Below are 230,686 nucleotides of genomic sequence, written 5' to 3'. Positions count from 1 at the left end.
AAGATGTTGGCCAGCGACTTCGGCAGCGGACGCACGCCCGGCTGGGTGGAGAAGGACAGTCCCATCGCGTGCCCCGGTGTGGGATACGGGTCCTGACCCACGATGAGGACCTTGACCTGGTCGAAGGGGTAGGTGAACGCCCTCAGCACATCAGCTCCCGCGGGGAGGTAGCCGCGGCCCGCCGCGTTCTCGGCGCGGAGGAAGTCTCCCATCCGGTGGATCGCCGGAGCCACCGGTTCGAGAACCCGCCGCCAGCCATCCTCCACGGGGAGGGGGGCGGTGTGGTCGGCGGACATCTGCACGGGGTTTTCTGTGTCACTCATCTCCACTCCGAGTCTAGGGTGCCGCCGCCGGCCGCGGGAAACTGTCCCAACCCGCGCTGTGGGCGGGGGGCACGGAATCGACGGTGACGGCCGCGCCGGCACGGCGACGGTGGACCGCCCCGATGACGCGGAAACCGCTGGGCGCGTCCTTTGACGTCGTGCCGATGAGGGTGTGGTCCTCCCCGCCGGTGAGGACCCAGCTCCAGGGGTCCATGCCCAGGTGCTCACCGGCGGCGGTGAGGAGTTCGTCGGGTGCGATGGCGATGCCCGCGAGGTCGATGCCGACCTCGCTGCGTCGGGCGATGGTGCCGAGGTCGGTGATCAGACCGTCCGAGTTGTCAGTCATGGAGGAGGCTCCGGTGGCCCGGGCGATGACCCCCCTGCCCGGATCGAGGGTGGGGGCGAGATGTGCGTCGACGAGTTCGGAGAACTCCGCGGGAACCCCCTCCCGCCCGTACCTCCGCAGGAGCGCAAGGCCTGCCGCGGAGTATCCGATGCGCCCCGATGCGACCACGGCCTGGCCCGGGCGGGCCGCATCCAGGGTGAGGGCGGGCAGGCTCCCGCCGAGATGGCCGATGGCGCTGACGCCCACCACGATGTGCTCTCCCCCGGTGAGGTCCCCTCCGGTGAGATCTGCACTGTAGGCGGAGACGCGTTCGCCGACTCCGCGGGCGAGATCGGTGATGAAGTCGAGGGGGGTGTGTCCCGGTGCGGAGAGCGCGAGGACGACGGCGACGGGCCGGGCACCCATCGCCTCGATGTCCGCGAAGTTCTGTACGACGGCCTTGTGTCCGATCTCCGCGGCGCGGGACCAGTCGAGGCGGAAGTGCCGTCCCTCGACGAGCATGTCCGTGGTGACCACGGTGCGGGTGTTGGGGTTCGGCAGCGGGAGTACCGCAGCATCGTCCCCGTTGCGGCGGGACGGAACCGCGTCCAGGATCGCCCGGATCGTGGCACGTTCCCCGATCTCGGCGACGGTCGGCCCGGCGTAGCGGCTGGGAAATACGGTGGACACGGGGGAGATCACTCATTTTCGGTGGTGAGGTACTGGCAGATGTGCACATTACCCGGCGACTAGGATGGGATGCCATGAACAGCGAGCAGTCCACCCCGTTCAACCGCGTTCCGTTGTACATCGCCCTCGGGCTCTCCGTGGCGCTGGTGATCGCGACCCTCATCGGGGCGAAGATCGTCTACCGGAAGGCCGCGCTGCAACCGGTGTCCATGTCCACGATCGATTCACCGGATGCGGACTCGACGGAGTGTTCGCGGTTCCTGGACGCGCTTCCCGGAGAGCTCTCCGGGCATCCCCGGGCGGAGCTCGCGGATCCGGCCCCGGCGGGTGCGGCGGCCTGGCGGTCGAACTCCGTCAGCCGGATCACCCTGCGGTGCGGTGTCTCGCTGCCGCTGCAGTTCACGACGCTGTCCGACACGACCGATGTCAACGGGACGGACTGGGTCCGGGTGGATGACGCGACCACAGGGTCCAGCCTGCGGACGTGGTTCGCCGTGAACCGGACCCCGGTCGTCGCCGTGACGGCTGATGACCGTGCCCTCGACGACGGCGAATCCCCGGTGGAGGAACTGTCCGCGGCACTCGGAACCCTCGACCGCACCGACCCAGCCCCCGCCCCTGCCCCGCTCTCCGAACTCGGGCCGGGATCCTCCGATGAGGGCTGCGACAAGCTGCTCCCCTCGCTGCCGGAGAAGCTCGGCGGGGCAGTCGGCTACACCCGTGTCGACGGTGACCGGATCAACGCCGCAGGTCTGCCCGCCGGTTCGGCGGCCTGGACCGCACCGGGCGCGGAACCCGTGGTCCTGCGGTGCGGGGTCGCCGATGCGCCGTCCTATGAACCGGGTGTTCAGGTGCAGCAGGTCAACGACATCACCTGGTACCACGACACCACACTCGCCAACGGCACCACGGCCGGGACCTGGTATGCGCTGGGACGTACCGCGAATGTCGCGGTCTCGATGCCTCAGGCCGCCGGCAGCACGGCCATCGTCGGGCTCGGTGACGCGATCTCCCGGAACATCCCGGCACTTCCGGGGTCCCGGTAGCCTCGGTCCGTCCCGCTTCACCCGCCCCAGTCGTCCCAGGAAGGACCCCATGACCATTCTCCACAGCGGGAGACCGGATCTGCCCGGTTTCGGCCGTGTCTCCGGGGTGTACTCGGACGCCGACTGGTGTCGGTTCGTCGACTCGGGCGAGCCCACCGTGGACCCCGCGTACCTCTCCGACGGCGACGGCGCCTTCCTCATCGCGCACCACTGCCCCACGAATCCTCCTCCGCACTATCCCGGTGGTCTGGTCCTCGGCGGTCTCGCCGGACGGAACTCACGCCTCCTCCTCGAGGACGGCGCCCCGGAGTCCCGGCTGCCCGCCCTGGTCGACGCGGCGGTGGATCTCTTTCCGTCCTCCCGGGGTGCCTGGGCGTGGCCGTTTCTCAGCGGCGACGACTCCAGACGTCTGATCCGGGCGTTCGGGTTCAGTGCCTCCCACCTCCGGCTCGCCGGCGCGGACTGCACGGTGGATGTCCCCGCGGGCGGAATCGAGGCACACATCGGATCCCTCCAGTCCCGCGAGCGTCGCGAGGATGTCCGCGCCGAACTCGGCGCCTTCGCCCGGGGGCCGGTGCGGATCTCGGCTGCCGCGGCCACGGCGGCCGACTGCCCCTCCCCCGACATGCTGGGTCCCCTGCTCGGAACCGTCGAGCGGGCTCACGGGCGACCTGTCAGCGATGATCGGGCGATCGACCTCCTGGAGCACCGGAACCGCTTCCTGGCCGACGCATCGACCGTGTTCACCGCCACGGACATCTCCGGTGGGATGGTCGGATTCAGTGTGCTCCGGCGGGTCGGCGACGAGGCCACCGTCGATGTCGTCGGCCTGCGGGATCTGTCCCGGGAGGCCGTGGCGGGGCCGCTCTACGCGCATCTCGCCCTGTGGGAACCGCTGGCGTGGTGCGCCGCACCCGATCGCGGCGTCGTGACGCTGCACCTCGGGATGCAGGCGTTCGAGGCGAAGACCCGACGGGGTGCCGCGATGCGGTCCCTGTGGACCGTCACCGCGCCCCCGCGCACGGACTAGCCGCGACCGTCAGCGCAGCGCGCGGGCGACGAGAATGTCCAGCAGCTCGCCGTAGGCGACGCCGGACGCGGCCAGCACCTGCGGGTACATGGAGATCGGGGTGAAACCGGGAAGCGTGTTCACCTCGTTGATCACCGGGCCGTCCGGGGTGGCGAAGAAATCGACCCGGGCGAGTCCGTCGGCGTTCACGGCGCGGAACGCGGCGACGGCCATCCGACGGATCTCCCCGGTCGTCGCCTCGTCGAGAGGGGCCGGGATCTGCGGGGTGACCGCGTCATCGAGGTACTTCGTGTCGAAGCCGTAGAATCCCTCGTCCCCTGAATCGGTGCCCTGGAGCTGCGCCGGGACCGAGGCGAACAGCCGCCCGTCCGGGTACTGCAGGACGCCGACCTCGACCTCGGGGCCGGTGATCTGGGATTCGACGATGACCTTGTCGTCCTCGGAGAACGCGGTGTCGAGGGCGGCCGCGAAGTCCGACCAGTCGGCCACCCGGGACACCCCGATCGAGGATCCGCCCTGCGCGGGTTTCACGAAGACGGGGAGACCCAGGCGTTCACGCTCGGCGGAGTCGAGGTCCCGGCGCTCCCGGAGGATGATCTCCGGGGCGACCGCGAGACCCGCCGCCGCGAGCAGCTTCTTCGTGTACTCCTTGTCCATGCAGCAGGCCGAGGCCAGCACACCGCACCCCACGTACGGGACCCCGGAGAGCTCGAACATCCCCTGGACGGTGCCGTCCTCGCCGAAGCGGCCGTGCAGTGCGGGGAAAATCACGTCCACCTCGGCGTGCACCTGCCCGGCACGGTCCCCGTCCAGGACGATCAGCCTTCCCCGGGAGTCCGGGTCGAGGGAGAGCTGGAGGCGCTCACGGAGCCGCACCTCCGGGAGGGTGCGTCCGGAAATGGTGAGCGCCCGCGGATCGGGTTCGCCGACGGTCCACACCCCCTCGCGGGTTATCCCGACCGGCACGATCTCGTAGCGTTCGGGGTCGAGGTGGGACATGATGGCGCCGCCGGTCACACACGACACGGAGTGCTCGGAGCTGCGGCCCCCGTAGACGACCGCGACGCGGATGCGGCGGTCGGCTACGGGGTTGCCCACTGCGGGGGCGGTACTGGGTTCAACGGGTGAAGTCACGACCGTCATCGTACCGAGCGTCGCTCCGCGGTGTACCGTTCCGCCCTATTCCGCCTTCTTCGAGCGCCCCATGAGCGCCCGGATCATCGTGTCCACGTCCATCCCTCCGTGACACACACCGACGACGGCCTGGGTGATCGGCATCTCGACGCCGTGTTCCCGGGCGAGCTGCCAGACGGACTGGGAGGAGATGACGCCCTCGGCGACCTGTCCGTGGGTCGCCCGGGCCGCGTCCTCGAGGGAATCCCCGCGGCCGAGGCACTTTCCGAAGGACCGGTTCCTGGACAGCGGCGAGGAGCAGGTCGCGATGAGGTCGCCGATGCCGGCGAGCCCCGCGAAGGTGCGGGCGTCGGCCCCGAGGGCCTCCCCGAGCCGGGAGATCTCCGCCAGACCCCGGGTCATCAGCGACGCCAGGGAGTTCTCCCCCAGCCCCTTGCCGGTCGCCATACCGCAGGCCAGTGCGATGACGTTCTTGCACGCTCCGCCGATCTCACAGCCGATGACGTCGTCGTTGGTGTACGGACGGAAGTACGGTGCCGCGAGTGCCGCCTGGACCGCCTTCGCCCGCTTTTCGTCGGTGCAGGCGATGACCGTCGCCGCGGGTTGTTCGAGGGCGATCTCGCGGGCGAGGTTCGGGCCGGACAGGACGGCGATCCGGTCCGGATCGACCCCGGCGACCTCTGCGATCACCTCCGTCATCCGGAGATGGGTGCCCCGCTCGATGCCCTTCGCAAGGCTCAGGAGGGTGGCATCCTCCGGGATGAGCTCCCGCCACTCGGACAGGTTCTCCCGGAGTGTCTGGCTCGGGACCGCGAGGACCACGATGTCGGCGTCCTGGAGTGCCCTGGCGGGCTCCGAGGTCGCCCAGATCTCCCTCGGGAGGACGAGTCCGGGGAGGTAGTCGGTGTTCTCGCGACTGATCTGGATGGTGCGGGCCACCTCTGCGCGCCGAGCCCAGAGCGTCACCGCGCTGCCGGCGTCGGCGAACACCTTGGCGAGGGTGGTACCCCAGGAACCGGCTCCCATGACTGCGACTCTGACCATTCTCGTTCTCCTCGTCCTCGGTGTCCGGTGCGGCGGAACCCGCCGCCGGCTGTTCCCAGACAACACTCACACGATTCTAACGCGTACGGTCGGGTCGCCACCGTGGGAACAACCGGGAGTCCTTCTGCGGACGACGCGTGCATTTCGCGCTGTGGCAGGGACCTGCCCAGCGTAAGTCATATGACCTGCTTCATATTGACAGTGTAATCGGTGGAGACGGATTTCATCGGACCGGATCAGACACATCAAGAGGGTGACGGGGGACCGAAAATTCGTACCATGAGCCCGTACGTGGGACAGGTACCGCACCACCAATCGTTGCAGCTGGTCCCGGTTTCACGGGAAATCAATCACCATAAATTGAGCCGTGTCAGAACTCAGATCCGAACAACGAAGAAACGAAGAGCCTCAGCCTCTCTGAACCATCAACATCCCGGTTCGGTCCGAGAACCCTCCGGCCCGAGGATGGAACCCGAAGAAAACCCGTGTGCCCCGGGACCATTTCAGCGGAACGTACTCCAGGATCAACCGTCGCAATCAACCGTCTCACCCGCCCGATTCTCCTGGCCCCACCGACTGCAGGCACTGACCGGCCGGAAGATCTGCAGGCACCATCGACAACCCCACAGAACAAGCAGAACACGTCCTCGACGGGACACCTCCTCGGCGCACAGCGCCCGGAGGAGCGGCTGAGCCCATCGAATTCCTCCACACCGCTCGGGAGGTGGCCGAGTTGACCATTTTCAGCTTCGGCGGACTGGCTGAGATGAATCCTGATCTTGCCCGCCCGGTACGGACGAACAATGCTCAACGGGTTGACCCGACCGAGAATCAAGTAACATTTCTGTACGAAAATCTGCCCGAGAACTGTCCGGGTCACCATGACATAGTTTCGCTCCCGATACCGCGCAGCAAGCCGAACCGTACACAACGAACAATTCTGGCCACCACATCGGGCTTCGCGCGATCGGGTGGGAATACAGCCACTCATCAGAGGAAGGAACTACGCACCGTACGGTTGGCGTGTCACCAACGACAGTACCAGAGTCAATGGCGCCGCCGTTTTTGAATGCGGCGTCACATGCACATGCAGCTGCAGCGACTGAGGTAGCCAACGTTTTCCACGTCGTGCCCGGAGTGGTCAGGTACCAGTTCCCCGTGACGGCGACTCCCTCCGAAGCCTGATGTGAACCCCTCAAAACCGGCGGTCAAATTATTCTGGCACATCTGGAAATCACCGTACTCAAGGTCCTGAAGTACTAGACTTGACCGGAGGATCCTGAATGAAGGATGGAGAGACCGGGTTGATGATCTCTCGCCGTACCCCAAAGACGCGCTCCCAACAACTCCCGGAGAAGTAGGCAACATGTCATCACCTCAAACAATATCTCGAGACGGGATAAGCAACTTCATTCCCATCACCCCTGGTCGTTTCGATCATTGATGGAAGATGAATACAGAATCGATAAAGCCACAAAGGCAAGGGTTACCTTTGATGAGTGATCAGGATGCGCCAATGGTCAAAGTGGAATCTGTGACCAGGCTCGAAGCGATAGTCGGATCTGCGAATATTCAATCCAGGTTCATTTCAATTGGCAGAACCATCATTGCTGTCACACAATTGAGCTTCATTCTCTTCACCTCGCACGAGGCACGGTTCACGGAGGTTGGTCCGCAACCATTCGGCCCTCACTGTCAAAATTGGAGTCAGGCCGGTTTGTACTGCGTGGTCGGCAGGGAGAATTTGGGCCTTGCTGACGTGATGATCGTGTTTGGGCTGCTCCTGGTCATAAGCGGTTTCTATCCGCGGTGGACCGGATTTTTACATCTCTACATCACCTACACGATATCGACTGCAGTTACGCTCCCGGACGGTGGAGAATCTGTGGCTCTCATTTTCGTCGGCCTTCTTGCGGTTGTGAGTTTGAGTGACAACAGGCGCAATTGCTACCTCGCAAACCTCGACATGGACCGCATTCCGGCCACCTTACAGGGAATCAGCCGGGCCGCTATAATTTTCGGGCGAGTTCTGTTATGTTTCCTTTACTCCGGTGCTGCGCTTGTCAAGCTCGGTGTCGCCGACTGGAAAAATGAAAATGCACTCTACCATGCCGCGAATAATACTACATTTGGCAACTGGTACCAGCTTCTCGGAACATCCGGAATTTCCGAGCATGGCTGGCTTTCAGCAGTGGATTCCTGGGTGCCTGTAGTACTGGCATTTTTAATCTCGATCAACGCTATCGGCACCGCTTATATGCGGCGATTCGCATTCACCTTAGTTGTTGTGCTGCATTGCGGAAATGTCCTTGGTACAGGCCTTGTCAGTTTCGACCTGATCATGATCGGCTGCTTCCTGAGTGTAATTACACCGCCCAATCGCTACACACATGTCTCGATTCTCTCCACACCGACAGATTCCGCCGCCCTGGATGATTTCGTGGCGGTCAGGGCGGACATCCGTCCGAACCCCTTCATTTCCCTTTTCGGATTCCACCAGGCGTTCACTCGCCCCGTGGTGTGCTGCGGTGGGGTAGCCACGCAGGGTCGTTGGGGAGGTGATCTGGCTCTGGTGAAGATCGGCGAACCAGTAGTCGTACGGATGCGTTACAAGCTGACGGACAAACTACTGTGCCACAGTACAGAGGTACTGGTTCACGACAAGAGCGATACAATTCGTGCACGTCTGGGCCCACTGAACGGGTCCCCGTTCAAAGTTGAGGTCATCTCCGGTGCTCGCCCGGATCCCGGGTAGTTTCAACCTGCCCATTGCCCGGCGGGAGACCGCTGCAGCAGGCGCTTCGCCGCATGGTTGAACTCGGAAGCCTCATTCTCGGTTCCAGGGAATCGGAGGATGGAGTCGTCATTCGAACAGCGGAGGGACGGAAGGAGTCCTCTTGATTGTTAAATCCCCCGTGTTTTCTCAAGCTGACTGCTTTCGTCGGTGTCCTCCCGGTGGATGGAGGACCGTAGTCTCGAGTAGTCCCGACTCTACGGTGGATGAAGGTACATCTGCAGTTCCACCTGCTACGTAGAGCGGGGATTCTCGTTTCCTGATTGCCCCAGGTGCGCACGAAAAGACCGGGGCCATCGCTGAACCGCTCCCCCGGGTCGGCGCGATTCCGGGGGAACGGGACAGGCGCTGTGCCGGAAAGCGGCCCATCGACCGGGAACCCACCGGGACCGGGTGCACGCGAAACGGGCCCTGAGGACGACAGACAGGCTGGTCCCGGCGGGTTCACCGGTACTTTCTCGCTACAGGAGGGAAACGCCTGTGGTGGTGGTTACCGGGTGGGTTCCGCCCTTCTGCGTGCCGTTTTTTGTTCCGGTACACCCCGTTACACCACCCCGGTTTCGCCCACACGACACTCCGGGATGGACAATGATGGGAACAGCACCCCCGTAGAACCAGCCAAGGAGAGTGGAAGCCAGATGGCAAAGAAGTCGAGCGAGTCCGACAAGGACCGCAGCAATGCGCTGAACGTCACGGGGCGTTACCAGTCGATTCCGGCCCGCCCCGCCGACGAGTTCCGGCGGTGCACTCTCGGGGCCGGCGCCGTGCTGTGGCGCGGGGAGCTGACCGAACCGGAGAGCGTCGAGGTCGCGGTCATCCACCGCCCCCGCTACGACGACTGGTCCCTGGCCAAGGGAAAGGTGGATCCCGGCGAGTCCCTGCCGCAGACGGCAACCAGGGAGATCCTCGAGGAGACCGGATACGAGGTACGTCTGGGCAAGCTCCTCGGACGGGTCACGTATCCGGTGGCCGACCGCACCAAGGTCGTCTACTACTTCACCGGGAAGGTCATGGGCGGCGAGTTCGCGGCCAACGATGAGGTGGATGAGATCCGGTGGCTGACGATCCCGCAGGCCCGTGAGCTGCTGAGCTACGACGTCGACCGGCAGGTGCTCGACAAGGCGGCCAAGCGACTGGCGGTTCCGGTGGACACGCGGCTGCTGCTGGTCCGGCACGCGCACGCCTTCGCGCGCCGGACCTGGTCCGGCAACGATGACGTCCGGCCCCTGGACAAGAAGGGCCGCCGCCAGGCGACGGCGCTGACGGAACTGCTCGCCCCCTACCGGCCCGACCGCATCTACTCTGCCAAGCCGGACCGCTGCGTCGCCACCGCCGAGCCTCTGGCGGCGCATCTGGGCCTCGACATCGAGTCCGACGTCCTCCTGGGTGATGAGGGTTGGACCACCGCGATGAAGAACTCGAAGAAGCGCTTCCGGGAGATCATCTCCGGCGGCGGAACCCCCGTGGTGATCTCACAGGGGCTGACGATCCCCGATGTCATCGCCTGGTTGTCCGCCGAGGGACGCCTTCCACTGGCCGAGCCGGACGCGAAGAAGGCGTCGGTGTGGGTGCTGACCTTCACCACGGACGGCGAACTCACCGGCGCGGACTACCTGGTCAGCCCACTGCCCGTGAAATAGCCCGCCCTGTCACCCGGGATGCTCCGCGCCGGCGGTGGGCCGCCGATGGGGCTCGAGATCACGCCCGGCGGGTCACCGGCTTGAAAGGCGGCAGCGCGGCCTCGAAACGGCTGATCGCCGGCTCGTCCCGCAGGGTCAGTCCGATGTCGTCCAGGCCCTCGAGCAACCGCCAGCGGGTGTAGTCGTCGACTGTGAAGGGCAGGACATGGGACCCGGCTGTCACGGTGCGTTCGACGAGATCCACGGTGAGCTCCATTCCGGGATCTGAGTCCATCAGTTTCCACAGCAGATCGATGTCGGTCTGTTCCATCTGCGCGGCGAGCAACCCGGACTTGCCGGCGTTGCCCCGGAAGATGTCGGCGAAGCGCGAGGAGAAAACGACCCGGAACCCGTAGTCGATGAGCGCCCACACGGCGTGCTCGCGGGAGGAACCGGTCCCGAAATCGGAACCGGCGACGAGGATGGAACCGTTTCGGAACGCGTCCTGGTTCAGGACGAACTCGGGGTCCCTGCGCCAGCCCTCGAACAGCGCGTCCTCGAACCCTGTGCGGGTGACCCGCTTCAGGTAGACCGCGGGCAGGATCTGGTCGGTGTCGACGTTCGAGCGTTTCAGCGGGACGCCGACGCCGGTGAATTCGGTGAATTTCTCCATGATTTCCTCTCCTGCGTCGGTCAGGCGCTCGCGAGAGCGGGTACCGGGTCAAGATCGGAGGGGGCGGCGAGATGTCCGAGTACCGCCGTCGCCGCGGCCACCTGTGGTGACACGAGGTGGGTGCGGCCACCGGGACCCTGGCGCCCCTCGAAGTTGCGGTTGGAGGTCGAAGCCGCCCGTTCACCCGGTTCCAGCTTGTCCGGATTCATCGCAAGACACATGGAACAGCCGGGTTGCCGCCAGTCGGCACCCGCCGCACGGATGATCGAATCCAGCCCCTCGGCCTCCGCCTGGGCACGGACCACGGCGGAGCCGGGTACGACGAGCATCCGGAGTCCGTCGGCGACGCGGCGGCCCTCGAGGACCGCGGCGACAGCGCGGATGTCCTCGATCCTGCCGTTCGTGCAGGACCCGACGAACACGGTGTCGACGGCGATCTCCCGCAGGGGTGTGCCGGGAACGAGGCCCATGTAGGACAACGCCTTCTCCGCTGCGATCCGTTCGGTCTCGTCGGCGAAGTCGTCCGGGTACGGCACACTGCCGTCGAGCGGCAGACCCTGGCCAGGGTTCGTGCCCCAGGTGACGTACGGGGTGAGCGAGGAGCCGTCGATCTCGACGACGGTGTCGAATTCGGCGCCGTCATCGGTGCGGAGACTGCGCCAGTACTCGACGGCGGCGTCCCAGTCCGCACCGGTCGGGGCATGCCGCCGGCCCTTCAGGTACTCGAAGGTGACGTCGTCGGGCGCGATCATGCCGGCTCGGGCACCGGCCTCGATGGACATGTTGCACACCGTCATGCGGGCCTCCATCGAGAGCTTCCCGATGGCTTCACCGCGGTACTCGATGATGTGGCCCTGCCCGCCCCCGGTACCGATCCGGGCGATGATCGCGAGGATCAGGTCCTTCGCGGTCACATCCTCGCGCAGCGTCCCGGAGACGTTGACGGCCATGGTCTTGAATGGCCGCAGCGAGAGCGTCTGGGTCGCCATCACGTGCTCGACCTCCGAGGTCCCGATACCGAAGGCGATGGCTCCGAATGCGCCGTGCGTCGCGGTGTGGCTGTCACCGCAGACGACCGTCATTCCCGGCTGAGTGAGACCGAGCTGTGGACCGGCGACGTGGACGATGCCCTGTTCGGCGGTTCCCATCGGGAAGATCGGGACGTCGAACTCCTCGCAGTTCCTCCGGAGGGTGTCCACCTGGGTCCGGGAGATGAGGTCCTCGATCTCGATGACCGCGCCGGTGGTGATCCCGGAGGTGGGGACATTGTGGTCCTCGGTGGCCAGGGTGAGATCCGGCCTACGGAGCCGACGTCCGGCGAGCCTGAGCCCGTCGAACGCCTGCGGGGACGTCACCTCGTGCAGCAGATGCAGGTCGATGTAGACCAGGTCGGGGTCGTTGCCGTCGCCTTTCGCGACGATGTGGTCCGCCCAGACCTTCTCCGCGAGGGTGCGGGGTCCGTCTGCTGCGACACCGGTGGCGGCAACATCGTTCGGACCGCTCATGTCGGAGCACCTCCATATTCGTATATCCGGATCAACTGCGGGATCGCGCGGTTGTGGGTGCCACGCAACACCCTCGCTTTCCCACAACATGAGATGTTAATATCAGAATATGGGACAGTATAACTCACCGGACGCCAGCGAAGGAAGCGGGATCAAGGTCCTCGACCGTGCCGTGCTCATCCTCTCCACGGTCGCCGAACAACCCCGCTCACTGGCGGAACTCTGTGAGTCAACCGGACTCCCCCGGGCCACCGCGCACCGACTCGCCACCGCACTCGAGGTACACAACATGCTGAACCGCACCGGTGACGGCAGATGGTGCATCGGGAGGACACTCACCACACTCGGGGCGAACGCCTCCGACAAGCTCATCGACGCCGCCCGCCCCGTGATGAGCTCGCTCATGGAGACCACGGGCGAATCCGTGCAGCTCTACCGGCTGACGGGAACGACCCGCACCTGCATCGCATCCCTCGAGCCACCGTCGGGCCTGCAGAACACCGTCCCCGTCGGATCCCGCATGTCCCTCACCGCCGGATCCGCGGCACGGGTGTTCATGGCCTACGCTTCCCCACAGCTCCGGGGGGTGATCCTGCCTGACGCCGCATTCACCACCGACGATCTCGAGCGGGTCCGCCGCCTCGGCTACGCGGAATCCGTCAGCGAGCGAGAGATGGGCCTGGCTTCCCTCAGTGCACCGGTGTTCGAGGACGCCGCCATGGTCGCCGCCCTGTCGATCTCGGGGCCGGCGGAGAGACTGCGCCCCCACCCGGGGCAGAAGTGGGGCGTCGAGCTCAGCAGTGCAGCGCGGGAGCTGTCCGCACAGCTGTAGCTGACATGGAGCCCCGGTCGCCCGACGGACCGGACCTCACGGGCCCCGACAGACGGGAACCGGGGCCCGTGAGCGCTGATCACCGGTGGGTGATCAGCACCGGACCCCGGCACCGACCTGAGAGAATCAGCTCCTGCGCCTCCGCATGAAGACCAGGAGTGCACCGATCACGAGAGCCAGCAGGCCTGCGGCGAGAAAACCGGCCACATCGGCACCCGTCTGGGCGAGAAGCCCGGACTTTTCTCCACCTTCAGGTGCCTGATCGGTCAACGGCGCAGCGGGCGCCGGTGCGGCCTCCGGCGAGACGGGGGAATCGGCGGCAGGACCCGACGAGCCAGGAGCGGAGCTACCCGACGAACCCAGCAGGGAGCTTCCGAGAGCCGCCCCCAACAGGGCTCCACCGGACAACAGTGCACCATCGGTGGACCCCTGACGGATGACGAACAGCGGGTCGCGGGCCTCCATCAGCACGTTGGTGAACTTCCCGTGGGAGGTCAACGCGGCCATGTCCGCGTGGTAGTTTCCGAGCCGTTCGATCATCGACACGCAGTTGACGACCTGTCCCGGGGCGACGGTCAGTTCCGCCGGGAACTCGAACTTGGCCTTGTTGACTCCGTCCTCGGTGAACCGCGAACCGTCGACGGTGAATTCCGCACCATCGAGGTAGCTGGCCTGACCCGACGCGGCCTTGTCCACGGTGCAGGTCAGCGGCTCGTCAATCACCGCTGTGTCCTTGTCCGCGGTCTGCACGACCGTGTCATCGACGGTGAAGTCGATGTTCGAATCCACCAGTTCCAGCATCGTCAGGGACTCGCCCGACAGATCCGGGACACTGACACGGTAGCGGACCTCGACAGCGTCCCCGGCGACGTGCACCGGATCGGAGCCCTTCTGGCCGTCGCCCTCCGGCAGCGATTCCACGAACTTCTTCACGCTGACGCCCGCGCGGGCGTCAGCGATCGCGATGGAGTTCCGCCTGTCCCCCGGCCCCAGCTCGTAGACGAACTGATCACCGTACGGGAAAGGCGCACCCGAGCTGTCGACTGCCCGGACGCCCCACACACCGTCCTTGTCCGGAGTGAACTCATAGGTCGCCGGATTCAACCCGTACCCCACGGGCGCGACGATCTCCCTGACGCTGAACTTCTTGATCGGTTCCCCGGTCGTCGGGTCCACCGCAGAATCTCCACGCAGAAGGATGTCCCTGGTGATGCCCGAACCGTCGGTTTCGAACTCGATCTCGTATCCCTCTTCACAGTCGAAGTCCTCGCCGGAGTTCTCCCGGCTGCAGTAGTCGACCTCCCAGATGGATCCCGGAAGAACAGCACCGGTGTCCCACGAGGTCTTGTAGATCGCGGGGATGCCACCGAGGAAGGCCTCGTCCTCCTCGTACCGGGAACCCGGCTCCGCTGCCCCGAACTGTGCCTTGTTTCCGGTGTTCGGGCAGCTCATCGGGATCGCCCACACCCGGTGATCCGGCGTCCTGTCGTACTCGTAGACTCCGTCACCCTCGATATGCGTCACGACCTTGCCGTCGGTTCCGGTCACCTCCCACTCGACCGATTCCGGCCTGAGAACACACCCCGGTGCCGGGAGGCGGTTCTCGAGCTTCATGTGACGGTAGGGAGCAGCCGTATGTTCAATTTCCCTTATGAGCGGACTCTCGTCCGGGTTGAGGGGGTACTCCATCCGGTAGTTGTCGAGAGACTCGCAGGAGACATCGGTAGCACCCGAAGGGCTTCCACAGGATTCGCCACCCCAGAAGGACCCGGCCAACGGCTGGCCGGTGACATCGTCCACGACCACGAAACGCGGGAGCGAGAAACCGTCATAGGACAGTTCACCACCGTCGCCCGGAACGGAGGGCACCGGACTGCAGGAGGAACGGTATTCGACGATGTTTCCCTCCGACACGTACACACCTTCAGGTCCGGACACGATCCGCCAGTCCGTCGCGGAGGTCGGCTCCAGAACGATGGGGGTTTCAGTCGCCGTACATCCCGGTGCGGGGAGGTCCTCCGTCAGGATCAGCTGCTTCGTCGCCTCCCCCTTCTCCTCGTCCCAGCCCTGTCCGAACCAAACCTCAGTTTCGAGGGTCTTTCCGGAATCGGAGATGTAGAAGCCGCCCTCATCAGTTATCTCGCCGCCCGGAAGCTCCCTGAAACTGACGTTGAATTTGGCACCGGCCCTGGCCTGACCGGTGGTGCTGTCGACGACCCGGAATTTCGGCGGGGTCTGTGTCGTACTCGCCGAGTCCGCCCGCCTCTCCGACTGATCCTCCGACGGCCGCTCAGCGGTTGTCTCGGTTGTCTCGACCCCGGGGGACGGGACCTCGTCTTCGGCGGCGGCCGGGGACACCATGGATCCGGCCAACACCATCATCACACTGACCGGAATCATCCAGCGTTTCTGCATAGTTCTCCTCAATAAGAGCGGGCCCCGAGACCACAACCGCCTTCGCCGGGGAACACGTCGGCCCTCCGGGAAAGTTCTGCGTCCAGGGGTTGAAATCACCGTGATTTACGGTGCAACCGACTTAGACGATAGCAGGAAAAGAGATGGGCGCATCATGAGAGGATGAGACTAAACCCAGGTCACACCCGCATTCCCACCCCCACCCGGGTGCGGTTCCCGCACCCGGTTTCACGCGGATAAGTCTGGCCGGGTTCCCGGCCGCAACCCCGCGGCAGGTCCACGACCGGGATGATCCACCCCAATTCCGGAGGCCGATCCGCCTTCCGTGGAGCGCCCCACCCAGCGCCGTCCCATACCCCCGGTGCGGTCCACCGCCCGACCGCGGGAGCACGGGACACACGAAAAGGCCGGGCGCAGATAGTTCCGCACCCGGCCTTTCACTCGTACCCCGTACGGGATTTGAACCCGTGTTACCGCCGTGAGAGGGCGGCGTCCTAGGCCCCTAGACGAACGGGGCATGCCTTGTGGACTCGCACTACTCTATGCGACCACCCAATGAGTGACAAATCGCCTGCACAGGGGACATTTTCCGTGGCACGTGAAGGCGCGCGCATCCCGGCGAATCGCCACCGTCACCGCCGTCCGGGAGACCGCCGGCAGCACTTCTTTTGCACAACGTCGACGTCATTGCTAAATTGTGTTCATCATTCCGTTAGGGTCGACTCACACAAGGAGCCCGATGACCGTCTCCGCCCACACATCCCCGCCATCGACCATTCTCGACGTCCGCGATCTGCACTGCGACCGCGGTGGAACCGAGATTCTCAAGGGGGTCGATCTGGCCATCCCCGCCGGTGGAATCCTCGCGGTACTCGGTGCCAACGGCGCCGGAAAGACCACCCTCATCAACGTCCTGAGCACACTCATCCCCTTCAGTTCCGGTTCGGTGAGCGTCGCCGGCCACGACCTGGGGTCCGATCCGACCGGGGTCCGTAACTCGATCTCCCTCACCGGTCAGTTCGCCGCGGTTGACCAGGAGCTGACCGGGACGGAGAACCTCGTGTTCTTCGGGCGACTCGCCGGTCTGTCCCGCAGTGCGGCCCACGACCGTGCAGCGGAACTGCTGACGGAGTTCGACCTCGGTGACGCGGCGGACAAACGCCTGTCGGACTACTCGGGCGGAATGCGGCGTCGACTCGACATCGCCGCATCACTCGTCGTTCCTCCCGCCCTCCTGTTCCTCGACGAGCCCTCGACCGGGCTCGACCCGGAGTCACGGGAGGCGCTGTGGACACAGATCCTCGATCTTCGGAATCAGGGGATGTCGATCCTGCTGACCACCCAGTACCTCGAGGAAGCGGACCAACTGGCGGACCGGGTCGCCGTACTCCGGGACGGCCGGATCATCGCCGTGGACACACCGCAGAACCTCAAGTCCGCGTACGGCCGCCACCGGTGCTCGGTCTCTTTCCCGGACCACGCCTCGGCCGTGACAGCCGGGCAAATACTCACGGAGCGCGGGTACACCTCCCGGAAAAACGATCTCGTGGTGGGCGACACCGGTGTCGTCGAGCTTCTCGTCCGTTCCGGTTTCACCGAGCTCAACCCTCTCCTGCAGGCGATCGACTCGGCGGGGCTCACGATCACCGACGTCGGGATGACACCGCCTTCCCTCGACGACGTCTACTTCGCCCTCGCCCGCTCCGGGGCGCAGACCCCGCAGGGGCCGGCCGGGGGCGGTGACCGGTGAATACACTCACGGCACTGTGGATCCGGGGCATCCTGCGCTTTCTGCGGAACCGCGCGGCGATGATCTCGGCGCTGTTCATCCCCGGCATCTTTCTCGTCTGCTTCTACAGTGTCTTCTCCGACGCAACGGCCATCTTCGGAATCGAGTACGCGACCTTCCTCTATCCGGCGGCGATGATGCAGGTGATCGTGTTCGCCTCCGGCGGCTCAGCCCTCGACGTGGCACTCGACCGGGAGAACGGAATCCACTCACGTCTGGCGACGATGGCGGTCAGCCCGATCCAGATCGTCACGGGACGACTACTGACCGATGTCACCCGCGTCACCATCTCCGGGGGCGTGTCCACCGTCATCGCGGTTCTCCTCGGGGCACGCATCGACGAAGGAGCATGGCGGATCGTGGCGGTGTCCGCGGTCTTCCTCCTGCTCACCCTCACGTTCTGTGCGGGCTTCTGCGGGTTGAGTCTGCTCGGCCGGAAGCCGACGTCCACGGCGCTGCTGATCCAGGCCCTGGTCATGCCCTTCATCCTCTTCTCCACGGCCTTCATTCCCGCCGAGGCGATGTCCTCCACCGTCCGACCGATCATCACCCACATGCCCTTGTCACCGATACTCGACACCGTCCGCGCCCTCATGACCGGTGCCGAGCTGGACCGGGGGACCACCATCGAAGCCGGGGTCTGGCTGATCATCCTCACGGCTGTCGCGGTCGTCGGTTTCTCCGCCGCATTCTCCAGGGAGCACAAGTGACCCAGTCCATCCTCTCCCCCGCCGCCACACACGCCCGACGACTCTTCCTCGGTTGGCGCCGTAACCCGTCCGCGGTCGTCAACACTCTCGGGCCCCCTGTCCTGATGACGCTGATCACCCGTGCGATGTTCGGTGATCTCATCCGCGCCGTCCACCCGGACGGTGAACTCGACCTCCTGCCGCTGACCGTCATGTTGATCTTCGCGGTGGAGTTCATGCTCGCGATCTCCACGTCCGCGGAGATGATCCGGGAAAAGCGCCTCGGCCTGACCGCACGGTTCGCCACCACCCCGTCCGGGATCCGCTCGTACATCGCCGGAAACCTGCTCTTCATCCTGTTCCGGATGATCCTCGGCGGCCTACTCGTCGTCGCGGTCGCCGTCCCCTGTGGACTTCGGATACACACGATCACAGCCGGGGTGTGGCTGGCGGCGTTCATCGCCCTCGCCGGACTCACGGCCGGAGCACTGTCCGTACTGATCGGATCCGCATTCCAGACCCCGGAATCAGCGATGGTGATCGCACCGTTGGTGATGATCCTCCAGTTCTTCAACGAGGGTCTGATGCCCGCGGACAGGTTCGTCGCCGCTGTCCGGCCCCTGGCGGTGAATTCCCCGGTGAGCCATGCGGTCCGCACGGCGACCGGGCTGAACGACGGTACCGGTGTCGGGGACTCGCTCACCTTCAGTTTCCTCTGGTTCGGCGGACTTCTTCTGGTGTTCTCCTGGGGGGCGCTGCGGGCATCCAGGCGAAGTCTCTGACAGCAGATCCCCCCTGAATATGGTGGGGGGGAGCTGCCTCCCCCCCCAACCGACCGCGCCGGTAGCCTCGGCACCATGTCTACCTACTTCTTCGACCAGTTCCTCTGGATCACGTTCATCTTCGCGGCCGTCCCGTCGGCCGTGTGGGCCGCGATTCTCGCGGTCCTCGCCTGGCGGTTCCCCGATGACCGTTCCGCGTCCGGACCGGGGCTGTGGCTGACCGGGCTCATCGGGTTCGTCTTCGGCGTTCTGGCGGCCATCGGCTGGTTGAGCTGGTCGGCGGACAGCCGCGGACAATTCGTGGCGCCGGGATTCCCGCCGCCGGATGACTTCCCTTCCTGGCAGATCGCGGCCTGCGCCCTCACGGTCGGTGTTCTCTGGTTTTTGGCGGCCCGATTGTCCTCGTGGCGGAAGCTCGGCGGGTTCAGCGCCGCAATCGGGGTGACCTCGGGGCTTGTCACCGCGTTCTGCATCGCGGCCGCGACGGACATTACGGGCCAATCGGGAGTCGGTGCCGTGTTCCTCGGCGCAGGCGCCGGTGTCTCACTGGCGTTCTGCGCCAGCATCCGGGCGACCTTTCTGGGCAGGTCGCGGGATACCTCAGCGCGCCGTTAGATTTGCCGGATCAGCGTAGTTCGACGATCTTCTCCGCGTCGCCGAGCCGGTCCCCGAGCCCCACGAGAACGAGGAACACGGCTCCGAGGAGGAACGACAGGCCGACCCACAATCGGTGGAACCTCGGTCCGCAGAGCCCGGCGAACCATGCGCCGAGAAACGCACCCAGCGTGTTGAACAGGATGTCGGTGACGTCGGAGTGCCCGAGCGCAAAAATGTATTGCAGTATCTCGATGCTCAGGCTCACCGCCGCACCCACGAGAGTCACCCTGCGGAGCGGTTTCGACCCCGATCCGACGATGATGTACAGCAGCACGCCGAGGGGAACGAAGAACGCGACGTTGCCTATTCCGTCGAACAACGGCGCGAACCAGCTCGATCCCCGGAAAGCCTCCGCGAGGGGCACGAGTTCCAGGGACCGGGTGCGTTGATTCTCCGGGCGCCACAGGTGACCGATGACAAAGAATGCCTTGAGCATGGTCAGTGCGATCATCACCCCGCCGTAGACGAACAACGCTCCGAAAGCCGCCTGCCGACGTGCTGCGACCATGTGGCGGTTCCCCTCTTTCGACCCCGGACGGTTGAGGTCCCAGAATACCACCGGGGCTGGTGGGCCAGGCGTCCACGATGGGGAACCGACAGCGAAAGGCCGGTGGGCTCCCCTGGAGGAGAACCCACCGGCCTCAGAAAACCTGCACTACCACATGCGGCGAATCATGATCACATGGCTAGCTTGGGCCACTCTTCAGCGGTGATCCGGGTGACGACCTCGAAGCTGTCGCCCTCGGGCTTCACGATGTAGGTGGTGCCCTGCGGCTCCGGGTAGATACCCGTTGCGGCGTCGAAGACATCGTCATGGCCGACGATGACGTTGTTCATGCCCTCAGCGGGCATGGTCTCGAGCATCGGGGTCATGTTGTCCTTCATGATCTTGAGCTGCTCCGCCGTGTACTCCTCGGCGGGCTGGAAGTTCAGCTTCGAGTTCTTCTCGTAGCGGCCGAATGCGAGTTCAGCGGTGTTGTACGCACGGCAGTACTCGCTGGAGACGACCTCTCCGACCGGGATCTCGAGCTTCTTGAACGCTTCGCCGATCTCCTTGGCCTGCTTCTTGCCGAGGTCATCGAGCTGACGCTGGGTCGAGCAGTCATCGAGCTTCATGTTCGGATCAGCCTGGTCGGCGTAATCCTTGGCGGTGTGGCCGTGGCGGATGAAGATGACATAGCCACCGTCCTTGAGGTCCTTGACGATCTCCTCCGGGGCGACCACGTTCTCGAACTTGGCCTGCTCTTCGGAGTCATTGTCGTCGCTCTCGGCCTTCGTACTGCTCATGGTCGAGGACTCGTCGGAAGCGGTCTCCGACGAGGCGGACGAAGCCGAGCTCATTTCCTCGGTGGTCTCGTCCGCGGAGTCGGAGCTGCAGCCCGACAGTGAGCCGGCAACGACCATGATGCTGGCGGTTGTGACGAGACTGAGTCGACGAATTCTGGAAATCTTCATGCTTTTCTGCTCCTTGATTTGGTGAATGCTCATTTAGCCTAACCTATCCTCTTTGCCTCAGCACAGGTCCAGACGGGAATGGTGGGAGGAAGAACGAAACCGGACTCTCCGAAACGGGAGATTTTCCATCGGTCCACACAATCGGAGGAAGGGCGGGAAAGCACCGCTACTCAGCTGTTATGCTACGTTTTCTCAGCCCATCGCAAACCCGGATCACGGCCTGTCGGTACTATACATGTGATATGCATCACCTTTTCTCGTCGATGTCTCATCCCTCACCATTCGATCCGTCATCCGGTTCCCGAAAACGCGGGAAATACACCCCGTCCGGCGGGCCGGCGTCAGCGACCTACGCGAAGCGCCGACACAGCGAACCACCCGAGGAATCCGACGACGATCACGAGCACCGCCGCCGCCAGCACCGGCATCCCCGACATCGCCGCCACCGGTCCGGACACGGGCCCACCGAACTCGGCCGCGCGACGTTCATGGTGAGGTCGCTGCGCCCCTGCGCCCGGACACGCATCCCGGCGGGGACGACATCGACGAGGAGCGCGGAGGATCCGACGAGCACAGCCGACCAGCCGAGCCCGAGCAGGGTGAGCGCGATGACCACCATGACGGTCTCGCCGTCGCCGATGATGAGCAGTACGCAGCAACCGGTGATCATGGCGTAGCCGGCCACCACGGTGGGGAGTCTGCCGAAGCGGTCCGCGGTGAAGCCGAGCAGTGGCGCCAGGGCGTACATGCCTGCGACATGGAGGCTGGTCGTCACTCCGATCAGGGTGAGAGCCACACCGTGTTCGTGCATGTGGACCGCGGTGACGACCACCGACAACGGCCCAGGCCCGGATACCCGTGAGGCAGGTGGTTCATGCTCCGGCTGCGGTCGCTGCGTGCCTGCGCCGGAATGGATGAGCACCGGGTCCGGCCGCAGGGCGACCTGAAGTACCGACACGGCGAACAGTCGGGCGGAGATGGTGATCACATGGGCCCCGGAATGCGATGCCAGGGCCAGCGACCACCCCGACATCCCGCTCGGCTCGAAGAGGTTGAGTTCGGTCACCGCACCAACGGTGGTCGCCCAGACCACCAGAGAAATCACGACCCCCGCGTCGCCGCAGAAACGGAGACGTCGGTGGCGGCGAACCGACTCTGCAGGTTCACCGCCGTCACCGAACCGAAGAGAACGAAACCCATGAGCAGTAGCGGCACGGAGATCCTCTGGGCCGCCGGCACCGCGCAACCGGCGCCCGCAGTGCCGATGAGCAGGCCGGTAATCAGGGAGAACCGTCGTCCCCTGGACACCACGAGCCGGCCGAGGGGTACCGCGAAAGCGGCGGCACCCAGGGTGGTGCAGGTCGCCGCGATGCCATCCCATGCCGTGCCCGCCATGCCGGCGGCGAGCAGGCCACCCATCGAGTAGGGGATCCCGCTCGCGAGCCCGGCCGTAACCTGGGCCGTCATCAGTGCGCCGAGAACCCGGCGGCGGTAGCCGGGCGAGAGGCGGTCACCGGGAGAATTCGAAGTCATGATATGAGACTCCCGCATCCCCAGAGCGGTCATCTCCTTCCGGTGACTGAACGTCACGCCCCGGATACGCAGCGAAGCAGCCTGCCATCACCGCTGCCTGAACAACCGGAACCTGCCGCGATGTCCACGCGCCCGCTATGGCGCACGGCCGAGATACCTGCAGGCCCACCACCCCACACCAGCGATCCACGGCATCCGGGAACACGAAAGAACCCCACACCTCGTGAGGTGTGGGGGTCATTTCATTCTTGTACCCCGTACGGGATTTGAACCCGTGCTACCGCCGTGAGAGGGCGGCGTCCTAGGCCGCTAGACGAACGGGGCATAAAGGACGCGGAATTTATCCGCTGCTGGCCTACCAGGACTCGAACCTAGAACGACGGTACCAGAAACCGCTGTGTTGCCAATTACACCATAGGCCATCGTCTCACGCGCAGGCCGTGCGATTCTCACCGCCCCGCCGCGCTGTGCAACGAGGAACACTATAACCTCATTGTCCGATCGCGGACAAATCAGCAGGTGGTCGGCTGTTCCTCCCGGCCGACCACCCGGCACCCCACCCGCGGACTACTGTGCGGCGGGCGCGACGGGAGTGATCGCACGGGCGGCACGCAGCCGCGCCAGGGTGGACGCCTTCCCGAGGAGCTCCATGGACTCGAACAGCGGCGGCGAGACCTGGCGCCCGGACACCGCGACCCGCAGCGGCGTGAACGCCTTGCGCGGTTTGAGTTCGAGCTCCTCGATCAGGGCCTTCTGCAGCGCCTCCTCGATGGCCGGGGTCCGCCAGTCCTCGACGGCGTCGAGTGCACTGATGGCGGCGTCGAGCGGAGCGACCGCGTCGTCCTTGAGGTTCTTCCGGGCGGCCTTCTCGTCCAGCTCGAGGTCGTCGTCGGAGATCACGAGGAACTCGAGCAGCTCCCAGGCGTCGCCGAGGGTCTTGATGCGGGTCTGCACCTGCTCGGCGGCGAAGGCGAACTTGTCCGCCGGGTAGTCTGCCGGGAATCCCTTGTACTCCTCCAGGTAGCTGCGCAGCCGGTCCCGGAAGTCCTCCGGGTCGAGCAGCCGGATGTGGTCGGCGTTGATGGCCTCCAGCTTCTTCTGGTCGAAGCGGGCCGGGTTGGCGAGGACGTCGGTGACGTCGAAGTTGGCGATGAGGTCGTCGATGCCGAAGATGTCCCGGTCCCTGGACAGCGACCAGCCGAGCAGGGCGAGGTAGTTGAGCATCCCCTCGGGGATGATCCCCGCGTCCCGGTGGTTGAAGAGGTTGGACTGCGGATCACGCTTGGACAGCTTCTTGTTGCCCTCCCCCATCACGAAGGGCAGGTGGCCGAACTCGGGCGTCCGTTCCGCGACACCGATGCGCTCGAGGGCGGCGTAGAGGGCGAGCTGACGCGGCGTGGAGGGCAGCAGGTCCTCGCCGCGCAGGACGTGGGTGATCCCCATGAGCGCGTCATCGACGGGGTTGACCAGCGTGTAGAGGGGCGCTCCGTTGGAGCGGGCGACGACGAAGTCCGGCTGAGTCGATCCCTTGAACTCGATCTCGCCGCGGACCAGGTCGTTCCAGGACCAGTCCTGATCGGGCATCCGCAGCCGCCAGACGGGCTTGCGGCCCTCGGCCTCGAACGCGGCGATCTGCTCCCCGGTGAGGTCCCGGTCGTAGTTGTCGTAGCCGAGCTTCGGGTCGCGGCCCGCCGCACGGTGACGCTCCTCGACCTCCTCGGCGGTGGAGTACGCCGGGTAGATCTCACCGGCCTCCTTCAGCTTCTCCAGCACGTCGAGGTAGATGTCCATCCGCTGACTCTGCCGGTAGGGCTCGTGGGGACCGCCGACGACGACCCCCTCGTCCCAACCGAGTCCGAGCCACTCGAGGGAGTCGATGATCGCCTGGTACGACTCCTCCGAGTCGCGGGCGGCATCGGTGTCCTCGATGCGGAAGATCAGTTTTCCGCCGGTGTGTCGGGCGTGCGCCCAGTTGAACAGGGCGGTGCGGACCATACCGACGTGCGGGGTCCCGGTGGGCGATGGGCAGAAGCGAACGCGTACATCAGACATGGTTCCCCATGGTAGTCCAGAGGCGTCCGGGCTCCCCGGTAGACTGTTTCCCCATGCCCAACTCCCGTCCGGTGACCGCCCCAGACTTCCTCCTCTCCCGGGCCCACGGCTCGGTGCGCACCCAGGGCAGCCGCGACACCTTCGACGATCCGTGGGATGCCGTCTCCGCGCTCCGCGCCGGCCGCCACGACATGATCGTCGGTGCCCTCCCCTTCGACCCCGAGGCACCGTGCGCACTGACAGTGCCCGAGTCGACCATCCGCTCGGACTCGCCTCTGGAGCCCCACGCCCACTACCGGTTCGGACCGGGCAGCGAACTGAGCGCCCGGCTGGTCGGGGTCGACCCGGACGAGAGGACGCACCTGTCCCGGGTGTCGGCCGCGGTGCGCACGATCAGCCGCACGCCCCTGCAGAAGGTCGTGCTCGCTCGCGCGGTCGACATCGCCTTCGATCCCCCGGTCGATCCACTCCTGGTGGCGGCCCGGCTCATCGACCACTCAGCGAACCGGGACGGTTTCATCGCCGATCTCTCGCCGGCCGGCGGTCGATTCACCGGCCGGATGCTCGTCGGATCCTCACCGGAGGTGCTCGTCCGCAGGCACGGCTCCACGGTGAGCGCCTATCCCCTGGCGGGATCCGCGGCGCGTCTCGCGGACCGGGACCGCGACAGCCTGGCCGGGCAGCAGCTGCGGTCGTCGAGGAAGGATCTCGAGGAGCACCGTTTCGTGGTGGACGCGATCACCGCGGCGCTGACGCCGCTGTGTTCCTCGCTCTCGGTGCCCGCGCACCCGGAGCTCACCCGGACGAACGAGATGTGGCACCTCGCCACCCCGATCACGGGCGAACTGAAGGATGCCCGCACGACCGCGCTGGAACTTGCGCTCACCGTGCACCCGACGCCGGCGATCTGTGGGACACCGGAAGAGGCCGCGCGTGCGGTCATCGATTCCGCGGAGACGGACCGCGGATTCTATGCCGGTGCCGTCGGGTGGTGTGACTCCACCGGCGACGGTGAGTACATGGTCGCCATCCGGTGCGCGGAGGTCTCCGCCGACGGCGCGACGGCCCGCGCGTGGGCCGGCGGCGGAATCGTCGGTTACTCCGATCCACGGGCGGAACTCGAGGAGACCACGGCCAAGCTGCGGACGGTGCTCCGGGCGCTCGGGATCAGCTGAGGGTCCGCCGTGCCCTGAGCACCTGGTCGGGATTGTCCGTGTGCGCGTGCCCGCCGGGAACGGTGCCGGATTCCTCCACCGTGAAACAGCAGTCCGACAGAAGCTCCGCGATCTCCGGCGGGCGGAGCAGCTCCGACTCCTCTACGCCCAACCGGGCGGCCTGCTTCGAGGCGTCGGTGTGGTGCACGACGATGAGCGTCCCCCCGGGTGCGACGAGCGCGAGGAGATCGTCGAGATCGCCGGTGCCGCGCCGCAGCGGCACGTAGAAGCAGGTCACCAGGTCGAACACCCGGCCGGCCACCGCCCGCATGCCGCCGGTGATCACCTCCACCTCCACTCCGGCGGCCGCCACGGCTCCGGCGGCGCGGCGGGTGGCGGTGGCGACGACGTCGACACCGGTGACCCGCCACCCGTGCTCGGCGAGCCAGACGCAGTCCGCGCCCTCGCCGCAGCCGACGTCGAGCGCCGTCCCCGGGCGCAGCCCGGCGGCGAGATGGGTCAGGGCGTAATTCGGGCGTCCGCTCCAGCGGTGGGCCCGACCGGTGTAGAGGTGTTCCTCACCCGAGTTGGCGTTGGGGTGGTCGGCCATTCGTGGATCCTTCTCAGCTTGCAGCGGGCAGCTTCTTGCGCAGCCGCACGACGGGGATGTACACGGCGATCGCCACCGCGGCGTCGACGACGTTGACGATGAACCGGCTCAGCGCGTCGTCGATGAACCCGGACCAGCTCACCGCGGTGAGCATAAGCATCACGAGGGTCACCAGGACAGGTGTCCGCAGTCCGCGGTGCGGGAAGTGCATCTCGACGCAGATCCCGGAGAACACCGCCGACACGACCGCCAGCACCAGAAACACAAGATGCAGCCCGGAGAACGACGGCGTGCGATCGGGGCTGAAGAAGGGACCGAATGCTCCGGCGTACCAGAAGATCGGGGCGAGGCTGATCACGAGCGCCTGCCAGCCCGACAGCCGGAGGCCCGGGAAGAATCGACGTTGAGTTTCGTTCATGACCGTCAAGAATAACGGGGACGGGAAGACCCCGCCCCCTTCATGAGGGGCGGGGTCGTGCGGACAGTGGGTCAGGCCCGTTCGACGGGGTTTCCGAGTCGGCCGATGCCGGGGATCTCGATCTCGATGAAGTCGCCCGGTTCCATCGGCGCGGTACCGGCCGGGGAACCGGTGCAGATCACGTCGCCGGGCAGCAGCGTGATGGACGCGGTGATGAACTCGATGATCTCACCGATGTTCATGATCATCTGGTTGGAGTTGGAGTCCTGCTTCGTCTCCGTCGAACCGTCACGGGTGAGGTGCGCCTTGATCGGCAGGTTGGTGGTGTCGATGGAATCGAGGTCCGTCTCCATCCAGGGGCCGAGCGGGCAGAAGGTGTCGATGCCCTTGGCACGGGCCCACTGTCCGTCAGCGAACTGGAGGTCGCGGGAGGACACGTCGTTGACGATGGTGAATCCGCGGATCACGGACTTCCAGTCGTCCGCCTTGATGTTCTTGCATGGCTTGCCGACGACGAGAGCCAGCTCGCCCTCGAACTCGACGTTGGTGGCGAACTCCGGGATACGGATGGGAGCACCCGGGCCGATGACGGCGGTGTTCGGCTTGATGAACAGGGTCGGCGGCAGCGATTCCGCGGACTTCTTGAACACCTCAGCGACGTGGTCGGCGTAGTTGCGGCCGATGGCCACGACCTTCGACGGGAGCGAGGGTGCCAGCAGACGGACCTCCTTCAGGGGCCACTGGCGGCCGGTAAAGGAGGGCTCGGTGAATGGGGTGCCCTCGATCTCGCGGCACACCGTTGCATCGCCGTCGCCCTCCACGACCGCGAAGCACAGACCATCAGGGGTGGCAATTCGTCCAAAACGCATGCGGACGATTCTAGCGTCACGGACAACGGGGGGAGACATCGGGGCCGCACTGGTGCTGTCCACGGTTCCCCGGGCCCGCGACAACGGATCACCGGGCCCGTGACATATGACAGTGTCCGTACGGTGCGACGTACCGTTTAGTGGTTGCATGAACGGTACGGATCCGTGCACCACCCAGACTGTCCCCCACCCACCGGAGGCCACCCCCGTGACGACAACAGATGACCGTGTCCGATCGAACGCGATCACCGCCGCGCCGGCACTGCTGACGCTCATACCGGGCGTCGTCTACGGTCCGGAGTATCTCCCGTACACGCTCAGCCCCTGGATCCTCTATCCCTGCGTCATCGCGCTCCTGGTGGCGTACGGCGGGTTGTTCCTCTGGCTGTTCCACCGCGGCGGACGCCGTCTCGCACTCCGCCGGCGGGTGTGGGGCGCGGGAGGACTGACGGCCATCGCCGGGCTGATGCTGCCGCTGAACCCGGATTCGTCGGCGGCGGGATTCTTCCTCGCCGCGCTCTGGCTCGTCTGTTCCTGTCCGTGGCGTGTCTGGTTGCCTGGCTGGGCCCTCTTCGTCATTCTCGAGATCGTCGCCCAGTTGTTGACGGCCGTCGGGACGGGGATTATCTTTCTCTACCCCGGTGCGCCGCTCATCCTCATCATCGGGGCCATCCGGGTGTTCACGGGAAGGCAGCGCCGGGGAAGCCTGGAGATCGCGGGAGCGGTGACCTCCGAACGCTCCAGATTGGCGCTCGACATCCACGACACGGTGGGGCAGACACTGACCGCCGCGGTGGTGAAACTGCAGGTCGCCGGGCAGCTCTTCGATTCCGCGTCCTCGAATGGAGCGAGCGCGGATGATCTCGGTGCCCGCGCCCGCAGGGAGATGGATGAATCGGAGGAACTCGTCCGCCGCGCACTGACGGAGCTGCGGGCGCTCATCAGTGATCTCCACGATTCCGGTCTCGCCCGGGAACTCGATCACGCGGAAGACATCCTCACCGCCGCCGGAATCACCCCGGTGATCCCCCGGCGCGGTGTGGAGCTGGTCCCGGAGTCGTTGAGCCCCGTGATGGGGTGGGTCGTGCGGGAGGCCGTGACCAACGTGGTCCGGCATTCCGGTGCGGATGAATGCCGGATCCGGGTTGAGTCGGACCGGGTCATCGTCACGGACGACGGGCGGGGGCCCGGTGCGACGGATGCCCCCGGCACCGGGACAGCGTCGATGACGAAACGTGTCCGGCAGTCCGGTGGGACACTGCGGATCACCGCAACCGAACCAACCGGAACCCGCGTCGAGGCACGGTGGTCATGACCGGGCGGATACGGATCATCATCGCCGACGATCAGGCACTCGTCCGGGGCGCGGTCGCCGCGCTGCTGTCCCTGCAGGCCGACATCGAGGTCGTCGCCGAATGCGCGGACGGCGCCGAAACCGTTGACGCCGCGCGACGTCTGGCACCCCACGTGTGCCTGCTCGACATCGAGATGCCCGGCATGGACGGACTCACCGCGACGCAGGCGATCCGTGCGCTCCCGAACCCGCCGAAGGTACTCATCGTCACCACCTTCGGGCGGATCGGGTACCTGAAGCGGGCTCTCGACGCCGGCGCCTCCGGATTCACCGTGAAGACGGCACCCGCGGGCGAACTCGCGGAGGCGGTCCGCCGGGTCCACCGGGGGCTCCGGGCGATCGACCCCGTGCTCGCCCGGGAGTCACTGTCCACCGGAACCAATCCCCTGACCGCACGCGAGTGCGACGTCCTCCGACTGAGCCTGACCGGAGACACCATCGCGGGAATCGCCGGACATCTGGGGCTCTCCCCCGGTACCGTGCGCAACCACATCAGTCACGCGATGGCGAAAACCCACGCCGTCACCCGGACAGAAGCCGCCGTCACCGCCCGCGAACACGGCTGGATCTAGTTCCGCACCCGATCAACGGGCCATGACATCTGTCACCTCCAGGTGGTGACATTCCGGGGATCCGGAACACCCGGCGCGCGGACGACACTGGGGCCATGAGAAGCACAGACCCCACCACACCAGTCATCTCGGTCTCCGGAGTGACGAGGACCTTCGGATCGGGCGACCGCACGGTCCGGGCCGTCGACGACGTCACCCTGGAGATCAACGCCGGCGAGATCGTCGCCCTGCTCGGCCCCAACGGCGCGGGCAAGACGACCCTCATCGACATGATCTGCGGGTTCTCCACACCCGGGGGCGGATCCATCCGGGTGTTCGGCCGGCAGCCGGCCGCGGTCACCGGCAGCGGGCGGATCGCCTGTGTCCCCCAGTCGGGCGGGCTCAATCCCCACCTGACGGTGCAGAGGACCCTGCTGCTCATCGCCGCCGCCCAGAAAGTGGAGACGGGGCGCGTCGACGAGGTCGCCGAACGGGCGGGGATCACCGGTCTGATGAAGCGCCGGGTGAAGAACTGCTCGGGCGGGGAACAGCAGCGCATCAAGTTCGCGGTCTCCCTGATCGGGGATCCCGACCTGATCATCCTCGACGAGCCGACCACGGGCATGGACGCCGGTGCCCGGCGCGAGTTCTGGGCAGCGATCTCCCGGGACGCGGATGCCGGGCGGACGATCATCTTCGCCACGCACTACCTCGCCGAGGCGGAGGAACACGCCGAACGGATCGTGGTGATGGCACACGGGGCGATCATCTCCGACGGGTCGGTGCGCGATCTCCTGGGTACCCGGGCACGGACGGTGACGATCGCGGCCGTCTCCCCGGAGGACACGGCCCGCGCGTGCACCGGTCTGGACGCCCGGGTGGACGGTGACCGCATCACCGTCGCACCCGGCCACTCCGATGAGCTCGCCCGCCGGCTCCTCCGGATCCCGGGCGCCCGGGACCTGATCATCCACCAGCTGTCCCTCGAGCAGGTCTTCCTCGAGCTCACCGCCGAGCCCACGGCCCACCCGACGGCTGCGGGCGTCGACACGCACAGCACTCACTGAAAGGCAGCCGACCATGACAACGACCTTCCTCAACCGCCTCCTCCGCCACACCCTCACCGACATCTCCGTCATGCTCGCCGCGGTGTTCCTCCCCGTGGCGGTGTACCTGGGTGTCACCTTCGACACCGGTCAGTGGAACGTCCCGGCCGGGCCGGTCGCCAACCTGCACTTCATCGTCGCCATGTCCATCGCGCTCTACGGCACCGCGACCGTCGCCGCGAACGAGGGCGCGACGATCACGGCGGAGCGGGACACGAACTGGCTGCGGACCATCGCGCTCACCCGCCTGGGGATGAACCGCTACGTGGCCGTGAAGCTGCTCATCACGTTGGTGGTGTCCGTCGTGCCGATCCTCGCGATCGCGACGGTCTCCCCGCTGCGTGGCGCCGAGGCCCCGGTCGGCATGTGGCTCGCGGTCGGCGTCTGCTGCCTCGTCGGCGCCGTGATCTTCGGACTCTTCGGCCTCATGATGGGGCTCTGGTTCTCCGGGTCCACGGTCACCCGCTACATGGGGCTGATCATGATGCTGATCGCGTTCACGGGCAACCTATTCCTGCCGCTCGAGGGCGTGCTGCTGGACATCGCGCGCTTCACCCCGATGTTCGGCCCGGGCATGCTCACCCGCTCGGTGATCTGGTACCTGAGTCCCGGCACCGGCGGCGGAGCGGAAGACCAGCTGTTCCCGCTGTGGCAGCTCATCCTTAACATGGGGGCATGGACGCTCATCTTCGTCGCGCTCGCGTGGCTCGGCCACCGGAGGGGACTGCGCAGGTGAGCCCCCGGACCGTGACCGGCGGGCGGGACCGGATCTCCGTCCCGGCGGCGCTGACCACCGCCCTCTGGCTGGTGTTCCTCGCCCCGGCCGTCGGGGAGGCCCTCACCGGGGATCACCCGGCGTGGGTGCGGGTGGCGTCCGTGACCACCATCCTCGTCTTCGGTGCTCTCTACGTCGCCCTGTACGGGTTCCTCCTGACGAAGCGGGCCTCCCCGATGACCCGGCGCCGGTCGCTCGTGGGCCTGACCGGTCTGCTCGGGCTCACGGTGCTCAACTGGCTCCTCATCGGTCCCACCGCGGTCGGCATGCTCTACTACCCGGTCGCGTGGGCCGGGATCGCCCTGCCGATCCTGGTGAGTGCACCCCTGATCGGCGGGTCCGTCGTGGTGTTCTTCCTGGCCGGGATGGAGAACCCGGTGCCGATGTCCATCGGGATCATCATCCTCGGCTGGGCGATGATCCTCACCCAGCACTACCGATACCTCGGCCTGCGGGAGGCCGAGACGCAGAACAAGCTCGCGATCCTCACGGAGCGGGAGCGCCTCGCCCACGACATGCACGACACCGTCGGGCAGACGCTCACCGCCGTCACCGTCAAACTCCAGCTCGCCGAGCGTCTCGTCGACGCGGCACCGGCGGATGCGCGCGACGAGATCGCGGAATCCCGTGAGCTGACACGGCGGGCGCTGAACGAGCTCCGCAGCGTCGTGGCGGGACTGCGGGAGTCGTCGCTGGACTTCGAGCTGTCCTGTGCCGCGGACATCCTCGGGGCCGCGGGCATCCGGGCCGACCTGCCCGCTGACCCGCCGGTCGACGGGGACGTGGAGAAGCCGATGGCCTGGGTCGTCCGGGAGGCCACCACGAACGTCGTCCGCCACTCCCGGGCACGAACCTGCCGGGTCACCGTCGGCCCGCGCAGGCTCGTGGTCGCCGATGACGGCACCGGGTTCCGGGCCGACCCGGAGCCGGGCGGCAACGGGCTGAGCTCGATGCGGAGCCGCGTCGAATCAACCGGCGGGACATTCACGGTGGACACCGGGGAGAACTCGGGGACGACGGTGGAGGCGACATGGCCGTGACAGACGGCATCCGCGTCCTCATCGCCGAAGACCAGGCGCTCGTCCGGGGAGCGCTCGTGGCCCTGCTCAACCTCGAGCGCGACATCGACGTCATCGCCGACTGCGGCGACGGCGCCACCGCCGTCGATCTCGCCGCCTGCCACCGGCCCGACGTGTGCCTGCTCGACATAGAGATGCCCGTGACGGACGGGATCACCGCGACCCGGGAGATCCGCGCGCTGGATGATCCACCGCGCGTGCTGATACTCACCACCTTCGGGCGCGCCGGGTACCTGCGCCGCGCGATGGATTCCGGAGCCAGCGGCTTCATGGTGAAGGACTCCCCGGCGGAGGAACTCGCCGAGGCGATCCGCCGCATCCACGCCGGGCTCACCGTGATCGACCCCGCACTCGCCCGGGACTCACTCGCGGCCGGCACCAGCCCGTTGACCGACCGTGAGGCAGAGCTTCTCCGGCTCGCGCTCACCGGGGCGACGGTGGCCGACATCGCGTCAAGTGTGCACCTGACCCAGGGGACGGTGCGCAACCACCTGAGCCGCGCGATAGCCAAGACCCACACCGCCAACCGGATGGAGGCCGCCGTCACCGCACGGGACCTCGGCTGGATCTGAGACGGGCTGTTCCCCGGCGCGGGCACGATACGTGACTGGCGGTCGGGACGGTCCCGCCGGGATCAGCGGTGCCCGTCAGTTCCCATGCGGCCACCGGTGGTTTCCCGCGGCAGGCGAAAGGATCAGGGCTGCATCGTCTTCATCGTGTCGCCCCGGGCGTTCGCCGCGAGGGCCAGATACAGCTCCGCGCACGCCAGGGCGTCGGTGAGTGCGTTGTGGCTGCGGTAGAACGGTAGCCCGTAGCGACCACGCACCCGGGGCAGGCGCAGGTCCTCGCCCCGGGGATAGGTTCCCATGCGTTCCATGTGGCGGCGTTCCACGGCGAAGGTGTCGACGATCGGGACCATCAGGTCGGCGCCGAAGTGCCGCCTGCACGCGTACCCGAGGAACCCCTGCTCCATGTGGGCGTAGTGGACGAGCATGACCCGCCCGGCGAGCGCGTCCAGCAGCCGGGCCACCGCCTCTGCCGGGTCCTCGCCCGCGGCGACGGCGTCGTCGGTCAGTCCGTGGACGGTGGCGGAGTCCCCCACCGAGGCGTCCCCCTCGGTTCCGCGGAGCACGACGTGTCCGGCTCCGGCGAGGTCGATGGACCCGCCGTCGACCGGGACCCAGCCGATGGACAGCAGCCGGTCCTTTCCCGGGGTGAGTCCGGTGGTCTCCACGTCGACGGCGAGCAACGGCAACGTGTCCAACTTGTCGGAGGGAACCGGGAAACTGCTCCGGTAGAACTCCGCCAGCGGGCCGGTCGCGGCGCGCATCGTGCGGGAGCGCTTGTCCAGACCGAACATCAGATGCTCCTGACCGGGTACTTCGTCGCCAGTGCGTTCTGCATGTTCTTGATGATCTGGAAGGCGTCGCGCAGGTGCTCGGAATCGAGCCTGCCCAGCGCCTTCGGGTTGATGTGGTAGTTCGGCTCCTCGCCGCGCCGGACCTGCTCCGCCTGCTGTTTGAGGGCGATGGTGTTGAGGAAGTCGAAGGCGTCGATGAGTTCCTCGGCCCCGCCCGTGGACACCGCCCCCTGCCCGGCGGCGAGCTTGAGGCGTGGCCGGGTGCCCACGGCATCGATTCCGCTGGCGAGGGAGAACAGCCGCGCCATCTGGACGATCGCGGCGGTGCCGCCCTTCTTCACGTCGAGGGTGTTGGCGTACTCCCCGGAGCGGTCCACAACCAGGCCGCGGAAGAGCCCCAGCGGCGGTTCGCGGCGGGCGGCCAGCGCGCCGAGGTGCGCGTGCATCCGCTGTGCGCCCCTGGCCTGCCGGACGGCGAAGGTGTGCACCTCCTCGGCGAGTCTCTCCTCGCCGTGGATGGCCCGGAAATCGAAGAAGGTCTGTGCGTGGAGCAGGGCGTCCGGCTCGGGTGCGGTGATCCAGTTGTGGAACGTGGAGATCCACGTCGAGACCGTCATCCGCCAGTCCGGATTCATCGCCATCATGTTGCCCGGGCAGAGCACCTGACCGGCGGCGGCCAGGCCCTCGCACACGTAGGTCGCGAGATCCGCGAAGTACTGCCCGTGCTCCGCTTCATCGAAGGAGTCGTCGAGCACCATCGCGTTGTCCTGGTCACTCGCCAGCCGCATGCCGCGGCGCCCCTGCGAGCCGACGACGACGAAGGCGTACGGGACCGGTGGCTCGCCGAACTTCTCCTCGCCGAGCTGCAGCAGGCGCCTGGCCAGACCGTCGGCGGCCACGGTGAGCAGTCCGGTGATCTCCTCCGAGCTGGCGCCCCGTTCGATGAACCGGACGGCCACGTCGTGGGCGTTGTCGTAGACCTCCTTCAGTTCCTCCGGGGTGTCGCGCCTGGAGAGGTCCGCGGTGAGGTAGATGGGGTCATGGCGCAGCAGCCGCATGATGTCGGAGGAGCTGACCAGCCCGACGAGGCGACCCGAATCGACGACCGGAAGATGGTGGACGCGTCGTTCGGCCATGCGGAGCATCGCCTCGAAGGCGGGCATGTCGGACGTCGCCGTCTTCGGTCCCGCCGTCATGATCTCGGTGATCGGCCCGTCCAGGTCCGTTCCCGAGGCGATCCCGCCCCGCATGTCCCGGTCGGTCACGATTCCCGCGAGGTCTCCACCGCGGGTGATGAGAAGGGACGAGACGCGGTTGCCCTCCATCGTCCTGGCGGCCTCACGGACCGAGACGCCGTCCTCCACCGACACGGGTTCGGTGACCATGAAGTCCCCGACGAGGGTGCTCAGCACGTCGGAGGCTGAGTCCTGCCGCAGGGACGAGGCCGCCGCTGCGATCCGGGCGGACTGACCCGAGTAGTAGCGCTGAACCTGGGGATGCTCCTCCGCGAGCTCGACGAACGCCTGACGCGGCAGGACGAGGAGGAGGGTGTCCTCGACGGCGATCATGTCGTACCGGGAGGCCGCTTTGTCACCCACGAGAGTCGAGTACCCGAAGGTCCTGCCCGCACCACGCCGGTCCAGGAGGATGCCGTCCGAATCGGTGATGTCCACGGCGCCGGACCGGATCACGTGGAGGGTGTCGTTGGTGTCCCCCGTCCCGACGATCGTCACCCCACGACGGACATAGCGCATGTCCATCTGCGCGGGCAGGGCGTCCAGGACCTCATCCGGCAGCTGCGCGAAGGGATCGGTGGTGGCCAGGAAGTCGCGGACCTCATCAAGTTCAACAGACATGCAGCAAGTGTATATGGTGATCGCGGACACATGCAGCCAATTCACGTGATGCACGTCTCCAATGCGGTCACCGTGGGTTCATCGGAAAGCTATCACCGTTCACTGTGAATTCCCGGTTGCACCCTGGTTTCACGTCCCCGATTTTTGTACGCTTACCGCAATCGAACCACATGCGTGGACCACAGGGTCACACGCCTGAATCCGGCCGCCCCCCGACCGTCAACCCGAGGTGATTCGCTTGTCCACCGTTCGCGTCCAACCGGGCACCCGTCCGTTCCCCATCAAGGACAACGCCCTACCCCTCGACACGGTCGCCGACGACGTCCTGTGCGATGCAGCCTGCGCCAACACCCCACGATTCGTCCCCCACGACGACGGGTGGGCACTCGTCCTGGCGACCACCCGGGGAGCACCCGGCCGCAGCCTTTTCGCGGACGTCTCCGGAATCACCGACCGGTCGCGCCTCGAGGCCGGTCTGATGCGCCCGCATCCCGAGGTCCCCAAGGTCCGCGCCTGCGTCCTGAAGGTCCCGAAGGGCTGGCGCGGAAGCGTCCGCTACCTGCCGATGGAGGGCGAGCATCCCGTGGCCCCGACCGGTGCCGCACAGCGCGCCTGGTGGAAGGACCTGATCCGGGGCGCGCTCCTCCCCGAGGGCGAGGAGATCAATCACTCGTCCGCACCGGCGACCGTGGTCTCCGCACCGGATGCCGCGATGGACCACGCCACGGGCGAGGAGCCCGGCTGGCCGGCCCGGACCGTGAACATCGAGGCTGCCGAACCACGGTGCATGCGCCTCGTGGAGACCGGTGGCACCGGGGTACCGCTGGTGGTGTTCGACGGCCCGCTGTTCCACAACGCCGGAGCGATGGCCGCACTGTCCACCCTCGACGTGATCCCCTCCCACATCGCGTTCATCATCCACGGCCACGACGTCGGGTCGAGGAACCGTGACCTCCTACGCAACGACGATTTCACGGCCGCGGTGCTCGACACCGTGGCCCGGGAGACCGGCACGCCGAGGGTCGTCGTCGCGGGTTCGTCCTACGGCGGGCTCGGCGCCCTCTACGCCGCCGCGACCCGCCCCGAGCAGGTGGCCGGGGTCATCGCCCTGTCCACGCCGTTCTCCCGCTTCGAGGACTGGGAGCTGCTGCGCAAACTACCGGACCGGATCCGGGTCGTCATCGACGGTGGAGAACTCGAGTGGCTCATGGTGCACGGCTTCGAGCACGCCGAGGACCGCCTGCGCGAACTCGGCGTGAACCACATCGCCAGGAGATTCGTCGGGGGCCACGACATCGCCTGCTGGCGGCGACGGATCGCGGAGGACTACAAGCTGATCGTTGAGTAGAACAGCGGACACCGCACCGGGCACAGGGATATCATTTCCTGACGGACACACCGCCCGACCCCGCACTCCCCACCGGCAAGTTCGCGTTCCCGGGACCGTTGCGCGATGCCCTGGTCGCGGCGATTCTCGGCGGGGAGAAAACCGCCACCTCCACCCAGCTGCGCGAGCACGAGGCCGAGGGCACCGATCCCCGGGCCCCGGCGGCCACGCGTGAGGTCGTGGTCGACAGCGACAACCGGCCGGTGTGCGTCATCGAGACAACGGACGCGGTGATCCGCCCGTTCGGCGACGCGGACGACGAGTTCGCCCCGGACCGAGGGCGAGGGGTACACGACCGCCCGGGAGTGGGCGTCGGCGCACCGCGGGTTCCGGCACAGCACCGAATACCGCGAAGCGATCGGCGATCCCCACTTCACCGTCAGCGACGACACACCGGTGGTGTGCGCCCGTTTCCGCGTGGTGCAGCGGTGGGGGACAGCCCGCGCGACACCCCTGACTGGGTTCCACCATCCCCGGGATGTCGTCCGGTCAGCCGACCACGGACCGGCCCACGCCCGAATCCCCCGTGGTTTCACGGGGTGGGGCGCTTCTCTCTCCACCCCGTGACGCCGGGAAATCGGCGTCACACCCCGACGGCGGACTTCCGTGGACGTGACCGACGGGATCACCGGAGTGCGGGATCACCGATTGTCCGGACCGCGGCCGGACCGGACCGGGTTCAGCGGATTCATCTCCGGTGACCCGGGCAGGGCGGAGGAATCGGAGACTCAGTGGTTCCCGCCGGTGGAGGGGTCGCGCCCGGGCCTGGGGCACTACCCCAGAGCCGCGACGATCCGGTCGCCCACCTCGCTGGTGACGACACCGCCGGCACCGCGGGAGGCGACGTCCTCCGCGACGGCCTTCTCGATGCGTGCGGCGTTGTCCCCGTCGCCCAGGTGGCGCAGGAGGAGTGCCGCGGAGAGAATCGCGGCCGACGGATCGGCGACGCCCTTTCCGGCGATGTCCGGTGCGGAGCCGTGGACCGGTTCGAACATGGAGGGGTTGACGCCCGAGGCGTCGATGTTGCCGGAGGCGGCCAGCCCGATCCCGCCGGTGACTGCGCCGGCAAGGTCGGTGAGGATGTCGCCGAAGAGGTTGTCGGTGACGATGACGTCGTAGCGGGAGGGGTCGGTGACCATGTAGATGGTGGCGGCGTCGATGTGGTTGTAGTCGACGGTGACGTCCGGGTACTCGGCGGCGACGGCGTCGACGGTGCGCTGCCACAGCCCACCGGCGTGGACGAGGACGTTGGTCTTGTGCACGAGGGTCAGGTGCCCGCGGCGTGCGCGGGCGCGCTCGAAGGCGTCGCGGACGACGCGCTCCGCGCCGAAGCGGGTGTTCTGGCTGACCTCGCTGGCGACCTCGTGCTCGGTTCCCTCGCGGAGGAGGCCGCCGTTACCTGCATAGAGGCCCTCGGTTCCCTCGCGGACGACGACGAAGTCGATCTCGCCCGGGTCGGCGAGCGGGCTGGCGGATCCCGGGTAGAGCTTCGCGGGACGCAGGTTCACGTGGTGGTCGAGGGCGAAGCGCATCCTGAGCAGCAGCCCGCGTTCGAGGACACCGGGCGGGACCTCGCCCGGGGCGCCGACGGCGCCGAGGAGGATCGCGTCGTGATCCCGCAGGCTGGCGAGGTCGTCGTCGGTGAGGGTCTCACCGGTGGCGAGGTAGCGGCGCGCACCGAGGTCGAAGTCGGTGGTCTCGATGTCGTCGCGTACAGCGCGGAGGACCTTGAGTGCCTCCGCCGTGACCTCCGGGCCGATTCCGTCGCCGCCGATAACCGCCAGTTTCATTTGATGAGACTCCATTCCCACATAGTGAACTTATGTGGGTGAGTCTAACACTTCCCCACCGGTCCCACAGCCCCAGGCCGGAGCCGGATCAGACCTGCCGGAGCACGGCCTTCAGCTGCGAACCGGCACCGATGACACCGGTCCTGATCACGGCGTCGACCTGTGTGTCGCTGACGCCTGCGGCCACGGGTACGCCGACGCGGGACACGAGCCACCAGTCACCCAACCGCTGCACCGCGCACACCGCCGCGGTCGTGGACAGGGCGTTGGCGTGGTTGCAGACGTGCAGGAGCTGTCCGGGATCCGGCTCACCGGTCGCGGGCACGCGGGCCGCGACGCGGACGACGGCCTGCTCGGGATCGGAGAGGATGATGTCGACGGGGGTCCCGTCCATCGACAGACACACGGTCTCCGTCTCTTCGTCGTAGGGAACCTCCTCCACCCCGCGCGCCGCGAACCAGCCGGTGACCCGCTCCCGGGTCAGCGGTGGGAGCTCCGGGGACGGCGTCCGGACGACGGAGCGGCCCGGTGTCTCCGTGACCTCGGGGGCGGAGTCCGGCAGCGCCTTCGCGATCGCCTCCGCGAGTTCCCCGCCGATGCGCAGCGCGGTGCCGATGAGTCCTGCCACCTGTCCCCTGGTCACCCCGTCGCCGACCGGGAACACCAGGCGGGCGGTGACGTCGAGGGGGGCGGCGTCCTCGGCCGAGGTGTTCTCCCCCGGTGCGAGCACCGTCCGCAGCGGTTCCCCGCCGGGCGCCGAGAGAAACACGTGCGGCGCACAGGGGGCCGAGTTCACGGCGTTCGCGGCGACGAGCGCGGTAACGTAGTCGGCCGCGGTGACGGTGCCGTTGTAGCGCAGCAGCGCGATGATCCGGGGGTCGTCGTTCTCCGTGTCCACGCGCACGGTGAGGGTGACGGGCCCGTGGTCGACGGTTACGTCGGCGCCGGGGGCGGCTGCACGCGGCTCGAGGCCGATGCCGCGGGCCGCGGACTGGACGAGGGCGGTGTCGGGCCGGGTGAGTTCGTTCATGGAGCGGGGAGGGTCACTTCCTCGTGTCGGTCGGGGCGGCCGGGGTTCGGTCCGGGGCTGTTTTCTTCCCTGTCCAACCTACGCCACGGGGTGAGGGGATCGGCGGGACGAGTGTCGACGCCGTTTCCCTTTGTGCCGCAACACCGCTAGGGTGGACCTCCTGTGTGCCCGACCGGATAGCGCAACGCGCCCGATCGGGCTTTTTCTTCATCAGCCGCACCCTCCCCGGATCAACCGCGGGAGCGCCGTGCACCCGAACCGCCCACCACGCCCCCGCGTGGTGGAGCGCCGCGCTGATTCTTCCCATGATCCACCTGAAAGGCCCCCATGCCCCTCGAGCGCTCCGCCGTGAACGACACCCACGGAGACATCAGTGTCCCGGCCTCCTTCCGCGCCGCCTTCTCCTCCCCGCGCAGGCTGCGCATCGAGGTCCTCGCCGGCCTCGTCGTGGCACTCGCTCTCATCCCTGAGGCGATCAGCTTCTCCATCCTGGCGGGCGTCGACCCCAGGGTCGGGCTGTTCTCCTCCTTCATCATGGCCGTGACCATCGCGTTCACGGGCGGACGACCGGCGATGATCACCGCGGCGACCGGTGCGGTGGCCCTGGTCATCGCACCGCTGGTCGCGTCCCACGGACTGAACTACCTGATCGCGGCGGTGATTCTCGCCGGTGTCTTCCAGATCCTGCTCGCCGCGACGGGCGTGGCGAAGCTGATGCGTTTCATCCCCCGCTCGGTGATGGTCGGCTTCGTCAACGCACTGGCGATCCTCATCTTCATGGCGCAGATACCGCACCTGTACAACGTGCCGTGGGTGGTGTATCCGCTGATGGCGGTGGCCATCGCGATCATGGTGTTCCTGCCGCGCGTGACGACGGCCGTTCCGGCACCGCTCATCGCGATCATCGTGCTCACCGCGGTGGCGATGCTCGGCGGGTTCAGCCTGCCCGATGTCGCCGACCAGGGCGAGCTGCCCTCGAGCCTGCCGCAGTTCCTCATCCCGGACGTCCCGCTCACGCTGGAGACGTTGACGGTCATCGCGCCGTTCTCGCTCGCGATGGCGCTCGTCGGCCTGATGGAGTCGCTGATGACGGCGAAGCTCGTCGACGATCTCACCGAGACCCGCTCCGACAAGACCCGTGAGGCATGGGGTCAGGGCGCGGCGAACATCGCCTCCGGCTTCGTCGGCGGCATGGGTGGCTGCGCGATGATCGGCCAGACGATGATCAACGTCAAGGAATCCCGCGCCCGCACCCGCCTGTCCACCTTCCTCGCCGGCATCTTCCTGCTGATCCTCGTGGTCACCCTCGGCGACATCGTCGGACAGATCCCCATGGCCGCACTGGTGGCCATCATGATCATGGTCTCCGTCGGCACGTTCGACTGGCACTCCATCGCACCCCGAACCCTCACCCTCATGCCTTGGTCCGAGACCGCGGTCATGCTCGTCACCGTCGCAGCGACCCTCGCCACCCACAACCTCGCCGTCGGCGTCGTCACCGGCGTGGTCATGGCGATGGTCATGTTCGCCCGGCGGGTCGCCCACCTGACCACGGTGGAGAAGATCGCCGACGTCGACACCGACGATGACGGCCGGGTCAATCTGCGCACCTACCGCGTCGTCGGTCAGCTGTTCTTCGCCTCGTCGAACGATCTGGTCTACCAGTTCGACTACGACAACGATCCCGCCCAGGTCGTCATCGACCTCACCGACGCGGAGGTGTGGGACGCCTCGACCGTCGCCACCCTCGACGCCATCACCCGCAAGTACGCGGCGAAGGGCACGGAGGTGCAGATCATCGGCCTCGACGGTGCGTCGAAGCGGCGTCTGGACCGGCTCACCGGCGAACTCGTCTGACCCGGTGGCCGTGGGTTCCACGGCCACCCCTGCGGCGGGCTCACCCTGTTACCCTGTCGGTGACCGGACGCCGTTCCCCCGTGCGTGCACGGGGCTGACTTCTTCGAGGAGCCGGATGCGCACCAGCGACGACCTCGCCACCTCCGGGACCACCACCGGCGGATTCTCCATCCGCCGCTGCCTGAACACGGCCGTGGAAACCTTCCTCACGAACACATGGGGATGGCTCGGATACGGGATCATCGCGATCCTGTTCGCACCGCCGACCCTCCGGAATGAGGACTCCGGAGGGTTCAGCGCGACCGCCGAATCGAGCGCCGGGGCAGTCATCAACGGTGCGATATCCACGGCGTTGTTCGCGCTCGGGTTCACCTTCATCATCCGGGCCGCACTCCGCGACACCGCAGGAAACGGGGACAACACCGACAGGGAACACGGAAACGCCTTCCCCGTACTGCTGCTGATCGGCGCCGCGTTCCTCACGGTCCAGGCGGCCGTGATCCACGTCACGGATCTCCTGGGACCGGAGTGGGCGCTCATCGACGGTCCTTGGTACTTCCGCCTACGGCTCACCGCCCTGATCATCACAGCCGTGAGCGTTCTGCTGCTGCCCTTTGTACTGTTCGCCCCGTTCTGCTGCAGCGCGGGCGCGACGGTCGGCGAGTCCCTCGCACGGGGCTTCGCCATGGGCCGGGCGCACTACCTCCGGCTCGTCGCACTGCTGCTCGTCTGCATCCCGGTCCTCATTGCCGGTGCGCTCGCGCTCGGGGTCGGGCTCCTGGTCTCGATCCCGGTGGCGATCCTCACCGTCGCCGCCGCCTACCGGACCGTGTGCGGAGAAACGAACGCCACGGGGGACGCCCGCGGGCCGGCGATCGAGCGTTAGGCGACACCCGCATGCCCTGTGTCGGCCACCTCCCACATCATGTGATGCAACACACAGTTGATGGCCCGTACGCTGGACAGGGTGGCTTCGCGGCGTCTACCACGACATTCCCGACGAACGGCCCGTAAACTTCCGATTACGCCCGACCAAACAAGACGGGGGTGTCCGTCGCCACATTCGATACCCCTCCGCATTCCGCGTTACATCAGTATCTTGGAGATCATGAACCCTCGGAAGATCGGCGTGACAGAAGTAGCACTGCGCGATGCACACCAGTCCCTGATGGCCACCCGCATGGCCATGGAGGACATGACGGGCATCTGCGAGGACATCGACAAGGCCGGGTACTGGAGCGTTGAGTGCTGGGGCGGGGCGACGTTCGACGCCTGCATCCGCTTCCTCAACGAGGACCCCTGGGAGCGGCTGCGCACCTTCCGCAAGCTGCTGCCCAACTCGAAACTCCAGATGCTGCTCCGCGGCCAGAACCTGCTCGGCTACCGCCACTACGAGGACATGGTGGTGGACAAGTTCGTGGAACTGTCCGCGGAGAACGGCATGGACATCTTCCGCGTGTTCGACGCCCTCAACGACCCCCGGAATCTCGAGCACGCCATGGCCGCGGTGAAGAACGTCGGCAAGCACGCCCAGGGCACGATCTGCTACACCGTCTCCCCGCTGCACACCGTGGAGGGCTACGTCGAACAGGCGGGACGCCTGCTGGACATGGGCGCGGACTCCATCGCCCTGAAGGACATGGCCGCGCTGCTCAAACCGCAGCCCGCCTACGACATCATCCGCGGCATCAAGGAAACCTACGGCGAGGACACGCAGATCAACGTCCACTGCCACTCCACCACCGGCGTCACCCTGGTGACCCTGATGAAGGCCATCGAGGCCGGCGCCGACGTCGTCGACACCGCGATCTCGTCGATGTCGCTCGGCCCGGGCCACAACCCCACCGAGTCCCTCGTCGAGATGCTCGAGGGCACCGACTACACCACCGGCCTCGACATGGAGCGGCTCATCACGATCCGCGACCACTTCAAGGAGGTCCGCCCCAAGTACGCCGAGTTCGAGTCGAAGACACTGGTGGACACCAACATCTTCCTCTCCCAGATCCCCGGCGGCATGCTGTCGAACATGGAGTCCCAGCTCAAGGCCCAGGGCGCGGGCGACCGCATCGACGAGGTCATGCGGGAGGTCCCCGTGGTCCGCAAGGACGCCGGTTACCCGCCGCTGGTGACCCCGAGCTCCCAGATCGTCGGCACGCAGGCCGTGTTCAACGTGCTCATGGGCCGGTACAAGGTCCTCACCGCCGAATTCGCCGACCTCATGCTCGGCTACTACGGCGAGTGCATCGGTGAGCGCAACCCGGAGCTCATCGAGCAGGCGAAGAAACAGACCAAGAAGGAACCCATCACCTGCCGCCCGGCGGACCTCCTCGACCCCGAGTGGGAGGAACTCGTCGAGCAGGCCGCGGCCCTCGAGGGAGCCGACGGCTCCGACGAGGACGTGATGACCAACGCTCTGTTCCCCGGCGTCGCCCCCGGATTCTTCACCACCCGCGACGAAGGCCCGAAGTCCGTCGGCAAGACGAAGGAACAGCTCGAGGCCGAGAAGCAGGCCGCCAAGGAGGGTGCCTCGGCCGTACGCGAACCGATCACCTACAGGGTCTCCGTCGGCGGCCGCAGCCAGACCGTCCGCGTCGAACCCGCGTAGAGCTCTCCCCCATCCCCCTGCACCACCCCAGCACGAAGGAGCACGATAGTCCGATGGCGCAAGACAACATGGACACCCGCCTGACCGAACTCGCCGAACGTCGGGCGAAGGTCTTCGCCGGCGGCGGAGAGAAGAAGATCGAGGCCCAGCACGAACGCGGCAAACTCTCCGCCCGCGAACGCGTCGACCTGCTCATCGACGAGGGCACCTTCCAGGAGACCGGGGCCTTCACCACCCACCGCTCCACCCACTTCGGACTGGACAAGGCGACCCTGCCCGCCGACGGCGTGGTCACCGGGTCCGGCGCCGTCTACGGCCGCCCGGTCCACGTCGCCTCCCAGGACTTCACCGTCATGGGCGGCTCCGCCGGTGAGGAACAGTCCAACAAGGTCGCCGCGATGATGCAGGCCTCCGCCACCACCGGCACCCCCTTCGTCCTGATCAACGACTCCGGCGGAGCGCGCGTCCAGGAGGGCATCGGCTCGCTCTCCGGGTACGGGAAGGTGTTCTACAACAACGTCCTGCTGTCCGGCCTCGTGCCGCAGATCTCCATCATCGCCGGCCCCTGCGCCGGCGGCGCGGCCTACTCCCCCGCACTGACGGACTTCGTCATCCAGACCCGCAAGGCCAACATGTTTATCACCGGCCCCGGAGTCATCAAGACCGTCACCGGTGAGGACGTCACCGCCGAGTTCCTCGGCGGCGCCGATTCGCACATGTCCAAGGCCGGCAACATCGACTTCATCGCCGAGGACGACGAGCAGGCCATCCTCATCACGCAGAAACTGCTGAGTTTCCTGCCGCAGAACAACACCGAGGAACCGCCGCTGGTCAACCCCGACGAAATCGTCGAATCCGACCCCTCCCTCCGCGACATCGTCCCCGTCGACGGCCGCCGCGGCTATGACGTCCGCGACGTCATCGGACGCATCGTCGACCACGGTGACTTCCTCGAGGTCCAGGCCGGTTTCGCCCGTTCACTGGTCGTGGGTTTCGGCCGCATGATCGGCCGGACCGTCGGGTTCATCGCCAACCAGCCCAGCGTCATGTCCGGCGTGCTCGACATCGACTCCTCCGACAAGGCCTGCAAGTTCATCCGCTTCTGCAACGCCTTCAACATCCCCCTGGTCACCCTCGTCGACGTCCCCGGCTTCATGCCCGGCGTCTCCCAGGAACACGGCGGCATCATCCGCCACGGCGCCAAGGTCCTCTACGCCTACTCCGCAGCCAGCGTCCCGAAGATTACCGTCGTCCTGCGCAAGGCCTACGGCGGCGCGTACGTCGCGATGTGCTCCAAGGACCTCGGAGCGGACAAGGTCTTCGCCTGGCCCACCGCCGAAATCGCCGTCATGGGAGCCGAAGGCGCCGTCAACGTCGTATTCCGCCGCGAGATCGCCGCGGCCGAAGACCCCGAGGCACGCCGAGCCGAACTCGTCCAGGAATACAGGGACACCTTCTCCTCGCCGTACATGGCCGCCAGCCGCGGACTGGTCGACGAGATCATCGATCCCGCCGACACCCGCCGGGAGATCGCCCACGCCCTCGAACTGCTGGCCAACAAGCGGGTCCACCGGCCCGCGAAGAAGCACGGCCTCGGACCGGTGTAAACCACGACCCCGCCCAACAGCACCCCGAACAACCCCGCACCCAGCCCACAGGAGAACACAGTGAGCGGCACCACCCCTAACCCCGCCGACCGGGACGACCTCGAAGGACGACTCAAGGTCACCGAGGACACGCTCAAGACCATGAGCAGGCGGATCGACCAGCTCGAGCGGGAACTCGACGAACTCCGGCGCCGCTCCGACGTCGAGATCCCCGACGACATCCTCATGGCGATCTCCGCCGCGGTGTCCGCCTACCTGGGTAACTCCGGCAAGGTCCGCGCCGTCCGTTTCCACCGGCACCGCACCTGGGCCCAGCAGGGGCGCCGCGCGGCCCAGATCCACCACCGCACCCAGATGTAACCTGACCGACCACACCCCTCCCGGGCGCACCGAACCCCGCGCCGTCGAAACCCAGCTGATCGCCCCAAAGGAGCACACCGCACATGAAACTCAAGGTCACCGTCAACGGCGTCGCCTACTCCGTCGATGTGGAGGTCGAGGAGGAGCAGCGGACCCTCGGTCCCGTGATCTCCATGGGCTCGAGCCCCGTCAACACCCCGGCGGCACCAACCACCGCATCCGTGCAGGGTGTGTCCTCGAACGCGGTCGTCGCTCCCCTGGCCGGCAGCGTGTCCAAGGTCCTGATCAACGAGGGCGACACCATCGAGCAGGGCCAGGTTCTCCTCGTCCTCGAGGCCATGAAGATGGAAACCGAGATCACCGCGCCCGCAGGCGGAACCGTCGCCTCCCTCCCCGTCGGTGTCGGCGAATCCGTGCAGGGTGGACAGGTGCTGGTGGAGATTGGGTAGGGCGGCTCGGGGTGAGACATTGAGCTGTTGAAATCTGGCTGAGAGGGTCGGGCTGCAATGCATGCAGCCCGACCCTCTCGCATTCACTTTCAGAAAATTGCCATGCCACGACCAATGTCTCAGGCCTCGCTCGATTGTTGGTCGTCGGTTTCGGCCGCATGATCGGCCGCACCGTCGGGTTCATCGCCAACCAGCCCAGCGTCATGTCCGGCGTGCTCGACATCGACTCCTCCGACAAGGCCTGCAAGTTCATCCGCTTCTGCAACGCCTTCAACATCCCCCTGGTCACCCTCGTCGACGTCCCCGGCTTCATGCCCGGCGTCTCCCAGGAACACGGCGGCATCATCCGCCACGGCGCCAAGGTCCTCTACGCCTACTCCGCAGCCAGCGTCCCGAAGATCACCGTCGTCCTGCGCAAGGCCTACGGCGGCGCGTACGTCGCGATGTGCTCCAAGGACCTCGGAGCGGACAAGGTCTTCGCCTGGCCCACCGCCGAAATCGCCGTCATGGGAGCCGAAGGCGCCGTCAACGTCGTCTTCCGCCGCGAGATCGCCGCGGCCGAAGACCCCGAGGCACGCCGCGCCGAACTCGTCCAGGAATACAGGGACACCTTCTCCTCGCCGTACATGGCCGCCAGCCGCGGACTGGTCGACGAGATCATCGACCCCGCCGACACCCGCCGGGAGATCGCCCACGCCCTCGAACTGCTGGCCAACAAGCGGGTCCACCGGCCCGCGAAGAAGCACGGCCTCGGACCGGTGTAAACGACGATCCCGCCCCACAGCGATCCGAACAAACAAAAACCCACATGTAACCCTACCGACCACACCCCTCCCGGGCGCACCGAACCCCGCGCCGTCGAAACCCAGCTGATCGCCCCAAAGGAGCACACCGCACATGAAACTCAAGGTCACCGTCAACGGCGTCGTCTACTCCGTCGATGTGGAGGTCGAGGAGGAGCAGCGGACCCTCGGTCCCGTGATCTCGATGGGCTCGAGCCCCGGCTGCACCGACCACCGCATCGGTGCAGGGTGTGTCCTCGAACGTGGTCGTCGCTCCCCTGGCCGGTAGCGTCGGCGAATCCGTCCAGGACAGACAGGTACTGATGGAGATTGTTTATTAATTGGTAGACTAATATAGACCCTTTTGGAAAGCGCTTACCAAAGATAACGCCAGTACATTTCGAAGCCCCCTCACTGTAGTTAAAACGACAAGCTAAAATCTGACAGATCGACTATAAAACCCATTTACGCAGGCACAACACAAGATACGAAACACCACTGGAAGAAAATGGCCCAAACTTTGTCAGATTAGAAAATTTTTATCCAGGACAATTTTTTATACTCGAAATCAGGAATAAGACGACCAAAATATTTCTAATTTTCATAGAAAACGAAACTGGTTTTACGTGCCATAAAAGCCCGAAAAGGATCCCTGCAAAATATACAGATGGCAGTACAAATACCCTACGAAGAAATGTTATATTCCAAAGAGTATAGAGATTTTACCCCACAATCAACCCCCAAGTCCATCAACTCCCAGCTTCCATGGACTATTCCTTCCATTTTCTGGAAGAAATTCCACTGCAAACCTAGAAGAAATCGGCTCCGGGTAGATATAAATATCACTAAGTTCAGCCTTGGTCCTAATCCACAGGTCAACTTCTTCTTTATATTTAGAAGGAACATTAATCAATAAGGGCTCTTCCAATAATTCTATCCTCCTCCCTCTTTTTTCAGAAATCGTATCGCCAACCAGTTTTTTAAGCCGATCTTTACCATCTTCTGGAGAAGCAGAACCAAGGCCTATTGTAGAAGTCGCATCATCCCGAACTGGACCGATAAGAAAACTGCCTCGCTGAATTCGCAATCGTGAAGTTACATATGGCGCTTTATAACGGAAAATCTCGCCCGTATTTATAATTTTTGTATAAACACTTTCGAAATCTGAATCATCAAATTGGTCTATACTACATTCTGGAGCCTCCAAAGCGAGGAGAACTCCATCCTCCGCTTTCGCGACCCCTTGCGATGCCATCAGTAGGGCAGTAAGAGGATCTACAGTCACATCAAGAAGTGGGGTAGCAACGAGGTTATGTTGCAGCAGAGCGAGAAGTGGAAGATCTGGAAGTCGGGCCCCATCCAACCGATCGAAACCAAATGCTCTCGCCTTCTTCAACAAATCTGTCGTGTATTTTATCACTAATTCATCGTTACTTCTTATATTTCCTTTTAATATTCTGGTATGCGCAGAAGGGGAAATAGGAAAGTGGCAAGACTGACCACGCCATAACGTCTGCGAATCACCATTGGATCTGCGGTAAAAACTAACTATCCCAATTGACCTTAAAAAGCGATTTACTTGAGTCGAGAGGCTGCCCTTTTTTTCAACAAAATCAAATGTGTTCCCATCGAGACGGTCTGACCTCAATAGCGGCGATGGAGAGGCACTTTTCTTATTTCCCATTTCGTTCATTCTGATTTCCTCAATCTAAAAATTGTCCTGCTTGGAAAAACCTATCTCGACAATATCCCCGATAGATACATAAGCGGCCGCTTTTTCGACAAACCACACCGAACGACACTAACTGTAACTATCGTATGATCACCTCCTTCGTACCACGAATCTACCACCCCAAGGAACCATGCGACAGCGCCTGAGATAAAGGGCACACCAATCTCCCCCCTGCGCTCAATTTCTACCCCCTCGAAACGGTCCTCGACATGCCGCGCAAACTGCACCGCCAGTTCGAGCTGATCCGAGGCGAGTACAGAGATACCGATCTCACGGCCGACAGCCAGGTGGGGCAATGACTTAGATTTTTTCTCGATGCACACGACGACCATCGCGGGTTCCAGAGACAGTGACGCGAAGGCACTGACCGTCAGCCCGATGTCCATCCCCTCGGAATGGGTGGTCACCACCGTCACCCCGGAGGGGAACGATCCAACAGCGGTGCGTAGTTCGAGGCCCGTTACCGTTTCAGTCATAGTCGCCTACTCTACCCCCTGTTTTCCGTACCTGAAGAGCACGGTAACTGGTTCAGTCAACGAAGAACCGACCGCCAAAGGGCGTTTTGGGCGAGTACGGTTCCCCTGGCATCTCCGGTGTCAAGGATGCAGACACCGGACACAAAAGAACCGCCGCCCCACCGGAACTCCCCCATCAAGGGGAAGAAACGGCGGGGTGGCGGTTCGTCGAACGACCGGGCGATCAGGCTCCGAAGTCCACCTGGAAGGCGGTTGCGTCGAGGTCAGCGCTGATGGCCTCGACGATCTTCTCCGGGACTTCGGCGTCGACGCGGAGGATCAGCGTCGCGCCCTCGCCGGAGGCGTCCTGCGACAGGGCCGCGGCGGCGATGTTGATGCCCTCGGCACCGAGGTGGGTGCCGACCTTGCCCAGTGCGCCGGGCTGGTCCGTGTAGTGGAGGAACAGGTTGCGGCCCTCGGCGCGCATGTCGAGTCCACGGCCGTTGAGGCGCACGATCTTCTCCACGCGGTCGAGACCTGCGAGAGTACCGACGACGGTGGCGGTGGAGCCGTCCGACGCAATGGCCTTGACCTCGACGGCGGAGCGGTGGCTGACGGCCTCGCTCTCGGTGTTGACGGTGACCTCGACGCCACGTTCCTCGGCGATGCGGGGGGCGTTGACGAAGGTGACCTGCTCGTCGATCATCGAGGAGAACAGGCCACGCATGGCGGACAGGCCGAGGGCGTCGACCTTCTCGGTGGACAGCTCGCCGCGTGCGGTGACCTCGAGGGCGACCGGGGCCGTGTCGAGGAGTTCGCCGGCGACGAGGCCGAGCTTGCGGGAGAGGTCGAGCCAGAGGGCGACCTCTTCACCGATGCGGCCGCCGGAGACGTTCACGGCGTCGGGGACGAACTCGCCGGCGAGCGCCTTGAGCACGCTGTCGGCGACGTCGGTGCCGGCGCGGTCCTGGGCCTCGACGGTCGAGGCACCCAGGTGCGGGGTGACCACGACTTCCCTGAGACCGAACAGGGGCGAGTCGGTGCAGGGCTCGGAGGAGTAGACGTCGAAGCCTGCGCCGCGGATCTGGCCGGAGGTGATGGCGTCGGCGAGCGCCTGCTCGTCGACGAGACCGCCGCGGGCGGCGTTGATGATGATCTGTCCCTTCTTGGCCTTGGCGAGCAGCTCGGCGTCGAACATGCCGGCGGTCTCCTTGGTCTTGGGGAGGTGGATCGTCACGAAGTCACTGCGGCCCATGAGGTCCTCGAGCTCGACGAGCTCAACGCCGAGCTGCGCGGCGCGCGCGGGGTTGGCGTAGGGGTCGTAGGCGATGACGGTGGTCTCGAAGGCGGCGAGGCGCTGGGCGAAGAGCTGGCCGATGTGGCCGAAGCCGACGATGCCGACGGTCTTGCCGAAGATCTCGACGCCCTTGAAGGAGGAGCGCTTCCACTCGCCGTCGCGCAGGGTGGCGTCGGCGGCGGGGATCTGGCGGGCGGTGGACAGCAGCAGCGAGATGGCGTGCTCGCAGGCGGAGTGGATGTTGGAGGTCGGGGCGTTGGCCACCATGACGCCGCGCTCGGTGGCGGCGGCGATGTCGACGTTGTCCAGACCGACGCCGGCGCGGCCGACGATGGTCAGGTTCTTCGCCGCTTCGAGGACCTCACGGTCGACGGTGGTCGCGGAACGGACGAGCAGGGCGTCGGCGTCGCCGACTGCGGCGAGCAGCTCGGGTCGGTTGGGTCCGTCGACCCAGCGCACCTCCACGCCGTCGCCGAGGGCGTCGACGGTGGACTGTGCGAGCTTGTCTGCGATGAGTACTACCGGGCGGCCATTCTGGCTCACGTTCTTACTCCTGGAGTGCTGGTTGCGTCCGCGTCCGGGCAGGCACGACCGCGTCGGCCCGGGGCGGGTCCACGCCGGCAAAATGTGGCGTGCGACTGCGCTTCAGTCTAGACCGTGCTGTCCGTGTGTCCACCGCGGGTACCCACGGCGGAACGTTTGGTGACACACAACACAGTTTCCCTCACCGAACCTGCGGCTCCGGTGCCTGCGAACCGGGCGTTCACTGGTAGCTGACGAACCAGGGGCGGGGGGTGATCTCCATCGTCTGCTCCGGGGTGAACATCGGGGTGTCCTCGTCGATGAAGTTCTTCCAGGCGATGAAGTAGCGGGGGTCCAGATCCTGCCGGAGTGCGTCGAAGGTGGCGAACTTGTCGCCGGCGGTTCCGTGTCCGTCGGCGTGCAGGACGAACGCGAGTTCCGGGTGCTCGAGGTCGATGGTCTCGCGGTCGCGGATCATCTGGAGCTGGAACTGGTGCAGCACGAACGCCTTCTGCGGGAGGTTGTTGTCCGCGGTGAGTTCGGCCAGCCAGTCGGCGACCTCGTTGACCTCCTCCGCCTGGACGTGGCCGACCTGCTGCAGCGGCACCTCGTCGGGGCCGAGTTTCCACTCGGCGTCGAGGGCCAGTCCGACGTTCGGGAGTTTCAGCAGGTCGGTGTAGATCTTCGCCTGGTCGATGAGCCGGGCGCGGCCGGGCTGGAGGTCGAGGACGGCGTAGCCGCCGGCGTCGGTGATGGCGTCGATGTAGGGCCGCAGTTCCTCCGGATCGGCCTCGTTGGAGTAGTCGCCGTCCGGCCCGGGTGAGCCGGAGGCGACGGTGGCGATGATCTCGAAGGCGGGGATGACGGGTTCCTCGGACAGCGGCGCGTATTGCGCGACGAGTTCGTTGAGGTGGGCGACGGATTCCCCGGGGGTCCGCTCCCCCATGATCCCCAGTGCTCCGCCGGAGGGGTGTCCGTAGTAGGCGACCATTCGCCGACCCGGGAACACGAGTTGTCCTCCACCGGGTTGTTCCGCGGTGACGGTGCGGGCCAGCTCCGTGGTGCGGGTGAAGTGTTCTGAGTCGCCGAACAGCTGGCCGAGTGCTATGACAGGCTCTCCGTCCAGACCTCGGATCAGCTCGAGGGAATGCTCGCTCACGCGGGGATCGGCGTATTCGAGGACCTCGACGTCCGCTCCGGCGGCGCGGGCGGTGGCCACGGCGGCGATCCCGGTGCCGGGGGCGGCGAGGACCAGCGGTGCCCGTCCCTTGTCCCGGTCGCGGGTGGGCAGCCGGTCGAGGTTCCCGCCGGACGGTGTCGGTGAATCCGGTTCGGTACCGACCGCTGTCTCCGTGCCGGTCGGGTTCTCCGCGCCGGTGTCCGCGACGACAGGGTCTTCCGCGGGGACCGCGCCGAGCAGGTCCCCGGCGTTGAGTGCGGTGATCTGGCCGAGGAGTCCGACGGGCGTGTTGTCCGGGGTGACGGGGTTCGGGGTTCTTCCGGTGAGCGCCTCGAATGCGGCGGGGGTTCCGTCGTCGGTGTGGACGGTGACGGTCTCCGGCAGCTCAACCGCGGCACCGCCGACGGCGAGGACCTCCCCTGCACCGAGTCGTTCGATCTCGGCGGCCAGTGCCGGACCGTTGGTCCCGGTGGCGGTGAGCAAGGGCAGCCCGGCGGCGAGGGCGATGCTCGCGCCACGCTGCTGCGCCGCGGGTTCCGGTGTCGCGATGACGGCGGCGGGCGCGTCGGGGAAGAACAGTTCACTGACCTCGATGCCGGAGCGGTCCACGTCGGACAGGACGCGCGGTTCGGTGCCGTAGCGCTCGGCGACGGGCTCCCGGCCCTGCGCCGGGGACGACTGTGCGTTGCTCTGATCGGATACCCGATCGCCGGATCCCTCGACGGAGCAGGCGATGAGCCCGGTGCCGGTGAGCACCACCCCGCAGAGGAGCGAGATCATGCGCCGCCGGTTCGGGGTCGGGGTGCTGCGGTCGTGGGGCATGGGGCTCAGTCGCCTCTCTCGTAGGATCAGTGCGGTCGCCTCAAAATACTAGGAGACGACCCTCTGCTTCTACCGTGCGGCCCCGCGCATCAGGAATCGGCGACCTGCGGATCCTCATCCCGGGAGGTGTCATCTTCCCCGGATTCCCCGGGGTGCGCTGCATCTTCCCCGTCACCGGCGGCACCGGCGTTGCCGGTGGTGGCGAACGCGTCGGGGCCCTCCTCCCCGCCGCCGAGGTTCGTCTCGTCGACGTCGTGGATCGCGCCCTTGCCCATCGCCTCCTCGATCATCTTGAGCAACCGGGTGCGGCGGTCGGCGAAGAAGTCGTCGGAGCAGGCGTTGCGGAGGACCCGCGGGTCGAGGAGATGGCTCGCGAGGACGGCGTCGAACTCGTCGTCGTCCATGAGCGACTTCGACTGCACGCGCGCGAGGTACCGCGCCGGCTCGGCGCCGTCCATGACCATCTCCGTCCGGCGGCTCAGGGGCGAGCGGTTGAGGACGCTGTCGGCGAGCATCTGGTTCACCCCGGTCCGGCGGCAGTACCGCGGCGGGAAGATCGGGTGGAATCCTTCCTCATCCTCCATGAGATTCCTGGCGTCGAACCGGTCGCCGGTGCGCCAGTCCCTGGCGCCGCGGCCCATGAGCAGGGCGTGGGTACCCTTCCAGACGCCGGACTCCGGGCCGACGCTGAGCAGCCGGGATTCGACGAAACGGGCGTCGCTGATGGATGCCGGCTCGGGCACCCCGGATTCCCCGTCGAGCGCGGCCCGCACCCAGGGGGTCACCTGGTTGACGTCCCTGCCGGTGCGGACGACGACGGAGGCGGACCCGTAGAGTTCGCCGAAGACGCCGGACCAGAACCACCGGTTGAGCCGGTCCACGGCCGCGCTGCAGCGGAACACCTCGGGGGTCTCACCGAGCAGGGAGAGGATCACCGCGAGCGGGGTGATCTGTGCCGCGTAGGGGATCCGGGTGGTGTCGGATATGCACCGTGCCTCCAGGAACTCGGCTGCCGCGATGAAGGCATCGACGGTGCGTTGCGCGGCGGGGGCGTAGTCCGCGAGGGTGAGCCGGAGGATGTCCTCGCGGTGTCCGCTAGCGTGTCCCTTCTCCGCGGTGGTCAGAAGGGTGACCGCGGTGAAGAACGCGGTGCGGTCGATACCGTCGAGGACGGGGTGCTCCCGCAGCGCCTCCTCGATATCCCGCCACGAGTCGGAGAGCCGGAAGGCGGGGTCCTCGCTGGCGAAGACGGCGGTGAGCAGGTCGACCACGTCCATCTGGAGTCCCGCCGAGTTGGCCTGGGAGAAGATCGAGCCGACGCCGCCCTGGGCGGTCTCCCGGTCGAGCCGGATGATCGGGACGGAGTACCGCACGAGCGGCTTGGCCACGGTGTTGTTGAAGCGCTTGACCCGCTCACGGGTGACGGCGTCCGCCCCCTCGACGAAGTCGAAGAGCATGTCGGTGCCCTCGTCCTCGAGCAGCGCGGAGACCGGAACCAGGCCGTGGGCGCGGGCGGTCTCCCGGTCCGGGATGCCGCCCGGGATCTTCGGGCCGTAGTGGGACTTGATCTCACCGTCCGCGTCGATGGAGAGCACCGCCTCGTCGGGCATGATGTCCTCGGACACGGCCTTGTCCACGTCGACGTAGAACCGGCGTCGGATGCGCTTGTTGCGGAAGTCGACGGTGTCGACGAGTCCGTCGCCGCGCAGACAGTGATAGAGGGTGGTGAGGCGCTGCTGTCCGTCGAGGATCAGCATGCCCGGGTTCCGCCCAGTGTCCGGCGCCCCGGCGAGCGGACGGGGGCGGAACCTCATCGGTTCGTTCCGGGTGTCCAACGCCATGAGGCAACCGATCGGGTAGCCGCGCAGCACCGTCACGATCAGGGACCGGATGCGGTCGACGTTCCAGCTGTAGTCCCGCTGGAAGTCGGGTAGTTGGACGTCGCCGCGGTCGATGCGGGCGAACAGATCGGTGAGGTCGTAGCTCGGTGTGGTGAAACCCATGTCGACGACTCTATCGGGCTTTGTCTACATGTGCGCTACCGGCGTGTGAAACCCCGGTGACGGAACCGTGTCCGTCCCGGGGCCGGGGTGTGGGGTGCGGAGCCGGGCGTCAGTCGTGGACGTCCGCCTCGTGATCGGCGTGGTGCGCGGTTTCGATCTGGATCGTGGCGTGGGTGACGCCGACCTTCTCCAGGCTGCGGTTCGCGATGTCGAGGACGTCGCAGCCGGACTCGACCCGGTCCGGATCGATGACGAGATGGCAGGTTGCGATGAGTTCGCTGCCGTCCATCGTCCACACGTGGAGATCGTGGACGGTCTCGACACCGGGGATCTCCGCCAGTGTCCCGCGGATCTCGTCGAGGTCGACGTTCCCGGGGACCCGTTCCATCAGTACCCGGGTGGCGTCGAGGAGCAGGCGCATCGACCGGGGGAGGATGATCCCGGCGATGACGACGGAAGCGATGGTGTCGGCGAGGATGAAGCCGGTCGCCCGGACGATGAGGCCCGCGATGATGACGGCGACCGAGCCGAGCATGTCCGAGAGAACGTGGAGGTAGGCACCGCGCATGTTCATGCTGTCGTGCTGGCGGCGGACGAGCAGGAGCGCGGAGCCACCGTTGGCGACGAAACCGATGACCGCGACGATGAGCATCATCGTCGTGTCGATGTGCCCGTGTCCGCCGAGTCGCTTGATCGCCTCGACCACGATCCAGATCGAGATCGCCCCGACGGAGAGCGCGTTGACGGCCGCAGCGATGACCTCGATGCGGCGGAACCCGAAGGTGGCGGAGGACGTGGCCGCCCGCCTGCCGATGAGGATCGCCACCAGGGCGATGACCAGGCCCGCCGAGTCGGAGAGCATGTGGGCGGCGTCGGCGAGCAGCGCCAGGGAGCCGGACAACAGGCCGAAGATGACCTCCGCGAGGAAGATCGTGGTGGTCAGGACGATGACGCCGATCAGCGCTTTGAGGGATTTCGGCGCGTGGGCGTGCGCGTGTCCGCTGTGACCGTGATCATGTCCGTGGCCGTGGTCGTGTCCGGAGTGATCGTGCCCGGCGTGGTCCTCCCCCTGACCGTGGTCGTGCCCGTGGTCGTGCATCCCGGGATCATGTCCGGCGCAATCGTGGCCGTGTTCATGACCGTGTTCGTGATGGTCCCCGGTTCTCGTGCTCTCGCTCATGTCTTGAACACTAGTCCTGCAGACCCCTTATTGAAACCTTATTGAAAACGTGTTGGCGTTAAGCAGCGGAAACAGCTGCCAAATCCGGGACATTTTCGAATGTGGCGGCACGTAAAAGGCCTTTCCACATGGGCAAAGAACTAAGTGTCGACTTACCTGAAACGAATTCCGGTTACTTTTGTATCACCTCGGGAACACCCCCGAACTCCACCCCCGATACACAGCCACTCCCGGATCCGCGGCGGGGATGGCTCCACGGACCGGACCACGGCCCGGTGACACCGCCACTGGCGTACCCCGGCGCCCCATCTCACCGGGCAACGTGATCCGCGGCGCCAGGAACCCCACCGCACCGTCGTGTGTACATGACGGTGCGGTGGGGTTCAGTGACCGTTCGACCGGATGGATCAGTGGGGGTTGATCACGCGACCCCAGGTGGACTTGTTGCCCCAGATGTTCTGACGCAGACCCTCGAGTTGCAGGACCTGCGAGTGGTCGACGAACAGGTTGCACTCGTTGCCGTAGTTCTTGACGTACCACTCGAACACGGGACCGTCGGCGGCCTCGAACATGACGTTCTCGAGACCGAGACCGTTGATGATGGAGGCGGCGGCGCCGGTGTTCCACTCCCGGACGTTCTCGGTGATGCCCTCGGACTCGATCATGATGATCGACGCCCCGGCGTCGAGCGCGCGCTTGCCACGGTCGATGAGGTCCCCGATGTCCTTGGCCCCCTCAGCGGCGAGTTCGGCCTCGGAGGAGTCGCCACCGGAGCCGATCTGGATACCCAGCTCGGGCTTGGCCTTCAGGCCGGCCTTGACGACCTTCTCCACGAGCCGCTCGAGGCCCGAGGTCGGGAGCATGATGAAGCCGGTCGAGATCTCGATGACGTCGAAGCCGACCTCCTTGGCTTCCTTGAGGTAGTGGTCGACGGCGTCGTCGCCGTAGCGCAGGACCGTCTCGATCCAGCCGCCGGAGGAGACGTAGGCGTCATTCTCGTGGGCGATGTCGGAGAACTTGCGCACCTGCTCGGTGGGGCACAGCGCGAACGAGCCGCCGGCCCACTTGATGCCGTCCACCCACTGGCCGGCCATGTCGAACACGTCCTGGAGGTGACGGGTGCCGAAGGTGTCGTAGTACGGGGCGCGGACCTCGGTCATGCCGTAGGAGCGGGGCTTGGCGGGTCGCTTGGCGCGGGGGACGAAGTTGAAGGAGACGTCGAAGTCGATTGCGTTGGACATGGTGGTGCCTTTCTGTCGGTGGTGCGGTGTCAGGAGCGGGTCGTGGAGACCCGGGCCAGCAGGTCGGTCAGCTCGGAGATCTCGGCGACCTCATCGAGCCGGTGGACGGTGTCGCAGATCTCGGTGCGCAGGGCCTCGTCGGTGAAGGGCTCGGCCAGTGCGGTGAACTTCGCCACCGCGCCGTCCCAGTCGAGCGGCTGGGAGTGGAAGCCGTCGTAGGCGGATTCCACGGCGTGGTACTCGGTACCGTCGTTCATGACGATGACGAGGTCGGCGGGCATCTCGTTCGGGAAACGGTCGGAGAACTCGTCCGACGGGGTGATGGTGACTTTGCCCATGAGCGTCTGCACGTCGTCGGCGACGATTCGCTTCGCCTCGTACTGGGCGGGGTTGAGCTCCCCGTCGAGAATCGTCACGGCGAGCATCCACGGTAGGGAGTGGTCGGCCTCCTCCTTGGTGCGAATGGAGCGCTTGTCGCCCTCCTCACCGCCGCCGATGATGGAGTAGGCGACGTCGAAGGTGGTCAGACGCACCTCCCTGATCTCGGCGGGATCGAAGTCGTGCTTCCCCTTGAGCTCCAGGGCAGCCTCGAGGGCGGACTGGGAGTGGATCTCGGCGTTGTACTTCTTGATGATGGTGCGGGTGACGGACTCGAGGTCCTCCTTCGACCAGTCGAGCTCGTAGTCGCCTGCGAGCGCCTTGAAACCCTTGTTGCCCTCGAACACGGCCTCGGGCCCGGTGATGCCCTTGCCTGCGAGGAGGGCGTAGAACATGCCCTCCTTGGAGGTGTGCGGGTAGGCCAGCCCCTTCCAGTGGGAGAGGTTGCCGGTGCGGGTGACGCGGAGCGCGACGTTGGCGGTGGCGGTCATGGCGGCCGCGTTGGCGATGCCGTCGGCGTCCAGGCCGAGGGCGAGCGCGGCGGACGCGCCGGCCGCGAAGGCGCCCTGGGTGGTGTGGTCGAAGCCGAGCGCGCGCACCGGCGCGACGTCGGAGAGCCGGGTGTGGATCTGGTAGGCCACGGCGAAGGCGGTCAGGAAGTCCCGGCCGGATGCGCCGGCGACCTCGGCCGCGGCGAGGACGGCACCCATGTTGTCCGAGGGGTGGTTGGTCTCCCCCTTGGCGAGGTACGCGTCCATGAAGTCGAGGTATCGGGACGCCGCGGAGTTGTGGAATGCCGCGAGGTCGGCGGCCGTCTTTCCGCCACCGATGAGGGTGGCCTGTCCGTTGCCGCCGAGATCGTCGTTGAGCGAACGGATGGCGACGAGAACGTCGGAGTCCAGCGCGCCGACGGCGACGCCGAGGGTGTCGAGGACGCGGATCTTCAGCTGCTCCAGCGCCTCGGGTGACATCTGCTCGAGTCTGGCGTTGGCGGCGAAGTCCGCCATCTGCTGCACTTCGGTGCGGTTCGTGGTCACGGGGTACATACCTTTCTGGTGGGGCAGCCTCGGGCGGGCCGGTCATCCGTCCCGCACCCCACACTGTTTCGGAAGGCTACCCTTACAGTACGAGCGTTCTGTTAACTGTCAACGCCCCACACGGGCACCACCGATCCCGCCACGTAATCCCCGCCCCGTACCGCGTCACCTCGCGCCCGGGGGGCATCTCATCTGGTCAAACACCCCCCGATCACCCCGATCCCCACCCGGCCCGACACCGGATACCGGACGACGCCGCAGCGGTACCCGCGCCGTCAGTACTGCATCCGCACCCCGTACCATGGACAATTCAACGGACGTGAATGTCGTGTGCCGCCGACACCAGCCCCCCTGCCCGCCGAAGACGCCGCAACGCGGCAGGTGCCAGTACCGCACCCCGGACACCCCCGAACAGCCCATTACTCCAGCATTCCGCGGAAGTGGAAATCGAAACCCTGAATCACCCCCTTTTTCTGCCCCCACACGATCGCTCCATCCTTCACGTCGCGCTCCGGCCGGGTTCGGGGAACGCGGCGGGAGCGGAAGAGAAGACCCGCCCGCCAACCGTCGTGGACGGCTGGCGGGCGGGTCGGACACTCCTGCGCCGGGAACGGCCCGGTGGTGGATCAGGCGGTGGCGTCGAGCGGGTTCTTGACCCAGCTCATCAGATCACGCAACTTGACACCGGTCTTCTCGATGGGGTGCTCGGCGATCTTCGCACGCATGCCCTCGAGCTCCTTGTTGCCGCCCTCGACATTGGCGAGGAGGCGCTTGACGAAGCTGCCGTCCTGGATGTCCGAGAGGACCTCCTTCATGCGCTCCTTGGTGCCCGCATCGATGATGCGGGGACCTGCCACGTATCCACCGAACTCGGCGGTGTCGGAGATCGAGTAGTTCATGTTGGCGAGGCCGCCCTCCCAGATGAGGTCGACGATGAGCTTCATCTCGTGGAGCACCTCGAAGTAGGCCATCTCGGGGGCGTAACCGGCCTCGGTCAGAACCTCGAAGCCCTGCATCATCAGGGACTCGAGACCACCGCAGAGCACGACCTGCTCACCGAAGAGGTCCGTCTCGGTCTCCTCGCGGAAGGTGGTCGGGATGACACCGGCGCGGGCACCTCCGATGGCAGCGGCGTAGGACAGCGCGAGGTCGTGACCTTCGCCCCGGGGGTCCTGGTCGACGGCGATGAGGCAGGGAACGCCCTTGCCGTCGACGAACTGACGGCGCACCAGGTGGCCGGGGCCCTTCGGGGCGACCATGGCGACGGTGATGCCGTCGGCCGGCTCGATGAGATCGAAGTGGATGTTCAGTCCGTGACCGAAGAAGAGGGCGTTGCCGTCGACGAGGTTGGGCTCGATGTCCTCGGTGAAGATCTGGGCCTGGGAGGTGTCGGGGGCGAGCAGCATGATCACATCGGCCCACTCGGAGGCTTCAGCGTTCGACTTGACCTCGAAGCCGGCCTCACGGGCCTTCACCGCGGACTTGGAGCCGTCGCGGAGGCCGATGCAGACCTCGACACCCGAGTCCCGCAGACACTGCGCGTGGGCGTGTCCCTGGGAACCGTAACCGATGATCGCGACCTTGCGGTTCTGGATGATCGACAGGTCGGCGTCATCGTCGTAGAGAACTTCAATTGCCATGGTGCTGTGTGTTCCTTTTCCTCGAATTGAGATGTATCGGTCGAAAAACGCATCGGATGCGATGTGTTCCAGCTTAGATGTTCATTCCCCGTGTGCAGCGGCGGGTGTGCCGGATGGGGCGGTTGTGCGCGGAACCCCGTGGACTGTGGAGGTACCGCATGGGGGCATACGGAGGGGATCGACGTCCGGGCTCCCCGTCGGGGTCAGCGTCCGCTGGCGGGGGCCATGGTCCTGGGGCCACGGCAGAGGGCGATCTCACCGGACTGGATCATCTCACGGATGCCGAACGGGGCGAGGACGTCGAGAAGCGCCTCGAGCTTCCCCGGGGTTCCGGTCGCCTCGATGACCACGGCGTCGGGAGAGACGTCGATGACCCGCGCCCGGAAGATGTTCGCGGCGTCGACGATCTGCGGCCGGTTGCCGGCATCCGCGGATACCTTGACCATCATCAGCGCCCGGGCGACGGTGCTCTCCTCCGGGAGACGGACGACCTTGAGCACGGGGATGAGCTTGTTGAGCTGTTTGGTGATCTGCTCAATCGTGTGCTCATCGCCCAGTTCCCCGTCGATGACGATGGTGATTCGGTTGATGCCGTCGACGTCGGTGATCGCGGAGACGATGGATGCGATCGGGTAGCCACGACGGGTGAACAGTCCCGCGATCCGCGAGACGATTCCGTCGACGTCCTCGACGAGGACTGACAGGATGTAGCGGTTCTTCGGGAACATCAGTTCTTCTCCTCGGTGTGCTTGGCGGCGTCGTTCGCGTTGCCTTCGATGGCCTTCTCGACGTCAGCCAGGGCAGTCGCCGCCGAGTCCTCGTCGAACAGCGGGCGCAGATCCTTGGCGTACTGGATGTCGGAGTTGGAGTGCCCTGCGGCGACCATGGGCCAGACCTGTGCATCCTCCCCGACGATGAAGTCGATGACGACGGGACGGTCGTTGATCTCTCGGGCTCTCCGGATGGCCGGGATCACGTCCTCCTCACGGGTGACACGGATCGCCTCACAGCCGAGGGCCTCGGCGAGTTTGACGAAGTCGGGCACGTACTCGCCCTGGTTCCGCAGTCGGGTGTTGGAGTAGCGCCCCCCGTAGAACAGGGTCTGCCACTGACGGACCATACCCAGGTTCCCGTTGTTGATCAGCGCGACCTTGATGGGGAACCCTTCGACGGCGCAGGTGACGAGCTCCTGGTTGGTCATCTGGAAGCAGCCGTCGCCGTCGATCGCCCAGACCTCCTTTTCCGGCATACCGGCCTTCGCACCCATCGCCGCGGGTACGGCGTAACCCATCGTCCCGAGACCACCCGAGTTGAGCCAGGTACGGGGGTTCTCGTAGTCGATGAACTGGGCCGACCACATCTGGTGCTGACCGACGCCGGCACAGTAGATGGCATCCGGCCCGACCTCCCCGGACAGTGCGTTGATGACGTACTGGGGAGAGATTGTGCCGTCACCACTACTCGTCCAGCCACGCGGGAACCGGTCACGGAGCCCGTTCAGGTAGGAGACCCAACGGTCGATTGCCGGAGGATCCAGTTCAAGCTTGCGGTACATGGTCAGCAGAGCGTCCAGGACCTCGCGGGCGTCCCCGACGATCGGGACGTCGGCGTGGCGGATCTTCGAGATCTCGGCCGGGTCGATGTCGGCGTGTATCACCTTGGCGTCCGGGGCGAAGCTGTCGAGGTCACCGGTCACCCGGTCATCGAAGCGCGCACCGATGGTGATGAGCAGATCGGAGCGTTGCATGGTGGCAACCGCCGAGACGCTGCCGTGCATCCCCGGCATACCCATGTGCTGCGGGTGACTGTCAGGGAATGAACCCAGCCCCATGAGTGTGGTGACGACCGGTATTCCGGTGTATTCGGCGAAGGCGAGCAATTCAGCGTGCGCATCGGCCTTGATGACACCACCACCGATGTAGAGGCAGGGGCGCTCGGAGGCTGCGATCATCCGGACCGCCTCCTCGATGCGGCGGTGGTGCGGGGTGGTGACGGGCTTGTATCCGGCGAGCGACATCTCGGGCGGCCAGACGAAGTCGCACATGGCGTTCTGGACGTCCTTCGGGACGTCGATGAGAACGGGCCCCGGCCGACCGGTGGAGGCGAGATGGAAGGCCGCGGCCACGGCGGCGGGGATCCGGTTCGGGTCCGTGACCATGTAGTTGTGCTTGGTCACCGGCATCGTGATGCCGCGGATATCGGCCTCCTGGAAGGCGTCGGTGCCCAGCAGGGTGTGGCCGACCTGACCGGTGATGGCGACGACGGGGACCGAATCGAGGTGTGCGTCGGCGAGAGGCGTGACGAGGTTCGTCGCACCGGGGCCGGAGGTGGCGATGCACACACCGACTTCACCGGACGCCTGGGCGTATCCCTCTGCGGCATGCCCGGCGCCCTGCTCGTGCCGGACGAGGACATGCCGGACCTTCTCCGAGGAGTAGAGCGGATCGTACAGCGGCAGGATCGCACCGCCCGGAATTCCGAATACGACATTCACCCCGAGTTCCTCGAGTGAGCGGACGATCGCCTGCGCTCCGGTCATACGCTCGGGGGCGGACGGTTCTGCGTCCTTCGCCAGCATGGCGGGACTGGGATGATGACGAGCTGCCACGTTCACGACGTCGGGCTCCTTTTGGAATGGTCTCGGTGAAATACGATCAGGCGGGTACTGGCGCCGCCCCCGGCACCGGGAGTGCCGGCGGTTGTTTTCGGGGACAACAGGGGCGAGAATGAACAAAACCCCCGTTCACTCACCGTCTGTGCGGTGGTGCCGAGGGCGTTTGACTTCACGACTTGTACGGCCGCTACGGCAAACGCCGGCTGCTTACGGGTACAAGTCGAATGTTGGTCATGTCACGAGATGTTACACAGGCCCCGGTAGGTTACGGCAACTTACGCCACCCCATCCCATACCCCCGTCCACGTGATGGGACGGGACCCGTTCCAGCGGAACACCGTGCCACCAGTGATTCGGGGCACAAACCCCGATCCTTCCGGTCGACGCCACTCCATGGCCCAGGGGTGAGAAATCACCCACCACTCCGACGCTGAAGCCACCCCGTCAACCGCGTTACCCTGTTCCCCATGCCGTCCTTCCCCCTCTCCTACATTCTGTCCAGTTGGTGGCAGTGGATCATCGACCCCGGTATCGAACTCGCCATCCTCGTCGTCCTCGCGTTCCTCGTGCCCAGGGTCGGGCGTCTCACGATCCGGCTCATCACCCGTCGACTCGATCCGGCGGAACAGGAGTCGAAGCAGCGTCTGGCCATAGTCGGCACCGCCGTCTACCTCGTCCAGCTGATCACCTACTTCTTCCTCTCGATCGCCGCGCTCAAACAGCTCGGCGTCCCGCTGGCCGGCGCCGCCATTCCCGCGACCGTGATCTCCGCGGCGGTCGGTCTCGGTGCCCAGTCGATCATCGCCGATTTCCTGGCCGGGTTCTTCATCATCTCCGAGAAACAGTTCGGTGTCGGCGACTGGGTCAGGTTCCAGGGCCCCGGGATCGACGTCGAGGGTGACGTCATCCAGATCACGATGCGGGCCACGCGTGTACGCACCCTCGCCGGCGAAACGGTGAACATCCCGAACTCCACCGCCCGGGTCTGCATCAACCACTCCAACTACTGGGCCAGGGCCGTCGTCGTCATGCCCATCCCCCTGCTCGGCTCCGACTCGATCGACGACGCCGTCAAACGGTCCACGGACGCGACGCTCCGCGCACTCGAGCAGCCGGGTATCGCCAGGGACGTCACCGGTGAACTCGACGTCCACCCCGCTGTGGGGGTCGAGGAGCCGAACACGGTCGGCATGCCCTGGATGGTGAACATGCGCTTCATCGTGCAGGTCAATCCCGCACGCCAGTGGGCCGTCGAACGCGCGATCAGGACGAAGATCATCGAGGAGTTCTGGAAGGAGTACGGTTCCGCGACAACCATCTCCGGAGCCGTCCGCAACACCCTCGACGCCGACGCGCCCCTGCTCGAACGGGCACTGACCCGCTCCCCGCTCATCGACGTCGACTACGCTCCCGAGCCTGCGGCGCAGACCGACACCGGAGACATCACGGACAGCGGTGAGGGCCACACCGCGGTGAAGGGCTCCGGTTCCACCCGGGCAGCCGCAGGCGGGGGAACCCCCGGGGCAAGCGAGCACCGGGCCGAGCGCGCTGAATCCGAGAGTGCCCGGTCCCGTTCCGATGTCTCCACCAGTGATCCGTCCGATACCGGTTCCCCGGCTGATCCGGACGGTGAGGAACACCCCGTGCTGTCCCCGTCGGCCATCGACTCGACCGGCTGGCGGAAGCTCGTCTCATTCGGGGGACGGGTGCGGCCCTCCACGACGGGACTCTGTGTCGCCCTCGTGGCCCTGCTCTTCTTCAAGGGCTTCACCCTGGATCCGACGGATGTCGCCGCCGAGGCCGAGGACATTCTCCCCGCCCCGACAACGAAGGTCACCTCATCCGACGAGACAACACCACCATCGTCTCTGACCGGCGTGGTTCCCTCCCCCGATAGCCGGCCGACCCAGGGATCCCCCACAACAGCATTCCGCCCGACCGGGGAATCGGGTGCGACCCCCACGACCTCGACGGCTTCCCCGACCTCCGGCGCGGCCGGTCCCACGGGCCGAACGGGCGACGGCGGCACCCGGACGACGGTCAACCGCTGACCCCGAGGTGACTGCGGTACCGGCCATTCAATAGAATCGGCAGGTATGTCCTCCACGAGCCCCGACGCTGATCCCGACACCGGCGACAACACCGACGGAGCCACCGGCACGCCCCCGGTCACCGCCACCGTGTTCCGGCCCGACCGGACACACCTCCTGGGTGCCGGCCTGATGCTGCTGACCAGCCTGCTCACGGTGGGAGCCGCACCGAAGTTCCTGTTCTGGATTCTGCTGCTCCCCTTCTTCTACGCCTACTGGGCCCTGAGATCACGCACCACCGTCGATGCACGCGGCATCACCGCCACCCATGCGTTCTCGGCGGAGCAGAGCGTCAGCTGGGAGGACTTCGCCGGAATCCGTTTCGGGACAGGCAGCTCCCACGCCCGTTCTCACGACGGGCGGGAATTCACCCTCCCCGGAGTATCCTTCAACACGGTGCCTGACCTGTCGGCCGCCTCGGGAGGCAGGATCCCCGACGTCATCGCCGCAGGCCGTAACGCCGCGGACGACAAAGTCGTGGTGATGCGACGGGACGGCCACCAGATCGTCAAGACCCGGGAGGAGGCGACCCGGGAGATCCTCGCAGCACAGGAGGAGCTCGAGCAGGCGAAGAAGGAGCGTGCCGCAGCGAGACGACACAGCGGCATGGAACCCGGCGGCTGGTACCGGACAGACGCCGGGGGCAATCCCATCATCGGGGAGCAGGGCGAAACCCACCCCGGTGACGCCGACGGAGACAATCGCTCCGGCGACTCCTGAATCAAGAATCAAATCGAACAGCCACCATTTTCCTTTCCACGGACACCCTGACCCGCCCTGACAAGCAGAAGACAGCCCCCATGATCCCCTTACGCTCAAGAGTCACCACAGTCGGTCGCAACGCCTCCGGTGCCCGCGCCCTCTGGCGCGCCACCGGAATGAAGGACAACGACTTCGGTAAACCCATCGTCGCCATAGCGAACTCCTACACGCAGTTCGTCCCGGGCCACGTACACCTGAAGAACGTCGGCGACATCGTCGCCGAGGCCATCACGGCCGCGGGCGGTGTCCCGAAGGAGTTCAACACCATCGCCGTGGATGACGGTATCGCCATGGGCCACGGCGGCATGCTCTACTCCCTGCCCAGTCGCGAGATCATCGCGGATGCGGTGGAGTACATGGTCAACGCGCACACCGCTGATGCACTGGTGTGCATCTCCAACTGCGACAAGATCACCCCGGGCATGCTCAACACGGCCCTCCGACTGAACATCCCCACCGTCTTCGTCTCCGGTGGACCGATGGAGGCGGGCAAGGCGGTCGTCGTCGACGGCATCGCACACGCTCCGACGGACCTCGTGACGGCCATCTCCGCGTCCGCGAACGAGGGCGTCGATGCGCCGGGGCTCTCCCGGATCGAGGCATCCGCCTGCCCGACCTGTGGTTCCTGCTCCGGTATGTTCACCGCGAACTCCATGAATTGCCTGACCGAGGCACTCGGTCTCTCCCTGCCCGGTAACGGTTCGACACTCGCGACGCACAAGGCCCGCCGGCAGCTGTTCACCCGAGCCGGTGAAACAATCGTCGAACTGTGCCGTCGCTACTACGGAGAGGAGGACACCTCCGTCCTGCCCAGGTCCATCGCGACCAGGCACGCCTTCAACAACGCGATGTCGCTGGACATGGCCATGGGTGGCTCGACGAACACCGTGCTGCACATTCTGGCCGCGGCACAGGAGGGCGAGGTCGACTTCGACCTCGCAGACATCGACGATCTCTCCCGCAGAGTCGGTTGCCTGTCGAAGGTGTCCCCGAACTCCAACTACCACATGGAGGACGTCCACCGCGCCGGCGGCATCCCCGCCATACTCGGGGAACTCCACCGTGGTGGACTGCTCCACGACGACGTCCATTCGGTGCACTCACCGGATCTGCAGTCCTGGCTGGATGCCTGGGACATCCGGGGCGGGAAGGCCACGGACGAGGCGATCGAGCTGTTCCACGCCGCCCCGGGCGGTGTGCGGACGACCGAACCATTCTCCACGGAAAACCGCTGGGATTCCCTCGACACCGACGCGGTCAACGGCTGCATCCACGACGTCGAACACGCCCACACGGTCGACGGTGGCCTCGCGGTCCTGCGGGGCAACCTCGCACCCGACGGCGCAATCATCAAGGCCGCCGGCATTGATGAGGAGCTGTGGCACTTCTCCGGACCCGCCCGGGTCGTGGAATCCCAGGAGGAGGCGGTCTCCGTCATTCTCAAGAGGGAGATCCAGCCCGGTGAGGTTCTCATCGTCCGTTACGAGGGCCCCTCGGGCGGACCGGGTATGCAGGAGATGCTGCACCCGACGGCCTTCCTGAAGGGTTCGGGTCTGGGCAAGAAATGTGCGCTGATCACCGACGGTCGATTCTCCGGAGGTTCCTCGGGCATCTCGGTCGGTCACGTCTCCCCCGAGGCTGCCCACGGCGGACTCATCGGTCTGATCCGGGACGGCGACACCGTCACCATCGACATCCATCAGCGTCTGCTCTCCCTGGATGTCGATGACGCCGAGATCGAGCGTCGTCGCGAGGAGATGAACGCCTCCGAGAGGCCGTGGCAGCCCGTCAACCGCCAGCGCACGGTGAGCAAGGCCCTGCGTGCCTACGCGAAGATGGCCACCTCCGCGGACAAGGGCGCGGTCCGTCAGGTCGACTGACACCAGACGGTCGGATGCGGGGAAGGTGGGCCCCGTCAGCTTCCGGGGACAACGCGGCCCGATTCTGGGTGGCTCCGGTCGGGACGGTGGTCTGGCTCGGTGATATCCCCGCAGCCACCGGCGCGCTTTCCCGACTGTTTCCCGTGGGTCCTGGGCCAGGCGTACAGGAACCCGGTGGTGTGTTGAAACTCCGTGCCCCGACAGGATGGAGCCGCTCCGCCGCAGCTGCGCGGTCTCTCGACCTCGCGGATCGGGATGTCGCTCCGGGTACGGGCTGAACCGCTCCATGAAGGCGCAGCCCGCGCAGGAACGCGGCGGTCCCCCACCTTGTGCCGGTGAGCGACCGCCGCGGAAAACCGACTCTGTGCCGGAAGCGTTCGTCGAGATCTGTCTTCAGGCGGTGAACGGGTAGGCACCGCCGGTGACCAGCCACCAGAGGCCGATAGCACAGCCGATGCCGATCAGCGCGAAGACGATGGAGCTCCACAGCGGACGACGGGCCCAACTGCGACTGAAGTCCAGGGAGACGCGGCCTGGGCCGGTGAGCTGGAGTCCGACTGCGATGACGGTCATCAGGACCGCGAAGCGGACCCCGTCACCCCACTGGAAGGGGTTGACCGGGGTGGCTCCGATGTTGATCTGGTGGAGAGCGAGGAACGCGGTGACCACGGTGGCGAGTGCCGCCGCGAGCGGGGTGACGAGGCCGAGAACCAGGAGGATGCCTGCGGCGAGCTCCACCCCGGGTACCGCGATGGCTAGGGAGCCCGCGAACTCGTAGCCCGAGAACTGCTCCTCGAGCGCCGCGATTCCGCCGCCGGCACCGAGCCGGAAGAACACGGACACCGAATGGAGGATCAGAGCTGCACCGAAGAAGAGTCGGATGAGGAAGAGCCCGAAGTCCATCGTGCCGCGCTTCGCTTCCGGTTCATCCTCTTCAATCTGATCCCCGGTGTAGCCCGCGTCGACGGGAACTGACTGGGTCGGGATCTGCTGCACCGGTGCCGGGGTGCCGGTCATCACCGGCATCGTGGTCGTGGGCTGTTCCGTGGCGAAGTCAGAGTCAGCGTAACCCTGTTCCGGCTGCGCGGAACCCGGTTCCCGGACGTGTTCGGGGGACGGGGACGGGAACACCGCGGTCGCGGAGTCCTCCGCTCCGGCACCGATGGACTGTGGGGCGGCACGACCGGCTCGGTCGTAAACGGAGTCACGGGTATTCTCGGGTGAGGACCCCGGAGGGGCGTAGGTGGGGATGTCGTTGTCGTCGAAGTCGCCGGGTACCGCCCGGTCGGGACGGGGGTCATTGTTGTCGCTCATACCTTGCACAGTATGTGAGCCTCAGGACTTTTGCCGGTAACCTCCTCGGGCGCGTCGGTATTTCGGGGCACTCCCACCCGAGATCGTCCTCTGCCCCGGCGACCCGGACCGTGCCCGCCCGTGCGGCCCGGGTCAGTGACAGGTCGACAACACGGCAGCGAGTGCGTCGTGTTCCGCGGGGGTCACCCACAGGTGGTAGCGGTGTTTGACGGCGATCTGGCGCTCGACGTACTCACACCGGAAATCCGGGTTCGGCGGTAGCCAGGTCGCGGCATCCGAGGCCCCCTTCTGCTGGTTGACCGGGCCGGAGACCGCAATGAGGTTGTCGGGATCATTCGCGAAGGCGCGTCTAACCTCAGGATCGAGATCCTGCGCCCCCTTCATCCACGCATCCGCCAGTGCGACGATGTGATCGACCTCGACCGTGACACCGGTGGCGGATCCGCGGACGAAATCGATCTGGGTTCCGGTGTAGTAGTCGTTCAGCAGTCCGGATTCGACGACACAGTTCCGGGTCCCCGGCCGGAACCGGACGTGTATGAGGTCACGGGCGAGTATGTCGTCGCGGGTGTCACAGCCGTTGTGTCCGAGTTCGACCGCGACGTCGTCGCTCCACCGCTGTCCGAATGCGTCCCGTGCGTACCCCGTCAGCGGCCCACGGTCCCGCACGACGAGTTCAGCCAGCATGTCACTGTAGATCTGGGGACCCGGCCAACCGTCGGTCGTGGGAGCTCCCCCCACGTCTCCGGGCCCGTCATCACCGCCACCCGCGCGGTCCTCCATGACATCGCACAGGACGGACACCAGGACCACCGCTCCCGTGATCAGGAGGACCATGACGACGGCGACCCGGGTGAAACCGCGCCTGGGGGATCCGGTGTTGCACACAAGCGGCTACCGTAGCACCGTACGTCCTGATCCGGAAGGTCACGAAACGGGTTCGAGGCCCTCTTCCGCGGCCGCGATGACCGAATCTGTGAGCTTCTGCAGCAGCGGGGACTCCAGCCGCCAGTGCTGCCAGTAGAGCGGGACGATGGACACCCGCTCATCGAGCAGCACCAGCTCCCGGGAGTCGAGGTACCTGGCGGCCTGGATCTCCGGTACGAGGCCCCACCCGAGTCCGGATCTGGCCGCCTCGACGAAGCCCTCGGAGGAAGGTATCTGTGATATGCGCCGGTGCCGTGGTGTCTGGTCAACACGGCCTGTCAAGTCTGAATCCTGGATTTTGTCATTCGGCCCGTAGCGTAACGCGGGCATGGCCGCCCAGTCCAGACGGCCGTTGACGGTGTAGGAGTCACGGAGCGAGGGGCTGGCGACGGCACGGTAGCGCATCACCCCGAGGGAACTGACGGTGCATCCGGAGACGGGAGCGTGCTCGCGGGTGACCGCCCCCAGACAGTCACCGCGCCGGAGCAGCTTGAGCGAGTGGGCCTCATCCTCGACGCGCAACTGGAGGGTGGCGGAATCCCACGACGCCACATCAGCGAACACGGGGGTGAACCAGGTGGCGAGGGAATCGGCGTTGATGGCGACGCTGAGGGGCACCCGCGCGATCCTCCCCCGCAACTGTGCGTCGGTCTCCGCCTGCAGGAGGGCCATGCGACGAGCGGCCTGGGCCAGCACCTCCCCCGCGGCGGTCGCGGACGTCGGACTGGTGCGTCGGATCAGCACCCGTCCGGCCTGGGACTCAAGCGCCTTGATCCGCTGACTCACCGCCGAGGGTGTCAGGGAGAGCGAGTCTGCGGCCCCCTCGAAGGATCCTTCATCGAGGACGGCGAGGAGTGTGGCCAGGTGAATCGGATTCATGAAGTAATTCTAACGTACATTCAAAAACTTTAACTTTTCTTAACGATCAGGTGGTGACACGATCGGCGGCATGAACATCGCGCTCCACGGATTCCTCATGGGACTGTCCCTCATCGTCGCCATCGGACCTCAGAACACTCTCCTCCTCCGACAGGGGATTCGCCGGACCGCCGTCGGGGCGGTCGTCGCCGTATGCCTGATCTCCGAATGGATGCTCATCATCGGCTCCACCGCAGGTGTCGGTGTCATCATCGACAAAGCGCCGATCATCCTGGACGTGATGAAGTACCTCGGTTTCGTCTATCTCCTCTGGTTCGCCTTCACGTCGTTCAGGGACGCGTTCCGTCCCGGTGACGGCACGTTCACCCGGGACAGTCAGGATCCGGAGGTCCCCACCGGCCCCCACCCCGGGGACACCTACGGAACCGGCCCCGGAACCGGAGCCGGAGAAGGTTCGGTTGCCGTGGCTGAGCGCACCGTCCGCACCACACGGACCGCACCGGCACGGACCTGGGTCAAGCCGGTTCTCGCGGCACTCGCCATGACGTGGCTCAACCCCGCCACCTACGTCGACATCGTGGTGATGCTCGGCGGCATAGCGAACCAGTACGGCGAGATCGGACGCTGGTACTTCGCCGCCGGAGCCCTGACGGCGTCGACCATGTGGATGCCGAGCATCGGATACGGCGCGAAGAAGCTCTCCGGTCCGCTCTCCCGCTCTGACGTGGCACGGATCGTCAACATTGCCATCGGAATCGTGATGATCGCCATCGCTGTCCGACTGCTCCTCCACTGAGAGACACCACACGCCACGGAAGCGATGCGAGGGCCCCGATCCGACTCACACCGGATCGGGGCCCTCGGTGTGTCAGATGTCGGACAGCGTGAGGTCAGTTCACTTCTCCCGGGTCTTGGACTTCGTCGCCTGCGCCCAGATGTTGATCCCGGCGTCGGACGCGATCTCGTCGATCGCCGCCAGTTCCGCACCGGTGAATGTGAGGTTCTGGGCGGCATCGATGTTCTGGTCGAGCTGTTCGACGGAGGAGGCACCGACGAGCGCCGAGGTGACCGTCTGTTCGCCGTAGCGTCCCTGCTCCCGCAGAACCCAGGACACCGCCATCTGTGCCAGGGTCTGCTCCCGCTCCTGCGCGATGTCGTTCAGGCTCCGCATCATCCGGATGTTCTCCTCGCTCAGCATGTCGCTCGACAACGACTTGTGGGCGGCGGCACGGGAGTCCTCAGGTACTCCGTCAAGGTAGCGGTCGGTGAGCAGGCCCTGCGCGAGCGGGGAGAACGCGATGGTCCCGACCCCGTTGTCGGCCGCGGCCTCGAGCAGGGTGTCACCGTCTTCCCCGGCCTCCTCGACCCAACGGTTCACGATGGAATAGCTGGGTTGGTTGATCAACAGCGGACACCCCTCCTCCGCCATCATCCCGGCGGCCTCGGTGAGAAGCTCCGGACCGTAGCTGGACACACCCACATAGAGCGCCTTACCGCTGGACACGATGTCCCGCAGGGCATACACCGTCTCCTCCAACGGAGTCTCCGGGTCCGGCCGGTGATGGTAGAAGATGTCCACGTAGTCGAGCCCCATGCGATCCAGTGACTGGTCGAGTGAGGCCATCAGATACTTCCGCGACCCACCGAACCCGTAGGGACCGGGCCACATGTCCCAGCCCGCCTTCGACGAGATGATCATCTCGTCCCGCAGGCCACGGAAGTCCCGGTCGAGGATCCGGCCGAAGTTGACCTCGGCGGAACCATTCGGCGGTCCGTAATTGTTCGCCAGGTCAAAATGGGTGACCCCACGGTCGAAGGCACGGTGGATGATGGCCCGCTGTGTCTCGAGCGGCTTGTCATCACCGAAGTTGTGCCACATCCCGAGGGAGACGACCGGGAGTTTCAGCCCCGAGTGCCCGACGGTCCGGTAGGGAACGCCGTCGTGGTAACGGTTCGGTGCGGGCTGATAGGTGGGTTGGACATCCGGATTGAAAGGCATGGCTCCAGTGTGCCCGCGGTGCGGCCACTTGTCGATGTCCGGCCCGGTGTATCTCCGCCACAAGGAGGCAGTGGTGTCGGCCCGACCACACGGTGTTCCTCCGGATGGCGGATCCGTGGGCCCGTCATCGTCCCCTCGCCCGACGCCACGGGGGTTGCACCACCTGCGGAGGACCGGTCAGACGACGGACGGGTCACAGACCAGAACGATGATCTGTGACGCATAGTGCATTGAACACTGTTCGCGGACTCATCCCACAAGTTATGCTGGCGAAAACAGGGGCCCGGCCCCGGTTTCGTTCATCCGGCGCCCGTACATCCCCGGGAACCGGTCCGTGGCGTGTCGTGACACGACGAAAACAGCGCTGTGCCGCGGTACCCAAAACAAGAAGGAGTATCCATGAATCTGACCCGCCGAACGTTCCTCAAGGCGTCAGCCACAGTGGGCGTGATCGCCGCGATGGGAAGTGTGTTCCGGGAAGCCGCGGCAGCCGAGATCCCGGAGCCTCTCTTCGATGAACTGCGCCAACGCTGGATCGACATCATCACATCCAGGAACCTCTTCGACGCTGATGACGCGGCGTTCGCGCCTCTCATCGAGGCACTGGACCGCTCCGTCGACAGGACACTGGCTGACCTCGCGACCGGCCCGGAGGCTGCGACCACGGTGTTCACGAGCAAGAATCTGGCGGCCGAGAAGTCCCCGGACATCACCTCCACCGCCCGGAGCATCCTCGCCCTGGCCAACGGCTGGTCCATTCCCGGCTCGAGGCACTTCGGAAGCGACGAGGTCCTAGCCGCCGCCATGGCGGCCCTCGACAGGTTCCTGACCCTGCGCTACAACCCCGACCAGTTCGAGTACGGCAACTGGTGGGACTGGGAGTCCGGTGCAGCCCGTGCCGTCGGCGACATCATGTGCCTTCTGGGCGACAAGCTGCCCGCGGACACTCTCGCCAGGGCCGCCGCGGGAATCAACCACTTCATCCCGGACCCGACTGAGCAGGAGGTCAACAAGGGAGACGCCCGCAAGACATCCACCGGCGCCAACCGTCTTGACCTCTGCCGCGCCGTGGCGTGTTCCGCGATCGCGGTCCGAGACGAGGAACGGCTCCGCGGCGCGCTGGACGGCCTGTCCGCGACCTGGCAATACGTTGAGACGGGCGACGGCTTCTACCGCGACGGCTCCTTCGTCCAGCACACCCACATCCCCTACACCGGTGCGTACGGAAACGTCCTGATCTCCGGCCTGTCGCTCATGTTCGATCTGGTCGCGGGCACCTCCTTCGACATCAGCGAGGACGGGAAGAACCGCGTCTACTACCTGGTGGACCAGGCCTACATCCCGATCATCGTCGACGGCCAGGCCATCGACGGTGTCCGTGGCCGATCAGTCTCCAGGAAGGTCGAGCCCGGGTCCTCCCACGGGATCTCCATCGTGACCTCCATCATCCGCCTGGCGGAGCGCGCCCCGGCCGAGTACGCGGACCGCTGGCGCGGCCTCTGCTCGGGATGGCTCCACCGCAACACCTACAACGACTTCACCGACACGAACAGCATGTCGCAGCTCGCCCTGGTGAACCGTGCGAAGAGTTTCCCCCCGGCCCCGGCGCTGTCCGAGCCCAAGATGTTCCCGTCCATGGACCGTCTGGTCCACCGCAGCGCGAACTGGACCGTTGCGGTGTCGATGTGCTCGAAGCGCATCTCCTGGTACGAGTACGGGAACCGGGAGAACGAACTCGGCTCACGGACCGGAAGCGGCATGCGCTACCTCATGCTCCCGGACGACATGGGTCAGTTCGAGGACGGTTTCTGGTGCACCGTCGACTACTCCGCACCGACGGGGACGACGGTGGACCATCGGGAACTCGAGCGCGGTGTCGGCGCCCCCTGGGGCGTGGACACCCCGCAGAACGAATGGACCGGCGGCCTGACCAGCGGACCTCTCAGTCTCGCCGGCATGCACCTGATCGGACCCGATCTCAACGGTCTCGAGGCCAGGCGTCTCTGGTTCGGAACGTCCGATTCCGTCGTGGAGCTCGTGGGCGGAGTCACTGCGCCGGACAGCCCGGCGCTGACAGTCGTCGAGCACCGCAACATGGGTGAGAACGGCAAGCCGGTGCTCACCGTCGACGGAAGCCGGGTCGCCGGAGAAGCGACGGTCAAGGATCCGAAGTGGGCGCATCTCGACGGTGTCGCCGGCTACGTGTTCCTCACTGCGGGAACCGTGCGGGCGAGCATCGATGACCGTACCGACACCTGGCTGAACGTCAATCCGTTCCGTAGCAGTTACCCGGGGGCCACTGACCCGGTCACCCGCACCTGGGCCACCATCCAGTTCGATCACGTCGGCGATTCACAGAAAGCGGGCGGCTGGATACTGCTGCCCAGGGCCAGCGTCGAGGAGACCCGCCGGATCGCCGACACACTGAACGGCTCCTCCGCGACAGCCAAGATCGAGCAGAACGATGAGCACGCCCAGGTCGTCCAGGTGGGCGATGCAACCGGCTTCGCGGTCTGGAAGCCGGGCACCTACGCCACCTGGGAGTTCACGCAGCCCGCCGTCGTCCTGGCCGAGTACGCCGGCGACGAGCTGACCGTCACCGCAGCCGACCCGACCCAGGAAACGGCACAGCTCACGATCAAGGTGCCCGGAGAATGGCCGGTGTCCACGGGTGAGGGCGCCACCGTGACCGCCACACCAGCGGTGACCACACTCGTCGTGGATACCGCGGGCCTCGAAGGCGCATCCCGCAAGGTTGTCCTCCGCAGGAAGGGAACGCCGCCTTCCGGGGCCCCCTCATCAGCGGAAAACCTGAGCTCTTGGCTGGGTGACACCGGCAGCAGCTCGTTCTTCTCGTCGTAGGGACAGAGGCCGGACGGCGGTGAACACCACCAGAGGCCCCGCTTCCACGTGTCACACGTGGAAGCGGGGCCTCATCTCACGGCATTTCCGGGGAACAGATCAGTTGACGTGCGACGAACCGTGTCCGGAGGAACTGTCGTCGATGGAGAAATCGACCGAGTCATCCTCATCGAGCTGACGCTCGACCTTCTCCCGGACGGTCGCGGCCATCTCCTCCTCGTCGATGTTGGAGGCCTTCAGGCGACGGGTCAGCTCACGCTGGTGGCCCGCGGTGAACTTCCTCGACGGATCGAGCTTCCGGGTGACCAGTTCACGGATACGTTGCCGACGCTTGACCTCGTTCACGATCATGCCGCGGTCCCGTACCCAGGCGTAGACGAGGACACACATCAGTGCGACGCCGACGTAGCCGAGCAGCGGATAGAGGTAGGTGACCAGGGTACGGAAGCCCAGGAAGCTCAGGACGAATCCGGCCAGGACGGTGATGACGAAGGTGGAGTTGAAGTTCTGCGGCTTGTTCACCGTCAGTCGCCGGGTCAGGGCGTAGAACATGCCGAGCGCCGAGTTGAAGATCATGCCGTAGATCGCGACCGACATCAGGGTGCCCATGATCGGGTGCATGAGACCGACGAGCGTCAGCATCGGCATCGCGTCGTCCTTGAGCATGTCCACCTTGAGGAACAGCGAGGAGGCCACGAGGCACAGCATCAGGCCGAAGATGCCGCCACCGAGGAGACCACCGAGTCCGGCGATCCGTGCGTTGAGGTAGTAGCCGCCGATGACGATCGACATGGAGACGACGACGATCAGGGAGAATCCGAGGTAGTTCAGGGCGCCGACCCAGACGTTGGGCAGGGTGGTGCGGATCGTCGAAGCCGATTCCTCCAGGTGGGACCAGTCATCGGGTGCGGTCACGAAGGCATAGACGGCGGCGATGAGGATGAAGAGGATGATGCCCGGGGTGATGGCACCGATGATGTTGCTCACCTTGTCCACGTCGAGCCGCCCGAGCACCAGCACGAGGACGAGCAGGATGACGGCGCCGACCCAGACGGGAAGGCCGAACTGTTGGTCGAGGTTCGCGCCGGCACCGGCGAACATGACCATACCGAGGGAGAAGATGGTCAGCATCACCGAGCCGTCGAGGAATCTGGCTGCGACCGGGTGTGCCACCTGGTCGAAGACGGCGGTGTGCTCGGTGGCCTGGTAGTAGCTGCCGAGCTGGAGGATGACCAGTCCGACGACGCACATCATCAGCGCGACGAAAACGGCTCCCCAGAGACCGGCATGACCGAACACGACGAAGAACTGGAGCACCTCCTGCCCGGATGCGAATCCGGCGCCGACGCTCAGGCCGACGAAGGCCATCGCGATTGCCATTACTCGTTTCAACATGTTGGGTGTCTCCCTCTCCGGAGAATCGTCGAACACTGTTTTTGCGGATCCACTCCCGTTGCCGGGGGATCACCAAGGGAGATTCTAACGAGGTCGGGGCCGATAACCCGCATTGATCGGACCTGTGGCGCGGATTCAGTCCCGTGGAGATCCATTCGGAGAACCAGCCCGACCAATGCGTCGGTGCTGCACAGAACCGATCGAAAATGCCCGTACAGGCAGTCGGACAGGTGGCGATCTCCCCACTGAAACGATCAACCCTCTTCAGGGGAGGTCGCGGCCCGACGTATCCCCGACCGGGGCCTGACAGGTGCCGCATCACCAGCGTGATCGGGGCGGCACCGGATTCACCGGTTCCCCCGGAACCCCGCCAACACGAAACCGGTGGTGCGACACGCCGCACCACCGGCAGTCCACGCGCTCAGCGTGAAATCAGCGGCACTTCTCCGCGATGAGCTTGTTCACCAGCGCGGGGTCGGCCTTGCCGCGGGTCGCCTTCATGACCGCGCCGACGATGGCACCGCCCGCCTTGGTGTTCCCACCCCGGATCTTCTCCACGATGTCCGGGTTGGCGGCGAGCGCCTCGTCGACGGCTTTCTCGATGGCCCCGTCGTCGCGGACAACCTCGAGGCCACGCGCGGCGACGACCTCATCGACGTCGCCCTCACCGGCGAGAACGCCGTCGACCGCCCGGCGGGCGAGCTTGTTGGTCAGCTTCCCCTCCTTGACCAGGGCGGCCACGCGGGCGACCTGTGCCGGGTTGATGTCGAGCTGCTCCAGCTCGACACCCGACTCGTTGGCCTTCTGGGTCAGGTAGGACACCCACCAGGAACGCGCCTCCGCGGGGGTCGCGCCCTCCTCGACGGTGGCGATGATGAGATCGAGGGCGCCGGCGTTGACGAGGTCGCGCATCTCCGCGTCGGAGAGGTTCCACTCCTCGCGGATCCGGGCCTTGCGCACCCAGGGCAGCTCGGGCAGGGTCGCCCGGATCTCCTCGACCCACTCGCGCGGGGCGATCACCGGAGGGAGGTCCGGGTCGTTGAAGTAGCGGTACTCCTCGGCGGTCTCCTTGATGCGTCCGGCGGTCGTGGACCCGTCGGTCTCGTTGTAGTGCCGGGTCTCCTGCCGGATGGAGCCGCCGTCGGTGATGACGCGTGCCTGGCGCTGCATCTCGTAGCGCACGGCCTGTTCGACGGACTTCAGCGAGTTGATGTTCTTGGTCTCGGTGCGGGTACCGAACTCGGTCTGACCGATGGGCCGGAGGGAGAGATTCGAGTCGACGCGCATGGAACCCTGGTCCATGCGGGCGTCCGACACGCCGAGCGCCTTCACCAGGTCGCGGAGCGCGCTGACGTAGGCGCGGGCGACCTCAGGGGCGCGTTCGCCGGCCCCCTCGATCGGCTTGGTCACGATCTCGATGAGAGGAACGCCGGCACGGTTGCAGTCCACCAGCGAGGACGTGGCGCCCTGGATCCGCCCCTCCGCACCACCGAGGTGGGTGAGCTTGCCGGTGTCCTCCTCCATGTGGGCGCGCTCGATGTCGACGCGCCAGGTGGTTCCGTCGTCGAGGACCACGTCGAGGTACCCGTCGTACGCGATGGGCTCGTCGTACTGGGAGATCTGGTAGTTCTTCGGCTGGTCCGGGTAGAAGTAGTTCTTCCGGGCGAAGCGGGAGGACTCCGCGATCGAGCAGTTGAGGGCGAGGCCGATCTTGATCGCCCACTCGACGCCTCTGGCATTGACGACGGGCAGCGCACCCGGCAGCCCGAGGCTTACGGGATCGACGTTCGAGTTCGGGGCGGAGCCGAAGTTCGCGGAGGACGCCGAGAACATCTTGGTCTCGGTCGCCAGCTCGACGTGCACCTCCAGCCCCATCACCGGGTCGAAGCGCGTGAGTACCTCATCGAAATCCATCAGATCATTTACCGGAGCAGTCATGTCCGACAGTCTAACGGCTGACGGACGGGTCCCGCGCTTCCACTCCCGTCTTGCACCGGCCCGACCACCCGTGCACGACCGAACCGCCACCGGCTCAGATTCCCCCGGTCCACTCTCCGGATGAGAGCAGGATGAGGATGATCAGCACGAACACCACGGAGACACCGATGATCAGGCCGTCCCGGTGCGGGCTGTGCCGGTCTGCGAACCACGCACCGGCTGCGGCTCCGACGGTGTTGAACAGGAGGTCGTCGACATCCGAATACCCGACCGCGAAGACGAACTGGAGCGTCTCGATGAGAAGACTGAGCCCGAAACCGGTCAGCGCGGTCCGTTTCATCCGGTCTGCCCGGTCCCGGAGCAGGAGGCACACCAACGCACCGAAAGGCAGGAACAGGGCGAAATTGCCCACGATGTTGAGGGGCGGACCGTACCAGACCTGGGCGGTGGACAACTCGCTGAACGGGATCAGGCGGATATCGCGGGTCCGGTGGGCGGCGGCGGTCCAGAGGCCCGCGATGACGAAGGTGAACTTGAACAGGGTCAGTGCCGTGATGACGGTGATGTTGAGAACCAGGGCGGCGACGATGTGGCGACGTCGGACCCCCGGCCCCTCTGTGGGGGTCTCGCCGGGCATGGGCCACAGTGTATCCACCGCGCCCGGCAGTCCCCGTGAATCGGCGGGGCCCCGGCGGGAACGGTGTTCCTGTCGGGGCTCCGGAGTTGGTTGAGTCGGGTCAGCCGAACAGTGCCTGGGCGGTGCGGTAACGCCCGTCGGGTACGCGCTTGAGCGTTCCGACGGCCTCCTCGAGGCCGATGAGGTTGATGTGCTCACCCTTGAGGGCGACGACCTTCCCGAAATCCCCGGTGTGGCAGGCGCGCGCGGCGTGCACACCGTAGCGGGTGGCCAGGACCCTGTCGTAGGCGGTCGGTGTACCACCGCGCTGGATGTGCCCGAGCACCGTGGTGCGGACGTCGTGTCCGGCACGGGCCTGGATCTCGTCGGCGATCTGCTGTCCCATGCCGGTGAAGATCTCGTGGCCGAACTGGTCCACTCCCCCGGACTTGAGCTCCATCGTGCCTTCCTTGGGCATGGCACCCTCGGCGACGACGACGATGCCGTACTTCTCGCCCATCTGGAAGCGACGCTCCATCGCCTTACAGATCTCGGCGATGTCGAAGGGCTGCTCGGGGATCACGATGTAGTGGGCGCCACCGGCCATGCCGGCGTGCAGTGCGATCCAGCCGACGTGGCGGCCCATGACCTCGACGATCATGACCCGGTTGTGGGACTCGGCGGTGGTGTGCAGCCGGTCGATCGCGTCCGTGGCCACGGAGACGGCGGTGTCGAAACCGAAGGTGTAGTCGGTGCCGTTGACGTCGTTGTCGATGGTCTTCGGGACGCCGACGACCGGGATTCCGTTGTCGGAGAGCCACTTGGCGCCCTTGAGCGTACCCTCACCGCCGATCGGGATGAGAGCGTCGATTCCGGCGTCGGCGAGATTCGCCTTGATCTGGTCGAGCCCGTTCTTGAACCGGTCCGGGTGCAGTCGACCCGTACCGAGGATCGTGCCGCCCCGGAGGAGGATCCGGTCGATCGACTCGTCGTCGTAGAGCTGGACACGGCGGTCCTCCATGAGACCCACCCAACCGTCCTGGTAACCGACGACAGTTGATCCGTAGTCCGAACTGGCGGTGCGGACGATACCGCGGATGACAGCGTTGAGGCCGGGGCAGTCGCCGCCGGAGGTCAGTGTCGCAATTCGCATGTGCCCCATCCTAGTCTGCCGAGCAGACGGATGCCCGTTCGGAAGAAGACCTGAAGAAGGAAACGGACACAAAACCAAGGAAAAGTACGCAGGCGGTGATGATGACGGCGTTGCCCATGGCGTTGCCGATCGACGTTCGCGCAGCTCCGATCTGCATCGCGGCACCGACGGCGGCGGCGCCGATGACCGAACCGACCTGACGTGTGGTGTTGTACACACCCGAGGCCGCCCCGAGCCGCTGCGGCGGCAGGTCCCGCATCGCGGTCGCGGAGTTCGGCGACCAGATGAATCCGTGCCCGACACCCATGAGCAGGACCGGGACGAGGATCCACCAGACGGACACTCCGTCCCGCATCACGGCCGCGAGCATCCCGACCGCCGCGGTCATCGCGCCGAAACCGACCATCGACAGGATCCGGGGATGGACGCGATCGGCCAGCCGGCCCACGAAGGGCGAGAGGAAACCGGAGATCACGGCCGTGGGCACCAGCATGAGCCCGGATTTCTCCGCGCTCATCCCGAGCCCGTCCTGGAGGTAGATCATCATGGGCAGGGCGATGGACGCGACGGCGAAGCCCATCGTCGCGATGGAGAACGCCCCGATGGAGAAGTTCCGGTTCCGGAAGATACCGAGCGGGATCAGGGGATCCGCGCCCTTCTCCCCCGCCGTGTGCTGCCGGTGCAGGAACAGGGCGAGCGACACCAGACCACCGGCGAACACGAACCAGATCCACGTCGGCCAGTGCAGCTTCGGCCCCTGCTGCATCGCGTAGACCACGCCGAACACGGCGAGCAGCGAGAGCAGGACGCTGAGCCCATCCACCCGGCGTGTGACCGTGGGCATGGACGGCACCCATCTCACAACCATCACCACGCTCAGCACACCGAAGGGGATGTTGATGAAGAAGATCCACTGCCAGCCGAGGGTGCCGGTGATCAGGCCACCGAGCAGCGGTCCGGCGAGCGAGGCGAACCCGGCGACGGCACCCCAGATGCCCATCGCGGCGCCCCGGCGCTCCCGGGCGAAGATCCGGTTGATCACGCTCATCGTCTGCGGGGTGAGGATCGACGCGCCGAGCCCCTGGACGGCGCGGGCCGCGATCAGCCACTCGATGCCCGGCGCGAGCCCGCAGGCCAGTGAGGAGAGCGTGAAGATGACCATGCCGACGAGATAGACGTCGCGTTGTCCGAACCGGTCGCCGAGACGCCCGGTGACCAGCAGCGGGACCGCGAAGGTGATGAGGTAGATCGAGGTCACCCAGACGACGGCGTTGAGGGAGGCCCCGAGTTCGGTCTGGAACTGGGGCGTCGCCACCGCCACGACCGTCTGGTCGAGGAGGATCATGAAGAACCCGATGCACAGTGCGGCGAGGGCACGCCACGCCTGTTTCTCGGGCAGGACGGGGGATGCGGGTCGGGTGTCGGTCACCGGCCCATCCTACGACTACAGCTGTTCCGCGTCCTCCACTGTCGCTGCACCCCGGTCGTTCCCGGGCCCGGGTCCCGGGTTGGTCTCAGGCTGTGCCGGTGGCACGGTCCGGACTCCGCAGATCCCGGACCAGACGCCGAAGGGGAGGAAACTGAGCCCGATACCGAGGGCCGTGCGGTAGACGCCGAAGGCGGCGATCAGTGGTGCGGCCGCGGTGAGTCCGATCGACTGACTGAGGCTTCCGGCCGCGGTGAACAGGGACAGGGTCCGCCCGCGCACCCGGTCGGGGACGGTCTCGGTGATCAGGACGAGGTGCAGTGGCCCGAAGAGACCCGCTCCGATTCCCGCGAGCACCATACCGGTGAACACGAACGGATCGTTTCCGAGTCCCCCCAGGAAGAGGAACGCCAGGGTGAACAGGCCGACGGTGGTCCCCCAGAGCGTCCGCCGGCGCCGGGTGCCGAGCACGGTGGCCAGTCCGCCGCCGATGACGAATCCGACGGCGTAGGTGGCGAGCACCGCCCCCATCACGGCCGGTGAGTCGACGGACTGGTAGTGGGCGGGCAGCAGGATCACCAGGTACGGGACGACGAGCATCGTGGACACCAGTCCCATGATGAGCAGGAGGCGCACGATGGGGTGGGTGAGGATGTCGCGCCACTGGCGCACGACGCTCATGTCGGGGACATCCGGGTCCGTGTCCCCCGCGTAGCCACCGGTGTGCGCCACCCGCACGGTCGTGGTCAACGCTGCGGCGACTAGGGAACAACCCGCGGTGATCCACAGCACCGTGATAACCGGCTGCACCGCCATCAGCACTCCTCCGAGTGCGGGCCCGATCAGCGCGGCGACGCCCACGAGTGTCTGCATGATCCCGGCGAGTCTGTCCCGGGACACCCCGGACGTGGCCGAGACGTCGCCGAGCAGGGACTGCCTGGCGGCCATTCCGGGCACGTCACCGACGGCACCGAACACGGCGAGCCCGATGAACCAGGCGAGCGTCAGTTCCAGGGAGGCGTCGACGGCGATGAGAGCGACGATGGACAGTCCGCTGATCACGTCCGAGATCACGCTCATGGGTTTGCGCCCGAGGGTGTCGATCAGCTGACCCCCGATGAAGGACACGATCAGCCCGGCGACCGCGGTGACCGCTACGACGGTGCCCGCGGCTGCGGGGTTCCCGGTGCGTTCGAGGATCAGCCACGGCCACGCGATCAGCGCGATGGAGTTGCCGAACTGCGAGAGCCCCGCGGAGGAGAGGTACAGCCACGCGGAGGCGCGGTGCCGCGCCGGGGTGCCGGTCGTCATCGTGCGACCTCCGTACCCGTGAGCTGCCTGACCAGTTCGTTGAACCGGATGATGGCCGGAGGAATGTCCCCGATCACGGAGTCGAGCACCACCGATGCGGGGAATTCTCCCCTCCGGAGTTCCTCCTCGTCGAGCCGCCGGATGTAGTCGGCCGCCCGGCGGGCGATCTCCACCACGAGAGGATCGTCCGGCTCCACCGTCCACAGATGGCTGACGTCGCGCAGCAGCACCCGGTACTCCGCGGACTCGAGAGCCTCGGTCGCCCAGCGGACGCCGTCGTCGAACGTGTCCGGGAACACCGTCCGGTAGACCACCCACACCCGGCCGATTGCGCGGATGAATCCCTCGGCGACCCCGATCTCCCGCCACCGGCGGAACAGCGCCCCGTTCCCGTCGGACAATCCGACGAGTTCCGGGGATTTCAGTCCGGCGAGATGTCTGCGCTGGCCGGAGATCACCGATGCCTCCTCCGCGAGACGCCCGGCCACCCGTGACCGGACCCGGGTGAAGGTCCCGGTGTCCATCTCGGTGGCGCCGACGGGGAGCACCTCGAGAATGTCCGTCAACGTGAATCCCGCCTCGGCGAGGGACCTGACCCGGGCGAGCCGTACGGCGTCAGCCGGAGCGTAGATCCGTCGGCCCGCGCTGTCCCGCCCGGCGGGCGGCATGAGCCCGATGTCGTGGTGGTGCCGGATCGTCCGCGCCGAGACCCCCGCGAAGGCGGCGAGTTCGCCGATTGTGGGCATCGTCATGGGCCCGAGCCTAGGCGCTGCCGTTGCGGCAGCCGCAAGTGTCCGTCGCCCCCTCCAAGGTGGCGGTCCCCGCCGGACCGCTGTACGGACGGTGGACGGGCCCGGCTGAGCGGGAGTGATCCTGATGTCGCCCGATCAGGCCGTGAACGCCGGGACCGCACACCCCGCCGGCGGGAACACCGACGCGATCGACCTCGCGGTGGCCGGGTCCGGTGTGCGGATCAACCGCCCACCGCCGAGCGGTATCGTTCCCGGCCGCCCCGTGGACGACGCGACATACGAACCTTCCGTCCGCGGGACGGTGTCCCTAGCTGAAGTACTCCTGGCCCGGGACGGACGCCGGCAGCTTCAGCTCGGGGACGATGTCGGAGGCGGGGACGAGCTCGAGGTGTTCCAGGCCCTTGCGGACGTGCTCGGCGGCGTCGATGTTCAGCGGGCCGGCGGTCCACATCGCGTAGGGCAGGTTGATGAACCTGTTCTCCCTGACGGCGGGCAGGTCGCGGGTCACCGGGTTGGTGCGCAGCAGCTCGATCTTCTCGTCGAGTTCCTGTCCCGGGTACTCGACGAACACGAATGCGTCGGGTGCGGAATCGGCGAGCTTCTCCCAGCTGACCTGGACCCAGGTGTCCTCGACGTCGTGTGCCCCGTTCTCGGCGCCGGCGGCGTCGAGGATCGACTCCGGGGCGCCGAAACGCCCGGAGGTGAACACGGCGTCCGTGCCCGAGTCGAAGAGGAACACGACCGGGCGGTTCTCGGGCTGCGGGGCCTCCTCCAGGGCCTTCAGGCGTTCGTTCTGGTCCCGGATCACGGCCTGGGCGGTGTCCGGGTCCCCGACGATTTTTCCGATGTTGGCGAGGTCGGTCTCCACGGAGGTCCACGGGTCCACGATCCCGCGGGCGTCGGTCCCCTCCTGGCGGCACGCCTCGGTGAGGATGTAGGTGCCGATGCCCCGGTCGGCGAGGGAGTCGGGGGTGATGTTCTTCTCGTCGGACAGGCCGTAGCTCCAGCCGGCGACGTAGATGTCCGGCTGTTCGGCGACGATCTGTTCGAGCGAGGGGTACTTCTCGGCGACGTCCTTCAGCCCGTCGACGACGTCGGCTCCGTACTTGGCGGCGAGGATGTCGCGGTCGCGCTGCACGGAGCTGACCTCGGCGATCCTGTCCCGGCCGCCGGCGGACAGGACGGTGGCGATGATGTTGCCGTCGTTGACGAAGAGCTTTTCGGTGGCGTCATAAGTGACCTCGGTGCCGCAGTTCTCCACGGTCACCGGTCCCTCTGCCGCTTCGGTGCCGGCAGCCGCCGTGGTTTTCCCGTCGCTGGCCGTCGTGGCGGTTGAGTCGGTCGTGCCGGCGTCTCCTCCGGAGCAGCCGACCAGCAGGGTCGAGGTGGCCAGTACGGCGATGAGCGCCCTGGTCGTGTTCTTCATGGTGTTCTCCTTGGTTGGGTGGTGGTGGGTGGTGTTCGGACGGTCAGAGGGTGTCGACGATCAGGTGCGGGTTGCGCGCGTGATCCAGGTCGGCGATGAGGGCCCCGACGTCGAAGGCCGTTCGCATCCGGTCCGGGGTGAGCACCTGCCCGGACGGACCGGCGGCGAGGACGCCATCCCCGTGGAGCAGGACGACGCTGTCGAAGTACACCATCGCGAGATCGAGGTCGTGGACGGTGGCGATCACCGTCCGGCCCGTCGAGCGCAGCACCCCGAGCAGGTGCAGTTGATGGTGGACGTCGAGGTGGTTGGTCGGCTCGTCGAGCAGGATCACCGGGGTCTCCTGGGCCAGCCCCCGGGCGAGAAGGACGCGTCGGCGCTGCCCGCCCGAAAGCTGGTCGCACGGGCGGTCGATCTCGGCCTCCATGCCGACGAGCGCAAGGCTGTCGTGGACGATCTCGTTCTCGCGGCGGCCGCCGAACTCCCAGGGTCTCCGGTGGGGCAGCCTGCCGAGGGCCACCGTCTCGCCGACCGTGAGATCCCCCGGCGGGGTCTCCTCCTGCCCGACGAACGTGACCAGCTTCGCCCGCTTCCGGGGCGGCAGGCCGTGCACGTTCCGGCCGTCTATCTGAACCTCGCCGGAGTGGGGGCGGGTGATTCCGGCCAGGCACCGCAGCAGGGTCGATTTTCCGACGCCGTTGACGCCGACGATGGCGGTCATGGTGCCCGGCTCGGCGGACCAGGTGACGTCCCGAAGGATCGTCGTCCGCCCGATGCCGCAGTCCAGCGCTTCGATCTTCATGTCAGCCATCAGCTGTGCCCCTCGTAGCGGTACCTGTTGCGCCCCATGAGCAGCAGGAACAGGGGGGCGCCGAGAATTCCGGTCACGACGCCGAGCGGTATCTCCTGCGGTGCCGCCGCGACCCGGGACAGCACATCGACCCAGAGGAGGAACACCGCCCCGGTCGCGGCCGCGATGGGCAGCAGCCGGATGTGCAGGGAACCGACCATGAGTCGGGCCAGGTGCGGGATGACCAGGCCGACGAAGCCGATTCCCCCGGAGACCGCGACCATCGCCCCGACCAGGAGCGCCTGGATGAAGAACAGTGCCTGGCGGAGCAGGCCGACCCGCACCCCGAGTGCGGCGGCGGTGTCGGGGCCCGCGGCGAGCGCGTCGAGCCGGGAGGACAGCGACATGAGGATCACGACCCCCACGACGACGACACCGAGGGGCAGGACCACGCGGTCCCACTGGGCGCCGGCGACGGAACCGAGCATCCAGAACATCACCGACTGCGCCGCCCGGGATTCCGGGGAGCGGAACACGAGGAAGCTCGCGATCGCGGAGAACGCCGACGACAGCACCACGCCGGAGAGGATCAGCCGCAGGGGCGTGATGCCGCCCTGGATCACGGTGACGGCGTACACCGTGGCCGTCGCCCCGAGCGCACCGACGAGTGCGCCGCCGGAGAGCGCCCAGACGCCGAAGGAGCTGAACATCCCGAGGGTGATCACCGCGGTGGCCCCGACACTCGCACCCGCGGACACACCCAGCAGGTAGGGGTCGGCAAGGGGATTGCGCACGAGGGTCTGCATGGCGACCCCCGAGACCGCGAGCCCGGCGCCGACGATCAGGGCGAGCAGCCCCCGGGGCGCGCGGAGCTGCCAGACGATGGCGTCGACGGCGGGATCGGGGCCGACTCCGCCGCCGAGATGCGCGCGGACCACAGTCCACACCTCGTCACGGCTGTACTCGACGGACCCGAAGGTCAGGGAGATGACGAAGCTGGCTGCCCCGACCGCGACGAGGATCAGGAACAGCAGGGGGGTTCTCACACGTCGGAACACTCGGCGCCCTCTCCGGGGCGCGTGGGGCAGTTGTGACGGAAGTCAGTCACTCTTACGCTCCTCGCCCGGAACGATCCGGGCCATCTGGGTGCACCGGATCGCGCGGCACGGACCTCTGAACTAGCTGAGCCGGCAGGTATTCGGACTCGAGGATCACCGCCCCACGGAACCGGCCTTCCCGGCGGTATCGACCGCCAGTGACCCCGACGCCCCTTGGGGGCGGTCGGTCACACTCCGTGGAACTTCTCTCTCACCGCTGCGCGCAAGTCCCGGATTCACACCGGGTTGCCTCTTCGTTCGCGGGCACTGCTGCCCGACCGGCTCACTGGAAGAATCCCTGAAATCGTAGCAGGGGGTGGGCCACGACCGCAGCAGATTCACTCACACCTCCCCCGCCCGAGTGCGCACGTTCTAAGGTGGTGGGCATGGACATGACACTGAAGAAGGCCGAAGACGTCAACACAGCAGCCGTGGTCACCACCGGGCTCATCGGTGGGTGGATCACCGCCCGCGAGACCGGGATCCGGCCCCTCGGCGGGGTACTGCTCGGCGCGGCGGGCGTCTGGGCGGCCCGCGGCTGGGCGGCGAAGAAGGGGCCCGTCACGGCCACGGCCCTGACCGCCCTCTACGTCGGGGCGTTCGGCGCCTCGCATCCCCTGGCGAAGAAGATGGGCTCCTGGCCCGCCGTACTCACCGTCACCGGCGCAACAGCCGCCACCGCGTACCTGGCGAGCGACCGCGACTAGGCCCACAAGCCGCTCGGGCATACGAAGAGGGGTCGGTATCCGGATCCGGATACCGACCCCTCTTCGTGCAGACGGTCAACGAGGGAGTGTCAGGCCCGGCCGGCCTCGAACGCTGCACCGACCCGGTAGAGGCGGTCATCGGAGAACGCCGGGGCCATGATCTGCAGACCGACGGGAAGCCCCGTGTCCGCCGCGAGACCCGAGGGCAGCGACATACCGCACACACCGGCGAGGTTCAGCGGCAGCGTGCACAGGTCGAAGTTGTACATCGCCATCGGGTCGGAGACCTTCTCCCCCAGCTTGAACGCCGTGGTCGGCGTCGTCGGGGAGATCAGCACGTCGCACCGCTCGTAGGCGCGGGTGAAGTCCCGGGCGATGAGCGAGCGCACCCGCTGCGCCTGCAGGTAGTAGGCGTCGTAGTAGCCGACGGACAGGGCGTAGGTGCCGAGCAGGATCCGGCGCTTGACCTCGGGGCCGAACCCGGCGGCACGGGACAGCGACATGACCTCCTCGGCGGAACGCTGGCCGTCATCGCCCTCGCGGAGGCCGTAGCGCATGCCGTCGAAGCGGGCGAGGTTGGAGGACACCTCGCACGGGAGGATGAGGTAGTAGGCGCCGAGCGCCTCGTCGAAGTGCGGGCAGTCGACCTCCACGATCTCCGCGCCCTGGCTCTTCAGCTGTTCGACGGCGGCGTGGAAGGAGTCGAGGACACCGGTCTGGAATCCCTCGCGGTCGAACTGCTTGACCAGACCGATCTTCACGCCACTCAGATCACCGGAGGCCCCGGCGCGGGCGGCCCCGACGACATCGGCGACGGGACGGTTGACGCTCGTCGCGTCGAAGGGGTCGTGGCCGGCGATGACCTCGTGCAGCAGCGCGGTGTCGAGGACGGTGCGGGCCGTCGGGCCACCCTGGTCCAGGGAGGAGGCGCAGGCGACGAGCCCGTAGCGGGACACGGTGCCGTAGGTGGGCTTCACGCCGACGGTGTCGGTGAGTGCGGCCGGCTGGCGGATGGAACCGCCGGTGTCGGTGCCGATGGCGAGCGGTGCTTCACCGGAGGCGAGGGCGGCGGCGCTGCCGCCACCGGAACCGCCGGCGGTGCGCTCCGGATCCCAGGGGTTGCGGGTCGGGCCGTAGGCCGAGTTCTCGGTGGAGGAGCCCATGGCGAACTCGTCCATGTTGGTCTTGCCCAGGATCGGGATGCCCGCGGCACGGATCCGCCCCGTGACCGTGGCGTCATAGGGGCTCATGTAGCCCTCGAGCATCTTCGAGCCGCAGGTCGTCGGGGCGTCGGTGGTGGTGAACACGTCCTTCAACGCGAGCGGGACGCCCGCCAGCGCGGAGGCCGGCTCCTCGCCCGCGTCGAGGGCGCGGTCGACCTCGGCGGCGGCGGCCAGTGCCTCCTCCTCGCCGACGTGCAGGAAGGCGTGGATCTCACTGTCGACGGCGTTGATCCGGTCGAGGTGCGCGCGGGTGACCTCGACGGAGGTGGCCTCACGGGAGTGGATCTTCCCGGCGAGTTCGGCGGCGGAAAGCCTGGTCAGTTCGTCGCCCGAGGCGGTGTAGCGCAGATCGGTGGTCATCTAGTCTTCCTCCCCGAGGATGTGCGGAACCTGGAAACGCTGTTCTTCGACGGCGGGCGCCTGATCGAGCGCCTGCTCTGCGGAGAGGGTCGGCAGCACGACGTCCTCACGCATCGGGGTCTGGATGGCGTGCGGGTGGCTCATCGGCTCGACGTCCGAGGCGTCGACGCTCCGGACCGCGCTGACGTTGGCGATGATGTCGTCGATCTGCTCCACGAAGGCGTCGAGCTCTTCGTCGGTGAGGGCCAACCGGGACAGTTTGCCGAGGTGTGCCACCTCTTCACGGGAAATCTGGGACACGTCTGTGCTTCCTCTTTTCACGTCTTAGTCACGTCGGAGCGCACCCTACCCCGTGATTCCGGCGGCATCGAGGGGCCACACGGGGCGGGGACCGGTACGTCCGTTGCTTGGTGTGCACACCACTTTAACGCACGGCCCCGGCACACCCGCCGCCCAGCCGCCGGGAAGCCGCCGGGGCGGACCTGCACCGTCCCCGACACCGCCACGGAGGTCCCGTCCCCGTCCGCCGGGCGCAGGACCGACCCGCCGGGCCGCGGTGGGCCGTCGCGCGACGCACGGCGACGGCGGCTCTCGTGGTGTCAGCCCCCGACCGCCGCCGGGAAAGACCGCCGGTCACCGCCGCTCCGCCACGGTGACCGGGGGATGCCGAATCAAATGAACTCGCGGCACCGGGTCACCGGAACCCGCGGGAACTTCGGCGGCCCCACGGGCGTTGTCTGTGTGAACCGGTGCCCGCCACATCCGGACCGGGAACAGTTTCCGGGCCTTCCGGCGGCACTCTCCCGCGGGGCCGACCGGCCCCGTACCACGGAAGAACGACGACAACCCGCGAAAGGTCACCTGCTGACGATGTCCTACCTCCTCCGCGTGCTCCTGCCCGACGTCCCGGGAAGCCTCGGCCAAGTGGCGGAGGCGCTCGGCCTGGTGGAGGGCAACATCCAGTCCGTCGACGTCGTGTCGACGTTCCCGGACGGCACCGCGATGGACGACATCGTCGTCTCCCTTCCCCCGACGCTGCTCCCGGATTCCCTGATCAGCGCCGCCGAGCAGGTCGACGGCGTCCAGGTCGACTCGATCCGTCCGTTCTCCGGGACGGTAGACCGGCGCGGCCAGATCGAGATGCTCGCACTGGTGGCCAGGCACCGTCGGAACATCAACCGGGCGATGACCGAGCTGGTCACCGTGCTCCCGCGGACGATGACCTCCGGGTGGGGTGTCGTCGTCGACACGGAACCGAGGCTCAACCGGATCGCAGCGTCGCAGGCCGCTCCGGAGGATGACGGCTCCAACCCGCAGGCGACGATCGGGACGGCCCGTGTCCTCGACCCGGACCGGGACACCTGGATCCCGGATTCCTGGGCCCTGCTGGACTCGGCGCTCGCCGCCACGCCGATCCGCGGGACGAGTCTGGCACTCGTCGTCGGCCGTCCCGGCGGGCCCGACTTCCTCGCCAGCGAGGTCGAGCACCTGGGCCACCTCGGCGACATCATCGGTTCTATCCTGAAGTAGCGGCCACGGTCGCGGGCACTCAGTCCCCGGCCGCCACCGCCTGCGCCCCTCCCGCCAGGAGCAGGTCGAAGCCTGCCTCGTCGAGGATCGTCAGGCCGAGCTCCCGCGCCTTCGTCTCCTTGGATCCGGCGTTCTCCCCGACGACCACGAAGTCGGTCTTCCTCGACACCGACCCGGAGGCCTTCCCTCCCCGGGAGATGATGGCCTCCTTCGCGCTGTCGCGCGTGTAATTCCCGAGCGCCCCTGTGACGACCACAGTCAGGCCCTGAAGGGTCTGCTCAGGGAGCTCATCGACCGGGTCCTCCATGGTGACCCCGGCCTCCGCCCATGCGTCGACGATCGCGCGGTGCCAGTCCACCCCGAACCAGTCGAGGAAGCTCCGGGCGATGATCTCCCCCACGCCCTCGGTCTCGGCGAGCTCGGTGACATCCGCTGAACGCATCGCCTCCAGGGACCGGAACCTGGACGCGAGCGCCCGCGCGGCGGTGGGGCCGACGTGCCTGATGGACAGGGCGACGAGCACGCGCCACAGCTCGACCCGTTCCGCGGCCTCCCTCAGGTTCTTCAGCAGCTTGTGGCCCTGGGCGTTCACCTTCCCGGCCTTCGTGGTGTAGACCGATGACCGCTCCAGTGCGTCCTCGGTGAGCGCGAAGAGCCCGGACTCGTCGGTGAGGATCCCGCTCCGGATGAGATCGATGGCCCCCTTCTCCCCGAGCGCCTCGATGTCGAAGGCCCCACGGCCGGCGAGGTAGGTCAGGCGTGCGGAGAGCTGGCCGGGACAGCTGCGGGCGTTGGGACAACGCCAGTCGGCGTCCTCGGCGCGGGTCGGGGCGAGCCGGGTCCCGCACTCGGGGCAGAGCGTGGGGAACACGAAGGTACGTTCCGTCCCGTCGCGTTTCTCGACGACCGGCCCGAGAACCTCCGGGATGACCTCCCCGGCCTTCCGGATGACCACGGTGTCCCCGATCAGCACCCCCTTGCGGCGCACCTCCGTCTGGTTGTGCAGGGTCGCCATGGAGACGGTGGATCCGGCGACGAGGACCGGTTCCATCACGGCGAAGGGCGTGACCCTGCCGGTGCGGCCGACGCCGACCTGGATGTCCACCAGGCGGGTCGTGACCTCCTCGGGCGGATACTTGTAGGCGATGGCCCACCGGGGGGCCCGCGATGTCGAGCCGAGGGCGCGCTGGGCTGCGAGATCGTCGACCTTGATCACCACCCCGTCCATCTCGTGGGTCGCGTCGTGCCGGTGCTCGGCCCAGTACCGGACCCGCTCGTGGACCTCGTCGACGGAGTCGACGGCCCTCGTGTACGGCGAGACCGGCAGCCCCCAGTCCGCGAGCGCGAGGTAGGCGTCATACTGCGACCGCGGGGCGAATCCCTCGACCGCACCGATTCCGTGGCAGATCATCCGCAGGCGACGTTTGCGCACGTCCGCGGTGTTCTTCTGACGCAGGGAGCCGGCTGCCGCGTTCCGGGGGTTGGCGAAGGGTCTGCCGCCGTCGGCGATCCGGCGGGCGTTGACCTCGGCGAAATCCTCGATCGCGATGAATACCTCACCCCGGACCTCGAGCAGGTCGGGCACCGGGTGGTCGGGGGTCGCGGTCAGCTCGTGGGGGATGTCGTCGATCACCCGGGCGTTGGCGGTGATGTCCTCGCCGATCCGCCCGTCGCCGCGGGTGGCGGCACGCTCGAGGCGCCCGTCCCGGTAGACCAGGTCGATCGACAGGCCGTCGATCTTGAGCTCGGTGAGGTACCTGGCGGCGGGGGTGCGGGCCAGCCACTCGTCCAGTTCCCCGGTGTCGAAGACGTTGTCGAGGCTAAGCATCCGCTCCGGGTGCTCGACATTGGCGAAGCTGGAGGTCCCGTCGACCGGTGCTCCGACCTCCATCGTGGGGCTGTCCGGGACCGCGAGTTCCGGGTGCTCGGCCTCGAGCTGCTGGAGCTCGCGGAAGAGGGCGTCGAAGTCCGCGTCCGGGATCGACGGCTGGTCGTTGTAGTAGAGATCCCTGTGGTGGCGGACCTTTTCCGCGAGTTCGGTCCACCGCCTGCGGAGCCCGGTGTCGTCACCGTCCCCGATCGCGTCGGTTCGGTCTCCGGGGGTGTTGTCGCTTCGATTCACGGCTGCCAGTCTAACGACCCCTCCGACGGGCCCCGTCGCCCCGTCGGACACGGCCCGGTGACGTGTTGTCTAGGGTTGTGGCATGACGAACTTCGACCCCTCAGCGATGCTCTCCTTCGACCTGGAGACCACGTCAGCGAACCCCATCGAGGCCCGTATCGTCACCTCGGCGATGGTGCGCATCGAGGGCGGGAACGTCGACCCCGTCGAACTGCTGGCGGATCCCGGGGTGGAGATTCCCGCGCAGGCCTCCGAGATCCACGGAATCACCACCGAGTACGCCCGCGAGCACGGGCGCCCGCACGACGAGGTCCTCGCGGAGACCGTCGAACGCATCCGCAGGGGCTGGTCGGAGGGACTGACGCTGATCGTGTTCAACGCCGCCTACGATCTGACGGTGCTGCGGAAACTCACCGGGGACTTCACCGTCACCGGACCGGTGTTCGACCCCTACGTGATCGACCGGGCGAAGGATCCCTACCGGAAGGGCCGCCGGACACTGGGGTCCCTGTGCGAGCACTACAAGGTCCGCCTGGACAACGCCCACGAGGCCACCTCCGATGCGGTCGCCGCCGCCCGCGTGGCATGGGTCCAGGCCCGCAAGTGGCCGGAACTGGTGTCCATGGACACCGACGAGCTCATGGAGAACCAGGCCGTCTGGCACCACAACTCGCAGACCAGCCTGAAGCGCTACTTCGAGGGACGCGGTCGGGATGCCTCGGACATCAGCACCTCGTGGCCGATGCGGGGCTGATCAGTGCCGGATCCCGATACAGGGGTTCCACGGACGCCGGGGACGAGGACTCCTCCACCTGCCGGGCGGTGATGCGACTCCGCCCGACACGCGCATGCGCGCAGCAGCCGTCTCCGGGTCTTCAGAGGCCGCGCGGGGAGCGGACCGGCCCCGGCCGGCACGGCGGCCGGGGCGGTCACCACGTGCAGCGGAAAGTGCCCGACCGTGGGTCCGGGCGCCGGAGGATGCGGTGCCCGGGTGGGAGGTCCGTTCCCTCACCTCGACGGGGATGATCGCCCGGAAACGGGGAGAAGCCGGGGAGAACACCCCCATAAATCACCCCCGATCCGGTAAAACCGGGGAGCCCGGGTGAGATCTTCCGAGACATCATTAAGGCCGCAAAACCATCGTGCCTGCCGATTCTCCCTCCAACCAGGGGAAACAAGGCCCCCGCCGGGTCAGGGTGAGCCCGTGCCCTAGGAATTGACGGGTTGGAACCGTGCTGACGCAATGCGACGATCAGTGCTTGACGGCATCAATGTCCGAGTACGCACGCACGTCGACCACCTTGGTGAAAACAACAGAGGGATCAACCATGACCCAGATCTTGGATTCAACCCGGGACACCGCGCGACCGACACCCCACCTGACCCGGAGGGAGGTCGAGGTCGCCCGAACCTGGTTCCGGTCCCGTTCGAAGGCCGTCGCGGCCAGGCACCTCACCATCCGCGAGGACACCGTGCGCAGCCACATAACCAACGTGAGGAACAAGTACCAAGCGCTGGGGCGGGACGCCGGGACCAAGTCCGCCATGAAGGCGAGGATGCTCGAGGACGGCTTTTTGGAGGAGAGCGACTAGAGGTCGCCGGCATCCCGGGTGAGCATTCCCGCCACGGTCCGGGATGCGGTCAGCGCACGGACCGCGACATCCGCGGGCACGGCGGACAGGCCCGCCCGGGGATGAACGTCAACCATCGAGGTGAGCTGATTCCGGTGCAGCCCGAGTTCGTCCCAGAGACGGGCGATCCGCACCGCAACCTCCCGTGAGTGCCCGTTCAGATCCCCGGAGGCCGGGAAGCCGGTGAGACCGACGGGAATGGCGCCCAATCCCACCCTGACGCCCTCCGAGACAGCGGTACCGAGACCGTCGAGATGCGTTGCGTCCTTGACGTGCCGTGGATCAAGGAGAACGGTGTCCGCACCGCTGACACCGGCGACCTCCCAGAGCGGCGGTGCCGCGGTGAGGTTGAGCAGTACCTCGGACACCCCGGCGTCCCGCAGTTCTCCGCTGAACGCACGCAGCCGTTCAGCTGCGTCCGGGCCGGGCACCGCGCGGATCGTGTCGTAATCGGATGTTCCCCGCAGAGTTCCCCGACACACGTCCGCGAGCAGGGGTTCGTCCACCTGGACCACCACTGCGGAGCCGAATCGACGGTGGACGTCCGCCACGTGCTCGAGCGTGCCGTGGATCAGGGCGCCGGTGAGGTCCCTGAGGGCTCCCCGGTCGGTGATGGCCCGGTGGCCGTCGGGGAGTTCGATCGCGGCGGCGAGCGTCCAGGGCCCGGTCACCTGGATCTTCAGTGCCGAAACCCCGGATCCCCAGACGTCGCCGCAGGTGTCGAGATCGGCCTCGACGAGGTCCCTGGAACGCCGGGTGAGCAGCTGCGGCCTGGCGCACAGACGCCAGGCCCTGGGCCCCGGCTCGACGTACAGTCCCGCCAGGAGGGCCGCGGTGCGTCCGACCGGATCGGATCCCACCCCGCGAGCGGGTAGCTCGGGGAAGGCCGGGAGATCCCCGGTCTCCCCCAGCACTATCTCGGCGGCCGCCGCCGGGTCCGTACCGGGCATCGGGCCGAGACCGAAACCCCGGCTCCGGGAGATGTCCGCGGTCATCCGGCGGACTCCGTCCCGCTGATCGTGCCGGAGCCGATGACGATGTCCCCGCCCGGGTCCGGGAGGTAGAGCACGGCGGCCTGTCCTCGGGCGACACCGGAGAGCGGGTCGCGGAGCGCGAGTTCCATCGCGTCGCCGTCCGTGTCGACCCGCGCCCGGCACGGGACCACCCCGCCGTGGGCGCGCACCTGCACCTCGCAGTCGAACTCACCGGTCATGCCGGGATGGAGGACCTTGAGCCGGTCCGCGTGGATCACCGACACCGCGAGTTTCTCCCGCGGCCCGACGGTGACCGTCCCGGTGGCGGCGTCGATGTCGGTGACGTACCTGGGTCGGCCGTCGGCGGCCGGTTCCCCGAGTCGCAGGCCCTTGCGCTGGCCGATGGTGAACGCGTGGACGCCGTCGTGGTCACGGAGCTCGCGTCCCGTCTCGTCGACGACCATGCCGGGGCGCAGGCCGATGTGGCGTCCGAGGAACGCCTGGGTGTCACCGTCGGGGATGAAGCAGATGTCGTAGGAATCGGGTTTCTTAGCCACGGCGAAACCCATCGCCGCGGCTTCGGCACGGATCTCGGGCTTGACGGTGTCGCCCACCGGGAACATGCAGCGGCTGATCTCGCCGGCACCGAGTACACCGAGAACGTAGGACTGATCCTTGTTCGGATCGACCGCACGCCGCAGGTAGCCGTCCCCACCGTCACACGGCTGGGTGAGCCGGGCGTAGTGGCCGGTCGCGACGGCGTCGAATCCGAGCGCCACGCCCCGCTCCAGGAGCGCGGTGAACTTGATCTTCTCGTTGCACCGGAGGCAGGGGTTCGGAGTCTCCCCGTGGGCGTAGGAGTCGATGAAGTCGTCGATGACCTCGGCGCGGAACCGCTCGGAGAAGTCCCAGACGTAGAAGGGGATGCCGAGTGCGTCACAGACACGACGGGCATCGGCGGAATCCTCCAGCGAGCAGCAACCGCGGGCGGACTCCCGGACGGTCTGCGGGTCCCGGGAGAGCGCGAGGTGGACTCCGGTGACGTCGTGCCCGGCTGCCTTCGCCCGGGCTGCGGCGACGGCGGAATCGACGCCGCCGCTCATCGCCGCAAGTACTCGCATCGTCACTGTCCTCCCGTTTCTCCCTGTTCCCGTTCACGGCCCGGTACCACGCTGACCGCGCGGTGAGCCGTGCCCCAGGGTAGCGGCCGATGGAGGGATCCTCCCAACCGCGTGAGACTCACCGCCCGCAGGACAGTTCCGGCTCTCCCAGGACCGTCGCGGCGAGCAGGGACATGCCCGCGGGGAGGGCGACCGTCCCGAGGTCCGCGGTGCACGTGGTGTCGTCGGGATCGAACGCCGTCACGGAGAACGGGCCGGTCGACGGATCACCGCCCCAGGCGACACCGAGCGCGCGACCGTCACCGTCACCGGTGACCGTCGCCCCGGCGATCCCGGTGAGCTCGGAACCGACACTGCGGAACCGGGGCTCCGGGGTGAAGGTGTAGCTTTCGACCAACCCATCGCCGCTGATGCGGTGGATCGAGCCGTCGGCCGCGGTGCCCTCGGAGGTGTCTATGCCCCGGACCTCGGACGCGGGGCGGAAGGTGTCGACGGTGGTGCGGGTGGCTTCACCGCCGTCGACGGTCACGGCCGTACCGTCACCGGACACCCAACTCACCGTGTCGTCGCAGCCGGCACGGCCCCACACCGGGGCAGGTCCGGCGGGGAGCACCTCCGAACGGATGTCCTCCGGACCTGATGCCGTGATGCGGGAGACGGCCACATCCTTGCCGAGCTCCCCGCCATCGAAGCTCGGCGCCGGGGAGGCGGCCTCCAGCCAGGCGATGTGTCCGTCGGCGCACCTCGTCAATCCGACCGGAACCGAGTCCGAGGTTGTGGTGAAGGTCTTACCGTCCGTGGTGACTGTGACGATGAGGTGCCGGTCCGGGTACTGGCCGTCACCTACCGCATAGGCGAAGGTGGCGCCGTGACCGTCCTCCGAGCTGACGGAGTCCGTGACGAATCCGGTGGCGTCGCCCCCGGCATGGGTGATCTCCGCCAGGGCGGCATCGAAGACGGTCACGCCGGAGGATTCGGCGACGGCGACGGCGCCGTCGGCGAGTCGGACGATCGCGGGGCGGATCGATCCGGGGCCGGACGTCAGGGTGGTGACGGTCCCATCAGAGGGCGAGACCGAACCCACCTCGGTCGCGTCATCGTTGCCGGTCACGACGATCAACCGGTCATCGCGGCCGGTGGTCGACTCGCCCGTCGTCATCTCCATCGGGCTCCCCGAGGGTTCTGCCACGGTGGTGTCAGCGGGGACAGAGGAACACGCAGCGACGAGAGACATCGGTAGCGCCAGTGCCACGAGGGACAGGAACAGGGGATGCTGGCCGGTTTGAGCTGACATGTTCGATCTCCGTTCGTCGGGTGCGCGGAACGGGCCCATGCTACCGGCCCGGGATCTGGCCGTCACCGATGTCGGATACCGGCCCGGTCGATCACGGGGCCGCACCGATCGACCGGTCGTAAACCTCAGGCCATCCCCGCGAGCCTCGCCCGGGCCACCACGTCGGCGATGACCTCGAGCACCCGATCGACGTCGGCTTCGGTGTTCGTGGGACCGAGTGTGAAACGCACGGCCCCGCGGGCGTCATGCTCACTGACCCCCATCGCCAGCAGCACATCACTGGCCCTGTTCACACCGGCGGAACAGGCGGACCCCGTGGAACAGGCGATCCCCGCGCTGTCCAGCAGCATGATCAGGCTGTCGCCCTCCGCACCGGGGAAGGACAGGTGCAGGTGCCCCGGGAGCCGGTCGACGTCCGCGCCGTGGACCAGGACGTCGTTGACGCGGTCCAGGATCCCGGCCTGCAGCCGGTCTCGCAGTTCGGCGATCCGGGCGGCGGCCCCACTCAATTCGGAGACCGCCTCGGTGAGGGCCGCGGCAGTCGCGACGGCACCCGCCACGTCGGCGGTGCCGGGTCGGATGCCGCGTTCCTGTCCCCCACCGAACAGAACAGGTGCCGGAGCGGGTGAGCGTCTGGCGATGAGCAGTCCCACCCCGCGTGGCCCGCCGAACTTGTGCGCCCCGGCGGCGAGCGTGGTCGCGCCGAGTGCGGCGAAGTCCACGGGCAGGTGTCCGACGACCTGGGTCGCGTCCACGTGCACCGGTGTCCCGGCGGCGGCGCGGGCGCAGATCTCTGCCACGGGCTGGATCGCGCCGGTCTCGTTGTTGGCCCACATGCACGTGGCCAGTGACGCCCGTGTGTCCAGCCGGGAGTCCGGGACGACCACGCCACCGGGCCCCACGGGAAGCAGGTCGAGACCGGCGCCTTCCCCGGCCAGTGCCTTGACCGTCTCCGCGACGGCCGGGTGTTCGATCGGGGTGGAGATGATCCTTCCCCGACCCGCGGCACGCCAGAGCCCCTGGACGGCGATGTTGCAGCTCTCGGTGCCTGAACCGGTGAAGATGACCTCTATCGGCTCACAGCCGAGGGCGTGGGCGATCCGTTCCCGGGCTTCCTCGAGGGCCGCCCGGGCGAGACGCCCGGACGCGTACTGACCGCCGGGGTTGAGCAGTCGCGCGGTATCAGCCCACGCAGCCACGGCGCACGGGCGGATCGGGGCGGTAGCGGCGTGGTCGAGGTAGTGCAGCGATTCCGGCACGGAACTATCCCTGCCTGCGGCGCTTGATCTCCTCGGTGAGTGCCGGGGCGATGCTGAACAGGTCCCCCACGACGCCGAGATCGGCGATCTCGAACAGGGGCGCGTCCTCGTCGTTGTTGACGACGACGATGGTCTTGGAGGTCTGCATACCGGCCTTGTGCTGGATGGCGCCGGAGATGCCGAGACCGATGTAGAGGTCCGGAGAGACGGACACACCGGTCTGTCCGATCTGGTACTGGCCGCCGTACCAGTCATGGTCGATGGCGTCACGGGTGGCACCGACGGCTCCGCCGAACGCGTCGGCGAGTGGTTCGACGATGTCGGTGAACCCCTCGGCGGACCCGACACCGCGGCCACCGGCCACGACGATCTTCGCCTGTGCGAGGGCGGGTCGCTCGCCGCGTTCGGCGGGGGTGAATCCGGTGACACGGACGTCCTTCTCCCCTGCGCCGGGCAGTTCGAGGGTGACGAGTTCCCCGGCACCGGGACGGGGATCCGCGTCGACGGCTCCGGCGCGCACGGCGTAGATGGGACACTCGCCGCCGACGGCGGCGGTGACGGAGATCGTGTCACCGAAGATGGACTGCTGTGCGGTGCGGTCGGCGTTGACCCCGACGACGTCACACAGGACGCCGGACCCCAGGCGTACGGCGAGACGGGCGGCGATCTCGTCACCGGCGGGTGACGAGGGGACGAGGACCGGGGCGGGGTTCGAGGACGCGAGGATGGACAGGGCGTCGACCGCGGGGAGGACGAGCCGCTCGCCGACGTCCGCACCCTCGGCGGCGACGATCTGGTCGGCACCCGCCGCGGCCAGGGCCTCGGCCAGCGGAGCCGCGGTTCCCGGGGCTCCGACGACGACGGCACTGACGGCCCCGAATGCGCGGGCGGCGGTGATCAGTTCTGCGGTGACTTCGTCGAGCGCGCCGTCGGTGTGCTCGACCAGTACGTATGCGTGGGACATTGCGGGTTCTACTCCTGGGGTTGCGTGGATCTGCGGGGCGGGACGTGCGACTAGATGAGGTTCCGGGACTCGAGGAAGTCGGCGATGGCGACGGCGGCCCGGCCGTTGTCGCGGATGATCTCACCCTGGCTGCGCTCGGGGCGTTCGGCGGCGGCCGTGACCGCGGTCGCGGCGTGGGCTCCCCCGACCTGTTCCGCGGTGGCGGCGGTGTCCGCCAGGGACAGGCGCGTGATCTGGGCCTTCTTCGCGGCCATGATGCCCTTGAAGTTGGGGAACCGGGGACGGTCGGCCTGGTCGGTGACCGAGATGATCGCCGGAAGGGTGGCGGCGAGCTCGAACTCACCCCGCGGGGTTTCCCGGACACCCGTGACGGTCCCCTCCGCGGCGTTGACGGTGGCGCTGCGCAGGTGGGTCAGCGCGGGGATGGTGCGGTACTCGGAGAGGATTCCAGCCATTCCCCCCATCAGTCCGTCCGAGGACCGGTTGCCGGTGACGATGAGCTTGAGGTCGTCCAGCCCCAGGGCGGACGTCGCCGCATCGATACCGCAGGTCAACGACCATGCCGTACCGGGCAGATCCGAACCGGCGATGCCCTCGTCGGACAGCAGGACGGCATCGTCGACGCCCATGGCGAGCGCCTTGCGCAGCGCCTCCTCCGCGCGGCCGGTTCCCGCGGTGAGCGCGACGACCCGCCATCCCGCGTCGGCGTCCGCCTCGCGGATCTTCAGCGCCTGCTCGACGGCGTACTCGTTGATCTCGTCGATGACCTCATCGACGTTGTCGCGGTCGAGGGTGAAGTCCTCGGACAGCTTCTTCTGCGACCAGGTGTCGGGGACGTGCTTGACCAGTACCACGATCGTGGGCATGCGGTGTGGGCCTTCCTTGTTTTCAGGTGTGACGGGTTTCGTGGTCGTCCGTGGGTCAACCCTCCGGTGGCGGAGGGGACACCACGGCTCCCAGGCTGGCCGCCAGTCTAGCCGCCGTGGACGCTCCCGTCGCCACCGGGCGAACAACCTGTCAGCTGCGGTCAACGCCCCCGGTCCGGGGACCACAGACCAGGGCGACGCCGGCTGAACCGATCCTGGTCACCACGACAGCCATGGGGCGTTCACCGGCGGGTTTGAGGTTCCGGCGGAGTTTGTCCGGATCGATGTCCACGCCACGCACGAGTATCTCCAGCGCGCCGCATCCGTGGTTCCGGAGAACCGCCTTCAGCTTCTTCAGCGGCGCCTGTTCGATGAATGGAAATCCGGTCCTGCCCTCCGGGATGCGGTCACCGGTGAGGTGGGCGATCCGGTCGTCGAGCATCCACAGCCCCTCGCGCAGTGCGTAGTGCCGGACCAGCCCCGCCCGGACGACGGCACCGTCGGGGTCGATGATGTACCGGCCGGGTGGGCCGGCGAGGCTCTCCCCGTCACTGTCCCCGGAGAGGTCGGTGATCCGGTCGAGGTTCGGACCGGTCCCCGACTTCGTGGAGATCATCACCGCCTCGCGCCGCTCGCCGCCGCCGAGTTGCGGTGAATACAGGCACGCCTCCTTGACCCCGCCGTCGACGCTGACGACACTCACGGGGCCGTCCCATCCGCTGAAGTCCAGCCCCGGTGCGCACTTCACCGCCACCGGGGTCCCGGCGTGGGCGGCGATCAGTTCGGGCAGCGGTGGGAGCAGCTGGTCGGGGCGGGTGATGCGGCGACCTCCCGCCCGGCGCGCGGGGTCCGCGACGACGGCGTCGACGGCTCCCGGGCGCAGGGCCGGGACCAGGGCGTCGGCGACCAGGACGCCGGCGCCGGTGTTGACCCGGGCCATCCGGGCCCGGGCGGGGTCGAGGTCGGATCCGGTGACGGACAGTCCCGCGTCGGCCAGCGGCGGCAGCTCGGTTCCGATGGAGCAGGTCACGTCGTGCACCCGTGCCCCCGGTCCGAGGTGTTCCGCGATGCGTCGCGCCCGGACGACGGCGACGACGGGCGGGGTCGCCTGCTGAGCGGATTCGCCGCACATCAGCCAGTCGGAGGGGAGCTTGCCGGTGGTCGAACGGCGGGCGGCGACGAGTTCGGTGACGGCGCGCGCGTGCCCTCCGAAGTGCCTGCGCAGCACCTCGGTGTCGGCGATGAGGCTGCGGCGGGTGAGCGCGAGTTCCGCGGTGACGTCCGCTATCTCCCGGCGGTGGGACCGGAGGAAGTCGACCTCCTCGAGCGTGTACGACATCTACTTCCGGTGGCTCCCACGCCCGGCGCGGGGCGCTCGTCGGGCGAAGTAGCGGCCGCCGATCCGGTCGAGCTGGATCGGCTGGTGGAACGCGCGGGTGAGGTTCTCTCCGGTGAGGACGTCGTCGATGAGTCCCTGCGCGACAACGGCCCCCTCGTCGAGGAGCATCGCGTGGGTGAAGCCGGCGGGGATCTCCTCGACGTGGTGGGTGATCATCACGATCGCCGGGGCGTCGGGATCGAGCGCGAGTTCCCCCAGGTGTCCGACGAGGTCCTCCCTCCCGCCCAGATCCAGGCCGGCCCCGGGCTCGTCGAGGAGGAGGAGCTCCGGGTTGGTCATGAGTGCACGGGCGATGAGCACGCGCTTGCGCTCCCCCTCCGAGAGGGTCCCCCACGTGCGTCCCTGCAGGTGGTACGCGCCCACCTGCTCGAGGATGGTGCGCGCCTGCTCGAGGTCGCGCTCGTCGTACTCCTCGCGCCACCTGCCGAGGATGGCGTAGCCCGCGGAGACCACGAGGTCCCCGACCTCCTCGGTCGGTGGGATGCGGTTGCCGAGGGCGGCGGACGACACCCCGATCATGGCACGCAGGTCACGCATGTCGGTGCGCCCGATCCGCTCCCCCATGATGAAGGCAACCCCGTCGGAGGGGTACTCCTCTGCCGAAGCCATCCGGAGGAGGGTAGTCTTCCCCGCCCCGTTCGGTCCGATGATCACCCACCGCTCGTCGAGTTCCACCTGCCAGGTGACATCCCCGACGAGTGTGGCACCGTCACGGACGAAGGACACGTCGCGGAAATCGATGAGCAGATCCAGGTCGGTTTCGGTCTCATTCACAGTCACCCCTCCATCATGGACCATCCGGAACCGGTTGGGCGTCTGCCACGTCCGGGGTGGAAACCGCACCCCCTTTGACTTGAAGGTGAGCCAAACCTATCATTGACTCCGTTCGGGCAGTCCCTTTTCAGGGATCTGGTCCCGATTTCCATGGTTCCTCCGAGCCGGGTCGCCTGAGACACCTCGCCTCCCCCTGTCCCGACCGAGACCACCATCCACCATTTTCCACAGGGAGAAGAGATGAATAAGCGCCTGATGAGGAAGGCTGCGGCCATCGCTGTCGCCGCCACCACAATCACAACCACGCTGACAGCCTGCAGTTCGGACGGCACCGAGGGATCCGCCGAGGAATCCACCACCACAGCTGCCGCGGCAACCTCCGGGCAGTCCGGTGAACAGGCCGGGGACCCCCGTCTGGAGGCCTCCGTGTGCGGTACCCCGGAGGATGACGGTGAGAACCACGAGATTCCGATCGGTTCCACGACCGCGGGCCCCTTCGACATCGACGCGGCGTACTTCCAGCCCGCCTACATGAACAACAACGGCGAAAGCATGCCCTCGTACAAGGACTCGATCGCCCACATCGAAGCGGACGTCAAGACCAACGAGAAGGGCGAGGACTACGGTTGGTCCGTCGGGGAGACCCCCGCGGATCTCCGGATCAGTTACAAGATCACGGACGCGGACGGCAAGGAGATCGTGTCAGGCAAGTTCATGGAGATGAACGCGGTCGACGGCTCTCACTACGGAACGAACATCCCCCGGACCGCCGAAGCAAAGGGCCTGGTCGGAACACTCGACGACCCCGCACACCTCACCCTGACGCTCAAGGTCGAGGCCCCGGAGCACTACCCGCTGCACATCGACCGCAGGACCGGTGTCAAGGAACACGAATGGTTCAAACCGATCACCGTCAAGATGGAGATGCTCTACACCGGCGAGCAGCTCAAGTGCATCGTGGATGATCCGGTAGCGGACAACTCCTGACAATCCCCCTCCGGCATGCGGAACCCCGGGCACCATGACGGGTGCCCGGGGTTCCGCATGCCGGGGTCGGAATCAGGCGGGTACATCCGGGAGCACTCAACTAGACTTGGTTGAGCACCGGTGGAATCGACCGCGGCACCCCGTCGATCCACCGTCCACCGGCGTGAGCCGGGGTAAACCGGACAACCACGAATGAGGAAACAGTGACTAATCGCCTTGGCCTAGATGATGTCCGCCCCGTGATCTCCGGGGGTCGACACCCCACGAAGGCTGTGGTCGGTGAGGTGGTACCGATCTCAGGTCTGGCGTGGCGCGAGGGACACGACGCGATCTCCGCCACCCTCAACGTCCGGGGCCCCGAAGCCTCGCCCGGGTTCCGGCGTACCGTCCGCATCCCGATGCACACCAGCCCGCACGACGAGGACCAGGTCAACGCCGTCGTCATCCCGGATGCTCCGGGGACGTGGACCTTCCGCATCGACGTCTGGTCGGACCCGGTCGCCACCTGGCGGCACGCGGTAACCTCCAAGATCGACGCCGGCCAGACCCGCGCGGACCTGGCCAACGACCTGGAGATCGGCGCGCGCCTGTTCCTCCGTGCCGCCGAGGGGGCTCCGAAGAAGCGCCGTCCCGAATTCACGTCCGTGGTCGACAGTCTCCGCCGGGAGGACATCTCCCCCGCCGAGGCCGTGGCCCCCGCCTTCGAGGCGGACTTCGTCGATCTGCTGGACAGCCATCCCCTCCGCGGACTGCTGACCCGCGGCATCACCCGCAAGATCAAGGTCGAACGCCCGAAGGCGCTGTTCAGCTCCTGGTACGAGTTCTTCCCGCGGTCGACCGGCGGCGTCGACGAGGACGGCCGGCCGGTGCACGGCACCTTCGCCACCGCGACCGCCGAACTCGACCGCGTCGCCGGAATGGGCTTCGACACCGTCTACTTCCCGCCGATCCACCCCATCGGTGAGATCAACCGCAAGGGCCGCAACAACACACTCACCCCCACTCCTGAGGACGTCGGTTCACCGTGGGCCATCGGTTCCACCGCCGGCGGCCACGACGCCGTGCACCCCGCGCTGGGCACCATCGACGACTTCGACGCTCTCGTGTCCCGCGCGGAGGAACTCGGTCTGGAGGTCGCCCTCGACCTCGCGCTGCAGTGTGCCCCGGATCACCCGTGGGCCGCCGAGCACCCGGAGTGGTTCACGGTGCTGCCCGACGGCACGATCGCCTACGCGGAGAACCCCCCGAAGAAGTACCAGGACATCTACCCCCTGAACTTCGACAACGACCCCGACGGGCTCTACCGGGAGGTCCTCCGGGTGGTGCTGTTCTGGGTCGGCCACGGCGTCACCACGTTCCGCGTGGACAACCCGCACACCAAGCCGGCCAACTTCTGGGAATGGCTCATCAACGCCGTCCACGAGAAGCACCCGGAGGTCATCTTCCTCGCCGAGGCCTTCACCCGCCGGCCCCGCCTGTACGGTCTGGCGAAGGCGGGATTCAGCCAGTCCTACACCTACTTCACGTGGCAGACCACGAAACGGGAGCTGACCGAGTTCGGTGAGGAGATCTCCCGGATGGCGGATGTGTGCCGCCCCAATCTCTTCGTCAACACCCCGGACATCCTGCACGCCTCACTGCAGTACGGGGGACGCGGTATGTTCGCCCTGCGGGCCGTACTCGCGGCGACGATGTCGCCGCTGTGGGGCGTCTACTCCGGCTACGAGCTCTACGAGCACCGGGCTCTCAAGCCCGGCAGCGAGGAGTACCTGGACAGCGAGAAGTTCGAGCTCCGCCCGAGGGACTACGCCGCCGCGGAGGAATCCGGCGACTCACTCTCGGTGTTCATCGGCACCCTCAACCGGGTCCGCCGCGAACACCCCGCCCTGCAGCAGCTGAGGATCCTGGACTTCCACGCGACCGACTCCGACCAGATCATCGCCTACTCGAAGGTCGATCCGGTGTCCGGTGACGCGGTCCTCGTCGTGGTCAACCTCGACCCCTACAACGCGGTGGAGACGACGGTCCATCTCGACCTCGAACGCCTGGGGCTCGACCCGGGCGCGATGTTCGACGTCCACGATGAGATCAGCGGCGCCGACTACCTCTGGGGCGAGCACAACTACGTCCGCCTCGAACCGTGGAACAACGTCGCGCACCTCCTCATCCTCCCCACGGTGGACCCCGAACGCCGCGAGCAGCTCGCCTGGCGCCGGATCGACCGCTACCGGGCCTAGCTTCCCGCCCGGGTGCCGCGTACCGTGCAACAGCAGCGGCCCGCCCCGGGCGCCGATCCGCCAGCCCCCGCGCCACAGTCAACCCCTCTAAGGACACCGCCATGAACTCCCCGAACGTCCCCGACCGACTCCTGATCGCCGACGGCGACTGGCAGCTGCTCTCGACCTGCCGCCACCACGACCCCCACGGCGTCTACGGCTGGCACCACACTGAGTCGGGTTCAGTGATCCGGACCCGCCAGATCGGAGCCGAACGGGTCCAGCTGCACGTGGAGGGACGCGAGCCCGTCGACATGCAGCCCATCGGCGACGACGTCTACGTCGCCGCCCTCCCGGACACCACCTCGGTCGCCTACGAACTGATCATCACCTGGTCCGGCGGGGGCACCGTGACCCGTGCCGACGGATACTGCTTCCTCCCGACGCTGGGCGAGACCGACATCCACCTGATCAACGAGGGACGCCACGAGCGCCTCTGGGAGGTGCTCGGCGCGCGGGTCCGCCGCTACGACACGGTCCTCGGCCCCGTCATCGGCACCTCCTTCGCGGTGTGGGCGCCCAATGCGGCGGGCGTCGCCGTCATCGGCGACTTCAACGGCTGGAACCCGTCCCAGACGCCGATGCGCGCGCTCGGATCCTCCGGTGTGTGGGAGGTGTTCGTCCCCGGCGTGTACGCCGGCGAGGTGTACAAGTACGCGATCCACACTCACGACGGCACCCGCCTCGACAAGGCGGACCCGATGGCACGCCTGACCGAAGCGCCGCCCGCGACGGGCTCGATCGTGGCGGAATCGGATTACCGGTGGCGCGACGCCGGGTGGCTCGAGCAGCGCGACTCGACCGACTGGGACGCGTCCCCCATGAGCATCTACGAGGTGCACCTCGGTTCCTGGAAGTACGGCCTGACCTACACCGAACTGGCGGATGAACTCGTCGACTACGTCGCCGACATGGGCTACACGCACGTCGAGTTCATGCCGGTCGCCGAGCACCCCTTCGGTGGTTCCTGGGGCTACCAGGTCACCGGCTACTACGCCCCCTCCTCGCGGTGGGGTACGGCGGATGAGTTCCGCGCACTGGTAGACGCCTTCCACGCCCGCGGCATCGGGGTCATCGTCGACTGGGTTCCCGCGCACTTCCCCAAGGACGAGTGGGCGCTCGCCCGGTTCGACGGCTCCGCACTCTACGAGCACCCCGACTGGCGGCGTGGCGAGCAGCTCGACTGGGGCACCTGCGTCTTCGACTTCGGCCGCCCCGAGGTCCGCAACTTCCTGGTGGCCAACGCACTCTACTGGCTGGAGGAGTTCCACATCGACGGCCTACGGGTCGACGCCGTCGCCTCGATGCTGTACCTCGACTACTCCCGCAAGGACGGCGAGTGGCTGCCGAACATCCACGGAGGGCGCGAGCACCTGGAGGCGGTGCAGTTCCTCCAGGAGATGAACGCGACGGTGCACCGCCATCATCCGGGCGCGCTGACCATCGCCGAGGAGTCCACCTCCTGGCCGGGCGTGACCGCGCCGACCACCGAGGGCGGGCTCGGTTTCTCCATGAAATGGAACATGGGGTGGATGAACGACACCCTGCGCTACTTCGGTGAGGACCCGATCAACCGCAGCTGGCACCACAACGAGATCACCTTCTCACTGGTGTACGCGTTCTCCGAGAAGTTCATCCTGCCGATCAGCCACGACGAGGTCGTCCACGGCAAGGGTTCCCTGTGGGAGCGGATGCCCGGCGATTCCTGGAACAAGGCCGCCGGTGCCCGGACCCTGCTCGCCTACATGTGGGCGCACCCGGGCAAGCAGCTGCTGTTCCAGGGTCTCGAATGGGCGCAGACCTCCGAGTGGTCGGAGAGCCGCTCTCTCGACTGGGGCAATCTCTTCGGCTGGGAGGGCGAGTACCACACCGGCGTCCGGGACCTGGTGCGGGACATGAACCACCGCTACGTCGACGAGCCGGCCCTCTACACCCGGGACTTCACCGGTGACGGGTTCGACTGGGTCAAGGCCGACGACGCCGAGAACAACATCCTCGCGTTCCTCCGTCACGGCGCCGGCGGCGAGGAGCTGCTCTGCGTCAGCAACCTCGGCGGCAACAGTCAGCTGTCCTACACCTTCGGGCTGCCGGTCGATGGTGACTGGGAGCTCGTGCTCAACACCGACTCGGCGGAGTACGCAGGTGCAGGCAATGACCTCCGCCCGGTCGTCCACACCGACGACTACGGCTGGGACGGCAAGCCGCACTCGGTGACCCTGCACGTGCCGGCGATGTCGACCCAGTGGTACCGCCACCGCGGCTAGGCGACCGGTTCCACCACGGGAAACGGTGCCCCGTGCAGTCCCCTGATGACAGGGGTCGCACGGGGCACCGTCTCGTTGATCGGTCGGTCAGAACAGGGCGCTGGCCATGCGGCCCCGGGCGGCGATGACCCGGGGATCATCGGTGGCGAACAGCGCGAAGAGTTCCAGCAGCCGCTCCTTGACCGAGGCCTTCCGGTCGCCCGTGTTCGAGGCGAGCAACGTGATGAGCCGGTCGAAGGCGGGTTCCGGATCGCCCGCGGCGATGGCGGCGTCCGCGGCCGCGAAGGCCTTGTCGATGTCGGAGGGGTCCGCGTCGGCTTCGGCGACGGCGTCCACCGCGGGATCCGCCCCGGACAGGCGCTTGAGCAGACGGGCGTTGTCCCGCGCGAGTTTCGCGTCCGTGTTCGCGGGTTCCTTCGCCAGGATGTCATCGTAGACGGCGATGGCCGCGTCGAAATCACCCTGCGCCAGGGCGTCCTCCGCTGGGGCGAAGCGCGGGTCCCCCGGCTCCTCTTCGTCGGCGGAGTCCTCGGTGCCGTTCTGCTGCGGGAGCCCCTGGAGCTTCCCGGCGCAGGCCCCGACCACGGCGGCGGTCCACTCCTGGAGTGAGGACTGCGGCTGGCCGCCCTGGAAGTCCGCGAGCGGTCGTCCACCGGCGAGGGCGACGACGGTCGGCAGCGCCGTGACGCCGAAGATCTGCGCCAGTTCGGGGGCGGTCTGTGCGTCGATGTACCCGAACATCCAGTCATGTCCCGCGGCCGCCGCGAGATCCGTCAGGTCCGCGCGCAGCTGCCGGGAGGATTCCACCTCATCCGAGCCGATGAGCAGGACGACCGGAACCTGCATGGACCGTTCGATGACCTCGGACTCGATGTTCGACCGGGTGACGGTGAAGGAGGTGGGTATCCCTCCCCCGTCGTTCCCTCCCCGGGACTGGGCCTGGGAGCGGGCCTCCGCCCGGGCCTTGATCTCGCCCAGGTCCACGGCTCCGGCGGTGAAACGTTCGGGAGTGGTCATAGTCCGTTCTCCTTTTCCTCGGCTGCGGCCAGGCGCCGGTTCACGGCGTCGACCTTGGCGGTCAACTGACCAGTGTAGCCCGGTCGGATGTCGGCCTTGAGAACCAGCCCGACCCGCGGGGAGACGGCGACGACGGCGTCGGTGGCGCGTTTGACGACGTCCATGACCTCGTCCCATTCACCCTCGATGAGGGTGAACATGGCGTTGGTCTCGTTGGGTAGGCCGGAGGCGCGGACGACCCGGACGGCTTCGGCGACGGCGTCCGCCATCTCCGCCTTGCTGCCGGGCGTTTCGGTGGGGGCGACTGAGAATGCGACGATCATGGACCCAGGCTACCGAAGACCGCCGGGCGTTCCTCCGAACGAGGCCCGGTCGGGCTCCGACGGGAGTAAAATGGTCGGCATGAACAATCCCATCGATATCCCCCATGAGTACGTCACCTGCCTCGACCACGTCGGCATCGCGGTCCCCGACCTCGAGGCGGCCCTCGAGTTCTACCGGAGCGCCTTCGGCTGGGTGAACCTCCACCAGGAGACGAACGAGGAGCAGGGTGTCGTCGAGGCGATGGTCGGGCCCGCTGACCATGCGCCGACCGCCGGCGTCATCCAGCTCCTCGCACCGCTGAATGAGTCCTCCACCATCGCGAAGTTCCTGGAGAAGAAGGGACCGGGCCTGCAGCAGATGTGCCTGCGCACCAGCAACATGGACGCGCTGTGTGAACACCTCCGCGACAACGGTGTCCGGCTCCTCTACCCCGAGCCGAAGCGCGGCACCGGGGGCGCGAGGATCAACTTCGTCCACCCGAAGGACGCCGGCGGTGTCCTCCTCGAGCTCACCGAGCCCGCGTCCGACTAACGCCTTTCCCAGCAGTGCCGGTGCCAGTGCCGCCGGTCATCGGCGCCGCGCCCCAGATCCTTCGGCCACGCCACGACGTGTGCGAGGCCCGGCGGAATGTTCTGGTTGCACCCGGGACAGACGTAGAACTTCCGCGCCCCGGCCGACCCGATCCTCCGCACGAGATGCGGCGCCCCACCGGTGTACGCCGGTCCGGACATTTCCTGGGTTCCGTAGAACACCGCCCCGTCCCTCGGCAGCGGGCGCGGGGCCTGCGGGTTGGAGCGCCCGGTGCGGCGCCCTCCCCTCGAATGGTTGCGCCGGGGCATCAGAAGAGACGCAGCTCGGACGACTCGGTGCCCCGCAGAGCCTGGTAGTCGAGCACGACACACCTGATGCCGCGGTCCTCCGCGAGGGTCCGGGCCTGGGGTTTGATCTGCTGTGCGGCGAACACCCCGCGAACCGGCGCCAGAAGTTCGTCCCTGTTGAGCAGCTCGAGGTACCGGGTCAGCTGCTCGACCCCGTCGATCTCGCCGCGGCGTTTGATCTCCACCGCCACCGCCTCGCCGGCGGCGTTCCGGCAGAGGATGTCGACAGGACCGATCGCCGTCGGGAACTCCCGACGGACGAGCGTGTACCCGTCTCCGAGGGTGGTGATCTGTTCGGCGAGAAGCTCCTGCAGATGGGCCTCCACGCCGTCCTTGATCAGGCCGGGGTCCTGCCCCAGCTCATGGGTGACGTCGGAGTGGATCTTCTCGATGGTGATCCGGAGCTGCTCTCCCTTGGAGTTCTCCACGATCCAGAGCGTGTGCCAGGCGTCGTCCTCCTCGACGTCGACCTCCACGGGCTCCTCCCGGAGCGTGCAGGGTGGGGTCATCCAGTTCAACGGCTTGTAGGCGCGGTCATCGGCGTGGACCGAGACCGAACCGTCGGCCTTCACGAGGAGCAGTCTGTCGGCCGACGGGAGGTGCGCCTCCAGGCGTCCGATGTAGTCGACGGAGCAACGGGCTATGACGAGTCGCATTCCTCGTAGTTTAGCGTGCCGTACCGCGCCGGTTGACGGCGCCCGCCACGGTCACCGGTCGAGCGGCCGGAACCGTCGTTCCTGTCGGGCACTCGGTGCGGATTCGATCCAGGACGTCAGGGCGGTTTCACCGTGTCCGTCGAGGGCGATTTCGTAGCGGTCGTCGAGGACGGTCAACTCGATGATCCGGACGCCTGCGGGCATGAACGCCCTCTCGGCGACGGTGGGCTCCCGACGCTGCGTAACCACGGCACCGGTGCGGGGGAATCGGAGATCGGCGGAGGGGGAGACGGAACGTAGTTTGTAGAACTCGAGCCCGTCCCCCGAGTAGCGGAGTGCACCGTGCCGCCATCCGTGGACGCCGACGGCCGGAAGTCTCCGCAGAAGGATGCCGCAGCCCGTAGCCCGGACTCTCAGGAAGCGCCATCCCGCGAGGATGACGAGAACACACAGTGACGTGAACAGCCCGTACCAGAAGAATTCCACCGATCACTCCCTCTTGCCCAAGGTGCGGCGGCACAGCTCCGGAACGTCAGCGACGCTGACACCTGATGCACCGCTTTTCTGCGATCCTACCCGTGGCACGTCGGATCAACGAACTTCTGACGACGGGGGTCCCCCGGGCCGGAAAACAGCCGGTTGACGGAGGTAAACGAGCACGCCGGATGAATGCGGCAGGCAAGTTGATTGACACGGCAACGACCGCACGCGGGAAAACGACGTGCCCCGGGGAACCTCTGATGGTTCCCCGGGGCACGTCGTTCGTTAAGGATCGAGCCAGAGGCTCTAGCCCTCCTGACTCCGCCGGACGGCGCGCAGACCGGCTTCGGCGCGTGCCCGGGAGTCATGGTCGTCCTCGTTGAGGGCGATCTCCGCGGCGGCGGTGTCGACCTCGGACGCCCATTCGGCGTAGTCCGCGAGGATGGTGACCTTGTCCTTGGACACGGAGATGAACCCACCCTGGACGGCCGCGACGAGACGATCGCCCTCGACCGGGCGGATGGTCACGACGCCGTTCTCGATCAGTTGACCGAGCATCGGCTCGTGACCGGCGAGTACGCCGATCTCACCCTCGGTGGTCTGGGCCGTGACGATCGTGGCGTTGCCGGACCACAGTTTCCGCTCCACGGCGACCAGTTCAGCGGCGATTTCAGCCATGAGACCCGCCCTTCTACTTTTCGTTCATCTTCTGGTACGCGGCCTCGACGTCGTCCAGTCCACCCAGGCCGTTGAATGCCTGCTCCGGGTAGTGGTCGAAGTCGCCCCGGCAGATGCGCTCGAAGGCCACGATGGTGTCCTCCAGCGGCACGTAGGAGCCGGGGATACCGGTGAACTTCTCCGCGACGAAGAAGTTCTGGCCGAGGAAGCGCTCCAGGCGACGGGCGCGCTGGACGGTGATCTTGTCCTCCTCGGACAGCTCGTCCATACCGAGGATGGCGATGATGTCCTGGAGTTCCTTGTTCTTCTGCAGGATGTTGATCACACGCTGCGCGACGTTGTAGTGACGCTCACCGACGATGCCGGGCTCGAGGATCCGTGACGTGGAGGTCAGCGGGTTCACGGCCGGGTAGATACCCTTCGACGCGATCGAGCGGTCGAGCTCGGTGGTTGCGTCGAGGTGGGCGAAGGTGGTCGCCGGAGCCGGGTCGGTGTAGTCGTCGGCGGGCACGTAGACGGCCTGCAGGGAGGTGATCGACCGGCCCTTCGTCGACGTGATGCGCTCCTGGAGCACACCCATCTCGTCAGCCAGGGTGGGCTGGTAACCCACGGCGGAGGGCATACGACCCAGCAGGGTCGAGACCTCGGAGCCGGCCTGGGTGAAACGGAAGATGTTGTCGATGAACAGCAGCACGTCCTGGTGCTGGACGTCGCGGAAGTACTCCGCCATCGTCAGACCGGACAGCGCGACGCGCATACGGACTCCCGGCGGCTCGTCCATCTGGCCGAAGACGAGTGCGGTGTCCTGGAGAACCCCCATCTCCTCCATCTCGAGGAAGAGGTCGGTGCCCTCACGGGTACGCTCACCGACGCCCGCGAACACGGAGGTACCGGAGAACTCACGCGCGATACGGGTGATCATCTCCTGGATGAGGACGGTCTTGCCGACGCCGGCGCCGCCGAACAGGCCGATCTTTCCGCCCTTGACGTAAGGGGTCAGCAGGTCGATGACCTTGATGCCGGTCTCGAGGATCTCGGTCTTGCCCTCGAGCTGGTCGAAGGGCGGCGGGTCGCGGTGGATGCCCCACTGCTCACCGTCGCGGCCCAGACCCGGCTCGTCGAGGCAGTCACCGAGGGCGTTGAAGACGTGGCCCTTGACGACGTCGCCGACGGGGACAGAGATCGGGCGGCCGAGGTCGGTGACCTCCTGGCCGCGGACGAGTCCGTCGGTCGGTGCCATCGAGATGGTGCGCAGGAGGTTGTCACCCAGGTACTGGGCTACCTCGAGCGTGATGGTCTTGGCGACTGCCTCAAGCTTGATCTCGACAGTCAGTGCGTTGTACAGGGCCGGAAGCTCGCCGCGCGGGAATTCCACGTCGACGACCGGACCGATGACGCGCACGACACGGCCGGCGGTGGACACCTGCTGTGTGTTCTGCTCCTGGAGAGCTGTAGTCATAATCTAGTCACTTTCTCCGCTTTCGGCGAGCGCTCCCGCGCCACCGACGATCTCTGTGATTTCCTGGGTGATCTGTGCCTGACGGGCCTGGTTGGCCACGCGCGAGAGGTCCTTGACCAGCTCGTTGGCGTTGTCGGTCGCAGACTTCATTGCGGTACGTCGGGACGCTGACTCGCTGGCCGCGGCTTCGAGAAGCATGGCGTAGAGACCACGCGAGACGTACTGCGGCAGCAGTGCGTCGAGCAGCTCCTCCGCGCTGGGCTCGAAGTCGTAGTCCGCCTCGATCTCGTTGGAGGACGATGCGAGCATGTCCTCCCCGGCGTCGATGTGGTCGAGCTCGATGATCGGCTCGATGGGCAGGAGCTGGTGCGCCCGGGCGTTCTGGGTCAGCATCGACTCGAACTCGGTGTAGACGACGTGCAGCTGGTCGAATCCCTGGATGGGTTCACCCTCCGCGGTCGACAGTCCCTCGCGCCACTTGGCGGTGCCCGCGGAACCGGCGACGAAGCCGTCGATCAGGTGCCGGCGCATGCCGTGCGTCTCCTTGTATCCTGGATCCTGGGAGAAACCGGTCCACGCCCCGGCGATCTCCTCGCCACGGAAGCGGTAGTAGCTCAGTCCCTTGTTGCCCGAGACGTAGAGGACAACTTCGTAGCCCTTGTCCTCGAGCATGCCCCGGAGTTCGGCGGCCTTCTTGAAGACGTTGTAGTTGTAGCCGCCGCACATACCGCGGTCACTGGTCACCACGAGAATCGCGGCCCGACGTCCGTTCTCGCGCTCACGGAGCATCGCGTGGTCGAGTTCGGTGGCGGACGCGAGGCGTTCGATCACACGGTGGATCTCCTCGGCGTACGGCATCGAAGCCTCGACCCGCTGCTGGGCCTTCGTGATTCGCGAGGTGGCGATGAGCTCCTGGGCCTTGGTGATCTTCTTGGTCGAGTTCACCGACTTGATGCGGGAACGTAGTTCGCGAAGATTGGCCATGGTCTATCGCCTCCCTTCTTTTCCTTGGACGGTCATGGTGCGTGTCACGACCCTATTTCTTGGCTGACTTGCGGGAGACGGTGATCTTGTTCTTCTTCAGATCGCCCTCTGCCAACGCCTCGACCTCAGGTTCGTTGATGACCGGGGTACCGTCCGTGGTCTGGAAGGTGCGCTTGAAGTCCTCGGTCGCGGAGACCAGGGTCTCCTTGGATTCGTCGGAGAACGCTGCTCCACCGGCGATCTGGTCGTAGACCTCGCCGGCGTTGCCGTGCAGGTACTCGTGGAGTTCGGTCTCGAAGCGGCGGACATCCTCGACGGGAACGTTGTCGAGGTGGCCCTCGCCTGCGAGCCAGATGGAGACCATCTGGTCCTCGACGGCCATCGGGTTGTTCTCGGACTGCTTGAGCAGCTCGACGAGACGCTGACCGCGTTCCAGCTGACGCTTGGACGCCGGATCCAGATCGGACGCGAAAGCCGCGAAGGCCTCCAGGTCACGGTAGGAGGCGAGGTCCAGACGCAGCGAACCGGACACCTTCTTCATGCCCTTGGTCTGTGCGGCGCCACCGACACGGGAAACGGAGACACCGACGTTGATGGCCGGGCGGACACCCTGGTTGAACAGGTCCGACTCGAGGAACACCTGACCGTCGGTGATGGAGATGACGTTGGTCGGGATGAAGGCCGAGACGTCGTTGGCCTTGGTCTCGATGATCGGCAGTGCCGTCATCGAGCCGGCGCCCATGTCGTCGGACAGCTTGGCGGCGCGCTCCAGCAGACGGGAGTGCAGGTAGAAGACGTCACCCGGGTAGGCCTCGCGGCCCGGCGGGCGGCGCAGCAGCAGGGAGATGGCACGGTACGCCTCGGCCTGCTTCGTCAGGTCGTCGTAGATGACCAGGACGTGCTTGTTGTTGTACATCCAGTGCTGCCCCAGGGCGGCACCGGCGAAGGGCGCGAGCCACTTGAAGCCCGCGGAGTCGGAAGCCGGAGCGGCGACGATCGTCGTGTACTCCAGAGCGCCGTGCTCCTCGAGGGTCTTCCGGATTCCGGCGATCGTGGAACCCTTCTGACCGATGGCGACGTAGATGCAGCGGACCTGCTTCTTCTCATCGCCGGACTCCCAGTTCGCCTTCTGGTTGAGGATGGTGTCCAGGCAGACCGCGGTCTTGCCGGTCTTACGGTCGCCGATGATCAGCTGACGCTGACCACGACCGATCGGGGTCATCGCGTCGATGGCCTTGATACCGGTCTGGAGGGGCTCCTCGACGGGCTGACGCTGCAGCACCGAGGGCGCCTGAAGCTCGAGGACACGGTCCTCTTCAGCTTCGATGGCACCCATACCGTCGATGGGTTCACCCAGGGGGTTGATCACGCGGCCGAGGAATTTGTCACCGACCGGGATGGACAGGACTTCTCCCGTCCGCTTAACTTCGTCGCCCTCTTTGAGACTCTCGTAGTTGCCCAGTACCACCACGCCGACGCGGTCGGTGTCGAGGTTCTGTGCGACGCCGATGACGCCGCCCGGGAACTCGAGCAGCTCATTCGTCATCACTGACGGGAGGCCCAAAACCTGGGCGATACCGTCAGCCGCCGAAATGACCACGCCGACCTCCTCACGGGAGGCCTCCGGGGAGTAGCTCGAGGTGTAATTCTCAATCGCGCTACGGATCTCGTCGGAGGAGATCGTCAGCTCCGCCATGTTCTTCCTGCTCTCGGTTGTTTCTTCCAGCATTATTTGTCTAGTTCTCCTGGTCGTAGTCGGCGCCGGTCACGGCAGTTTCGACCGCAGGCGTTGAAGCTTGCCTGAAGTGGAACCGTCGATGACTTCCGAACCGACGCGGACGACCACACCACCGAGGAGGCTGGGTTCAACCTCTGAGTGGATGGACATCTCACGACCGTAGATCGCGCCCAGCTTGTCCTTGAGGCCCTGCTCCTGCTGCGCAGTGAGCTGGGTCGCGGCGACCACGTGGGCGACCGTCCGGTTCTGCATGTCGGCGGCCAGCGCACTCAGTGCGGCGATGTCCTGGACGGGACCGTGGTCACGTCGGGTGATCGCCTGGAGTGCGAGCGCCTCGGTCACCGGGGTGACCTTGCCGTACAGAACATTCGCCAGCAGTCCGCGCTTCGCGTCGGCTGTCGCCGTGCGGTCGTCGAGGAGCTGGGTGAGTCGGGGCTGGTCGGTCAGGATGCGGGAGAGCCGGAAAAGCTCGTCCTCGACCTGTTCCAGTTGTCCCTGGCTCCGGGCCGACTCCAGCAGTGCGCGGCGGCCGAGTTCGACCAGGCCCTCACGCATCTCACGCGGGGTGGACCAGGTCAGTTCAACCGCATCCACGAGGACCCTGAGGGTGGTGTCGGAGATCTTGCCGCCGAACACCTCCCGTACCAGTCCCACGCGCTGCTCGGCGGGGTTGGATACCTCCGCTGCAGCGACACGCAGGGCGCGGTCGCCGTCGAGGATCTCCACGACGTCGAAAAGCTCGGTTCCGGTCTGTGCGGCGGTGGCCACGGCGTTGCCCTGGCCGGACAGGATGGTGTCCAGATTGCGCGTCGCCTTCGCCAATGCCTCGCGGCTCGCTGCGTGCATGTCGCTCACTTTCCTGCCGGGGCCACGGTGTCGAGATCGGAGAGGAACGTGTCGATCGTCCCGGAGCGCTTGACGTTGTCGCCCAGATGCTCACCGAGCAGACGCTCGGCCAGGTTGATCGAGTTCTGTCCCATCTCGCGGCGCAGTTCGGTGACGACCTGCTCGCGCTGGGCCATCAGCTGCTTCTCACCGGACTCGATGATTCGGTTGCTTTCTTCGGTGGCCTGGGTCTTCATGTCCTCGATGATCTGCTTGCCCTTGGTGCGCGCGTCCTCGCGGATCTGCGCGGCTTCAGCACGGGCCTCAGCGAGCTGGGCGTTGTACTTCTCGAGGGCGGCCTTGGCTTCCGCCTGCGCGGCCTCGGCGCGCTGGATACCGCCCTTGATGCGGTCCTCCCGCTCGACGAGCACTTCGCGGGCCTTCGGAAGAACGAACTTCCAGAAGCCGATCAGGATGACAATGAAGCACAGCGCCGACCAGACCATGTCGTAGGTGAACGGGAGCAGCGGCGAAATCTGGCCGCTCATCGGCAGATTGCCGTGCTCCGCGCCACCTTCGGCAAGGTGGTAAAGGTGGTTAGTCATAGGTCCTCACAGCTTTCGTTGTCGGCGTGGTTCTTCGCTGTTCAGTGGATCAGAACATGAAGCCGGCGACGAGGCCGATGAGGGCGAGGGCCTCCACGAAGGCGATACCCAGGAACATGGTGGTACGCAGCTGGCCGGCCATCTCAGGCTGGCGAGCCATGCCCTCGAGGGTCTTGCCGACCAGGATGCCGATGCCGATGCCGGGGCCGATTGCGGCGAGGCCGTAGCCGATGGCGCCGAAACCGGAGAAGGAGGTGGCGGCTTCCTGCGCGAGGATGATCTCGTTCATTGGTGTGTCGTTCCCTTTCTTGAGCCCGGGAGGGTGATTGTCCCCCGGGCGAGGTGATGATTGTGGGGTATTCAGTTGACCGTGTTTTCGCCCCGGCCTGGGCCGGTGCCGGTTCGTGGGCCGGATTCCCGGGACCACGGACCTTCCGCCACCCGGAGGGCGGCGGGTTTCGTCAGTGTTCGTCCGCGTGCAGCGACAGTTCGATGTATACGGCCGAGAGGAGCGCGAAGATGTACGCCTGCAGGAAGATCACCAGCAGCTCGAACAACGTGAACGCGATTCCGGCGAAGAAGGTCACACCACTCAGGACGGTCCAGCCATTCAGCTGCCAGAAGAAGAAGTTCGTGGCGGAGAACAGCAGAACCAGAATGAGGTGACCCGCAAGCATGTTGGCCATGAGACGCAGTGTCAGCGTGGCCGGCCGCATGACGAACGTCGAGAAGAACTCGATCGGGATCGTCAGCACGTGCAGGAGCAGCGGAAGGTTCGGGACCACCGTGGAGCACTTCACGTACTTGAAGAAGCCGTAACGCTTCACACCGGCGTAGATGAACGCGATGTAACCGACGATCGCCAGCGTCAGCGGCATACCGATTCGAGCATTCGGGGAGATGTTCAGGCCCGGGACCACCGACGGGAGGTTCATCGCGAAGACGGTGAAGAAGATGGCCGTCAGCAACGGCAGAAAGCGACGACCCTCCCGCTTGCCGAGGATCTCCTCAGCGATGTGGAGCCGGACGAAATCGAGGCCCATCTCCCCCACGCTCTGCAGCCGGGACGGAATCAGCTTGGGATTCCGCATGGCAACCGCGAAGAAGACGACGAGCAGGACCGCCATGAGCAGGCGGACGAACATCAGACGGTCGAGTGCGAATGCGCCGTTGAGGAAGTCGTGGAACCAGAGGTTCACGACGTCCCCGTGCTCATTCACGTACCCCGGGAAAAATTCTTGGTCCAGGTCGGGCTTGTGGAACTCGCCCTTCATGGACAGTGTCATAACGCTCAGCGTTCTCTCCCGTGTTCGGGCCGCACCCGACGTTTCTGCCTCTGGGTGCGGTGCGATGGACGTCTGAAAGGTACCTGGATCGACCGCGGACTCCGTCGCACATCATCGCGGTGATCACCGGGGCCCGCGTCAGTCGACGCACCGCCCGGAGAGCGGCACGTCCGTGCGGACGAAAGCATGTCAGCACAGCGGCTCCGTGGACCCGGGATCAGACTATCAGGTGCCGGGTACGTTTACCGAAGAATGCCCCGGGGTGGCTGGTGCCCCCCGGAAACACGGGTGTGGCACACCCGTTCAGCGGGGAAAACACTCACCTGTAAGCTCTGTCACACGCGAGGTGCGGGGCGTTACCGGGGGTAGATTCACGAACCTTCCGCTGTGGGTCCGGAACGGCCCGATGGTGCCCCCGAGGCCCCCGGAACACGCTCGACCAGCAGGGAATCCGGGCGTCCGGCGGGTCGATCGGTGACCCGGCGTGTCACGACACGTACGTCGTGCGGGTCCGGACGATCCCCCAGGTCTCCGACCCGATCACCGCCACGATCGCGACGACGACGGTCGTGAACAGCGCCCTTCCGGAGTAGAAGTCGAGGTTCCTGAGGACGAAGAGCACGACGAGGAGGACCACCAGCTTCAACAGCCAGCTGCCGAGCACGACGGCCGCGGTCGTCGACGGCGACTGCCCACTCGTGACCAGGACGCTCAGCACCGTCATGAGGAGGAAACCACCCCCGACGCCCGCCCCGACGAGAACACCCCACAATCCGGGCATCCCGTCGACACTTGTCCACAGTGCTCCGAGCAGGAGCGTGGTCACCACGAGGGCGACCGCCCCCAGGCGTGCGGCCCGGATCAACGGGACACGGTGGTCGTCGTACTGCGATTCGGGGGTCTGCTTCGTTTCACTCACGAGTGGGATACTACGTGACCGGAAGAGACCCCGGTGACGCACTCTCCCGGTCGCGGGAACGCTTGTCGAGCACGGGCGCGATCGTCGCGATGAACGCGAGGACGAGCGCGAGGAAGAAACCGAAGAGCGCGTCATAGACCGGGAGCACGGTGAACGCGACGGCGCCGAACGCGACGGCGAAAGTCCAGAGGTAGATGGCCAGGGCGACCTGACGTGGTGTGTGTCCGTGACGCATGAGCTGGTGGTGCAGATGATTCTTGTCCGGCACCGCCATCGACTGTCCGGTCAGCAGGCGCCGTACCACGGTGATGACGAGCTCCGCGAGGGGCACACAGACGCAGCCCGCGGCGACGATCACCGGTGCCATGACCGCGAACACGTCGGCGACGCCGTACAGCGAGAGATTGATCTTGCCGGAGGCCGAGGTCGAGGCGGCGGCCAGCAGCAGTCCGATCAGCATGCTCCCGGTGTCCCCCATGAAGATCCGCGCGGGTGCGAAGTTGTGCGGGAGGAATCCCAGGCACACGCCGACGAGCCCGGCCCCGATGATCGCGGGCGGGTACGCCGACACGGCTCCACCCTGGTCGTGGAGGATGGTCAGGGCGAAGGTGAGGATGGCTCCCCCGGTGATCATCCCCACACCCGCCGCGAGGCCGTCGCTGCCGTCGACGAAGTTGAGTGCGTTGATCAACGACACCGTGACGAAAGCGGTGAGCACCGTGGAGAGGACCTGGTCGAGGACCACGGTGGTTCCGCCACCGAACGGGAGGTAGATCAACGTCCACGTCAGCCCCATCAGACTCATCACCACGGCCCCGAGTGTCTGCCCGATGAGCTTGGTCAGCGCGTCGAGCTCCAGGAAGTCGTCGAGGATGCCGACCATGACGATGACGAAACCGGCACAGACCACCGCCCCCATCTCGGGTGTGATCGGTTGGAAGCCCCGGTTCAGTGCCGGAAGCTGCTGCGCCACGAACACCGCCACCAGGAAACCCGTGAACATGGCGACCCCGCCCATCTGAGGGGTCGGGTGTTTGTGGACGTCCCGCTCCCGCACCGGATCGACCTTGCCCGCCCGGACGAGGACGTGCCGGATGATCCCGGTCGTCAGGTAGGTCACGGCACAGGCGACCAGGAGAACCAGCCCGAGTTCACGCAGGGGAACCCCGGCACCTCCGGCCCCCATGTCAGGTCAACGTCTCTGGTGCGATGCCCAGTGCCTCCGCTATCCGGTCGACGGAGACCGCCCCCTCACGGAGCAACCGGGGCCGGGAACCGGAGAGGTCGACGATGCTCGAGGGCATCGCGGTGGGACAGGTTCCGCCGTCGAGATAGACCGAGGCCGTGGTCCCGAGTTGTCGTCGGGCCTCCTCCACGGTCGTCGCCGGCGGTTGACCGGAGATGTTCGCGCTCGACACCGCCATCGGTCCGGTTTCCCGGAGGAGTTCTATCGCCACCGGGTGCAGGGGCATGCGCAGCATCACCGTCCCCCTGGTGTCCCCGAGGTTCCACGGCAGGCTCGGTGCCTGCGCGACGACGATGGACAGGCCTCCCGGCCAGAAGGCCTCGATCAGCGTACGGGCGGCGGGCTGGTTGTCGCGGACGAGCCCGTGGACGGTGTCCCAGCTCCCGACCAGCACGGGGACCGGCATGTCCGGCCCCCGGTGCTTCGCCCGGAGGAGATCCGCGACAGCCCGGTTGTCGAAGGCGTCACACCCGATGCCGTAGAGGGTGTCCGTCGGCAGGACGACGAGCCCGCCGCCCTTGACCGAGCTCACGGCCGCGGAGAGGCCATTCATGCGGTCCTCGGGGTTCAGGCAGTTGTAGATCCGGCTCACTGGTCTGTTCTCTCTTTCCGGGTGGAACCTCGTTCAGCTTCGTCCGAGTCTACTCGCCGTGGTGAAACGTTCCCGACCGGCCAGGTCCCGGTGGGTCCGGATGTACGTGAAGCCCCCGTGATCGGCGAACGCCGTCCTCACGGCGTCTCCCGTGGCGTCATCGTGTTCGACGCCGCACAGTCCCCCGTCCTTCAGCAGCGCGTGGACGTTCTCCAGCATCGGGAGAATGACCGACATTCCGTCCGCTCCCCCGAACACGGCGTGGTGCGGATCGTGCCGGACCTCCGGTGGTATTCCGTCAGATTCGTGCTCCGGGACGTAGGGCGGGTTTGACAGCACGAGATCGACGCTCCGGTGGAGCTCGCACAGAATCCCCCGCTGCGTGGCGTCAGCCTCCACGAGCCGGACCGCCGGGGCGTGGGCGGTGATGTTCCGCCGGGCCCAGTCCGCCGCGGACGAATCGAGTTCGACCGCGGTCACGGTCGCATCACCCCTGGCCACGGCGACGGCCAGGGCAAGGGTCCCGGAGCCGGTGCAGAGATCCACGACGACGGGAGCGGTACGGTCGGCGATCGCCGCGATTCCCCACTCGGCGAGCAGCTCGGTTTCGGGACGGGGGATGAACACACCGGGCCCGACCTCGAGATCGAGGGCCCCTACGGGGGCCGTGCCGGTGATGTACTGGAGCGGCTCCCGCCGGGCCCGGCGGGCGACGAGTTCCCCGAAACCCTCCGGGATCACCTCATCACCGCGGAGGAAGAGGTCCATCCGACCGCAGCCGAGCAGATGTGCCGCGATGAGTTGGGCGTCGACGAGTGGCGTTTCCACGCCCGCGGTAGCGAGAACCGCCGCAGCATCGTGCACTGCAGCGGTCACCGTGTTTCGCACGTGTACGGCCCCTACTCGGCTTCCAGACGGGCGTTGCGTTCAGCGGTCTGCAGCGCAGCGAACAGATCCTCGAGACCGCCGTTCAGGACGGTGTCCAGGTTGTTGGACTTGTACCCGATCCGGTGGTCGCTGACCCGGTTCTCCGGCCAGTTGTAGGTGCGGATCCGTTCCGAGCGGTCCATCGTCCGGATCTGCGCCGCACGTCCCTCCGCGGCCTCCGCGTCGGCCGCCTCCTCGATCTGCTGCTGCAGCCGGGCGGCGAGGACCTGCATGGCGCGGGCCTTGTTCTGGATCTGGGAGCGTTCCTTCTGGCACGTCACCACGATGCCGGTGGGCAGGTGGGTGATGCGGACGGCGGAGTCGGTGGTGTTGACGCCCTGCCCGCCCTTACCCGAGGAGCGGTAGACGTCCACCCGGAGGTCCTTGTCGTCGATCTCGACGGCCTCGATCTCGTCGGGCTCGGGGTAGACGAGGACACCCGCCGCGGAGGTCTGGATCCGGCCCTGGGACTCGGTGACGGGGACACGTTGGACCCGGTGGACACCGCCCTCGAACTTGAACACGCTCCACGCGCCGTCCGCGGACGGCTGCTTCGACTTGATGGACAAGGTCATGTCCTTGACTCCGCCGAGATCCGATTCGCTGAGGCCGAGCACCTCGGTGACGAAGCCGTGCTTCTCGGCGTAGCGCTGGTACATCCGGGCGAGCTCACCGGCGAACAACGCCGCCTCCTCGCCACCGGCACCGGACTTGATCTCCATGACGATGTCATCGGCGTCGTGGGGGTCACGCGGGGCGAGAAGATCCGCGAGCTTCTCCTCCAGTTCAACCTGACGCTCGGCGAGCCGGTCCGCCTCCGCGGCGAACTCGGCGTCCTCGTGCGCCATCTCCCGCGCGGCCTCCAGATCACCCTTCACGGCGGACAGTTCATCGTGCACGCGGATGATGGGCTGCAGCTGCGAGTAGCGCTTGCCGACCCTGCGGGCGGCCGCCGGATCATTGTGGAGTTCGGGATCCGCGAGTTGCGCCTCGAGACCCTGGTACTCGGACAGGATGTCGTCGACGGCGGAAACCTGATTCGACATCTTAGGAGTACTCCTCCTCGCCGTCGGACGCCATCGGGGCCGACGAGGCGATCTGCATCATGAACTCCGCGTTGGACTTCGTCTTCTTCAGCTGCTTGATCAGCAGATCGATGGCCTGCTGATTGTCCAGGGCGGACAGGATCCGACGCAGCTTGTGCATCAGTCGAGCCTCCTCGGGAGCGAGCAGCAGCTCGTCCTTCCGGGTACCGGAGGGATTGACGTCGACGGCCGGGAACACCCGACGCTCGGAGATCTTGCGGTCCAGCTTGAGCTCGGCGTTGCCGGTGCCCTTGAATTCCTCGAAGATCACCGTGTCTCCGGCGGAGCCGGTCTCGACCATCGCCGTCGCGATGATCGTCAGTGAACCACCCTGCTCGATGTTCCGGGCGGCACCGAGGAAACGCTTCGGCGGGTAGAGGGCGTTCGAGTCGACGCCACCGGAGAGGATGCGGCCCGACGCCGGGGAGCTGTTGTTGTAGGCACGCCCCAGTCGGGTGATCGAGTCGAGCAGGACGACGACGTCCTTACCCTCCTCGACGAGCCGCTTCGCACGCTCGATGGCGAGCTCCGCGACGGCGGTGTGCTCGCTCGGCGGGCGGTCGAAGGTGGAGGCGATGACCTCACCCTTCACCGAACGCTGCATGTCGGTGACTTCTTCCGGACGCTCGTCGACGAGGACGATCATGCAGTGGCACTCCGGGTTGTTCGTCGCGATCGCGTTCGCGATGTTCTGCATGATCGTCGTCTTACCGGCCTTCGGCGGGGAGACGATCAGCGCACGCTGCCCCTTGCCGATCGGCATGATCAGGTCGATCAGTCGCGTGGTCAGGATCTTCGGGTCCGTCTCGAGACGCAGACGCTTGTTGGGGTAGAGAGGTGTGAGCTTGTAGAAGTCGGGGCGCTTGCGCGCCTCCTCGGGACTCATCTGGTTGACGGTGTCGACCCGGACGAGCGAGTTGTACTTCTGCCGGTTCCGGCCGCCACCACTGTGCTGGTTGGCGGGCTGGCCGTCGGCACGCATCTTCACCTGGCCGGTGATCGCGTCACCCGGGCGGAGGCCGAAGCGGCGGACCATCTGCTGGGGAACGAAGACATCCGCCGGTCCCGCGTGGTAGCCGGTGGTCCGGACGAAGGCGAGGTTGTTGTCGACGATGTCGAGAATGCCGCCGACGGGTGAGAACACGTCATCGTCCCTGGAATCGTCGTTGCCGTGGTTGTTGCCGTGGTTGTCGTTGTTGCCGCGGTTACGGTCCCGACGGTTGCGGCGGTTGCGGCGGTTTCCGCGGCCTCCCCCGTCATTGTCGTCGCGGTTGCGGTCCCGACGGTTGTTGCGGCCGTTGCCGTTGTCGGAGTCACGGTCGTCGTTGTTGTTCCGTCGGTTGTTGTTGCGACCGTTGCCGTTGTCGTCGTCGTCATTCTGCTGGCCACCGTCGTTGTTGTCGCGGCCGCCCTTGCGCTGCTGCTGACGGGCGCGGTTGCGACGCGCCCTGCGGGCCGCCGCCCGCGACTCGTAGTGGCCGTCATCGTCACCGTCGTCGCCGCTCTGGGAGGAGTCCTCACCGTCGTTGCCGCGCCCGCGACCGCGGTCATCGTCCCGGTCGTCGTTGCGGGAACGGTTGCGCCCGCGGTCTTCCTGGTTCTGCTCGCCCGACTCCCGGACGTTGTCCGGGTGATCGACGGATGCCGGCGCGGATTCCTCGGGAGTGATCGTCGGGGTGGTCACCCGACGTCGACGGCGGGTACCACCGGACTCATCCGGGTTCTGTGCGCCCTGATCATCGCTCGCAGATGCGGCCGCCGGGGCCTGCTTCTGTCCGCCCGCGCCGCGAATGGCCTCGATGAGGTCTCCCTTGCGCTTGCCGGAAATACCTCGGATACCGAGCTTCTGCGCCATCTGACGCAGCTCGGTGAGCTTGAACGAGGCAAGATCCTTGTTGGCGTTGTCCGTTTCGGTCACGAAAGTCCTTTCAATCGCTGTACCGGCACAGTCGGCGTCGCGCGCCACTGGGGCAGAAGTTGCTGCCGGCAGCTTTTCACGGAAAATGTCAGTCCTCGCAGATCCGACGGACTCGGGAACTCCGGATGAAGGATGTCCGCGGATACGCCGGGAACGGATGAAGCTCTGCTTCGGACTTGTCTGGGTGCTTCGTTCGGGATTGCCCCGCGGATGTACCGCCGGGCCCCGTCATGGAAGCCGTCTTACCGAGCCCGGATCTGAAAAACCCCGGACCCTCGAGTGTGCGGCCGTGGGAGGGAGTGCGAGAAACCGTCTTATCCGACGATTCTCCTCCGCATCTCGCCCCTGGCGGTCACACTGCATCAACCTGTCGGTTCAATCCACCACTTTAGCGCATCCGGGACACTTGCGCCCACACCGGCCTGCACCGGCCCCGGCCGCCGCGGCGCAGGCACCGGGTGTGCCGCCACTCCCGCCCGACCACGCCGTGGGATCCCCGCGGCACGGGGAGCACGGATAAGGTGGTGGACATGCTTAGCACGATGCACGACATCCCCATGTCGCTGACCAGGATACTTAGGTACGGTTCAACCGTTCACGGGTCCTCGACGGTCACGAGCTGGGACGACGGCGAGCCCACCGCGCTGACGTTCAGTGAGATCGGGGCCAGGGCAGCGGCCCTCGCCAACGCACTCAGGGACGAACTGGGCATCGACTCCGACCAGCGGATCGGCACATTCATGTACAACTGCGCCGAGCACCTGGAGACGCTCTTCGCGGTCAGCTGCATGGGGGCGGTGTTCAACCCCCTGAACAAGCAGCTCATGGACGATCAGATCGCGCACATCATCAACCACGCCGACGACCGGGTGATCATCGCGGATCCCAGGCTTCTCCCCGAACTGGGGCGGGTGCTGGAGCACTGCCCGAGGGTGACGGATGTCGTCGTCACGGGGTTGCGGGACATAGATACACTGTCCCCGCACCTGCCCGGGCACATCCGGATCCACTCCTACGAGTCCCTCATCGACGGCCGTTCCACGGACTACGACTGGCCCGTCCTCGACGAACACACGGCGGCTGCGATCTGCTACTCGACCGGAACCACGGGCGCCCCGAAGGGCGTCGTCTACTCGCACCGGTCGATCTACCTGCACTCCATGAGCCTCCGGACCACGGACAGCTTCGCCGTCAGCCACGGCGTCCCCTTCCTCTGCTGCGTGCCGATCTACCATGTGCTGTCCTGGGGCGTTCCGATCTCCGCATTCATGTCCGGGGCGCCGATGATCCTCCCGGGATCGGACCTGTCCGCACCGTCTCTCGCGAAGATCATCGCGACCACCCATCCACGGGCCGCCTCCGGTGTGCCCACCCTTTGGATCTCCCTGATGGTGCACTACCTCTCCAACCCCCCGGAACGGATGAGCCTCCAGGAGATCTTCGCCGGGGGATCCCCGGTTCCGCCGGTTCTGATCAAGATGTGGGAGGAGCGCTACGGTGTGGACGTCATCCACATCTGGGGCATGACCGAAACGTCGCCGATCGGCACGGTCGCCCGCCCCCCGATGGGCGCCTCCGGCCAGACACGCTGGACCTACCGAATCAGTCAGGGCCGGTTCCCCGCGTCCATCGAGTACCGCGTCGTCAACGACGGGCGTGAGGTCACCGGGACCGACCGGAACCAGGGTGAGATCCAGGTACGGGGCAACTGGGTCACCGCCTCCTACTACCACTCGCCGGAGGAGGACCGGGGCGGTCTCGCGCGGAACTTCCGGGGCGAGGAGGTCGGGGATGCCGCCGACAAATTCACCGACGACGGATGGCTGCGCACCGGCGACGTCGGTTCGATCACCCGCGACGGCTTCCTCACCGTCGAGGACCGGGCCCGCGACGTGATCCGGTCCGGTGGTGAGTGGATCTACTCCGTCCAGCTGGAGAACATGGTCATGGAATCCGAGGAGGTCGTCGAGTCCGCGGTCATCGGCTATCCGGACGACAAGTGGGGTGAACGACCGCTCGCGGTCACCGTCCTGCATGAGGGCGTTGCCCCGGACCGTGCCACCGCCGAACGCCTCCGGGACAACCTGCGCGAGAAACTGCCGGCCTGGATGCTTCCCGAGTACTGGACCTTCGTCGAACAGATCGACCGGACCAGCGTGGACAAGTTCGACAAGAAGGACCTGCGCAAGCACCTCGCCGACGGCGAATTCGAGGTCATCCGGCTCAAGGGCCCCGGGGAACGCTGAGACGGTCACCGGCGGTGATGGTCCCCCCACCCGGGACGGGCCGGCCGGGCCCCGGTCACCGGTGACAACCGGACCCGGTCCGGGATAACATCGTGGAACAACGTCTGCAGCCCCGCCGGAAGGAACCGCCATGAAGCCCAGGGAAGAACTGCCTCTGACCGAGAAGACGGGTGCCTGCGGCTGCGGTGAACATGACGTGCCGGTTCCGGAACTGGATGCCGCCGCGATACCGCACGCCATCCGTCACGGAGCGATCCACGGCGCACTGGGCGTGCTCCCGGTCGGAGGGGCTCTCGTCCTCGTCGCCCCGCACAATCCGGTGCCGCTGCTCAACGAGATCGCGGCCCGTGCGGAGTCCTTCGAGATGAGGTTCCTCCAGCAGGGACCGGACGAATGGCGCATCAAGTTCACCCGGATGGCCTGACCCCACCCGGACCGGCGAGATTTCCCCGACCACGCCCCCCGGCGAGCCGCACTGTGGCATCATGAGGTGATCTGTACAACAGTGTGCGGTCAGTGTCATCCCGGGTCACGAAATCCGGTTCCCCGGCCGGCGGCGGCGCCGGACCACGGCGCCGGACGTCCGCGACGGGGCGGTACTCCACTCGGATCGTCCGGCACGTACCTGCCGGTGGAGGAAAATCAACCATGGCTACAGTGACCTTCGACAAGGCCAGTCGCATCTACCCGGGGGCCGACCATCCGGCCGTCGACGCACTCGATCTGCACATCGAGGACGGTGAGTTCCTCGTTCTCGTCGGCCCCTCGGGCTGCGGAAAATCCACCTCACTCCGGATGCTCGCGGGGCTGGAGGACGTCAACTCGGGCCGCATCCTCATCGGGGACCGCGACGTCACGTCGGTGCTGCCGAAGGACCGGGACATCGCGATGGTGTTCCAGAACTACGCGCTCTACCCACACATGACCGTCCGGGAGAACATGGGCTTCGCCCTCAAGATCGCCAAGGCCCCGAAAGACGAGATCGCCCGCCGGGTGGACGAAGCCGCGGGAATCCTCGGGCTCGAGCCGTTCCTGGACCGGAAGCCCAAGGCGCTCTCCGGCGGCCAGCGTCAGCGCGTCGCCATGGGCCGCGCCATCGTCCGTGAACCCCAGGTGTTCCTGATGGACGAGCCGCTGTCCAACCTCGACGCGAAACTCCGGGTGCAGACCCGCACCCAGATCGCCTCGCTGCAGCGCAATCTCGGCGTCACCACGGTGTACGTCACGCACGACCAGACGGAGGCGCTGACCATGGGCGACCGGATCGCCGTGCTCAAAGACGGGGTGCTTCAGCAGTGCGGCACACCGCAGGACATGTACGACCGGCCCGTGAACAGGTTCGTCGCCGGATTCATCGGATCACCCGCGATGAACCTCGGGACATTCCACGTCGACGGCGACGAGGCCCGACTCGGTTCCGCCGCGGTCAGGCTCCCGAGTGACACGGTCGCCGCACTCACCGAGGCGGACGGCGGGCGCATCACGATCGGTTTCCGCCCGGAGAGCCTCGAGGTCGTCAGCGAAGAGGTGGACACCACCATTCCGGTGGTCGTCGACCTCGTCGAGGAACTGGGCTCCGACGCCTACATCTACGGGCACCTCGCGGGTGCCTCGGATCCGGCGATCGGCTCGGGCCCGGATCAATCCGCTGATTCACCCATCATCGTGCGGGTCCCCCCGCGTACCGCACCGAAGCGCGGGGAGACGATCCACGTCCGGATCCGGGAGAATCAGCAGCACTGCTTCAGCGTGGCCACCGGCGAGCGGATCGCCTGACCCCGTACCACGTCCCGGGTAGCGGAAAATGGGGTGTCCGGGAGCTCGATCGCTCCGCGGACACCCCGTTTTCCGGCGTCTAGTCGACCGTGACCTCGACCGGTCCGGCAACCTCGAGTTCGTGGACGGCCAGGCCGTCGGCACGCGCCTGATCGAGGATCTGCTGATCAACCGGTTCGGTGGACAGCACCATGACGGTGGGGCCTGCACCGGAGAGGTACGCGGGCCAACCGCGGTTGCGCAGCCGGTTCACCCACTCGGCGGTCACGGGGAGGACGTCCGCCCGGTACGGCTGGTGCAGCCGATCCCGGGTACCCTCCCAGAGCAGCTCGGGATGGTGCTGGATCGCGACGGTCATCACCGCGCAGCGGGAGACGTTGAATCGCGCGTCCATGTGCGTCACGTCACTGGGGAGCACCCGGCGGACGGCCTGCGTGGAGGCGCGGAAGTCCGGGACCAGGGCAGTCGCCCGGATCCGTTCATCCGCGGGGATCTGGACCGCGCGGTACTGCGGTTTCGTCGTACCGTCGACGGGGACCTCGGTCCAACCGACGATGGCGCTGCCGAGCACACTCGCCGCGGCGTTGTCGGGGTGCCCCTCGAAATCACTGGCGAGCTGCACGACGGCGGCATCATCGAGTACGAAGCCGGCCAACCCGTTCGCCGCGGCGACACCGGCGACGGCCGCGGAGGCGGAGGATCCGAGTCCGCGGGACTGCGGGATCGAGTTCCGGCACGTGACCTTCAGTCCGGGCGCGGTGACGCCGGCGGCATTCAATCCCGCCCGCACGGCACGGACCACGAGGTGCCGCTCGTCGAGAGGGACCTCTCCCTCGCCCTGTCCCTCGACGGTGACCTCGAGACCGGACTCCGTGACCTCGACGTCGACGTGGTCGTAGAGACTCACCGCGAGACCCAGGGTGTCGAACCCCGGGCCCAGGTTCGCAGAGGAGGCCGGAACCGTGACGTGCGCCGTCCGACCGACGGGAAGTGCGGTACCCACGGCGATCACGCCCTCAGACCGAGCGCCTCGACCACGGCGGCCGGATCAACGTCGATCGGGGTCGGCTCCGGCATCTGCAGCAGCGCTGTCGTCGGGTCCTTGAGGCCGTTGCCCGTGACGGTGCAGACGACGGTCTGGCCCGGCTCGAGCCAGCCCTCCTCGTGCGCCGCGAGGACACCTGCGACGGAGGACGCGGACGCCGGTTCGACGAACACTCCCTCCCTACCGGCGATGAGGCGGTAGGCCTCCAGGATCTTCTCGTCGGTGGCGGCGCGGAAGACACCTTCGGACTCGTCGCGGGCGGCGACGGCCGAGTGCCAGGATGCGGGGTTGCCGATGCGGATGGCGGTCGCGATGGTCTCCGGGTTGGTGACGGGCTCACCGTTGACCAGCGGTGCCGCGCCCGCGGCCTGGACGCCGAGCATCCGGGGGCGGCGGCTGGTCACACCGTCGTTGAAGTACTCGGTGTAGCCCTTCCAGTAGGCGGTGATGTTGCCGGCGTTGCCGACGGGCAGGGCGTGGATGTGCGGCGCGTCGCCGAGGACATCGGCGATCTCGAAGGCCGCGGTCTTCTGGCCCTCGATACGCATGGGGTTGACGGAGTTGACGAGGGCTATCTCCGGGTACTCGGTCGTGGTCTTCTGGACGAGTTCGAGGCAGTCGTCGAAATTGCCGCGCACCTGGATGATCTCCGCGCCGTGCATGACCGCCTGGGCGAGCTTGCCCTGGGCGATCTTGCCCTCGGGGATGAGCACGGAGCACTTGATGCCTGCACGGGTCGCATAGGCGGCAGCCGACGCGGAGGTGTTGCCGGTGGAGGCGCACATCAGCACCTTCTTGCCGTTGGCGACGGCGTCGGTCACCGCCACGGTCATGCCACGGTCCTTGAAGGAGCCGGTCGGGTTGAGCCCCTCGACCTTGAGGTAGACGTCGCAGCCGGTGATCTCGGAGATGTGGTGGGCCTTCAGCAGCGGGGTTCCCCCCTCCTGGAGGGTGACGGCCTTCCAGCCCGGAGCCACCGGCATGCGGTCGCGGTACGCCTCGATCAGGCCGGGCCAGCCACGGTGGACGGGGTTGCGGGAACTCATTGGATCATTCACCTTCCAGTCTAAGGACACTGTTGACGGTTTTCACTGCGTCGAGCTTCTTGAGCGTCTCGACTGTTTCGGACAGATCGGCCTCGCGCGCGGAATGGGTGACGACGACGAGCCGCGCGGCGTCACCGCTCTCCTCCTGGCGAACCGTGCGGAGCGATATTCCGGCATCGGCGAACACGCGGGAGACGTCGGCCAGGACACCGACGCGGTCCTCGACCTCCATGTCGACGTGGTAGCGGGTATTCACCTCTCCGAACTGCGCGACAGGGAGGTTGGCGTAGGTGGATTCTCCCGGTGCCCGGCCACCGTGGACCTTGTTCCGGGCGGCGCCGACGAGGTCACCGAGCACGGCCGACGCGGTCGGGGACCCGCCCGCACCATTCCCGTAGAACATGAGTCGGCCTGCGGCCTCCGCCTCGACGAACACGGCGTTGAAGCTCTTGCTGACACTGGCCAGGGGATGATTCCGCGGGACGAGCGTCGGATGAACCCTCGCCGACACCTTCGTGACCCCGTCTTCACCGGTGATGCGCTCACAGATGGCGAGCAGCTTGATCGTGTATCCGGCGGCGCGTGCGGCCTCGATGTCGCGGGCGGTTATGGAGGAGATCCCCTCGCAGTGGACATCCTCGTAGGTGACCCGGGTGTGGAACGCCAGGGATGCGAGGATGGCGGCCTTGGAGGCGGCGTCATGGCCCTCGACGTCTGCGGTGGGATCCGCTTCCGCGTACCCGAGGCGCGTGGCCTCGGCGAGCATGTCGTCGTAGGAGGCACCGGTAGCGTCCATGGCGTCGAGGATGAAATTGGTGGTCCCGTTGACGATGCCCGCGACGGATTCGACGCGGTCGCCGGCGAGCGAGCGCCGCAGCGGTCCGACGACGGGGATCGCGGCCGCGACCGCGGCCTCGAAGTAGAGGTCCACTCCTGCGGCGTCGGCGGCTTCCGCCAGTTCGGCTGAGTGCGCGGCCACGAGAGCCTTGTTCGCGGTGACGACGGATTTTCCCGCCTCGAGCGCAGCGAGCACGAGTTTGCGCGGGTAGTCGATTCCGCCGATGACCTCGACGACGATGTCGACGTCATCACGCTGGATCAGGCCCATGGCGTCTGTCGTGAGCAGATCCTCGTCGACGGAACCGCGGTGCTTGGCGATGTCGCCCACGGCGATGCCCTTGATCTCGAGCGGGCCTCCGACCCGGTGGGTGAACTCATCGGAGTTCTCCAGGAGGAGTCGGAATACCTCGCTGCCGACGGTTCCGTGGCCGAGGAGAGCCACGCCCACCGGGCTGCCCTCCCCCTTGCCTGGGTTGTAGGTTGGCTGATCTTTGACGGTCATGGTGCTCCATGTGGATTCTCGTGAATGTGCTCTGCTGGTGCTCTCCCGGAGACCTGTCCCTGTCCGGTCCACCGGGAGAAGACGCTACGGGAGGAATCTCCGGTGCGTCTGGACGTACCAGGCCATCATAGACAGACTGTTCCGGATGCTTCAGCGGTGGACCACCGATCACTCCGTTGCCCCGTTCAAGTTACCTTTAAGGATGTGATCCGTTCCGGGGATCCTCCTCACGGTGGAACGACCCCGACGCCGCGCGGGGGAACACGGGGTCCACCACGTCGCCCAGACCCATGCACCGTCGACCAACCAGGTTCGGGTGTTCGCGAAGGAGTCGGCACGCGGAACGGGTGCGGTCGAAGATCCGGCGTCACGACCATCGGCGCCCCCGGACACCGACGACCACGAAACAGCCCCCCCCCCGGAGATGGCCGGAGAAGCCCGCGGACGGCCCCGCTCCGCACCGGTCGGTCGACCCGCTGGAACCGGTTCCTTCCACGCCGGGGACACGGGAGGCGCTTCCCGGCCCGTCGAACGGTACCCCCTGCCCGTGATCCCCGGACAGGGGAGTCCGGGAGTGATCCCGCACGGCCTTCATCGGGGCGTCATCGCCACCGGAACGTCACTCGCGCTCCCGGCGGCTGTCCGGGGTCCGGGGTGCCACTCCCCTGCGGGGTTGTTCCGGCGCCCGTCCTGGGACGCCTCCGTGAACGGAAGGTTAGACGTCTCCGGTGGGACCGGGGTAGGGTCGGTTCCTCTGCCGGGCACTCCCCGCCCCGGGTCCTGAACTTCAGCTGTGGCCCGGCCGTTCCACACCACCTCATCCCCCGTGCACCCCGCCTGCGACCGGCCCCACCTCGCCGCCGGGGTGTCATCGGGAACCGTCCCACGACGCTCACCGCTTCCGGAGAGGTTCTCCGGTCGCCCGTACGTGGGCCTCCGACGCCCGTGCCCGGGGGAGGTACCCCCGGGCACGCGGAGAGGGGCCGGACACCTGCATCCAGGTGTCCGACCCCTCTCCGGTCAGGTCGATGACGATGTCCTCCGACTTCGCCACGGAGTGCTCCGCGCCCCCTAGGAGGCGGTGGGTGCCTCCGCAGAATCATCTGAATTCTCTTCGACGATCTTGTTCTTCACGTTCTCGAGGCAGGCGTCACGCTCTGCCCCATCGAGCTCCTGGCATTCCTGGATCTGCTTGAGGTTCTCCTCACCGACGATGTCCTCGGCAGCCTTGAATACCACGAAACCGACGACGAAGCTCAGCACGATGGACAGGACGGAGAGGACGACGGCTGCGATGGACAGACCCCTGCCGGCCTTGGGGCCCACGACCTTCTTGGCCTTGACGATGCCGATGATGCCCAGCACGATGCCCACGATCGCCAGGACCCAGTTGAGCATCGGAACCCAGCAGAGGATGACGGCGAAGATGGAGACACCCAGCGCCCAGGGGGCGATGGCGTTCTTCTCGGGGCCGGAGGATGCGGCGGGGTAACCGCCGTAGCCGCCACCCTGCGGGTAGCCGCCGCCCTGCGGGACATTGTTTCCGGGATCGTTCGGTGTCGTCATTGAGATAGCTGCTTTCTGTGTGTTCCGTGGACTGTATCGTGTACCCGCACAGACAGACTCTGCCGCGCAGTTGACCACCGGGGCGGCGGGCGGGGAGGTCTCGGTGCCCGGCCAGTCTACGTAACACCACCCGCTCCGACAACACCGTCACGGGTTCAGAACTCTCCCTCCTCCAGTGCGAGGAGATCGTCGAGGGTCTCCCGGCGCAGCATGAGCCGCGCCCGTCCCGCGCGGACCGTGACGACCGCCGGACGGGTGAACATGTTGTACCGGGAACTCATCGCGTAGCAGTACGCACCTGTTCCGGCGATCGCGAGCAGATCGCCGGCGGCGATGTCGTCCGGGTAGATGACGTCGCTGATCAGGATGTCCCCGGACTCGCAGTGGGAACCTACGACCCTGGTGGAGATCCCCTCACCGTCGACGAAGCGGTTGACCACGCGACCCTCGTACTCCGCCTGGTAGAGCGCGGGGCGGATGTTGTCGCTCATTCCGCCGTCGACGGACAGGTAGCGGCGGGTGGAGTCCTGGGCGGTGTGGACGTCCTTGACGGTGCCGACGGTGTAGACGGTCACCGTCGACGGTCCGGCGATCGCGCGGCCGGGTTCAACGAGCAGTTCAGGCGGGGTCAGTCCCAGGGAATCCGCGTGCGCGTTGACCTCCCGGAGCAGAGTCGCGGCGACCTCCGGCACGTCGAGAGGGTCCTGTCCCTCCGTGTAGGCGATGCCGTATCCGCCACCGAGGTCGAGGATCGAGACCGCCTCGGACGCGTCCACCGGATCGAGATCGCGCTTCAGCTCCCCCATCAGTCTCAGGAGGCGCTCGGCGGCGAGGGAGAATCCCTGGGCGTCGAAGACCTGTGAACCGACGTGGCAGTGGAGGCCGACCAACTTCAGGTTCTCGGCTCCGGCGGCGGCGAGGCACGCGGTGTGCGCGGAACCGGATGCCAACGAGAACCCGAACTTCTGGTCCTCGTGGCTGGTGGCGATGAACTCGTGGGTGTGTGCCTCGATGCCGGGTTTGACCCGGACGAGAACCTCCTGGTCCACCCCCTCCTCCACCGCGATGGCGGAGAGCCTGCCGATCTCCTCGGCGCAGTCGAGGACGACGTGTCCGACACCGGCGGTGACGCTCGCGCGCAGGAGCGCGTCGGTCTTGTTGTTCCCGTGCACGGTGATGCGGGACGGCGGGAACCCGGCGGCCAGTGCGACCTGCAGCTCCCCCAGGGAGGCGACGTCCAGGGAGAGTCCCTCTTCGTCGATCCAGCGGGCGATCGTCCGGGTGAGGAACGCCTTGGATGCGTAGTGGACGTTGTGTCCCCCGCCGAAGGCGTCGGCCATGTCGCGGCAGCGGGAACGGAAGTCATCCTCGTCGACGACGAAGACGGGCGTTCCGTAGGTCTCCGCTATCTCTGGGAGGGGGACCCCCGCGACGGTCACGACACCGTCATCCTGGCGCCGGGCGTTCCGCGGCCAGACGTGTCCGGGAAGCCCGTTGAAGGTTTCCGCGACCTGATGCACGGCCGACGTGGATCCGGATGACCCCGCGGCGCGCTTCTCGACGGAGTCGAACCCGCCGTCGGCGATTCCCGCGATGGCCCGACGTTCGAGTGACGTTTCGTTGCGGTGATTCATCTACATCCGCTCCGGTGCTGTGACGCCGACGAGGCGCAGGGCGTTGGCGAGGGTCTGTCGGGTCGCCGCGGCGAGCGCGAGTCGCGCGCGGTGGACCGGCTCCGTCTGCTCCCCGCCCCGGGGCAGGATCTGGCAGGTGTCGTAGAAGCGGTGGAAGGTCCCCGCGAGCTGCTCCGCGTACCGGGCGACCCGGTGCGGTTCCCGAAGTTCGGCCGCCGCGGCGACCACTGCGGGGAACTCCCCGAGGGTCCGGATGAGGTCCCCTTCCCTGGGCTCGGTGAGCAGCGAGAGGTCGGCACCCGCGTGGTCGACCCCGATCTCCGCCGCCTTCCTGGCGATGGAGCAGAGCCGGGCGTGGCCGTACTGGACGTAGTAGACGGGGTTGTCGCTGGACTGGGAGGACCAGAGATCCATGTCGATGTCGAGGGTGGAGTCGACGGAGGAACGGATCATCGCGTAGCGGGCTGCGTCGACACCGATCGCCTCGACGAGGTCGTCGAGGGTGATGACGGTGCCCGCGCGCTTGGACATCTTCTTCACCTCGCCGTCCTTGACGAGGCTGACCATCTGGCCGATCATCACCTCGACGCTGTCCGGGTCGTACCCGAGGGCTGCGGCGGACGCCTTGAGCCGGGCGATGTATCCGTGGTGGTCCGCACCCAGCATGTAGATGCAGAGATCGTGTCCGCGCTCGATCTTGTCGACCACGTAGGCGATGTCACCGGCGATGTAGGCGGCATCACCGTCGGATTTGATGACGACACGATCCTTGTCGTCGCCGAAGGCGGAGGACCTCAGCCACCAGGCGCCGTCCGCCTCGTAGAGGTTGCCGTTCTCCTTGAGCATCTCGATGGACCGTGCGACGGCACCGGACTCGAACAGGGAGTTCTCGTGGAAGAACACGTCGAAGTCGGTGCCGAACTCGTGGAGGGAGCTCTTGATGTGGGCGAACATCATGTCCACGCCACGGGACCGGAAGGTCTCCTGCATGGTCGCGGGATCCTGTTCGAAAACACCCGGGACCTCAGATTTCACGGCGTCGGCGATCTCACCGATGTAGGCGCCGCCGTATCCGTCCTCGGGGGTCGGTTCCCCCTTCGCCGCAGCGACGAGCGACCGGGCGAACCGGTCGATCTGGGTCCCGTGGTCGTTGAAGTAGTACTCGCGGGTGACGGTCGCACCGCTGGCGGTGAGGATTCGGCCGAGTGAATCGCCGACCGCCGCCCACCGCGTGCCACCGAGGTGGATCGGGCCGGTCGGGTTCGCGGAGACGAATTCGAGGTTGATGCGACGCCCAGCGACGCTGTCGCCGTTTCCGTACGCCTGTCCGGCCCGGAGGATCTCCTCGACGATCTTGCCCTGCGCGTCCGCGGCCAGCCGGATGTTGATGAAGCCGGGGCCGGCCACGGTGGCTTCCGCGATGGCGTCACACTCACCGAGAGCGGCGACGAGCCAGGTGGCGAACTCCCGTGGGTTGGTCCCCACCTTCTTCGCCGTCTGCATGGCGACGTTCGTGGCGTAGTCACCGTGCTCGGGGTTGCGCGGCCGTTCGACGGTGACCTGCTCCGGCAGGAGCGAGGAGTCGAGGCCGCGGCCGTCCAGCACGCCGGTGGCGGTGGTCTTGATGAGGGAGGCGAGATCTGTTGGAGTCACGGTCAGTCATGCTATCAGCCCACCTGGCGCGATCCGCGGGGCCTCGGGGAATCCGGTTCCGCCCGTGGCGTCTCATCCAACGAACCGTAGAACCACCGGTTCCCGGAGCTCCGACCGGCGGCTCCGCCCGACGGGCGCGACGTCCGGAGGGCCACCTCCGTCAGAGCGGTGGGTACGGGCCAAGTCGCGGGAAACGACACCGACGCCCCGACGAAGCGGGACCCGTAAAGGGGTACCCACATCCCCATTCGGAGGCTCCTGGCCAACCATATTCACCATTGAGGCGACGTGTCCCACCCCCGCAACGACCCCGGCACCGGGTGCGGGAGCGCCCTCCTCCAGCAGTGGTCGGGAACATCGGACTCCACGGAAGAAGGCGGCCGACACCCGCGTGTTGTCCGCACACGACATCCGACACCGAGTCGGCGAGAACCCGTCGATCGAGCCAGACCGGAACGGGAACGGTCACCCCGTCCAACTCACTGCCCCACCCCCGGGGGTGACTAGAATCCACCGCTTCCTCTCAGGAAGATCTCCACCCGATCGAGAGCGAAACCGGTCACCTCAGTGCACGGATACCGCCCCGTAAGGTCCGCACGGACCCCCGCCACGGACATTGACCACGACGGTGATTTCCGGATCACACCACCTTTCTCCGCCATTCCCCGAAATCGGTTGAAATACCCCCATAGGATTCAGGGAGACGCACCGTGGCTTCCGTCTGAACCACAGACTTGATCGATTCGGCAAGTCCGATCCGCCACGGACACACCACGAATCACAAGGAGGTCCCATGAGGGATTTCACCATTCTCACCAACGCGGTGGGTGGAAGCCTCGGTCTATCGGCCGCCGTCGCCACCATCCCGCTCCTGACATTCTTCGCGATGCTGATCTTCGTCAAGGCGCGGGCGCACACGGCTGCGCTCGTCGCACTGCTGGCATCGCTGATCGTCGCGGTCGTCGGTTTCAAGATGCCGGTCGTCCTGGCGGTGGCATCGGCATTCCGGGGTGGCGTGTTCGGCCTGTTCCCGATCGTCTGGGTCATCGTCATGGCGCTCTGGTTCTACGAGGTGACGGTCGTCTCAGGCCGCTTCGAGGACCTGCGCAGGACCTTCGACCGCCTGGGGGCCGGAGACATCCGCATCCAGGCGATCCTGATCGCATTCTGCTTCGGCGGCCTCCTCGAGGCACTGGCGGGCTTCGGCGCCCCCGTGGCGATCACCGCCACGATGATCCTCGCACTCGGCGTCAAACCTCTGAAGGCCGCGGTCGTCGTACTCCTCGCGAACACCGCCCCGGTCGCCTTCGGCGCCGTCGCCATCCCGATCACCACGGCCGGGGCCGTCGCGGGACGGACCACGGAGCAGACGGAGAACATCGCCGCCATCGTCGGTCACCAAGCTCCCTTCCTGGCGTTCTTCGTCCCGATCATCCTGCTCTTCATCCTGGACGGGGGCAGGGGAATCCGTGACGCGTGGATCCCCGCCGTCGTCATCGGCTTCTCCTTCGGCATCGCGCAGTGGGCCACCTCGAACTTCTTCGCCTACCAGCTCACCGACGTCGTCGCCTGCATCTTCTCCCTCGGTGTCGCCGTCGCGTTCCTGCGCTTCTGGTCCCCGCGCGGCGTCCCCGCAATGCGTAAGCGCCTCGGGGTCGGCGAGATCAAGGCCGCCGAGGAACTGCCCGCCCACCGCATCTGGATGGCACTCATGCCCTACGCCGTCGTGACGGTGATCTTCGGCCTCGCCAACCTCGGAAAGACGATCCCCGATGCCCTGAGCGCAGCGTCCGTCACGTTCGACTGGCCACTGCTGTCCGACCGGCTGCTCACCGCTGAGGGCACACCGGTGAAGTCCGCGTACACCTTCGCCTGGCTCTCGAATCCGGGCACCCTGCTGCTGATCTCCGGGCTCGTCGTCACACTGCTCTACTCGATCTTCAACGAGGGCGGCAAGTACCGGATCACCTTCGCCGGCGCATTCTCCGCGATGGCGCACTGCATGGTGAAGATGCGGTGGGCGGCACTCACCATCGCCGCCGTCCTGGCACTCGCCTACGTGATGAACTTCTCGGGCCAGACCGTCGCGATCGGCCAGTTCGTCGCCTCCCTCGGCGCGGTCTACGGCTTCCTCGCACCGACCCTCGGCTGGGTCGGCACCGCCGTCACCGGTTCCGACACGTCGGCGAACGCCCTGTTCGGGAAGATGCAGGTCACCGCCGCCGAGGGGGCCGGATACAACCCCGACCTCATGCTCGCGGCGAACACCACCGGCGGTGTCGTCGGCAAGATGATCTCTCCGCAGTCGCTGGCCATCGCGGCGACCGCGGTGTCCATCGACGGCAACGAGGCCGACAGCCCCAAGGAGTCCGACATCTTCAAGGCGGTCGTGCCCTGGTCCATCATCATGCTCTTCGCCGTCTGCTGCCTGGTGTTCCTCCAGACGAACGTCCTGAGCTTCCTCGTCGCGACGGTCGGCTAGTCCCACCCCCGGAGGTGCCCGCCAGCGCAGCACCACCACCGCCCCGGTTCACCCTGCTCCCACGAGCCACGGTGAACCGGGGCTCCGGCGTTTTCACCGGACCGTAACGCAGGGAATTCGCTCCGGAAAAATTCAGGAATTGTCCGGCGAGAAGAACAACGACTTTGCGAACTGGGCAAATTGATATTCCCGCCGGAAAGCCCCGGAATTCCATTCGGGGACATGTCGCCACCACATTCCGCGAACTGCGGTGGCGGTCCTGAGAATGAGACGTTCACCAGCATCGTTATCGGAGATCAAGCGAAGTGATCCGCCGAGGGCAGCCCCCACGGATGTTCCTGGTTTTGTGTGACTCACAATCGCCGGAAGGAGTATCGTCGGAACCATCAGTCCTGCCACCACATTCACCCGCGAATAATTAGGCAAGGCTTCAGTTAATTAAACAGCCCAACGACAGCGAGGAGCACCCATGCGTGTCGCTCTCTTCTCAACCTGCATCGGGGACGCGATGTTCCCGGATGCGGTCAAGGCCACCGCTGTGGTCATCTCACGCCTCGGGCACGAGGTTGTCTTCCCCCCGGAGCAGACCTGCTGCGGCCAGATGCACGTCAACACCGGCTACCAACGTGAGGCGGTTCCACAGATCGAGAACTACGTCGACGCATTCTCCGACCCGTCCATCGACTGCGTCGTCGCGCCCTCCGGTTCCTGCACGGGTGCCGTCCGGGAGCAGCACGTCCACGTGGCCCAGCGGTACGGCAGGAAAGGGTTGGCGGACGCGGCGCGGAAGACCGCGGAAAAGACCTACGACCTCTCCGAGTTCCTGATCGACGTCGCCGGCGTCGATCAGCTCGGCGCGTTCTTCCCGCACCGCGTCACCTACCACTCGACCTGCCACTCGCTCCGGTTCCTCAAAGTCGGCGACCGGCCTCTCCGACTGCTCCGCAACGTCGAGGGCATCGACCTCGTCGAACTCCCGCACGCGGACGAGTGCTGCGGCTTCGGCGGGACGTTCTCCGTGAAGAACGCCCACACCTCCGCGGCGATGGTCGCCGACAAGGTCCGCAACATCCGCGACACCCGGGCCGAGTACGTCACCGCCGGTGACGCCTCCTGTCTGATGAACATCGGCGGTTCGCTCTCCCGGCAGCAGTCGGGCGTGCGTGCCCTCCACATGGCGGAGATCCTGGCCTCCACGAAGCAGCACCCGTGGCAGCCCGACTCCGCGATCTACTCGAAGGAGGCCATGCTGTGACCACGCTCCTCGGAACCCCGAAGATGCCGCCCCGAGCCCCGAAGGGTGTCGGGCACCTCCGCGGCACCCAGAGCTTCACCAAGGCGGCGGAGACCGAGCTGGACAACGCCACCCAGCGCCGCAACCTGCACAAGGCGACCCACACCATCCGCGACAAGCGGATGCAGGTCATCACCGAGATCGATGACTGGGAGCGACTCCGCGAAGCGGGCTCGCACATCAAACGCGACGTCATGGCGCGCATGCCGGAGCTCCTCGAGCAGTTCGAAGAGGCGGTGACCGCCCGCGGCGGCCACGTGCACTGGGCCCGGGACGCGAACGAGGCCGGCGCCATCGTCACCGAGCTGGTCAAGCGGACCGGCGAAACCAACGTGGTCAAGATCAAGTCGATGGCGACCATGGAGATCGGGCTGAACGACCAGCTCCGTGAAGCCGGGATCTCCGCGCGGGAGACGGACCTCGCCGAGTTGATCGTGCAGCTCGGCCATGACACTCCGAGCCACATCCTCGTTCCGGCGATCCACCGGAACCGCGCCGAGATCCGGGACATCTTCGTCCGGGAGATGCCCACCACCGACGAGACCCTGTCCACGGAACCCGCCGAACTGGCCGAGGCTTCGCGGCTATTCCTCAGGGAACAGTTCATGCGCGCCAAGGTCGCGATCTCCGGGGCGAACTTCGGCGTCGCGGAGACCGGCACCGTCGCCATCGTCGAGTCCGAGGGCAACGGCCGGATGTGCCTCACCCTCCCCGAGACGCTCATCAGCGTCATGGGCATCGAGAAGCTCCTGCCGACCTTCCGCGACTTCGAGGTGTTCCTGCAGCTGCTCCCCCGATCCTCCACCGGCGAGCGGATGAACCCCTACACCTCCCTGTGGTCCGGTGTCACCGAGGGTGACGGACCGCAGGAGTACCACATCGTGCTCATCGACAACGGCCGCACCGCGGCGCTGGCCAACGAGATCGGCCGCGAGGCACTGAAGTGCATCCGCTGCTCGGCCTGCCTCAACGTCTGTCCCGTCTACGAGCGCGCCGGCGGCCACGCCTACGGCTCGACGTACCCGGGCCCGATCGGCGCGATCCTGACCCCGCAGCTCACCGGGATCGACTCCGCGGACGACCCCAACGCCTCCCTGCCCTACGCCTCCTCGCTGTGCGGCGCCTGCTACGAGGCCTGCCCGGTGAAGATCGACATCCCGTCCGCGCTGCTTGAGCTGCGGCACCAGAAGATCGAGGGGCACAAGCCGAAGATCGAGGGCGTCATCATGGGCGCCATGGGACTGGCGTTCGGGAACCGGCGCATCTGGAACGCCGCCACGCACCTGGTGTTCCTCGGCCGGATCCTCGGAGGCTTCGACGGACGGATCACCCACCTGCCGAGCTTCCTCGCCGGCTGGACCGACGTCCGTGACACCTGCGTACCACCGAAGAAGTCGTTCCGGCAGTGGTTCGACACCGACGAAGCCCGGGAGCTGCTCGCCGAAGCGCGGCGCACCGGTATCCCCGGCTCTGAGAACGCCGCCTCCGGCAACGAGAACGGGAAGGAGAACTGATGGCCACCGACACCCGCGGCGCGCTGGACAGCTCGACGAATGCCGCCGCGAAGAAGGAGATCCTGAATAGGATCAGGAACGCCCACAAGCTCGCGAACACCGCTCCCGGCCCGGTGGAGGTCCCGCGCGAATACAACTTCGAGCCCGACATGGACTGGCCCGAGCTCAAGGAGGTCCTGATCGACCGTCTCCTCGACTACAAGGCGATCGTCGAGGAGACCACGGCGGACAAGATCGGCGACACGGTCACCTCGATACTCAAGGACCGGGAAGCCCGCACGGTCCGGTACGCCGAAGGACTCGACGCGGAACTGTTCTCCGGCTTCGACGGCGACGCCGGACCGGATGACTGGGACACGGATCCGCGCCTGCTCAACGACGTCGACGTCGTCGTCACCGACAGCAGGGTCACCTCGGCACAGACCGGGACGATCTGCCTCGAAACCGGCCCCGACTGCGGTCGGCGCGCCCTGACGCTCGTTCCGGACTGCCACATCTGCATCGTGCGCCGCGACAGTGTCGTCTACGGGATTCCCGCGATGATCGAGCGCCTCGACCGCCGCCAGCCGATCACGATGATCTCCGGCCCGTCGGCGACCTCGGACATCGAACTCAGCCGTGTCGAGGGAGTTCACGGTCCCCGCACGCTGATCGTCGTGATCGTCGACTGAGCGTTCGACCGGAACCACGACAGTCTGATACCGGGTGCCCAGTCTGGGCACCCGGTATCAGTCGTTCTCCGCAAGTCACACCCCGGCACGTCGACGGCCCACGTCCCGCCCCGTCAGCCTGCACAACGCGATCGAACCCGCAGGAACACCGGCGAACCTGATCCGGTGGCGAGCACCGGGGCTCCCCTCCGCCCACGGGGTCGCTGGCGACCACTTCCGTACAGGGTGTGCCGTGCCCGTGTACCTCCGCCGCGGCGCCGGCACCGGTGGATGGAGGAGCATTTGGTGACCGACCCCCTCCTGGTGCTAAAGTTATTCTCGTTGCGCAGTCACCGGGACCGGTTCACCGTCCTGACGTGAACAGCGTTGACACGCCTCCGTAGCTCAGGGGATAGAGCATTGGTTTCCGGTACCAAAGGTCGCACGTTCGATTCGTGTCGGGGGCACCACCGAAGTGAAGGACCTCCACCGCCGTTGGCGGTGGAGGTCCTTCACTGTTTTGTCCGGCGACAATTCGGCCGACCTCCCGGTCGGCCCGGAGCCGGGCCCGGAGATCGGCGCCCCGAATCGGGAGCATTCCCCGTGGGACACCCGGAGCCGGCCCACCGGTGGCGAACGATCACCGTCCGTGGGCCCGGCATGCGGACGGCGCCGGGATTCAGGCGTCCGGTCCGGGCATGATGAACCACATGACGAAGTAGAACAGCATCTGGGGGCCGGGAAGCAGGAACGACGCCACGAACAGGATACGCAGCAGGGTGCTGTTGATCCCGTAGGTCTCCCCTATTCCGCCGAGGACTCCGGCAACCAGTTTGTCGGTCGCACTGCGCCGCAGTTTCCGCTGAAGGAGCGGAGCGTCGGTCTCGTTGTGTCGGTCATAGCCGGGGCTCTCGTATTCCATGGGTCACGCCTTTCTCTCCTGCCGGGGACGGGCTGGTCGGTCATCTCCCCTACACATCCAATTCTCCGGGCTCCCGGCGTGAACGGCATCAGGGATCTCCCCGATCTTCCCCCGATCTTCGCCGGGGACATCTCCGCGGTGGGCCCGTGGGGATGGTCAGGCTCCCGGTGGGCGTCCGAAAGGCCCCGACTACGCGGGTGCGTCGTCGGCGGCGGGAAAAGCGTGCTTCTCGGGGTCGAACCCCTTCGCACCCGGAACATCATCGACCGCGAGCACGGTTTCGAGCAGCCGGGTCAGGTGGGGGATGTCGGCGGGGTCCAGGCCGTCGAAGATGAGCCGCCGGACCGATTCGACGTGCTCGGGTACCGCGGCGACGAGCCGTTCGGTCCCCTCCGAGGTGATCTCCACGAGCACTCCCCGAGCGTCGCCCGGGCACCGCGTCTTGGTCACGAGGCCGCGCCGCTGCATCCGGGTGATCTGGTGGGACGCCCGTGACCGGTCCCAGTCGAGGTCGACGCAGAGATCCCGGAGCCGCATCTGGTGCCCGGGGTTCTCGGAGAGACTGACGAGGACCGCGAACTCGGACGTCGACAGACCGTGATCGGTGACCAGTGTCTCCTCGATGCACCTGCTCACCTTGCGCACGGTGGCGAGGAGCAGCCGCCAGAACGCCTGCTCCTCCTGCGAGAGCCAGCGTGGGGCCGATTGGGGATCCCTATTCATACGATCACTGTATCGGGCGTCACGCCAGGTTCGAAATCCCGGAAAGGAACGGCCGGGCCACTGCGGCACGGCCACCCAGCGGGGTTACCCGCTGGTACACACCCGGCGCCGGATCCGGGAGGAGCGACCCTACCACCCCCATTCAACCCCATCGAGAATATCAAGGTACACAACCCGACCCCCGTACGGTGCCGCCGGAGCCCGGAGGACGGTCATCCCCGCAGCTGCGACATGGTCAGGTGTCTGCGCCCCGGGACGTGGTCGTACCGGGCCGGCACGCAGGTGAGGACGAACACCTGCCCCTCCTTTCCGGCGTCCGCGAGAACCGCCGCCATGCGACGGAGGCGCCCACTGTCCGTGCTCCCCAGCGCATCGTCGATGAAGACGGGAACCCCGTCATCCTGTCCGACGAGTTCGGCGATGGACAGTCGGACGAGAATCCCGATCTGTTCCCGTGCACCTCCCGACAGAGAGTCGACGTCGACGGTCGACTGTCCGAGGGTACGGTCCGCGACCGCGAGATCCTCCGTCAACCCGAAGCTCACGTCGGGGCCGAACACGGTCGCCGCCATCGTCGTGAGTCGTCGGGCGAACGGCTCCGCGTACCGGCGGCGCGCCTCGGCCCGGTGCCGGAGAAGCACCTCCCGCAGTCTCCCGGCGGCCTCCGCACGACGGAGGGTCGAGGACAGGGTCTCGCGGGCCCGGCGCTCAGCGGACGTCGCCTTCTCCAGGCGCTCTTCCGCGCCCGTGGCCTGCTCGATCCGCCCCCGGTTCTCCGCGACCGCGCGTTCCGCCTGCCGGATCGTCTCATCGATCGACTGCACCTGCGCTTCCGCACCCCGGAGCAGTTTCTCGACGAGTCCGGGATTCACCGCCTGCAGATCCGACTCCGCGACCGCGAGCTCACCGGCGGCCGCATCCCGCGCCTCCGTCTGTTTCGCGATGAGCTCCTCCAGCTCCTCTTCAGTCGGTTCCGTTGTGCCCGGGGTCGCTCCACCGAGGGCCTCCTCCGCCCGGGTGAGCCCGGCGCGGGAGGACTCGATCCTCGCGTCGTGGACGGCCAGGGCCCCCTTCGCCCGTCGTTCCGATTGAGCGGACAACCGGGTCCTGAGCAGTGTGACGCGGTTCTCCACCTCCAGCCTGGAGGCCTTCGCCGCCTCGAGCCGGTCCTCCGCTTCCCCGGGATCGGGCTGCTCTGCCCCGGTCCGGTCCCCGGGATCGCCGAGTGCGGCCAACTCGTGTCTCATCTCGTGCTCATCCCTCCCCGCGAGAGTGGCCTGCCGCTCCCTGCGGAGGGTCTCCAGCTCCCGTTGCCGGGCCTGGTGCGTCGCGAGTCGCTTCCTGGCCGTGTCGACATCCGGACACTCCAGGGCCCGGAGGATCTCAGCGAGTGCTTGTTCCGCCGCGCTGACGTCCGCGTTGGCGCCCTCGATTCCGGCGCCCGGAGTGATGACCGCTGTCACCCCCGATGCCGTGAACGTCATCGTCTCGGTCACATCGTAGGAGCGCCCGTCACCGTCGAGGGTGACGGTGTCGCCGTCAACGGTGACAGGGGTCGGCTGCTCCGCGGTGAGGCAGAGTTCGGCGGACGCCGAGTCCCTCCTACCGCGGGCGAGCCTGAGCTCGAGCTCCGCGTTCTCCGCGGCGGTGACCTCCTCTTCGGTGACCACGATCTCCGCCAACTGCGCCCGAAGCTCCGACATGCGCCCGTCGAAGACCTCCAGTTCCCGGAGGACGCCCTCCAGTTCCGTCCGGCGTAGAGCGGCGCGCGCCTCCCGGTGCCGGCGCTCACCGGCGCCCACCACCGCCGTGGCTTCCTCGAGTTCCTCCTCTGCGCTCCGGAGTTCCGCCCGCAGCCCGTCGATCCGGTCCTGCTCCCGTGCTGCGGCCTCCGCGAGTTCGGTGCGCGCACCGGTGAGGGCGGCGAGCTCCTCCTTCATGGTGGACACCTGCGACCTGAGTTCCTTCCGGCGACGCAGGTTGGCCAGCGACGCCTCGAGGGTCGCCGAGGCCGCGGTGAGGGAGTTCTCCGCCGCCTTCACCCGGGTTCCCGCCCGTTCTGCCCGCTCCACGGCTTCACGGAGTTCCGCGCGTTCCTTCACGGCGTCGGGACGACGCCCCCTGGCCGCCGCCGCCTCCTCCGAATGGCGCCGGACCTCCTCCACGTAGCGGGCCAGCCTGTCGACGTCCCCGGTGGCCTCCTCGAGCTCCTCGGCGGCGGCGTCCGCGGCGTTACGTGCGGCCTTGAGTTCCCCCGTCTCCGTCCCACGGGCGGTGGTGTAGTAGCGCTCGTACTCCTGCTCCACCCGGCGCAGGAGCTGTTCCCCCTCCCCCGTCGCTGTATCGGATCCGGCACCCGGTTCACCGGAGCCACCGAGCGCCCTGGCGAGCGACGGAACACCGGCTGTGGAGACTGCGGCATCCAGTTCGCCCTGCCTGACGAAGAGCACGTCCATGAGGGCGGTGTCGAGGTGCTCGTCGAGGATCGCGCTCAATCGGTCCTCGGCCTCCCGTCCGGTCAGATTCTCCGGCCGGGGTTTCCGCACGGTGAGCACGGCGGACTTCTGACGGAGGTAGGTTTTGGTGACCGTGAACGAATAGGGTCCGACCGTCGCGGTGAGTTCGATGCGGGGGGCGACGTCCTCCCCGACGGGCTGCAGGGACCGGATCTCCCTGCGGTTGCTGGAGTGCGGGACGGTGAGCACCGTTCGCACGGACTCGAGAATGGTCGACTTCCCCTGCTCGTTGTCACCGCTGATGACGATGAGTCCGGTCTCGGGGAGATCGCCGAGCTCCAGGTGACCGATCCCGCGGACATTGTCGAGGATGATCGAGTGGATACGCATGTCAGTTCCCCTTCTCGGCGAATCGGTGGAACAGTCGGAGTGCGTCTCTGGCGACCGGGTCGGCTGGCCTGGTGTCGGTTCCGAGAGCGGCGTCGAGCAGTTCATTCCATGCACCGGCGGCGTAGCCGGACAGCTGGAGCTCCCGGAGTTCCGCGTCCCCCGGCACCACCGTGAGGTCCATCAGGCGGGGGCGCTCCCGGAGAGAGGCGAACCGGGGTTGCAGGCGCGAGAGCCCGGTTTCGAGCCGCTGCCACGTGGTCAGGTCGACGGAACCCCGCAACGCGTACTTGACCACGGTCCGGGCCTTCTCCGGGTAGGAGTCGAGCCGGGCGAGGAACGCCGTCACATCCTCGTCGGAGTTGATCTCCGCTCCGATCGCCTCGAAGGTCCAGGTACCGGTATCCACCTGCTCGACCGTGACGCCCGCCGGTGATTCCGGTTCGTCGTCATCGACGGTCACGGTGACCACGAGCGCGGTCCCCGAGTTGTCCTCCCCGCCCCCACCGGAATCGAGATCGTGGTAGTCGGTGACCTCCGGGGCGCCGGAAAACCAGATTCTCCCCGTCCCTCCGACCGGTTGGGCCGAGTGGGTGTCCCCGAGGGCGACGTAATCGACCACCCGCCGGGACACCGCGTCCTCCAGGGTCCCGAGGTCCAGCAGCCCCGGAGCCGGCTCCCCTCCCCGGTGCAGCACCTGCCCGTGCGCGGCCAGGATGCGTATCCCGGGTGTGGGGTCCAGGTCGTCGAGTGCCCGTGCGGCGAGATCCTCGCTCGCGTATCGGGCGGTGAGCGGCGCGCCGACCAGTTCGACCCCGGGCGCGACCTCGACCGGTGTGTCGTCGGCCAGGAGATTCACACCGGGGATCGTGCACGCCCCGTAGAACGGGTTCGTCGCGGTCAACGGATCGTGGTTGCCGGGCAGGAGCCACACCGGTGTCCGCAGCGACGCCAGAGCCTCGAGTGCACGCCCGGTGGTGTGTTCCGCGAGGCTGTTGTGCTCGAAGACGTCTCCGGCGACGAGCATGAACGAGCATCCGTGGCTGACCGCCAGGGCGTCCAGGGTCCTGATGGCGTCGATGCGTGCCTGATCGAAACGCGCCTGCGCTTCGGGGGGAAGGAACCAGCGTTCCATCCCGAGCTGCCAGTCGGAGGTGTGGAGGAAGGTGATCGTCGTCATGTGCTGCTCCGGGTTCCGCGGGTGAGGTGATGGTAGAGCTCGGTGATGTCGGCGACCCCGGCCCGTGCCTCGATTCTGGTGTACGAGGCCGCGAACAGCGCATCGGCGAGCTTCTCGGGGTCGGTGTCGTCGATGAGCGGGGCCACCGCCGGATCCGGGAGCGGGGGCAGCTGCCCGCCACCCCAGAACTCCTCCGAACTCACCGCCGCTGTTTCCCCGCGCTCGGCCACCGCCCCGCTCATGCTCCGCTGCACGGACACCGGGTCGACGCCGCGCAGTGCGTAGAGGAGGTGCGGGCCGGCATCGAACTTCTCCGACGCGACGCGGGCGACCGCGACGGAATGCTTGCACACCGGGGTCGGGTCCGGGCAGGTGCAGTGAAAGCGTAATTCCCCGGCATCCGCACAGAGCAGCACGTCGAGAACTCCGTCGGGGATGCTGCCGCGGCGCACGGCGTCTATGCCGCGGGGATCCACGGCCAGCACCCTGATCGCCTCCTGCAGGTCCTCGGCGCTCCTGTACGCGAGTCCCACGGTGACGGTGAACGGATCGTTCTGGCTTCCGGCGACCGTGCCGGTGATACGGTCCCGGTCGACCACGACCGAGAGCACGTTCCCGTTGTCGGCGTAGGCGCGGCCGCGCTTCCGTCGCCCCTCCTCGGCCAGCTCGGCGACCCCCTCACCGAGTCTCCGCGCGACGGGACTCACGGAGGCGGTCTTCTTCCGCGCGTCTCCGGGGCGGGGAGTCTCCGTGACCCGGGTGGTGCGTCCGAAGTTGGCGTAGATGACGTTGTCGGCCCCCGTCACGTGCCCCCTGCGGGGCTTGTCCCTTGGACTCATCGCTCCGTCTCCTCCTTCAGCGTGACCGGACCGGTCGGCGGATCGGCGGCCCGGGAACCTCTAGCCCCGACCCGGTCCCGGTAGCTGAACAGCTCCGCCAGTTCCTCGTCCGACAGTTCCGTGATCCATCCCTCTCCCCCGCTGATGACGGTGCCTGCGAGACGGCGTTTCCCCTCGAGGACCTCCTGGATCGACTCCTCGATCGTGCCCTCGGTGACCATCATGTAGACGCGGACGTCCTTCAGCTGCCCGATCCGGTAGGCACGGTCGGTCGCCTGGTTCTCCACGGCGGGATTCCACCAGCGGTCCATGTGCACCACGACGTTGGCGGCGGTGAGGTTGAGCCCCGTACCACCGGCCTTGAGCGAGACGATCATCACCGGTGGACCGTCGGGAGCCTGGAAATCGGCGACCATCCGGTCCCGTCTGGTCCGCGACAGCCCTCCGTGGAGGAACGGGATCTCCCGGTCGAGACGGGACGAGAGGTAGGGGGCGAGGATGGTTCCGAAGGCCCGGTACTGGGTGAATACGATGGTTCGCTCCGCCGCCGCGGTCGTCTCGTCGAGCAGATCCATGAGTGCCGCGACCTTGCCGGATCTGTGTCTCCCCCGGAGTGAGACCGGCGAGCCGTCCCCCAGATAGTGGGCGGGGTGGTTGCAGATCTGCTTGGTCCTGGTGATCGCCGCGAGGACGAGACCCCGGCGTGCGGTGGCTTCGGTACCGGCCAGCTTCTCCTTCACGTCGTTGACGTAGCTCTGGTAGAGCGCGGCCTGCTCGGGTGTCATCGGCACGCGGAGGATGGTCTCGTTCTTCTCCGGGAGGTCATCGATGACCGCGGGATCAGTTTTGACCCGGCGGAGGATGAACGGGGCGGTGAACGTACGGAGCCGCTCGGACATCTCCTCGTCGCCGTACTTCTCGATGGCGTTCGCGTAGTGGTTACGGAAGAAGTTCGCGCTGCCGAGCACGCCGGGGTTGCAGTAGTCCATGATCGAGCGCAGTTCGGACAGCCGGTTCTCCACCGGTGTTCCGGTCAGTGCGACGCGGTGCCGGGAGGGGATGGAACGGACGGCCCTGGCGACCGCCGTCGCGGAGTTCTTGATGTGCTGGGCCTCATCGAGGACGACCCGCCACCAGTGGATTGTGCTGAGGTCCGCCCGGTCGCGGACCACGGTGCCGTAGCTGGTGATGACGATGTCGGCTCCCTCCACCGCAGCGCCGAGCGCATCCCCCTTCAGCCGGGATCCACCGTGATGGATGATGACCTTCAGGGACGGGACGAAGCGCCGGGCTTCCGCGGCCCAGTTCGCGAGCACCGCATTCGGGGCGACGATGAGGGTCGGGCCGAATTCCCCGTTCCCCCCGGCAGCCTCCTTCTCCACGGCGGTGAGCGCGAGCAGCTGGAGTGTCTTCCCCAGCCCCATGTCGTCGGCGAGGACCGCCCCGAGCCCGGCCCGTGACATCCAGTGGAGCCAGTCCACCCCACGACGCTGGTACGGGCGGAGTTCCGCGTGCACCGTCCCGGGTACCTGGACCCGGACGGGTGCGGGCTGTTCCGGGACGACGGGCCCCTCATCTCCGGCTGTGGTGTCGGAGGTGTCCCCCATGAAGCGTGCGTGCCATCCGGTCGCGGTGAACTCCACGGGTGTGTCGTCCTCGGCGGAGTTCTCCAGAGCCAGCTTGCGGAGTTCCGCCGCGGAGACGAAACCCGAGGTACCGGTTTCCTCGGCGTACGCCCGCTCGGCGTCGGCCAACGCCTTCTCGAGCTCCTCGATGTTCCCGGTCCCCGTCATCTTCGCCGCGCCCAGTGCCCGACGGCAGCGCTCGACCTCCTCCCGCAGGTGACTCTCACCGGCCCGGACCAGTTGACTGACGTACTTCGCCACCCTCGCGACGCTCTTCCGGTCGGCCACCACCCAGTTGCCGTGGAGCTTGACCAGTCCGTCGCGGGAGTTGACCAGGTCGGCCATCTCCTGTGGTTCGAGGACCGTGTCGCCGAGACTGAGACGCCAGTCGTACTCGACGATCTGGTCGAGCCCGAACCGTCGGTGGGTGCTTCCCGCCACCCCGGGATCCTGGGGAGAGGAGGTGGAGACCTTCAATCCGACCTCCTGGCGGGACCACGAGGCGGGCAGCATGACGAGGAACCCCTCCTTCCGCAACGCCTCAACGTCCTTCTCGATGAAGGTGAGGATCTGCCCTCCCGTCAGTGCGACATCCCAGTCCCCGTCGTCTCCTCCGACGACGCCCCGGAGCGCGACCCCGTACCGGGAATCATCGAGGAGTCCGCTGATCCGGACCGCCCGCTGATGCCGGTCACTCAGCTTCTGCCAGATCTCGACGGGCCATATGCCCCTCCGGAACGGTTCCGGTGTTCCGCCGTCCCTGCGGATGGAGACCCGTATCCGCCAGAGATCCCCGGCGGGCTCATCTCCGGTGGGTGGCCGGACCGTGGTGTCGGCGAGCCCGCGGAGAGCGGTGACGGTGCGCCTGGCGGCCGGGGCCCGAGACAGCTCCGTGACGCGGTGTGAACCGGGGGCGGGCGGAGGCGATCCCCCGTCGCCCGGGTCCACGGACCCGGGTTCCTCCACGACGAAGACCAGCTCCAGCCGTTCACTGTCCAGGGAGCCACGCCACTCCGTCAGACCGGCGACCAGGCGCGCGTTGCCCCTGTCGAACGCCTCGCCGGCGAGGAGGGCACGGACGAACGGATGCGGTTCCCGGTCAGGGGTCGCCGGGTCGACATCGGCGAGATACGCGAGAGCTATCCAGTGCGGGAGGACACCGGCCATCTCCTCCGCGATCGCGGCGGAGGAATTGACGGTCAGGACCCTCGGCGCCGCCGCCGCCATCGCGGTCAGCCACATCGCCTCATCCGCCCCCATCACGAGCTGCCACTCGGGCCACCACCGGCCGTCCTGCCAGCGGCACCGCAGGGACACCCGCCCCGCGCGGACGAACCGCTCCAGGCCCAGGTACAGGCGGATCAGCCAGAGCAGATCCGGGGCGACGGCCGCGCGCTGCCGCTGCGGCACCGCCGGACCCGGATGGTCGAGCGGAGCCAGTTGCGCCAACAGTTCCACGGCCTGAGCCGGCGTGAATGCGGCCGTGGGGACGGTGAGGCTCACCCGCCGTTGTTTCGGGGTCTGGAGGATCACCGGGATCCGGTGCCGGAACGACCGGCCCGCGAGTGCGACCTCGAGTACCGCGGGCAGTGTACCGACGGGGACCGATTCCGGGCCGACGACCCGGTGTCCCTCCACCTGTTCGATCCACAGGTGGAATCCCGTGTCACGACACCACAGCCCGTGAACGAGGTGGGTGGGCGTCGGAGTCATGCTGTCTTTTCTACCACCGCCACCGGACGGCTCACCCATCCCGGTTGAACAGATGTTCGCATCCGGCTACAGCAGGTGCTCCCGCCGGTCAGGGAAGCACCGATTCCCGACCACCCCCAAACCGGGCTGTTCCCAGGGATCGGCGGGCGACACATCCAGCGGTCCGGAGGACCCACCCCTGAAAAACAGCCTCACCACCGGTTTTCACCGCGCCTCCGGAACGATCCCCCCGGGTTCACGCCCCCCGCTTTTGCGGGACATACCTGTACAGGTTGCCAGCTCTAAGCTGGTGTGAAACCGTCTTTAAGGCTTGTCTCACGACCGGGGTGACCGACGAGCGGCACTGGTGCGCCCCCGAGAGACCTCACTGCACGAGACGGTAGCCAACGCACACACCGCCATCAAGCAAACTAGGAGGACAAATGGCCGAACAAACCTGGTTCGTCATAGCCATTGTCATATACATGCTCGTCATGCTCGCCATCGGCTTCTGGGGCTTCGGGCAGACCGACGAATACGACGATTACGTCCTGGCCGGCCGTGGCCTCAACCCGTTCGTCGCCGCGCTGTCCGCCGGTGCCTCGGACATGTCGGGGTGGCTGCTCATGGGCCTCCCGGGAGCCCTGTTCGTCACCGGATTCTCGGAGCTGTGGATCGCGATCGGGCTCCTGATAGGTTGCTGGGCCAACTGGTTCTGGGTCGCGCCACGCCTACGCAGTTACACGGAGGTCGCGAACAACTCGATCACGATCCCGTCCTTCGTCGAGAACCGCCTGCGGGACACCTCCCACACGCTGCGCATCATCTGCTCCGTCATCATTCTTGTGTTCTTCACCTTCTACGTCTCCGCGGGCATGGTCGCCGGCGGCAAGTACTTCCAGGCGACCTTCGACGGCGACTACAACACCGGTCTCCTCGTCGTGGCCATCGTCACCGTCATCTACACCGTCATCGGCGGCTTCCTCGCCGTCTGCTACACCGACGCCGTGCAGGGCATGATCATGTTCGCCGCTCTCCTCATCGTCCCGGTGATGGCACTGTTCGTGATGAACGACCCCGGTTCGATCTTCACCTGGGCCACCACAAAGGAATACGGTCCCTGGACCGACGGAGAAGTCAACACCCACTACTTCTCGATGATCTCCGGTGTCTCCTTCGCCGCCATCGTCGGCAACCTCGCCTGGGGATTCGGCTACTTCGGTCAGCCCCACATCATCGTCCGATTCATGGCACTCAGCTCCCCCAAGGAAGCCAAGGCCGGCCGTCGCATCGGCATCGGCTGGATGCTGCTCTGCGTCATCGGCGCGGCGGCTGTCGCGCTGATCGGTACCTCGTTCTTCGGTCAGGACCCGAACATCGCGATCACCGACCGTGAGTCCTACGAGACGATCTTCCTCGACATGGCGCGCATCCTGTTCCACCCGCTGATCGCCGGACTGGTCCTGACCGCGGTGCTGGCCGCCATCATGTCGACCATCTCCTCTCAGCTCCTGGTCACGTCCTCCGCTCTCATCGAGGACCTGCTGCGCCTGTTCCACAAGCGCCCGATGACCAACCAGAAGCTGGTGTACTACTCCCGGACCGCGGTGGTCGGTGTCGCCACGATCGCCGCCATCCTGGCGTGGAACCCGGACACCTCGATCCTCGGACTGGTCGGCTTCGCCTGGGCCGGCTTCGGCTCCGCATTCGGTCCCGTCGTGCTCGCGTCACTCTACTGGCGCCGCCTCAACACGCCCGGTGCCATCGCCGGCATGGCCACCGGTGCGCTGGTCTCGTTCTTCTGGGGACAGTCCCCTCTCGGCGATTTCCTCTACGAGATGGTTCCCGGCTTCTTCCTCGCGACCATCGTCATGATCGCCGTCTCCCTGATGACCGCTCCCCCGGCCAGGGACGTCACCGAGGAGTTCGATGAGGCCGCACGCCTCTCGAAGCTCGCGGACGAGAACCCCGAGCTCGCCGTGGAAGAGGTCCAGGCCAAGGCCGCCAAGGGCGAGATCTAGCCGATCGCCGTCCTCCTCTGAAGCACGCCCGGAAGCCCGTCCCGCCCCTGGGTGGGGCGGGTTCACCGCTGTCCGGAGGAACCCGGATCCGCCCGGGACGGTCGGAGTCTGCATGACGCACACCCAAGCCGCCCCGCATCCCCCGAAGTGGACCGTCGGACTCCTCACACTGTCGACCCTGTTGCTCGGGATCTACACCCTCGCGCCGACGACGGGCCGTATTCCGCCGGGACAGGTTCCCCCACCGCCGTTGGCTGAAACGCTGTCATCCATCACTCTCGTCGAGCAGCGGCCCGACATCCCCGGATACCACCGCAACCGGTTCGGGGAGGGATGGGGCGGAGCACACATCGGCTCCCTGATCTGCTCGACGCACGAGGTGATGCTGGCGACCCAGCTCCCGGAGGCGACCATCGACGAAGACTGCACCGTCCACGCGGCAGCCGCCCGTGATCCCTACTCCGGGCAGACGATGACCACCGATAACCCGGGGCCCGGCCAGCGCATGGAGGTCGACCACATCTACCCGCTCTCCGCGGCGTGGGACATGGGTGCCTCCGGATGGGACCGGAACACACGGATCCGGTTCGCGAATGATCCGGAGAATCTCGTCGTCGTCACCGCACGGCAGAACCGGGAGAAGTCGGATTCCCTCCCGGCCGACTGGGTCCCCGCCGATCGTTGGGCCCGCTGCTGGTACGTGCGCCGCCTGGCCGTGGTCGCACGCGGCTACCAGCTGTCCCTCACGGCCGACGACGCGTCGGCGATGCGGCGGCAGTGTCTGCTCTCGGGGCTGGCTGACGCGTTCCGCTGATTCAGCCCCACTCTTTGTCCCGGGCGCCGGTCGCCGGGTTATGGTGGTCGTTGACCTTCTTTCCCCGATCTTCGAGAGGCCGATCCCCGACGTGGACAATCTCATCAGCATTCTGCATGTGCTGGCAGCAATCGTTTTCCTGGGTCCGGTGACCATCGCCGTCTCCATGTTCCAGGGCCGCGCCCGCGCCGCACATGACGGTGACAGGCACGCGGTCGGTTCCGCGGCGACGCTCCACCGCATCACGAAAACCTACGGTTTCCTGTCACTGCTCGTTCCCCTGCTCGGACTCGGGTTGTTCTTCACCGATACGACGTTCCTGAAGGACGGTCGCTTCCATGCATCGATCCTCCTGTCCGTGATCGCCTGGGGAATCCTGTTCTTCCTGATCATCCCCCGGCAGAAGGCGCTGATGGCCGATCTCGGGGTTGCCACCGACGATGATGATCCCGCCGCAGCACTGAACGTCGGGACAACCGCGGAGACCACCGCAACAGCCGTCGACTGGACCGCAACCACGAAGAAGCTCTCCATGTTCGGCGGTCTCTTCTCCCTCCTGTGGTTCATCGTCGCCATCCTGATGATGATCTGAGTGCCACAGCACCACACACACCTAAAGGACCCGTCCGACCGGCTTCGACACCGGATCGGGGCGGGTCCTTTAAGTGTGTCTCACGGCTGACTCTGCCCGGGGTACGACCGGTGCGATCAGCCGGGGCGGAGTCGGCCTGCTGGATGACCCGGCCGAACGTCCGCGAACGGGAGGATCAAGGAAGCGGCGGGCCAGGAAGCCCCGACGGCGCCCGTGGGACGGGGCACTGATCTCGATGGTTTCCCCGGCCGTGCCCCGGGATACTCCGGGAAATCAACTCGTGGGGCGCTCTGCGACGCTGCATCCTTCGGACGGCGGAGGGGACCTCACGTGAGGGCGGACCAGGGACGCTATCTCCGTTAGGCACGTCTCCTCCGCCGGTCTCGACCGCTGACGCCGAGCTGCATGTCACGGGATCCTCCCCCGATGCAGTCAACGGCGCGGGGAGAACCGCGGAGCCGGACCAGTCGGTGGCGGCCGCGTCACCCGATCAGGTGGCGGTGGAGGGATCGGGAGGAGGGCCGTTCCAGCGGCGACCGCTGAACCGGAGTTGCCGCCGACACCACGCACATCCCACCTTTCCCCGCATGATCCACCCTGATCTGACCGGCGGAACATGGTGGGTCCGGCTGCCGGAACCCGGGTTTCCGGGAACCGTCAGCCGGACTTCTCTCCGAGAGACCTGGTGCGACAGATGCCGCACCATCAGCAGCGGATGCATGATGAAGTGGAAGACCACCGCGATCGGTGCCGTCAGAGCACCGGTACCGAAGAAGCTGAACGGGAGCAGGTCCGGCTCTTTCGACGAACTGGGGGTTTCACCCTCGGTCGGCTCCGGGGTCTGCGTCGCAGTAGATGACGTCGTCTCGGTCGGCTCCGGGGTTCCCGTCGGTTCTTCCTGCACAGGAGCCACGTAGTCCATGTGGACCGGATCTATCTCGGGGTCCAGTTGACTGGTGGATGAGGACGGTGACAACCGGACGAGACCGACGAAGAAGTTCTTTCCGGATTAGTCCCGCGGGCGGTCGACGATGTAGAGCGATCCGTCGGAGAACTCCCTGATTCCTTAGTTGTACGGGAAACGGGTGTCTTTCACGTGCTGGCTGTAACCGATCTGATCACTGATGCCGTCAAGTCCGTCTGGGGAGGGATCGACGATCGCGATCTCCCCGGAGCGTCCCCGAGGCGACAACAGCGTTGCCATTCCCGAGGAATCCGACTCCGGCATACTCATCGAATTTGTCTCCGACGACTCCCGCCCCAACACGGGCGAAGGTGTGATCGGCCCCGTTGTACCGGTAGAACGCGATCAGGGGTCGTGTCTGATCGCTCCGCGGCTCCGGGCCTCGGTCCAGGAGAGGTTGTTCCGGATGGCGATGAGGTCGCCGCACACAGCGACACACCTGATGCCGTTGGATCCGAGATGAACGCGGTGGATCTCGTTCTGGAGGTCGACCATGTCCAGGATCGGGGTCACGGTGTTGTCGGAGGGATCCAGGTGCACAGGCACTCCACCACTGAGACTTCCGTCGTCGTACAGGAAGTTGCCGTCCCTCACATGGATGAACGTTCCGTCCGGGAGGGCCCTGAGACCGGTACGGTACCCCGAGTTGTACTCGTCACCGTGCAGCTACACGGTGTAGTCGTTGTTCAGTTCCTTACCCGGGACGTCGGAGGCCCGGGGAAGAGTCCAGTTCTTCAGTTCTCCCGCACGGTCGACCGAAATGAATCCACTGTACCGGCGGCCGGTCTTGTACAACACCCCGAGGGTGCCGGCATCGCCGGAGAAAGCGACGCCGGTGATCTTGTTCGCGGCTTCCTGTGTCTCTCCCTGCGCCGTGATGGTGGAGGTGGAGGGAACCGTGGCGACGACGGTGTCATCGGACAGTCCTCCGGGAGCCACGGAGACCCTGTGCACCGAGAGACCGCCGGAACCAGCGCAGTAGAGACTGTCCGTCTGCCCGTCCCATGCGGCATCGGTGCTGAGACGACTGTCGATCTCGCCGCTGAAGAGACGCGTCTCGAGATCCGCGGAGCACCCCTCGACGTGACCGGTACCGTCGTGATTCGCCACGACGACCGCGGCTCCGGACCCGTGTCGAACACGCTCACCACGTTTTCCCAGGGGGTATCCGTGATGACACCGCGGTGGCACGATATGCGGGCCCTTCAACTCCCCCGGTGAATGAGCCGGGGTAGCTGAAGTTCAGGGGGCCAGGTTACCTCCCGGGGTGTAGAAGTTCGAGAACGCGGTGCTCCGCTGCTCCGTCAGGGTTGCGGTGACATGGTCAGGTCACCGTCCCGTCCTCACTGTTGAAACGTCCGGCACCCACGTTGAGGTCACCGAGCAGCACTTCATCCGGTCCGGACCAGCCACCGTTGTACTGCTTGGTGTGCCGGTTGATGTGCAGCTCCCCCGCCCCCGAAACCGGGTCGAATACGATGTGGGGGTCCGCGAACGTCAGGTCGAGGTCGCACTGACCCCGCACGTAGCCGGTTCCGTCCTGCCGGCGGTACTTCATGAAATCGACTGTTCCGCCGTACTGCACCTGGATCCGCCCGTCGGCCGGCGTCGACGTCGATATGCAGGTCCACTGTACCGATCCGTTGTGGAAACGGGCTCCATCGAGAACATGCTGCAGCCGGTGTCCGTCGACATGGGAGCGGATGCCCCACGCGAGTGCGAGATGGTCGTCCGGGTGGGACTGCTCCTTCCCTGGGGCGGGGTCGAGACCGATGGATGAATTGACGTCCGCCACGGCGACACCCGCACCCATGGCCGACGTCAGTGGGCAGGCGATGGCGAGGGCCGCGAGGCGGCGACCGCAGTTCTCGGTAAAGCTCTGGAGGCTGAGTTCATCGTCTGTGCGTGTCCTGGTTCTGTGACGGTGCGGGGACGTTGCGGGGCAAAGGCGTGGGGAACGGAGTCCATACTTCCCTCATTGTTGTCCCAGCTTTTACACACAATAAAACCAGTATATTTTAGTTCAGGCTCCCCTTGTTCCATCCCAACCGGCGATACCGCACATACACGAAACCCCCTGAGCGATCCCGGTTGAACCGGACTCTGCTCAGGGGGTTGAGGTTCAGGCCCCCGAAATAGACGGGTGAGCCTGTGGACCGAATCTAGTGGCGGAAACCGCCACGGCCACCACGATCCTCACGGTCGCCACCGCGGAAACCACCACGGCCACCACGATCCTCACGGTCGCCACCGCGGAAACCACCACGGCCACCACGATCCTCACGGTCGCCACCGCGGAAACCACCACCGGAATGGCGTCCGATCGGGGCATCAGGGGTGTGCTCGAGGTGGATGAGCTGGCCGGAGATGCGGGTGTCTGAGAGCTTGTCCCAGACCTCGCGGGGCAGGTCCTTGGGCAGCTCGACGAGGGTGTGGTCGACGTTGATGGTGATCCGACCGACGTCCTGGGACGTGAGTCCCCCTTCATTGGCTAGAGCACCGACGATGGCGCCCGGGCGCACGTGCTGCCGCTTGCCCACCGCGACGCGGTAGACGGAGAGATTCTTGTCGCTCCGGTCGAAGCGGGCGTTTCCGCCACGCTCCCCACGGTCCGGGCGGTCACCGCGGTCGAAACGACCACCACGGTCACCCCGGTCTCCCCGATCACGATCGCGGTCGAAGCGCTCACGCTCACGCTTGGGCTGTTCCTTGAGCAGGAAGTCGTTGCCCGCCTGAGCCTGCGTGGCCAGCGCCGCGGCGACGTCCTCGAGCGGCACGTCGTGCTCCTCGGAGTAGGCCTTGACCAGGTGACGGAAGAGATTGACCTGCTTGTCCTCGAGCGCGGTGGTGATCGAGTCCGCGAACTTCGCCTTGCGGGACTCGTTGACCTCCTCGACGCTGGGCAGGTCCATCTCGTTGAGCGGGGCGTTGGTCGCCCGCTCGATGGACTTCAGCATGCGGCGCTCACGGGGGGTGACGAACAGGATCGCCTCACCGGAACGGCCCGCGCGGCCGGTACGGCCGATGCGGTGGACGTAGCTCTCGGTGTCGTGGGGGATGTCGAAGTTGAGCACGTGGCTGATGCGGTCGACATCGAGGCCACGGGCGGCGACGTCGGTGGCGACGAGGATGTCGAGACGGCCGTCCTTGAGCTGGTCGACGGTGCGCTCGCGCTGGGCCTGGGCGATGTCACCGTTGATGGCGGCGGCGGAGAAACCCCGGGCGCGCAACTTCTCGGCGACTTCCTCGGTCTCGTGCTTGGTGCGCACGAACACGATCATGGCCTCGATCTCGGTGACCTCGAGGATACGGGTCAGCGCATCGATCTTGTTGCGGTGCGCGACGGACAGGTAGCGCTGCGTGATGTTCGTGTTGGTGCGGGTCTTCGACTTGACGGTGATCTCCGCCGGGTCATTGAGGTACTGCTTCGAGATGCGGCGGATACCGTTGGGCATCGTCGCGGAGAACAGGGCCACCTGCTTCTCGGCGGGGGTGTCGGCGAGAATCCGCTCGACGTCCTCCTGGAAGCCCATGTTCAGCATCTCGTCGGCCTCATCGAGCACGAGGTAGCGCAGACCGGAGATGTCCAGCGACCCCTTCTGCAGGTGGTCGATGACGCGGCCGGGGGTACCGACGACGATCTGTGCACCACGGCGAAGACCGCTGAGCTGAACGCCGTAGGCCTGACCACCGTAGATCGGCAGGATGCTAATGCGGTTACCGATGTGATCGGCGAACCCCTGGAACGCGTCGGCGACCTGGAGCGCGAGCTCACGGGTCGGTGCGAGCACGAGTGCCTGCGGCGCCTTCACCGACGGGTCGATGCGGGAGAGGATCGGCAGTGCGAATGCGGCGGTCTTGCCGGTACCGGTCTGGGCGAGCCCGACGACGTCCCTTCCCTCCATGAGGAGCGGGATCGTCTGGGTCTGGATCGGCGAGGGGGATTCGTAGCCGATCTTGCGGACGGCCTCGAGGGTGCGGTCAGGGAGTCCGAGTCCGTCGAACCCGTTCTCCTCCTTCTCCTCGACCTTCGGCTCGGGGGCCTTCTCCGGGGTGGTGTCCTGCTTCCCGGCAGCGGGCTCGGTGGCTTCCGGGGTTTCTTCGGCGGAGGCCTGTTCGGGGGCGGATTCCTCGGCGGGGACCCCGGTAGCGGAGGTGATGTCCTCATCGCTGGCGACCGTCACTGTGGCGGTCCCACTGTCGGGGGTCTCGGTGTTCTGCTCGGGGGTGCCGTTCTCGGCACCTGCGTTGACCACGTCATCCAGGGTGATGATCTCATCCGCATCACCGGTGGTATTCACATTGTTTTCGTTCTGGGCGTTCACTGCGCCATCCTCATTCTTCTGCGCGACTTCATGTTTCGCGCTGCTCATGTCATTCCGCACGCTGTTCGCGCGGCACACATTTTTCTTGTTTTGGTATCGGCACATGCCTTGGGGCCGCACCGACCGGCGGTACCCGGGACTGACGTCCCGGGCTGCCGTGTCCTGCTCGCCACACCTGAGCCTTGCCGGTCCGCATCTAACAGACAGCCCCTGTCGGGGCGTCTGACTCGTCGATGGGAGATGGTGTCTACGCGGGAGAATCCGCCACAGTCAGCTCCTGGCGACTGACGACGGATCCCGCGGACACGACACAACCAGCATCCCGATGATCCGGCGATGCCCTACTGGCCTGCGCCCGGATCAGGTGTACCAGCACCGGGAATGCCGGCTGGTGAAAAGCAGTACCCCACCACGGTACGCACTTGGCGCGTCTTTGGCGAATCCTCCGGCAACTCCGTACCTTCGACCGGATTCCACCGGCCGGATGGATGCGCGGACAGCCGGGACGGGACAAGCCCCCTCCGACACGTTCGGCAGGGAGAGAGTCACCGCCCGAGCATCAGGGAAACCGTTCGGCGTAGACATTCACGGACGAAACCCCGGGGTTACCCGACCTCTGCACAATCGCCTCGCTGAACATCCGTAGAGTAGCTGGGGAAGACAAGTTCAGGTTGGTGATCGGGTGCCGGGGTAAACCGACACCCGCTCAGATCCACACACAGGAGATTCGATGAAAAGCGATCTTGATCAGGGCACACTCGCCGAAATCGAGGAGATGATCAGGGACTGGAAGGCACTTGGGCGGTCTCTGGAGTGGATCGAGAACAAGCTGCGGCAACCTCCTTTCAGTCTGATCGATGAATCCCACAGATCGCAGGCTCTGATCAACTACCGGATCAAGAACTCGTTCTCGGCAGAGCCGTACATCCGGGACACCTCTTTCAGGGACAGACGAATCACTTCCGAGGGCATCTGGTATTCGCCCGAGGCGTGCGGCGACACCTACTGGGCCCCCGTCAGGGAACTGATCCGACAGGACATCGGTGACGAGGCACTGGAGGAGGTGGACAGATCCTCGACCGCGATCATCAACTCCATCGACTGCCCGAGGGGCGAGAAGGTGGATTCCAGAGGCCTCGTGGTCGGTTACGTACAGAGCGGAAAGACGACGAACTTCCTCTCCGTCATCGCCAAAGCCGCCGACGCGGGATACCGGTTCATCATCGTCCTGTCCGGTATGACGGATGCGCTCAGGGAACAGACCCAGCAGCGCTTCGAGGAGAAGCTCCTTGCCCCCAACGGCGACAAGTGGCGGCGGATGACCCACCCCAACTGCGACTTCGGTGCATCAAAGGATGACGAGTACCAGAACGCCGCCTTCGATCTCAGTCAACCAGACGGACGGTACATCGCGGTCGTCAAGAAGAACGGGCACGTGCTCAAACGCCTCAACCGCTTCCTACGGAGCGGCGGTGTGCATACGGCACAGTGCCCGATCCTCGTCATCGATGACGAATCGGATCAGGCGAGCATCAATGTGTCGAAGCAGCAGAAGGCCGAGATCTCCACGATCAACGGACAGATCCGGTCCCTGCTCGAGAACAAGAAGGTCGCGTACATCGCCTACACCGCAACCCCGTTCGCGAACATCCTCGTCAATCCGAACGATGTAGAAGACATCTACCCCCGGGACTTCATCACGGTCCTGAATAAGCCGAAGGGTTACTTCGGCGCAGAGGATCTCTTCGGCCGAGAGGCGCTGAGCCACGAGAACTACGAGGAGAACGACGGCAAGGACATGATCCGGATCATTCCGGACGAGGAAGCCAAGTCACTCAAACCCCCGACCCGTCAGAAGGACAGGGATGCGGGGCCGTGGTCGCCCGAAGTCCCGGAATCACTCACCGACGCGATCCGGTGGTTCATCATGGCCAGCGCAGCCCGGCGGTTCAGAGGACAGGCGCACAAGCACTCGTCCATGCTGATACACACCGCGATGCGGACCGAGGAACACGAGATCACCGCAGCTCTGGTGGAAGACGAGATCCGTGGTCTCCGTGCGGAGCTCGCCGGACACTCTCCGGTAGACGACTGGAGAAGCCAGTGGGAACAGGAATGCGCGAGAGTCCCGTCATCGGATTATCCGGATCTTTCCACCGTGAGTTTCGCGGATATCGCACCGCTGATTCCGGAGGTGCTGGGCGACACGAAGGTCGTGATCGACAACAGCAGGTCGGACAGGAGACTCGAGTACGGCGACGACAGACCGGAAACGGTCATCGCCATCGGCGGAAACACCCTGGCCCGTGGGCTCACTCTCGAAGGTCTTCTCTCCAGTTACTTTCTCCGCAACGCCAGCGCCTATGACACGCTCCTCCAGATGGGGCGCTGGTTCGGGTTCCGCAACGGCTATCAGGATCTCCCCCGGGTGTGGCTCACTTCCGAGCTCGCCGGTTGGTTCCGCGATCTGGCGCTGGTCGAAGCTGATCTGCGTATGGAGATGCAGCGCTACGTAGAGGAAGGCATCACGCCTCTGGAGTTTCAGGCCCGGATCCGTGTCCACCCGTCACTCGAGGTGACGAGTCGTGCGAAAGCCCAGAACATGCGGAAGGCGAAAGTCAGCTACAGCGGAAGTAAACCCCAGTCGATCCTCTTCAAGCATCGTGACCACGAATGGCTGAGCAACAACATTGAAGCGGCCAGGAATCTGGTCTCCTCGATCAGTGACGGCGGACCGGTACTTCTGGGAGACGGCCCGCTGTCCAACGGATCATACGTGTACCGAAGTGTCGACACCGACGACATCATCGCGTTCCTCCGGTCATACCGCTTCCACGAGAAGTCGACCCTGGGCAAGGACGCCAACGGAAAACTCATCGACTACATCCTGGAGGAGGCAGCCGAAGGTTCCATCACGAGCTGGAATGTCTCGTTCTTCGGACGCGGGAAGACAGGCGAGACCGGGACCATCGATCTGGGGCTACCTGGTGAACTCCAGATGATCTCACGTGCCCGGATGCGGGACGGGAATCCCGAATACGCGAACATCAAGTCACTCACCTCCCCCTTCGACCGGATCAACGACGCCACCGCCGACAGCGAGGTTCGGGAGACTCTGATCAAGAGCTCCAGGGAAAAAGGTACGAGTCGGGAACGCAGGCTGCTCGAGATCCACGACGACCACGCCGGGATGGGAACAGGTCACCTGGCGATCTACGCGATCGACAGGAACTCGGTTCCACAGAGGTCGTCCGAGAAAGGGAACATGGTCCGCGAGCCACTCCGGGCCGTGGACGATCTGATCGGTGTGTGCGTCTTCTTCCCCGAGTCCTCACGAACCAATTCAGCGGTCGACTACGTCTGCACGGTCGCACCCGAGGATGAGGTGCTCGCCGCCTACCAGACGCAGGAGGAAGAACTCCGGGCGGAGACCGAGAGACAGTCAGAGGACGAACTGTGAATCCGGATTTCCGCGACTTCTCCCGTACCGCCTTCATCTCCCTGAGGACTCCCGCACCCGGGTTCGGGAAGGAGAACCTGTCCGGAGCACTCCTGAGGATCGCGGAGGGAGAAGTCAGACTGTCACACGGACACGGCGGCCAACTGTCCGTCCTGGTTCCGGTGACGGAGACCGCCTACCGCAGTTTCCGGCCCGACACCCGCGGACAGGCGATCAAGGTTACTGCAGTGAGGGTCGAAGGAACCCCGCACATTCGTGTGCGACTCGAGCTACCGCGGTTCGAAGATACGTACATGCAGTTCACGGATGCGCTCCTGCGTGATCTGAAGGACGCCGACGGGCCATCGGAGACGATCATCCTCAGAGCAATTCAGGACTGGAGGAACATGCTCCTCCTCTCGATTCCGACGGGGCAGATCCCGGTCCAGGAGGAGATCGGGATCCTCTGTGAGCTCGAGGTCCTACGAAGCCTGATCCACCGGGACGGCCCAGCCGTTCTCCGCCGATGGACGGGACCGGAGAAATCCAGGCACGATTTCGAACTCGACGGTATCTCCGTCGAATGCAAGGCGACGACGGCGTCCAACGGTCTGCCGGTAGTCATACACGGTGCCGAGCAGTTGACGGAGTCCCCGGGCAAACGCCTCGATCTGGCCGTGCGACGATATGTTCCGGACCCTGACGGCACAATGTCCGTTCCGTCACTGCGTGACTCGATCTGTGCCATTCCGGGTGTCGACACGCGCAGGTTCCTTTCCTCACTATCCAGCCTCGGAGTCGCCATGGCGGACCGCGATGAATCCGGCGAAAAGCTGTTCAGGAGGTACTCCCCAGGCGAGGCGGTGGAGTTCGTCGTCTCCGATGGATTCCCACGTTTGACGGGGATCGGAACGACGGGAAGGATACAGCAGGTTTCATACACGGTCGATCTCTCCGACCCCGGTTCGATCACGGGTTACCGCGCCGGTAACCTCTACCTGAACCCGACAGGAGCACGATGAGAACCTTCCACCACAACCAGATCTTCGATCCGTCCGGTGGTTTTCACGCAAGCTCCGCGAAGCGGACCATGACCGGACAGTCGATGAACATCTGGGAGATGTTCACCCGCGAGTCCCTGCAGAACAGCTGGGATGCGAGAGACCGAGTTTCCGCCGAGGACGGTGTCACCTTCGCAGTGGACTACGACGTCATCGAGGGCGCGGAACTCGAGATTCTCCGTTCGGTGATTCTCGGTGACGACTTCATCGGTGTCCCGGCATTGGAATCACAGATCGAACAAGGGACAGTCCCCCTCCTGACTGTCAGCGACACCGGTACCGTAGGGCTACGGGGTCCGAGCAACGCCACCTCCGCGACCACGGGACACACTGAGTTCACCTCTTTCGTCCGCAACATCGGCCGCAGCGAACAGAAGGAGCTGGCCGGTGGAACCTACGGCTTCGGGAAAGCGGTGTTCTTCATCGCCAGCAGGGTCGACACAGTGATGGTCTACACGCGTACGGTCGACGAAAATGATCAAGCGGTGCACCGCTTCATCACCATGGCCCTGACCGACGGGTACCAGGACGGATCGGTGAATCACACAGGCCGTCACTGGTGGGGTGTTGAAGCCGAGGCGACCACCGAGACAGGCTCCGTGACGTACGCCGAACCGTTCACTGGCGAGCTGGCTGACCGGTGCGCGACAGCCATGGGTATGGACAGGTACTTCTCGGAGGAACGTCCGACGGGGACAGCCATCTCCGTCATCGCACCCGATCTGGCCGACACGGAAACCAGCCTCAGGAACATCGCACGTTCACTGACTCGGTGGGCGTGGCCGCACATGGTCACCACCGAACCTGACCTCGATCCCATCGAATTCCACGTGAATCTGCGGGGTTCGAGAATCGGTATTCCCGAACCCCAGGATGATCCGGCACTCAGGTCATTCGTCCAGACCTACGAGCGGGCGCTGTCCATGCAGCCCTCAGAGTCGGAGGAGTGGAGGGAATCGCTGGTCTACAGAACGACGAGGGTATTCACCGGCAGACCGAGGAAGAAAGAACTCGGTCGGCTTTCGGTCAAGACTCTCGTCGCCCCTGTCGACGAGAGAGACACCGTGGTCGGTAAGACCATCGAGTCCGAGATCGCGCTGATCCGAAATCCACGGATGATAGTCGAGTACTGGAAGGGACCTGCGGATATCACCGGCGAGCCATATTGCGGAGTGTTTCTCGCGGACGACTCGGCAGACAGGGTGTTCGCCCGCAGTGAACCTGCTGCACACCACGAATGGAACCACGAGTCAATCCAGAATGAGAAGGGTATTCTCGAGGAGTTCTGGGGTTCCGACAGTAGAAACAACCCCGTGAAGATATTCTTCGAGCACATGCGCTTGCTGTTGAAGCGATCGGTGAGGAAGAACATCGGACGAGGAGACGACCGTCATTTCGCCGCGGCAACCGATATCGCGAGAGGACTCGGCGACTACCTGGCCAATTCCGTGGGCGGTGTGGACACCCGCGTCAGAACACCCAGGCGGGCCTCCGGTGGAGGAGGAAGGCGGAAATCCCGCGCCGGGCTTCCCGGCACCGATGTGAGACTGGTCGACCTCAGACGGACCGAGGGAGGTCAGATCACCGCGATCTTCGACATCGGAATCGACGCCGATGATGACGTCTATCCGGTCCAGCTGAAAGCGACACCCGTGATACGCACTGACGGGTCCGACGTCAGGTTCGAGGATGTCGAAGACGCCGGAGTCGATTTCCCGGTCTTCGAGAGGTGGGAAGTGATCTCCGGCAATCCACAGTCCAGCGCATCATTCACAGACTCTTCACTCATGCTCACCGAACCCGCCAGCCGAATTCGGGCATCAGTGATTCAGCCAGCTGACTGCGCGATCACCCTGTACGTCGACATCGTCCAAACCGACGGGGAAACGGAGGCCGCACAGCGATGAGAGTCGTCAGCTACGGCTACCTTCGTCCGGATGAGGACTGCGTCCTGATCTCCGGTTGGGACTTCAGTGTCGATGGCAAGCATGTTGCGGATCCTGATTCCCCTCCGGGTTGGGACTATGAAATTCCCGTCTCCTGTCGTGTCAGTCTGAACATCGATATGGCGGAATTGCTCACCGGCTCCCGGCTAGCCGAATCCCTTGCCGATGCCGAGAAAAGGGGGGTCAGGGTCTCCGCTGTTCTCCGGTGGGAATCCAGCCGGACCGGACAGAGAGGAGCCAGCGCCCGCCAGATCGTCAGGAACGGGGAGAACTCTCTCTTCCTCGAGGTTCCCGGAAATCTCCTCGGTGGGCACTTCGCGGTTACCCCTGTCGTCGTGCTCGAGGAGAATCCCCATCCCCTACCGCAGTCGATCTCTCCGGTGCGCCCGGGATCAATCCTCTGGGAGGGAACCAAACGGTTGCTCCCTCTCGAAGGAGTTGGAGCCCAGTTCCCGACTGCCGCGGTCGATTTCAGGAAAGCCGGATTCGAATCAGCCGGCGCCCTGTGGTTCATCGATCTGCATGAGGATCTCGATGTTCCGAGCCAGGCGGGAGCCCGGATATTCCTGAACACAGCGAACAAACGGATCCTCCGTATGCTGGAGGACCCTGAATGCACCGAATCCAAACAGCTCCGGGTGATCATGGAGTGCGAGGTTCTCACACATCTCCTCATCCATGCCGCACAACGGTTGGACTCCGGAACCGCTCACGAGGATCCCGACCCCGAGAGTTTCCGGGAGACACTGCATCAACTCCTCAATTCCTTCTTTCCTTCAGAGAGACCTGAACAACTCCGTGAGGACATCGGACGTATCGCCGCGGTCGCGCAGGACCGCGTACTCCACCAGGGCCGGAAAAAATGACGACTAAGAACTATCCACGGTTGGGTTACGCCGCATCAGTCCGTCTCATCGAACGTATGAACCGTGTCGAGTTGGCGACCTTGGCGAGAACCGCATCCACCAGCCACCCCCAGCAGTACGACTATCCGACGGCAATCAACACCTGCAGTGAGTCCGAGCTGGCGGAACTGAGGATCAGGGCCCTCGAGATCGCCAAACGCCACGGTTACCCGGAGAGATCAACGAGGTCCAACAAGAAATCTCTCTTTGACAGGGACATGTCCGCGCTCCTCTACGGAAAACTCGACCTGATCGAGACAGAAGCCGCACAAGAGGAGGTGTGGAATTTCCTGACCCTCGTGGTCCTACCTGACATCGCGAAATGGCGGTACGGGAATTCAGGGAACTCCCTCAGCTACAACCGGTGGCTCGGAGGAAAACGGAACGTGTTCCGAAAACTCTGGTGGCGCGAGGCCACGCTCGGCAATGCCCTGAACTCGAAGATATACGAGGACGAGGCGGTGAGTGTGATGGAACGGGCACGTCTGAGTGGTCAACCGGCGGTCGCCCGTGCCATGGTCCGGGGTTTCCTCGACTCGGTTGAACGGTACCCGGACACCGCACGCACTGTCCTCATGCGTGCGGGTGCACTGCGCGTCCGACAGCTCGTTCCGATTCTGTGTCTCGAGGCACTGACCGAGGATGAACTCGATGTGCTCATCCTCGATGTCTTCCGGAAATCGAGTGAAGCCTGTGCCGGAAAGGTCCCTGGCCCGGTACCGGAAGAAGAATAGAGACCGGACACATCACACCTCGAGAGGTTCACACGTTGCAGCACACAGTCTCCGTCGCTCCTTCGGCACGGCGTTTGACAGGTTCGCTACGGGACATCGGCTACAGCTTCGAGTCTGCCGTGGCCGACCTGGTGGACAACAGCATCACAGCGGGAGCGACTCGCGTCGACATCCAGATCACTTTTTCCGGATGGGAGTCGTTCGTCCGCATCGTCGACGACGGTTCAGGGATGGATGACATCGGCATCGACGAGGCGATGCGCTTCGGGTCCGACCGTGTGTACGGATCCGGGGACCTGGGGAGATACGGTCTCGGGCTGAAAACAGCCTCCATCTCCCAGTGCAGGCGCCTCGAGGTCGTGTCCATGACCCGTACATCGGACACCCACGCCGCGAGAACCCTGGACCTCGACTTCATCCAGGACACCGACAGTTGGGTCGTCCTGGATACGAGGGATGAAGAGGAGACACTGGAGGCGAGAAGGCTCCTCCGCAAGGGCTACGGAACGGTGGTGACGTGGCGCAGATTGGACCGTATTCTCCCACACAGGAACAAGGAGAACGGCTGGGCGCGGAAACGTGTCGAGAACCTGGTACCGAAGCTGAGTCGACATCTCTCGATGGTGTTCCACCGATTCCTGTCGGGCGAACGTCCGGAGATCCTCGCCATCACCGTCAACGGTGAGTCCCTCACACCGTGGGATCCTTTTGCCCGGGAAGAGGCGGGGACCCGCTGCATCGGAACGGATTCCTTCGAGGTCGAGCACCGCCACGACAGCGGCATCGTCACCCTCAACCGTTATCTTCTTCCCCCGAGATCCGATTTCAGTACTCCCGAAGCGTTCGAGAACGCGTCCGGGCCACAGAAGTGGGCGAAGCAACAGGGGATGTACATCTACCGCGCCAACCGGCTGGTCCAGTGGGGAGGGTGGGCCGGTATCCGGACCAGCGACGAACACACGAAGCTCGCCAGAGCCTCGCTCGATTTCGACACCGATCTCGACGCCGCGTTCAACATCAACGTCGCCAAGATGAAGGTCACGATTCCGCACCAGGTCCGCAAGATGCTCGCACGACCGATCAACGAACTCTGCATCGAGGCGGACCACACCTACAGAAGGAAGACCCGGGAGGCGCTCACTGCGCAATCCGGTGGCGCACCGAACCGTCGCACCGGATTCGGAGGGCAGAGTGAATCCGCTGAGGTTCTGGGTACGGCACTTCGTTCCGCGGCGGTCCGTACCGGCAACGTTGACGCACTCAAGTCCATGATCCGGCTGCTCCGCGAGGAGTCACCCGAACTCGCGGAGCAGCTCGGCCTCTAACCGCGGAGAAAACCCTCCCCACTCAACGACAGAGACCTCTGCACCTCTTTACCGGTGTGACCTCCCACACACGGTGTTCCCTTAAGGTCTGGGCACAGTCCACACTCCGGTGAATTCGGTGTGCACCTGGAGCGGGCGATCTCGAAGAGTGCGAGATGCGCCTCACGCGAGTGGACGTTCATTCCGAGCATCTGGGCGACGCTGAGACGACCGGAGCTGTTCCGGTTCCGTGATTCCGTGTCACGGTCCAGGAAACAACTGGTTATCCGGAGGATACCCCGTCCGGCGATCACGGGTTCTCCGCAGAACTCACCTGATTCATCCGCGACCGGGATCGCGAGCTCGAGAAAGTCGATGAGTGCGGGAGTCAGGGACGGCAACGCAGAACGTGAGATGTGGGGGGCCCAGAGTGCTTCCGGTTCACGGTCCATCTCGACGAACAAACGCTCGACACGTTCCAGCCGTTTCCCGTAGTTGGGGCCGACCAGGAACCGGATCGCCTCCCGGGTTTTCTCGGGAACCGTGAACCCCGGCTCCACGTCCGGAAGAGAGCTGATGCCCTGCCAGACCGACCGGACCGTAGCCGGCGCCGCGCGTTCGGTGAGGATCTCGGCGACGACGGCACGGAAACGGGAGCCCGACCTGGCCCACGGATACATGAGATCACGGTCATCGAGCCCCCGGTACCACTCGGCGAGATGCCTCGCGGTTGCGCGCGCCCCGATGGGTTTCTTCTCTCCCCTGCGGAGGGAATCCATCACAGCTCGACCGACGGCTTCCCCGAGCCGGACAGGAACGGCATTGCCGATCTGCCGGAACGCTGCACTCGGTGGTCCGCTGAACCTGAAGTCATCCGGGAAGGTCTGGATTCGGGCTGCTTCGCGCACTGTGAGTGTCCGCGACTGTCGTGGGTGGATGAAGCTGTAGCCGTCCTTGGCGATGTGGGCGGTGATGGTCCGCGACAGATCGTCCTCATCCAGTCTCTTGTACTTGTCGTCGAAGATGTCGCTGCGGTACCTGCGGAGATGGTCGGGGAGATCCGAGTACTTGGTGTCCGACGTCATCATCTCGAAGGCGATCCGGTCGTCGTCCCGCACAGGGCGCGTGATGTGATCGTAGAGTTTGTGCCGGTCCTCTTCACTGACGCGGCGTCTCAGATAGCGCTGGGTTTCGGTCACGGGTCCCGGGTACCGGATCCATCCCTCCGCCCCCGCTTCCGGACGCCATCCGCCTTCGACCTCCGGCATGTCACCGATGGTATTCCACACTGTGACCTTGGTCTTCCGTTCCTCCGGCCACTCGTACTTCACCCCGTCTCTCAGTGCGACGAGGATGAGTCGCTGCCGGAACTGAGGTACGCCGTATCTCCATGCGTCGACGACCCGCTCCTCCACGGCGTATCCGAGCATCTCGAGTTCCTCGATCATGCTCCTGAGAATGAACATCTCCTTGTCCAGGGCCATGTCCGGGACATTCTCCATGATGACAGCCCTCGGACGTGCCAGTTGAACGACCTCCAGATAGGCTCTCCAGAGGTCACGTCTGGTGTCACGCGGATCCCGGAGTCCTTTCTCGACCAGGCTTCGGATTCCGGACCTTCCCGCCTTCGAGAAGGGTTGACACGGAGGTCCACCGGCGAGGACCTCGATGCCGCATTCCGTCATGAGATCGGCGACCCGTTCCACCGACTGCGGGGTCGACAGGTCCCATTCCACCGACATTCCGGGAAAGTAGGCCGAGTGTGTCTCGACCGCATAGGAGTAGTGGTCGACCCCGAAGACGACCTCGATGCCCGCCTCCATGAGACCGAGACTCAGTCCCCCCGCACCGGAGAACAGGTCGGCGCCGAGCACAGCTCCCTCCGAACGACGGCGACGACAGTAGTCCCGGAGTTCCTCTTCCGTCGTGCAGTGGTCGGAGTGCTCGGGCAGCTTCAGAAGCGGGCCACGAATCTGCTTGACGGCGTACGGATCTGTTGAGGACACCCCTAGAAATCTAGTCTCCCCCATGGCACAGCCCGCAATCGCCCCACCCACGATCGGAACGACGGTGTCCGCCGTGAATTCCGGGCCGGGGATCTATCTCAGTTGTCTCCACAGCCATTCGATCTCGTCTGCGATTTCCTCGGTGTCGTCGTGTTCCCAGTAGTGGAGGGACGTCCACCCGAGCCGTTCCAGCTCGAGATCCTTCCTCCTGTCACGTTCCCGGTTCGCGGCGATCTTCTCCTCCCACCACCGGCGGTTGTTCTTCGGCGAGGTCGCGTGGATCGGGCATCCGTGCCAGAAGCAACCGTCCACGAACACCGCTATCCGGGCGGCGGTGAACACTATGTCAGGGCTGCCCGGAAGTCCACCGACGTTGACACGGAACCGCAGACCCCGTCGGAAGAGTTCCCTCCGGAGACTCAGCTCCGGTCCGCTCCCCCGACGTGGCATCTTCTTCATCTGCCGTGTCACGGTCTCGTTGAGTGGAAGAGGACGTCCATGGTTCGGGCGCCGTTTCCCCGGACTCTCCATGTCGATCTCCCGATGCTCCGACATTCTTCCGGTCACGATGGCATGACGCACCAGGACCGGTCGCCCCGATCCTCTCCGGGGCCCGTTGAAACAGCCTGCCACAGCCCTCACAGCGATACGGGGGTTGGGCCCGACGGCCACTCCACCACCGACTCCGGATGTGCCCGTGAAGGGGTGGAGTCGGTCAGTACCGGCTGATCACCATCGCCTGGCCCTGACCACCCGCACCGCAGAGGCTCACCGCGGCGGTTCCGTTGCCCCGCCTGATGAGTTCGTACACCGCGGTCACCAGGACGCGCGCCGGAGGCACCGAGCGGGTGTCCCAGAGCGATCGCGCCTCCGTTGGGATTGCACCTACCCATGTCTAGGTCCAGGTCGCGCAGGGATTGCACGACCACGGCGGCGAAGGCCTCGTTGATCTCGATGAAGTCGACGTCCTCGAGCCGTACCCTGCTGCCCGCCAGGGCCTTCTTCAGGGCGTCGGCGGGCTTGGAATGGAGATGGTGGTCCGGCCCCCGGTGCTTCCCGAGCCCTCGATCGTGGCGAGCACGTGCAGTCCGTGCTGTTCCGCGTAACCGCGGCTGACCACAACGAGTGCCGCTGCACCGTCCGAGATCTGGGAGGAGTTGCCCGCGGTGATCGTCCCTTCACGGGCGAACGCCGGGCGGAGTTTCCCGAGGCTCTCCAGGGTTGTGTCCGGCCGGATACCCTCATCGGTGTCCACGACCAGGGGTTCACCCTTCCGTTGCGGAACGGTCACCGGGGCGATCTCGTCGCGGAACCGTCCCTCCTTCTGCGCCTCGTGGGCACGGCGGTTGCTGAGCTCCGCGATGGCGTCCTGCTGTTCACGGGTGATGCCGCGGTCCCCGTTGCCTTTCTCCGTCAGAGCGCCCATGGTCTCCCCGGTGTACGAGTCCCGGAGTCCGTCGAACAGCATCGCGTCCTGCGCGGTGGTCGGCCCCAGTGCGGTTCCGGAACGTGCCGCGGTGAGCAGATGTGGTGCACGCGTCATGGATTCCTGTCCACCGGCGGCCACGACCTCCGCCTCACCGCACCGGATGATTCGCGCGGCCTGCGGGACCGCCTCAATGCCGGACAGGCAGGCCTTGTTCAGGGTGTCCGCGAACGCGCTGAGGGGAATCCCGGCGTTGATCGCGGCCTGACGTGCCGGAACCTGGCCGGAGCAGGCCTAGATCGTCTGTCCCATGATGACCTGGTCGATGTGTCCCGGATTCACCCCTGTCCGTTCAACGGCGGCTCTGATGGCGGTTCCCCCGAGCTCAACCGCGGAGACGTCCTTCAGCGTCCCGAGCAGTTTCCCCTGCGGTGTGCGGGCGGCGCCCACGATGACGGCCTCGCGTTTCATGGTGTCTCTCCTTCGATTGGGGTCGCTCCACCGTCGTCGATGACGGTGAATGCTGCTTCGGTGGCTTCCTCGATCTCCGCGAGGCTGACGCCCGGCGCGAGTTCCCGGAGGACCATTCCTTCACGTTCGGTGATGTCGAACACCGCGGGGTCCGTGATGACTCTGTCGACGACCTGTGTCCCGGTGAGCGGCAGGGAGCATTCCCGCTTCAACTTGGGGCGTCCCTTCTTGTCGACGTGGTCGGTGAGGACGATGATCCTGGGGGCGCCGGCCACGAGGTCCATGGCTCCACCCATCCCCTTGACCATGACCCCGGGGATGATCCAGTTCGCGAGATCCCCTTTCTCGGAGACCTCCATGGCACCGAGCACCGCGAGTTTGAGGTTCCCGCCCCGGATCATGGCGAAGCTCTCCGCCGAGTCGAACACCACCGCTCCCTTGTTCAGGGTGACGGTCTGCTTTCCGGCGTTGATGAGATCCGGGTCCTCGTCCCCCTCGTACGGGAAGGGCCCCATACCGAGGATCCCGTTCTCCGACTGGAGGATGATATTCACGCCGCCAGGTAGCTGGTTGGCGATCATCGTGGGGATCCCGATCCCCAGGTTGACGTAGTCGCCGGTTGACGTAGTCGCCGTCGTTGATCTCGGCTGCGGCGATGGCCGCCATTTCTTCTCGTGTCCAGGCCATGTCGGCTCAGTTTCCTTTCCCCGCGTCAGGCCGGTCGGGCCGTGGTCGGGTGGTCACCCGTTCGATGGGTTTGGTCCGGGGCGCGGCGGAGACTAGATGCTGGACGTAGACCCCCGGTGTGTGGATGAAGTCAGGGTCGAGTTCACCGAGATCCACGATCTGCTCCGCCTCGGAGACCGTTGTACGTCCGGCCATGGCGCACACCGGGTTGAAGTTCCGCGCGGTGCGGTTGTAGACGAGGTTGCCGTTGAGGTCCGCCCTGGCGGCGTGGACGAGGGCGAGATCCGTCTTGATCGCGTGTTCGAGTATGTAGTGGCGGCCCTCGATCTCGCGCACCTCCTTTCCCTCGGCGATGATCGTCCCGTAGCCGGTGGGGGTGAAGAACGCGGGTATTCCCGCCCCGGCGGCACGTAGCCTCTCGGCGAGAGACCCCTGGGGGACGAACTCCAGCTCCAACTCGCCGGAGAGGTACTGGTCGGAGAACGCCTTGTTCTCGCCGACGTAGGAGGCCAGAACCCGTTTCACCTGCCGGGACTCCAGGAGCAGGCCGAGGCCGAGGCCGTCGATGCTCATGTCGTTGGAGACGATCGTGAGGTCCCTGGCCCCCGAGGCGTGGACCGCCTCAATGAGGTCGTAGGGGCTACCGGACAGTCCGAAGCCACCTACGGCGATGGACATACCGTCCCTGATCAGTCCCGACACCAGTTCCATGGTGTCGGTGTGTAGCTTGCTCACGTGCTGCTCCTCAGATTTGTGGGTTCCCGGCCGGGACCGGAGGCACACCCGGATCGTGGATGTCTGGAATCTGCGCTCAGAGGGCTTCGAGACGTTCGAGGACGGTCTCCGGCTCCGCTTCGGCCGGAATCTGTGTGACGAGGAAATCAGCCTCCGGCACGGTCCCCGACCCCAGCCAGTACCCCGGTTCGATGGTGGCTCCGCGGACGTCCTTTCCCGCGACCTCGACACCGTTCTCCGTCTGCAGCATCACGGACCATCCGATGTGTTCCGCGACGTTGATCACGGGCTGGTAGGCGGTGATGTCCTCGGGAGGGAGTTCCGTGCAGGCCCCGGAGCGGCGCCCGTCGAGGAGGAGCCCGGTGACGGGCGCGTCCACGAAGCGGCGCAGCCAGTCGGCGACGTACATCGCGGCGGATTCGGCGTGGTCGCCGGTGATCGAGCTGAAGTCGGCGTTTCCGGTGCTCTCGGCCGCCCATGCGAGCCAGATGAGTGGAGACGGCATGCGGAGCAGGAAGGGTACCCGGCTGGTGTGGCTCGTCGCCGTGAGGATTCGACCGGCCGCGGTGGCGGGAGTGTCATCGGCGAGCATCGTCCGCAGGGCGTATCCGGTCCGCGAGCGCGCGCCCATCGCCGCGACGAGATCGGGGTTCGACGCCAGTGCCGCGCCGTAGAGTGCCCCGAAGTCGACGACCGTGGCGTCCGATTTCAGCATCCCCTGTGCCTGACCGTAGTAGCTGGCGGTGGCTGGGGCGTCGAGGTAGGGAAGCTCGCCGTGCACGATGACCCGTTCGCCGAAGGGGACGTGATCGAGGAACACCGCGGTGCCACGATCCGAGGGTGGGTTGGTGATGAGATCGGTGAGGGATGTCGGGGTCATGGGATGCTCCTTGCCACTGGGGCTGTGTCGGGTGTGGAGATGGTGATTCCCTGGGGCGGCGGTCGGGTCGCCCCAGGGTTGCGTGGAAACGGGTCAGCTCTTCTTGGAGACCATCTCGCCGTGCTTCTCCTCGAGTTCGGTGATCCGGGCCTGGAGAGCATCGATCTTCAGCTCGCGGCGGTCCGGGATCATGACGATCGGCAGTTCACCGGGCCTGCCGGTGACGCGCTCCCGGCCGTTGACGGTGAACACCGTCCCGGTGAGCTCCTCGGTGTCGTCGCCCCAGTTGCCGTAGTAGAGCAGATCCTCCGGCGGCTCATCGGTGACGAATTCCTCGATGAACTCGGCGTAGGGCTTGCCCTGGGAGAGTCGTTCCCTGCGGCGTGCCTCCCTCAGGCGCTTCGTCTCCGCCGCGTCGAGGCGGAAGTGCTCCTCGTCGTAGGCGACACAGAAGATGTCGTGGGCGACCTTCGGGGAGATGCGCCCGAGTTCCGCGTCATGGACGACGGACTCGGGGTCGCGCTCGATCGGGTCACCGTAGCCGCCGCCGGCGCCCTGGGCGATCATGTACAGCTCGCCGTCCTTGGCCACGTCGAACTGCAGGCTCATGTGGGAGGTCATGTACCTGGCCCCCTCGAAGGGGCGCTCGCTCATGACCTTCTCGATGGAGAGATCGAAGGTGCGCGAGTCCCTGCGGAAACTGTCGTAGGTGTTGACTCCCTTGACCATCGAGAGCGGGTAGGCGCCGCAGCCGTAGCCACCGAACATTCCGTAGATGGAGCTGAACTTCGACCCGGAGGTCACCGTCATGAAGCCCCAGTGCGGGGTTCCCTCGGAGGCCACGATCATCTCGTAGCCCATTCCTCCGGTGAACTTGCCGAAGCCCATGTTGTCCTTGATCAGACGCTTCGACACGAGCTGCATGAAGGGGACCTCCTCCTCCATGATCTCCTGCTCGGCGGTGTCCGCCATGGCGCAGAAGAGCGGGGAGACGGAATCCTCACCGTCACGGAAGGGCTTGGCTCCACCCGGCATACCGTTGAGGTCCGCGCAGAGGTTGCCGACCTGGTCGCCGTGCTGGGTTTCCCCACCCCAGAGGAACGTGTTGATCTGGTTGTACCAGTTCGCCACAACGTTCGAGTACTTGCGTGGCGTGAGAACTGCATCTTGCCGTAGAGCGCCTGCATGCAGGAGAAGCCCCGGAAGGATGCCTGGAGGGACTGTCCCATCGGCGCGTCGTAGGATGCGTCCGACCAGGTTCCCTCGTCGGAGATGATCTCGATGCAGCTCATCGCCGAGGTGCACCGGGGCAGGTCCGGCCACCAGAACGCGAGGATCGCCTGCATCATCATCGACTTCACGGAACACAGTGGCGAGTTCATCGCCCGGTTGAGGATCTCCGGTCCGGATCCCCTCAGGTCCACCGTCATCTGATCACCCTTGACGGTGATCTTGCACGCCATCTTGATCAGGATGTTCCCCTTGAGGGTGGAGTCCATGAACTGGTTGAAGGAGTAGGTCCCGTCCGGCAGCTCGCCGATGCGGCGGTGCACCTCGGCGTCGACGTCCTCGATGGTGATCCGGATCGCGGCCACGAAGGTCTCGACCCCGACCTCGTCGATGAGGGTGTTGATGCGGTCCATGATCCGGTTGACCGCGGCGATCTTGACCTTGAGGTCGGCGAGCTGGAGCTTCGGGTCCCGGACGGAGTGCTGGAGGAAGGTCAGCAGGTCCCTGCGGAGATGCCCCTTCTCGACGATCTTGAACGGGCTCATCCGCAGACCGTCGTCGAAGGGGGGCTCGGATCCGGAGGGCATTCCGCCGGGCTCGCAGGCGCCGTTCTCACCCTCATGGATCGTGGCGGCGACCCAGGCGATGATCTCCCCGTCGCGGATGATCGGCATGATCATCGACTGATCGGTGTTGTGCACGTTGCCGTAGCGGGCGTCATTGTGGATGAAGGCGTCACCGGGATGGATGCCCACCGTGGGCTCGTCCTTCCAGTACTTCATGATGTACCGGATCGGGTGGTGGAGGATCGCCGAGAAGGCGATGACCCCGTGGCAGGAGAGGTAGGACACGTCCCCTTCCGCGGTGTAGATCGCGGTGGTCAGGTCACCCCACTTCGCTCCCGGGGCGGCGCCCTGGGCCTCGCACATCTCGTAACCCTCGTCGAGGGCGCCGGAGATGCGCTTGCGGATGCGCTCGACCTGGATGCGGTCGATGCCCTTGGCGATGCACTCGTCCTCGTACTCGGTACGTTCGGCGATGCTGTGGCTCCGCATGATCTCCGGGTCGGGCCCGAGGAACAGGGTGGTCTCGTCCATGAAGGCGTCGACCCACTCCTGTTCCTGTGCGGTGAGTTCCTTGGCTGGGGTGGACGTTGTCGTGTCTTTGTCGACTGTGGTCATTGCAATCTCCTCGTGATGTCGTTCATCAGTCCTGCAGGAGCCATACGGCGCCCTGTTCAGTGGGTTCCAGGTGCCATCCGGGTTCGACCAGGAATGTGGTGTTCTCCGTGGTGACGATCGCCGGACCCGGGATGACCGCATCGGCGGTCAGGGCGTCCTGGTTGTACACCGGAGTGTCAATGGCCCCGTCGACCTCGACGAAGTGGACGCGATGCTGACCCACGGCCTCGGGAACGGTCCTCTCGGCTCTCTCCGTGAGCGAGTCGAAGTTGACGGTGTCGCCTTCGACGTAGGAGGCGACGCGAACGGTATTCACGCGGATACCCGCCTCCGGGGCGGCACAGTTGGAACCGAAGCGGTGACTGTAGACGTCGCCGAAGGTCTTGATCATCTGCAGGACGTCGCCGACCCCGTTCATCCTGTTGATGTCCAGCGTCACCGCCTGCGTGAGGAGCTGGTTCCCGTAGCGCATGTCGAGTTCGAGGCGGTACCTGACGTCCTCGGCGTCGAATCCCTGACGGCGCAGGTCCTCGCGTCCGCGGGCCTCGAGATCCTCGACGATCTCGTTGAAAGCGTCGTAGTCGTCGTCGAGCGCCCGGGTGGTTGCGTTGTACATCGTGATGTGGGTGCCCCGCTCGTGGAAGTGGAGCTGCTGCATGTTTCCCGCGCCACAGGCGGAGAACACGGAGCTGAACGGAGGAACGAGCACGCGGGTGATGCCGACGTGGCGCGCGATGCCGCAGGCGTGGAGCGGTCCGTTGCCGCCGTAGGCGAGCATCGTGAAGTCCTCGGGCAGGTAGCCGCGCACGCGCAGTTCCTTGCCGATGCCGATAGCCATCTGCTCATCGACGGAGTTCTTGATGAGCTTCGCGATGTCCAGGACATCCATGTCCATCTCATCGCAGAGGGTCTCCTCGATGGCGAACGTCGAACGCTTGGGATTCAGCTTGATGTAACCGTTGGCGTAGTTGTCCGGGTCGAGATAGCCGAGAAGCAGGTCGGCGTCGGTGACCGTCGGTTTGAGGCCGCCACGGTCGTAGCAGGCCGGTCCCGGATTGGAGCCCGCGGACTCGGGGCCGATCTTCACGGACTGGTGGATGCGGTCGTAGCTGGCGATGGATCCGCCACCGGCACCGAGGGTGTCGAGGTGGACCATGGGGACACTGACCAACCACCGGTCGATGGTGGGCATGAAGTCGTAGTGCTTCACACCGCCCTCCGGTACCAGACCGATGTCGAAGGCGTTCCGCCCATGTCGGTGCTGATGACGCTGCCGATGTCTGTGGAGTTCGCGAGGTGCTCCGCGGCGCCGACGCCGGCGATCGGCCCGGAGTGGATGGTCTGCAGGGCGTCCGTCGAGTTCATCTGGGCCATTCCACCCGAGTTGTGGTTGACCAGCATCGGCTTGGTGTAGCCGGATTCACGGAGGTTGTTCGACAGCTGGCTCAGCGCGTGGAACATGATCTCGTGGAGGAAGGCGTCGACGATGGTGGACGTCGCGCGGACGTACTCACCCTTTCGTCCGGATACCTGGTGTCCGAGGAGTACCGGGACGGTCCCGAGTTCGTGGGAGGGGTATTCCTCCAGGAGGATCTCCTGAATCTTGAGCTCGTGGACGGGGTTCTCGGTGGCGTTGGTCAGGGAGACGACGATGGCCTCCGCACCTGCGTCCATCAGTTCCCGGACGACGTTCCGGACGTCCTCCTCCCGCAGTGAGGCGACTACCTCACCCGCGGAGTTGATGCGTTCCTTGACCGAGCGGATCAGGGCACGCGGTACGAGGGGTTCGGGCCGCTCGGCGGCGGGCATGTTCTGCTGCATGGAGTAGTCGAGGCCCTCGCCGTAGCCCCGGCCACGGGACAACGGGATCGTGTCCTGGAAGCCGTGGGTGACGATCGCTCCGACCCTCGGGCCCTTGCGCTCGATGAGCGCGTTGGTACCCAGCGTGGTCGCGTACCGTACCGAGTCCACTCCGGACAGGGCCGTCCCGCGGTCCAACCCGGCGCGCTCACAGGCCAGGTCGAGTGCCTCGTTGAAGCCCAGAGCCAGGTTGTGGTGTGTAGTCAGTGCCTTCGCTTCGATGTAGGTGTCGTCCCACACGAAGAAGCAGTCGGTGAATGTGCCGCCAATGTCGACGGAGATGCGTTTCATGGATGTCTCCTGTTTTCGTTTTCGCAACTCATCGCTGTGAGTCGGCGGCTTTCTTCTTGAGTTCTGCCGTGTACTTCTGGGCGTCTTCGCCGGGGCCGTAGTTGAACACTTCCTCCGCGTCGACGCCTCTCTCCTCCCACTGCTTGCGCAGGGCGGCGACGTCGATGACGATGTCGCGGGTCGGAGGGTGTCCCGGCGGGACGTACTCGGTCTCGAGCTGGGTCGCGCAACCGGGGCAGTAGAACTCGAGGATCCGGCAGTATTCGGGGTCCGGGGAGAAGGTGTACTCGTACCGTTCGGGATCGATGATCGGCTGGTGGATCTCGGTCGGGTCACGGTCGTACACCAGGCAGCCCGGCTTGTAGTTGTCGTTCGCGTCACCGATGTCGTGGCCGCAGCTGCGGCACATCCATCGTTCGGTGTCGAGATCGATGAGCAGGTACTCGGTCATGGGGACTCGCACAGTGGTTCCTTTAGGTCTCGGGTGAAGGTGGATCAGCGTTCGTCGGTGATGATGAGATCGCCGTTGCTGGTGACGGTGAATTCCCAGCCCGGGGTGACCCGTGCGGTGAAGAACGGGCCTTCGAGGATCGCCGGTCCGGCCGCCGTGGCTCCGGGGACCTGGTCCTCCAGGACGTAGACCGGGAGATCCCGGGTCTCATCGGCACTGACGCGGATGGTCCGGGTGCCGGTCGAGGTGGCCGCAGACGTGTCCACGCTGTCGTCGACCTCGAGGCTGGCGTGCGGGAGCACCTTCTTCACGTCGAGACAGAGCATGAGCCCGTGGCCGGAGTCGGCGACTTCCTCACCGTGCTCGTAGGGACGGCTCGAGACGACCTCCCCGTTCTCGTCGTGTTCCTCGATGGTCCACTTCGTCTGGCACTCATCGAGGGTGTACCCCTCCTGGAACATGTCACGCTCGGCGCGGTGCAGCAGGTCGTCGTGGTTCCGCTGCAGCCCCTCGGGGCCGTTCTAGGAGACGCTGATCTCGTAGGTCTTCCCGATGTCGGAGAACGAGATGCCGAAGGCGGAGAACACGGCGGCCATCCGCGGGATCAGCACGCGTTTGACTCCGGCCTTCTCGGCGGCACCGCAGGCGCTCATCGGTCCCGCTCCACCGAATGCGGCGAGTGTCGTGTCGGGTCTCAACAGGTCACGGAAGGTCTCCGCCATGGTCTCGAGGTACGCGTCCTCCATCCGGAGCAGGGCCTCTTCGAGACTGATGCCCAGGGGTTCCGCGATCGTCGAGGTGATGACCGCGCGGCTCCGGGTGGCGTCGAGGTGCATCTGCCCGTTGAGGTAGGTCCCGGGATCGAGGATTCCGAGCAGGACCTTGACGTCGGTGATCGTGGCATCCTTGCCACCCAGGCCGAAACAGGCCGGTCCCGGGGCGGCGCCGACGGAACGCGGGCCGATGACGATCTTCCCGTCACGGACGCTGATGATCGAGCTTCCTCCGACTCCGGAGCTGTGCACGCTCGACATCGGGAATGAGATCGTGGCTTCGCCGACCTGGCCGCGATGTTGCGTGTCGATGGTGCACCCGTCGACGACGCCGACATCCGTGGTGGTGCCACCGACGTCCATCATCAGGACGTGGTCGAGGTTGTAACTCCGGGCGAGGGCTGCCGTACCTTCGAGTCCTCCGCGTGGCCCGGATGAGTAGGTTCGTAGTGCGACCGACTTCGAGACGCGCGAGGACGCTCCATCGTTCCGGTAGACGAGGAGGGGGTTGGTCACCTTGTTCTCCCGGAGCCGCGACTGCGCCTGGTGCAGGAATCGTTCCATCACGGGGGGGGCAGGAAGGTGTTGACCACGGATGACCATGCACGGCGCGCATCATTGGCGTCGTCGACGAACTCCCAGCTGCACAGGACCGGTACGGAACCGAGCAGCTGACGGGGGAAGTTGCGGAGGAGCAGATTCCTGACGGTTCGCTCCGACTCCGTGTCGCTTCCGACGACCACGAGCCGTGCGGCACCGTCGGTGGTGAGTTTGTTGACGGTCTGGACGAGGCTGAATTCGAGCTCGTCGTCAGACAGGTTGAACGTCTCGACCCGGGTGCCGATCAGGTCGGCGAAGAGTGTGGAGTGGTCGTCGTCCGACTGCATGGCGTCGATCACTGAGGGGTCCTCGACGAGCAACCCGATGGAAGGGCCCTTGCGTTCGACGAGGACGTTGGTCCCCTGGGTCGTGGAGTAGCGGATGTGGTCGGCCTCGTGGAGCAGGCGGATGAGATCCCGCTCGTCGTACAGGTTCGCGGACGCCTTGGCGATCCCCTCGAACAGGCACTCTGACAGGTCGAATGGCGTGGTCAGTGTCTTCGTGAATGAAAACTGATCCCCGTCCCATACACAGACATCGGTCAGGGTTCCACCGTTATCGATGTTAATGAGGTGTTTCATGTGTCCTCCTCACGCGCCCTTTAACGAAGGCCGCGGCGTTCCAGGAACCTAGGTTTTACTGGTACCAAAACTGTAACACCCATTAAATCGCTTGGTGAGACAGGTCACACGAATTCACGGGGTGGAAAGGGGGCAATTTCAACGGTCACCACCCCGTCTCCGAAACGGCCCCCATCGGACCCCGCGGGAAAAAACCCTCCCCACACACTCGTCAGAACACGCGCTGAGCTGGCACTTCGACGGAGAGACCACCGCAGGAGAGATGCGGGAGCGCCTGACGGACGCCGACCGAACCTCCGAACCGGACCCCTGGAGCGGCCGCGGTATCCGATTGGACGAAACTAGATTTGATCCACAAATATCGAAAAGAACTGACCAAAATGAATAATGTCCCCAATAGTACACCCGGCTTGAAACTGTCCCGAAAAAGAGGGGGACATATCAACGTCAATGAATTCACGAGGGAAAAAGGCCACTTTTACCGGAATTACGGAGTCTCAGTGAACAGATGAAATTCGACCGGCACATTCGAACTTTCCCCCGGAAAAACCGGACGGAATCAGGAACCGGATTCAGACGGGACAGGCACCGGTACCCGACGGTCGACCGTCAGGTCCGGACGGGCCTGACGGGCCGCCGATCCTCCAGGGTTTCCCTGCCCCGGAACCATGCCGTCGCCGCCAGCAGGCTCACCGCTCCACACGCGGCGAACGCCACGCGGTACCCGAACGCATCCGCCAGTGCCCCGACGATGACGGGTCCCGTGATCGCCCCGAGATCCTGCGCCATCTGGAAGTTCGCGAGGACCTTCCCGCCCGACCGGTGGTTACCGATGATGTCCGCCAGCGTCGCCTGCTGCGACGGGAGGAACAACCCCGCGCCGGCCCCCGCACCGACGGACACCGCCAGCAGCGTCCACGGCAACGATGTCATGCCGATCGCCGCCGTGAACAGTCCGTTGACGACGAGTCCCGTGATGATCAGCGGCTTCCGGCCGATCCTGTCGGCGAGACGCCCCGAGACCTGGAGCGCGGAGGCGTTGCCCACCGCGAAGGCCGCCAGGGCGATTCCCGCCACTGCCCCACCGGTGTGGAATGCGGCCGCGGCGAACAGGGGCAGCAGTGCCACCCGGACACCGAGGTTCGCCCATCCGTTGGCGAACCCGCCGATCAGGGCACTGCGGTAGGCCGAGTCCCGGATCGCCTCGGCGAACCGCATGGGAGGAGCGGACGAGTCATGGTCGTACCCGTAGATCTTCGCGGCGCTGAGCTTCCACCACACGATGAAGGACGCGAGAAACAGCGCGGCGCCGTAGATGAGGAACGGGATCCGCGTCCCCAGGACCGACAGGGCCGCCCCGACCACTGGTCCGATGATCGAGCCGGTGAGAAAGGCGGTGGCGTACACCGAGGAAGAGCGTCCGCGGATCTCCGGCGGGGAGATCCTGACGATCAGCCCCATGGCCGAAACGGTGAACATCGTCGAACCGATGCCTCCGACGGCCCTGAGCGCGACGATGTGCCAGTACTCCTGCGCGAAGGCGATCAGGCCGGTGGTCACCGCGACGGTGATGAGGCCGGTGAGGTAGACCCGGCGTGATCCGATGAGGTCGACGAGCCTTCCCGACACCGGGGCGAAGAAGAGCCTGGACCCGGCGAAGACGGAGACAACCAGGCCCGCGGCGGCCATGGACACCCCGAAGCTCCGGGCGAACTGCGGGAGGATCGGGGCGATGAGCCCGAATCCCACCGCGATCACGAATGCCGCCGAGACCAGTACCCAGATCTCCTGCGGGATGGGTGTCCTCACCGGCTGCCGGTCCTTCTTGTCTCGAGCCACCAGTTCAGGCTAACCCCGCACGCCGGCGGTGACACAGTCGGGCCCTCCCGATGACGGGACGGATCACCGTACGGATGCATCGAACACATGTTCTATCACCCCGGGGATGGTGCCCCCTCAGGCCGTACATTCGGATCATGTTCACCACGAAGAAGACGAGCGCCATCTCCCACCACCCCTCCACTGTTCCCGGGGTACTCCTCACGGACGCCCGGAATGAAGGCCGGACCGGGCCGTCCCCGGTGCCGACGATCGAATCACCGGGCCGGGCGGTACGCACCCGATTCGCCTCAGAACTGGCGGCGGTGCACTCGATGATGCGCCATCCCCGTTCCCTCGCACGTCCGTCCGCCACATGGCGCCCGCCGTCCGCTCTGATACCCGGATTCGGGGATCATCCCCGCATGAAGGTCACGCTGCAGCGGTATCTCGTGGGGGAAGCGGTCCGCGTACGGCTGCTCGCGGAGGGGGTGCACCGGTCCCCCGCGTATCTGGTCACGCTGCGCCTGACCACCCCGACCGGGGTACGGATCGAACCGGCGCTGGCCGAGGCCTGGGCGGCCGCCATCGCGGGTCCGGGGAGCGGGGACTGTGTGTTCGAATTGACGGACGAGCCGGCCCCCACCTTCTGCTGGCTCGTCGAGCGGTCGTTCCTGCCGATTCCCGCGCCGGATCAGCTCTTCGACGGACACCCCTATGCGGCGTGAGCCCCCGGCCACGCCGCGGGAGCGTGGCTAGCGGTTCTGACCGTCGTCTTCGTCGCCGTCCAGGTCGAAGTCCTCGAGGTCATCCCCGTCCTCCTCGACGGACCAGTTCTCGCCGAGATCACCGAAGAGGGCGTCGTAGCCGTCAGCGGTGTTGGTGAGGTCCCCCTCCCACTCGGCGACGTGCTCGGCGATGAACGGCATCACCGTCAGCAGTCGGCTGAAGTCGGTGTAGGTCCCGAGCCCCATGGTCTGCTCCGGGAGAATCAGTCCCTCCGCGAGGAAACACGCGATGAGTTCCTCGATCACCTCGTCATCCACCGGCGAGTCCACACCATTGAGCTGATCGTCCAGGAGTGATTCGAGATCCGGATCGAATGTGGTGAGGGTGACGGTGGCCGTCGGCTCCCCGTCCACGATGTCTATCACGATGTCGAGCTCGGAATTGTCGGCCGCCGGGGAACGGACCGTGATCGGTTCCCCCTCGACGGCCGTGAACTGGAGGTCCCCGAACCGGCCGTCGGGATCCGTGACCAACTCATCGACCAGATCCACGATCGCGTCGGTCGCCATGTGATCGAGAACCGCATCCACGGCCGCATCGACGGAGAAGACCGCTGAAACCAGCACCGCCTCGAACTCCTCCTCGTCGGCGTCCGGGATCACCTCACCGTCGCCGGTGTCGGGAGCCGCGGCGATGTATATGTTCGCCGCCGGGAGCAGCTCATTGGTCACGTCGAACTGGATCTCGACCCCCGACGAGATGGGAACGAACAGGGTGTCGTCGTTGACGCGTGATTCGATGCCCTCGGCATCCAGGGCAGCGGCAAGATCCTCATAGAAACTCATGTCGTGGTGCACCCTTCCGGTGACTGGCGGTCGTGTCGGTGAGTTGGCGGGGAACTCGGCGTATCCGGCACCCTCATCCAGGTGCAGGCACCGGGACACCTGACAGCCTAGTGCCGTGACGCCCGGCGCGGTGGCGATCCCCGCCCGGTCCTCCACGGTGCCGGTCGGCACCACACTAGGAGTCGAGTGCGGCGATCAGCTTCCGCTCACGGTCGGCCGGGTCCTGCCGGGGGCAGGACAGGCATTTTCCGGAGGTCGGTGAGCGGTAGATCATGCAGCACGATGCCCGCTTGACGACGGTGTGCACCTCGTCGGGTTCCTCTTCGGCCGCCACGGCGTCCATGTCCGTCGGGGTGACCGCACCGCCCGCGATATCGAGGAACCGTGGGGCGGGAACCGCTGCCCCCTCCGGCACAGCCACCGCCAACCCGGAGACGAGGCGCAGCGCGACCCGTACGCCGAGGTAGGGGTCGAAGGCCCCGTTGCCGGCCTCGACGGCGGCCTGTGCCAGGCCGTCCGCGGCCACCGCCCAGAGCGGGGCGGGCCTGATGCCCGCGACGCGGGACAGCTCGGCGACCACCGGTCGGACAGACCTCGCGAATCCTTCCCCGGCGGCATGGTGCGCCGCCCCGGAACCCCCGGCGAATTCTCCGGGGGTGAATCCGACCCAGTAGCCCGCACCCGGGTCATCGCACCGGTCCGCCGGGTCGCGGAGGAAGAGCCGCCCGGTCGTGACGTCGAGATCCGGTACCCGGTCGTACTCGACCATCATCGTCACCGCGGGCGCCACGAGAGAATTCACCGCGGAGAACCACCACAGCTGTCCGGCGTGCCTCGCATCGGTGACCCCGAAGATCTCCCTCGCGGCCACCACCGCCCGCTCGATGACCGCCGGCTCCGCGAGCTCGTCGACGGTGACGGTACGACTGTGCTCCGCGGGTTCCAGCGCGGTCAGGAAACGGGGATACTCCGCGAGCAGTTGTCCGAACACGGGATCCATTCGTCGCCTCCTCGGTCAGGGTCCTGTGCACCCGAGTCTATCCGCCGGACTGCCCGGCTTCCGCTGACGAGTGCGCCTCATCCGGCGCGGTACCGCGGATCTCGAGGATGTCCGGCCGCCCGGCACCCCATTCCCTCATGTCGTAGTTGCGCCAGGCGCGCCGGAGATGGGGGCGGGGATCATAGGCGACGGTGGATTCGGAGTCGAAGATCCGGGTGGCACGTCCGGGGCGTGTGTCGCCCGCGAGCCGGTACCGGGGCCAGCCAGATCCCGGGATCGAGTGGTGGATGAAGTTTCCCCAGTACGCCTGCATCTCGGAGGTGACCACACCGAGGTCGTCGATCCCGCCGAACCGGGTCAGCGTGTGGGTGCGGGATTCCCGGTGGGCGGCGAACACCGCAGTCAACTCGAAAGAGTGCATGGCCCCCAGACCGATCCACCGGAGTGCGGCCGGCGCATAGTCGAAACGGTACATCCAGGTGTCCGCGTACCGGGAGTGGTCCTCGGCGATACGGAGCGACGGTGCCCAGAAGACGGCGTCGGTGAGCATCCGGGCGAAGTCCGCCCGCTCGATGGCACCGTTGTACGCGTCCAGCAGGACCGCGGAGTTCGAGTGGTCGTAGGCGTCGAGCATCCGGGCGGCCGCCCGACTGCGTGCCGTCTGCCGGAGATAGAGGAGTTTGGTCACCGAGGCCTCGTCGTTGTTGGTGCCGATGAGCAAAGGGACCTTGATCTGCCGTCCGGCCGCGAAGGCGTCGAGCGGGTGCTCCGGGAGCAGTTCACCGTCCACCGTGGGGCCGTAGCAGGAGTTGAGCTGCAGCATCTCCCGGGACCGCCACAGCATCGACTGGCCGGCGCGGACGAGATCCGCCGCTGATTCGAGTCGGAGGTCGGCGCAGGTGGTCCCCAGCGGGAGCGCCATCGCGTCGACGAGCTGCTGAGCCCAGTACTCGGACTGCACCGGCGCGTGCAGTGTCGCGGCCGGAGCGGACTGGGCGATCGCCTTGTGGAACAGGCCCTCGGCGGACGGTACGCACATCAGGGTGGTGACCGCGGCACCGCCCGCGGACTCCCCCATGAGCGTGACGTTGTCCGGGTCACCTCCGAATGCGCGGATGTTGCCGCGGATCCAGTGGAGGGCGAGCAGTTGGTCCCGGACCGCGGGATTGGCCACACAGTCGTCATCGCCGAGGCTCCGCAGATCAAGGTATCCCAGTACACCGAGGCGGAAGTTGACGGACACGTACACGACATTGAGATTGCGGACGAAGTTGTAGCCCCGGAGCATCGTCTCGTGCGATGAGCCGACGATGAACGATCCGCCGTGGAGGTAGACGACCACGGGCAGATCGTCATCGTCGCTGTCCGGCCGGACGATGTCGAGGTTGAGGCAGTCTTCACCGCCGCGGACCGAATCCTTGTAGGAGTACACGGGCTGGGGCGCGACGGTGCCGAATTCGCTGCAGTCCCGCACGCCTCGCCACGGTTCGGGTGCCGAGGGTGCGCGCCAGCGGTTCGGACCGGAGGTGTCGGCACCGTAGGGCACACCACGCCAGGTCCGGATGCCGGAGACGAGTGTTCCACGGATGAGGCCCGCTGTGGTGACTGTGATATCGTCCATTGCCCTACACCGTAGTGACCCCCGCGCGGCACCGGGGAATCCGAGCCCCGGCAGGTGGTTCCACCGCAGCGTGACGCCGCGGGAACCCACCGGGGAACGACCGTCTCTCCCGCACGGAGGCCGGTCACCGGTCCGTTGGGGCCGCCGGCGTTGCACCGCACCACCGGTGCGCACCGCGCACGGGCCTCCGGGCCCATCTACGATGTAGTGCAGCAGTATCGTCGCCGGGAATCTGGCGCACCCCGGCGAGCTCTCGCCCGGGGCCACCCACGAGAACGAGAAATGAGTGAGTGCACCCATGGGTCTCTTTGACGGACTCTTCGGAGATGACAAGAACGACCGGCGCGACGAGCGCCCGATCACCGATGCCGTCGGTTCCGATCCGAAGGCTCTCGAGGGCCGCACGGGAGCGACCGGCCGGATGCTGATCTCCGGTCTGGACAAGGCCGTTCACATCCAGGCGGGGACGATCGCGAAATACGTGGACTGGATGCGGGCGAAGAACCCGGAGCTCAGCCCCCGGGAACTGCAGAAGGCCATCGACAAGCACTTCTCCGTGCTGGCGACGGGCTCCGGCGGCGCGGCGGGCATCGCCGCGGCTGTCCCCGGAATCGGTCTGGTCACCGGAGCCGCGGCCATCGGTGTCGAATCCCTGGTTTTCCTGGATCTCGCGGCGTTCTACACCATGGCCTCCGCGAAACTGCGCGGTGTGGACATCCACGACCCGGAGCGGCGCCGTGCGCTGATCCTGGTCGCTCTCACCGGGTCGTCCGGAACGGCCATCGTCGATGCGGCGGTGGGCGATCTCTCCACCGGCGTCGGCAGCCGCTCGGTCGCCACGACCCTGTCCAGTTTCTCCGGAGCGAAACTGACGACGGTGAACAACCGCATGGTCAATGTCGCGGTGAAGACGATGGGCAAGAAGTTCCGGCGCGCGTGGTTCGGGAAGATCCTGCCGCTGGGCATCGGCGCGATCGCCGGTTCCTACGCCAACCACCGCCTCGCGGACAAGGTCGTGTCGAACGTGGGCGAGTCCCTCGGTGGGCTACCCGCGGAGTTCTCCACACCGCTGCCGAAGGATGTCCCGGAGGACATCGACGTCCCGGCGGAGATCGCCCGGGACATCGCGGAGGCGAACACCGATTCGGACGGGAACCGGTAGATCCCCCGCCGGCAGTTCTCCCGGGGTGCCGTCCCCGCTGTACATGCCCCCGATCGGCTAACCCTGTCAGTCCTTCTGGGATGATCTGGAGCAGACGTCTCTAATCGGGGAAAGAGGTAGGGATGACGGTCGCCGATAGGACAGGAGACACCGGGCCCGGTATCCGGAGCTCCCTCATCCGACTGCTCCGGGCCGCGGCCCGACGGAGGGTTCCCGCGCTGTCCGCGCTGTCGGCGACGGTGCTGGTGACGCTGTTCGAGACCGCGGCACCGCTGCTCACCCGCGACGCCGTCGACATCGCGCTCGGTCTGCACGCCGGGAACACGGTGACCCGGTTGTTCCCGGGATTCTCCCCGCTGACCGCGGTCGTCGCCGCCCTCTGCGCGGTCGCGGTCCTCCGCTTCCTCTTCCAGTTCATCCGCCGGTTCACCGCCGGTGTCGTCTCACTGGACACCCAGCAGCGTCTCCGGGTCCAACTGCTCGACTCGCTGCAGCGCTTGGACGGACCGGGGCAGGATGCACTCCGGACGGGTCAGGTGGTCAGCCGTTCCATCTCGGACATCAACACGGTGCAGGGCATCCTGGCGATCTTCCCCCTGACCGTCGGGAACATGCTGAAGCTCACCCTGACCACGATGGTGATGCTCTGGTTGTCGCCGTTGCTCGCGACCGTCGCGCTGGCGACGCTGCCGATCATCGTGTTCCTCGGCGCCAGAGGGAGAAAGAGCCTCTTCGCCTCCACGTGGTCGGCCCAGCAGAAGGCCGCGGACCTGGCCACCCAGGTCGAGGAGACCGTCACCGGGGTGCGGGTGGTCAAGGCGTTCGCCCAGGAGGAGAACGAGATCACCCGAATGGAGTCCGCCGGACGCGAGCTCTACGCCCACCGCATGCGCGCCGCCCGAATCAACGCCAGGTTCCAGCCCGCGCTCGACCAGTTGCCGATGCTCGCCCTGGTCGTCAACATCGCCGTCGGCGGGTGGCTGGCGCTGCACGGCAGCATCACCGTGGGCACGTTCGTGGCCTTCTCCACCTATCTGACCACGCTCACCACGGTTGCCCGGGTTCTCGCCGCGACCATGGTCCGGCTGCAGATGGGGGCCAGCTCGATCCAGCGCGTCTTCGAGGTGATCGATCTCCTTCCCTCGATGGACACGCCCCGCGAAGGAACAGGTTCCGGTGTCCCCCCGGGGCCGGTGGGGATCCGACTCGACGGGGTGAGCTTCGCCGAGGGCGACCGTCAGATCCTGTCCGGGATGTCCCTGGATGTCCCCGCGGGATCCACGGTGGCACTCGTGGGACCACCGGGTTCCGGCAAGACGATGCTGGTCCAGTTGCTCGGACGTTTCTACGCCCCCGACTCGGGACGGATCCTGCTCACCGGTGCCGACGGCGACGAGACGGATTTCGCCGAGGTGTCGACGGCCGCTCTCCGCGACGCGGTCATCTGTGCCTTCGACGAGACGTTCCTCTACTCGGCGACGGTCCGGGAGAACATCGCGGTGGGCGCCCGTGGCCGAGAGGTCGACGACGATGCGGTCCACGCCGCGGCACGGGTGGCACAGGCCCACGACTTCATCATGGATCTCGAGCACGGGTACGACACCCCCGTGGGAGAGAAGGGCCTGACACTCTCCGGCGGTCAGCGCCAACGGATCGCGCTCGCCCGTGCACTCCTGGCCGATCCTCGCGTCCTCGTGCTCGACGACGCCGCCTCTGCGGTCGATGCGGTCACCGAAGCCGCCATCTACCGCGCACTGAAACAGCACCACCCGGACATCACGGTGCTGACCATCGCACACCGGCAGTCCACCCTGGAGCTCGCCGACCGTGCCGCCCTCATCGTCGACGGCCGGGTGGTGGATGAGGGAACTCTGGGTGAGATGCGCCGCAGCCCCCGATTCGCCCGACTCATGGATCTCTCCCTCCGGGACCGTGGCGCCCGCGCCGATGACCGGGTCGATTCAGCGGAGGACCGTGACGGGGACCTTGAACCGACGGACGCGGAGCTCTGGCCGGAGGTCGCACCGGAACCCGGGCTGCGGTGGAACCCGAGCCCCGGAATCAGCCGGGCGGTGCCGGTCGCCGGCGGACGCGGCCGCGGGGTAGGGGCTGTACCCCCCAGCCCCGGACTTCTGGCTCAGGTCGACGCCCTTCCCCCGGCGACCGAGGACCCCGGAATCGATGCCGGGGCGGCCCGGGCCGATTCGGGTGACTTCTCGCTCCGGATACTGTTCCGGCAGGTCCGCGGCCTCACCGCGGCGGTGATCGTGCTCCTGCTCGTCGGCGTCGCCACCGACCTGGCGTTCCCGAGCCTGGTCCGGGTGGCGATCGACAACGGAGTCACCGGGACAGACAGTCGGGCACTGTGGTGGGCGGCTGCCGCCGGCGCGTCGGTCGTCCTGATCGCCTGGTCCGCCGCGGTTCTCCGCACCGTCCTCACGGCACGGACCGGGGAACGGCTGCTGTTCGCCCTGCGACTCCGTTCCTACGCCCACCTGCAACGGCTCAGCCTCTCCTACTTCGAGTCGACCATGTCCGGGCGCATCATGACGCGGATGACGACCGACATCGACGCCCTGAGTTCCTTCCTGCAGACCGGTCTGGCGCAGTCCGTCGTCGCGGTCGGGACACTGTTCGGCATCGCCGGAGTCCTGCTGGCCACCGACGTGAGCCTCACGCTGTGGGCGTTCTGGGCGGTGCCCGTGATCCTCGTCGCCACCATCGTGTTCCGGAGAATCTCCAGGAGCCTGTACACCCGGGCACGCGAACAGGTCAGCGCGGTCAACGCGGACTTCCAGGAGTCCGTCTCGGGCCTGCGCACGGTCCAGATGCACCGGACCGAGGCCCTGCGTCTGGAGAGATTCAGCGAAAAGGTCGAGGCCTACCGACGCACCCGGATCCGCGCCCAGACCGCTGTGGCCCTCTACTTTCCGGGGATCGCGTTCATCTCCGAGCTGTCGCAGGCACTCGTGCTGGGAGTCGGGGCCGGAATGGTCATGGAGGGCCGGATCACCGCCGGGGTCCTCGTGGCCTTCACCATGTACCTCGGCCAGTTGTTCAGCCCGATCCAGCAGCTGAGCCAGATCTTCGACGGCTACCAGCAGGCGTCGGTGGGCTTGTCCCGGATCACCGATCTCCTGGCGACGGAGACTCAGGTGCCGGACCGGGGAACGCGGGAGGGTGCGGACCGTGCGGCGCGGGGACCGCTTTCGGTCGACGAGGTCGATTTCTCCTACTCCGGGACGAACGGACGGATCGTCACCGAAGGCCTGGATCTCCGCCTGGAACCGGGGACCAGGGTCGCCGTCGTCGGACCGACCGGCGCCGGGAAATCGACGCTGATCAAACTGCTCGGCCGGTTCTACGATCCGGTCAGCGGTTCCGTGCGCGCCTCCGGAACGGACATCCGCGAGTTCCCTCTGGACGACTGGCGCCACCAGATCGGGCTCGTCCCCCAGGAGCCCCATCTGTTCACCGGGACGGTCGCCGACAACATCTCCTACGGGAGCCCCGGGGCGGACCGTTCCGCCATCACCGCCGCCGCCAGGCGGGTGGGCGCGCTGGCCGCGATCTCCCGCATCCCCGGGGGATTCAACCATCTCGTCGGGGAACGGGGTCGGGGCCTCAGCTCGGGGCAACGACAGCTGATAGCCCTGGCACGGGCCGAGCTCGTCGAACCCACGCTCCTGCTCCTGGACGAGGCGACCGCGACTCTCGATCCCGCGACTGAGACAACGGTGCTCACCGCCGCGCAGCGGGTGACCGGCGGACGGACCTCGGTCGTCGTCGCGCACCGGTTGGCCACGGCCGCGCGGGCCGACCGGATCCTCGTGCTCGACCGGGGCCGGGTCGTCGAAGACGGCACGCACGCGGGATTGATCGAGGCCGACACCCGCTACCGGGCGATGTGGAACGCCCACACGCGGGTCGACACGGGTGACGGCGGGCGCGTTCCCCCGCCACCCACCGTCGGAAACCGGTAACGTGAGCGCGGTGTGGTGTCCGTATTGATGTGTCCCCGATCCCACCACGGCACGAGACTGCACGATCCCACGCCGCCACGATGCGACAGAACGGGGTCTCGGCAACTAGCCTGTAGTTGACGACTACAGTGAACAAACTGACGTAGGTTAACCAAGGAAATGAGGCGAGCACCTGCCGTGAGCAGCGCTAGTACTTTCGGCCAGAACCAGTGGCTGGTAGACGAGATGTTCCAGCAGTTCCAGGAGGACCCCGGGTCCGTGGACAAGGAATGGCGGGACTATTTCGAGACACAAGGTGCACCTTCAGGCACCCCCGAAAAGACCCCCGCTGCCGCTGTGCGGAAGCCCGCCGAACCCGTTTCCGGGAAAGACGCGAAGGCTGACGTGAAGAGCGCGGCTTCCTCCCGCCCCACCGCCCCTGAAAAGGGGATCGGCATAGAGGCGAAGAAGGAGAACCCCGAAACCCCCGCAGCCAAGGCCCGCGACCACGCGCCGAAGCGCGAGGGCGAATCCGCGCGCCGGCAGGACGCCGCGGCCGAGCGATTCGCGAAGTCTCCCCTGAGCCGCATCGGGGAACTCCCCGAGTCGGGCAAGAGCCAGTTGACGGGTATCGCGAAGGCGATCGCGAAGAACATGGACCTCTCCCTCGAGGTCCCGACCGCCACCTCCGTGCGGGACATGCCCGCCCGCCTGATGTTCGAGAACCGCGCGATGGTCAACGACCAGCTGCGCCGTACCCGCGGCGGGAAGATCTCCTTCACCCACATCATCGGCTACGCCATGGTCAAGGCGACCATGGCGCACCCGGCGATGAACAACTCCTACGACATCATCGACGGCAAGCCGACCATGGTGGTCCACGACCACATCAACCTCGGCCTGGCGATCGACCTCCCGCAGAAGGACGGCTCCCGGGCACTCGTCGTCGCGGCCATCCGCGAGTGTGAGAACCTCTCGTTCTCCGAGTTCGTCGACGCGTACGAGGACATCGTCTCGCGCGGCCGCAAGGGGAAGCTGACCGGCAAGGACTACTCCGGGGTCACCATCACCCTGACGAACCCGGGCGGCATCGGCACCCGGCATTCGGTGCCACGTCTGACCAAGGGCCAGGGCGCGATCATCGGCGTCGGTTCGATGGACTACCCGGCTGAGTTCGCCGGTGCCTCCGAGGACCGCCTCGCCGAGCTCGGCGTCGGCAAGCTGGTCACCATCACCTCCACCTACGACCACCGCATCATCCAGGGTGCGGAGTCCGGTGAGTTCCTGCGCACGATGAGCCAGCTGCTCACCGACGACGCCTTCTGGGACCACATCTTCGACTGCATGCAGGTCCCCTACACGCCGATGCGCTGGCGCCAGGACATCCCGGACACCGGGGTGGACAAGAACACCCGCGTCATGCAGCTCATCGAGGCCTACCGCTCACGCGGCCACCTCATCGCGGACACCAACCCGCTGCACTGGACCCAGCCCGGAGTTCCGATCCCGGATCACCGCGATCTCGACATCGCGACCCACGGCCTGACGCTGTGGGACCTGGACCGCAAGTTCTCCGTCGGTGGTTTCGCCGGCCGCGAGCAGATGACCCTCCGCGAGGTCCTGACGACCCTGCGCCGGGCGTACACGCTGAAGGTCGGTTCCGAGTACACCCACATCCTCGACCGCGACGAGCGGACCTGGCTGCAGGACCGGCTCGAGGCGGGTATCGACAAGCCCACCGGAGCTGAGCAGAAGTACATCCTGCAGAAGCTCAACGCCGCCGAGGCCTTCGAGAACTTCCTGCAGACCAAGTACGTCGGCCAGAAGCGCTTCTCCCTCGAGGGCGCCGAGAGCCTCATCCCCCTCATGGACGCGTGCATCGACACCGCCGCGGGCCAGGGCCTCGACGAGGTCGTCATCGGCATGCCGCACCGCGGTCGCCTCAACGTCCTGGCCAACATCGTCGGCAAGCCCCTGCACAACCTGTTCAACGAGTTCGAGGGCAACTTCGATCCGGCGCAGGCGGGCGGCTCCGGTGACGTGAAGTACCACCTCGGCGCCGAGGGCCAGCACCTGCAGATGTTCGGTGACGGCGAGATCAAGGTCTCACTGACCGCGAACCCCTCCCACCTCGAGGCCGTCAACCCGGTCATGGAGGGCATCGCCCGCGCCAAGCAGGACATCCTGGACAAGGGCGAGGACGGGTACTCCGTCGTGCCGCTGCTGCTGCACGGTGACGCCGCGTTCGCCGGCCTCGGCATCGTCCCCGAGACGATCAACCTCGCCCAGCTGCGCGGCTACACCGTCGGCGGCACCATCCACATCGTGGTGAACAACCAGATCGGCTTCACCACCACCCCGGATTCCGCCCGCTCGATGCACTACGCCACCGACATCGCCAAGGGCTTCGGCTGCCCCGTGTTCCACGTCAACGGCGACGATCCCGAGGCCGTCGTGTGGGTCGGGCGTCTCGCGACCGAGTACCGCCGCCGCTTCGGCAAGGACGTCTTCATCGACCTCGTCTGCTACCGCCGCCGCGGCCACAACGAGGCCGACGACCCGTCGATGACCCAGCCGCAGATGTACGAGATCATCGACAACCGGGACACCGTCCGCACCCGCTACACCAATGACCTCCTCGGTCGTGGCGACCTGTCCTCCGAGGATGCCGAGGCCGTCATCCGCGACTTCCACGACCAGATGGAGTCCGTGTTCAACGAGGTCAAGCAGGCGGGGAAGAAGCAGGCCTCCGCACAGGAGGGGATCACGAGCTCGCAGAAGCTCCCCCACGGCCTGGACACATCCATCTCCAAGGCCGATCTCGTGGAGATCGGTGAGGCCTACGCCAGAACCCCCGAGGGCTTCACCATCCACCCGCGCGTCCAGCCGGTGGCGAAGAAGCGTGTCGAGAGCGTCCACGAGGGTGGCATCGACTGGGGTTGGGGCGAGCTCATCGCCTTCTCATCCCTGGCGAACTCGGGCAAGGTCGTCCGCCTCGCCGGTGAGGATTCCCGCCGCGGTACCTTCACCCAGCGGCACGCCGTCCTGGTCGATCCGAAGACCTCCGACGACTTCAACCCGCTCAATGAGCTGGCCCAGTCGAAGGGCGACGGCAAGTTCCTCGTCTACAACTCCGCGCTGACCGAGTACGCCGGCATGGGCTTCGAGTACGGCTACTCCGTGGGCAACCCGGACGCGGTCGTCGCCTGGGAGGCGCAGTTCGGTGACTTCGCCAACGGTGCCCAGACCATCATCGACGAGTACGTCTCCTCCGGTGAGGCCAAGTGGGGCCAGACGTCCGGTGTCATCCTGCTCCTGCCGCACGGCTACGAGGGCATGGGCCCGGACCACTCCTCCGCCCGGATCGAGCGCTACCTGCAGCTGTGCGCCGAGGGCTCCATGACCGTCGCCCAGCCGTCGACGCCGGCGAACTACTTCCACCTTCTGCGTCGCCACGCGCTCAGTGAACTGCACCGTCCGCTGGTCGTGTTCACCCCGAAGTCGATGCTGCGCATGAAGGACGCCGCCAGCCCGGTCGAGGACTTCACCGAGGTGACCAAGTTCCGCTCGGTGATCAACGACCCGCGTCTGGTCGACCGCGACAACAACGTCATCGGCGACGTGGACGAGGTCACCACGATCCTGCTGGTCTCCGGAAAGCTCTACTACGAGCTGGAGAAGCGCCGGAAGAAGGACGGCCGCGAGGACGTCGCGATCGTCCGACTGGAGATGTACCACCCGATCCCGCACAACCGGCTCAAGGAGGCCTTCGCGTTCTACCCGAACGCCACGGAAGTCCGGTTCTGCCAGGATGAGCCCGCCAACCAGGGCGCATGGCCCTTCCTGGCGCTCAACCTGCCGGAACGCATCCCGGAGATGCCGCCGCTGAAGAGGATCTCGCGTCGTGCGCAGTCCTCCACCTCGACGGGCGTCTCGAAGGTCCACCAGTTCGAGCAGCAGCAGCTGATCGACGCGGCGTTCGCCCCGGACGCCTGATTCCGAGGCATCGTCCCCCGTAGCCCCCGGGACGCGGAAAAGGCCCCCTTCACCGGAGAACCGGTGGAACGGGGCCTTTTCCGCGTCCCGGGCGTCAGGTACGGCGCGAAACCGGGCCGCTCCCGTCGCGTCGGGTGGCTACAGGCCCTCCGCCCGCAGATACGGCACGACGGCCGCCGAGACGGAATTGGATTCCAGGGCTTTCTGTGTCAGTTCGCGGATGTCGGCGGTCGATATGGTTCCGCCCACGGAGTTCAGGATGAGCCGGTCGCGTCGGTCGAGCATCGGCTTCCGGTACACCGGAACGATGTTCTGCGGGAGCTCCGGGCCGTCGTACCCCTCACAGCCGAGGGCGTTGGAGGGGTCGGTGGCCATCATGTTCCCCGGAAGCGAGCCGACCAGAGCCGAGTACACCTTCTCCCGCCACTCCCCTGAGTTCCTGTCGACCTCGCCGTTCTCCAGTGCCGCCGTGTACTCGCGGGACAGCTCCTCCGCGGCCACGGGATTGAGCTGGTGGAGCAGCTCACCGGTGCAGCCGACGACGAGATCGGCCTTCCGCTCGTTGAGCCGCTCGATGCGCTGGTTGTCGTTCGAGGCCGTCTCCAGGGTGAGGTAGGCGTCCCGGTCGTGCGCACGCAGGGTCCGCTGATACATCTCGCCGAGGATCCGCTGCTCGATGGACGAGGAGTTGACCGAAATCTGCACCGGACGGAACTCCGACTCCACGGGAGGGCCCGCCGGTTCGGGTGCGCACGCGGCCAGGACGGGTACGCAGATCACCGTGGCGAGGATCAACCTTGTCAGCGTCCTCGGTGACGGTGGCGATTCCTCTGGCGTCATGGGTTCTCCTGGCTCGTCCGGTGTACGCGCGGTGATCCCGGCCCGACGTTCCGGGAACACCGTCTGGTTCTCCAGTGACACTCTACTTCGGCCGGCCGGGGACGCGCGGGATCACCCGCTGACCCGTCGATGGTGTACCTGCGGAAGAACTCGGTACACTCACTGCTGATCCTCGTCCGAAAGATTCCGGGGTCCCGGCTCCTCCGGTCGGAATCCACCTGTACCGCAGAAGGAGCGTCACCGCCCGATGCCCAGTATCCGACGTGTACTCAAGCCGCGGACCTCCCCCGCCGACAAGATCACGCCTTCTCCGATGGAGCCGGATGCACCTGTTGAAGAGGCCATCGAGCGCTGCACCGTCTACGTCGACGGAGCCGATGACGGGCAGCCTCACACCTACCGCAGCGCCCTGGAGCATGTCCGCAGGGAGGGCCGCGGATGGGTCTGGCTCGGTCTCCTCGAACCCAACGAGCGTCAGATGATGGAGATCGCCGAGGCATTCAACATCCACGAGCTCATCGTCGAGGACGCGGTCAACGCGCACCAGCGCCCGAAGGTCGAGCGCTACGACCAGCAGCTGTTCATGGTCGTGCGGTCGGTCATGTTCAAGGAGCACGAGTCCGTCAACGACGCCTCGGAGATCATCGAGACCGGGGAGATCCAGATGATCCTCGGGCCCGACTTCATCATCACCGTCCGACACGGCAAACCCTCCAACATCAAGGGACTGCGCAGGCGCGTCGAGGAGGACCCGGAACAGACCGCCCTCGGACCGGCCTCCGTCGCGTGGATGATCATGGACACGGCGGTCGACGAGTACGTGCGAATCGGCGGAGAGCTCGCCGCCGATGTCGACGAGCTCGAGGCGGAGGTGTTCACCCCGAACGAACGCTTCGACATCCAGACGATCTACATGCTCAAGCGGGAGATCCTGGAGATGCGGCACTCCATCGATCCGCTCGCCGCCGCCCTCCGGCTGCTGCTGGAGCGCAACGGGGACATGCTCCCCGGCGAACTCGTCCGGTACTTCCGTGACGTCCTCGACCATGAGCTGCTCGCGGTCGACAGCGTGCGAGGTCTCGATGAGCGGCTGTCCGCTCTGATCGACGCAGGTGTCGCGAAGATCACCCTGCAGGAGAACGACGACATGCGGAAGATCTCCTCCGTCGCCATCATGGCGGCTGTGCCCACGGTCATCGCCGGCATCTACGGCATGAACTTCGAGGTCATGCCGGAGCTCGGATTGAAGTACGGCTACTACATGGCGCTCCTGCTGATGGTCGGCTCTGTACTGTTCCTGTGGTGGCTGCTGCGCCGCAAGAACTGGTTCTGAGCCGCCCCAGGCCCGGACACCGATCCGGTCACCGGCCGGGCCGGTGCCTTCCCCCCAGGTTCGCGCGCGCGATCTCGTCCCGCGCCCGGCGCGCGTGTTCCGGTGTACACAGAACGTCGTAGCGTCCGGCCACGATCTGCGTGGTCGTCGCGAAATCCCGCCGGCCCTTCGACGCCGCGTACGGCACCGCCGCCGCGATCAGCCCGAAGATCACCCCCATGACGATGCCGTAGATCATCGGAGCCATGAAGCTCTCGCTGAACAGGCTCATCAGGATGCCGACGAAGAGCCCCATCCAGGCACCCGAAGCGGCACCCGCCGCCAGAACCCGTCCCCAGGTCAACCGGCCGACGACCCGTTCGACCTCCATGAGGTTCACGCCGACGATCGTGAGCTCGTTGACGGGGAAGTCACCGCGGTCACTGAGCATGTCGACGGCGGCCTGCGCGGAGGCGTAGTCCCCGAAACTGCCGACCGGCCATCCCTCCGGGCGTAGGCGTTCCCCCGGCTGGTTCCGCGCCTGGGGGGTTCCGAACGGTGTCATGCTCACGATCTCCTCCTGAGGTTCGGTGGGACTGGTCCGCCACCGGGGATTCCGGAGGTCTCTCCTCCACTCCGTAGAACGGCCCGACCGGGTGGAATGTTCCCGGGCGGGCGGCACAGTAAAGTGGATCTCCATGAGCCCTATCACCCGTGTGTACGCAGGACGTCTCTCCGGCATGGTCGTCCGTGGTCCCGACACCGACGTCATCGGTCGCGTCCGCGACATCGTCATCGCGGTCAGGCCCAACGGACAGACGTCCCGGGCGCTCGGCCTCGTGGTGGAGATGCTGAACAAGCGCCGGATCTTCCTGCCGATGCTCCGGATCGCGGAGATCGAACCCCAGGAAATCCTGCTCGCCACCGGTTCGGTGTCCCTGCGCGCGTTCCAGTCGAGAACCGGTGAGCTGAGCATCATGGCGGACATCGTCGGTTCGAAGATCCAGGTGGATGACCCTGAGCTCGACCATCTCCACGGCAGGGCCCTGGAGATCGCCGATGTCGAGCTGGAGCGCACCCGCACCCGCGACTGGGTGATTTCCCGGGTGGCGGTGTACCACGAGAAGCCGAAGTTCGGTCGACGCCCGAAACTGGATGTGGTGCCCTGGACGCACGTGCACGGTATCTCCGCCGGCGGTACCGGCGATCCGGACGCGACCGCGGAGATGATCGCCCAGTTCGATGACATGCGCCCGGCGGACATTGCGACCCAGCTGTACACGCTTCCCGCCCAGCAGCGGGAGCAGATCGCGGTCGAGCTCGACGACGAACGGCTCGCCGATGTCATGCAGGAGTTGCCCGAGGACCGGCAGGCGGAACTCCTCGACGCCCTCGACTTCGAGCGGGCCGCCGACGTTCTCGAGGAGATGGACCCCGACGACGCGGCGGACCTGCTCGGTGAGCTGCCGGACGCCAAGGCCGCGGCCCTGCTGGAGGAGATGAACCCGGAGGAGTCCGCGCCGGTCCGCCGGTTGATGAGCTTCTCCCCCGACACGGTGGGCGCCCTGATGACGCCGGAGCCCCTGGTACTGACCCCCCAGACGACGGTCGCCGAGGCGCTCGCGTTCGCCCGCGACCCGGAACTGCCCACGTCCCTGTCATCGATGGTGTTCGTCGTCCGTCCGCCGACGGCCACACCGACCGGGAAGTACCTCGGCTGCGTCCACCTGCAGCGGCTTCTGCGCGAACCTCCCGGTTCACTGATCGGCGGCTGTCTCGACCCCGATCTGCCGCCGCTGTACGCGGACGACGACCAGGAGACCGCCGCGCGCTACTTCGCCACCTACAACCTCGTGTGCGGTCCCGTACTCGACCCCGACAAGCACCTCCTCGGAGCGGTCGCCGTCGATGACCTCCTGGACCACATGCTCCCCGATGACTGGCGTGAGCGCGGCCTCCGCCCCGATCCCGAGCTGGGTGGCAGACGACCTCTGCTGCAGCCCGGATCGCGGTAGCCGGCTGTCCTCCCCGACCACCAACCCCGCCCGACCTTTCCAGCACATCGTGAAGGAGCCCACCCGTGGCTGATTACCAGCGCAGCGATCTCGACACCCCGGTAGCCGGCCAGCGCCGGAAGCTCATCAACATCGACGGCGACTCGGTGGGCGCGTTCGCGGAGAAGGTCGCCCGGTTCTTCGGCACCGGCGACTACCTGTTCTGGCAGACCGTGTTCGTCATCATCTGGATCGCGCTCAACGTCGGCGCCTGGAGATTCAGCTGGGATCCCTACCCGTTCATCCTCCTCAACCTCGCGTTCTCGACCCAGGCCGCCTACGCGGCGCCCCTCATCCTCCTCGCCCAGAACCGGCAGGAGGACCGGGACCGTGTGGTCATCGCAGAGGACCGACGACGGAGTGAACAGACCAAGGCCGACACGGAGTTCCTCGCCCGCGAGCTGGCCGGTGTCCGGATCGCCGTCGGTGAGACGGTGACCCGTGACTATCTCCGCCGTGAGCTCGAGGAGCTGACGGATCTCCTCGAGCGACTCGAGGCCAAGATCGACGATGAGTCGGCGGCTCGGCAGGCGCGGGAGCATCTGGAGCACGGGGAACGGGACGGGAAGGACCTCCTCGCGGAACCGACCATGGGCGAGATCAACGACCGCGACGACGACAACCGGTGACCTCGACGGGGCGGTGAAACCACCGGGTGACCGGATGCCCCGCACGGCGTGGCGGGGTGGTGGCGCGCTAGGATCGTCTGGTGATGACTACCGTGACTGAATCCGAAGTCCGCGCCGCGCTCGCCCGGGTGATCGACCCGGAGATCGGGCGCCCGATCACCGAGCTCGGTATGGTGAAATCCATCGCCGTCGACGGCTCGTCCGTGCAGGTCGAGATCTATCTGACCATCGCCGGGTGCCCGATGAAGTCGACCCTGACGGAGAATTCCAGGGCGGCTGTCGCGGAGGTGGACGGTGTCACCGACGTCACCGTCACCACCGACGTGATGAGCGACGAGCAACGCCGTGAACTGCGCACGAGCCTGAGGGGAAACGCCACCGAGGTGGTCAACCCCTTCGCGCAGCCTGGGTGCACGACCCGCATCTATGCCGTCGCCAGCGGTAAGGGAGGTGTCGGCAAGTCCTCCATGACGGTGAACCTCGCGGCGGCGCTCGCCGCCCGGGGACTCTCCGTGGGTGTGCTGGACGCCGACATCTACGGCCACTCGATCCCCCACATGCTCGGATCGGACGAGCGACCGCACCAGGTCGACGACATGATCATGCCGCCAATGGCCCACGGGGTGAAGATGATCTCCATCGGCCATTTCGTGGAGGGCAACTCCCCCGTCGTCTGGCGCGGCCCCATGCTGCACCGGGCGATAACCCAGTTCCTCACCGACGTGTTCTGGGGCGATCTGGACGTGCTCCTCCTCGATCTCCCACCCGGTACCGGCGATGTCGCGATCTCCGTCGCCCAGCTGGTCCCCAACGCGGAGCTGCTCATCGTGACCACGCCACAGGCGGCCGCGGCCGAGGTCGCCGAACGGGCGGGATCCATCAGTCAACAGACCCGACAGCGCATCGCCGGAGTCATCGAGAACATGGGTGCCATGGTTATGCCCGACGGTTCCACCGTCGACGTGTTCGGTGCCGGAGGCGGGCAGACCGTGGCGGACCGGCTGTCCATCCTGACGGGGACCGAGATCGATCTCCTCGGTGAGGTTCCCCTGGATCCTGCGCTCCGCGCCGGCGGCGATGTCGGGGTCCCCGTGGTCATCGCCCACCCCGAGTCGCCGACATCCGTGGCGATCGGGGAGATCGCGGACAGGATCGTTGTCCGGCGCGAGTCGCTGGCCGGGAAATCCCTGAATCTGGGGGTCGCGAACAAACCGCGGTGAACGGCGCAGCCCGGACACTCCCCCTAGGTGACGTCCGACCAGTCAGCGCCACCGGACGGTTCAGGCACCGACGGGTCGGCGGACCGGGAGGGGGCGGGGCCCCCGTCTGACGGCCGATCGACTCGGACGGTCTCTTCGGCGGCCTGCCTGACGGTGGTGCCCTGTTCCGCGGCCCGCTGCCTGTGTGCCCGTCCCGCGGTGTCGCCGGACATGATCTTCTTCGGGTCGAAGGCGTCGAGGAGGCTGTCGTCGCCGTCGAAGAGAGTCTTGGTGAGTACGGCACGCGGGCCCATCCGCTGCATGGCGGCGATTTCCCCGAGGGGACGGGAGATGTCCTCGAACTCGGGGCCGAACTCCTCATTCATCGAGCGCTTGGCGTTGTCGATGGCGGTCCGGGCGGCGAGGATCGCGGCACGGACGTCCTCGATGACCCTCGGCAGACGTTCGGGGCCGATCACCACGAGACCGACGACGAAGAGGACGAATATCTCGGACCAACCGACATTGGTGAACACCCTTTCATACTAGCTGAAGGGGATTACCGGACAAGGTCGCCGCCGCCGCCGGCGGTCACCGGCTCCGGGAGCGTCGCACCGCCCGGTAGAGGATGTCGACCTTGTCGAGGAGTGTCTCCGGCGGCGAACACACCGTGTCCTCGATTCCGGGGCCGGCCGGACAGGACTGGGCGATCGAGGTCAACCGTTCCATGAGGGACCTGGGGACGCGGATGTCGTCGTTCTCACCGCAGGTACGGAGTCTCTCAGCGGCACGACGCTGATGATCCACGTCGTTCCGGCACTCCACGCAGTGCACCATGTGCACGCGCGCCCGGTGTGCCGCGCCCGGTGTCAGCTCCCCGTCCACGAAAGCGGCGACCGCCTCGGGGCTCAGGTGCTCGACAGAGGCGAACTCGCGGGGTTTCCGGGCCCGCCGGGGCTCATCTCCGGGCGTCCGCCCGTCATCGGGCTGCTGTTCGGTCATACGGAACCGCCTCCCTGCACTTCACCGTCCGGAGCCGGATCACCGTCCCGGATCTCCGCTGCTTCTGTCGCCAAGAATACGCGGTCCGACCGTCCGGTGTGTCCGCCGGTGCAGCCGCACACCGGGAAGGCGATCAGCTTCCCGTCCCCGTGGGGATGAGGAGCTGTGCGTCGGAGTCGGTGCGTGCGGCGTCCTCCAGACTCTTCCGCAGCTGACTCCGTCCACGATGGATGCGTGACCGGACCGTGCCCATCTTGACCCCCAGAGTGTCCGCGATCTCGTCGTAGGTCATTCCGAGGACGTCACAGAGGACGACGGCGACACGGAAGTCGGGACTGAGGGCGTCGAGGGCATTCTGGAGCACAGGATCCAGGTTGGCGAAGCTGTACGCCTGCTCGGGGGTCATCTCATTCCCGGGAACGCGGTCGTAGTCCTCCGGGAGAGCCTCCATCCGGATACGGCTGCGGTGCCTGACCATGTCGAGGAAGAGATTGGTGGTGATGCGGTGGAGCCAGCCCTCGAAGGTGCCAGGCTGGTAGTTCCTGAGTGAACGGAACACCCGCATGAAGGTTTCCTGGGTGAGATCCTCGGCATCATGCTGATTGCCGGACAGCCGGTAGGCGAGCCGGTAGACGCTGTCCGCGTGCTCCTCGACGAGCTCCGCCCAGGTCGGCAGCTCCGCGGCCCCGGCGTCGAACGCCGCGGTGCCACGGAGCTCCACTGGATCCACTCCGTCACCGTCGGTGGCAGCCTGGATGTCAGCGGGACCGGTGGTTCCGTGGGGATCGGGCATCATGCCTTGATTGTCCATCAGGGACGTATCCTACAACCAAGTAGCGCCTTAAATCACCCTGATTTTCGTGCGTCAGTTCTGTAACGCCACGTGACCGGCCCACAGTCACCCCCCGCACACACCCCCAGACGGTCACTCGCGTCACAGCCACCACAACCGGCGGGTTGCCCCCGTTTTGATCCGCCCCGGCCATACACTTGACCCCGTGAGTGACACCGCCTTCAGAACCCTCTGTTCCTACATCACCGGAACCACCGGGACGCCCCCCGAACTCGTCGAAGCCAGAAGCGACGCAGGTGAATTCGGGCTCACCGTTCCGGACGAGATCACCGGTTCCCTCCTCGCCACTCTCGCGGCGGGGGCGGCGACCGATGACTCGGCCAGCGCCATCGCCGTCACACCGGCCGCCGGCGTGGTGGGCCTCTACCTCCTGGAAGGTCTCGGTGAACGAGGTCACCTCACCTGCATCGACCCCGAGGCGGAGCACCAGAAACAGGCCCGGACCACGTTCACCGCGGCCGGGTACCGTCCCGGACGGTTCCGGTTCCTCCCGTCCCGTCCCCTAGAGGTGATGGGGCGTCTCGCCCAGGGCTCCTACCAACTCGTCTACGGGGACATGCGCCCGACCGACCTCAAGGCGTTCATCAACGCCGCGTGGCCCCTGCTCAGCAACAACGGGGTCCTCATCCTCGCGGACTGCCTCCTCGACGGCACCCTCACGGACGACACCCGCCGCGACCGGGACACCGTCGCCGCACGGGAGGCCGACCAGCACGTCCTCCAGATGGAGGATGCGTTGGTGACGAGGCTTCCGCTGGGCGCGGGAATGACGATCCTGACGAAGCGGTACACCGCCACACTCTGACCCCCACCGGAGAAGCACGGAAGCGCGCCCACGGTCAGACCGTGAACGCGCTTCATGCCGTTGTTGCCTCGCTTGCCGGTGTCACCGCGACAAGCGCGGCAGCCAGTGCAACCTGTCCAGCAGGCTAGACCACGACGTTTTTACCGATGCAGACGACCCCGCCGGCACTCACGGTGAAACGCCCGGCATCCCGCTCGTGGTCGACCCCGATGAACTCCCCTTCGGAGATCACCACATTCTTGTCCAGGATGGCATGCCTGACCACAGCGTTCTTCCCCACGCGCACACCCGGCATGAGTACGGAACCTTCGACGGTGGCGCCTTCCTCGATGACCACGTTGGCGGAGAGCACCGAGTTCCGGACCGTTCCGCCGGAGATGATGGACCCCGAGGCGACCATGGATGACTGGGCGATGCCGCCCTGCACGAACTTGGCGGGGGGATAGTTTCCGGTGTCGGTGTTGTGGATCGGCCAACGGCGGTTGTAGAGGTTGAACACCGGATGCACGGAGATCAGGTCCATGTGCGCCTCGTAGAAGGCGTCGATGGTACCGACATCGCGCCAGTAGCCGCGATCCCTGTCGGTGGCGCCGGGAACCTGGTTCGACGAGAAGTCGTAGACGTGGGCCTCATTCCTGTTCACGAAGTAGGGGATGATGTCCCCGCCCATGTCATGGTCCGAATTCTCGTTCTCGGCGTCCGCCTTCAGCGCCTCGAGGAGCGCCTCGGTGGTGAACACGTAGTTACCCATTGACGCGAAGGTCATGTCCGGGTCGTCCGGTGTCGACGGCGGATCGGAGGGCTTCTCCAGGAACTCGGTGATCTGACCGTCATCGTTCGACTGGATGCAGCCGAAGGCGGTCGCCTCGGACCGTGGGACCCGGATACCCGCGACGGAGACGGACGCACCGGACACGATGTGCTCCTCCACCATCTGGCGGGGATCCATGCGATAGACGTGGTCCGCACCGAACACGATCACGTACTCGGGGTCCTCGTCGTAGATGAGGTTCAGCGACTGGAGAATCGCGTCCGCGGATCCGGTGAACCACCGCTTACCCAGGCGCTGCTGGGCGGGCACAGGAGTGATGTACTGACCTGCGAGTCCGGCCAACTGCCACGACTGGGAGATGTGCCGGTCGAGGGAGTGGGACTTGTACTGCGTCAGCACGCAGACCTTCATGTACCCGGCGTTCACCAGGTTGGACAGGACGAAGTCGATCAGCCGGTAGGTGCCCCCGAAGGGCACAGCGGGTTTGGCTCGGTCCTCCGTCAGGGGGGACAGACGCTTACCCTCACCGCCGGCGAGGACGATGGCTAGGACATGTGGTTGGCTCCTCACAGAACCCACTGTATAAGAGATTGGTCACGTCCGGTGGGTGTTCCCCGGAATTGACCACAGCGAAAGTGCGAAACCCGTGGCCACGGCCGCAGATGTGCCGACATGCTCTACGTCACACCGGTTTCCGGTAACGGTTCGCTGCTGTCGACGCCCGGCCGGGCAGCGACCGGGGCGGACGCCGTCGCACGACTCCGGCCGGGCGCCCCGCACATCCGGTACACCCCCTGGCCGGAGCGGCGGCCGACGCAAAGAACCACGGTATCCGGTGTTTGTGGCCCACCGCGGCGGGTGGACCCGCCGGATCCTCCCCTCCCCCGGGTCACCGTTCCTGCAGGCCGGGTCGGGCGCGGCTATCGTCGGTGACATGCGAGTAGGAATGATGACCAAGGAATATCCCCCGGAGATCTACGGCGGCGCCGGCGTTCACGTAGCCGAGTTGACGCGCTACATGCGCAAACTCGTCGAGGTCGACGTGCACTGCATGGGAGCCGAGCGTGATGAACCGAACACGTGGGCCCACGGCGTCGACCCCGCCCTGGCTGACGCGAACCCGGCCATCCGCACCCTGTCGACGGGCCTGCGCATGGCGGATGCCGCGACGGGCGTCGATGTGGTCCATTCACACACCTGGTACGCCGGTCTCGGTGGGCACCTCGCGGCCCGCCTGTACGGCATCCCGCACGTCGCGACGGCCCACTCCCTGGAACCGCACCGCCCGTGGAAGAGGGAACAGCTCGGCGGCGGCTACGACGTCTCGAGCTGGTCCGAGAAGAACACCATGGAGTACGCGGACGCGGTCATCGCCGTCAGCGAGAAGATGAAGGGCGCGATCCTCGATGCCTACCCCCGGATCGATCCCGAGCGGATCCACGTCGTTCTGAACGGCATCGACTGCGAGCTGTGGCAGCCGCGCCCGACCTTCGACGACGCCGTCGAGTCCCGGGGTTCCTCCGTTCTGGCCGAGCTCGGTGTCGACCCGGACAAGCCGATCGTCGCGTTCGTCGGCCGGATCACCAGGCAGAAGGGAGTCGGCCACCTGGTCAAGGCAGCGAAGATGTTCGATCCGGACGTGCAGCTGGTCCTCTGTGCCGGAGCCCCCGACACCGAGGAAATCGCCGCGGAGACCACGGCTCTCGTCGATGAACTCCGCGCCTCACGGGGAGGCGGGGTCTTCTGGGTGACCGAGATGCTCCCGAAGGAGAAGATCCAGGAGATCCTCACCGCCGCCGACACGTTCGCCTGCCCGTCGATCTACGAACCGCTCGGCATCGTGAACCTCGAGGCCATGGCCTGCGGCACGGCGGTCGTCGCCTCCGATGTCGGCGGCATCCCCGAGGTCGTCGTGGACGGTGAAACGGGGACCCTCGTGCACTACGACGAGAACGACCCCGGGACCTTCGAGCGGGATCTGGCGTCCGCCGTGAACGAGATGGTCGCCGACCGTGACCGTGCACGTCGCATCGGGGAGGCGGGCCGCCGGCGTGCGGTCGAGGAGTTCTCGTGGGCGACCATCGCGGAACAGACCGTCGACGTCTACCGCTCCCTGATGTGAATGCCAGCCGCCGCTCACCCGACACACCCTGACACCGATCCCGGAGTCCGATCACCGATGACCTACACCACCCACCGCCCTGAACTGCACGTCACCGCCGAGCAGGGGATCCTCAACGCACCGGCCGGTGCGATCCGGGACGCCGACCTCTGGCACGTGTTCCTGCAGTACCAGCCGACCCAGGGGGCCCCGGCCCGTTGGGCCCACCAGGCGCTCGACGTCACGAACCCCTATGACTGGGACATCTGCGACGATGTCCTCGCCCCGGAGGGCGCCGAGATCCAGGTACGTGCAGGTTCCGTCGTCTCGGTCGGCGACTCCGGAGCCGCGGAACTCTTCTTCACCTCCGTCACCCCGGACGGAACCGAGGTGCACGTCGCGTCCGTACCCGCGCTCCCCGAGACCGTCGCCGAACTCGGCGACGACGCACTCGCCCTCGATTCGTCGGTGTCCAGGATCGGCCGGGTACTGGGCGACCACGACGGGTGGCACAACTTCCGTTCCCCCTGTGTCCTGGCCGAGGGCCCGGGAAAGTGGCTGATGCTGGCCGTGACCGGGAACGTCGACGAGCCGCGGCTGGTCATTCTGGACTCCACGGATCTGCGGACCTGGTCGGTGCGCGGACCGATGAGCTTCGAGGGGGACCCGGGAGTGAGCGGTGGGCACTGCATGGTCAGTCCGCGTCTGCTCCGACTCCGGGACGAGGTCGACGGTGAACTCCGGGACGTCCTGCTGACCACGATCGAACAGGAGGGCGGCCCGGACATCTCCGGATACCTCGTCGGATCGCTGACCGGCGCCCGTTTCACCGTGCAGACCCCGTTCACGCGGATGGACTTCGGCCACGATTTCACCAGGCCCCGGAACACCAACTTCATCGGGACCGGTACGGGCGAGCAGCACAGCGACAGTGCACTGGTCTTCGGGTTGATGAACGGCGTCGGACGCAAGGATGACCCGACCCGGCACAAGAGTCTCGCCGAGGAGAACTGGGCCAACTGTCTGTCCATGCCCAGGCTGGTCACCCTGCAGGGGGGTCGTCTGTTCCAGACGCCCACTCCCGGTCTGCCCGATGTCATCCCCGGGACCACCGCAGCACGGATGTTCACCGCCATACTCGATGCCGGCAAGGGTTCAGTCAGTATCGATGTCCTCGACGGCTCCGGCGAGCCGGCGGTGACGGTCAGCCATCACGGAGACCGGGTCACCCTGGATCGCTCCATGAACGCTTCGCACCGTGGTGATCCGGTCGCCTCCGGTCCCCTCGCGGAGGCGGACACCGATTCCCTGACCGTCATCGTCGACGGCTCCACGGTGGAGGTCTTCGTGGACGGTGGTGTCGCGGCTCTCGCGAGCCGGGTCTACTTCACCTACGGTTGCGGCGGTTTCACCGTCCGCACCGAGGGCGGGGCGAGTGTTCTCCGGACGATGAATCTGGGCCCGCTCCCCCACGATTCCACGGGACTCGGTGATGTCAGGGACGGATTCGATCCGGACGCGGTGGATCGCTGACGGGTCCCGCACCACGACGGCGAAGGGCGGAACCCACCCGATCGGGTCCCGCCCTTCGCCGTGTCTCCTCCGGAATCAGCGGACCTGGAGTCGGGTCACCGTCGCCCGTGCCGTGAGACTCATGTGGTCCGGGAGTCTGGCCGCACGCTCCGCCAGCAGGTCAGCCGGGATGTGCTGAGCGGACGGACTCATTCCGGTCTGCGTGGCGATCGACTCCTGATCGAGCCGCATCGTGAACTCAACGAGTTCCGGTTCCCCCACCGGCTCGAACCAGTCGGAGGACTGCTCGACGACCTGACGTGCCTCCCCCTCGGGGACGTCGAGGATCCCCAGCGGTTCGCGGAGCTCCGTGAGGTGCCCGGCTTCCGCGGTGAGCACGACAACCTGTCCGCCGGGTTTGAGGACCCGGGCGAACTCCTCGGGGTTCGAGGGGGCGAACACGACCGTCACGACATCGACCGAGGAATCGCGCAGCGGCAACCGCCGCCGGGCGTCCGCCACGACGGCTCCGACCCGGGGATGACAGGCGGTGAGGCGTTCGGCGGCTGGTACGGAAAGATCGATCCCGACCCCCCGGGCACCTTCGACATCGTCGAGCGTATGGGAGAGGTAGTATCCGGTGCCCGCGCCGATCTCGCAGATCACCGGGTGGGCGTCATCGTCGACACCGGCGTCATCGAGTGCGAGCTGAACCGCTCCGGTGACCGCCTCGACGAAAGGGGCGTAGTGCCCCCTGGAGAGGAAGGTCTCTCGGGCCGTGACCATGTCGTCATCGTCCGCGCGGTCCTCATGGACCTCGTCGACGGTCAGTGTCGCGTAACCGGAACCCGCGATGCCGTAGTGGCGACCCGAGCCACCGTCAAGTCGGGAGTTGTCACTGTCGAGGCTCAGAGGACTCCCATCCACCGGATCCGCCAGGACATCGGAGATATCTGTGAGCACGTCGGGAAAACTCCTTACCGTTGGTGAATGGAACAGCTGACCGACAGCGGCGACGACCCGGTTCCGGGGCGCAGCGACCGGTCAGCGCGGTTCATGATACCCGCATGATCGTTCCGGGTAGCGAACGAGCCTGTGCGGTGCCGGGTCCCGTCGAAGGTGACCGGAACCGGGTGACAGAAAAAAGGGGACCGCCCGGGACGTGTGCCGGAGCGGTCCGAGTGGGCGGGTCGGTCCTCAGCCCGCGGCCTCGACGAGAAGGGCACCCAGTTCGGCCGCCTCCTCCTTGTTGAGTTCAACCACGAGACGTCCACCACCGTCCGTGGGAATACGCATGACAATCTTGCGTCCCTCTTCAGCCGCTTCCATCGGACCGTTGCCTGTCCGGGGCTTCATAGCTGCCATTACGTCCAGCTCCTTCACAAACTTGTGTTTTAAGAAGTATCGGTTACCAGCCTAGTCTTTTTTCGGCTCACCGGGCTGCCTGCAACGGGGACGGCACGGAATCAGTCGGCCGACGCGTGCTCTCGGTCGAGTTGTGCGCGGAGGCGGGCGATCTTCGCTTCGTAGGCCGCGACGACCCGGTCCACCTCGTCCATCCGGTACCCGCGCAGCACCGTCCGGAACCGGATGTCGTCCACCCGGCCCTCACGGACCGCAGCTTCATTGTGCGTGCCCACGTCAGGTATCTGCTCCTCGAACGGGGGGAGCGTCTCACCACGGCCGAACAACAGGCCGAACACGACGGTGAACAGGACGATGAGGGCCAGCAGAATGCAGATGTAGATGATCCAGGTCAACACAGGGATAGCTCCTCGGGGGCAGGCCGCTCGTCGCGGTGGCAGTCACTTGCTTCAACCCCGACAAGGCTACCCGTCGGTGGCTGCGGGGTACAGCGCGGACAGGGGAGGACGCTCCGGGATGGTGCACCCGCCCGGGATCCGGACACCGTTGCGCGACAGAATCGTGGCCGCCACCGCGTCGGCGACGGGCTCGAGCTCCCGTGTGGGCTTGTTGCGGTGGCGACGAACGCCGAGATCGACGGAGGTGACGGCGCCGGCCCCGAACCTGGCCGCGACATCGAGGAGGAGAGCTGACTCGACCCCCCACCCCGTGACGAAGGGGAGATCGAGTGCGGTGGCACGCCTGATCCCGTACTCCCCGGTCAACGGCTGCCGGATATGGGAGAGTTCCGGGTTGAGCGCACGCAGCAACGGTAGCGCGGTGAGCCGGGTGACCCGACCGCCGCCGTCGGAATCATCTCCGAGCGGGCGGCGGTGATCCCCCTTGACGAGCTGCACCCCGGGGTCGCTGAAGGGCGCGACCAACGCGTGGACCATCCCCGGTGCGGGATCCGTGAGATCCGCGTCGACGAACACGACCACCGACCCGCGGGCGGCGGCGACGCCACGCCAGAGAACCTCCCCCTTCCCCGGGAGCACCGGAATCCCCGGGAGCACCTCCTCGCGGGTGAGCACCCGCGCACCCGCCGCGCGGGCGCGCGCCGCGGTCCGGTCTCCTGATCCGGAATCGATCACGAGGACCTCGCCCGGCCCGTCAGCCAGCACGGACTTCACGACCCCGGCGACCGTGCCCTCCTCGTCGAGTGCCGGGATCACCACGCTGACGTCCCGCGGTGTGGGCCCCGCGTTCACGCGAGACCCCGGATCACGGTGGACGGCCGGACCGTGCCGCGGATCGCCGCGGTCATGCGGAGCACGTCGACGGTGTCGCCGACCTCGTGAACCCGGAACGCCGCGACCCCACGGGCTGCGGCCCAGGCCGTGGCCGCGAGGGTCCCGGCGACGCGACGTTCCAGAGGGCGGCCGACGGTCTCCCCGATGAAGTCCTTGTTGGACAGCGCCATGAGGACGGGCCATCCGGTCGCGACCAGCTCATCGACGCGCCGCAGCAGCTCGAGCCCGTGAAAGGTGTTCTTCCCGAAGTCGTGCGTGGGATCGATGAGGATCAGGTCCTCGGGGACGCCGCACGCCACCGCGCGCTCCGCGAGGGCGGTGGTCTCGGCGATCACCGATGCGACGACGTCGTCGTAGTGGACGCGGTGGGGCCGGGTCCGGGGAGTCGCTCCCCCGGTGTGCGAACAGACGTAGCCGGCACGGTGGGCGCCGGCCACCTCGACCAGCTCCGGATCGTGCCCCGCCCAGGTGTCGTTGACCAGGCGGGCACCCGCGCTGATCGCGGCTTCCGCGACACCGGAGCGCCAGGTGTCGACGGAGACCGTCACCCCGGGGTGCCGCCGCGCGGCGGCGGAGATGAGCGGAACGACACGCTCGATCTCCTCGTTCTCACCGACGTGTTCCCCGGGTCCGGCCTTGACGCCACCGATGTCGATGATGCCCGCACCTGCGGCGACGGCGGCGTCGGTGCGTTCCAGGGCGTCCTCGAGCGCGAAGGTGGCTCCCCGGTCGTAGAAGGAGTCCGGCGTCCGGTTGATGATGGCCATGACGACGGGCAGACCGTCATCTCCCCCGTACCCGGACCCCGGCCGACGCGCGGGACTAGGCCCGGGCGTCGGCGGCCGCATCGCGGGCTGCCCTTTCGTCGGCTTCCCTGGCCATTCCCCGATGGACCGCGCAGATGTGGGCCACCGCCTCTTCCGGGGAATCGGTCACCATGACCAGCTTCGTGTCCTCGGGGGCGATCATGCCGTTTGCCAGCAGCTGCTCCCGGATCCAGTCGACGAGCCCGGACCAGAAGGAGGTGCCGAGCAGGACGATCGGGTAGTTGGTGATCTTGCCCGTCTGCACGAGGCAGAGCGCCTCGAAGAGCTCGTCGAGGGTACCGAAGCCGCCGGGCAGGCAGACGAAGGCCTGGCTGTACTTGAGGAACATCGTCTTGCGGACGAAGAAGTACCGGAAGTGGAGGCCGAGATCGATGTAGGGGTTGAGCCGCTCCTCGTGGGGGAGTTCGATCCCGAGGCCGACGCTCATACCGCCGCCCTCGGTCGCACCCCGGTTCCCGGCCTCCATCAGGCCGGGACCTCCGCCGGTGATCACTGCGTAGTCGGCCGCCACGAGGCGTTCGCCGAGTTCCCTGCCGAGCGCGTAGTACTCCGTGTCCTCCCCCTGCCGGGCGGAACCGAAGACCGTGACGGCCGGGGGCATCTCCGCCAGGGCCCCGAATCCGTTGACGAATTCGCTCTGGATGCGCAGCACCCGCCAGGGATCCTCGTGCAGCCAGTCGGTCGATTTCTGGGTGTCCAGCAGGCGCTGATCCGTGGTGGATTCCTGGGTTCCGCCGTGCCGTACCAGCACGGGACCGCGCATGTAGCGGTTCTGGTCCGTGGTGTTCTCGCTCATCGGTGTCCTTCGCGGTTGTCGTCGGGGTGTCGCCTGCCGGGATACTGCACCACGAGAGTAGCGGCTCCCGCCGGAACGGGTGCCGTGCCCCACGGACGCGGCGGCGTATCCGGTCGTGTCGGCGCCGCACCGACCGGTGTCATCAGTGGCGCAGGTAGGCCAGGAGGGTCTCGGAGACGTCGGTGATCATGTGCACCGGACACTGTTCATCGCGCTTGTGGCAGAAGGAGGGGTCCCCGGGGCCGAAATTGACGGCCGGGATACCGAGCTCAGCGAAGCGGGCGACGTCGGTCCACCCGAACTTCGCCCGGAATTCTCCCCCGGTCGCCTCGACGAGTTCCGCCGCCGCGGGCTGACCGAGCCCCGGGAGGGCTCCCGGGGAGATGTCGTCGGCGGCGACGGTGAAACGGTCGTCGCCCCGGATTCCGAGGACTTCGTGCAGGTGCTCCATCGCCTCGTCGGCCGTCTTGTCCGGTGCGAACCGGTAGTTGACGTAGAGCTCTGCCTCATCCGGGATCGTGTTGGTGGCCACGAAGGACTCGCAGCGCACGATGTTGATGCCTTCGCGGTACGTGCAGCCGTCGATGTGGACCTCGTCGGGCGTGTACTGCGCGACGCGGCCGATCACGGGCGCGAGCAGGTGCATGGCGTTGCGGCCGAGCCAGGCGCGCGCGGAGTGCGCACGGACACCGTGTGCGGTGATCTTCAGCCGGATGGAACCCTGGCAACCGGCCTCGATGACCGAACCGGACGGCTCCCCGAGAATCGCCACGTCCCCGGTGAGCCACTCCGGATGATCCTTCGCCAGGTGCGTCAGTCCGTTGAATTCGGCGGCTATCTCCTCGCACTCGTAACAGATGAGGGTGAGATCACGGGAGAGATCGGGGCTTCCGGCGAGCCGCGCGAAGGCGTTGAGGAACACCGCATCGCCGCTCTTCATGTCGACGGTCCCGCAACCGAAGAGGGTGTCGCGTCCCTCGGCATCGGTGCCGCGCGTCGAGGGGACGTTCTCGGCCACCGGGACGGTGTCGATGTGCCCGGCGAGGATGACGCGTTCCGGTAGTCCTCGGCGGGTGCGGGCCAGCACGTTGTTGCGGTGACGGAGGACCTCTATCCGGGTGCCCTCCGCGAGTTCCCTGAGCGCGGCCTCGATGGCGTCGGCGATCGCGTCCTCGTGGTGCGAGGGGCTGGCTATGTCGACCAGCTGCGCTGTCAGGTCGACGGGGTCGGCGGTGAGGTCCAGTCTGATGTCGGTCACGCAACCACCCTAGCGTCCGTGCCCACTCCCCCACCGTGAATATGGGAGCCGACGCCACGTTCGGGGTGATCCTGTCAGACAGCATGTCCGATGTCCGTGGATGAGCCGCTAAACTGGGAGCGATGATTACTTCGGGAGCAAGCGCAGTCGGTATCGCCAACATCGCCATGGACGGCACGGTTCTGGACACCTGGTACCCGCAACCGGAACTCACGACCGGGCCCGTGGTCGGTGCCGGCACGATCCGGTTGGGTGCGGCGAAACTGAGCCGGAAGCTCCTGTCACTGGTCAGACTGGACGAGGACCGGATGGTCGAACAGGTGGCGGTCCGCACGACCATCCCCGACCTGTCTGCACCCCCGATCGACGCACACGACGTCTACCTGCGGCTGCACCTTCTGAGTCACCGCATGATCCGACCCCACGACACCAACCTCGAGGGGCTCGAGTCACTCCTCGCCACGGTGGTGTGGACGAACAAGGGTCCGTGTCTGCCGAAGAACTTCGAGTTCGTGCGCACCTCACTCCGGTCCCGGGGGCTGATCCACGTCTACGCCATCGACATCCTCCCCCGGATGGTGGACTACGTGGTGCCGACCGGTGTTCGGATCGCCGAGGCCGAGCGCGTGCGTCTGGGGGCGCATCTCGCGGAGGGAACCCGGGTGCTGCGGGAGGGCTTCGTGTCCTACAACTCCGGTTCGGTGGGGCCGGCCCACATCGAGGGGCTCATGTCCGAGGGAACCGTCATCGGGGCGGGGACCCACATCGGGTTGTCCGCCACCGTGCTCACCGACGACGCGAGCGGTGCCGACACCCCGCACCCCGTCCGGATCGGCGACAACTGCCGCATCGGGGTGGGCGCGGGGGTCATCGGGATCGATCTCGGTGACGACTGCATCATCGGCAACAACGTCGTCATCGACCGGACCACGACCCTCCGGTTCCCGGACAACGGTGACACGGGTCCAGCGACACAACTCAGCGGCCAGTCAGGGTGGTGCATCGATCACGAGCCCGGATCCCCGGAACCGGTCGCCCGACGCCGCTGATCCTCTCCCGGTCACCGGTCCGGACCTCACGCGATTTCACCGACCCCCGACATCGCACGGGGGTCGGTGAACGGAACAAACCACCCCCGTTAACCACATTGCCGGTCATCTCCCACAGGCCGACCGCTCCGTTCGCCGCTCGGCGTATGCGCACCGTACAGCCCCGTACACCGGCGACCACCCCGTGGGATGAGGGCCTGACGGGACCGGGCCACACAGCTCCCCCGGCACTGCCGGGGGTTTTAAGCGTTTACACAGGGGAACCAACGGTTATTGTTTATCCATGACTATCACTGAGAACTCCGGGACCGAACTCGGCTCCGGGCTGAAGACACGACATCTGACCATGATGGGGTTGGGATCCGCAATTGGCGCGGGACTCTTCCTCGGCACCGGTGTGGGTATCCAGATCGCGGGCCCCGCCGTCCTCCTCGCCTACATCTTCGCGGGCATCCTGGTGGTGTTCGTGATGCAGATGCTCGGGGAGATGGCGGCGGCCCGTCCGGCGTCCGGTTCCTTCTCCAATTACGCGGAGATGGCACTCGGACACTGGGCCGGTTTCTCCACCGGCTGGCTGTACTGGTATCTGCTCGTGATGGTGATGGGCGCGGAGATGACCGGTGCCGCCGGGATCATGTCGCAGTGGTTCGGGGTCGCCCCCTGGATCCCGGCTCTCGTCTGCGTCGTCATCTTCGCGGTGATCAACCTCTGGAAGGTCTCCGGATTCGGTGAATTCGAGTTCTGGTTCGCCTTCATCAAGGTCGCGGTCATCATCATCTTCCTCATCATCGGTGCGCTGCTCATCTTCGGTCTCATGCCGGGTACGGACCCGGTCGGCTTCAGCAACTTCATCGGGGATCACGGGTTCATGCCGAACGGCGTGCCCGGTGTCGCAGCCGGCCTCCTCGCCGTGGCGTTCGCCTTCGGTGGCATCGAGATCGTCACCATCGCCGCCGCGGAGTCCGATAACCCGGCGAAGAACATCGCCACCGCCGTCCGCTCCGTCATCTGGCGCATCGTGGTGTTCTACCTCGGCGCCGTGCTCGTGATCACCTTCCTCCTCCCCTACGACGAGATCAGCGGTGCGGACTCGGCCGCGGAGTCCCCGTTCACCCGGGTCCTCGAGATGGCGCACGTCCCGGGCATCGTCGGGATCATGGAGCTCGTCATCGTCCTGGCGTTGTTGAGTGCATTCAACGCCCAGATCTACGGCACCTCCCGTTTCGCCCACTCCCTCGCAACGCGGGGTAACGCCCCGCGACTCCTCGGCCGGACAATCCGTGACGGGGTCCCGATGAACGCCGTGCTGCTCAGTATGTTCTTCGCGTTCGTCTCCGTCGCCCTGCAGTACTGGAACCCGGCGGGTCTCCTCGAGTTCCTGTTCAACGCAGTGGGCGGCTCACTGCTTCTCATCTGGGGCTTCACCATCGTCAGTTATCTCCGCCTGCACCCGGAGCTGGAACGAAACAACGAGATCTCGGTCCGGATGTGGGGCTTCCCGTGGCTCGGCTGGATCACCCTCGCAATGCTCATCGTCCTCACCATGCTGATGCTTTCCGATCCCGCGGCCAGGTACCAGGTCCTCTCGGTGATCATCGTGTTCGGTGTACTCGTCGGACTCTCGTTCCTCGCACCGGGGGCGAAGACCGCGAAGGCTGCCGAGGCCGCCCGTTCCCATGAACTGAAGTGACAACCGGGGGAAGTTCCCCCTCTCGACGGCCGTCGCATCCACCGGTGGGTGGATCCGGCGGCCGTCGCCGTTTCCGGTAGGTTGGAGGCCATGACTGCAGCAACAGCAACCGGACTCGCGACCATCCAACCCGACGGAACCGTTCTCGACTGCTGGTTCCCGGCCCCCGAACTCACGGACACGGACCAGACCTCCGGAACCACCCGCCTCGAGGCCGGCGACCTGCCCGAACACCTGGCCCCCCTCGCCGGCACCGACGAGGACCGTGGAGTTGAGCGGGTGGGTGTCCGGACCGTCATCGCGGATCTGGATGACGCCCCCACCGACGCCTTCGACGTCTATCTGCGGCTCCACCTGCTGTCCACCCGCAGGGTCCGTCCCCACGGTCTCAACATGGACGGTGTCTTCGGGCTGTTGACCAATGTCGTCTGGACGAACTTCGGGCCCTGCCCGGTCGCCGATTTCGAGATCACCCGGGCGAAGCTCTCCCGCCGCGGCAAGGTCACGGTCCACCTGGTGGACAAGTTCCCCCGGATGATCGACTACGTCGTCCCGACCGGCGTCCGAATCGGCGACGCCGACCGTGTCCGGATGGGCGCCCACCTCGCGGAGGGGACCACCGTCATGCACGAGGGCTTCGTCAACTTCAACGCCGGCACCCTGGGCTCCTCCATGGTCGAAGGCAGGATCTCCGCGGGCGTCGTCGTCGGCGACGGCACTGACATCGGCGGTGGCGCGTCGATCATGGGCACGCTCTCCGGTGGCGGCAAGCAGGTCATCTCCCTGGGGGAACGCTGCCTGCTGGGAGCGAACGCAGGGTGCGGCATCTCGCTCGGCGATGACTGTGTCATCGAGGCCGGTCTCTACGTCACCGCCGGCACGAAGGTGAGGGTCCTGGGCGATGTCGCGACCGCCGTCGGAGTGTCCGACGGGGATTCGGTCAAGGCCGTCGATCTGTCGGGCGCCTCCAACATCCTGTACCGCCGGAATTCACTCACCGGCGCCGTCGAGGCCACCGCATGGGGCTCGGCACGGGTCGAGCTGAACGCAGACCTGCACGCGAACTAGCTCGATCCCCGTCCTGCACGGGGCCCGGCGGTTTTACCGCCGGGCCCCGTGTGCACCGGTGAGCGGACACGCTGATCCGCAACGGTGCCACGTACCCGAGGATCCACGACGACAAGGACCGGAACATGCCCTGGATCATCTCCCCACCCACGCTCACCGGCCGAATCGTCACCCTGTCCCCGCTGCAGGCGGACGATGCCACGGAGCTCTCGGAGGCCGTCCGCGACGGTGCTCTGCACCGCGAATGGTGGACCTCCACACCGTCGCCCGAGGGCATGTCCACGGACATCGGGGGCAAGCTGGCACGGGCCACCGACGGAACCATGGTGCCGTTCATCATCCGCGCAGCGAACGACGGCAGGGCGCTCGGCGTTACCTGCTACTACGATCTGGAGCCCTCGGTGCCCCGGCTGGAGATCGGGTACACCTGGCTCCGTGCCTCGGCGCAGGGAACCGGCGCCAATCCGGAGGCCAAACTCCTGCTGCTGGGCCACGCGTTCGAGGAGCTGCACTGCGCGCGGGTGGGTATCCGGACGAAGTTCTCCAACACCGGCTCCCGGGCCGCCATCGAACGCCTCGGGCTCAGACGTGACGGGATCCTCCGCTCGCACGCGCGGCTCCGCAACGGGACCCTCGATGATGCCGTCCTCTACTCGGCGCTGGCGCATGAGTGGCCGGCGCTCCGGTCGGCCCTCGGGGACCGAGTCGAACGCCACGCCTCGAATTGAGAATGCCGGGCCGGTGTCCGCCGGGAACCGTCAGGCGCGTAACTTGTTCTGCGGAACCCTTTTTCCCAGCCGACACGCAGCAGGAGACATGAGCGCCGTGACCGCAACCAGAACCAACCTAGGATCCGGGCTCAAGGTCCGCCACCTGACCATGATGGGCCTCGGATCGACCATCGGAGCAGGGCTCTTCCTCGGCACCGGCGTCGGGATCCGGGCGGCGGGCCCGGCCGTGCTGCTGGCCTACATCGCCGCCGGGGCGATCGCCGTGATGGTGATGCGGATGCTCGGCGAGATGGGCTCCGTGGTTCCGGCCTCCGGCTCCTTCTCCGAGTACGCGGAGCTGGGCATCGGCCGGTGGGCGGGGTTCACGCAGGGCTGGATCTACTGGCTCGCCACCGTCGCGGTCCTCGGCGCCGAGATGACCGGGGCCGCGGCGATCATCGGTTCCTGGTTGTCGATCCCGCAGTGGGTCCCGGCGCTGGTGTTCGTCGTCTTCTTCGGGGTGGTCAATCTCCTGCGTGTCCGGGCCTTCGGTGAGTTCGAGTTCTGGTTCGCGCTGATCAAGGTGCTCGCGCTCGCCGGATTCCTGGTCATCGGGTTCCTCCTCATCTTCGGTCTGCTCCCGGCACACCCGTACATCGGGTCGTCGGTGTTCACGGCGGACGGGTTCATGCCGAACGGACTGGGCGGAGTCGCCGCGGGCATGCTCGCCGTGGCCTTCGCCTTCGGCGGCATCGAGGTGGTCGCCATCGCGGCGGCCGAGTCCGAGGACCCCGGCCGATCACTGGTCAACGCGGTGCGTACGACGATCACGAGGATCAGCGTGTTCTATCTGGGCAGTGTCCTGGTGATCACCTTCCTCCTGCCCTACTCCACTCTCGGGGCGGCCGACACCGCGGCGGACAGCCCGTTCGCCCTCGTTCTGGGGCTCGCCGGAATACCCGGGGTCGTGGGGCTGATGGAGACGCTGATCGTGCTCGCACTGCTCTCCGCGTTCAACGCCCAGCTGTTCGCCTCCTCACGGATGATGTTCTCGTTGGCCCAGCGCGGTGACGCTCCGGCGATCTTCTCCCGGGTGAATGCCAGAAAGGTCCCTGTCCCGGCCATCATCCTGTCAATCGTCCTCGCCACCGTGATGGTGGTGCTGAATTTCGCGGACACGGGTTGGCTGCTCGGTTTCATGCTCAATGCGGCGGGCGGTTCCCTGCTCATCGTCTGGGGGTTCATCACCGTTTCCGAGCTGAAACTCCGGCGCCGACTGGAGCGGGTGTCGGAGCTGCCGATCCGGATGTGGGCCTGGCCCGTATGCACGTGGGCGACCCTCGCCGTGCTCGTCGCCCTCGGACTGCTGATGCTCGCTGACGCCGGCGCACGCATCCAGCTGATGTCCGGTGCGGGCATGTTCCTCCTGCTGTTCATCGCGGCTCTGGTCAATTCGCGCATTCGTGGCGTCAGTCCGTGGCAGAAGGGGCTCCTGCCCGGTGAGAACCGCGGACTGCGGTAGGTCCACGACCCCATCTCGCAGACCGTAACCGTCCGTCCCTCCACTCCCCGTACTGGGGACGGGGGACGGACCCTCTGATTCACCCTTGTGCACCGTGCCCCGCCGGTGAGTACAGTTACCTTGACCGAAAAGTAAGTATTCTTTACATTATGCCTATGGATTCGGACACGACAGACAATCTGGTGCGCAAACTCCGCCGGTGGACGGAGCTGTCCCAGGCTGAGCTCGCGGAGCGGGTCGGCGTCACCAGGCAGACGATCGCGAACATCGAGAAGGGCAACTACTCCCCGTCCGTCCATCTGGCCCTGGCGATCTGCCGCGAGCTGGGTGCGACCGTCGAGCAGGTCTTCGGCTCCGAGCAGAACACGGCCTCCCCCACCATCACCCACGAAAGGAACCGACGATGACCGTCACCCGACATCTGGACGAGGTGATCCGCTGGTCGGAGAACCAGTTCGAGGACGAGTTCCAGATCCGGACGTTCCACCGCTCGCAGACCCTGGGACGAATACTCTGCGCTCAGCTGTCCGTACTCACGGCCGGTATTCTCGCCTGGGTCCTCCCACCCGGATACGCGCTGTTGTCCTTCCTCGCAGTACTCCCCTCCGTCGGCTCCGGGCTGATCGCCGACGCATGGTTGACCGGTCGGGTACCCCGCCCCGCACCGCCCCGGGTACCGGCATGGGCGCTGGTGCTGACGGGAGTTCTCACCGCGTTCTGGTTGGCCGGGATCTGGCGGAACGGCCCGGCCTGGGGCGCGGCCTGGCACCACGGACTGATCGTCGGCGCATGCGGCGGGCTCATCGCGATGTTCATCGCGGGACCCGGGTTGATCCGCCGCGCCCGTCTGCGGGACATCCGGCGAATCGATGCGCGACTGGGATCCGACTGATCAGGACTCCGGGACGACGGGGTCCCGGACGACGACGCGACTCGAGCGGAACGTCCAGAACTTGTTGATGACGAAGTTCACCGGCATCGCCACCATGATCGAGATCAACGTCGCCCAGTAGAACCGGGTCCGGATCCCGGACGAATCGTCGAAGATGTGCGCCGGAAGGGTGAACGGTGATTCCGGATTCATCAGGGCCGTCACCACGACCAGACTCACCACGAGTGCGGCCAGGCCCGTGAGCAGGAACGGCACGAACTCGCGGAACCAGCTCAGATGCGTGGACGAGCGGAACGTCCAGGACCTGTTGAGCTGGAAGTTCCACACGTTGGCGACGAGGAAGGCGATCGTCAGGAACACATGGTACCAACGGATGTTGTAGTCGGATCCGAGCAGATTCAGGAAGGGGTCGTGCTCCGTGATCCCGCTCGACCACCAGGCGATCTTCTTGCTCGCGGCGACGGCGATGAGGTTGACGATGACCCCCGAACCACCGACGATCCCGAACTTGATGAACTGTCGGAGACTGTTGGCGTAGCGGCCGGCGGTTGACGTCATGGTGTGCTCGGGTGTCCTTATCGATCCAGTGCAACGGGAGGGGCACGTTGTCCGTCCATCGGCACGGCCCGGGGCGCCTCAGATCGCGGGGTGCCCACCAGATAGAACATTCTACTTCGACGGACCCGCCTGTTCCGCATTCAGAGGTCTGAGACCCACACCCGAGTGGCGATCATCACCGCCGGTACGGTTCACGGACGTCGCCCACTCCGCCACCGCCGGGGTCGTCCGTCGACCGGATCAGTCAACTCCAGGCGGGTGGCGACCAACCCCAGAGGCCCGGTGAAGTCCCGGAGATCCAGCCCCGCGTCGACGGGATAGGTGTCGTCGCCGACGATCGGGCACCCCAGGTGGGCGAGCAGCACCCGCAGCTGATGGGTGTGCCCCGTGGCGGGTTGCAGCTCGACCGTCCGGTCTCCGGTCCGGCGGACCCGGGTGCGGGTCGGGGTACCCCCGCATGTGACCCGCACCTCCCGCTCTCCGGCGACCTTCCGCATCGGCAGGTCGACAGTGGTCCACGAGTCCCCCACCGGTGGTTCCGCCGTCACCCGGGCCCGGTAGGTCTTGGTCACCTGACGGCGCTGGAAGAGTTTCTGGTAGGCGGCCCGGGTTCCCGGATCCGCCGAACAGAAGAGGACGCCCGCGGTCAGCCGGTCCAGGCGGTGCAGGGGGACGATGTCGGGGTTGTCCAGTTCCACCCTCAGCCGTGTCTGGACGGTCTCCCGGACGATCCGCCCGTTCGTCGTGGCGGGCAGGAAATGGGGTTTGTCCACGACCACGTACCGCTCCGAGACCTCGAGCAGGTCATGGGTGAAGGGGATCGGCGGCTCGGGCGGGACCACCGGGGCGAACCAGGCGGGCACCGGGCCTTCGAGGACCGTGCCCGCGGGAATCGTCTCACCGAACCGGAACGGTGAATCGCCCGCGTCACCGGCCACGTAGGTACGGTCATCCGGCACGACGCCGCGCAGGACGACCCGGCGCGGGGAGATGCCGTCGACGACCGGAAGGGGACGACGGCTCACGCCAGTCGCGCCACCGCGGCGTCGATCCGCTCGTCCGTGCCCGTCAGCGCCATCCGGACGTGGCTCGCCCCCCTGGGGCCGTAGAAGTCGCCCGGGGCGACGAGGATGCCGCGTTCGGCGAACCAGTCAAGGGTGCTCCGGCAGTTCTCGCCGCGGGTGGCCCAGAGGTAGAGCCCGGCCTCCGAGTTGTCGACGGTGAAGCCGGCGCCCGTCAGGGCGGCGAGAAGCTTGTCCCGGCGCGCCCGGTACCGCTCCTTCTGCTCCGCTTCCTGCGCATCATCATCGAGTGCGGCGACCATCGCGGACTGAATCGGGCCCGGCATCATGAGACCGCAGTGCTTGCGCACCTCGAGCAGCTGACCGATCAATCCCTCATCGCCCGCGAGCACCCCGGCGCGGTAACTGGCCATGTTCGAGGACTTGGACAGGGAGTGGATCGCGATGAGGCCGGTGTGGTCACCCCCGCAGACCCGTTCGTCGAGGATGGACAGGGGCGGGTTCCCGTCATCCCAGCCCAGGCCGATGTAGCACTCGTCGCTGCAGAGGATCACTCCGCGTTCCCGCGCCCAGCCGACGACCTTACGCAGGTGCTCGATGCCGAGTACCTTGCCCGTCGGATTCGAGGGCGAATTGATGAACATCATCGTCGGCGTCGCCGGACCGATCTGGGTCAGTGAGTCCGCCCGCTGGGCGCGGGCACCGGACATGAGCGCGGCCACCTCGTAGGTGGGGTACGCGACCTCCGGGATGATGACCGTGTGTCCCGCGCCGACGCCGAGCAGCATCGGAAGCAGCGCGATGGCCTCCTTGGTGCCGATGACCGGCAGGACGCACTCCGGTGTCAGTCCCGTCATGTTGTAGCGACGGGTGAGTCCCTCCACCAGTGCCCGATTCAGCTCCGGGGTGCCGGTCGTCTGCGGATATCCCGGCTCGGCGGCTGCAGCGGCGAGGGCGGCACGGACCGGTTCCGCGACCTCGTCGACCGGGGTTCCGACGGAGAGGTTGACGATGCCGTCCTCGTGCTGCGCCGCCTTCCTCTTCACGTCGGCGATGGTGTCCCACGGAAAGTCGGGCAGGGCGTTACCGGGAGGGGTGCGGGTGAGAGATGCCATACCACTGTTTATACCCGTCCGCGGACAGACGACGGCCCGGCGGGTCACCGTGGATCCCGCCGGGCCGTCCCCCGCCGCACTCAGGCCTGCGGGGGCAGCTTGTCCACCAGTGGCGGATCGAAGTCCTGCTGTCCGAGGCGGGCGGCGCCACCGGGCGAACCGAGATCGTCGAAGAAGGCGGCGTTCGCGTCGGTGTAGTCGATCCACTCGTCCGGGACGTCATCCTCGTAGAAGATCGCCTCGGTCGGGCACACGGGCTCGCAGGCACCACAGTCGACGCACTCGTCGGGGTGGATGTACAGCGAGCGCTTTCCCTCGTAGATGCAGTCGACAGGGCATTCTTCGACACATGCCTTGTCCATGACGTCGACGCAGGGCTGCGCAATTACGTAGGTCATCGTGGTTCGGTTGCTCCAGGTGGAAACGGTTCGGGTGGTCGGACGACAGGGGCTGGTCCGTCGCCGGACCCCATTGTGTCACTTCCCCCGT

192 protein-coding genes, 4 tRNA genes, 6 pseudogenes and 1 riboswitch (2 of these 203 cut by a window edge) are annotated in these 230,686 nt (G+C 66.4%); of the genes and pseudogenes, 75 read left to right on the top strand and 127 right to left on the bottom strand.

Annotated features, from left to right (window positions below):
• Both JIM95_RS09400 and JIM95_RS09395 read right to left on the bottom strand, forming a co-directional pair.
• Window positions 1-296 carry the start of a uracil-DNA glycosylase gene (locus JIM95_RS09400; protein WP_200259442.1) on the bottom strand. The gene continues 382 nt to the left of window position 1, outside the view, so only the first 296 of its 678 coding nucleotides appear in the window; it begins with the start codon at window positions 294-296; its stop codon lies beyond the left edge, outside the window.
• Window positions 297-336: 40 nt separating this feature from the next.
• Window positions 337-1,338, bottom strand: a complete 1,002-nt coding sequence (locus JIM95_RS09395; RefSeq protein ID WP_200259259.1) for a thiamine-phosphate kinase — start codon at window positions 1,336-1,338, stop codon at window positions 337-339.
• Between the two features lie 74 nt (window positions 1,339-1,412).
• On the opposite strand from JIM95_RS09395, the gene JIM95_RS09390 reads away from it, so the two are divergent.
• Both JIM95_RS09390 and JIM95_RS09385 read left to right on the top strand, forming a co-directional pair.
• Window positions 1,413-2,384, top strand: coding sequence for a DUF3515 domain-containing protein (locus tag JIM95_RS09390; RefSeq protein ID WP_200259256.1), 972 nt, complete (start codon window positions 1,413-1,415; stop codon window positions 2,382-2,384).
• A gap of 49 nt (window positions 2,385-2,433) precedes the next feature.
• Entirely contained in the window at window positions 2,434-3,414 is a 981-nt protein-coding gene (locus tag JIM95_RS09385; RefSeq protein ID WP_200259253.1) for a hypothetical protein, read from the top strand.
• Between the two features lie 9 nt (window positions 3,415-3,423).
• Here JIM95_RS09385 and JIM95_RS09380 read toward each other — a convergent pair whose 3' ends face one another.
• Window positions 3,424-4,512, bottom strand: coding sequence for a D-alanine--D-alanine ligase family protein (locus tag JIM95_RS09380; protein WP_248702960.1), 1,089 nt, complete (start codon window positions 4,510-4,512; stop codon window positions 3,424-3,426).
• An 81-nt stretch (window positions 4,513-4,593) separates the two neighbouring features.
• Window positions 4,594-5,592: an NAD(P)H-dependent glycerol-3-phosphate dehydrogenase gene (locus tag JIM95_RS09375; RefSeq protein ID WP_200259247.1), complete on the bottom strand. Its 999-nt coding sequence runs from the start codon at window positions 5,590-5,592 to the stop codon at window positions 4,594-4,596.
• 1,495 nt (window positions 5,593-7,087) lie between these two features.
• Here JIM95_RS09375 and JIM95_RS09370 point away from each other — a divergent pair.
• Window positions 7,088-8,347, top strand: a complete 1,260-nt coding sequence (locus JIM95_RS09370) for a sporulation-delaying protein SdpB family protein (protein WP_200259244.1) — start codon at window positions 7,088-7,090, stop codon at window positions 8,345-8,347.
• Between the two features lie 677 nt (window positions 8,348-9,024).
• A complete protein-coding gene (locus JIM95_RS09365; RefSeq protein WP_200259239.1) occupies window positions 9,025-10,026 on the top strand; it encodes an NUDIX hydrolase in 1,002 nt (333 codons plus the stop codon).
• A 58-nt stretch (window positions 10,027-10,084) separates the two neighbouring features.
• Here the strand turns inward: JIM95_RS09365 and leuD are convergent, their stop codons facing one another.
• Both leuD and leuC read right to left on the bottom strand, forming a co-directional pair.
• Window positions 10,085-10,678 (bottom strand): 3-isopropylmalate dehydratase small subunit, encoded by a 594-nt coding sequence (gene leuD, locus JIM95_RS09360; protein WP_200259236.1) that lies wholly within the window; start codon window positions 10,676-10,678, stop codon window positions 10,085-10,087.
• Window positions 10,679-10,698: 20 nt separating this feature from the next.
• Window positions 10,699-12,183: a 3-isopropylmalate dehydratase large subunit gene (gene leuC / locus JIM95_RS09355; RefSeq protein ID WP_200259233.1), complete on the bottom strand. Its 1,485-nt coding sequence runs from the start codon at window positions 12,181-12,183 to the stop codon at window positions 10,699-10,701.
• A gap of 109 nt (window positions 12,184-12,292) precedes the next feature.
• On the opposite strand from leuC, the gene JIM95_RS09350 reads away from it, so the two are divergent.
• Complete coding sequence (locus JIM95_RS09350) at window positions 12,293-13,015, top strand: IclR family transcriptional regulator (RefSeq protein WP_200259230.1); 723 nt, start codon at window positions 12,293-12,295, stop codon at window positions 13,013-13,015.
• A gap of 126 nt (window positions 13,016-13,141) precedes the next feature.
• Here JIM95_RS09350 and JIM95_RS09345 read toward each other — a convergent pair whose 3' ends face one another.
• A complete protein-coding gene (locus tag JIM95_RS09345) occupies window positions 13,142-15,430 on the bottom strand; it encodes an LPXTG cell wall anchor domain-containing protein (RefSeq protein ID WP_248702957.1) in 2,289 nt (762 codons plus the stop codon).
• Window positions 15,431-15,874: 444 nt separating this feature from the next.
• Window positions 15,875-15,947: transfer RNA gene (locus JIM95_RS09340), tRNA-Glu, on the bottom strand.
• Between the two features lie 222 nt (window positions 15,948-16,169).
• Between JIM95_RS09340 and JIM95_RS09335 the strand changes: the two genes are divergently transcribed.
• The 4 genes from JIM95_RS09335 (at window position 16,170) to JIM95_RS09320 (ending at window position 19,305) form a co-directional block, all read left to right on the top strand.
• Window positions 16,170-17,180, top strand: coding sequence for an ATP-binding cassette domain-containing protein (locus JIM95_RS09335; RefSeq protein WP_200259224.1), 1,011 nt, complete (start codon window positions 16,170-16,172; stop codon window positions 17,178-17,180).
• Window positions 17,177-17,929 carry an ABC transporter permease gene (locus JIM95_RS09330; protein ID WP_200259208.1) on the top strand — a complete coding sequence of 251 codons (753 nt, stop codon included), beginning with the start codon at window positions 17,177-17,179 and terminating at the stop codon, window positions 17,927-17,929. Before JIM95_RS09335 ends, JIM95_RS09330 begins: the two co-directional genes overlap by 4 nt.
• The gene (locus JIM95_RS09325) at window positions 17,926-18,690 is read left to right on the top strand and encodes an ABC transporter permease (protein WP_200259200.1); all 765 of its coding nucleotides are present in this window, start codon (window positions 17,926-17,928) and stop codon (window positions 18,688-18,690) included. Before JIM95_RS09330 ends, JIM95_RS09325 begins: the two co-directional genes overlap by 4 nt.
• A 75-nt stretch (window positions 18,691-18,765) precedes the next feature.
• Window positions 18,766-19,305 (top strand): hypothetical protein, encoded by a 540-nt coding sequence (locus tag JIM95_RS09320; RefSeq protein WP_200259197.1) that lies wholly within the window; start codon window positions 18,766-18,768, stop codon window positions 19,303-19,305.
• A gap of 10 nt (window positions 19,306-19,315) precedes the next feature.
• Here JIM95_RS09320 and JIM95_RS09315 read toward each other — a convergent pair whose 3' ends face one another.
• The 7 genes from JIM95_RS09315 to gltX all read right to left on the bottom strand — a co-directional run bounded on the left by JIM95_RS09315 (window position 19,316) and on the right by gltX (window position 24,387).
• The gene (locus tag JIM95_RS09315) at window positions 19,316-19,855 is read right to left on the bottom strand and encodes a VanZ family protein (RefSeq protein ID WP_200259194.1); all 540 of its coding nucleotides are present in this window, start codon (window positions 19,853-19,855) and stop codon (window positions 19,316-19,318) included.
• Window positions 19,856-20,025: 170 nt separating this feature from the next.
• Window positions 20,026-20,802, bottom strand: coding sequence for a histidine phosphatase family protein (locus tag JIM95_RS09310; RefSeq protein WP_200259191.1), 777 nt, complete (start codon window positions 20,800-20,802; stop codon window positions 20,026-20,028).
• A gap of 397 nt (window positions 20,803-21,199) precedes the next feature.
• Window positions 21,200-21,868 carry an MFS transporter gene (locus JIM95_RS11515; protein ID WP_200259188.1) on the bottom strand — a complete coding sequence of 223 codons (669 nt, stop codon included), beginning with the start codon at window positions 21,866-21,868 and terminating at the stop codon, window positions 21,200-21,202.
• 35 nt (window positions 21,869-21,903) lie between these two features.
• Window positions 21,904-22,335 (bottom strand): hypothetical protein, encoded by a 432-nt coding sequence (locus JIM95_RS09300; protein ID WP_200259185.1) that lies wholly within the window; start codon window positions 22,333-22,335, stop codon window positions 21,904-21,906.
• A 251-nt stretch (window positions 22,336-22,586) separates the two neighbouring features.
• Window positions 22,587-22,659: transfer RNA gene (locus JIM95_RS09295), tRNA-Glu, on the bottom strand.
• A gap of 26 nt (window positions 22,660-22,685) precedes the next feature.
• Window positions 22,686-22,757, bottom strand: a tRNA-Gln gene (locus tag JIM95_RS09290).
• A 145-nt stretch (window positions 22,758-22,902) separates the two neighbouring features.
• Window positions 22,903-24,387, bottom strand: a complete 1,485-nt coding sequence (gene gltX, locus JIM95_RS09285) for a glutamate--tRNA ligase (protein ID WP_200259182.1) — start codon at window positions 24,385-24,387, stop codon at window positions 22,903-22,905.
• A 53-nt stretch (window positions 24,388-24,440) separates the two neighbouring features.
• Between gltX and JIM95_RS09280 the strand changes: the two genes are divergently transcribed.
• Window positions 24,441-25,562: an isochorismate synthase gene (locus JIM95_RS09280; protein ID WP_200259155.1), complete on the top strand. Its 1,122-nt coding sequence runs from the start codon at window positions 24,441-24,443 to the stop codon at window positions 25,560-25,562.
• Here the strand turns inward: JIM95_RS09280 and JIM95_RS09275 are convergent.
• From JIM95_RS09275 to JIM95_RS09265, 3 genes are all read right to left on the bottom strand, one after another.
• Entirely contained in the window at window positions 25,555-26,151 is a 597-nt protein-coding gene (locus JIM95_RS09275) for a class I SAM-dependent methyltransferase (protein WP_200259139.1), read from the bottom strand. The two genes, JIM95_RS09280 and JIM95_RS09275, sit on opposite strands and share 8 nt — an antisense overlap.
• A gap of 13 nt (window positions 26,152-26,164) precedes the next feature.
• On the bottom strand, window positions 26,165-26,569 hold the full coding sequence (locus tag JIM95_RS09270; protein WP_200259136.1) for a hypothetical protein: 405 nt from the start codon (window positions 26,567-26,569) through the stop codon (window positions 26,165-26,167).
• Between the two features lie 71 nt (window positions 26,570-26,640).
• Entirely contained in the window at window positions 26,641-27,438 is a 798-nt protein-coding gene (locus JIM95_RS09265) for a fumarylacetoacetate hydrolase family protein (RefSeq protein ID WP_200259133.1), read from the bottom strand.
• 208 nt (window positions 27,439-27,646) lie between these two features.
• Here JIM95_RS09265 and JIM95_RS09260 point away from each other — a divergent pair, with 208 nt between their 5' ends.
• From JIM95_RS09260 to JIM95_RS09235, 6 genes are all read left to right on the top strand, one after another.
• Window positions 27,647-28,753, top strand: coding sequence for a sensor histidine kinase (locus tag JIM95_RS09260; protein WP_200259130.1), 1,107 nt, complete (start codon window positions 27,647-27,649; stop codon window positions 28,751-28,753).
• Window positions 28,750-29,364 (top strand): response regulator transcription factor, encoded by a 615-nt coding sequence (locus JIM95_RS09255; RefSeq protein ID WP_200259112.1) that lies wholly within the window; start codon window positions 28,750-28,752, stop codon window positions 29,362-29,364. The genes JIM95_RS09260 and JIM95_RS09255 overlap by 4 nt, the downstream gene beginning before the upstream one ends.
• A gap of 95 nt (window positions 29,365-29,459) precedes the next feature.
• Window positions 29,460-30,410: an ABC transporter ATP-binding protein gene (locus JIM95_RS09250; protein ID WP_200259109.1), complete on the top strand. Its 951-nt coding sequence runs from the start codon at window positions 29,460-29,462 to the stop codon at window positions 30,408-30,410.
• A 13-nt stretch (window positions 30,411-30,423) separates the two neighbouring features.
• The gene (locus JIM95_RS09245) at window positions 30,424-31,185 is read left to right on the top strand and encodes an ABC transporter permease (protein WP_200259106.1); all 762 of its coding nucleotides are present in this window, start codon (window positions 30,424-30,426) and stop codon (window positions 31,183-31,185) included.
• The gene (locus tag JIM95_RS11510) at window positions 31,182-32,264 is read left to right on the top strand and encodes a sensor histidine kinase (protein ID WP_200259103.1); all 1,083 of its coding nucleotides are present in this window, start codon (window positions 31,182-31,184) and stop codon (window positions 32,262-32,264) included. The genes JIM95_RS09245 and JIM95_RS11510 overlap by 4 nt, the downstream gene beginning before the upstream one ends.
• Window positions 32,255-32,875, top strand: a complete 621-nt coding sequence (locus JIM95_RS09235; RefSeq protein WP_200259100.1) for a response regulator transcription factor — start codon at window positions 32,255-32,257, stop codon at window positions 32,873-32,875. Before JIM95_RS11510 ends, JIM95_RS09235 begins: the two co-directional genes overlap by 10 nt.
• Window positions 32,876-32,997: 122 nt before the next feature.
• On the opposite strand, the gene JIM95_RS09230 is transcribed toward JIM95_RS09235, so the two are convergent.
• Together JIM95_RS09230 and JIM95_RS09225 are read right to left on the bottom strand one after the other, a co-directional pair.
• Complete coding sequence (locus tag JIM95_RS09230) at window positions 32,998-33,663, bottom strand: exonuclease domain-containing protein (RefSeq protein ID WP_200259098.1); 666 nt, start codon at window positions 33,661-33,663, stop codon at window positions 32,998-33,000.
• Window positions 33,663-35,519, bottom strand: coding sequence for a DUF294 nucleotidyltransferase-like domain-containing protein (locus JIM95_RS09225; RefSeq protein WP_200259095.1), 1,857 nt, complete (start codon window positions 35,517-35,519; stop codon window positions 33,663-33,665). Before JIM95_RS09225 ends, JIM95_RS09230 begins: the two co-directional genes overlap by 1 nt.
• Before the next feature lie 238 nt (window positions 35,520-35,757).
• Here JIM95_RS09225 and JIM95_RS09220 point away from each other — a divergent pair, with 238 nt between their 5' ends.
• A complete protein-coding gene (locus JIM95_RS09220; protein WP_200259092.1) occupies window positions 35,758-36,867 on the top strand; it encodes an alpha/beta fold hydrolase in 1,110 nt (369 codons plus the stop codon).
• A 98-nt stretch (window positions 36,868-36,965) separates the two neighbouring features.
• Complete coding sequence (locus JIM95_RS11590; protein WP_418904044.1) at window positions 36,966-37,607, top strand: ASCH domain-containing protein; 642 nt, start codon at window positions 36,966-36,968, stop codon at window positions 37,605-37,607.
• A 72-nt stretch (window positions 37,608-37,679) separates the two neighbouring features.
• On the opposite strand, the gene JIM95_RS09210 is transcribed toward JIM95_RS11590, so the two are convergent.
• Together JIM95_RS09210 and JIM95_RS09205 are read right to left on the bottom strand one after the other, a co-directional pair.
• Window positions 37,680-38,696, bottom strand: coding sequence for a 3-isopropylmalate dehydrogenase (locus JIM95_RS09210; RefSeq protein WP_200259069.1), 1,017 nt, complete (start codon window positions 38,694-38,696; stop codon window positions 37,680-37,682).
• A gap of 88 nt (window positions 38,697-38,784) precedes the next feature.
• Window positions 38,785-39,726 (bottom strand): type III secretion system chaperone family protein, encoded by a 942-nt coding sequence (locus JIM95_RS09205; protein ID WP_200259042.1) that lies wholly within the window; start codon window positions 39,724-39,726, stop codon window positions 38,785-38,787.
• A 327-nt stretch (window positions 39,727-40,053) separates the two neighbouring features.
• Here JIM95_RS09205 and JIM95_RS09200 point away from each other — a divergent pair, with 327 nt between their 5' ends.
• The 8 genes and pseudogenes from JIM95_RS09200 to JIM95_RS09165 form a co-directional block, all read left to right on the top strand.
• Entirely contained in the window at window positions 40,054-41,583 is a 1,530-nt protein-coding gene (locus tag JIM95_RS09200) for a SulP family inorganic anion transporter (protein WP_200259039.1), read from the top strand.
• A gap of 115 nt (window positions 41,584-41,698) precedes the next feature.
• Window positions 41,699-42,469: a hypothetical protein gene (locus JIM95_RS09195; protein WP_200259036.1), complete on the top strand. Its 771-nt coding sequence runs from the start codon at window positions 41,699-41,701 to the stop codon at window positions 42,467-42,469.
• Window positions 42,470-42,691: 222 nt separating this feature from the next.
• Window positions 42,692-44,188 carry a methylmalonyl-CoA carboxytransferase subunit 5S gene (locus tag JIM95_RS09190; protein ID WP_200259033.1) on the top strand — a complete coding sequence of 499 codons (1,497 nt, stop codon included), beginning with the start codon at window positions 42,692-42,694 and terminating at the stop codon, window positions 44,186-44,188.
• A 53-nt stretch (window positions 44,189-44,241) separates the two neighbouring features.
• Complete coding sequence (locus JIM95_RS09185; RefSeq protein WP_200259030.1) at window positions 44,242-45,795, top strand: acyl-CoA carboxylase subunit beta; 1,554 nt, start codon at window positions 44,242-44,244, stop codon at window positions 45,793-45,795.
• A 141-nt stretch (window positions 45,796-45,936) separates the two neighbouring features.
• Window positions 45,937-46,155 (top strand): hypothetical protein, encoded by a 219-nt coding sequence (locus JIM95_RS09180; protein WP_198737642.1) that lies wholly within the window; start codon window positions 45,937-45,939, stop codon window positions 46,153-46,155.
• Window positions 46,156-46,238: 83 nt separating this feature from the next.
• The gene (locus tag JIM95_RS09175; protein ID WP_200259027.1) at window positions 46,239-46,604 is read left to right on the top strand and encodes a biotin/lipoyl-containing protein; all 366 of its coding nucleotides are present in this window, start codon (window positions 46,239-46,241) and stop codon (window positions 46,602-46,604) included.
• 119 nt (window positions 46,605-46,723) lie between these two features.
• Window positions 46,724-47,368 (top strand): annotated as a pseudogene (locus tag JIM95_RS09170) (carboxyl transferase domain-containing protein); the annotation flags it as partial.
• A 133-nt stretch (window positions 47,369-47,501) separates the two neighbouring features.
• Window positions 47,502-47,712, top strand: a pseudogene (locus tag JIM95_RS09165) (biotin/lipoyl-containing protein); the annotation flags it as partial.
• Between the two features lie 407 nt (window positions 47,713-48,119).
• Here the strand turns inward: JIM95_RS09165 and JIM95_RS09160 are convergent.
• From JIM95_RS09160 to JIM95_RS09110, 11 genes are all read right to left on the bottom strand, one after another.
• Entirely contained in the window at window positions 48,120-49,079 is a 960-nt protein-coding gene (locus JIM95_RS09160) for an FRG domain-containing protein (protein WP_200259023.1), read from the bottom strand.
• Window positions 49,080-49,120: 41 nt separating this feature from the next.
• Window positions 49,121-49,594 (bottom strand): flavin reductase family protein, encoded by a 474-nt coding sequence (locus JIM95_RS09155; RefSeq protein WP_200259020.1) that lies wholly within the window; start codon window positions 49,592-49,594, stop codon window positions 49,121-49,123.
• Window positions 49,595-49,817: 223 nt separating this feature from the next.
• Window positions 49,818-51,413, bottom strand: a complete 1,596-nt coding sequence (gene serA / locus JIM95_RS09150; protein WP_200259017.1) for a phosphoglycerate dehydrogenase — start codon at window positions 51,411-51,413, stop codon at window positions 49,818-49,820.
• A gap of 220 nt (window positions 51,414-51,633) precedes the next feature.
• Window positions 51,634-53,394, bottom strand: a complete 1,761-nt coding sequence (locus JIM95_RS09145) for an MBL fold metallo-hydrolase (protein ID WP_200259014.1) — start codon at window positions 53,392-53,394, stop codon at window positions 51,634-51,636.
• A gap of 89 nt (window positions 53,395-53,483) precedes the next feature.
• Window positions 53,484-55,397 (bottom strand): GmrSD restriction endonuclease domain-containing protein, encoded by a 1,914-nt coding sequence (locus JIM95_RS09140; protein ID WP_200259011.1) that lies wholly within the window; start codon window positions 55,395-55,397, stop codon window positions 53,484-53,486.
• A gap of 109 nt (window positions 55,398-55,506) precedes the next feature.
• Window positions 55,507-56,496 carry a cation diffusion facilitator family transporter gene (locus JIM95_RS09135; RefSeq protein ID WP_200259439.1) on the bottom strand — a complete coding sequence of 330 codons (990 nt, stop codon included), beginning with the start codon at window positions 56,494-56,496 and terminating at the stop codon, window positions 55,507-55,509.
• A 488-nt stretch (window positions 56,497-56,984) separates the two neighbouring features.
• Complete coding sequence (locus JIM95_RS09130; RefSeq protein ID WP_198735696.1) at window positions 56,985-57,818, bottom strand: phosphosulfolactate synthase; 834 nt, start codon at window positions 57,816-57,818, stop codon at window positions 56,985-56,987.
• Between the two features lie 29 nt (window positions 57,819-57,847).
• Complete coding sequence (locus JIM95_RS09125; protein ID WP_200259008.1) at window positions 57,848-59,242, bottom strand: MmgE/PrpD family protein; 1,395 nt, start codon at window positions 59,240-59,242, stop codon at window positions 57,848-57,850.
• A 617-nt stretch (window positions 59,243-59,859) separates the two neighbouring features.
• Window positions 59,860-60,873, bottom strand: coding sequence for a ketol-acid reductoisomerase (gene ilvC, locus JIM95_RS09120; RefSeq protein WP_200259005.1), 1,014 nt, complete (start codon window positions 60,871-60,873; stop codon window positions 59,860-59,862).
• Window positions 60,874-61,076: 203 nt separating this feature from the next.
• Entirely contained in the window at window positions 61,077-61,601 is a 525-nt protein-coding gene (gene ilvN, locus JIM95_RS09115; RefSeq protein ID WP_198737333.1) for an acetolactate synthase small subunit, read from the bottom strand.
• Window positions 61,601-63,487 carry an acetolactate synthase large subunit gene (locus JIM95_RS09110; protein ID WP_200259002.1) on the bottom strand — a complete coding sequence of 629 codons (1,887 nt, stop codon included), beginning with the start codon at window positions 63,485-63,487 and terminating at the stop codon, window positions 61,601-61,603. The genes ilvN and JIM95_RS09110 overlap by 1 nt, the downstream gene beginning before the upstream one ends.
• Before the next feature lie 467 nt (window positions 63,488-63,954).
• On the opposite strand from JIM95_RS09110, the gene JIM95_RS09105 reads away from it, so the two are divergent.
• The 3 genes from JIM95_RS09105 to ilvD all read left to right on the top strand — a co-directional run bounded on the left by JIM95_RS09105 (window position 63,955) and on the right by ilvD (window position 68,219).
• Entirely contained in the window at window positions 63,955-65,538 is a 1,584-nt protein-coding gene (locus tag JIM95_RS09105; protein ID WP_200258999.1) for a mechanosensitive ion channel family protein, read from the top strand.
• A gap of 45 nt (window positions 65,539-65,583) precedes the next feature.
• Window positions 65,584-66,297 (top strand): PH domain-containing protein, encoded by a 714-nt coding sequence (locus tag JIM95_RS09100; protein ID WP_200258987.1) that lies wholly within the window; start codon window positions 65,584-65,586, stop codon window positions 66,295-66,297.
• 80 nt (window positions 66,298-66,377) lie between these two features.
• On the top strand, window positions 66,378-68,219 hold the full coding sequence (gene ilvD / locus JIM95_RS09095) for a dihydroxy-acid dehydratase (RefSeq protein WP_200258985.1): 1,842 nt from the start codon (window positions 66,378-66,380) through the stop codon (window positions 68,217-68,219).
• 393 nt (window positions 68,220-68,612) lie between these two features.
• Here ilvD and JIM95_RS09090 read toward each other — a convergent pair whose 3' ends face one another.
• The 3 genes from JIM95_RS09090 to JIM95_RS09080 form a co-directional block, all read right to left on the bottom strand.
• Window positions 68,613-69,533 (bottom strand): DoxX family protein, encoded by a 921-nt coding sequence (locus JIM95_RS09090; RefSeq protein WP_200258978.1) that lies wholly within the window; start codon window positions 69,531-69,533, stop codon window positions 68,613-68,615.
• 132 nt (window positions 69,534-69,665) lie between these two features.
• Window positions 69,666-70,370 carry an HNH endonuclease family protein gene (locus tag JIM95_RS09085; RefSeq protein WP_200259436.1) on the bottom strand — a complete coding sequence of 235 codons (705 nt, stop codon included), beginning with the start codon at window positions 70,368-70,370 and terminating at the stop codon, window positions 69,666-69,668.
• Window positions 70,371-70,460: 90 nt separating this feature from the next.
• A complete protein-coding gene (locus tag JIM95_RS09080; protein ID WP_200258975.1) occupies window positions 70,461-71,339 on the bottom strand; it encodes a LysR family transcriptional regulator ArgP in 879 nt (292 codons plus the stop codon).
• A gap of 70 nt (window positions 71,340-71,409) precedes the next feature.
• Here JIM95_RS09080 and JIM95_RS09075 point away from each other — a divergent pair, with 70 nt between their 5' ends.
• The gene (locus JIM95_RS09075; RefSeq protein WP_200258968.1) at window positions 71,410-72,135 is read left to right on the top strand and encodes a LysE/ArgO family amino acid transporter; all 726 of its coding nucleotides are present in this window, start codon (window positions 71,410-71,412) and stop codon (window positions 72,133-72,135) included.
• A gap of 99 nt (window positions 72,136-72,234) precedes the next feature.
• Here the strand turns inward: JIM95_RS09075 and mgrA are convergent, their stop codons facing one another.
• Window positions 72,235-73,338, bottom strand: coding sequence for an L-glyceraldehyde 3-phosphate reductase (gene mgrA, locus JIM95_RS09070; RefSeq protein ID WP_200258966.1), 1,104 nt, complete (start codon window positions 73,336-73,338; stop codon window positions 72,235-72,237).
• A 399-nt stretch (window positions 73,339-73,737) separates the two neighbouring features.
• On the opposite strand from mgrA, the gene JIM95_RS09065 reads away from it, so the two are divergent.
• On the top strand, window positions 73,738-76,200 hold the full coding sequence (locus tag JIM95_RS09065) for a polysaccharide lyase 8 family protein (RefSeq protein WP_200258964.1): 2,463 nt from the start codon (window positions 73,738-73,740) through the stop codon (window positions 76,198-76,200).
• A gap of 99 nt (window positions 76,201-76,299) precedes the next feature.
• On the opposite strand, the gene JIM95_RS09060 is transcribed toward JIM95_RS09065, so the two are convergent.
• The 10 genes from JIM95_RS09060 to JIM95_RS09015 all read right to left on the bottom strand — a co-directional run bounded on the left by JIM95_RS09060 (window position 76,300) and on the right by JIM95_RS09015 (window position 88,065).
• A complete protein-coding gene (locus tag JIM95_RS09060; protein ID WP_234034647.1) occupies window positions 76,300-77,580 on the bottom strand; it encodes a YkvI family membrane protein in 1,281 nt (426 codons plus the stop codon).
• 447 nt (window positions 77,581-78,027) lie between these two features.
• Entirely contained in the window at window positions 78,028-79,533 is a 1,506-nt protein-coding gene (gene gatB / locus JIM95_RS09055; RefSeq protein WP_200258962.1) for an Asp-tRNA(Asn)/Glu-tRNA(Gln) amidotransferase subunit GatB, read from the bottom strand.
• A 94-nt stretch (window positions 79,534-79,627) separates the two neighbouring features.
• Window positions 79,628-80,170, bottom strand: coding sequence for a VanZ family protein (locus JIM95_RS09050; protein ID WP_200258961.1), 543 nt, complete (start codon window positions 80,168-80,170; stop codon window positions 79,628-79,630).
• 100 nt (window positions 80,171-80,270) lie between these two features.
• Window positions 80,271-81,302, bottom strand: coding sequence for a 6-phosphofructokinase (locus tag JIM95_RS09045; RefSeq protein WP_200258960.1), 1,032 nt, complete (start codon window positions 81,300-81,302; stop codon window positions 80,271-80,273).
• A gap of 10 nt (window positions 81,303-81,312) precedes the next feature.
• Complete coding sequence (locus JIM95_RS09040) at window positions 81,313-82,731, bottom strand: DHA2 family efflux MFS transporter permease subunit (protein ID WP_248113633.1); 1,419 nt, start codon at window positions 82,729-82,731, stop codon at window positions 81,313-81,315.
• Window positions 82,732-82,746: 15 nt separating this feature from the next.
• Window positions 82,747-84,039, bottom strand: a complete 1,293-nt coding sequence (locus JIM95_RS09035) for an MFS transporter (protein ID WP_200258959.1) — start codon at window positions 84,037-84,039, stop codon at window positions 82,747-82,749.
• On the bottom strand, window positions 84,036-84,791 hold the full coding sequence (locus JIM95_RS09030) for a MerR family transcriptional regulator (protein WP_200258958.1): 756 nt from the start codon (window positions 84,789-84,791) through the stop codon (window positions 84,036-84,038). Before JIM95_RS09030 ends, JIM95_RS09035 begins: the two co-directional genes overlap by 4 nt.
• A gap of 307 nt (window positions 84,792-85,098) precedes the next feature.
• Complete coding sequence (locus tag JIM95_RS09025; protein ID WP_200258957.1) at window positions 85,099-86,217, bottom strand: ABC transporter substrate-binding protein; 1,119 nt, start codon at window positions 86,215-86,217, stop codon at window positions 85,099-85,101.
• Between the two features lie 43 nt (window positions 86,218-86,260).
• Window positions 86,261-87,028, bottom strand: a complete 768-nt coding sequence (locus JIM95_RS09020) for an ABC transporter ATP-binding protein (RefSeq protein WP_200258950.1) — start codon at window positions 87,026-87,028, stop codon at window positions 86,261-86,263.
• A complete protein-coding gene (locus JIM95_RS09015) occupies window positions 87,028-88,065 on the bottom strand; it encodes a FecCD family ABC transporter permease (RefSeq protein WP_200258947.1) in 1,038 nt (345 codons plus the stop codon). The genes JIM95_RS09020 and JIM95_RS09015 overlap by 1 nt, the downstream gene beginning before the upstream one ends.
• A 114-nt stretch (window positions 88,066-88,179) precedes the next feature.
• A riboswitch (cobalamin riboswitch) is annotated at window positions 88,180-88,402 on the bottom strand.
• Window positions 88,403-88,490: 88 nt separating this feature from the next.
• Between JIM95_RS09015 and JIM95_RS09010 the strand changes: the two genes are divergently transcribed.
• On the top strand, window positions 88,491-88,811 hold the full coding sequence (locus tag JIM95_RS09010; RefSeq protein WP_200258945.1) for a hypothetical protein: 321 nt from the start codon (window positions 88,491-88,493) through the stop codon (window positions 88,809-88,811).
• Between the two features lie 89 nt (window positions 88,812-88,900).
• Here the strand turns inward: JIM95_RS09010 and gatA are convergent, their stop codons facing one another.
• Together gatA and gatC are read right to left on the bottom strand one after the other, a co-directional pair.
• Entirely contained in the window at window positions 88,901-90,394 is a 1,494-nt protein-coding gene (gene gatA / locus JIM95_RS09005; RefSeq protein WP_200258943.1) for an Asp-tRNA(Asn)/Glu-tRNA(Gln) amidotransferase subunit GatA, read from the bottom strand.
• Window positions 90,395-90,694 carry an Asp-tRNA(Asn)/Glu-tRNA(Gln) amidotransferase subunit GatC gene (gatC, locus tag JIM95_RS09000; RefSeq protein WP_200258940.1) on the bottom strand — a complete coding sequence of 100 codons (300 nt, stop codon included), beginning with the start codon at window positions 90,692-90,694 and terminating at the stop codon, window positions 90,395-90,397. It lies immediately after the preceding gene.
• A 570-nt stretch (window positions 90,695-91,264) separates the two neighbouring features.
• Between gatC and JIM95_RS08995 the strand changes: the two genes are divergently transcribed.
• Window positions 91,265-91,924 carry an ACT domain-containing protein gene (locus tag JIM95_RS08995; protein WP_200258937.1) on the top strand — a complete coding sequence of 220 codons (660 nt, stop codon included), beginning with the start codon at window positions 91,265-91,267 and terminating at the stop codon, window positions 91,922-91,924.
• A gap of 19 nt (window positions 91,925-91,943) precedes the next feature.
• Here the strand turns inward: JIM95_RS08995 and ligA are convergent, their stop codons facing one another.
• The gene (gene ligA / locus JIM95_RS08990) at window positions 91,944-94,004 is read right to left on the bottom strand and encodes an NAD-dependent DNA ligase LigA (protein ID WP_200259429.1); all 2,061 of its coding nucleotides are present in this window, start codon (window positions 94,002-94,004) and stop codon (window positions 91,944-91,946) included.
• Between the two features lie 124 nt (window positions 94,005-94,128).
• On the opposite strand from ligA, the gene JIM95_RS08985 reads away from it, so the two are divergent.
• Window positions 94,129-94,800 carry a 3'-5' exonuclease gene (locus JIM95_RS08985; RefSeq protein WP_200258934.1) on the top strand — a complete coding sequence of 224 codons (672 nt, stop codon included), beginning with the start codon at window positions 94,129-94,131 and terminating at the stop codon, window positions 94,798-94,800.
• Between the two features lie 574 nt (window positions 94,801-95,374).
• Window positions 95,375-95,638, top strand: a complete 264-nt coding sequence (locus tag JIM95_RS08980) for a LuxR C-terminal-related transcriptional regulator (RefSeq protein ID WP_200258932.1) — start codon at window positions 95,375-95,377, stop codon at window positions 95,636-95,638.
• Here JIM95_RS08980 and JIM95_RS08975 read toward each other — a convergent pair.
• The 8 genes from JIM95_RS08975 to JIM95_RS08940 all read right to left on the bottom strand — a co-directional run bounded on the left by JIM95_RS08975 (window position 95,635) and on the right by JIM95_RS08940 (window position 104,352).
• Complete coding sequence (locus JIM95_RS08975; protein ID WP_200258930.1) at window positions 95,635-96,672, bottom strand: uroporphyrinogen decarboxylase/cobalamine-independent methonine synthase family protein; 1,038 nt, start codon at window positions 96,670-96,672, stop codon at window positions 95,635-95,637. The two genes, JIM95_RS08980 and JIM95_RS08975, sit on opposite strands and share 4 nt — an antisense overlap.
• Window positions 96,669-97,772 (bottom strand): tRNA 2-thiouridine(34) synthase MnmA, encoded by a 1,104-nt coding sequence (mnmA, locus tag JIM95_RS08970; protein WP_200258928.1) that lies wholly within the window; start codon window positions 97,770-97,772, stop codon window positions 96,669-96,671. The genes JIM95_RS08975 and mnmA overlap by 4 nt, the downstream gene beginning before the upstream one ends.
• Window positions 97,773-97,890: 118 nt before the next feature.
• A complete protein-coding gene (locus tag JIM95_RS08965; RefSeq protein WP_200258925.1) occupies window positions 97,891-99,066 on the bottom strand; it encodes a hypothetical protein in 1,176 nt (391 codons plus the stop codon).
• A gap of 125 nt (window positions 99,067-99,191) precedes the next feature.
• Window positions 99,192-100,325, bottom strand: a complete 1,134-nt coding sequence (locus JIM95_RS08960) for a cysteine desulfurase family protein (protein WP_248113625.1) — start codon at window positions 100,323-100,325, stop codon at window positions 99,192-99,194.
• A gap of 4 nt (window positions 100,326-100,329) precedes the next feature.
• Complete coding sequence (locus JIM95_RS08955) at window positions 100,330-101,289, bottom strand: electron transfer flavoprotein subunit alpha/FixB family protein (protein WP_200258922.1); 960 nt, start codon at window positions 101,287-101,289, stop codon at window positions 100,330-100,332.
• A gap of 50 nt (window positions 101,290-101,339) precedes the next feature.
• Entirely contained in the window at window positions 101,340-102,155 is an 816-nt protein-coding gene (locus tag JIM95_RS08950; RefSeq protein WP_200258908.1) for an electron transfer flavoprotein subunit beta/FixA family protein, read from the bottom strand.
• A gap of 151 nt (window positions 102,156-102,306) precedes the next feature.
• A complete protein-coding gene (locus tag JIM95_RS08945) occupies window positions 102,307-103,494 on the bottom strand; it encodes a class I SAM-dependent methyltransferase (protein ID WP_200258906.1) in 1,188 nt (395 codons plus the stop codon).
• On the bottom strand, window positions 103,495-104,352 hold the full coding sequence (locus JIM95_RS08940) for an ABC transporter ATP-binding protein (protein WP_200258905.1): 858 nt from the start codon (window positions 104,350-104,352) through the stop codon (window positions 103,495-103,497).
• A 216-nt stretch (window positions 104,353-104,568) separates the two neighbouring features.
• Here JIM95_RS08940 and JIM95_RS08935 point away from each other — a divergent pair, with 216 nt between their 5' ends.
• The 3 genes from JIM95_RS08935 to glgB all read left to right on the top strand — a co-directional run bounded on the left by JIM95_RS08935 (window position 104,569) and on the right by glgB (window position 109,855).
• A complete protein-coding gene (locus JIM95_RS08935; protein ID WP_200258903.1) occupies window positions 104,569-105,315 on the top strand; it encodes an iron transporter in 747 nt (248 codons plus the stop codon).
• 203 nt (window positions 105,316-105,518) lie between these two features.
• The gene (locus JIM95_RS08930; RefSeq protein WP_200258901.1) at window positions 105,519-107,552 is read left to right on the top strand and encodes an alpha-1,4-glucan--maltose-1-phosphate maltosyltransferase; all 2,034 of its coding nucleotides are present in this window, start codon (window positions 105,519-105,521) and stop codon (window positions 107,550-107,552) included.
• 101 nt (window positions 107,553-107,653) lie between these two features.
• Window positions 107,654-109,855: a 1,4-alpha-glucan branching protein GlgB gene (glgB, locus tag JIM95_RS08925; RefSeq protein WP_200258899.1), complete on the top strand. Its 2,202-nt coding sequence runs from the start codon at window positions 107,654-107,656 to the stop codon at window positions 109,853-109,855.
• A gap of 87 nt (window positions 109,856-109,942) precedes the next feature.
• Here the strand turns inward: glgB and JIM95_RS08920 are convergent, their stop codons facing one another.
• Window positions 109,943-110,872, bottom strand: coding sequence for a tetratricopeptide repeat protein (locus JIM95_RS08920; RefSeq protein WP_200258897.1), 930 nt, complete (start codon window positions 110,870-110,872; stop codon window positions 109,943-109,945).
• Complete coding sequence (locus JIM95_RS08915; protein WP_200258894.1) at window positions 110,869-111,195, bottom strand: thiamine-binding protein; 327 nt, start codon at window positions 111,193-111,195, stop codon at window positions 110,869-110,871. Before JIM95_RS08915 ends, JIM95_RS08920 begins: the two co-directional genes overlap by 4 nt.
• A 70-nt stretch (window positions 111,196-111,265) precedes the next feature.
• Here JIM95_RS08915 and mce point away from each other — a divergent pair, with 70 nt between their 5' ends.
• On the top strand, window positions 111,266-111,727 hold the full coding sequence (gene mce / locus JIM95_RS08910; protein WP_410170770.1) for a methylmalonyl-CoA epimerase: 462 nt from the start codon (window positions 111,266-111,268) through the stop codon (window positions 111,725-111,727).
• Here the strand turns inward: mce and JIM95_RS08905 are convergent.
• The 17 genes from JIM95_RS08905 to rho all read right to left on the bottom strand — a co-directional run bounded on the left by JIM95_RS08905 (window position 111,724) and on the right by rho (window position 127,472).
• Window positions 111,724-112,035 (bottom strand): hypothetical protein, encoded by a 312-nt coding sequence (locus JIM95_RS08905; RefSeq protein ID WP_234034646.1) that lies wholly within the window; start codon window positions 112,033-112,035, stop codon window positions 111,724-111,726. The genes mce and JIM95_RS08905 overlap by 4 nt on opposite strands.
• On the bottom strand, window positions 112,035-112,730 hold the full coding sequence (gene nucS / locus JIM95_RS08900; RefSeq protein WP_200258881.1) for an endonuclease NucS: 696 nt from the start codon (window positions 112,728-112,730) through the stop codon (window positions 112,035-112,037). Before nucS ends, JIM95_RS08905 begins: the two co-directional genes overlap by 1 nt.
• A 51-nt stretch (window positions 112,731-112,781) precedes the next feature.
• Complete coding sequence (locus tag JIM95_RS08895) at window positions 112,782-113,216, bottom strand: DUF2550 domain-containing protein (protein ID WP_200258878.1); 435 nt, start codon at window positions 113,214-113,216, stop codon at window positions 112,782-112,784.
• A 300-nt stretch (window positions 113,217-113,516) separates the two neighbouring features.
• Entirely contained in the window at window positions 113,517-113,888 is a 372-nt protein-coding gene (locus tag JIM95_RS08890) for a F0F1 ATP synthase subunit epsilon (protein ID WP_200258876.1), read from the bottom strand.
• A gap of 13 nt (window positions 113,889-113,901) precedes the next feature.
• Complete coding sequence (atpD, locus tag JIM95_RS08885; RefSeq protein ID WP_200258874.1) at window positions 113,902-115,347, bottom strand: F0F1 ATP synthase subunit beta; 1,446 nt, start codon at window positions 115,345-115,347, stop codon at window positions 113,902-113,904.
• Window positions 115,348-115,350: 3 nt separating this feature from the next.
• Complete coding sequence (locus JIM95_RS08880) at window positions 115,351-116,331, bottom strand: F0F1 ATP synthase subunit gamma (RefSeq protein WP_200258871.1); 981 nt, start codon at window positions 116,329-116,331, stop codon at window positions 115,351-115,353.
• Between the two features lie 52 nt (window positions 116,332-116,383).
• A complete protein-coding gene (gene atpA / locus JIM95_RS08875; protein WP_200259420.1) occupies window positions 116,384-118,027 on the bottom strand; it encodes a F0F1 ATP synthase subunit alpha in 1,644 nt (547 codons plus the stop codon).
• A gap of 69 nt (window positions 118,028-118,096) precedes the next feature.
• Entirely contained in the window at window positions 118,097-118,915 is an 819-nt protein-coding gene (locus tag JIM95_RS08870) for a F0F1 ATP synthase subunit delta (RefSeq protein ID WP_200258861.1), read from the bottom strand.
• A 5-nt stretch (window positions 118,916-118,920) separates the two neighbouring features.
• Window positions 118,921-119,499 (bottom strand): F0F1 ATP synthase subunit B, encoded by a 579-nt coding sequence (locus JIM95_RS08865; RefSeq protein WP_200258859.1) that lies wholly within the window; start codon window positions 119,497-119,499, stop codon window positions 118,921-118,923.
• A 49-nt stretch (window positions 119,500-119,548) separates the two neighbouring features.
• Complete coding sequence (locus JIM95_RS08860; protein ID WP_200258857.1) at window positions 119,549-119,788, bottom strand: ATP synthase F0 subunit C; 240 nt, start codon at window positions 119,786-119,788, stop codon at window positions 119,549-119,551.
• Window positions 119,789-119,960: 172 nt separating this feature from the next.
• Complete coding sequence (atpB, locus tag JIM95_RS08855) at window positions 119,961-120,773, bottom strand: F0F1 ATP synthase subunit A (protein WP_200259417.1); 813 nt, start codon at window positions 120,771-120,773, stop codon at window positions 119,961-119,963.
• Window positions 120,774-121,272: 499 nt separating this feature from the next.
• Window positions 121,273-121,704, bottom strand: a complete 432-nt coding sequence (locus JIM95_RS08850; protein WP_200258854.1) for a Cg1360 family ATP-synthase-associated protein — start codon at window positions 121,702-121,704, stop codon at window positions 121,273-121,275.
• 10 nt (window positions 121,705-121,714) lie between these two features.
• Window positions 121,715-122,890, bottom strand: a complete 1,176-nt coding sequence (locus JIM95_RS08845) for a glycosyltransferase family 4 protein (protein ID WP_200258852.1) — start codon at window positions 122,888-122,890, stop codon at window positions 121,715-121,717.
• A 1-nt stretch (window position 122,891) separates the two neighbouring features.
• Window positions 122,892-123,542, bottom strand: coding sequence for an L-threonylcarbamoyladenylate synthase (locus tag JIM95_RS08840; RefSeq protein ID WP_200258844.1), 651 nt, complete (start codon window positions 123,540-123,542; stop codon window positions 122,892-122,894).
• A gap of 33 nt (window positions 123,543-123,575) precedes the next feature.
• Window positions 123,576-124,430, bottom strand: a complete 855-nt coding sequence (gene prmC, locus JIM95_RS08835) for a peptide chain release factor N(5)-glutamine methyltransferase (protein WP_200258837.1) — start codon at window positions 124,428-124,430, stop codon at window positions 123,576-123,578.
• 11 nt (window positions 124,431-124,441) lie between these two features.
• A complete protein-coding gene (gene prfA, locus JIM95_RS08830) occupies window positions 124,442-125,515 on the bottom strand; it encodes a peptide chain release factor 1 (RefSeq protein WP_200258835.1) in 1,074 nt (357 codons plus the stop codon).
• Between the two features lies 1 nt (window position 125,516).
• A complete protein-coding gene (gene rho / locus JIM95_RS08825; protein WP_200258833.1) occupies window positions 125,517-127,472 on the bottom strand; it encodes a transcription termination factor Rho in 1,956 nt (651 codons plus the stop codon).
• 530 nt (window positions 127,473-128,002) lie between these two features.
• On the opposite strand from rho, the gene JIM95_RS08820 reads away from it, so the two are divergent.
• The 3 genes from JIM95_RS08820 to JIM95_RS08810 all read left to right on the top strand — a co-directional run bounded on the left by JIM95_RS08820 (window position 128,003) and on the right by JIM95_RS08810 (window position 131,494).
• The gene (locus tag JIM95_RS08820) at window positions 128,003-129,718 is read left to right on the top strand and encodes a long-chain fatty-acid--CoA ligase (RefSeq protein ID WP_200258831.1); all 1,716 of its coding nucleotides are present in this window, start codon (window positions 128,003-128,005) and stop codon (window positions 129,716-129,718) included.
• 130 nt (window positions 129,719-129,848) lie between these two features.
• Window positions 129,849-130,142: a DUF2249 domain-containing protein gene (locus JIM95_RS08815; RefSeq protein WP_200258829.1), complete on the top strand. Its 294-nt coding sequence runs from the start codon at window positions 129,849-129,851 to the stop codon at window positions 130,140-130,142.
• Between the two features lie 224 nt (window positions 130,143-130,366).
• Complete coding sequence (locus JIM95_RS08810) at window positions 130,367-131,494, top strand: ABC transporter ATP-binding protein (protein ID WP_200258827.1); 1,128 nt, start codon at window positions 130,367-130,369, stop codon at window positions 131,492-131,494.
• 79 nt (window positions 131,495-131,573) lie between these two features.
• Here JIM95_RS08810 and thrB read toward each other — a convergent pair whose 3' ends face one another.
• The 6 genes from thrB to argS form a co-directional block, all read right to left on the bottom strand.
• Window positions 131,574-132,497 carry a homoserine kinase gene (gene thrB, locus JIM95_RS08805; protein ID WP_200258825.1) on the bottom strand — a complete coding sequence of 308 codons (924 nt, stop codon included), beginning with the start codon at window positions 132,495-132,497 and terminating at the stop codon, window positions 131,574-131,576.
• Between the two features lie 5 nt (window positions 132,498-132,502).
• The gene (thrC, locus tag JIM95_RS08800; protein WP_200258822.1) at window positions 132,503-133,585 is read right to left on the bottom strand and encodes a threonine synthase; all 1,083 of its coding nucleotides are present in this window, start codon (window positions 133,583-133,585) and stop codon (window positions 132,503-132,505) included.
• 4 nt (window positions 133,586-133,589) lie between these two features.
• A complete protein-coding gene (locus JIM95_RS08795) occupies window positions 133,590-134,927 on the bottom strand; it encodes a homoserine dehydrogenase (RefSeq protein WP_200258819.1) in 1,338 nt (445 codons plus the stop codon).
• Between the two features lie 1,071 nt (window positions 134,928-135,998).
• Window positions 135,999-136,493 carry a DUF4190 domain-containing protein gene (locus tag JIM95_RS08790; RefSeq protein WP_200258816.1) on the bottom strand — a complete coding sequence of 165 codons (495 nt, stop codon included), beginning with the start codon at window positions 136,491-136,493 and terminating at the stop codon, window positions 135,999-136,001.
• A 155-nt stretch (window positions 136,494-136,648) separates the two neighbouring features.
• Entirely contained in the window at window positions 136,649-138,127 is a 1,479-nt protein-coding gene (lysA, locus tag JIM95_RS08785) for a diaminopimelate decarboxylase (protein WP_200258813.1), read from the bottom strand.
• Window positions 138,128-139,780 carry an arginine--tRNA ligase gene (gene argS, locus JIM95_RS08780; protein WP_200258810.1) on the bottom strand — a complete coding sequence of 551 codons (1,653 nt, stop codon included), beginning with the start codon at window positions 139,778-139,780 and terminating at the stop codon, window positions 138,128-138,130.
• 793 nt (window positions 139,781-140,573) lie between these two features.
• Between argS and JIM95_RS08775 the strand changes: the two genes are divergently transcribed.
• From JIM95_RS08775 to JIM95_RS08755, 5 genes are all read left to right on the top strand, one after another.
• Window positions 140,574-142,262, top strand: coding sequence for an L-lactate permease (locus JIM95_RS08775; protein WP_200258807.1), 1,689 nt, complete (start codon window positions 140,574-140,576; stop codon window positions 142,260-142,262).
• Between the two features lie 469 nt (window positions 142,263-142,731).
• Window positions 142,732-143,517: a (Fe-S)-binding protein gene (locus JIM95_RS08770; RefSeq protein ID WP_200258804.1), complete on the top strand. Its 786-nt coding sequence runs from the start codon at window positions 142,732-142,734 to the stop codon at window positions 143,515-143,517.
• Window positions 143,514-145,070 (top strand): lactate utilization protein B, encoded by a 1,557-nt coding sequence (locus JIM95_RS08765; protein ID WP_200258801.1) that lies wholly within the window; start codon window positions 143,514-143,516, stop codon window positions 145,068-145,070. The genes JIM95_RS08770 and JIM95_RS08765 overlap by 4 nt, the downstream gene beginning before the upstream one ends.
• Window positions 145,070-145,741, top strand: a complete 672-nt coding sequence (locus JIM95_RS08760; protein WP_200258798.1) for a LutC/YkgG family protein — start codon at window positions 145,070-145,072, stop codon at window positions 145,739-145,741. The genes JIM95_RS08765 and JIM95_RS08760 overlap by 1 nt, the downstream gene beginning before the upstream one ends.
• 373 nt (window positions 145,742-146,114) lie before the next feature.
• Window positions 146,115-146,190, top strand: a tRNA-Arg gene (locus tag JIM95_RS08755).
• Between the two features lie 209 nt (window positions 146,191-146,399).
• Here the strand turns inward: JIM95_RS08755 and JIM95_RS08750 are convergent.
• The 6 genes from JIM95_RS08750 to JIM95_RS08725 form a co-directional block, all read right to left on the bottom strand.
• Window positions 146,400-146,642, bottom strand: coding sequence for a PspC domain-containing protein (locus JIM95_RS08750; RefSeq protein ID WP_200258777.1), 243 nt, complete (start codon window positions 146,640-146,642; stop codon window positions 146,400-146,402).
• Between the two features lie 189 nt (window positions 146,643-146,831).
• Window positions 146,832-147,365: a MarR family winged helix-turn-helix transcriptional regulator gene (locus JIM95_RS08745; protein WP_200258774.1), complete on the bottom strand. Its 534-nt coding sequence runs from the start codon at window positions 147,363-147,365 to the stop codon at window positions 146,832-146,834.
• A gap of 212 nt (window positions 147,366-147,577) precedes the next feature.
• A complete protein-coding gene (locus JIM95_RS08740; protein ID WP_200258770.1) occupies window positions 147,578-150,211 on the bottom strand; it encodes an AAA family ATPase in 2,634 nt (877 codons plus the stop codon).
• Between the two features lies 1 nt (window position 150,212).
• Window positions 150,213-151,388, bottom strand: coding sequence for a metallophosphoesterase family protein (locus JIM95_RS08735; RefSeq protein WP_200258766.1), 1,176 nt, complete (start codon window positions 151,386-151,388; stop codon window positions 150,213-150,215).
• Window positions 151,385-152,227 (bottom strand): SWIM zinc finger family protein, encoded by an 843-nt coding sequence (locus JIM95_RS08730; RefSeq protein WP_200258764.1) that lies wholly within the window; start codon window positions 152,225-152,227, stop codon window positions 151,385-151,387. The genes JIM95_RS08735 and JIM95_RS08730 overlap by 4 nt, the downstream gene beginning before the upstream one ends.
• Window positions 152,224-155,565, bottom strand: a complete 3,342-nt coding sequence (locus JIM95_RS08725) for a DEAD/DEAH box helicase (protein WP_200258761.1) — start codon at window positions 155,563-155,565, stop codon at window positions 152,224-152,226. Before JIM95_RS08725 ends, JIM95_RS08730 begins: the two co-directional genes overlap by 4 nt.
• Window positions 155,566-155,987: 422 nt before the next feature.
• Between JIM95_RS08725 and putP the strand changes: the two genes are divergently transcribed.
• The 4 genes from putP to JIM95_RS08705 all read left to right on the top strand — a co-directional run bounded on the left by putP (window position 155,988) and on the right by JIM95_RS08705 (window position 159,888).
• Window positions 155,988-157,565: a sodium/proline symporter PutP gene (gene putP / locus JIM95_RS08720; protein ID WP_200258758.1), complete on the top strand. Its 1,578-nt coding sequence runs from the start codon at window positions 155,988-155,990 to the stop codon at window positions 157,563-157,565.
• A 112-nt stretch (window positions 157,566-157,677) separates the two neighbouring features.
• The gene (locus tag JIM95_RS08715) at window positions 157,678-158,379 is read left to right on the top strand and encodes an HNH endonuclease family protein (RefSeq protein WP_200258756.1); all 702 of its coding nucleotides are present in this window, start codon (window positions 157,678-157,680) and stop codon (window positions 158,377-158,379) included.
• Between the two features lie 91 nt (window positions 158,380-158,470).
• Window positions 158,471-158,971 (top strand): DUF2269 domain-containing protein, encoded by a 501-nt coding sequence (locus JIM95_RS08710; RefSeq protein WP_200258754.1) that lies wholly within the window; start codon window positions 158,471-158,473, stop codon window positions 158,969-158,971.
• Between the two features lie 719 nt (window positions 158,972-159,690).
• On the top strand, window positions 159,691-159,888 hold the full coding sequence (locus JIM95_RS08705) for a hypothetical protein (RefSeq protein ID WP_200258752.1): 198 nt from the start codon (window positions 159,691-159,693) through the stop codon (window positions 159,886-159,888).
• 392 nt (window positions 159,889-160,280) lie between these two features.
• Here the strand turns inward: JIM95_RS08705 and JIM95_RS08700 are convergent, their stop codons facing one another.
• From JIM95_RS08700 to JIM95_RS08685, 4 genes are all read right to left on the bottom strand, one after another.
• A complete protein-coding gene (locus JIM95_RS08700; protein WP_200258750.1) occupies window positions 160,281-160,529 on the bottom strand; it encodes a hypothetical protein in 249 nt (82 codons plus the stop codon).
• 72 nt (window positions 160,530-160,601) lie between these two features.
• On the bottom strand, window positions 160,602-161,045 hold the full coding sequence (locus tag JIM95_RS08695) for a hypothetical protein (protein ID WP_200258740.1): 444 nt from the start codon (window positions 161,043-161,045) through the stop codon (window positions 160,602-160,604).
• A 214-nt stretch (window positions 161,046-161,259) separates the two neighbouring features.
• A complete protein-coding gene (locus JIM95_RS08690) occupies window positions 161,260-161,748 on the bottom strand; it encodes an HtaA domain-containing protein (RefSeq protein ID WP_200258739.1) in 489 nt (162 codons plus the stop codon).
• Window positions 161,749-162,097: 349 nt separating this feature from the next.
• The gene (locus tag JIM95_RS08685; protein ID WP_248232462.1) at window positions 162,098-164,308 is read right to left on the bottom strand and encodes a DEAD/DEAH box helicase; all 2,211 of its coding nucleotides are present in this window, start codon (window positions 164,306-164,308) and stop codon (window positions 162,098-162,100) included.
• 682 nt (window positions 164,309-164,990) lie between these two features.
• Between JIM95_RS08685 and JIM95_RS08680 the strand changes: the two genes are divergently transcribed.
• From JIM95_RS08680 to JIM95_RS08655, 6 genes are all read left to right on the top strand, one after another.
• Complete coding sequence (locus tag JIM95_RS08680) at window positions 164,991-167,720, top strand: Z1 domain-containing protein (RefSeq protein WP_200260111.1); 2,730 nt, start codon at window positions 164,991-164,993, stop codon at window positions 167,718-167,720.
• Window positions 167,717-168,721: a PD-(D/E)XK motif protein gene (locus JIM95_RS08675; protein WP_200260108.1), complete on the top strand. Its 1,005-nt coding sequence runs from the start codon at window positions 167,717-167,719 to the stop codon at window positions 168,719-168,721. The genes JIM95_RS08680 and JIM95_RS08675 overlap by 4 nt, the downstream gene beginning before the upstream one ends.
• Complete coding sequence (locus tag JIM95_RS08670) at window positions 168,718-170,667, top strand: hypothetical protein (protein ID WP_200260105.1); 1,950 nt, start codon at window positions 168,718-168,720, stop codon at window positions 170,665-170,667. Before JIM95_RS08675 ends, JIM95_RS08670 begins: the two co-directional genes overlap by 4 nt.
• The gene (locus JIM95_RS08665) at window positions 170,664-171,572 is read left to right on the top strand and encodes a phospholipase D-like domain-containing protein (protein ID WP_200260102.1); all 909 of its coding nucleotides are present in this window, start codon (window positions 170,664-170,666) and stop codon (window positions 171,570-171,572) included. Before JIM95_RS08670 ends, JIM95_RS08665 begins: the two co-directional genes overlap by 4 nt.
• Window positions 171,569-172,345 (top strand): DUF6339 family protein, encoded by a 777-nt coding sequence (locus JIM95_RS08660; RefSeq protein WP_200260099.1) that lies wholly within the window; start codon window positions 171,569-171,571, stop codon window positions 172,343-172,345. The genes JIM95_RS08665 and JIM95_RS08660 overlap by 4 nt, the downstream gene beginning before the upstream one ends.
• 74 nt (window positions 172,346-172,419) lie before the next feature.
• Window positions 172,420-173,670, top strand: a complete 1,251-nt coding sequence (locus tag JIM95_RS08655) for an ATP-binding protein (protein WP_234034682.1) — start codon at window positions 172,420-172,422, stop codon at window positions 173,668-173,670.
• On the opposite strand, the gene JIM95_RS08650 is transcribed toward JIM95_RS08655, so the two are convergent.
• The 13 genes and pseudogenes from JIM95_RS08650 to JIM95_RS08595 all read right to left on the bottom strand — a co-directional run bounded on the left by JIM95_RS08650 (window position 173,667) and on the right by JIM95_RS08595 (window position 188,663).
• Complete coding sequence (locus tag JIM95_RS08650; protein WP_248702956.1) at window positions 173,667-175,655, bottom strand: DNA cytosine methyltransferase; 1,989 nt, start codon at window positions 175,653-175,655, stop codon at window positions 173,667-173,669. The genes JIM95_RS08655 and JIM95_RS08650 overlap by 4 nt on opposite strands.
• 93 nt (window positions 175,656-175,748) lie before the next feature.
• Window positions 175,749-176,186 (bottom strand): very short patch repair endonuclease, encoded by a 438-nt coding sequence (locus tag JIM95_RS08645; RefSeq protein WP_200260177.1) that lies wholly within the window; start codon window positions 176,184-176,186, stop codon window positions 175,749-175,751.
• A gap of 184 nt (window positions 176,187-176,370) precedes the next feature.
• Window positions 176,371-177,552, bottom strand: a pseudogene (locus tag JIM95_RS08640) (acetyl-CoA C-acetyltransferase).
• Window positions 177,549-178,239, bottom strand: a pseudogene (locus JIM95_RS08635) (3-oxoacid CoA-transferase subunit B). Before JIM95_RS08635 ends, JIM95_RS08640 begins: the two co-directional pseudogenes overlap by 4 nt.
• Window positions 178,240-178,245: 6 nt before the next feature.
• Window positions 178,246-178,974, bottom strand: coding sequence for a CoA transferase subunit A (locus JIM95_RS08630; protein WP_323373340.1), 729 nt, complete (start codon window positions 178,972-178,974; stop codon window positions 178,246-178,248).
• A 76-nt stretch (window positions 178,975-179,050) separates the two neighbouring features.
• Window positions 179,051-179,854, bottom strand: coding sequence for a hypothetical protein (locus tag JIM95_RS08625; RefSeq protein ID WP_200260087.1), 804 nt, complete (start codon window positions 179,852-179,854; stop codon window positions 179,051-179,053).
• Window positions 179,855-179,947: 93 nt separating this feature from the next.
• Window positions 179,948-182,265: pseudogene (locus JIM95_RS08620) on the bottom strand (hydantoinase B/oxoprolinase family protein).
• 25 nt (window positions 182,266-182,290) lie between these two features.
• Window positions 182,291-184,416: pseudogene (locus tag JIM95_RS11585) on the bottom strand (hydantoinase/oxoprolinase family protein).
• 28 nt (window positions 184,417-184,444) lie between these two features.
• Window positions 184,445-184,879, bottom strand: coding sequence for an acetone carboxylase subunit gamma (locus JIM95_RS08605; RefSeq protein WP_200260084.1), 435 nt, complete (start codon window positions 184,877-184,879; stop codon window positions 184,445-184,447).
• A 32-nt stretch (window positions 184,880-184,911) separates the two neighbouring features.
• Entirely contained in the window at window positions 184,912-185,328 is a 417-nt protein-coding gene (locus JIM95_RS11505; RefSeq protein ID WP_323373219.1) for a hypothetical protein, read from the bottom strand.
• Window positions 185,329-185,388: 60 nt separating this feature from the next.
• Window positions 185,389-186,204: a hydantoinase/oxoprolinase family protein gene (locus JIM95_RS11500; RefSeq protein ID WP_323373341.1), complete on the bottom strand. Its 816-nt coding sequence runs from the start codon at window positions 186,202-186,204 to the stop codon at window positions 185,389-185,391.
• On the bottom strand, window positions 186,204-186,821 hold the full coding sequence (locus tag JIM95_RS11495; RefSeq protein WP_323373339.1) for a hydantoinase/oxoprolinase N-terminal domain-containing protein: 618 nt from the start codon (window positions 186,819-186,821) through the stop codon (window positions 186,204-186,206). Before JIM95_RS11495 ends, JIM95_RS11500 begins: the two co-directional genes overlap by 1 nt.
• Before the next feature lie 609 nt (window positions 186,822-187,430).
• Entirely contained in the window at window positions 187,431-188,663 is a 1,233-nt protein-coding gene (locus tag JIM95_RS08595; protein WP_234034717.1) for an MFS transporter, read from the bottom strand.
• 134 nt (window positions 188,664-188,797) lie between these two features.
• Here JIM95_RS08595 and JIM95_RS08590 point away from each other — a divergent pair, with 134 nt between their 5' ends.
• Window positions 188,798-189,367, top strand: coding sequence for a hypothetical protein (locus JIM95_RS08590; protein ID WP_200260078.1), 570 nt, complete (start codon window positions 188,798-188,800; stop codon window positions 189,365-189,367).
• Between the two features lie 27 nt (window positions 189,368-189,394).
• On the opposite strand, the gene JIM95_RS08585 is transcribed toward JIM95_RS08590, so the two are convergent.
• The 3 genes from JIM95_RS08585 to JIM95_RS08575 are packed head-to-tail and all read right to left on the bottom strand — an operon-like array spanning window position 189,395 to window position 192,834.
• Complete coding sequence (locus JIM95_RS08585) at window positions 189,395-190,384, bottom strand: DNA primase (protein WP_200260075.1); 990 nt, start codon at window positions 190,382-190,384, stop codon at window positions 189,395-189,397.
• A gap of 4 nt (window positions 190,385-190,388) precedes the next feature.
• Entirely contained in the window at window positions 190,389-191,213 is an 825-nt protein-coding gene (locus JIM95_RS08580) for a (2Fe-2S)-binding protein (RefSeq protein ID WP_200260072.1), read from the bottom strand.
• Between the two features lie 37 nt (window positions 191,214-191,250).
• Complete coding sequence (locus JIM95_RS08575; protein ID WP_200260069.1) at window positions 191,251-192,834, bottom strand: carboxylesterase/lipase family protein; 1,584 nt, start codon at window positions 192,832-192,834, stop codon at window positions 191,251-191,253.
• Between the two features lie 298 nt (window positions 192,835-193,132).
• Here JIM95_RS08575 and JIM95_RS08570 point away from each other — a divergent pair, with 298 nt between their 5' ends.
• From JIM95_RS08570 to JIM95_RS08560, 3 genes are all read left to right on the top strand, one after another.
• The gene (locus tag JIM95_RS08570) at window positions 193,133-193,996 is read left to right on the top strand and encodes a hypothetical protein (RefSeq protein WP_200260066.1); all 864 of its coding nucleotides are present in this window, start codon (window positions 193,133-193,135) and stop codon (window positions 193,994-193,996) included.
• Between the two features lie 122 nt (window positions 193,997-194,118).
• The gene (locus JIM95_RS08565) at window positions 194,119-197,979 is read left to right on the top strand and encodes an ABC transporter ATP-binding protein (protein WP_200260064.1); all 3,861 of its coding nucleotides are present in this window, start codon (window positions 194,119-194,121) and stop codon (window positions 197,977-197,979) included.
• A gap of 177 nt (window positions 197,980-198,156) precedes the next feature.
• A complete protein-coding gene (locus tag JIM95_RS08560) occupies window positions 198,157-201,954 on the top strand; it encodes a multifunctional oxoglutarate decarboxylase/oxoglutarate dehydrogenase thiamine pyrophosphate-binding subunit/dihydrolipoyllysine-residue succinyltransferase subunit (protein WP_200260061.1) in 3,798 nt (1,265 codons plus the stop codon).
• A gap of 138 nt (window positions 201,955-202,092) precedes the next feature.
• Here JIM95_RS08560 and JIM95_RS08555 read toward each other — a convergent pair whose 3' ends face one another.
• Complete coding sequence (locus JIM95_RS08555; RefSeq protein WP_200260058.1) at window positions 202,093-202,794, bottom strand: type 2 periplasmic-binding domain-containing protein; 702 nt, start codon at window positions 202,792-202,794, stop codon at window positions 202,093-202,095.
• Between the two features lie 247 nt (window positions 202,795-203,041).
• Here JIM95_RS08555 and JIM95_RS08550 point away from each other — a divergent pair, with 247 nt between their 5' ends.
• The gene (locus JIM95_RS08550; protein ID WP_200260055.1) at window positions 203,042-204,127 is read left to right on the top strand and encodes a magnesium and cobalt transport protein CorA; all 1,086 of its coding nucleotides are present in this window, start codon (window positions 203,042-203,044) and stop codon (window positions 204,125-204,127) included.
• A 28-nt stretch (window positions 204,128-204,155) separates the two neighbouring features.
• On the opposite strand, the gene JIM95_RS08545 is transcribed toward JIM95_RS08550, so the two are convergent.
• Window positions 204,156-204,671 carry a YflT domain-containing protein gene (locus tag JIM95_RS08545; RefSeq protein WP_200260052.1) on the bottom strand — a complete coding sequence of 172 codons (516 nt, stop codon included), beginning with the start codon at window positions 204,669-204,671 and terminating at the stop codon, window positions 204,156-204,158.
• A gap of 133 nt (window positions 204,672-204,804) precedes the next feature.
• Here JIM95_RS08545 and JIM95_RS08540 point away from each other — a divergent pair, with 133 nt between their 5' ends.
• From JIM95_RS08540 to JIM95_RS08530, 3 genes are all read left to right on the top strand, one after another.
• Window positions 204,805-206,121: a magnesium transporter MgtE N-terminal domain-containing protein gene (locus tag JIM95_RS08540; protein WP_200260049.1), complete on the top strand. Its 1,317-nt coding sequence runs from the start codon at window positions 204,805-204,807 to the stop codon at window positions 206,119-206,121.
• 65 nt (window positions 206,122-206,186) lie between these two features.
• Window positions 206,187-206,789, top strand: a complete 603-nt coding sequence (locus tag JIM95_RS08535) for a DUF1003 domain-containing protein (protein ID WP_200260046.1) — start codon at window positions 206,187-206,189, stop codon at window positions 206,787-206,789.
• A gap of 83 nt (window positions 206,790-206,872) precedes the next feature.
• The gene (locus JIM95_RS08530; RefSeq protein ID WP_200260043.1) at window positions 206,873-208,009 is read left to right on the top strand and encodes an Mrp/NBP35 family ATP-binding protein; all 1,137 of its coding nucleotides are present in this window, start codon (window positions 206,873-206,875) and stop codon (window positions 208,007-208,009) included.
• Between the two features lie 23 nt (window positions 208,010-208,032).
• Here the strand turns inward: JIM95_RS08530 and tatB are convergent, their stop codons facing one another.
• From tatB to sigE, 3 genes are all read right to left on the bottom strand, one after another.
• Window positions 208,033-208,524 carry a Sec-independent protein translocase subunit TatB gene (gene tatB, locus JIM95_RS08525; RefSeq protein ID WP_200260040.1) on the bottom strand — a complete coding sequence of 164 codons (492 nt, stop codon included), beginning with the start codon at window positions 208,522-208,524 and terminating at the stop codon, window positions 208,033-208,035.
• A 55-nt stretch (window positions 208,525-208,579) separates the two neighbouring features.
• On the bottom strand, window positions 208,580-208,990 hold the full coding sequence (locus JIM95_RS08520; protein ID WP_200260037.1) for a zf-HC2 domain-containing protein: 411 nt from the start codon (window positions 208,988-208,990) through the stop codon (window positions 208,580-208,582).
• Between the two features lie 133 nt (window positions 208,991-209,123).
• Complete coding sequence (gene sigE, locus JIM95_RS08515) at window positions 209,124-209,801, bottom strand: RNA polymerase sigma factor SigE (protein WP_234034679.1); 678 nt, start codon at window positions 209,799-209,801, stop codon at window positions 209,124-209,126.
• Window positions 209,802-209,988: 187 nt separating this feature from the next.
• On the opposite strand from sigE, the gene JIM95_RS08510 reads away from it, so the two are divergent.
• Window positions 209,989-210,648 (top strand): O-methyltransferase, encoded by a 660-nt coding sequence (locus JIM95_RS08510; RefSeq protein ID WP_200260034.1) that lies wholly within the window; start codon window positions 209,989-209,991, stop codon window positions 210,646-210,648.
• Between the two features lie 124 nt (window positions 210,649-210,772).
• Here JIM95_RS08510 and glgC read toward each other — a convergent pair whose 3' ends face one another.
• Window positions 210,773-211,990: a glucose-1-phosphate adenylyltransferase gene (glgC, locus tag JIM95_RS08505; protein ID WP_200260030.1), complete on the bottom strand. Its 1,218-nt coding sequence runs from the start codon at window positions 211,988-211,990 to the stop codon at window positions 210,773-210,775.
• A 364-nt stretch (window positions 211,991-212,354) separates the two neighbouring features.
• Here glgC and glgA point away from each other — a divergent pair, with 364 nt between their 5' ends.
• Entirely contained in the window at window positions 212,355-213,542 is a 1,188-nt protein-coding gene (gene glgA, locus JIM95_RS08500; protein WP_200260026.1) for a glycogen synthase, read from the top strand.
• Window positions 213,543-213,599: 57 nt separating this feature from the next.
• A complete protein-coding gene (locus JIM95_RS08495; RefSeq protein ID WP_200260023.1) occupies window positions 213,600-215,054 on the top strand; it encodes a GH32 C-terminal domain-containing protein in 1,455 nt (484 codons plus the stop codon).
• A gap of 75 nt (window positions 215,055-215,129) precedes the next feature.
• Here JIM95_RS08495 and JIM95_RS08490 read toward each other — a convergent pair whose 3' ends face one another.
• The 7 genes from JIM95_RS08490 to dapE form a co-directional block, all read right to left on the bottom strand.
• Window positions 215,130-215,996, bottom strand: a complete 867-nt coding sequence (locus JIM95_RS08490) for a methyltransferase domain-containing protein (protein WP_200260020.1) — start codon at window positions 215,994-215,996, stop codon at window positions 215,130-215,132.
• Between the two features lie 234 nt (window positions 215,997-216,230).
• Window positions 216,231-216,398 (bottom strand): DUF3117 domain-containing protein, encoded by a 168-nt coding sequence (locus JIM95_RS08485; protein WP_198735586.1) that lies wholly within the window; start codon window positions 216,396-216,398, stop codon window positions 216,231-216,233.
• A 101-nt stretch (window positions 216,399-216,499) separates the two neighbouring features.
• Window positions 216,500-216,793: a DivIVA domain-containing protein gene (locus JIM95_RS08480; RefSeq protein WP_234034678.1), complete on the bottom strand. Its 294-nt coding sequence runs from the start codon at window positions 216,791-216,793 to the stop codon at window positions 216,500-216,502.
• Window positions 216,794-216,862: 69 nt separating this feature from the next.
• Window positions 216,863-217,648 (bottom strand): glucosyl-3-phosphoglycerate synthase, encoded by a 786-nt coding sequence (locus tag JIM95_RS08475; protein WP_200260014.1) that lies wholly within the window; start codon window positions 217,646-217,648, stop codon window positions 216,863-216,865.
• Window positions 217,645-218,457, bottom strand: a complete 813-nt coding sequence (gene folP / locus JIM95_RS08470) for a dihydropteroate synthase (protein WP_234034677.1) — start codon at window positions 218,455-218,457, stop codon at window positions 217,645-217,647. The genes JIM95_RS08475 and folP overlap by 4 nt, the downstream gene beginning before the upstream one ends.
• Window positions 218,458-218,512: 55 nt before the next feature.
• Window positions 218,513-219,313: an LOG family protein gene (locus JIM95_RS08465; RefSeq protein WP_200260008.1), complete on the bottom strand. Its 801-nt coding sequence runs from the start codon at window positions 219,311-219,313 to the stop codon at window positions 218,513-218,515.
• A gap of 142 nt (window positions 219,314-219,455) precedes the next feature.
• Complete coding sequence (dapE, locus tag JIM95_RS08460; protein ID WP_200260005.1) at window positions 219,456-220,571, bottom strand: succinyl-diaminopimelate desuccinylase; 1,116 nt, start codon at window positions 220,569-220,571, stop codon at window positions 219,456-219,458.
• 122 nt (window positions 220,572-220,693) lie between these two features.
• On the opposite strand from dapE, the gene JIM95_RS08455 reads away from it, so the two are divergent.
• From JIM95_RS08455 to JIM95_RS08425, 7 genes are all read left to right on the top strand, one after another.
• On the top strand, window positions 220,694-221,620 hold the full coding sequence (locus JIM95_RS08455) for a DapH/DapD/GlmU-related protein (RefSeq protein ID WP_200260002.1): 927 nt from the start codon (window positions 220,694-220,696) through the stop codon (window positions 221,618-221,620).
• Between the two features lie 283 nt (window positions 221,621-221,903).
• Window positions 221,904-223,310, top strand: coding sequence for an amino acid permease (locus JIM95_RS08450; RefSeq protein ID WP_200259999.1), 1,407 nt, complete (start codon window positions 221,904-221,906; stop codon window positions 223,308-223,310).
• Window positions 223,311-223,400: 90 nt separating this feature from the next.
• On the top strand, window positions 223,401-224,378 hold the full coding sequence (gene dapD / locus JIM95_RS08445; protein ID WP_200259996.1) for a 2,3,4,5-tetrahydropyridine-2,6-dicarboxylate N-succinyltransferase: 978 nt from the start codon (window positions 223,401-223,403) through the stop codon (window positions 224,376-224,378).
• A gap of 125 nt (window positions 224,379-224,503) precedes the next feature.
• A complete protein-coding gene (locus JIM95_RS08440; protein WP_200259993.1) occupies window positions 224,504-225,106 on the top strand; it encodes a GNAT family N-acetyltransferase in 603 nt (200 codons plus the stop codon).
• Window positions 225,107-225,194: 88 nt separating this feature from the next.
• Complete coding sequence (locus JIM95_RS08435; RefSeq protein ID WP_200259990.1) at window positions 225,195-226,610, top strand: amino acid permease; 1,416 nt, start codon at window positions 225,195-225,197, stop codon at window positions 226,608-226,610.
• A 155-nt stretch (window positions 226,611-226,765) separates the two neighbouring features.
• Window positions 226,766-227,017 carry a helix-turn-helix transcriptional regulator gene (locus JIM95_RS08430; protein ID WP_200260168.1) on the top strand — a complete coding sequence of 84 codons (252 nt, stop codon included), beginning with the start codon at window positions 226,766-226,768 and terminating at the stop codon, window positions 227,015-227,017.
• The gene (locus JIM95_RS08425) at window positions 227,014-227,502 is read left to right on the top strand and encodes a hypothetical protein (RefSeq protein WP_200259987.1); all 489 of its coding nucleotides are present in this window, start codon (window positions 227,014-227,016) and stop codon (window positions 227,500-227,502) included. Before JIM95_RS08430 ends, JIM95_RS08425 begins: the two co-directional genes overlap by 4 nt.
• Here the strand turns inward: JIM95_RS08425 and JIM95_RS08420 are convergent, their stop codons facing one another.
• The 5 genes from JIM95_RS08420 to JIM95_RS08400 all read right to left on the bottom strand — a co-directional run.
• On the bottom strand, window positions 227,503-228,060 hold the full coding sequence (locus tag JIM95_RS08420; protein WP_200259984.1) for a GtrA family protein: 558 nt from the start codon (window positions 228,058-228,060) through the stop codon (window positions 227,503-227,505). It lies immediately after the preceding gene.
• A gap of 191 nt (window positions 228,061-228,251) precedes the next feature.
• Window positions 228,252-228,998 (bottom strand): pseudouridine synthase, encoded by a 747-nt coding sequence (locus JIM95_RS08415; protein WP_200260165.1) that lies wholly within the window; start codon window positions 228,996-228,998, stop codon window positions 228,252-228,254.
• 83 nt (window positions 228,999-229,081) lie between these two features.
• The gene (gene dapC / locus JIM95_RS08410; protein WP_200259981.1) at window positions 229,082-230,197 is read right to left on the bottom strand and encodes a succinyldiaminopimelate transaminase; all 1,116 of its coding nucleotides are present in this window, start codon (window positions 230,195-230,197) and stop codon (window positions 229,082-229,084) included.
• A gap of 80 nt (window positions 230,198-230,277) precedes the next feature.
• Complete coding sequence (gene fdxA / locus JIM95_RS08405; RefSeq protein ID WP_198735573.1) at window positions 230,278-230,595, bottom strand: ferredoxin; 318 nt, start codon at window positions 230,593-230,595, stop codon at window positions 230,278-230,280.
• 78 nt (window positions 230,596-230,673) lie between these two features.
• On the bottom strand, window positions 230,674-230,686 hold the 3' end of the coding sequence (locus JIM95_RS08400) for a hypothetical protein (RefSeq protein ID WP_248113538.1). The gene runs 395 nt beyond the window's last position; 13 of the gene's 408 nt are visible here — the last part of the coding sequence; its start codon lies off the right edge, out of view — the gene reads right to left on this strand; it ends in the stop codon at window positions 230,674-230,676.

This window comes from Corynebacterium antarcticum, assembly GCF_016595285.2.
GTDB classification, from domain to species: domain Bacteria; phylum Actinomycetota; class Actinomycetes; order Mycobacteriales; family Mycobacteriaceae; genus Corynebacterium; species Corynebacterium antarcticum.
Note: the sequence above shows the minus strand (reverse complement) of the source record. Positions and strands in the feature narration are given on the sequence as shown.

Bases quoted from the DNA above. Each gene is read 5' to 3' on its own strand.
- gatB (WP_200258962.1), bottom strand. From the start codon at position 79,533: ATGACTGCTCCGGTAAATGATCTGATGGATTTCGATGAGGTACTCACG.
- sigE (WP_234034679.1), bottom strand. From the start codon at position 209,801: ATGGACAATCAAGGCATGATGCCCGATCCCCACGGAACCACCGGTCCC.
- JIM95_RS08440 (WP_200259993.1), top strand. From the start codon at position 224,504: ATGCCCTGGATCATCTCCCCACCCACGCTCACCGGCCGAATCGTCACC.
- JIM95_RS08565 (WP_200260064.1), top strand. From the start codon at position 194,119: ATGACGGTCGCCGATAGGACAGGAGACACCGGGCCCGGTATCCGGAGC.
- JIM95_RS08455 (WP_200260002.1), top strand. From the start codon at position 220,694: ATGATTACTTCGGGAGCAAGCGCAGTCGGTATCGCCAACATCGCCATG.
- JIM95_RS09390 (WP_200259256.1), top strand. From the start codon at position 1,413: ATGAACAGCGAGCAGTCCACCCCGTTCAACCGCGTTCCGTTGTACATC.
- JIM95_RS08450 (WP_200259999.1), top strand. From the start codon at position 221,904: ATGACTATCACTGAGAACTCCGGGACCGAACTCGGCTCCGGGCTGAAG.
- JIM95_RS08665 (WP_200260102.1), top strand. From the start codon at position 170,664: ATGAGAGTCGTCAGCTACGGCTACCTTCGTCCGGATGAGGACTGCGTC.
- glgB (WP_200258899.1), top strand. From the start codon at position 107,654: ATGAACTCCCCGAACGTCCCCGACCGACTCCTGATCGCCGACGGCGAC.
- JIM95_RS08550 (WP_200260055.1), top strand. From the start codon at position 203,042: ATGCCCAGTATCCGACGTGTACTCAAGCCGCGGACCTCCCCCGCCGAC.
- JIM95_RS09155 (WP_200259020.1), bottom strand. From the start codon at position 49,594: ATGACTGAAACGGTAACGGGCCTCGAACTACGCACCGCTGTTGGATCG.
- JIM95_RS08520 (WP_200260037.1), bottom strand. From the start codon at position 208,990: ATGACCGAACAGCAGCCCGATGACGGGCGGACGCCCGGAGATGAGCCC.
- JIM95_RS08760 (WP_200258798.1), top strand. From the start codon at position 145,070: ATGGCCACCGACACCCGCGGCGCGCTGGACAGCTCGACGAATGCCGCC.
- mce (WP_410170770.1), top strand. From the start codon at position 111,266: ATGGTCGGCATGAACAATCCCATCGATATCCCCCATGAGTACGTCACC.
- JIM95_RS08555 (WP_200260058.1), bottom strand. From the start codon at position 202,794: ATGACGCCAGAGGAATCGCCACCGTCACCGAGGACGCTGACAAGGTTG.
- JIM95_RS08435 (WP_200259990.1), top strand. From the start codon at position 225,195: ATGAGCGCCGTGACCGCAACCAGAACCAACCTAGGATCCGGGCTCAAG.
- JIM95_RS08795 (WP_200258819.1), bottom strand. From the start codon at position 134,927: ATGACCGTCAAAGATCAGCCAACCTACAACCCAGGCAAGGGGGAGGGC.
- JIM95_RS08975 (WP_200258930.1), bottom strand. From the start codon at position 96,672: ATGACCGCGGACATCTCCCGGAGCCGGGGTTTCGGTCTCGGCCCGATG.
- JIM95_RS08880 (WP_200258871.1), bottom strand. From the start codon at position 116,331: ATGGCCAATCTTCGCGAACTACGTTCCCGCATCAAGTCGGTGAACTCG.
- JIM95_RS09050 (WP_200258961.1), bottom strand. From the start codon at position 80,170: ATGCCCGGCGAGACCCCCACAGAGGGGCCGGGGGTCCGACGTCGCCAC.
- JIM95_RS09105 (WP_200258999.1), top strand. From the start codon at position 63,955: ATGCCGTCCTTCCCCCTCTCCTACATTCTGTCCAGTTGGTGGCAGTGG.
- JIM95_RS09075 (WP_200258968.1), top strand. From the start codon at position 71,410: ATGAACATCGCGCTCCACGGATTCCTCATGGGACTGTCCCTCATCGTC.
- JIM95_RS08995 (WP_200258937.1), top strand. From the start codon at position 91,265: ATGTCCTACCTCCTCCGCGTGCTCCTGCCCGACGTCCCGGGAAGCCTC.
- JIM95_RS08485 (WP_198735586.1), bottom strand. From the start codon at position 216,398: ATGGCAGCTATGAAGCCCCGGACAGGCAACGGTCCGATGGAAGCGGCT.
- JIM95_RS09365 (WP_200259239.1), top strand. From the start codon at position 9,025: ATGGCAAAGAAGTCGAGCGAGTCCGACAAGGACCGCAGCAATGCGCTG.
- JIM95_RS09180 (WP_198737642.1), top strand. From the start codon at position 45,937: ATGAGCAGGCGGATCGACCAGCTCGAGCGGGAACTCGACGAACTCCGG.
- JIM95_RS08815 (WP_200258829.1), top strand. From the start codon at position 129,849: ATGAAGCCCAGGGAAGAACTGCCTCTGACCGAGAAGACGGGTGCCTGC.
- JIM95_RS08425 (WP_200259987.1), top strand. From the start codon at position 227,014: ATGACCGTCACCCGACATCTGGACGAGGTGATCCGCTGGTCGGAGAAC.
- JIM95_RS08580 (WP_200260072.1), bottom strand. From the start codon at position 191,213: ATGGATCCCGTGTTCGGACAACTGCTCGCGGAGTATCCCCGTTTCCTG.
- JIM95_RS09100 (WP_200258987.1), top strand. From the start codon at position 65,584: ATGTCCTCCACGAGCCCCGACGCTGATCCCGACACCGGCGACAACACC.
- JIM95_RS09230 (WP_200259098.1), bottom strand. From the start codon at position 33,663: ATGTTCGGTCTGGACAAGCGCTCCCGCACGATGCGCGCCGCGACCGGC.
- JIM95_RS08965 (WP_200258925.1), bottom strand. From the start codon at position 99,066: ATGTCAGCTCAAACCGGCCAGCATCCCCTGTTCCTGTCCCTCGTGGCA.
- leuC (WP_200259233.1), bottom strand. From the start codon at position 12,183: ATGAGCGGTCCGAACGATGTTGCCGCCACCGGTGTCGCAGCAGACGGA.
- JIM95_RS09200 (WP_200259039.1), top strand. From the start codon at position 40,054: ATGCCCCTCGAGCGCTCCGCCGTGAACGACACCCACGGAGACATCAGT.
- JIM95_RS08495 (WP_200260023.1), top strand. From the start codon at position 213,600: ATGACCTACACCACCCACCGCCCTGAACTGCACGTCACCGCCGAGCAG.
- folP (WP_234034677.1), bottom strand. From the start codon at position 218,457: ATGGCCATCATCAACCGGACGCCGGACTCCTTCTACGACCGGGGAGCC.
- JIM95_RS09235 (WP_200259100.1), top strand. From the start codon at position 32,255: ATGGCCGTGACAGACGGCATCCGCGTCCTCATCGCCGAAGACCAGGCG.
- JIM95_RS08870 (WP_200258861.1), bottom strand. From the start codon at position 118,915: ATGCACGCAGCGAGCCGCGAGGCATTGGCGAAGGCGACGCGCAATCTG.
- putP (WP_200258758.1), top strand. From the start codon at position 155,988: ATGGCCGAACAAACCTGGTTCGTCATAGCCATTGTCATATACATGCTC.
- JIM95_RS08430 (WP_200260168.1), top strand. From the start codon at position 226,766: ATGGATTCGGACACGACAGACAATCTGGTGCGCAAACTCCGCCGGTGG.
- dapD (WP_200259996.1), top strand. From the start codon at position 223,401: ATGACTGCAGCAACAGCAACCGGACTCGCGACCATCCAACCCGACGGA.
- JIM95_RS08915 (WP_200258894.1), bottom strand. From the start codon at position 111,195: ATGATCGTCGCATTCTCAGTCGCCCCCACCGAAACGCCCGGCAGCAAG.
- JIM95_RS08745 (WP_200258774.1), bottom strand. From the start codon at position 147,365: ATGAATAGGGATCCCCAATCGGCCCCACGCTGGCTCTCGCAGGAGGAG.
- JIM95_RS09125 (WP_200259008.1), bottom strand. From the start codon at position 59,242: ATGTACCCCGTGACCACGAACCGCACCGAAGTGCAGCAGATGGCGGAC.
- JIM95_RS09335 (WP_200259224.1), top strand. From the start codon at position 16,170: ATGACCGTCTCCGCCCACACATCCCCGCCATCGACCATTCTCGACGTC.
- JIM95_RS09025 (WP_200258957.1), bottom strand. From the start codon at position 86,217: ATGAAGAACACGACCAGGGCGCTCATCGCCGTACTGGCCACCTCGACC.
- JIM95_RS09085 (WP_200259436.1), bottom strand. From the start codon at position 70,370: ATGGTCCTCCTGATCACGGGAGCGGTGGTCCTGGTGTCCGTCCTGTGC.
- JIM95_RS08935 (WP_200258903.1), top strand. From the start codon at position 104,569: ATGAATAAGCGCCTGATGAGGAAGGCTGCGGCCATCGCTGTCGCCGCC.
- JIM95_RS09185 (WP_200259030.1), top strand. From the start codon at position 44,242: ATGGCGCAAGACAACATGGACACCCGCCTGACCGAACTCGCCGAACGT.
- JIM95_RS09030 (WP_200258958.1), bottom strand. From the start codon at position 84,791: ATGACGATGCCCACAATCGGCGAACTCGCCGCCTTCGCGGGGGTCTCG.
- JIM95_RS08645 (WP_200260177.1), bottom strand. From the start codon at position 176,186: ATGGAGAGTCCGGGGAAACGGCGCCCGAACCATGGACGTCCTCTTCCA.
- JIM95_RS08680 (WP_200260111.1), top strand. From the start codon at position 164,991: ATGAAAAGCGATCTTGATCAGGGCACACTCGCCGAAATCGAGGAGATG.
- JIM95_RS08750 (WP_200258777.1), bottom strand. From the start codon at position 146,642: ATGGAATACGAGAGCCCCGGCTATGACCGACACAACGAGACCGACGCT.
- JIM95_RS11500 (WP_323373341.1), bottom strand. From the start codon at position 186,204: ATGGAACGATTCCTGCACCAGGCGCAGTCGCGGCTCCGGGAGAACAAG.
- JIM95_RS11505 (WP_323373219.1), bottom strand. From the start codon at position 185,328: ATGTTCCAGGAGGGGTACACCCTCGATGAGTGCCAGACGAAGTGGACC.
- JIM95_RS09140 (WP_200259011.1), bottom strand. From the start codon at position 55,397: ATGGGTTTCACCACACCGAGCTACGACCTCACCGATCTGTTCGCCCGC.
- JIM95_RS09175 (WP_200259027.1), top strand. From the start codon at position 46,239: ATGAAACTCAAGGTCACCGTCAACGGCGTCGCCTACTCCGTCGATGTG.
- mnmA (WP_200258928.1), bottom strand. From the start codon at position 97,772: ATGCGAGTACTTGCGGCGATGAGCGGCGGCGTCGATTCCGCCGTCGCC.
- JIM95_RS09315 (WP_200259194.1), bottom strand. From the start codon at position 19,855: ATGGTCGCAGCACGTCGGCAGGCGGCTTTCGGAGCGTTGTTCGTCTAC.
- JIM95_RS08810 (WP_200258827.1), top strand. From the start codon at position 130,367: ATGGCTACAGTGACCTTCGACAAGGCCAGTCGCATCTACCCGGGGGCC.
- JIM95_RS09195 (WP_200259036.1), top strand. From the start codon at position 41,699: ATGCGCACCAGCGACGACCTCGCCACCTCCGGGACCACCACCGGCGGA.
- ilvC (WP_200259005.1), bottom strand. From the start codon at position 60,873: ATGGCAATTGAAGTTCTCTACGACGATGACGCCGACCTGTCGATCATC.
- JIM95_RS08590 (WP_200260078.1), top strand. From the start codon at position 188,798: ATGTTCACCACGAAGAAGACGAGCGCCATCTCCCACCACCCCTCCACT.
- JIM95_RS08945 (WP_200258906.1), bottom strand. From the start codon at position 103,494: ATGTCGTACACGCTCGAGGAGGTCGACTTCCTCCGGTCCCACCGCCGG.
- atpB (WP_200259417.1), bottom strand. From the start codon at position 120,773: ATGAAGGGCGAGTTCCACAAGCCCGACCTGGACCAAGAATTTTTCCCG.
- JIM95_RS09135 (WP_200259439.1), bottom strand. From the start codon at position 56,496: ATGCACGACCACGGGCACGACCACGGTCAGGGGGAGGACCACGCCGGG.
- JIM95_RS08530 (WP_200260043.1), top strand. From the start codon at position 206,873: ATGACTACCGTGACTGAATCCGAAGTCCGCGCCGCGCTCGCCCGGGTG.
- JIM95_RS08690 (WP_200258739.1), bottom strand. From the start codon at position 161,748: ATGGGTGCGGGTGTCGCCGTGGCGGACGTCAATTCATCCATCGGTCTC.
- JIM95_RS08670 (WP_200260105.1), top strand. From the start codon at position 168,718: ATGAGAACCTTCCACCACAACCAGATCTTCGATCCGTCCGGTGGTTTT.
- JIM95_RS09060 (WP_234034647.1), bottom strand. From the start codon at position 77,580: ATGGCAATCGCGATGGCCTTCGTCGGCCTGAGCGTCGGCGCCGGATTC.
- prfA (WP_200258835.1), bottom strand. From the start codon at position 125,515: ATGTCGAATCAGGTTTCCGCCGTCGACGACATCCTGTCCGAGTACCAG.
- JIM95_RS08950 (WP_200258908.1), bottom strand. From the start codon at position 102,155: ATGCCCACGATCGTGGTACTGGTCAAGCACGTCCCCGACACCTGGTCG.
- JIM95_RS08775 (WP_200258807.1), top strand. From the start codon at position 140,574: ATGAGGGATTTCACCATTCTCACCAACGCGGTGGGTGGAAGCCTCGGT.
- JIM95_RS08730 (WP_200258764.1), bottom strand. From the start codon at position 152,227: ATGAGTCCAAGGGACAAGCCCCGCAGGGGGCACGTGACGGGGGCCGAC.
- mgrA (WP_200258966.1), bottom strand. From the start codon at position 73,338: ATGCCTTTCAATCCGGATGTCCAACCCACCTATCAGCCCGCACCGAAC.
- JIM95_RS11495 (WP_323373339.1), bottom strand. From the start codon at position 186,821: ATGAAACACCTCATTAACATCGATAACGGTGGAACCCTGACCGATGTC.
- JIM95_RS09035 (WP_200258959.1), bottom strand. From the start codon at position 84,039: ATGACGACCGGCACCCCGGCGCGGCACCGCGCCTCCGCGTGGCTGTAC.
- thrC (WP_200258822.1), bottom strand. From the start codon at position 133,585: ATGAGTTCCCGCAACCCCGTCCACCGTGGCTGGCCCGGCCTGATCGAG.
- JIM95_RS09345 (WP_248702957.1), bottom strand. From the start codon at position 15,430: ATGCAGAAACGCTGGATGATTCCGGTCAGTGTGATGATGGTGTTGGCC.
- JIM95_RS09375 (WP_200259247.1), bottom strand. From the start codon at position 5,592: ATGGTCAGAGTCGCAGTCATGGGAGCCGGTTCCTGGGGTACCACCCTC.
- JIM95_RS09320 (WP_200259197.1), top strand. From the start codon at position 18,766: ATGTCTACCTACTTCTTCGACCAGTTCCTCTGGATCACGTTCATCTTC.
- JIM95_RS09090 (WP_200258978.1), bottom strand. From the start codon at position 69,533: ATGAGCGACAACAATGACCCCCGTCCCGACCGGGCGGTACCCGGCGAC.
- JIM95_RS09205 (WP_200259042.1), bottom strand. From the start codon at position 39,726: ATGAACGAACTCACCCGGCCCGACACCGCCCTCGTCCAGTCCGCGGCC.
- JIM95_RS08725 (WP_200258761.1), bottom strand. From the start codon at position 155,565: ATGACTCCGACGCCCACCCACCTCGTTCACGGGCTGTGGTGTCGTGAC.
- JIM95_RS09300 (WP_200259185.1), bottom strand. From the start codon at position 22,335: ATGACTTCGAATTCTCCCGGTGACCGCCTCTCGCCCGGCTACCGCCGC.
- JIM95_RS08940 (WP_200258905.1), bottom strand. From the start codon at position 104,352: ATGGTCCATGATGGAGGGGTGACTGTGAATGAGACCGAAACCGACCTG.
- JIM95_RS08570 (WP_200260066.1), top strand. From the start codon at position 193,133: ATGGGTCTCTTTGACGGACTCTTCGGAGATGACAAGAACGACCGGCGC.
- JIM95_RS09080 (WP_200258975.1), bottom strand. From the start codon at position 71,339: ATGAATCCGATTCACCTGGCCACACTCCTCGCCGTCCTCGATGAAGGA.
- JIM95_RS08740 (WP_200258770.1), bottom strand. From the start codon at position 150,211: ATGCGTATCCACTCGATCATCCTCGACAATGTCCGCGGGATCGGTCAC.
- JIM95_RS09280 (WP_200259155.1), top strand. From the start codon at position 24,441: ATGCCCAACTCCCGTCCGGTGACCGCCCCAGACTTCCTCCTCTCCCGG.
- JIM95_RS09210 (WP_200259069.1), bottom strand. From the start codon at position 38,696: ATGAAACTGGCGGTTATCGGCGGCGACGGAATCGGCCCGGAGGTCACG.
- JIM95_RS09265 (WP_200259133.1), bottom strand. From the start codon at position 27,438: ATGCGTTTTGGACGAATTGCCACCCCTGATGGTCTGTGCTTCGCGGTC.
- JIM95_RS09370 (WP_200259244.1), top strand. From the start codon at position 7,088: ATGAGTGATCAGGATGCGCCAATGGTCAAAGTGGAATCTGTGACCAGG.
- JIM95_RS08845 (WP_200258852.1), bottom strand. From the start codon at position 122,890: ATGGGGGCCGGAGGTGCCGGGGTTCCCCTGCGTGAACTCGGGCTGGTT.
- JIM95_RS09310 (WP_200259191.1), bottom strand. From the start codon at position 20,802: ATGAAGATTTCCAGAATTCGTCGACTCAGTCTCGTCACAACCGCCAGC.
- JIM95_RS08625 (WP_200260087.1), bottom strand. From the start codon at position 179,854: ATGACCCCGACATCCCTCACCGATCTCATCACCAACCCACCCTCGGAT.
- gatA (WP_200258943.1), bottom strand. From the start codon at position 90,394: ATGACCACCGATCTGCGCTACACCGCCTCGGGCGACGAACTGACCAGG.
- JIM95_RS09385 (WP_200259253.1), top strand. From the start codon at position 2,434: ATGACCATTCTCCACAGCGGGAGACCGGATCTGCCCGGTTTCGGCCGT.
- JIM95_RS09160 (WP_200259023.1), bottom strand. From the start codon at position 49,079: ATGAACGAAATGGGAAATAAGAAAAGTGCCTCTCCATCGCCGCTATTG.
- ilvN (WP_198737333.1), bottom strand. From the start codon at position 61,601: ATGTTCCCGAAGAACCGCTACATCCTGTCAGTCCTCGTCGAGGACGTC.
- JIM95_RS09010 (WP_200258945.1), top strand. From the start codon at position 88,491: ATGGACATGACACTGAAGAAGGCCGAAGACGTCAACACAGCAGCCGTG.
- JIM95_RS08980 (WP_200258932.1), top strand. From the start codon at position 95,375: ATGACCCAGATCTTGGATTCAACCCGGGACACCGCGCGACCGACACCC.
- JIM95_RS08420 (WP_200259984.1), bottom strand. From the start codon at position 228,060: ATGACGTCAACCGCCGGCCGCTACGCCAACAGTCTCCGACAGTTCATC.
- gltX (WP_200259182.1), bottom strand. From the start codon at position 24,387: ATGTCTGATGTACGCGTTCGCTTCTGCCCATCGCCCACCGGGACCCCG.
- JIM95_RS08890 (WP_200258876.1), bottom strand. From the start codon at position 113,888: ATGGCTGAAATCGCCGCTGAACTGGTCGCCGTGGAGCGGAAACTGTGG.
- dapC (WP_200259981.1), bottom strand. From the start codon at position 230,197: ATGGCATCTCTCACCCGCACCCCTCCCGGTAACGCCCTGCCCGACTTT.
- JIM95_RS09225 (WP_200259095.1), bottom strand. From the start codon at position 35,519: ATGTCTGTTGAACTTGATGAGGTCCGCGACTTCCTGGCCACCACCGAT.
- JIM95_RS08985 (WP_200258934.1), top strand. From the start codon at position 94,129: ATGACGAACTTCGACCCCTCAGCGATGCTCTCCTTCGACCTGGAGACC.
- lysA (WP_200258813.1), bottom strand. From the start codon at position 138,127: ATGAATCACCGCAACGAAACGTCACTCGAACGTCGGGCCATCGCGGGA.
- JIM95_RS09255 (WP_200259112.1), top strand. From the start codon at position 28,750: ATGACCGGGCGGATACGGATCATCATCGCCGACGATCAGGCACTCGTC.
- JIM95_RS08955 (WP_200258922.1), bottom strand. From the start codon at position 101,289: ATGTCCCACGCATACGTACTGGTCGAGCACACCGACGGCGCGCTCGAC.
- JIM95_RS09250 (WP_200259109.1), top strand. From the start codon at position 29,460: ATGAGAAGCACAGACCCCACCACACCAGTCATCTCGGTCTCCGGAGTG.
- JIM95_RS09130 (WP_198735696.1), bottom strand. From the start codon at position 57,818: ATGTCCAACGCAATCGACTTCGACGTCTCCTTCAACTTCGTCCCCCGC.
- JIM95_RS08540 (WP_200260049.1), top strand. From the start codon at position 204,805: ATGAGCCCTATCACCCGTGTGTACGCAGGACGTCTCTCCGGCATGGTC.
- JIM95_RS08865 (WP_200258859.1), bottom strand. From the start codon at position 119,499: ATGACTAACCACCTTTACCACCTTGCCGAAGGTGGCGCGGAGCACGGC.
- JIM95_RS09065 (WP_200258964.1), top strand. From the start codon at position 73,738: ATGAATCTGACCCGCCGAACGTTCCTCAAGGCGTCAGCCACAGTGGGC.
- JIM95_RS08820 (WP_200258831.1), top strand. From the start codon at position 128,003: ATGCTTAGCACGATGCACGACATCCCCATGTCGCTGACCAGGATACTT.
- JIM95_RS09270 (WP_200259136.1), bottom strand. From the start codon at position 26,569: ATGAACGAAACTCAACGTCGATTCTTCCCGGGCCTCCGGCTGTCGGGC.
- JIM95_RS09020 (WP_200258950.1), bottom strand. From the start codon at position 87,028: ATGGCTGACATGAAGATCGAAGCGCTGGACTGCGGCATCGGGCGGACG.
- JIM95_RS08790 (WP_200258816.1), bottom strand. From the start codon at position 136,493: ATGACGACACCGAACGATCCCGGAAACAATGTCCCGCAGGGCGGCGGC.
- JIM95_RS08705 (WP_200258752.1), top strand. From the start codon at position 159,691: ATGATGAAGTGGAAGACCACCGCGATCGGTGCCGTCAGAGCACCGGTA.
- ilvD (WP_200258985.1), top strand. From the start codon at position 66,378: ATGATCCCCTTACGCTCAAGAGTCACCACAGTCGGTCGCAACGCCTCC.
- JIM95_RS09190 (WP_200259033.1), top strand. From the start codon at position 42,692: ATGAACCCTCGGAAGATCGGCGTGACAGAAGTAGCACTGCGCGATGCA.
- JIM95_RS09275 (WP_200259139.1), bottom strand. From the start codon at position 26,151: ATGGCCGACCACCCCAACGCCAACTCGGGTGAGGAACACCTCTACACC.
- JIM95_RS09045 (WP_200258960.1), bottom strand. From the start codon at position 81,302: ATGCGAATTGCGACACTGACCTCCGGCGGCGACTGCCCCGGCCTCAAC.
- atpD (WP_200258874.1), bottom strand. From the start codon at position 115,347: ATGACTACAGCTCTCCAGGAGCAGAACACACAGCAGGTGTCCACCGCC.
- JIM95_RS08685 (WP_248232462.1), bottom strand. From the start codon at position 164,308: ATGAGCAGCGCGAAACATGAAGTCGCGCAGAAGAATGAGGATGGCGCA.
- JIM95_RS09245 (WP_200259106.1), top strand. From the start codon at position 30,424: ATGACAACGACCTTCCTCAACCGCCTCCTCCGCCACACCCTCACCGAC.
- JIM95_RS08770 (WP_200258804.1), top strand. From the start codon at position 142,732: ATGCGTGTCGCTCTCTTCTCAACCTGCATCGGGGACGCGATGTTCCCG.
- JIM95_RS08735 (WP_200258766.1), bottom strand. From the start codon at position 151,388: ATGACGACGATCACCTTCCTCCACACCTCCGACTGGCAGCTCGGGATG.
- leuD (WP_200259236.1), bottom strand. From the start codon at position 10,678: ATGGAGAAATTCACCGAATTCACCGGCGTCGGCGTCCCGCTGAAACGC.
- JIM95_RS08545 (WP_200260052.1), bottom strand. From the start codon at position 204,671: ATGACACCGTTCGGAACCCCCCAGGCGCGGAACCAGCCGGGGGAACGC.
- JIM95_RS09145 (WP_200259014.1), bottom strand. From the start codon at position 53,394: ATGCCCCACGACCGCAGCACCCCGACCCCGAACCGGCGGCGCATGATC.
- nucS (WP_200258881.1), bottom strand. From the start codon at position 112,730: ATGCGACTCGTCATAGCCCGTTGCTCCGTCGACTACATCGGACGCCTG.
- glgA (WP_200260026.1), top strand. From the start codon at position 212,355: ATGCGAGTAGGAATGATGACCAAGGAATATCCCCCGGAGATCTACGGC.
- JIM95_RS08905 (WP_234034646.1), bottom strand. From the start codon at position 112,035: ATGCCCCGGCGCAACCATTCGAGGGGAGGGCGCCGCACCGGGCGCTCC.
- JIM95_RS08860 (WP_200258857.1), bottom strand. From the start codon at position 119,788: ATGAACGAGATCATCCTCGCGCAGGAAGCCGCCACCTCCTTCTCCGGT.
- JIM95_RS08920 (WP_200258897.1), bottom strand. From the start codon at position 110,872: ATGACCACTCCCGAACGTTTCACCGCCGGAGCCGTGGACCTGGGCGAG.
- JIM95_RS08660 (WP_200260099.1), top strand. From the start codon at position 171,569: ATGACGACTAAGAACTATCCACGGTTGGGTTACGCCGCATCAGTCCGT.
- atpA (WP_200259420.1), bottom strand. From the start codon at position 118,027: ATGGCGGAGCTGACGATCTCCTCCGACGAGATCCGTAGCGCGATTGAG.
- JIM95_RS08575 (WP_200260069.1), bottom strand. From the start codon at position 192,834: ATGGACGATATCACAGTCACCACAGCGGGCCTCATCCGTGGAACACTC.
- JIM95_RS09350 (WP_200259230.1), top strand. From the start codon at position 12,293: ATGGGACAGTATAACTCACCGGACGCCAGCGAAGGAAGCGGGATCAAG.
- JIM95_RS08715 (WP_200258756.1), top strand. From the start codon at position 157,678: ATGACGCACACCCAAGCCGCCCCGCATCCCCCGAAGTGGACCGTCGGA.
- fdxA (WP_198735573.1), bottom strand. From the start codon at position 230,595: ATGACCTACGTAATTGCGCAGCCCTGCGTCGACGTCATGGACAAGGCA.
- JIM95_RS08465 (WP_200260008.1), bottom strand. From the start codon at position 219,313: ATGAGCGAGAACACCACGGACCAGAACCGCTACATGCGCGGTCCCGTG.